This is a genomic window from Sulfurimonas sp. NW15 (assembly GCF_051132285.1).
GTDB classification, from domain to species: Bacteria; Campylobacterota; Campylobacteria; order Campylobacterales; family Sulfurimonadaceae; genus Sulfurimonas; species Sulfurimonas hydrogeniphila.
This window is the reverse complement of the sequence record NZ_CP093237.1, coordinates 629055-859740: the sequence shown is the minus strand read 5'-3', so window position 1 is coordinate 859740 and position 230686 is coordinate 629055. Positions and strand designations below refer to the sequence as shown.

The following is a 230686-nucleotide window of genomic DNA, read 5'->3' as shown; positions in this document are numbered from 1 at the left end:
AGATAATTATACACATTTTTTGCTCTTTCTTGCGCATAATATATATTTTTTGAAGAAACACCTCTTCCATCTGAGAAGCCCATTACCAAGAGATTTAAATCATTATAAAGTTCTAAAGTTTTCTTCATTTTTGAAGACTTCATCCATAAATCAATAAGCTTCATCTTTTCCTGAGTCAACTTGGATTGAGAAACCCCATAATAAATTTTCAGTTCATCTTGGGAAAAACTATACTCAATATCTGAAATAATTTGCCTAATACCTTTTATAGAACTTACTTCTTTTAATAAATCATTATAGCTTTTTTTATTTTTTATTATACCACGTATCATAAGTATACCATTATGGAATTTATATCTCAATCTGTTTCCACTGTCCAAATTAAGCATTGCAAATGCAATCGACAACTCTTTATTTATTTCTTCTTCGCTTAAAGGTGCATGCGCTAAAACAATTTTATCTTCCAATACTCTTCTTGTCAGAAGTGGTTTGATTGTCTGTAAAATATTTGTATGAAGACTTTCATAAGGAATCTTACCTTGAACTAAGACGTTTTTGTAGTTGACATCCACGTTGATATTATAAAGATTAAGATAAGGATTTTTTTGCAAATTTTGTTCAATTTTCTCTTGTAATACTTGATTACTGTAATTTATGTAAGAATATAGAGATAATCCGGCTAATGCTGATATTCCTACTATCCAAAGAAAAGTATAACTTTGTTTTTTTTCTTCTTCTTCCAATATTTCGCTTTCATTTTCAAGCAAGGTATCAAGCTGTTCATTAATCTCATCAAGATTGAGTTTATCCTTATCTCCTTCAAAATGCATAATTGCATCAGAATGTTTTTTGACTAAGAATTCCAAAACAGATGTAATTTTGTCTTGTAACTTACGATTACTTGTACCGCTTAAAACAACAGCCAGATAACAACAACCTGCCACCTCTAAATAAATAGTATAATTACCGAATTCTATTTCATTTAACTCTAAACTATCACTGTTCTTAGAAATCCAATCATTCACAAAACTTCGAATCGCACTCAACATTGAAGCGACCATCTCAGGTTCTATAGATTCATGATTTTTAATGCTTCGTTCACTAACTAAAAGTCCACTCTCCTTATGAATTAAAAAAACACTCTCTACTTTATTTAATTTTGTAGAACTTTGCAGAAGCAATTCTGTCTCTGATATACCTTTAATTTTAGCAACGATTTTTCTTTTGAGTGTTTCATATGAGAATGTTGTTTGTACTTTTGTATTTATCTCATCAATCATATCTTTAAAAGATTGTGAAACAAACTTACTAATCATATTACCAATAACAGGATAAAGTGCATCTACTATCTCATCTTTTTCATTTTTAACTTGATCTTTAATTGCCAGGGAAATTATAGGAGACATTACTTTTGCTATTTTATCACTCGAGTCTTGAATGGTGCTCTGTAACATATCACCAATAAGTGGAGCAAAAATAGCAATAAATTCAGCTTTATTTTTTTCAATGGTTTTTGAAAATATATCACTTAAAAGTGGTGAAATTTTTTCAACAATAACAGTAGCATCACCACTTTCTTTGATAGCCTTCTGAAGAAGCAGTTCAAGTTCATCTATTTTATGGCGTTCTTCTTCAAACAGCAGCTGTTTTAGTTTTTCGTAATCATTCATCTAATTACTTACTTTTTTCTTCCTCTTTAGGTACGCTCTCTTCTATCATCATGTCAAAATTCTCTGCTATGGTTGTATCTTTTACCTTCATGGCTAAATCAAAAAACATACTTGAAAGATTATCTTTTGAAACTTTTGCGCCCTCGAGATTTTCAACCTGTTCTTTAAGAAGTTTTATAATAGATGTTTCAATTTCTTTTAGTTCATTATGAAGTTCTTCTTTATTTTGGATGTTTTCTCTTTTCATTGCATCAACTTGTGACTCAAATACTTTTTGAACGTCATCAAGCGCATTGTTTGCTTTTCTTTCTTGGCGAACAAGCTGTTCTTTTAATTCAATACTTTCATCCTGCAGTGCGTTTGATACAGTTTTAATCTTTTGTTCCAGAAGTTGCACATTTGAAGCATGTTCAGCAGTCAGTTTTTTCTCTAATAATATTACTTTTTGACTTAACTCTTTAGCAACAACATTCATATTTTCTTGAAGTTTGCTCAATTCTTCTTCAAATTTACGAATTTGCGGACCAAACATAAGCTCTCTTATTTGATCCATATTTCCTAATTGCCCTATTGAATTTTCTATTTTCGTTGCCATTTTCTAAACCTTTCATTTCTTCAGTTGCACCATAATAACATAATACATATAAAAATGTAATATCACTAAATATTTACAATAAAGCTTTTAGATACCGGGCAACTTTAGAGTCTAATTGCAGTAAGTTGCCAAAAGCCCTGCTTTGAGTGCATTGTACGTCTCTTCTCCTTTGAGTTTTTTCACGATTTTCAGACCAAAGCACAACGCCGTACCCGGTCCGCGTGAGGTCATCACATTTTGATCTTCAACGACCATTGCTTTGTCTCCCATATATCCTTCTTGGCGTATCTGTTCTTCTACAGACGGGTAGCAGGTATATTTTTCTTTTAAAACACCCGCTTTGTTCAGGGCAAACGGGGCTGCACAGATAGCTCCGATATTTTTTCCTTTGGCATCCATTTCACGCAAAATTCTCTGTACATTTTCATCATCAGCCAACGCATAGGTACCGTCCCATCCGCCAGGCAAAACGACCATATCAATCATGTCGGCATTGACATCCTTTACATGTAAGTCCGCTTGAATGACAATATTGTTCGCTCCTTTTACAAGCATCTCATCACTTAAAGATGCAACCAAAACTTCAATCTCTGCACGTCTTAAAACATCTATGATGCTCACCGCTTCTATCTCTTCAAATCCGTTTGCCAACGGGACTAAAACTTTACTCATAAACTACTCCTTTCCTGAGAACTTTTTATTATTCTAACACGACTTCAGTAACAAAAAAATTAAGTACAATCAAAGGTCAAAGAGATTAAAATGTTCACTAATAAAAGTTATAATGTGTTAATATTAAATACTGGAGATATTTTGACAAAATCGCTGCTTATACTCTTACTGCTTCTTTTGAGTGCCTGCTCTTCAAAACCACAAAAGCAGATTGTCATCTCTACAAATCAATGGATAGGCTATGCACCTTTGTTTTATGCCTATGAAACAGGAAAACTTGATTCTTTGAACATAAAAATAGTTACCAGCGTCTCTCTTGCAGAAGCAGCCGATTTGTACAGTATCGGCAAGGCGGATATGGTCACGACTACACAGCATGAATACAATGTTTTAAAACAAACCACCCATGATATCAAAGCGGTTATTTTGATAGACCGCTCAAACGGCGGCGATATGATTTTGTCAAACAGAACACTTGAGGCACTCAAAAAAAGTACAAAAACAGATGCCTATCTTGAAGTTGATTCCATCAATCAGGAAATTCTACTTGATTTTCTCAAAAAAAATGCCATCAGTAAAGAGAAGATAAACTTTATAAACAAAGATCAGCGGCAAATCCAGGATGTGGAAAATGACCCCCAAAAAGCCATACTCATTGCCACCTACACGCCTTATGAGATTGCTTTGAAAAAAAAGAATTTCAAAGAGGTTGCCTCAACAAAAGATATTAACAGTATTATTGTCATAGATGCACTGTGTGCAAGAGATACTCTTGTAAAAAATGACAAGCAGAGGCTTATACAACTCAAAAAAGTGATAGACAAAGCTATAACAGCCATAGAAACAAATCCAAAAGCATCCTATAAAGTTATTTCCAAATACTTTTCACATGTAAGCTATAAAGAGTATCGTCACTCCCTGAGTCTTATCAAATGGATAAACAAGCCCTCACAGGAGCTTTTGGAATATATACAACAGTATGGATACAAAAAGGACGATATCATTTTATGAACTCCATTTCCATAAAGAGTTTTATTCTTTCGATTATATTTGTTGCGTTTGCACTCGAAGGGTATATTTTTTATAATTTTTTTGAAAATTCAAAAGAGACGATAAGCAAACTGCTTCAGACAAGCATACAGACCGATGTTTTAAATCTCAAGCACTTTATGGAAAAAAATTTAAAACAAAAAGACATCAACTTTATTGCCTCACATATTGACAATATTATTATCATTAATCCCACTGTCAAAGATATACATATTCTTGACAGCAACAAAAATATTATTTACCATGCAAATATCAGATATGAAGATTACAATCACTCAACACAAAAGTGTCTCCCGATTTCCAAAATTACAAATACGAATATTTTCACACAACAGTGTTACTCTTTTTCCATTAAAACTTTTCATGGACTCCAGGCAAAATATTATTATGCAAATGTATATATTGATGAAGCCTATACGCATGGACTCATTGCACAACAGATAAGAAAAATTCTTGTCGCCTTTCTTGTAAGCGCTTTTGTCTTTATACTGTTTTTATGGGTATTGTCAAAAATCTACATCATCACACCTCTTGAGAAACTGCGCCAGTATGCCTACTACAGTCGAAATCCTCCAAAAAACTTTTTTGTCAAAGAGATTGAGAGTATCCGCTACTCCCTCAATATGACATTCAAAAGGCTGCAGCAGGAACAGGAAGAACTCTATAATTTGTCGACAAAAGACCCTTTAAGCGGCCTGTATAACAGGCTGAGTCTTATAGAAAAAATCAATTGGCTGATTGCAAAAAACAAAAGAGACAAAAAAGAGTTTGCCATTATATTTTTGGATCTGGATAATTTTAAAAATATAAATGATTCAAAAGGGCATGCCTTTGGTGATAAAATTCTTTTGCACATTGCTCAGGTTCTTTTAAAAACAACCCGAGAAAATGATATTGTCGCACGTCTGGGAGGCGATGAGTTTGTAGTAATTCTGCCTGATTTTTCAAATGAAAATACAATTATAGAGATTGCCCAAAGACTCAAAGAAAAACTCTCATTGCCTTTTAGGATTGAGGATGAGGAGTACCAGATCACTGCCAGCATGGGGATTGCCATCTATCCCAAAGACGGCAGGGATGTCCAGACACTGCTAAAAAATGCAGATATTGCAATGTACAAATCAAAAGAGCTCGGAAAAAACAATTTCCAGTTTTTTACAAATGCCATCAACAAGGCGGTTCAGGAAAAAATACATATGCAGCAAATCATAAAAGATGCTTTGCAACACAATCATTTCAAACTCTATTATCAGCCAAAAGTAGATATAAAAACCAAAAAAATAGTCGGATGCGAAGCACTTATCAGACTTATAGACCCTGTAGAGGGAATCATTCCTCCTTACAGGTTCATCGGTATTGCTGAAGAAAACAGAACGATTATTCCTCTTGGAGAATGGATTATTCAAGAAGCTGTTGCTCAAATAAAAAAATGGGAACAGACTCCTTTAAAAAATATAAAAATCTCTGTCAATCTGTCTGCTGTGCAATTCCAAGACCCAAAACTCTTGCAAAAGATACAAAAATATACACAGGACATAGACAGAAGCAAATTTGACATAGAATTGACAGAATCTGTCCTTATACAACATTTCAAAGAACGGTTAAATATTATCAAAAATATTAAAAAGCTGGGAATCACTCTCTCTTTGGATGATTTTGGCACCGGCTACTCTTCTTTGTCTTATCTCAAAGATATTCCTTTTGATACCCTTAAAATAGACAAAGCATTTATAGACAATATTTACACAAAAGATGATTTGACCTTTATCAATATGATTGTAGGTATTGCCCAAGATTTGCATATGAATGTCGTCGCCGAGGGTGTCGAGACAAAAGAACAGCTCAAACTTTTAGAAGAAATCAACTGTAAAGAGTACCAGGGATATTTGTGTTCCAAACCGGTACCGCCAAAAAAGTTTGAGGAGTTATTTAGCTTAGGTTGTGTATAATAATCCAATTTTATACAAGTGGACAGTTATGTTAAGTTATGAATCTATAAAACCTTATCTTTTTAAATTCCAGCCGGAAACTGCACATCATATTGCCGAATGCGTTTTACGCCTGCCAAATATTTGTCAGATCCCTTTTAATCCTTTTTTGGAATCTCATTTCATCAATGATGCAAGTCTGAAACAGGAAATTTTCGGACGTACCTTTTACAACCCGGTAGGACTTGGCGCCGGCTTTGACAAAAATGCAACAATGATACGCGGTATGCAGATTTTGGGATTTGGTTTTACCGAGATCGGTACAGTCACCCCAAAACCCCAGGCCGGAAATCCGAAGCCAAGAATGTTCCGCCATGTGGAGGAACAAAGCATTCAAAATGCCATGGGTTTTAACAATGACGGCGCCTATAAAGTCATAAAGAGACTCAAACAACGCACTCCGTTTACTACACCCATTGGTATCAATATCGGAAAAAACAAAACAACACCTGAAAAAGAGGCTCTTAATGACTATACGCATCTTATCAAAGCTTTTGACGGGTTGGGCGACTATTTTGTAATTAATATTTCCTCACCAAATACACCCGGATTACGGGATCTGCAAAATGAAGCGTTTATTACAAACCTTTTTACACAGGCAAAAAAACTCACACAAATGCCGATTCTGCTAAAAATTGCACCGGACATGGAAATAGAAGATGCCGTAAATTTAACAAAAATGGCAGTTCAAGCCGGAGCTGACGGTATCATAGCGACCAATACAACTATAGACTACTCACTTGTCAAACATCCAAAAAGTATAGGCGGGCTCAGCGGTGCCGTCCTTAAAGAAAAAAGCTTTAAAATCTTTGACGCTATTGCAAACGAACTCTATGGAAAGACAGTACTGATTTCCGTCGGCGGTATTGATTCTGCGGAAGAAGCATACAAACGCATACGGGCAGGCGCATCACTGGTACAGATTTTAAGCGGATTGATTTTTCACGGTCCCGATATGATCATGAACATAAACAAAGAACTCATACAACTGCTCAAAGCAGACGGTTTTGACAACATCACACAGGCCGTCGGAGCTGACAGAAAACAATGAAAACATTACTTACACTACTTTTAACATTAGGAACACTTATGGCGACATCACTCCCAAAATACGAAACAAAAACACTTAAAAACGGACTGCAGATTGTAGTCATCCCTTTGAAGAACCATTCAAATGTCATCAGTACGGACATTTTTTACAAAGTCGGCAGTCGAAATGAGGTCATGGGCAAAACAGGCATAGCCCATATGCTTGAGCATATGAACTTTAAATCCAGCAAAAATCTCAAAGCCGGCGAATTCGATAAAGAGGTCAAAAGCATCGGAGGGGTGAACAATGCTTCAACAAGCTTTGACTATACGCACTACTATATCAAATCAAGCACAGACAATTTAAACAAATCCATAGAACTCTATGCCGAACTTATGCAAAATCTCAATCTCAAAGATGACGAGTTTCAACCCGAGCGTGATGTTGTTACAGAGGAGAGACGCTGGAGAACTGACAACAATCCTTTGGGATATCTCTATTTCAGACTTTTTAACAATGCCTACATTTACCACCCGTACCACTGGACACCTATCGGGTTTATGAATGACATCAGAACATGGACCATCAAGGACATAAGAGATTTTCATGCGACCTACTATCAGCCGCAAAATGCCATTTTAATGGTAACAGGGGATGTCGATCCAAAAGAGGTCTTTAAAAGTGCAAAAGCCGCTTTTGGCAAAATAAAAAATCATGGGAAAATCCCAAAAGTAAAATTTGTAGAACCGGAACAGGACGGAGCAAAAAGAGTGATCGTCCATAAAGAGAGTGAAGTGGAAATGCTGGCCATCACGTTTCATATTCCTGATTTTAAAGACCCTGACCAGGTTACACTCAGCGTTATTTCCGAAATTCTCTACTCGGGGAAAAGTTCACGGCTCTATAAAGAACTTGTAGACAAAAAACGTCTTGTCAACTCTGTCTATGCATACAATATGGAAAACACAGACCCGGGACTTTTTATATTTATGGCTACATGTAACCCCGGTGTCAAGGCAGAGACAGTAGAAAAAGAGCTTATCAGACAGATAAACCTGATGAAAGAGACAAAGGTGACAAAAGCGGAGCTTGAAAAAGTCAAAATCAACACAAAATCAGATTTTATCTATTCGCTTGAGAGTTCAACCTCTGTGGCTAATCTTTTTGGCAGCTACCTTGTACGGGGAGACATTGAACCCCTTTTACATTATGAAGAAGAGGTCAATAAAGTCACAGCAAAGAAGGTCCAACAAGTTGCTCAAAAGTATTTTAATTTTGACAAATCGACAACCCTTATTTTAAAGAAATAATAAATACTTATAACATAAAGTTACATAAAAGTAATTCTTTTGTAACTTTATCAAAAAAATATCACAAAAAATAAGTTTCTGTGCTACCATTAGTAAAAATAATACTATGCAAGGTTCTTATTCGTGTTAAAAACTCTCTTCTTTCTCCTTATTTCATCCGCTCTTTTTGCCATTTCAAACCAGGAAGTTGCCAACAAATGTGAAGCTGTTATGAACGGTTTCAAAGACTCCTCCTCAACTATGAAAATGACGCTCATTAATGCCAACAATCAAAAACGTGAACGTCATATGAAAATGATCATTCTTGAAAAAGCATCCGGAAACAAATCACTGATGACCTTTCTTTCGCCTGCGGATGTAAAAGGAACAAAGTTTCTCAATTATGAGCATATCAACAAAGATGATGACCAGTGGCTCTATCTGCCGGCATTAAAACGTGTAAAACGGATTGCTTCAAAAAACAAATCGGGCTCTTTTATGGGTTCGGAATTCTCTTATGAGGATCTCAGCTCTTTTAGTGCGAAAAAATACACTTTTACAGGTGAAGCCAAAGAAGAAATGCTCAACGGCAAAAAATATTATGTCGGCAAAAGAGTGCCTGTGAGTAAAAACTCAGGCTATACAAAACAGATCTCCTGGGTGAATGCAAAAACATTTTTGATAAAAAAAGTGGACTATTACGACAGAAAACATGAACTGCTTAAAACAGCTTTTTTTGATGACTATAAAAAAATCAAAGGCGTATGGCGCGTAGGCATGATGAGAATAAAAAACCATCAAAATGGCAAGAAGACCATTTTAGTCTGGGAAGACGAAAAAATAAAAACCGGGCTCAAAGAGAGAAATTTTCATAAACGCGTCTTGAAAAAATAATTATGAAACTGCTTTTTTTACTGCTTTTTTGCATAAGTATCCTTTATGCAAAATCTGATGATACCTGCTACTCCGTACAACTGATAAGTTTTAAATTCAAAAAGAATTCGACCTATGATTTTGCAGCACACAATTACCCAAAAACATGCAGACTTATCTCTTTTAGCAATATCAACAGTGTACGCTGCGGGTGTTATGAGAAATACCGTGATGCCAGAGCAGCACTCAAAAAACTCTCAAAAAAATACCCAAAGCCTATTATTGTAAATACATATAAATACAGATTTCAAAAAAAAGTTGAAAAAGTTGAAAAAGTTGAAAAAGTTGAAAAAGTTGAAAAATTACAAAAAAATTACAAAAAAATTACAAAAAAGCCGCAAAAGAAAAATATTCCAAAAATAAGTCCAGTGTTGCATGAGCCTTTGCGTGTAAGCGAAGAAGTAATACAAAAAGAAACAGCAAGTTTCCTCGATGACATCAGCTATCAGGGCAATATCAACCTGACACTGCAGTCCTATATGAAAGCTCCTGCAGGCAAAGAGAAACAAAATGCACTGCTGTCTGCCAATTTTGAAGCAAAATACATCAAAGAAAACTTTACAGGATTTGCAAAAGCCAGAGTACAACAGGATTATTATGATTTGCAAAAAACAGCGAAACATACCAACAGAAGTTTTATTCGTTTGGATGAACTTTACGGCAGTTATGATTTTGAAAATGATTCCATCCTTCTTGGAAAAAATATTTTGTTCTGGGGTGCACTTGAAGTACGCAATATTGTCAATGTTTTTAATCCTGACGAACTGCGGTCTGACCCTTTTTACACAGACAAACTCGGTGTCATCAATGCCGCTTATACGCATTACACAGAGAGTGGAGAGTTTTCTGCCATTATAAAACTGTATGAACAAAACAGGAAAATGCCTGCCTATCCTTATGTCTATTACTATTTTCCCGCTACACTCAATGTAGCGCCAAATGTTACTCTGCCTTTGGTATATAAAGAAAAACTCAAAACAAAAGCCAGCCCCTACCGACCAAGTATTTACCTGAAATATTCAGACAGCACAGACACCCAATATGCACTTGATTATGCTTTTGTCTTTGAAAACGGGTACGACTCCCAACGCTACTATACACAAACACTCCAGGCTGACAATACTGTTACAACAGAAGAAAATGCCTATTTGGTTAACAAGTTTATGACCTATGATACCCTTGTAATTGGTGCAACACTCTACAAGCTTGAAGCCACCTTTGCCGACATTCTTGATGATACACTTGTTTCTGATTATATACATGTAGGGATTGGTGCAGAACATACGCTCTCGCAGGTTTACAAAGAGGCTGATCTGGGATTGCTTGTGGAATACTACCGTTATATTACACTGCAAAGCGGAAAAAAAGATGATCTGGCACTGTTTGAACTTTTTCAAAATGACCTTTTTTTAGGGCTTCGTTACAGTTTCAACCAGGGCAATGATGCAAGTATCGTCGGCGGCGGCATATTTGACCTTGATTATAATGAACAGGTCTACTATATGGAGTATCAAACCCGTGTTATGGATACTTTCAAACTTAATTTTGACTACAGATACATATCTCCGTCAAAAAATTACAATACGGCTTTTAAACTGATGGGTGCGCATGAACGCATCAGTCTAAAACTCGGTTATTATTTTTAATATAGAGGAAAAAATGAAAAAATTTGTAGATTTCATCATCAGATTTCGCTGGTTTATTGTCACACTGATTCCGCTTATTACTGTTGTCCTTGCCTATCAGCTCAAATATGCACAGTTTGACGGCTCCTACAGAATCTGGTTTGGCAAAGAGTCACAAACACTCAAACAGTATGATGCCTTTAAAAATACCTTTGGCAATGATGACTCCATCATCATAGTTTTTCGCGATGAAAACGGTATTTTTAACAAAAACGCGTTACATGTAATAGATCGGCTCACCCAAAAACTCTGGCAGACAAAATACATAGCAAGAGTAGATTCGCTTACAAATTACCAATATGTCCATCAAAACCCGCAGGACGCGGATGACATACTCATAGATAATTTTATAGAAGATATTGACGCTTTACATGTAAATGATTTACAGAAGAAAAAAGCAATTGCTTTGGATGAAGATTTAATTGTCAACCGTATTATATCAAAAGATGCCAAAACTACTATGATAGTCGGGCGTTTGACACCAAAAGCAGGCAACACCATTGGGGCTTCCAAACATATTATGCAGGATATAAACAGATATATCCAGGAGGAAAAAGAGAGCGGTTACAAATTTTATCTCGCAGGCGGACCCGTTGTCAATACAACATTCAGTTCCCTCGGTCAGTATGATGTCAAAACCTTTACACCGCTTGTTCTTTTGATAGCAATGCTTCTGCTGTGGATTATTTTTCGTAAAATTTCCGGTGTTTTTCTGACAATAGCCGTCGTTGTTTTTACCTTTACTATAGTTCTGTCACTGCAAACAGTTTTTGGCTACAAACTCAACAACTTTACGGCAAATATGCCCGTATTTATCATTGCTATCGGCATTGCCGATGCTATGCACCTTTTTTGGATCTATCTGCTTGGCAGAAAAGCAGGACTTGACAATTATGCGGCAATTCATGATACTTTGGAAAAAAACCTCCTGCCTACTTTTTTAACCTCCATAACAACCGCTGTAGGTTTTGCTTCTTTGGGTATTTCAGATATTGTTCCCATCAAGACCTTAGGTCTGGCAACAGCAAATGCCGCCATATTGGCCTTTGTCATTACGATACTTTTTGTTCCTGCAGCCCTGGCAATTTTAAATATAAAGGTCAAAGTCACGCAAAAGACGGCTGTCCAAAACAGACTCGGTGCCTTTGCCAAAAAATATGCAAAATTCATCATAAAGCATGACAACAAAATTATCATTGCCACACTTCTGCTCTTTAGCTTTATAGCTTTTGGACTGACAAACCTCAAAGTGGATTCCAATGCGGTCAGATATTTCAGAGAGGATGTTCCCTTTCGTCAAACCGTCAATGTGATAGAAAAAAACCTTACCGGTCCGATGAGTTATGAAGTTGTCATAGATTCAAAAATCACAGACGGGATTAAAAATGCAAAATTCATGCAAACAGTTGACAGATTCTCACAGGCGCTCAAAGAAAAATTTCCGGATGCCAGACATACCTCTTCGCTTGTAGATGTTGTCAAAAAATTCAATGAGGTCATAGATGCAAACAAAAGCATACCAGACAACAACAATCTTATTGCCCAATATCTTCTGCTGTATTCACTCTCACTGCCGCAGGGTATGGAAATAAATGATAAAATGGATGTCAACGAACGGCTGCTCAGACTCACTGTATCTATGAATGTCGTTGATACCTCAAAAGATCTGCAGATGATAGAGTGGATTGAGAAGTGGTGGCAAAACACGCCTTATTCTGCACAGGTTAACGGTCAGACCCAAATGTTTGCACATATGCAGGCTGATGTAACAAAAACTCTTATTGAATCTATATTGCTTGCCATTACCGCTACTTCTCTGCTTATGTTTTTTATTTTTAAAAATATAAAAATGATACCGCTCTTTTTAATTCCCAATATCTTGCCTATTGTCTTGGTCATAGGTGTTATGGGCTGGCTCAACATTAACATAGATTTGGGTGTAGCCATCTCAGGTGCCATCATTCTCGGTATAGCCATAGATGACACGATTCACTTCTTAATCAAATACAAAGAAGCGAGAAAAAAAGGATTTGATTTTGAAAATGCCCTTGCCTATGTTATGCAGTATGCAGGTTTGGCAATGGTACTGACCACTGTCGTTTTAAGCAGTGCATTCATAGTCTTCCGTCTTTCACAGTTTATGCTCAATGCAAATTTCGGACTCATTACAGCCATTGCTTTATTCATCGCCCTGCTGGTAGATCTGCTCTTATTGCCGGCACTTTTGAAAAAGATTGACGGCAAAACAAGAAGCATACTTATAGAAAAGGAGAAAATATAATATGTTGGATATAGAAAAAGCCTACAAAACAAATTTTAAAAAAGCAGTCAAATATCTGCCCGCATCTGTTAATAATTTTTTTATACAAAGACTCAAAAAAATATTTCATGAAGAAAAATATAATGAAATTCATGAAAAAAACCATTATCTGCATGGACTGGAGTTCGTTGACAGCATGCTTGAACTTTTGGATATAGACTATACCATCAAGCCAAAGGAACTTAAGAACATTCCCTCAACGGGCAGAGTACTGGTTGTCGCAAATCATATCACAGGGGCCTCGGATGCCTTTGCTTTGGTACAACTCATAGCGAGTGTAAGAGAAAACAAAAAAGTAAGACTGATGGTAAACGGCATGCTTATGGGAGTGACACAGGCAAGTGACATCATCATTCCCGTTGACAACATTACAGGAGCCATTACAAAAACAAGTATCAAAGCCATCAATGAAGCTTTGGCAAACGAAGAGGCGGTAATCATTTTTCCCGCAGGTGTTGTCAACAGATTTTCACTCAAAGGGATTAAAGATACCCCGTGGAAAGCCAGTTTTTTAAAAATTGCAAAAAGAAACAAAACACCGATCCTGCCGGTAAGAATCGAGGGTCGCAACAGCTTTTTATTTTATTTTGTCTCGCTGATACTTCCCAAAAAGCTCAGCGGTCTGTTAATGCTCCCGCATGAATTTGTCACAGCAGGAGATAAAAAACCGCTAGTATTTAACATAGGCAGAGTTATTCCTCTCAGCTCTTTTTCTGATGAAAATATCAGCATTGCCGAGTATCTCAAACTTTTCTACCGGCATCTTTATACCCTTGGAACAAAAAAAGAATGTGTATTGCAAACTGAGACTACCATTACGGCGGCACACAACAAAATGCTTCTGCGTGCAGAGGTAAACAATGCCGAAGTTTTGGGACATACACTTGACGGCAAAAAAATCATTCTCGCCCAGGCGGATGAAGCACCCTTTTTAATGCAGGAACTCGGACGCGTGAGAGAAATTTCTTTTCGTGCAATCGGCGGCGGGACAGGCACAGCAAAAGACAATGACCTGTATGACAACTACTACAAACACCTGATACTCTGGGATGAAGAAGATCTTGAAATTGTCGGAGCCTACCGCATAGGAGAAGTCGCACAAATCATAAAAAACCGTGGTATGGAAGGACTGTATACCTACAACCTGTGTGATTTCAGTAAACATTTTCAAGACTACTGCAACAACTCTGTAGAACTCGGACGCAGTTTTGTGCAGCCAAAATACTGGGGCTCACGGGCACTTGACAATCTGTGGCAGGGCGTCGGTGCCTATTTGGCAAAAAATCCGCATATCATTTATACCTATGGCACAGTTACCATTAATGCAGACACACCAAAACAGGCCGTTGCGGCACTCGTTTACTTCTACTCTCTGCATTTTTCCTGCAATACCGATATGATGAGTGCAAAAACACCCTATTTTATGAGCTATGAACAAAAACAGGAGTTTGACATGCTTTTTAAATACAGATCCTACAAAGAGGGGTTTGTTGTTTTAAAAAAATATCTCAAAGAGTTGGGAACGGCTGTGCCGACTTTGTTTAAACAGTATGCAGAACTGTATGATGAGGGGGCTGTCCGCTTTTTCGATTTTAGTGTCAATGAAGGACTCCATGGTGTGGTCGAAGGATTTATCATTGCAGACAATTCAAAAATGAAAGAGGCGAAAAGAAAACGCTACATTAAAAACTTCGAATCTGAAAAAATTTAATACTTTTTAGCTATAATTAGCCATTATTTTTAAAGGCTATTTAGAATGAATTTAGTAACAGGTTCTTCAACCGCACTGATAACTCCGTTTAAAAACGGAAAACTTGATGAACAGACCTATGCTGCGTTAATACAACGCCAAATAAACAACGGTATGAATGCAGTATGCCCTGTCGGAACAACAGGCGAAAGCGCCACACTGACACATGATGAACACAAACGCTGTATAGAAATTGCCGTAGAAGTCTGTAAAGGCACGCAGACAAAAGTTTTGGCAGGAGCAGGCAGCAATGCAACACATGAAGCGATAGAAATTGCAAAACATGCGCAAAGCTGTGGAGTCGACGCTATCTTTTCTGTTTCGCCTTACTACAACAAGCCTTCGCAAGAGGGTCTGTACCAGCACTATAAAGCTATAGCAGAAGCTGTCAGCGAACTGCCGTTTATGCTTTATAATGTTCCCGGACGTACAGGTGTGGACATTTCTGCAGACACGACTATCAGACTTTTTGATGATGTTAAAAATATTTACGGAGTCAAAGAAGCGACAGGCAGCCTAGAGCGTACTGTAGAACTGCTTTCGCGCAGACCCGAATTAAAAGTATTTTCAGGGGATGATGCGATTGACTATCCTATTTTGGCAAACGGCGGAGCAGGAATCACTTCAGTTACATCCAATCTTATGCCTGACCTGAAATCAGAACTCGTCAACAAAGCGCTCAGCGGTGATTTTATAGGGGCAAAAGCCATCAATGACAAACTCTACCCTTTGAACAAAGTAATGTTTTGTGAGTCAAATCCTATTCCGATAAAAGCGGCAATGTATATAGCAGGACTTACAGAGACACTGGAGTACAGACTGCCTCTTGTTGCTCCAAGCAAAGAAAACATGAAAAAGATTGAAGAAGTAATGAAAAACTACGATATTAAAGGACTCTAAAGTATGAAAAACAAAACTCTCTTTGTAAGCGGCGGAACTCGCGGAATCGGCAAGGCAATTGTGTATGCTTTTGCAAAAGAAGGCTGTAATGTTGCCTTTACCTATGCTTCAAGCGCTGATACCGCAAATGAAATTATTAAAGATATCGAGACGAATTACGGAGTAAAATGCCGTGCCTACAAACTGGATATATTAGAGCCAAACACATATAAAGATGTTTATAAAGAGTTTGACGAAGATTTTGACAGACTGGATTATTTTATATCCAATGCAATCATCTCAGGGCGTGCCGTTGTCGGTGGATTTGGACCGTTTATGCGCCTTAAGCCAAAAGGTCTCAACAATATCTATACGGCAACGGTAGATGCTTTTGTCGTCGGTGCACAGGAAGCTGCCAAAAGAATGGAAAAAACAGGAGGCGGCAGCATTATTTCCATGAGTTCTACAGGAAACCTTGTTTATACGCCGAATTATGCAGGTCACGGAACAAACAAAGCTGCTGTTGAGGCTATGGTACGTTATGCCGCAGCGGAACTCGGTGAGAAAAACATTCGTGTCAATGCCGTAAGCGGCGGACCGATTGATACCGATGCACTCAAAGCATTTCCAAACTACGAAGAGGTAAAAGCCGAAGTTGTCAGACGCTCTCCGCTTTCTCGTATGGGTGTTCCTGAGGATTTGACAGGTGCATGCAAATTTTTGTGTTCTGATGAGGCATCCTGGCTGACAGGACAGACAATAGTCATTGACGGCGGAACTACTTTTCAGTAAACACTTACGGCTTATGAAACTCTAAAGAGATCAAGCCCGTACTTTAGCATTAAGAGTAGAGGTTCAAAAAAACATATCGGAATCGGTACTTCAGTGCCGACTGTTAAAACATTCCTGCCACTCTCTGCCCACCCTGAAGGATGGGTTCCAAAAAACCACACATTCTTCGGAATCGGTACTTCAGTGCCGACTGTTATTACTTACTTTTACGCCACTTTCAGCCCGCACTAAAGTACGGGTTTCAAAAATTTGTAAAAGAGAAGAAAGTTTTATAAACGAGCGTAGTTAACACTTATGCAGGCATCTAAAGATGCTAATTCATTTAAGGTAGTATCATTTACAGCATTGTCTACCAAAATTACAGCAAGCGCTTCTGACTGCTCGTTTCTTGCCAATGAAAAATCTGAAATATTGACATTGTTGTCTGCAAGTATAGTTCCTACACTGCCAATGACACCGGGAACATCAGAGTTTTTAAACAGAACCATATCACCCTTGAGAGGGAATTCAATGTCAAAACCGTCTATTGCGACAATACGCTGTACTCCGTCTTCAAAAATTGTAGCTGAAATTGATGTTGTCCCCTCATTTGTTGTGATTTTCACAGTGATAAGGTTCTTATAAACTTTTGAGTCTCCCAGATTAACCGCTTCAACTTCAATAGCTTTTTCTTTGGCAACAAAGTCTGCATTTACATAATTTATAGTCTCTGAACTGTGGCTCAATGCCCCAACTGTCACAAAAGTAGCAAGAGAATCAACATAGTTTGCTATTTCTCCCTGCCCTTTTACTTTTATAGAGATTATTTTAGACTTATTAATCTGAGACTCCAGAAAACCGATTTTTTGTCCCATTTCCAAGAATGGCTTTACAAAAGGAGGTATTTTACTCTCATCTATCGGCAAATTCATCGCATTAGGATAGGCTATTCCTTTCGCCGCGGCGATTGCATTTTGTGCCGCCTGTGTTCCGATGTTGTACTGAGACTCATAAGTATTTGCTCCCAAGTGAGGAGAAACGACAATATTGTCCAAATCAAGCAGTTTATTGTTAATTGCAGGCTCTTTAACAAACACATCGATGCCGGCAAAACGAATTTTACCGGATTTCAGTCCGTCATACAAAGCATCTTCGTTATAGAGTCCACCACGTGCACAGTTGACAAGCACAACGCCGTCTTTCATTTTTGCAATTTCTTCTTTATCGATAATATTAATTGTCTCTTGGTTTTTCGGTGTATGTATCGTGATAACATCACATGCCAAAATATCATCAAAGTTCTTGGTGTAGGTCATGTCCAAATCAGTTACCTTTGAAGGGTCGATATACGGATCATAGGCAACTATATCCATCTCAAATGCTTTTGCGCGTTTCGCAACACGGGAACCTATATTTCCAAAACCGATAATACCGAGTTTTTTACCTTTAAGTTCATATCCGTACCACTTTTCACGCTTCCAGATTCGCTGGTTTTTCAAATGGTCATGAGAATACGGAAACATTCTCATACATGAAAGCATATGTGTCATAGTAAGTTCTACCGCAGCAATTGTATTGGCAGTCGGTACATTCATTACAATGATTCCTTTTTTGGAACACTCGGGAATGTTGACATTGTCAACACCGACACCGGCACGCACAATAGCTTTCATATTTGTTGCATGTTCTATAAAAAATTCATCAACGTCCGTTGAACTTCTTGTGATGGCAACATCTGCTTTTGGAATAATTGTTTCAACAAGCTCTTTTTTATCCACATCAGCTGCCATGATGAAGTTGATATTTTCATCTTCTTGAAGCATTTTCAAGCCGGCTTCATGGATATGGTCACACACAACTACTGTATATTTCTGCATTTAATCTTCCTTTTTATAAGGCGTAACAGTGGCCTTAATTTTATAATTTTTTAGCACTTTTACCAATTTGTTTAATTTATCTACATTTTGTGAATAAATAAGTAAATCTATACCTTTAGTATCTTTTTTTAAAAAATACTTTAATTTATGTCTTTTCAACTCTTCTTTGAGACAAAAAAGCTGATAGGGATCTAAAAGTTTTGCTGACAGTTTATAGGTAATAGTTTTAGTTATTTTTTCATTCAAATCAAGTGTAATATACACTTCATTCACAGGATAAAAATAACCGAGCCTCTCAGATTTTGAAAAATGATTCAGCCACAGTTTTTCCGGTTTTTTAAAAACAGTTTCATTTTTTAAAACCAGAGGTTGCGTATCTATCACTTCATCCTGTGAGTTTATAGATACTAGAAAAAAGACAATAAACACGGCTACCCCCAATGCTAAAAGCGGGGCAAACCATTTAATTATCTTTTGCATTTAAAAGCTTGAGCTTATTTAAATTTATCTTTTATCAAGTCACCGAGAGAGTGTGATTCTGTATCATTAATCTCTTCAAGCATTGCCTGATTTTTGATATAATCCAATTTTTTAACAGATAAACGGATACGGTCACGACGGGTATCAATGTTTGCAATTGCAGCTTCTATTTCCTGACCCGGCTCTAACTCTTCTTTTACCAGTGGCGCCAAATCTTCATCACGAATAAGTGCATCAACACCGTCTTCGAGAGAAACAAATACACCAAAGTCTTTAATGTCGCGAATAGTCCCTTTGACTACAGAGTTTACTTTGTGTGTTGTAGCAAACTTGTCTATAGGTGACTCCAAAAGTGTTTTACGGTTTAAAGATATTTTTTGGTCTTCTTTGTTGATTTTGGCAATTTTTACTTCAACTTCTTCACCGGATTTTAAAACATCTTTTGCTTTTGTATTTTTGTCCCATGAAATATCCTGATTGTGTAAAAGGCCTTCAACACCGTCTATACGGACAAATGCACCAAAGTCAGTTAAAGATGTAACTGTACCGGTCACCACATCACCTTCATGATATTTTTTAACAAATTCATCAAATGGTTTTGGTAATAGTCTTTTTAATGAAACACGAAGTTTATGTGTTTTAGAATTGATTTCTATTACTTCAACATCGATTTCCTGTCCAACTTCCAGATAATCATTTGGATTTTTTACATTTTTGTTCCATGTGATTTCTGAAATATGCAAGAAACCTTCTATATCATTTCCAAGATCAACAAAAACACCGTATGCTTCAATATTTGAAACAGTAACAGTAATTGTGTCGCCCTCATCCAGTTCACTTTCAACTTCTGCCCAAGGGTCAGGCTGAACAGCTTTGATAGATAAAGAAAGATGACGCTTGTCTTTGTCATAAGAGATTGCTTTGACAGTTACAACATCACCCTCTTTATAAAGTTTTGACGGATTTACCGGACCTTTATAAGAGATTTCATTGTAGTGTACCAAACCGTCAACACCGCCGACATCTACAAACATACCGTAGCTGGTGATTTTTTTGATAGTCCCTTCAACGATAACATCTTCAGCCATCAGTTGATCAATGATTTCTTTTTTCTTTTTGCGCTCTTCATTGAAAAGTTTACGACGTGAAAGAATAATCGAATTTTCAGCCGGATCAATTTTCACAACCTGTGCTTTGATTTTACGCCCTACAACATCGTCAGTCTCTTTGAATGCTGCTAAAGAACGCGGCATAAAGAATGAAACTGCATCAGCCTCAACAACATATCCGCCACGATTTTTCTTCGTAATGACACCTTCAACAACCAGGTCTTCAAAATCCTCTTTGTGTGCATCAATAAACTCTATAGTTTTTTCCTGCTCTAAAACTTTCTTGTATGATATTTTGGGACGCTCATTGTAGTACCCCATTTGCATAACTTTAATTTTATCACCGGTATTAAACTTCAACTCACCGTTTTCATCACGGATTTCGTCAAGGCTTAATATACCTTCGAGTTTATCACCTACACTTACTAATGCTCTGTTCTCATCAGCCTGTATCTCTACTATTTCACCTTCTACGATGCGACTTGTTTCTTGCTTTTTTTCGCTTGCTGCGAACATCTCTGCAAAATTTTCTTCTTCTTCAAATGATTCGTTATCGAACGCCATTGCCTATCCTCTGTTACATAAAAATTGTCGTGATTATAACAAAGTTATGATTAATTTATACTTTTTTCAATCGAATTGATAACATTTTGTATAATCCAGTCCGGAGTGGAGGCACCTGCAGTAACACCACAATGTTTTTTATCCAAAAACCACTCGCTCTCTAATTCGTTTTCATCTTCAATATGATGACTGTTTGGACAGTTTTCATAAGATATATTAAAAAGCTGCTTGGTATTTGATGAATTTTTTCCACCGATGATTATCATAACATCTGCTTTTTTAGAAAGTTTTCTCACAGCTTCCTGATTTTCAAATGTTGCATTGCATATCGTGTTAAAAACACGTACCTCTTTGTGGCGGGGAATCAGATAATTTGCAATCTCCATATAGTCTTCGACTTTTCTTGTTGTCTGGGCAATCAGTGCTATACGTTCATGAAACTTCAGATTCTGTAACTCTTGAACGCTTGTAACAACCGTTGCACCGTGTGTTGCATAAGACTTTACTCCTTTTATCTCAGGGTGTGACTCATCCCCGAAAATGACAACATCATACCCCTTTTCACTCATCTCCTGAGCTATCTCCTGTGGCTTTGTCACAAACGGACAGGTGGCATCCACCACTTCAATGCCATTTTCTTTGAGTTGCGCAAGTTCATCTTTGACTATACCGTGTGTCCGAACGATTGCTTTATCTCCCGGCTTGAATGTTTGAAAATCTTCAACGAGGCCTACTTTAAAATCTTTGTCCAGTCTTGCTATCTCTTTAGAGTTGTGAATCAACGGACCATAGGTTGCTGCATTTGTATTTTCTTCTGCAATTTTAATCGCCCGTTTCACACCAAAACAAAAACCGTAGTTTTCTGCAAGCTCTATTTTCATTCTGTAAACTCCGTTTCACTTATTTTGCTTAAAAGTTCAAAAAAGTTTGGAAAAGAGGTGTTTATACACTCCAAATCACTCACTTCCATCCCGCATTTCACTCCTGCAATAATAAAACTCATAGCAATCCTGTGGTCTCCGTCACTCTCAACCTTGGCTTTTTTCAATGCTCCGCCAGTAATTTTGTACCCGTCTTCATATTCATCAACTTCAATACCGCAGGCTCTCAGACCTTCAACAACCGTAGAAATTCTGTCAGACTCTTTGACCCGCAACTCTTTGGCATTTTTGACAATACTCTCGCCATTTGCAGATGCCATAGCTATGGAGAGTGCCGGCAGTTCATCAATCAACCATGAGATGTTTTCCTCAATGACAATTGAGTGCAAAGGCGCATACTTTACATGTATATTGCCCACAGGTTCATACCTGTCATCTGTTAATTCGTAAGAGATATCCGCTCCCATACGTTCCAATGCCTTAAAAGCTTCTATTCTTGTAGGATTTAGTGTAACACCTTCAAGAATTACCTGAGAACCCGGAACAATCGCAGCCGCAACTGCAAAGAAAAAAGCAGAAGAAGGATCAGCAGGAACTCGAATTTTTAAAGGTTCAAGAAGTTTTTTTAACGGTGTAACAGTCGTTGTCAAACCATCTACTTTGATATCTGCCCCCATACCTTTGAGCATTCGTTCTGTATGGTCACGTGAAAGTTCCGGCTCGCGATACCTGCACACCCCGTCTGCCCGCAGTGCTGCCAAAATCATTGCACTTTTCACCTGTGCTGAAGCAATTTTACTCTCATAATCAAAAGCTTTCAAAGAAGCGCCGCGAATTGAGAGCGGTGCCAAATCTCCGTTTTTTCTGCCGTCAAGTTTTGCACCGATGCTCATCAACGGTTCCGTAACACGTTTCATCGGGCGGCGACGAAGATATTTGTCTCCCGTAAGAACAAAATGTCCGTTTGCAGAACTTAACAGTCCGCAAAAAAGGCGCATACCTGTTCCCGAATTACCGCAGTCAAGTATTTCAAACGGCTCCTGTATGCCGTTTGAGGATATTTTAATGATTTTTCCGTCATCTTCGACATTTGCACCAAGATTTTTTACAATTTCCAAAGAGTTCATCGTATCTTCGGCCCGTAAAAAATTTTCTATCTCACTGACACCTTTGCTTAGCATTGCAAACATGACACTTCGGTGTGAAATAGACTTGTCCGGGGCAATTTCTGAAATTTTCAGAGAAAAAGACTCAGCAGGAGAAACAACTACCGTATTCATCGCAGACCAATTCCAAGTTTCTTGTTTAATGCATCGAGGATAGAATCCATTGCCGCTGTGATATCTTCTTCTTCCAAAGTTTTTTCATCAGACTGCAGTACAAAGCGCAGAGAAAGGCTGATGTTGTCACCCAGTGATTCATCACTGTATTTGTCAACAGGATAAAAGCGCACAACTTCTTTGCGTGCATGTGTATGAATCACATCTTTGACTCTCTCATAACTCATATCTTTTGGCATTATGATGCTCAAATCTCTAAAAGAGGCCTGATATTTTGATCTCTGCTGTGCGGTTTTCAATGTATAAGGAATTTTTTGCAAATCAAGTTCACACATATATGTTCTATGCAGATCATAGGCTTTTTCAACTTCAGGATGCACTCTGAAAAGTTCTCCGATCACTGCATTGTTCAACAAAACCTCTGCTGACTGATAGGTATGGGAAAGGGCATGTTTTGTCGTATACTCACGCAACTCTATATCACCAACTACATCCGCTATCTTCTGCACAAAAAAGGCAAAATCGACCTTTTCAGGCTTACCGCTGTTGGCAAGATTTTCATTCTCTTTATCCCCGCTGAAAACAAATGACATTTTGTAAGACTCTTCCCTGGTCGGTGTAAAAACAGAACCTATTTCAAAGAGCCTGACAGAAGCGTAGCCATTTTTAATATTTGAAGATGCTGCTTTGAGCAGACCTGTTAAAAGTGTAGGACGCAGAGTGTCTAAAGTCTGTACAATCGGGTTTAAAAGTTCAAGGTCTTTTTTTGTTGTTTCAAACCCATAAGACTCTAAAATCTTTTTCTCATCAAAAACAAAATGAACAGATTCAAAAAATCCGCTCTGTGCGCACCTGTGTCTAAAGACAGAACGCTTTTTGTATTCAAAATAGTTGTCTTCAAGTCTGTTTGCTTCTTTGAGAAGAAAGGGTTTGGAAGGGATATTGTCTATCCCGACCATCCGTACAATTTCTTCTACAATATCCTGCTTGTTTGCAATATCGTGACGAAACTGCGGTATGGAAATTACAAACTTGTCAACTGATGACTTGGAAACATCAAAACCTAAATTTTTCAAAATCTTTGTAATAACGATTTTGTCAATATTTGCACCAATTATCTCATCAATTTCCTGCTTTGTAACAATCACATTCTTTTCTCTGTATGACGTAGACAACTCTATACTGCCGCTGAATGTTGATGAGACAGAGTTTGATTCTATCAGGTCAATACAGTATGAAAGTCCGCCATTCAACTCTGGTTCACTGCCCCGTGATGTTTTGTAAAACATTGGACCTGATTCAATTTTTTTCTCGGCCATTTTTTTAGAAATAATATCAGGCGGAATATAACTGGCTTCCAGAAGAACAATTCCCTCGTTTTTTGTCACTTTGGATTCATCTTTTTGAATAATACCGACTATCGAAGCAATTTTCCCCTCCTGTGTTTTGATACAGGCATATCCGTTTTCATCTTCGCCAAGAATAATCTTCGCCATCACTTCATCATCTTTTGTAAAAAACTCATGTCTGTAGGCTCTCAAAATCACACCTGTAGCATGCGTCACATAGAGTGTCATTGCTTCAACATCACATTTTCGGGACTCTTCTATCTGCCCAAGACGGAGTTTGACAATAAAAGGCAGAACCAGTTCTTTTAAATCTATGGCTTTATAGCGTAAATTTACATCCAAATCTTTTTCATGTGTTAAAGAGAGAATACGTCCTATTCCTCTTTTTTCATCATTGTCAGTTTGTTCGTACTCTTTCACAGGTCTGTCAAACGCAGCGCTCAAGTCTCTTGCAACACCACGAATACTTAAACAGTCTCCACGGTTTGCTGTCAACTCTATTTCAATCAAATCATCATTGAAAAGAGGATTTTCATTGACATCCTGTCCAAGCGAAAAGGTTCCTACACTTGCATCCAGTTCCATAATACCTTTGCCCAAATCAGGCAGACCGATTTCTGACGCCGAGCATATCATCCCCTCTGAATCTATTCCGCGAAGTTTGACAGGTTTTATCACAAGTCCTGACGGCATTACAGCCCCGATAGTTGCCACGACTACATGTAACCCTGCTCTTACATTTGAAGCACCGCATACAATTTGACGGATACACGACCCTATATCAACCTGGCAGATATTGAGTTTGTCTGCATCGGGATGTTTTTCACACTCTAATACTTTTCCAAAAACTATTTTTGCAGGCACACGATACTCGTGAATTCTGTCAACCTCCAGACCGATAGCGTTAAAAGTATCAGCGAGTTCCTTTGTCGAAATTCCTTCCAGGTCAATCCATTCGTTTAACCAACTCTTCGTAACTATCATTGAAACTGCTCCAGTAACTTAATATCTCCCTCAAAAAGTGAGCGAAGGTCACCTATGTGATGAATCAGCATTGCAAAACGCTCTACTCCCAAACCAAAAGCATACCCGCTGACATTTTTGTAATTGACCGCTTCAAATACATTTTCATCTACAATACCACAGCCAAGTACTTCCAGCCATCCCGTATGAGAGCAGACACGGCAGCCTTCTCCCTGACAAAACACACAGGAGATATCCACTTCCGCAGAAGGTTCCGTAAAAGGGAAAAATGAAGGGCGAAAACGAACCTTCACATCACCAAACATATACTTTAAAAAATCTTCCAGAATGAACTTTAAATTGGCAAAAGAGACTTTTCCCTCTTCATCAACAAGCAATCCCTCAACCTGATGAAACATCGGGGTATGTGTCAAATCATAATCGCGGCGAAAAACCGCACCCGGTGCGATCATACGAATCGGCGGTTTTGACTCCAGCATTGTTCTGATTTGTACAGGTGAAGTATGTGTGCGTAAAAGCATTTCGTCTTTAAAATAAAATGTGTCTTGCATATCTCGTGCCGGATGGTATTTTGGAAGGTTGAGTGCTTCAAAATTGTGAAAATCATCTTCAACAATCTGCCCTGTTTTTACAGAAAAATTCATACATGAAAAATATTCTACAATTCTGTCCATTGTTTCCATCACAGGATGCAGTGCCCCTGCTGAAGATTTTGTGCCAAACATTGACACATCTATGGCCTCTTCTTTCATAGCACGTTGCAACTCTTGCGTTTGCAAGGCAATTTTTTTTGCAGTAAACTCATTCATCAATGCACTCTTGTGCTTGTTTAAATCTTTTGCGATTTGAGATTTTTGCTCATTGGGAGCATCTTTCATTTTAGCAAATTCGGCAGCTAATATGCCTTTTTTTCCAAAGACAGCAATGCGAATCTCTTCTAAAGCTTCTACACTTGGTGCTTCTTTTATTTTATCATACCACTCTTTCAATAGAGTCTCCGTAGTTATTTAATTTTGTAGTGATTATACTGAAAAATTTGTTATAAATAGCTTTTATGTGCTACAATAATAAGAAATGAAGGAAAGAATTATGTGTCTTTTTTGTAAAATCGTAAATAAAGAAATACCCGCAAATATTGTTTTGGAGAATGAAAATTTTTTAGCTTTTCATGACATCAATCCTAAAGCACCTGTGCATATTTTGGCAATACCAAAGTTGCATATAGACAGCTTTAACGAAGTTACCGGTGAGACTATGGCAAAGATGACAGAGTTTATTCAGGAAATTGTCAAAGAGGTCAAGATTGAGACCTCAGGATACAGAGTCATTACAAATGTAGGAGAGAACGGCGGACAGGAAGTCAAACATTTGCATTTTCATATTCTGGGTGGAGCAAAACTCAAATGGGGCCATTTCAGTGATGCCGATCCAAAAGATTTTTTATAGCTAGAGAAACTCTCTAGCTTGGGCAAGACTCGATTTCGCCCATATCTATTTTCGCTCCGCCGCCGCTGATCATTTTTTCATTTTCACGAATCAGCTTGCCGTTATGTGTGATGGAGTAGGAAATCTCTGTTGTATCTCGAATAGTGTTGATAGTAGAACAATAAGTTTCAACCGAAGCCATTACCCATCTTGCCGCTGTTACATCATCTGCATCCGAATTAAAACTGTAGGTCAAATGCAATTTTACAAATTTACGAGGATGATCCTCCGCACGAACCACATCACCGTCTACCACTAAATCGGTGACTGTTTTTCCCTGATTTTTCGGTATCAGTATCAAATCAGTTGCACTGCATGTAATGATACCTGCCAAGAAATACTCAACAGGTGAAATTACCGGACAGTCTATAATAAAACTGCTTTTCTCGGTTTTTGCCTCAAATTTCATTCCTTCTTTGTGTGATACGCTTACTTTCATTTTTTATTGCTCCTCCAAATATTTTTTAAAATAGTCCAGTTGTTCCTGTGTTCTTAGTGTTGCCGTACCGCCTTGGGATTTTCTGGCATTCATAGAATTTTCCAGCACAAGAAAATCAAGGACATCTTCAGAAATTCTCTCATCAATTTCCTGCAAATATTTTAATTCAATTTCACTTAAATCAATACCAAGTTCTTCACTTTTGGCCACTGCTTTTCCTGTAATAAAATGGGCTTCACGAAACGGAATATTGCATTTTTCAACCAAATAATCAGCCAGGTCTGTTGCCGAGAGATGCCCTACCTTACAGGCAGAATGCATATTTTGCGATTTTACCTGCATTGTTTTTATCGCTTCTTTTAAAATTTCCAAAGAGATTTCAGCCGTCTCTACTGCGTCAAATACACCCTCTTTGTCTTCTTGCGTGTCTTTGTTGTAGGCAAGAGGCAGACCTTTCATAACCGTCAAAAGTCCGACCAGTGCACCATAAACACGGCCTGTTTTTCCGCGAAGCAGTTCAGGAACATCCGGATTTTTCTTTTGCGGCATTATTGAACTTCCTGTGGAATATTCATCACTCAGTTCTATAAATCCAAATTCATAAGAGGACCAGAGAACCAACTCTTCACTCAAACGGGAAATATGCATCATCATCGTTGATATATTAAAAAGAATTTCAAGAGCAAAGTCTCTGTCACTCACGGTATCGAGACAATTGACACTTACACGTTCAAAACCCAAAAGTTCTGCGCTGTATTGTCTGTCAATATTATGCGGTGTTCCCGCAAGAGCGGCACATCCAAGCGGTGATACATTGTTTCGTTCATACGAACTTTCAAACCGCTCAATATCACGTTGAAACATTGCCAAATACGCTCCAAGATGAAACGCAAAGTTAATAGGCTGTGCATGCTGCAAATGTGTCATACCCGGTAAAAGCGTCTCTGTATGTTTCTCTGCGACACCCACAATCTCTTTCATTAAAAGTTTCACAAGTTTCGCAATTTCAAGATTTTTTCGCAGAACATAACGACGAAAATCAACAGCAACCTGGTCATTTCTGCTTCTTGCTGTGTGCAACTTCTTCCCGGTATCTCCTATAATTTGCGTCAGGCGCTTTTCTATGCCCATATGCAAATCTTCGTCAGAAATATTCCACTCAAATTCGCCTGACTCAATCTCTTTTTTTACCTGAGCCAAACCTTCTTGAATCTGCCTTAGTTCATCTTGCGTTAATATACCCTGTTTTGCAAGCATCTGGGCATGTGCAAGGGAGCCCTCTATATCTTCACGGTATAACTTCCGATCATACATTATCGAGGCATTAAATTGATCTAAAAGATTTGAAGCAGATGCCGAAAAACGGCCTGACCACATTTTTTCCATAGTTTTTCCTTCGTTTGTTTCATAAATAATATTAAAAAGTTTGCTATTTTATCTAAAAAGAAGAGTTTTACAAAGAGAGAAAAATAAAATGAAGCGATTATGCTTCATTTTATTTAGTTACAGGCAGGAACATTCCCGCTGTCTTTGGCATATTCAACTAAAAACTGTTTCAAATGTTTTGATTTTCTGGCATATTTTTTACTCTTAAAATATTTCCATGATTTTTTGGCTTTTTCACTTTTCAGGTGGATTTCTGCCAAAGCTTTGCCTTTCTTTCGCATAAGCTTTTTCCATTTTTTCATTTTATACTTTGCAACAAAATTCTGTCCGGAGTCATGACACTTTAAACATTTTTTAATAAAAACACGCTGCCCTTTGTAAATAGCAGCATTTGACGAAGAAAGCGTCAAAAAAGCCAAAGAAAGTGCAATTAATAAAATTTTTTTCATATACTTTTCCTGAAGTGAAATATCTTTCATTGATATTACATTAGAAATTATTATATATTCCTTACAGTGATAAAATTTATCACATAAAACACAAAAAATTCTATAATTGAAACTTACCGACGAGTTTTTCGTCCAGACTCCAGACTCCTTTTTCTTTTAACTTTTCAACAACACTCTGTGTACATTCGACATCATCAGGCCATTCTCTTGTAAAATTATCCAAGGAATTTTTATTTGTACCGTCAATACCTACCATGAGTCCCGATGTATATACATCACGCAGTGCATCCATATTGTTCGTGACACGCCAAATCAGCATATAAGAGTTCCGTATGTCATTTTTTTCAGCATCAACAAATACAACCACTCTTACATGTGTACTCAATACCAGCAAATCATCAAAATACTCTTTTACATTTCTTTTTTTATCTACACTGATGACTGTAACAGGGTTGTTTGTGCGCTGCATAAACTGATGCAAATCTACAACATCAGGAATGAGCTCTTTTACTCTATTGAGAAGTTCTGCATCTCCCAAAAGCTGAGGCGCTTCAACGCTGTCTGCACCAGTAGCATCTATGCCAAGCTTTCCGCCTACCAAAGTCTCAGGAGATGAGTGGTCAAGCGCATCCAGGATACCTTCTGTAATAAACAGTGATTTAGGAGTAAAACGATTCAGAACATATGTGGCAAAAGCTTCATAGTTCTCCAGTTTTGGTGCTTTTTCATCAACAAAAATGGCATGTTTGACAAAGCTCATCTGTCCGGCACCCCAAAAAGCATGCATAAACTGTTTTGCATGTCCTTTGTAAAGTGGCTGCATTTTTGCAAGTATCAGGTTGTGAAAACCTGCATTTTCCGGCATGTGGTAATCCAGCAAATCAGGAGCAGTTGTTTTAAGCAAAGGAAAGAAAATTTTTCCTGTTGCCCAACCCATATATTTGTCTTCAAGCGGTGGTTTTCCGACAACAGTAGCTAAAAAAGTTCTTTTTTGCTTCATCGTTATCGCTGAAACTTCCATCACAGGATAAGGTTCTTCCAAAGTGTAGTATCCTGTATGGTCACCAAACGGACCTTCAATTTTCAGATTATCAGGATCAACCCAGCCCTCTATTACATAATCCACATCTTTGGGAATATACAAAGGCGTTGTCAAAGATTTTACAAGCTGTGCAGGCTTTTTGGTAATCAGTCCATACATCAAAAGTTCATTCACGCCATAAGGCAGAGGAGCAGTTGCGCACCAGGTATACAAAGGATCTCCCCCTACAGCTATACTTACAGGCATTTTTTTGCCGGCTTTTTGATACTGGTCAAAAAAGTGTGAAGAATCCTTATGTATCTGCCAGTGCATGCCCAAATGATTTTTATCATATACCTGCAGCCTATACATACCAAGGTTTACCATTTCGCCGTCAAGACTCTGCGTATACACCTGGCCCATTGTTATAAATGGTCCGCCGTCTTGTTCCCAGGTTGTCAGGACCGGTAATTTATATAAATCTATTGCATCTTTTAAATATTTTATCTGCTGGCATTCTCCCTCGCCTTTGAGACGTTTTGGAAAAATATTTTTGAGTGAAAAAAGTTCACTTGCCATAGAAATTTTCTCTTTGAAGCCTACGGGCGGTTTCATATGCAGCAGTTTTGTAATTTCATCTGCCACAGACTCAATAGTTCGTCCAAAAAGCAGCTCACAACGCCTGTAAGATCCAAAAAGGTTCATCATGACCGGTTCTTCAAATTTTTTACCGTTTTTTTTATCAACAACATTGGTAAAAAGCAGTGCTTTGCCGCCGTCTTCTTTTTTTACTTCGGCATAAGCCAGATGCGGAATTTCAAGATATATATCGAGTTCAGTATCTATTGTTGTGAGTTCATCATTTTTTTGTAAAAGTTTTATTGTTTTTTGCATATATCCTACTCAAATATTTTTTCCTGATTGTAGCATATAAAAACTGAGTGTATAAAAAATCAGCCTCTTGTTTTTATTGCAAGCTGTCATCATTTCTGTCTTGTTTTAATTTTTTTTTCAAAATAATTTTGCCGTTTTCAACACCGGGTTGATTGTAGGCATCAATATACATCAGTTTTGCACACAGGGAAGTCAACAGTTCATATTCATACATCAAAGCGGCAATGGCACTTTCACAAACACCGTCTATTGTTATCACATCACACGGGATGTCTTTTTGGTTGTTTATTGATTCTATCGTTGCATCCGCCTGTTTGTTTATCAATTCGGAAAAAGGAATATTATTAAGATATTGTAACTCTTCAAGCCCTTCCAGTTTTACATCCGGAATTTTCAAATCATTGTCAAAATTTTCCACCTTGATGACAGTTACCGTTTTATCTCGTCTGCCTTCGATGATAAGCTGTAAAAACGAGTGCTGATCAATCGGACCGATAATACCGATAGGTGTCAATCCCTGACGTGTATTGTTTATATCAATTTTACCGAGACTTTCTCCCCAAAGCTGAATATACCACTTGTTGAAACCTTCAAGGCGTGAGGAGTAGGAAAAGACTACATTTATGTTGTAATTGTATTTGTATTCGACTAAAAATCGGGCTTTTTTTAAAAGGCGTTGTTTAATATTTATGCCATTGTCAGCCGGCACTGAAGTACCGGTTCCGGAGATATTGCCTGTGTCATCGTTGTGGAGAGGCACTGAAGTAGCGGTTGCAGAGGTACCCTGGAACCCGTACTTCAGTGCGGGCTGCTCTTTATGAGTCCCAAAAAACTCATCATGTACTTTTCTCGCACCGGACAACAATGCATCTATGTCTATACCCACTATCGCCAAAGGCAGTAAACCGACTGCACAAAACACAGAAAAGCGTCCTCCCACATTTTTCGGAATCTCAAAAATCTTCATGCTGTGTATACGGGCATAATCACTTAATTTGGAATCGTTCTCACTGACAATCACGCTGTTTTCTCTGTTACATGTAACCAAAGAGTTTATATACTTAAACAATGCAATTGTTTCCAAAGTTGTCCCGGATTTTGAAATCACTATAAAAAGTGTATCTTCCAAATCAATATTTTCAATCTTGGACTTTATATCAATAGGGTCTGTAGTTTCAAGAAAAAAAAGTTTTTTCCTTAAATCTTTTGAGTGTTTTAAAAATTTATAAACAGCATAGGTACCAAGGGTACTTCCGCCGATACCGATAACGGCTATATTAGTTTGTTTCACTGTTTTGGCATACTCTTTATAAACAGATGTATCTTGAAGCGGCAGTGTATAATAGCCGATAGAGTTCTTTTCTTTTACAATTTCAGCAAAAACATCTTCATCTGAGATAGTCGGATTGAAATTATGACTATAGTTCATGAACAACTCTTGTTGTAAAAATAATTTGTAGCTGCAACAAAACCGTCTACACTGCCACAGTCAAAGCGTTTTCCTTGAAATTTATAGGCAATTACTCTGCCTTGTTTCGCCTGTTGCAGCAGTGCATCGGTTATTTGAATTTCTCCGCCTTTACCCGGTTTTGTTTCACGCAAAATATCGAATATATCCGGAGTCAGGATGTACCTGCCTATAATAGCTAAGTTTGACGGGGCGTCCTGCGGGGATGGTTTTTCTACCATATCTGTAATTTTAAAAGCGTTATCGCCCAGACTAAAGTCTGGGTTCCGTATCTCACCTTCAATATCCTTGTCGCCCAGACTAAAGTCTAGATTCCTTGTCTCACCTGCATCTGATTCATCTTCCCGGAACCCGTACTTCAGTGCGGGCTGCTCTTCTATTGCTACCACACCGTATTTGTTAGTATCTTCATAAGGTACTTCTTCGACAGCAACGATAGAGCACTTGTATTTTTCGTAAAGTTCTACCATCTGCGCTAAAACACCCGCACTCTCATTATCACATAAATCATCCGCAAGTATGACGGCAAAAGGTTCTTTTCCGATAAGAGTTTCACCTGTCAGTATGGCATGTCCAAGCCCTTTCATCTCAACTTGTCGCGTATAGGAAAAGGTGCAGGTTGTTATTACTTTTCTTATCTCTTGCAAATAACTCTCTTTTGCAGTACCTTTAATCTGATGTTCAAGTTCATAAGAAACATCAAAGTGATCTTCAATTGCACGTTTCCCACGCCCCGTAACGATTGCCATAGTAGTAAGCCCCGCTTCTATTGCTTCTTCCACCCCGTATTGAAGAAGCGGTTTTGTAAGGACGGGGAGCATCTCTTTTGGTATCGCTTTTGTAGCCGGCAAAAATCTTGTCCCGTAGCCTGCCGCCGGAAAAAGACATTTTCTGATTGTTGTTTGCAAGAGAATCCTTTGTTTTTAGTGAAATGATTATAGTAAACCTTTGATTATATTTACTTAAATTCAGCCCGTACTGAAGTACGGATTTCGAAAAAGCTGCACATCTCCAGGAATCAGTACTTTAATGCCGACTGTTGTTGCTTACTGTCACTCTCAGCCCACCCTAAAGGATGGGTTCCTAAGTACTGAATACTTCCCGGAATCGGTACTTTAGTGCCGACTGTTCTTTAATTCTTATATTTTCAATTTATATACTTTAGCCTGTGGTGTTAATATCACAGGTTCAAAAAGTTTTTTATCATAATTTTCCAGCACCATCAGTTGTATATAGAGTGAATTATATGTCTGTTCATCCACTATTAAAAAAGTATTATAGTTTTTCATAAAAATAATATTTAAATTTGAGGAAAGATTAACAACCTGTACCTGTTTGTGTAGTTTCATATTTTTGTCATAGTAAGTTTGCACAAAACGTCTTATCGGCAATGTTTTATTTCCAAGAGTAAGCTGCAGATTTCTTTTGTCTAAAAACACATTTTGTGCCAATTGAATTTTGTTGCCAATATCTTTAAAATTCCTGCTTACAAAGAAAAATGGCTGCCTGCCTTTGTCTCCGTTCATTAAATTCAAATTTGAGAAAAGTGTTACCGTCGGATAAATGTTTATCATTCTGAAAGGCAGATAAAAGTAGATATCTCTTGTTTTTTTCGGCAGTTTAATATCAGACTGCAAACTCTTTAAAAATTCGTTTGTATCTTTGTATCCGTAATCTTTTGTCATCTGTTCGATATTTGAAAAAACTGTAATATTTTTGTCTTCTATCTCTTTCTTGTTTTTATCTCCAAAATCGTATGTTTTTTCCGTATACTCTACATCAAGCCGTGCCATTTTTGCAGCCTCTTCCTGTGTGTGCGTCAGCATAAAGCTTAGTGGAAAATTCACGCTTCCACTGTGTTTTCCGCCATCGGCCAAAGTTTTGACATCTGCATAGTATCGAATTGGATAGCCATAGTCCCACCATGCTACAACATAATCTTCACGACTTGCTTTTTTTCCCAGGGTAGTTAAAACTTTCACTTCATTCGCATTAAAAACAGTAGGTACTTTATACGCCTCTATATGTTTATAGTTTGGATACAGTGCCAGCAGAGTAAAAGCACTCATGCTTAAAACTTTCAACTTCTGCGTAGGCATTTTTGAAGCAATCTGCGTAATTAAAAAGGCAATGCCGAAAGCTAAAATCGGTACGGCATAGATTGTAAAACGAAGTCCACCGACATAGGCTAAAAATCCAAGCCCGACAAGAGGCAGTGAAAAGAGCATAATACGGTGTTTGTACAGCAGATACATGTAACCAAGCAAAGAAATGACAAATGTAACAGTATTGCCACTGATACGATTTGCAAAAGTCTCAAAAGGAATATGCCCTGCTTCTCGGACTGTTTGCATTACCGTGAAAAAATGAAGTCCCAGTCCTTTAGTCCCCGCACTGACACTCTCTCTAAAAATATAGCCTTTTAACTGCGACCAGATCGGATCAAATCCACCGGTTGCAAAAAATGCAATAATTGAAGTCCCTAAGATATAGTAAATATACTTATCATATTTTTCCTGCTTAAATGTATAAAAAGCGGCTAAAACAAAACCCAGACGAACCAATCCGTCTGTATTCATCATAGCAAACAGCATAATGGCAAGCAGTTTATAATTAAATACATTTTTTCGATCAAACACCAAAGTATAAAAAAGAATCAATCCGAAAAATGAAAACTCCAAAGAGTAAGACTGAGGGTACCACCATCTGTAAACCAGGATATCTAAAGCGGTAAAGAGCAGATATATGTCTTTATTGGTTTTAATCGCCCAAATAACAGACCAGAGCAAAAACATAGGAAGCACAATGTTGAGCATATCGGTATCATAATACCCTGCCATTGTACGGTTATAATAACTCCATGCAACAGATGCAAATATTGCGGCAATAAACCCCATCTCAAGATTTTTCAGCGCTTTGGCTATCAAAATGATGGGAATAACGACAAGAGAACTCAAAAATACCGGTAAATAAAAAATAACACTCTCAAAAGAAAAAGGCAGGATTTTTGCAAAGAATGCTGTAAGTTGGGAAGCAGCACTTGAAACAGGTGAGAGGTCATGCAACTGATGAAATTTATCAAAATACTCTTTTGCATCCGGATTTGTTCCGGTTCCGGAAAGTAAATCACGAGCACCTTCCGCCCAAACATAACCATCATTGGTATTAATCATAAACTGCCCGTTAAAATAAAACGGTGCATATCCGTTAAAATGATATACCCAAACAAGGCGCATACCAATAGAAAAAGCAAAAGCTATAAAAATATAAAGAAGTGTTAATTTTGTTTCATGGGAAGTATCTGTCAAGTTTTAGTCCTCTAAAAAGTTGAGGAATTATAACATAAAAAGAAGTGGCTCCGGATACTGGATTCGAACCAGTGACCAAGTGATTAACAGTCACCTACTCTACCGCTGAGCTAATCCGGAATGTATGGCAGAATTCTATCCAAACAATTTTAAAATAACCTAAAATTTTGATAATTTAGGAATTTGTTTGATGATTAAACTCCGGCACTATCTCTTTGAGTTTTTTCAGCGTATCATTACATGTAAGCAGTGCTTCTATATCTTCATTCAATCTTTTCAAATCATACGGTGTAGGTTTTGTCACGGTTATGGATTCATATTCTGTTTTTGTGTCACTCTCGTCTATCAAAAGCTCTTCATAGAGTTTTTCACCCGGTCGTAAACCTGTATATGTAATGTCAATGTTTTGACTTCCGCTCAGGTCAATCATTTTTTTTGCCAAATCAACTATCCTTATCGGTTCACCCATATCAAGTATGAAAATCTCACCGCCGCTTCCTATAGCACCTGCCTGCAAAACCAGTTCACAGGCTTCGGGTATCAACATAAAATATCGTGTGATATCAGGATGTGTTACGGTAACAGGTCCGCCTGCTTCTATCTGTTTTTTAAATTTTGGAATAACACTTCCGCTAGAGCCTAAAACATTACCAAACCTCACAGCGACTATGTCTGTTCCCTGTCCATTTGAATTTTGGGCATACAGTTCGCAAATACGCTTAGTCGTTCCCATAACATTTGTAGGACGCACTGCCTTATCGGTAGATATCATCACAAACTTTTGCACGCCATGCTTTATAGACGCATCTATAACATTTTTAGTGCCTATGACATTATTGACGATGCCTTCATATATGTTTGATTCAACAAGCGGTACATGTTTGTATGCTGCGGCATGTATAACTATCTGAGGTTTATACTTTTGAAATGTTTCATCTAAAAGTTCCGAATTTACTACACTTTGCATAACAGGTACAGCATCCACATTCTTAATCTCTTCCAAAATAGCATACAAATTGTATTCGCTGTGGTCTAAAAGTATAAGTTTCTTCGCTCCGTATTTTTCACATTGACGACATATTTCACTCCCGATGCTCCCACCGGCACCTGTAACCAAAACAGTTTTGTCTTTTATGAATGCTTTTATCTTTTTTTTGTCCAAATCTTTTGGATGGCGTGCAAGCAAATCTTCTACAGAGAGATCTTTTAACTGTGTCGAAAGATTTTTTCCCGTTAAAATTTCATCAATAGAAGGAAGAATCTGAATAACTTCAAAGTAATTTGAGAGATTGTCATATATCGTTCTGATACGCTCTTTTGGAACAGACGGCATGGCAATAACAAGCAAATCATACTTTTTATCTTTCATAACTGTTTTGAGCTGTTGCTCAGAAAGTATATTTACAGAATCTACAGAACGGTTTTGCAAAGCCTTGTCATCATCCACAAAATATTCTATTTTATACTTAGAATCATGAAACTCGGATGCCAGTTTTATTCCAGCCTTCCCTGCACCGTAAATTACCACTGATTTTGTCTTCTTTACTTTTGATTTGTTGGTAAAATAATAGTATGCATACATCAAAAAATTAATGCTAAAAAGATATAAAAAAAGTTCTGATGCCAAAAAAGAAAAACGTACTTTTCCGTAAAATACAGGCAAATAAACGAAAAAAGCAGTAATATAGACAACACTTTTTATAAGAAAAGTTTTTTGCGAAGCTTTCGACCAAGAGAGAGAGTAGTCTCGCAGTATAAAGCGTGATGCAAGCATACGAATGACGATGACGCTTGCCACAACCTCAAACTCAAACGGCATATGATAGATAAAAAATGTCCACCAAAACGTAATAAAAGAGAGTACTATAATTACTAAAAAGTTTAATATTTTTTTATCTATTCGCACTGTTTATTATTCTCTGAATCTTTAAGTTTTAATACGCTCATACTATACTTTCCTCTCTTATTATAAACATCATTATAACACATTTGTAAACTCACAGTTTTCACTCTATATGTGCAGCGCACCATAAAGAGTGGGTTCCAAAAAACTGTACACATTCACAGAAATCGGTACTTTCCTGGCATTCTCGCCCGCACTGAAGTACGGATTCCAAATGCAACAATTTCTCGGAATCGGTACTTCAGTGCCGACTGATAAAATACGCCAAGACAAATAAAACCATATTCGCCCCCATAGCCATAAACACAACTCTGTCATGGGAAAATCCGGCCTGCGTCAGCCTTTGGTATAGATGCTTTTTATGTGCCACCAAAAGCCTTTCTCCATTGAGGTACCGCTTGACTAAAGTATACGTCGCATCAAACCAAAACACGCCAAATAAGATAATCCATATCCATAAATTTACAGCATCTTGATTTGCATAATATATAGCAAAAATCGCTACAGTATACCCAAGCAAAGTACTCCCGACATCCCCCATAAATATCTTCGCTCTATGCCAGTTCCAGACCAAAAATCCTAACACAGACACAATCAAAACTAAAAAATGCACCCCGCCAAAAAGTAAAAAACCGGCAATTCCAAGAAAAACAGCTTCACTTCCGGCATAGCCGTCAATTCCGTCTAAAAAATTGTAAAGATTGATAAACCAGATAATCGCCACAAAAGCAATGATATTAGCAACCAGTTGATTTTCAATGCTAAAAAGCCAAAAGTCCAAGCTACCTAAACCACCCAGAGCCATTAACCCACCAACAGCGACACTGCTCTGTGTGACAAGCCTTACTTTAGGAGAAAGTTCATACAAGTCATCCAAGTAACTTACAACAGCAAGCACAACCCCCGCCATTAAAGCATAATACAAAGATGAAACAATCTCTCCCCTGAAAAAAAGATAACTCAACCCCACAAACCAAGTAACAGCTATAGCAATCCCCCCACCATGAGGCGTAGGCACAGTGTGAGAACTCCGTTCATTTACCTCGGCAACCAAGGATTTTTCAATGGCATAATTTTTGATAAAATAAGTGAGCATAAATGACAATAAAAATAAAAATATATAGATCACAGATCGCTTCCTTTATATCTGACTCTCAAAAACACAGGAAATCTTGGCTTTTTGTATTTTGTAAACTCTTGGTACTTAAATGTTACAATATCACCGACTTTAGGAGGATCCATTCTCTCTTTATTTGTAAATCCACTGCCTATTTTAAAGGTTGCATTGTTATCTAAACGACAGGTTAGCGATCCCATCATATTTGCAAGTTTTCCTTTGCCATGGTTGAAAGAGACAACTCTGCATTCGGCATCTTTAAATGATTTTAGCTTTAAAGCTTTTGATGTTCTTTTGTCTATATATGCCACATTTGGGTCTCGCACCACAACACCCTCACCGCCTTTTGATTCTACTACGGATAAAAATCTAAAAAGTTCATCTTTTGAATTCACCTCTCTTTGAACTATTACATGTAAGATATCACTTTCATATGGTTTTACTTTTTCTAAACGCTTCAAAAGACCTTCTTTTGCATGAGGTACTTCAAAAATGTTATATGTAATTTCTTTCCATTTTTCAGATGGTACTTTATCTCGCACTATAGAAGATATATTTTCAAAATCATCCCTTTTGCTCCACAACTCCCCATCTAATTCAAAAGGAGGAAAATCTTTTATAAAAAACTTTGGAGCATAAATATGCTTTCCTCCACGACTTATAAGTTGTTTCCCATCCCAGTAAGCACGGATCCCATCAAGCTTTTCACTCATTACCCAATTTGTAATATTTTGATCTTTATAGACTTGCAAAAGTAAAAGTTGTGGTTTTTGCGCAAACAGTACAAATGGCAGGAGTAATATTAGGTACAGTTTCATATCATTAAGTCCTTTAAACTTTTCTCACCGTTTATCATAAAATCAATCCCTTCTTCCGCACCAAACGGAAGCGATGCTTCAGCCTTGCCAAAAAGTTTTTTCATTGCATCCTTATTGTCAACTTCCAAACTCCCATAAAGCCTCTTATGAAACGATGGCTTTAAAACCTTCAACAAACTCTCAAAAAACGGCACCCGAACAAGATAAATTTTTTTTCCTAAATTTTCAGCTATAAGCTCTATAAGTTTTATGGTACTAAACGGTTTATCATCGCTCACTAAAAATATGCCATCTTTTTGCCGCTCAATGACAGCATCCATAAAAAAACATAAATTCCCAATGTAGATCATACTGCGTCTGTTCTCAATTCCTCCAAAAGGCAACACAGGCACTTTGCGAACCAAATTAATAAGATTTTTAATGTTAGCTTTCACCCCATACCCATAAACAATAGGCGTTCTTATAATAGAAACAATAAAATTATCATCTTCGATTTTTTGAAGCTCCTGCTCGGCTTTAAATTTACTTTTACCGTATTCATCCTGAGGGTTACATGGTGTACTTTCTGTATAACAAACATCACTCTCTTCCCCATACACTTTCACACTGCTCATAAACACAAAATGCTTCACGCCAGATGCTTTTGCTTTTTTAGCCAGATCCAAAGTTTGCGTAACATTTATCTTTTCATACGCCTCTTTACTCGCTCCACCCATCTGATGTACCAAAGCAGACAAATGTACAACAACATCAACGCCCTTTACATGTAGAGCATCAAAATTCTCCTGTAAAAAAGAAAAAGTTCTTATCTTATAGTGTTGAGAATATTTTAACTGGAAATAACTCCCGATAAAACCTCTTACCCCTGTTAATAAAATAGTTTTCATCTATATATCCATGTCTAGTTTCTTTAACTCACCTAACAGTTCATTCCAAAAATATTTTTGATCATACTTTTTGACAATACTATCTCTTACATTGCATCTAACAAAATTGTAAAATTTTTCATCTATAATAAATTTTTCCATTGCATGGAACAAAGCTACTTCATCTTTTTTCTTTACCAGCATTCCATTTATATTGTGTTTTATTACTTCATTACACCCATTTATATCAGTTGCAAGCAGTGGTATATTAAAACTACCTGCTTCTATGAGAACATTTGGCAGTCCCTCCCTGTATGAAGGAAGAACAAATAGGTTAGTAATGCAAAGATATTTTCTTATATCATCCTGAAATTCTATATATTTTACAGAATTATTTTCTTTTATTATTTGATGGCTTTGTTTAGAAATCGGGTCTGATTCATTTTTATAATCGCCTATCAATAATAATTTAATTTTAGGATATTTATCACTTAACAAATCAAATACACTTAACAACTCATTAATACCTTTATCTTTTACAATTCTTCCTACAAAAGTTATTATAAAGTCATCTTTCTTAAACTTTAAATCATCCTTGATTTTATTTTTTTGACTCTCCGAAAACTTATCTTTAAAAAACTCGGTATCAACACCGTTAACTGAACCATTTCCAATTATAGCAACCTCTTTCGCTGTCATGTTTTTAACTGTTGCAGTCAAAATTTTGCTATTACAATATATTTTAGAGGAAAAAAAATATGTAGTCTTTTCTGTTATTGTCAATATTTTTTTTCTTATTCCTGTCGCTTCCAAATGAGGAAGGCCCACAACACTGTGCAGTCTATGCGGAACTCTAGTTATCCATGATGAAATCATTCCAAGTAATCCGGCTTTTGGAGTAAGTGTATAAACAATCAAAGGCTTCTTTTTTAACAGATACCCTGTAAGCTGTATCAAAACTTTTAAATCTTTAAAAATATTAATTTTTCTATTAAAATCCACTATTTTTACAGATACATTTTCATACTCTTTAATACTTTGGATTTTATCTGAATATGATGTAACTATTTCAACTTCATAATAATTAGATAAAAATTTTGCCTGTCCTTTTAGCCAAGTTTCCAAAACAACAGGAACAGTAACCATTATTACAATTTTTTTCATAAATTAAATTCTTGTTGTAAATATTCTTGCACATTGATAAAATCATTTTTTTGAATCACTTCAACCAGTAATCTTGCATCAGAGGTTGAAACTTTTAGCTCATCTCTAAATATATTGCTTGTTTTAATTTCGATCTGATTATTTGACAGAAATTCCAAGATCCCTTTTATTGAACTGCCAAAACCAGTACCTACATTAAGTATTTTAATATTTTGTATCTTTAACAGTTTACTATATATAAAAACCACATCATCAATATGTATAAAATCTCTAATGGCATTTCCATTGTTTACTATTTTTATTTCTTGATTGTTTTTATGAGCATTTATAATTTTACTGACAACAGAAAATTTATCATTTCCGCCATACATGTTAAAAATCCTGGTAATCGTATAGTCTATCTTATACTCATTACAATATTTTTCAATCAATTTCTCATTTGCAACTTTTAAAGAGGCATGCAAGTTCATAGGTTTTAATTCATCTGATTCATTACATAAAATATTATTTCCATATACAGAACTGCTACTTGTGTATATTATTTTGTTGATGTCTGCATTTTTAAAGTAATCAAGCACTAAAGAAGTAATTAAAATGGCATTAGTGATGTAACTACTACTGCTATCGAAATTATTTAGCTGTGTTGCAGGTTGAAAGTTATTAAAAATAATATTAATTTTTTGATTTTTATACTCTTGTAAAATATTTATATTTTCCAATATTTCTCTTGAAGACAGTAATATGGAATTATCTATATACCTATTCATTCTTGTAGAAAGATTACTATTTTTCCCAATAATTAAATTTTTAGGCATAACTGTATCTCTTAAAAACAATCTTACAAATTTGTAACAAAGAACTAAATACATAATGTCTCATCGGTATCTCTTTTTTTAAAAAAATCAATGAAAGCAAATACAATGCTTTTCTGTAACCTATATCTGTCTCTCTGTTTGAAATTGAAGCATTATGAACTCTATAATTCAACAGCTTTTCTTTGAGTAAAACAATTTTTTTTTCATTTCTAATTAATTTTATCCAAAGTTGCCAATCTTCTACCGCAATCAAATTTTTCTCTTCTTCAAAATTAACTAAAGCACTTTTTTTTAACAATACAGAATTTACATTTATATAATTGATATAATAAATAATATTTTTCATACTTATAACAGTTTTTAAAAAATTAACCAGTTTTTGATTATCAAAATTTCCTTGTAATTCAGATTTTTCATCAATTTCATATGCCAATGTATGGACTACGTCAGCATGATTGTTTTGTAAAAATGCTAATTGTTTTTCTAACTTTTCCGGCAACCATACATCATCAGAATCCAAGAAAGCTATATATTCACCTTTTGCAATTTTTAAACCCTCATTTCTAGGATAAGCTGGTCCTCCTTTGTTCATATCCAAATTTACGACCTTGATTCTTTTATCTTGCTGCTGATATTCCTCAATAATAGAAACACTTTTATCTGTTGAATTATGATTTATAAGCAGTAGTTCAAAAACCTCATAAGTTTGCTTCAACACTGACTGTATTGTTTCATCTAGATAATTTTCTGCATTATATATTGGAATAATGACACTAATCAAAGGATTTTTCATATTAAATTTTATCCTTAATATATTTTTTCAAACCACTTTCCAAAGAAATATTCACTTTATAATTCAACTCTTTTTGCGACATTTCTATATCTGCACATGCTCTGATTGTATCAATTTTACGACTTTTATTCGCACCCCATGCAATATTTGCTTTTTTATTTGTAATACTTTCTAAAGTCTTTACCAAATCTCTTATTGATATACATTTTCCTGTTCCCACGTCATAGTCAATTTTAGAAGCTTTAATATTATTAAAATCAAGAATAAGGTTATAATAAAGGTTTACAACATCATCTATATGTACAAAATCCAATATCTGCTTACCATCACTCATATTAACAGCCTCATCCGAGTCTAGAGAATCTATAGCATAATCAATAATCTTTTTATTGGCATTTTTCTTTCCATAAACTGTAAACAAAATCATATTTAAAAATTTAAAAGAGTTCTTTTTGGCATAGTACTCAATTATATATTTTGCAGAAGTTTTTGTAGCAGAATAAAAATATGTTGGGCTTATTATATTGTTGATATGATATTCGGAAAAAGAACCTGTATTTATAAACAATTGCAACTTGCAACCTGATAATGCAATTAACAGATTAGAGGTAAATACAATATTTGATTCTATTAGCTTAACTATATCTTTTGGTTCATCTGAACTTGTTGAATATGCAGCCAGATGAACTACAATTTCAGGTGAAAATTGTAAAACACTGTCATTAAACTCAGTTAGGTTATTACATTCGATATATATAACCGCATTCCCAAACATTTTTATGGCACTTTTTGAATCTCGAACAACCAGTGCAATTTCTATGTTATGATTGATTAAAAGTTTATTCACAAGATCTGAACCAACATAGCCGGTTCCGCCAGTTACAAGAACTCTTTTTTTACCATTCATAGTTTATCTCATTAATATCTAAATTTATTGCTTCGTCTGGATTATGCTCAATTGAAGCGATATTTAATAACATACTGCTTTCGCTTAAACCTTTAAAAGCCATCCACAAATTTGGTTTTACAGTAAGTCTTTGGTAATTTTTTTGAGAAAGTTTTACACTGAAAAACTCTTTATTTATTTCATCATACACAACAAATTCTATTTCTCCAACAACCACTACAAGATTTAAAGTCATTTGAGTATGTTTCTTCCATCCCTTGATATCATTTAGGTATATAGTTGAAAAATAAGCTTCTCCAAATCCATCAAACCCCTCATCACTTTTTTTCATGGCATGAAAAATATCACCTTTTGGATTATAAATCTGTTTTAGCGGTGTTAAAATTACTCCGTCCATTGCAAACCTCGCGTTTTTGCCATACTTTCATATTCATTTATCTGTTCCAAAGTTTTTTCTAAAATATTGTTATTATTGTTATAAAAGTCATAATACCACTCACTGGTAAATCTAATAGTATCTTTATACTCTAAATTTGCCTGCCATTTCAGATAAAAGAGAGCTTTGTCACAATTGAGTTTTAGCAATCCTGCCTCATGAAAAGGTATGTTCCCTGTAATAGTAAAAGCATCTTTGGCATTTGTAAAATGCCAATACTGACTTAAATCTGCAAGCAATTGTTTAACTGTGTGATTTTGTTCTGCCCTTGGTCCAAAGTTAAACGCTTCCCCATGCAAAGAGTTGTTTTCATACAAAACCTGCCCTAGATTTAAATATCCACTTAAAGGTTCAAGCACATGCTGCCAAGGTCTCGTAGCTTCTGGGCTTCGTATCTCCACACTTTGATTTTTACTCCAAGCGTGCATGCAGTCAACTACAATCCTGTCTTTTGCCCAATCTCCGCCACCTATAACATTTCCGGCTCTACCAATGGCTAACTTAACATTACAATTGTCTTTTTTAAAAAATGAGTGATAATATGATTTTATAATAAGCTCAGCAGCACCCTTGCTACCACTGTAAATATCTTTACCACCCATTTTATCATCCTCTTTGTAGCCCCATACCTGTTCTACATTGGCATACGCTTTATCACTTGTGATAATTATAACGCTGCATTTATGATTTGAGTTTTTAAGAGCTTCTAAAATATTTGCCGTTCCCATTACATTTGAGGATATTGTGTCAATTGGATTTTCATAAGATGTTGAAACTATCGGCTGTGCTGCCAGATGAAAAAGAAACTCCGGCGCTTCTGCGGCTATAATTTCATTCATTTTAGATAAATTTCTTATATCCTCTTGATAATGCTTTATCTTTTTTTGTAGCTGTAACTCTTCAAACATTGAAGGATTTGTCGGAATATCTTTTGAGATGCCTATAACTTTTGCCCCAAGTTTTAAAAGCCACAGAGTAAGCCATGTGCCTTTAAATCCTGTATGCCCGGTAACAAGTACTTTTTTATCTTTGTATACATTTTTGAACATTGCTATTCCCATACCTTCCAAGGGGCAACACCTTCATCCCAAAGTTTATTAAGATCATTTTTATCTTTTAAGCTATCCATCGGCTTCCAAAAGCCTTCATGTTTGAAAGTAAATATTTCTCCATCTTTAGCAAGTTTTTGCAGTGGTTTTTGCTCAAAAACAGTTGCATCTCCACCTGTAATGTAGTCAAAAACTTTCGGTTCGCAAACAAAAAACCCTGCATTTATCCAACCACCGTCACCCTTTGGCTTCTCTAAAAAATCTGTTACCTGATGTGATTCAGAGATATTAAGTGCACCAAAACGTCCATCTGGTTGAGCAGAGGTCATAGTCATTGCTTTACCGTGTTTTTTATGAAATGCTACCAATTCTTTTATATTTACATCACTTACCCCATCTCCATAAGTGAGCATAAACGCTTCATTACCAATAACTTTTTGTGCCTGTTTAATTCGTCCTCCTGTCATAGAGTTCAGCCCTGTATCAAGCAATGTTACCTTCCATGGTTCACTTGAATTATTTAACACTTCCATTTTACCATTTGACATATCTATAGTTATATCACTTTGATGTAAAAAATAGTTTGCAAAATACTCTTTAATATAATAGCCTTTATATCCTAAGAGAATAACAAAATCATTAAAACCATACTCTGAATATATTTTCATAATATGCCATAAAATAGGCTTACCCCCTATTTCAACCATAGGTTTTGGCCTTATGTCTGTCTCTTCACTGAGTCTTGTTCCAAAACCGCCTGCTAACAGTAATACTTTCATTTGTCATCCTCACTATATAACTTGAAAAGTTTATCATTCATATTCTTAATAGAAAATTCACTTTTGACTCTTTCATAAGAAAAATCTACAAAGGCATCTCGTTGATTGGTATTAAAAATCAAATAATTTATTTTTTTAGCCAAATCATCAATATCATTTTTATCAAGAAGCAAACCACCTTTATTCTCAATAATTTGTTCTGATATGCCACCTACATTACTTGCAATAACAGGAACCTTATAAGACATTGCTTCACTTACTACATATGGTAGACCTTCTTGATCTGAAACAAAAACATTTATATCTGAAAATAGATACACATCCATAGCATCCTCAATCCAGCCCAAAAAAACAACTCTTTCATTCAAAGATAAATTATTTACTAAATTTTCTATTTTTTTACGATTCGGTCCATCCCCTGCTATTATAAGTTTTACATTATCATCAAGTTTTTTTAAGGCTTTTACCAAAATATCTTGTCTCTTTGTTGAACCAATCAAAGCAACCATAGAAATCCAAATATAATTCTCTTTTTTAATAGTTGTATTAGCAAAATTAAGCTCATTTTTTTTATTTACAATAGCGTCAACATCCACACCTGTATAAACCACATATATCTTTTTTGAATTTATCTTTACTATTGATATCAATTCAAATTTTATTTTTTTACTATTTGGAATATAAAAATCTATTAAATCATCACAATACAAATCAATAATATGTTGAAAAAAACGAAATATCCTATTCTTATAATTTGATGATGGTGAGCTTAAAATAGATAATCCGACTTTTTTAAATCCGACTTTTGAAGATGCTTTTACAGCAGAAAATGAACTTAGTGCTGCAGGATAACCGCCATTTATAATCATTATATTTTCATACTCAACCAAGGAACTAAAAACTTTTTTTAACTTAAAATAATTTGGCACAATAGAGAAATAATACATTATGAAATTAAATAATTTTATAAAATTATTTAAAAAACTGTTTTTTATAAAACTTAATTTTATTTTACTTAATTTTACTGTACTATAGTCAATATTTCTTTTTTTAGCAAAAGTTATTATCCGATCGTTTTCACTATTTACCACTATATGAATATCAAATTTGCTGTTATCAGCAAAATCAAAAATAAATCTTTCTAGCCCTCCAGGAAAATAGTTTTCCGTATATAAAACTAATTTAATCATTTTTTACTACAAATATTAAATAGCTTGAAATATATTTATTTTTTATATTAGAGAAAATTATTGACAGTGCTTTACTGCTTACCTTTAATATAAATCTAAGAAAGATATTTTCAACTTTATTAATATTAAACAATGCAGGTTCAAATCCACCAATATAATCCAGATAAACTAATTCTTTTTTAGAAGACTTAATCATCTTTTCCATCAGTACTTTATCCATCATTTTAATATTATGGTTCTTTATAATACTGCTTCCTGAAATTCTATCAATAAATAGTTGAAGATAATAGTTGATACCTCTGAAGTTTGGAAACCCTGTAACTACATATCCATTTTTTTTGCAATATTGAATATGTTTTTGATATATATCATCATAGTTTTCAAAGTGTTCAATAAAACCAAAAGACATCACCAAGTCATATTTTGGATCAGGTGATTGAGTTAAGAAATCAGCAGTGATTACATTGAATCTGTTTTCTGGAATATGACAAAGTTTGAAATTCTCTTTTGTTTTTTCTGCTGCCACATCAACATATTCAAAACCATCAATATCATAATTTAAATTTTCATAAACCAATGTCAGCCACTTTCCCGGAGCGCAGCCTATTTCTAATGCTTTTTGATCATTATCAGCTTTTGGAACAAATTTTAAAATTGTTTCTGCAATAACTCTGTCATTTTTAAAACTAAAATTTACTTTTTGTGGTAATAGTATTTCTCCCCAATATTGTTCCCAAAAACTTTTTTCTGTTATTTTCATTTTAACTCTTTTTAAACATGTTTTTTAAATTAACATTATTCTTACTCAATCCAAAAAGTATCGGCATAATTAATGTTGAAACTATAACTAAAAATGTATATAGTATACCTGATAATAAAAATTCTATAAGTTTGTTTTTCAACTCAAGCATTAGTATATTTGTTACATATGCTAAAAGGACAAAAACAAGTACTGAAAAAATTTGATGATATACAAATTTACTGAACTTCAAATTTAAATATCTACTGTTAAAATAAAGTTGTATATTTACACTTATAACTTGAATAACAACCATTTTCCAAGCTAGTCCTACAGCATTCAGTTTTAGATAATATATCAATACTACAGTTATAAAAAAACCTATTAATGTTGAAAAAATCCCTATATTCCGTACAAGTTTAGTTTGATCTGTGACATAAAACACAGACCCGCTCAATTGTCCATAAGTTTGATGCATTGGGTAAAATGCCATAATAATTAAAACTGGATATGCTTCTTGAAATGTTTCACCTGTAAAAATCATCAATAAATTTTCACTCTCAAAAGATATAAAAACCCCGAAATAAGCTGCTACCGAATATAACATGGGTATATATTTAGAAAATAATTTCTTCATCTCCTTCAAATCGTGTTTTTCATAAGATTTAGCAAACTCTCTTGTAACTATAGGGGTCATAGAACTAGTAAACAAGAAACACATAGCCGCAATAGAATAAGCTAAACCATAAAAGCCAACTTCTTTGGAACCGCCTATTTTTTGTAATAACCAAATATCAAATAATCCAAAAACAGTGGCAACGACATTAAATACAAAAAGTGGTGATGAAAAAGTATAAAATTCTTTAATTAAACTTTTTAAATTAATCGAACTACTAAATATAGAATATGTCAATATATTTTTTCTTACAAATAAATAGATAATAAATAAAATAAATATTATTAAACTAATATAGTAATAGTAATAGTAATTAGACAAATCAAAAGACAAATAATTGATAAAGACAAACAGTAAGAATAAAGATAAAATTTTGTGAAATATTTTAAATGATTCTACTGACACAGTTAAAGCATGTGAATCGGATATGTAAACAAAAATAGTTGTAAACCATATCAAAAAAGAAAAACCAACTGCCAAATATATATATTTTTTCGATATACCAGGAAATATATAAGACAAAAGTTCTAAGTTGTCTAAAAAAAATATACAACTCAGTAAAAATATCAAAAGTGTACCTGCATAATAAAAATAAAATTTTATTAATTCTCTTCTAAAAATATTTTTTGAAAGTTTCGTAAAAAAAGCAGTGGAGGTTCCTGCATCCAAAAAACCTATCAATTGCGTAAAAAATTGTTGAAGATAAATAAATTGACCATAAGCTAAAGGTCCTAATGCTCTAGGCACTATAGCAACCATTACCATATTAATTATACCATTAACAATATTTGCCAAAAGTTTAATTGCATATCTCTTTTTTAAACTATCTTCCAATTAACAACTCTTTTTCAATAATTTCAAATACTTGATCAGTTTCATCCTTATAGGTTAAATAATTATACTTAAAATAACTATATTTATCTGTGTTAAGTAACTCTTCTTCTATCAATTCTTTATTTATATTTCCTAAATCATCGACATAAAATATTTTTTTTCCAAATTCTTTAGCATAACTACATGTTGTTTCCAGAAAAAAACTAGTCTCTTGCATCGTGAAAAAAAACATTGGTTTATTAAAATAAACTGCAAAAGAAACAGCAGTTGTACCCTCACTGAATACAAAACTACAATTTTTCACTAAAGCAGCAGAATTATTATGTACAACCTTAAACCCATTAAAATTATCTCTGTTTTGTAATATTCTTGATTTTGGATGAGCAGAAATAACAACATCCATATGCATAGTGTCTTCCAAAAATTTGAAAAATTTTATTAATTTTTTATAATAATTATCTATTTTTTTTTCTGCTTTGTTTTCAAATATCACATAATCACTGGCATTAATAATATCAGTATCTAAAAAGACACAATACTTTTTTTGGTGAATATTGCCATCTACATTCTTACATACTTCATAGTCACGGGAATGTGTATATATCTTTTTTGTATTTTTCCCTATTAAACATGGGTATATAATTTCATCTTTTGGTGCCCCGAATGCAATAATGTCAGTTTCAAACTTTTTATCAATTATAGATTTAACGATAGGTCTAATTTTTGCTTTAAGTCTCTTCAGTAATCCACATGGTGATGATGTGGCCGGAACACTTCCACTTATATATGTAACAAATGTCGCTTCTGTTACTTTCCTGATGTTATTTAATAAATTAACAGCTTCTTTCCCACCCAGATAATAAAAAATATAATCATTTTTTGACAAACTGGATAAAATATTAAGTAATTCTTCCATGGTATGTGGTTCTAACATATTTTGATAGTTATAATAACTGATGTTAACCTGTATTTTATAATGAGGAAGAAGAATATTATGAGGTGCTACAACTGAAACATCATAACCTTTTGCATGAAAATACTCTACCCCTAGCATTTGATAGTCTCTATAAGTTAAGGGCAACATAGGCATAAAAACTATTTTCATTTATTTTTCATTTATAACAATAATATTTTGTAGATAAAATAAACCATTTTTTAGATTATTTTTATCCAGTACCTTTTTATTTAAACACTTTTGTTTATAAACATTTAAATATAATGCAACCTGATTGAAAAACATTCTAACTAGACTTATAATATTTATTTTGATGTTCATTTTTTTTAAATTGCTTATAATCAGAATTAATCTTTTACTCAAAAACTTAAATCTAATACCAACTATATACAATATTCTTTTATTCAAATCTATCTCCAAACTTAAAATCCCTTTCAGCCACTTTACCTAAAACATCTTTCAGATATTTAGGATGAATTCCGTACCCAGGTCTAACACTCCGTACATTCTCTTGAGTAAACACCTCACCTTTTGTTATATCTTTTGCAACATAAAGACTTCTAGAAAACTGTCTCGATTTTTTCTTTTTTTCTGTCATTGTATAGTTAATTTTACCTAAAAGCTTTTCAGTGTCTCTAACAGCTTGCACCATAGCTTTAAATTCTTCTTTATCCATAGAAAATTCAGCATCAGCACCTCCAATAGCTTTATTTAATATAAAATGCTTCTCTATAACTTTTGCACCTAACGTTACGGCAACTATAGGTGCTGTACTACCAAGAGTGTGATCTGAAAAACCACTGACAACATCAAATGTTTCTGCAAGGTTTGGTATCATTTTTAAATTGGCTTCATCTGGTGGTGCTGGGTAAGCAGAAGTACATTTCAATAAAACTATATCTTCATTTCCTTCTTCCCTGCAAATATCCACAGCATCCTGAATCTCATCTATTGTTGCTATCCCTGTACTTATAATAACAGGTCTGCCCGTAGAAGCTGTATAGCGTATAAGTTCGTAATCTGTTATCTCAAAAGAAGCTATCTTATACGCTGATGGATTAAACTGTTCTAAAAAGTCAACCGCCGTTTTATCAAAAGGAGAAGAGAAGATGTCTATACCTATCGCTCTTGCATATTCAAAAAGTTCTTTGTGCCACTCCCATGGGGTATATGCTTCTTTATACAAATCATACAGTTTTTTTCCATCCCAAAGAGTGCCACCTTTTATGATAAAATCTTCTTTATCTGAGTCTAGTGTCATACTATCTGCTGTGTATGTTTGAAGTTTAATAGCATTTGCACCTATCTCTTTTGCACCTTTAATAGTATCAAGTGCATTTTGTAATACACCATTATGGTTTGCACTAAGTTCTGCTATTATATAAACTCCATCTTTTTCTAAATCAAAACTACCTATTTTCATTTTTCAACTCCATACAAATTACATCTTTGTTATGCACTATTTTTACTCCAACTTCTTTAAAATTGAATTTTTTATATAAATTTATAGCTTTTTTATTATCTTTAAAAACTTCAAGTTTTAGTTTTTTAAACTTTAAGTTTTTAAAGACATAATTAATGCATAATTGTTCTAAAACTTGACCCACCCCAGCTATTTTTTCAAAAGGATTAGCATATAGTCCAAAATAACATTCTCTCTTTTTATAGTCAATATCGGTAAAATAAATTACTCCAAGAAAGATATCATTTTTTTTGACTAAAAAATACTTATCCTTTTTTTGTTCTAAGAGGTTAATATGTTCTAAATGTTCATATAAAGAAATCTCTGTATTACGATACATCCATTTTTTTACATCCAAATGATTCCTCCACTGCAAAACCATTTCTTTCTCTAAATCTGATAAGTCAGGAAATGAAATTAACTGATAGCTACCCATCTTCATCGTATATTCCTCACACATTTAAAAGCCTCAACATACTCTTTGCCTATTCTCATACCTCGATGCTTAGCATTTAGTTCAATTCCTTCTAAACTCCTGGGATGAGGATATTTACACAATTCGGAATCATACGCTTTCATTGCTTCTATTTTTAAACTTAAAGTCGTTGAGATATCATAAAAAGTATCAGGACTAAAAGAAAGTGGATAGTTCCATTCTGTGGAAGATAAAACCTCAAAGCTATATATCTCCTTAACAGATTCCTCTTCCATAGGTCTAGTAGCGGTAATGACAGTTTGATAGGTTATTCGATGGTCAATATTTAAATCATTTTCATAATGAGTAAAGATAATATCTGGTTTAATATCTTCTTTAACTTTAGAGACAACCTTGACAATATCTAACAAATCAACACTATCAAAACGATTATCCGGAAAACTTTCAACAAAAACTTTTTTAATACCTATAATGCTATTTGCTTTTTTTATTTCACTATTCAGTACCCATAACTCATTTTTTTTATTTTCTATCTCTCTTTTTTTATCTCTACTTGTTTTTCCCTCTCCAAGAATAAGTGTATATGCTTCATATCCTTCTTTTATAAGTCTTGCAACTGTTCCAAAACAACCCAATACTTCATCATCAGGATGCGCTGCTATAATTAATATCTTTTTATTCATTTTCTTTTACCTCAAACCTTCCGACCAGTTCATTCTTTTTTAAATGAACTTCACTAAATTCAATTTTTAAATTATTTACCTCTATATATGCTTTAGGATAGCCTTCAGCATCCAACATCCTTATAAAATCATACATTTTTTTCATAGTTGTAATTTGTTCATTAAGTATATTACTCTGGTTGGGAGTTCTTCTTTTAAATGTTGTTATTTTACCTTTTTGTGGTATTGATTTTATTGGATGATTCAAAAATTGTGGAATCATTTTATTAAAAATAATATTAGACAATTCTATAAAATTTTCTTCTGCACTTCCAAGGGAGATATTAAAAGGTTCTTTTAAATAAATATTACCTGTATCAAGACCTTCTTCAACTCTTATAGCAGATACTTTTGTTTCATATATTTCAGATATTATTAAATTTTGGAAAGGACTTCCGCCTCTTCCAAACGGTAAATCAGTCATATGAAATAAAATTGATTCAAAATTTTCATATATCTCTTTAGGTATTAACCAAGACCAATGAGGGAAAAATATATATTTAGGCTTTATTTTTTTTAACTCTTCATAGTTAAGCTCTTTGGGTGTTGTTATTAACATAAAATCAAATTTATTTTTATATTTTTCTGCCAAAAGAAAGTATTGTTTAATATTCCATTCCTTAATAGTGGCAATGATAATTGTATCTTTCATATCAATCCTTTAAATATGTCTATATTATCAATAGTTTTATATCCATTACTTTTAAGATAACTATAGATTTCTCCTTGATTATCAGCCGTCTTTATAACCACAAAATCAACACCTAAAAAGTATACTTCATTCACCGTTACACTAGGAGTTATTATAGCTAATTGACTCTGATTCATAAGCTTTGCTATCCTCTTTGAGTTTATGAAAAGTGAGATATTTACTTTATCTTTAACATACTCCTGTAACTGGGTTAGATTTTTATTCGCAGTTGTTGTAACAAGTGCCACTTTTTTATCTTTTGGTAAAATTTCTAAAATTTTTATATTTAGATTAGCTGTATCTGCTCCACCCATTGCAATAAAATACTCATAAATTTTTTCTCGTTTTATCTTCTTTTCTTCTATAAATTCATCACGCAAAAGTGTATAGTCAGCCCCACATCTTATCTCACAAAAAGAAGGAACTAAACTTTTATATCTACTTTCATCAGCACTTATATTATGATTTAACAGTATATCACAATAGTGCTTTTCATAAGTATCATCAAACGAAAGAATTTTTAATGTTGGATTTTTGGTTTTTAATGCTTTTTCAGATACTTCATCTATTTCATAATGATCAATAACCAACAAGTCTATTTTTAACTTTTTGATCAAACTGTGTAATTCATTGAGCGTATTAGATTTTAAAAGTTCTATGGCATATCCTGCCTCTTCTATTCTTTCATTTGCATTCCCTTCCAGGTCCAAAGTGGCAAAAATAATATTGGCATTTTTATACTGCTGTGCCAATACTAAATCACGCATAATATGCCCTGTTCCTATGTTTGAAGATGAATCTACACGAAAGAGGATATTTTGATTCATACTTAATTCAACCTTTTGAATCCGCTGTGACAGACATCAGTTTCTAATAAATTTTTAATTTTTTTATTTCCCAGTTCACACTCTTTGATAATCTCAAAAATCGGTTCTAATTTCTCAAAATATTCATTTACAATATCCTTTGTATGTGCAATGGAAGCATAAAAAACATTAGAAGCTAAAAATCCTTTTTTTAGCATCTCTTGTGTAATATAGGTTTTATATTCTAATGCATCACTGCTCTCTATCATAAATCCACCCAACGGTTTAATACCCCAAGTATTTATTTCTAACTCATATTTTAATGCTAAATCTTTCCATCTTGTTGTAACATCTGAACCAATCTTGCTAATCTTCTCCCAAGATTTTTCTTTTTCCATAATTTCAAGTGTTTTTAGTGCTGCTGTTGGACCAATTCTTTCTGTCCAAAAAGTACTGCTTATAAAAGTATCTTGTGTGGCTGTCATTATTTCTTTTTTACCGATACAAGCTGAAATAGCATAACCATTTCCAAGAGCTTTTGCAAAAACTGCCATATCAGGTTCAACACCAAAATTTTTATGAAGCCCTCCATAGCTCTCCCTGAATCCTGAAGTACACTCATCAAAAATCAAAACAATATTATGTTTAGTTGCTAAAGCTCTCACTTTATATAAAAAACTGTCATTAGGACCTTCATTTCGTGAAACTTCCATTTTAATAGCTGCAATCTCATTTTGATTTTCTAAAATGATTTTTTCTAAACTTTCAATATCATTATAATTAAAAGGTAATGTTGTTCCGACCAATCCTCTTGGAACTCCACTAGGTTTTAACCCTGGAAGGAGATGTCCATCCAGGTTCTTATCACTGCTAAGATTTGTAGAAAGATACCAGTCATGCCAGCCATGATACCCGCAAATAGCTATTTTATCTCTACCTGTAGCACTTCTTGCTATCCTAATAGCTATTGAATTTATTTCACCACCTGCTCGTGCAAATCTTACCATATCTGCCCAAGGATGAAGATTTATGAGTTTTTCTGCCAAATAAACCTCTTCAGGACAATTAAAAGTGGACATATTACTTTTATAAGTTACTTCTCTTACAGCTTCATCAACTTCATCATTTGCGTATCCCAAAGTATTTGTTCCAATACCCATAATAGACATATCTATATATTTTTTATCATCTAAATCCCAAACTTCACACCCTTTTGCTTTGCTGTAATATGCGGGCCATAGGTCAGGTAAAAACATCTCTGGTCTTTTTGAAAGAAGTTGTGTTCCTCCTGGAATATACCGTTTTGCTTTTTTGTATAATTTTTGAGATTTACCCATTTTTTTGATCCTCTTGTAATGATTTTAAATAGCCCTCATTACGATTAATTTCACTATTGAGTTCTAAAATATCTAAATTATGTTCCAGAAATAAAATCATTTCTTCAAATGTAAAATCACTTGTTTTGAAATGATTATAAATTTTCTCTATAACTGTAAAATCACTTGGTTCGTCTACTGTTAAACGCCAATTATTATAAATAATATCTTTTTTTAAATCCATAACCTTGAATTTACCGCTATTCCTAATATAAGGTGTTACATGCTCTTTTTGAGATATTTTAGTTGCTTCATAATATGCTTGTTTTAATGTTTTAAAAGTAAAAACTTCAGCATCAAGTCCATCTGGATAGATTGGTTTTACACAATTTGCCATATAATCACAATCAGCAGTTAAAAAAGCGTCTATTAATTCATCTATAATCTTAGCATCATGTACAGGACAATCTCCTGTTAGCCTGACAATAATATCGCTATCTTTTAAATCTAACTCATTACAGCATTTATAAAATCTTTCTAAAACATTATTTTTTGAACCACGATAAACTGAATATCCAAATAATTGAACTGTTTTTGCCAATTCATCATCGTTTTTTTCCAAACTCGTTAACAATATTAATTTATCTATTAATTTAGATTTATCTGTTCTTTGCAACTGATGAATAATCATAGGTATACCCAAAAGAGGTTTCAATACTTTTTTAGGTAATCTAGTAGAATCTGTTCTTGCTTGTAAAAGTGCAACAATTTTTCTATTCATTGCATATTCCATCTACTTGGATTAATTATATTTTCTGGAATATTTGAAAAAGTTCTGTTTATATTATTTAAAATTTCTTCCTTTAATTTAGGTAATTTACTGTAAGTTTCTATATTTTCTTTTGCCTGAGTTAAGCTGTCACATCCAAATAAAACAACAGCATCATCTGCTATACTTTCTACATATGCCATTGCAAAGTCTGCTATAGACAAATCCAGTGTTTCTCGCATACTATTCATCTGCTTTAAATACCCCTTAGCTTCCATAAGTGTCCCTGTTAATTTTTCTATCTCCATAAAAAAAAGACCCTGGAGAAATACAGAACGAATAAAAATCAATTTGTTAGCCTCTTTTGCTTTTTGAAACCAACTATTATTATTTGCCCTCTGATCAAACAGATTAAAAGGAATTTGAATAATTTCTATTGAAGTATTCTCTATTGCCAAATCAAATTCTTCATTGGTATAAATAGAAACGCCAAAGTGATTAATTAGATTATACTTTTTTAATCTATCAACTTTATCTCGATATTCATCTCTCCATTGAAAAAGTAACTCCCCATCATGTAGCATAAAACCAAATAACTTTGAATAACCTAATCTATCCAGTGAGCGAAACAGTATCTTTTCCACATCTGAAAGAAAAAAATCTGATTTTATTTTTGAAACAATGTGACAACTTTTTTTTTGATTTAATGCTTTGCCTAAAACGATTTCACTATCTCCATAAGCAACAGCTGTATCAAAACAGTTAATACCACTTTGTGTTACAAATCCAACAATATCATTCACCTCATCTTGTTTCGGTTTACCACTACTGTTTGAAATACCATAATTCAGTCCAAATTGAACTGTACCTAAAGAGAGTTTGGAAATTTCATTCCCATTGAAATTTATATATTTCATTTTAACATCTCAAACAAATTCTCTATAATATATTCTTGTTCATCATCACTCAGTTTAGGAAACATCGGTAAAGAGAAACACTCTTTGTAATAGTTATCCATATTAGGCGTGTATTCATCTCCATAACCTAAGCTTTGATAATAAGGTTGCTTATTAATGGGTATATAATGCAACTGAATACCAATATTTTTTTCTCTAAGCCTATGAAACAATTCTTCTTTTGAAAGAGTAAGTTTTGAGAAATCAACTTGCACTACATAGAGGTGATACGATGATTTACCATCAAAAAAATAAAGAGGCTTGATAATACTCTCTTTAAAAGCTTCGTCATACCTTTTTACTATCTCTGTTCGCCGTTCTATAAAGCTATCTAGTTTATTAAGTTGAGAAAGACCTAATGCACACTGTATATCGCTAATACGGTAGTTAAATCCAAGTTCCCGCATCTCATATTCCCAAGGTTTCATATCGGGGGTTTTAACCATTCCGTGACCTCGCAATGTAAGCATCTTTTCATAAAGCTCTTTTGAATTTGTAGTAATCGCTCCACCTTCAGCCGTAGTCAAATGCTTCACAGGATGAAAAGAGAAGATAGAAACATCAGAGTTTGTACAACTCCCTGCTTTGATGCCATTATACACGGCTCCAATAGCATGAGCATTGTCTTCTAAAATTCTAATACTGTAGGTATCTTTTAGATATTTCAACTTCTCTTGATTGACCATGCGACCTGAAAAGGAAACAGCATATATGGCTTTGATAGAACTGTCTTTTTTAAGCTCCTCTTCACACAGATCCAAATCAATATTCCCGTCTTTTGCAATATCGACAAAAATTGGTTTAGCCCCTGCATACAAAATAGCATTGGAAGTAGCCAAAAATGAGTTTGGTGTAGTTAAAACTTTTTCATCCTTATTTAATAAAACCAATGAAGCCAAATGTAAAGCAGCGGTACCATTAGCAACAGCAATACAATATTTCGCTCCACAATAATTACTAAGAGCCTTTTCAAATACTTTTACTACCGGACCCGTTGTTAAATAGTCTGATTTTAATACATCTACGACAGCATCAATATCATCTTGCTCTATAAATTGTTTACCATAAGGAATAAATTGTTTCATCTTATAAACTTTGTTCCATTGCTAAAAACTCTTTTTTACTTATCCATTGTGTATTGTTTAATGAGTTATACTCAAATCCTATACCTATATCTTTACCTTCCTCACCCAAAGCATTAGCTGTATAATCAACATGATGGTTAAATTGAATTGTTGGAGTAATAACATAATAGGTTTTATATTCGACTACCCTGTCATCAGCTGTTATCATCACCTCATGCATCTTCTCTCCCGGTCGAATACCTATAATCTTATGTGGCAAATTTGGAGCTAAGGCTTTGGCTAAATCAGTCATCTTCATTGAAGGAATTTTAGGAATAAATATCTCTCCTCCATGCATTCTCTCAAAATTATTTAAAACAAACTGTACACCATCTTTAAGGGTAATTAAAAATCTTGTCATATCGGCATCGGTTATAGGTAATTCAGATGCACCTGTCTCAATAAGATTTTTAAAAAAAGGAACTACTGAACCCCGACTTCCAACAACATTCCCATAACGAACTACTGCAAATCTTGTTTTTCGTTTTCCTACTATATTATTTGCAGCTATAAAAAGTTTATCAGACGCCAGTTTAGTTGCTCCATAAAGATTAATTGGACTCGATGCCTTATCCGTAGAAAGTGCTATTACTTTTTCAACCTCATTTTTAATAGCAGCATTTATCACATTTTGAGCACCATCAATATTTGTTTTAATACACTCTGTTGGATTATATTCAGCTGCAGGAACATGCTTTAAAGCAGCCGCATGAATAACATAATCAACACCATCCATAGCATATTCAACACGCTGTGCATCGCGAACATCCCCTATAAAATACCTCATGCAATCATCATTAAAAGATTGTGCCATTTCATACTGTTTTAATTCATCACGACTAAAAATAATTATTTTGTTAGGTTTGTACTTTGCAAGTATCATTTCTGTATACTTTTTCCCGAAACTACCTGTTCCGCCTGTGATTAATATATTTTTATTGTTAAACATTTTGTTCCTTTGTTCTCATAATATTAAATTACATATTTGTATAGTTTACTAAGAGTTTTTCGTATTTTTTATAAGAGCAGTACTCAGTATATCTAAAATTTGAATTGTAGTAAAAAATTTATTTCTTATTATCTTAAAAGGTGAAAAATTTTCTGTTAGTATTACATAATCTGTTTTTTCTATTGCTATTGTCATAGACTGTTTCCAACTCTCTTTGCAGTTCTTCATACTCAGCTTTTTTTCTGGCGATAAACTTTTTTGTAAGGTCTATTTTGGTTTTTATGCCATCTTCTGTCAAGAGGTATTTGTACTGGTTTTTATGTTTGTTAGCGAAAAAGTTTTCGGCTTTTACCAAGCCTTTTTCTATGAGGGCTTTAAGAACATAGTTTACTTTTCCTACACTGTATCCCAATTCATCAGCCAAAGATTTTTGACTTCTTGAGCTTTCTATCTTTCTAAGTACATTCAGTATCAATTCATCATTTTGCAATACGGTATTCCTAAAATTCAATTTTTGAATTATAATCTTTTTTTACTTATATAGTTATAAAATGTTCTCTTTCATTTCAATTTTTCTGGAATCTGTACTTTCTATGCTAAAACAAACTACAGAAAAAAACTAAATTTTTTTCTGTAGTGCCGACTGTTGTTTTTGTCATGCCACTCCCAGCCCACCCTAAAGGATGGGTTCCAAAAACAATAGCTTCCCGGAATCGGTACTTCAGTGCCGACTAACAATTCCAGGTTACAGAAATACCCATTACTATTAAAAGCACACACAATATTCTGACAATTTACAATAAAATTAGCTAAATAATATTTTTTTATGTACACTGTACTCAAATCAAAAAAAGGATTTCCATGAAATTTTTAGCTATATTAGCCATAAGTACTGCACTGCTTTTTAGTGCAGTGGATATAAACAATGCAAGTAAATCAGAGTTGACAACACTAAGCGGCATCGGTGCGAAAAAAGCTGAAGCAGTTTTAGCCTACAGAACAAATCACTGTTTTAAAAATGTAGATGATTTAACAGCAGTCAAAGGTATAAGTATTAAAACTGTAGAAAAGAACAGAGCTAATTTAACAGTCGGAAAATGTAAAAAATAACTTAATTCTTATATTAAGAATATTGGCGGCTAATAAACTATACAGTCTCAGCTGTTTGAACTTTTTTGCCACTCTCGCCCGCACTAAAAGTACGGGTTCCCAAATACTGTGGAACCGGTACTTGAGTGCCGACTATTTCCAAATTTTACTAAAATCAAACGGCTGTTCTTTGTTGCATTCATCAATTTTAAATGTCACAATCCCATCGCTAATATCACACATTTTTATATATTTGCCATTTTGAAGCTGGTACACTTTTGCATTTTCTTCTTGAGGATCAACCATGATGTAGTAGTTCACACCCTCTTTTTCATACAAATCATATTTTACGCCTCTGTCTTTTTTGGCAGTTGCCTTGGACAATACTTCAAAAATAATTTTTGGAGCCTGTGTAATGTAAGCATCATTTTTGGGTTCATGACATATCACACTGTTGTCTGGCTGAACAACAGTATCTTCTGCAATTTTCCAATCAACAGGAAGCAAAACCTGACATTTTGGACAGTCTTGAAAAATACTTTTCAATTCCCATCCAATATTATTACTTATTTTCTGATGTTTAATCATAGGAGCAGGAGACATAGCGTACGGATACCCAGCTATCAGTTCCCACTTTCCATCCCATAATTTATAATCATCATACGTATATCGTGGTATTTCTTCTACTTTTAAAGCGCCCATAATAAATCCTTGTAAAATTATTGTTCATTATAACAAAGTTTTACTTTTTATTTGAATGAGATATTGATAATATTTATTTTGTAATGATGTTCATGAGGTGGTGGCCTGTCTCGGAATCGAACCAAGGACACAGTGATTTTCAGTCACTTGCTCTACCGACTGAGCTAACAGGCCTTTGTGAAAGAGTTGGAATTATAGTCATACTTAACTGAATAGTTGCTTAGTATGAAGCTCTTCAGCGGTTTTTTTCTTTTTTCTTTGTCCCAACAGCTTTTGTATAGTTTTTTTAAAACAATATTTCTGTATTTATCCAGATCTTTTGTAAATACACACTGGCATTATCTTCTACATATTTACCGTTGCTTACCAACTTTCTTGCTACTATCTCAGCCTACCCTGCAGGATGTGGCATCCGGAATCGCTACTTTCTATATTAAAACATGACTTGTGAGAAAAAAACTTGATGTTTTCTTGGAACCTAGGTTTTAACCTAGGCTTTAATCTTGAAAAACACAAAGCCCGCACTGAAGTACGGGTTCCGAAAAAGCCGCTTAACTTAATGGCATTGCCTAAAGGATAGATTCCAAAAACTGCACATCTCTCGGAATCGGTACTTCAGTGCCGACTGTTTCCAAATCTTGCTAAAATCAAACGGCAGTTCTTTGTTGCATTCATCTATTTTAAATACTACAACCCCGTCACTTACATCACACATTTTTATATATTTGTTATTTTGAAGCTTATACACTTTTGCATTTTTTTCCTGCAGGTCAACTGTGATGTAGTATTTTACGCCTCTGTCTTTTTTGTTGCTCTAAAATTTTTCCATCTAACTCATACTGCATTAAAAGCCTTTTTTCTTCACTATTACATGTAAGCAGCAGTTTTTTGAGCACTTTTATTCTGTATACATCCATATTTTTTCGAAACCCGAGTTGTGCATCATGCCCGGCATATTTTATAATAAGTGTTTCATCTATAAGCCCTATTTTATGCTTACATGTAATACGAAGCCACAGGTCATAATCTTCACAGACTGCCAAATGCTCATCAAAAAGTCCTACTGTTTCGAGTAAACTTTTATGAAGTATTACGGATGACGGAGCAATATTACAATATGACAAATTTTCTAAAAAAGCATCTTTTCCTATTTTTCTATATTTTTTAGGTATTTTTACCGTAATTCCGTTTCTCACCCATTTTTCATGCGTATAACTCATTAAAATATCCAGATTATGTGTATGAAAATCTACTTGTTTTTGCAGCTTTTGAGGGCAGAATTCATCATCTGAGTCCAAAAAAGCTATCCATTCGCTTTTGGCGATTTCTATGCCTTTGTTCCGTGCAGCAGAAACTCCACTGTTTTTTTGATAAATGTATATAATGTTTGGAAAATCATTTTGTATGTTACATGTAGTATCGGTAGAACCGTCATCTATCACTATAATTTCTTTTGGTGTGTATGTTTGAGCGAGTACTGATTTTATGGCTCTTTTTAAAAGTTTGTATCGGTTATATGTTGGAATGATTACCGATATGTCCATTTTTCACTCTCCTGCCACTCTCGCCCGCACTGAAGTACGGGTTCCAAAATAACTGCATATTCTTCGGAATCGGCACTTTAGTGCCGACTGTTGTTTCTGTCGTGCCACTCCCAGCCCACCCTAAAGGATGGGTTCCAAAAACAATAGCTTCCCGGAATCGGTATTTTACTCTCCTGCCACTCCCGCCCGCACTGAAGTACGGGTTCCAAAATAACTGTATATTCTTCGGAATCGGTACTTTAGTGCCGACCAGTTTACCAGACCTTTATCTCATTATACACACTGTCACGCTCAACAGGAATAAAGCCAGAATTTGTTATCAATCCCGTAAATTCTTTCACATCCACCCCATTGGCACTCGCGGCTCCTGCTGCAGAGTTGATGGACTCTTTTTCTATCGTCCCATCCAAATCATTTGCCCCGAATTCCTGTGCGACAAGTGCAAGATTCACAGTCGATGTCACCCAGTACGCTTTTAAATTCGGCACATTGTCAAGAACCAGCCTTGCAATGGCATAGGTTTTGAGTATTTCATTTGCCGTAATCGGTTTGTCGATATTAAGGTAATTATTTTCTGTCTGATAGACAAGCGGTATAAAAGCGTTAAACCCACCCGTTATATCTTGCAACTCACGAATTCGCATCATATGATCTATACGGTTTGCACGAGATTCTACATGTCCAAAAAGCATAGTAACATTAGATTTTTTCCCGCGTTCATGCCATTTACGATGAATTTCAAACCACTGATCTGATGTCACTTTGCCTTTACAGATGTAATCTCTGACCTTTTCATCAAAAATCTCCGCTCCCCCGCCGGGCATAGAATCTACACCGTTTTCTACCATCAAATCAAGCACTTCATCATATGTAAGTCCATGATGACGAGACAAGAAGTCCACTTCTGCAGCAGTCAATGCCTTTACATGTAAGGCTGGATACTTCTCTTTGATTTTTTTAAAAATACCCAAATACCAATCGAGCGTTACATTAGGATTATGCGCAGAAACTATGTGAACCTCTTTTGCATCATGTGCCACTATGTTGTCGACTATATTCATAATTTCTTCATGGCTCATTGTATACTGGTTAGGATTTTTGCGTGTTGCCGAATAGGCGCAAAATTTACAAACATCTGCACAGACGTTTGTAGGGTTTATATGCCGGTTAATATTAAAATATGTCTTTTTACCATGTAATTCCTGACGCTTTGCATCGGCAAGTTCACCAAGTTCAAAAAGGTCTCTTTCATAAAGTTTTATTGCATCTTCAAAATTTATTCTGTTATTCATTCTTTTACCTGTTTTTTTAGCGCTTGCAGCCCACTCCAAGAATGGCTCCGGAATCGGTACTTCAGTGCCGACTGTTTAAACTTTTTTGCCACTCTCACCCGCACTGAAGTACGAGTTCCAAAAGGCAGAAAGTTCTCGGAATCGGTACTTCAGTGCCGACTTTATTTCTTCAAAGTCCGGGGGCTTTCCACATTGAAGTCGTGATATTATCATCAACTAGCTTTAATTGCACTTCATACGCTTTTTGCCATCTTTCTTTTAACTTTGCATAAACTTCTTTATTCTTCTCGTTGGGCATATATTTTTTATCCCAGACCACCAACTCTTTTGCCGCTTCTGCTAAACTTTTATAAACACCGACACCTACACCTGCTGCCATTGCCGCACCAAGTGCGGTTGCCTCGGTCACTTTTGGAATCTTCACTACACAGCCCGTCACATCCGCTAGAATCTGTGCCCACAGTTTTCCTTTGCTTGCTCCGCCTGCAAAAACGATTTCTTTTATTTTTATACCGCTGAATGCCTCTATATTTTGCAAATTAATGCTTGAAACAATGGCAGCATTTTCCTCCAAACTCCGAAACATCGAAATATGATTATATTTCTCAGCGTCAAGTCCGAGATTTAAAAAACTCGGCGCGGCATGGTACCACTTGCCGTATTTCATCACATCTGAAAATATCGGTAAAATATCATAAGAACCTGCGGGAATTTTCTGTGCTTTTTCTTCTAAAACTTCATAAACATCTTTACCACACAAACTTGCCTCTTCTTTTTCCGTCTGACAAAAAACGTCGCGAAACCAGCGCATAACAAGCCCAGAAAAAAATGTTATGCCCTCCGCCTGAGAAAGCCCTTCTATAACATGCGGATTGACGCGTATACTCATATCTTTTGGCGGTTTGACACTGCTTGGAATATTGACCACCTGTTGCCAAAAACTTCCACCCAAAACTGCCACATCACCCTCTTTGACAACCCCGAGTCCGGCAGAACCAAGCTGCACATCTCCTCCGCCCATCACAACTTTCGTCAAGGGGCTCAGTCCTGTTTCATCTGCAACTTTTTCACTTACATTGCCAAGAATCGTTCCCGTTTCCAGCACAGGAGGAAATATCTCCTCTTTTATACCGACTTTTTGTGCCATCTCTTTTTCCCAGCTGCGCGAAGCAAGAGAAAAAATTCCTGTAGTGCCGCCGTTACTCGGGTCCACGGCTATTACTCCGCTCAAACGTGCCAAAATCCAATCACCTATCATAGAAATATTTGCCACTTTTTCATAGATTTTTGGTCTCTTGTTTTTAAGCCACAGCAAACGGGGCAAAGCGCCAAGAGCAAAGGTCTGTCCGCTTTTTTGGTAAAAATCTTCTTCGATTTCCGGAAATTTTTCTTTTAAATATTTTACTTCTTTTGAAGCACGGGCATCAACATTGGCAACGCCCCAGAGTTCCTTGCCGTTTTTGTCATACAGGACAATTCCCTCACGCATACTTGTAGCACTGAGTGCCAAAATATCTGCAGGATTAATCTTTGATTTTGCAATGACATTTTTGATACAGTTACATGTAAGCAGCCAGTTCTTTTCAAAATCAAAAGCCATGGAGTTTGCTACACCTGCTTCTTCGAGGTGTGTCCATTCTTTTTGCTCTGCGGCAATTTGCTTCCCCTGCGTATCAAAAAGTACAGCACGAATACTTCCTGTACCTGCATCTATTGCTAAAAGATATGCCATATTTTTCCTTTTCATTAACTTTCCTACCACGCTTGCCCGCACTGAAGTACGGGTTCCAAAATGCAGTGTCTCCTCGGAATCGGTACTTCAGTGCCGACTGTTGTTACTTTTTCACCGCTCCCGCCCACCCTAAAGGATGGGTTCCGAAAAATAGTGACTCCCGGAATCGGTACTTTAGTGCCGACTTTTGTTACTCATATTTACTAAAAACCCGCTCATCTGTGAGTCCGGCTTTGAGAGGGTTGTTTTTTATGTAATTATAAACTTTTACATAATATTCTTCATCTCTTATAAGTTTGTCATAATACCCGTCTGCCCAAAATTTTCCTGATTTTTGCAAAAGTTCATTGAGTGCAACCGCACTTTTACCTTTGATATATTGCATAATTTTACCTAAATCCTCATTTTGCTTGAATAATAAATGAATATGATTTGGCATAACTGCCATCATTTCCACATCATAAAGTTTTTCGTCTTCTTCTAAAATTACATCTACAAAGACATCAATAGCTTCATCAAACAGATAGGCACCATTTTTTGAACTGTCTAAATAGTTGTCGATTTGAAACTGCTTTATAAACTCTTTTTCATCATTTTCCAAGATTTTTCGTACATAGGCATCGACACTATCCTCTGTACGAAAGGTAACAAACTGGTAATGTTCTTGCAGGCTGATATGATGCAGTTTTGTGTGGTTCATTCTATGTTTATACCTTTATAAAATTTTTTCTGTAGTACCGACTCTTTGAACTTTTTTGCCGCTCCCGCCCACCCTAAAGGATGGGTTCCAAAATGCAGTGACTCCCGGAATCGGTACTTCAGTGCCGACTCTTTGAACTTTTTTGCCACGCTTGCCCGCACTGAAGTACGGGTTCCGGAATACAGTGACTCCTGGAATCGGTACTTCAGTGCCGACTGCTGCTACTTTTTCAATTTTGCCTGTTCCAGTTCCCAGTATTCCATCGCAAAGCTCTCTTTTTCACTGATGCTTTGGTAGCCGCCTAATTTGTCTGCCCGCAATACTGCCAGCATGGTATGATTGACTATATCATTAATAATTGCCGCTTCTTTTCTGTCTTTTCCAAAAGAGATGACTGCAAGATTTTTTATAATCATATAATTGGGTGCAGGATTCAGCATCACCTCATCAGTGGCATATTTTTCAAAATAGGTTTTATACTCTTGCATATATTTTTCTACTGCTGCTTCCAAATTTGTATCTTCCATCACAAGCGGTACTCTTTTTGTGCGTATGATATGCTCAGGAGTCAAAACACCGCGTGATGCAAACTCTTTTAAATTCGGCTGTGACGCATAATATGCTGCCAAAGGCGACTGATTGATATTGATAGAGACTTCATAGCCTTTCGCGGCAGAAAGTACCTTTGTTATTTTCCCGATATCACAGTCACTGTGGACATAATTATGTTCAATATGCACAACAGCCTGTTCGTCCAAAAAATTTTCTGCTTTTGTGACGGCTTCTATCATTTTGTCATAAGATTTTTTGGCATCATTGTCGAAAGTAAAAATCCCGTGATGATGCAAAATGATGCCGTCTATACTCTCCCAGTCCAAATCTTTTGTCATTTTATAAATTGTATGTGCCAGTTCAAAGCCCGGCATAATATAATCAACAATTAAAAAATTTGGAAAAAGCTTGACAATATGCTCATCCCCGTTCACTGAATTTGAAATCGTTACAATAGCATCCGCATGGGTATGGTCCACAAATTTGTAGGGAATCAGCGCATGCAGTATCGCTTCCACCGAAGGATTCGGCGCAGATTTATCCGTCATCGCCTCTCGTTGCAGGTGTACCATTTCACTGTCACTCAAATGCTCACGTTTTGCCATTTCTAAAAGTACATCCAGTTTCACAGGTGCAAAACCTTCTGCTTCTATGCTTGCCAAGTCCCAGCCACTTCCCTTTACATGTAAGACATCTTCGCCGTTTATTTTGCTTTTGAGTGAGGTATTGCCGCCTCCGTGCAGTACCAGTTCATCATTTTGTCCCAACAGGTTTGAGCTGTATACCCTCAAATCCAAATCACTTTTACATGCAGCCGCTTTTTTTTCATTCCATAAATTGTCCATGATTTAGCCCAACACTTCTAATTCATCTGTGTATTTGTCTTCACAGTATGGCTCGTATGAAGATTTATATACTTTATAATGGGCAGAGGCTTTATGCCCGTTCAGTGCAGCTTCATTTTCCCAGGTCTCAACTGCCATAAATCTTTTTTTATCGTTTTTGTATTGAAATATTTCATAAAAAATACAGCCTTTTTCTGCCTTGCTCGGTGCTACCATTGCAGACAGCAGTTCTTTCATTTTTTCTTCACAGCCCTCTTTTGCTATGAATGTTACGCTTTTTGTAATTGTCATTTTATTTTCCCTTTTTATTTTTACTGCCGTTCTCAGCCCACCCTAAAGGATGGGTTCCATTAAGTTAAGCGGCTTTTTCGGAACCCGTACTTCAGTGCGGGCTTTGTGTCTTTCAAAACTAAGGCCTAGATTCCGAAAGAATATCGAACTTTTTTTCTTAACCTAACGGCATTGACCCTCCAAAAATAGGTTCCATTGTCGACTATTTTTGCTTTTTTAAATTTTAAAGATAAATTATAGCAAAAATTCAATATAATCAATTATGAATTTACTTTTAGAAATAGAAAATGTATTAGAAAAAAAAGGCTCAGACTTTGAGCTGTCCAAACTTTTTAAACAATACATAAAAGAGTATAAAGAATCGCTTCCCGAACTTTTTACAAAAAACCAGGGCAAAGACTTCCTTGTCCGCCACACAAAAAAACTCGACTCCATCATCGAACTGATGTATAAAACTGTCCTGCGTCGAGCATTTGGCAACTACCTGCCTATGCGCAGTTCCATACCCATAGCCATTATAGCCCTTGGAAGTTATGGCAGAGAACAGCTCTGTGTACACAGTGATATTGACCTGCTCATCGTTTACCAGGATGTTGAAGGGTACAACTCTGAACTCATTATCGAAAAACTGTTTTATCTTGCCCTTGATGCAGGGATGAAACTCGGACACAGAGTCCACGAGGTTGACGACCTCTTTAAAGCAAGCATACAGGATATAACCATCAAAACCTCTTTAATGGAATCCAGGTTTATCACAGGATCTCCCTTTACCTGGCATGCAACGCAGAGAGAACTTGGCAGAATTCGTCTGCATGAACAAAAAGAGTTTCTCCTTGCCAAAATAGAAGAAGCACAAAAAAGAAGAAAAAAATACCCGACCTCTATGCAACCAAACATAAAAGAGAGTGTTGGAGGCTTACGGGATGCCCACCTCATCTACTGGGTAGCCAAAACAATTTATGGCATTAACAGTATCAAAGAACTCAGCGGTACTGTTTTCAGTGATGAAGAGTACAAAGAATTCCGCATAGCCCTTGAACTCCTCTACAGAGTCAGAAGCGCCCTGCACCTCATAGCAAACAAACAAGAAGACAGACTGCTTCTTGAGTATATTCCTCAAGTGAGTAAACTATTAGGCTTCAAAGACCAAAAAAAACTTGCCGCTAAAGTTTTGGAAGCCGGATGGCGTATCAATAACTTCACACAGATTTTTGTAAAAAAAATGGTACGTCCCTATATCTATGATGCCAAACATATAGCATCTTTCAAACGAAACAGGCTCAAAAAAGGTTTTTATCAGTACAATGCAAGGCTTTATGCTTCCTTCAAGCTGCCTCAGCAAAAAATTTCAGATTTACTGCAACTGCTTCTTGACCTGGAAGACAAAGACTACCGTTTTGATGCCGGTTTTTTGCATCAGTTTACTGTTGCAAAAGTTTCCCATCCACTGAGTGAAAAAACCTATTTTCTCATAAAAAAGCTCTTTACAAAAGCCCATATAGCTTCCTTTTTAAAACTTTTTTATGATGCGGGAATCCTTCCAAAAATTTTTCCGAATTTTCGAAAAGTCATGCATCTGCCACAGTTTGACGGCTACCATCACTACCCTGTTGATATTCATTCCATCAAATGTGTCCAAGCCCTGGAAAACATTACAGAGCCTTTTTTGCAAAATCTTTTTGATACACTGAGCGAAGAAGAAAAACTGATTCTCAAAATTGTCGTATTTTTCCATGACAGCGGCAAGGGAAGAAGGCAGGATCACAGTGAAGTCGGCGCAAAACTTGTTGTGCAGTTTGCAAAACATATCCATTTGAATGAAGAGCAGACAAAAAGAGCAGTCACTCTTGTTCGGCAGCATATTCTTATGAGCAGTGTAGCCTTCAAAGAAAACATACACAATGAAAAAACACTCTATAAATTTATGTCAAAAGTGGGCGATGCCAAAAACCTTCAACTGCTTTACATCCTCACCTATGCCGATATCAGCGGTGTCGGCGGAGATATCTACAACGCTTTTAATGCAAAACTTTTACATGATTTGTATTTAAGTGCTCTTGAGATTGCCCAAAACACTGGAAGAATTACCGATGCAAAAAAAAGACTGCTCATAGAAGCAAGAGTCAGAAATCTTGACGAGTTTAAAGAACTGCCGAGTCTGTTGCAGAAAAAAGTTTTAACAATAGAATCCAATCTTTTTTTCTTTAAACATGCACCCCAGGACATTATCAGTATTGCCAAAATTGCAAAAGAGACAAAAGAGTACAGTTTTCGAGTCAAAAACATCAACTCTTTGAGTATAGAAATTTATCGTCGTATCCCTTTAAATATCGGTTATCTTCTAGCTACCCTGGCACATCTCAATGTTGCTTCGATGGAGATTTTCACTCTCTTTGACGGCATTAAATATTTTAAAATCGAGTTTATACAAAATGTAGACTCTAATGTACTCGTTGAAATTCAAGACACCATTGACAATGCTTTTGACATGAGTAAAGAGGTCAAACTCAAAAAAATTCACATTAAAAGAGAAGAGATTGCAATTGACTGTGAACACTCAATGACGCATGCCGAACTGACAATTCATACGGCAAACCAGATAGGGCTTTTGGCCTATGTCATGCACAAGTTTGAAGAGCTGCATATCAATATCATCACAGCAAAAATCCACTCAAGCAAATACAAAGTCCGAGACAGTTTTTTAATGGAAAAACAAAACAATATATGTAATAATGTTGAAAAAATCTATGAATTATTATCAGAAAATACAAAATAAAGGGTCTGCATGTGCGGAATTGTCGGATATATAGGAAACAAAAATACAAAAGAAATTTTATTAAACGGCCTCAAAGAGCTCGAATACAGAGGTTATGATTCTGCCGGTATTGCAGTGTTGAGTAATGGAGAATTTTCCAATTTCAAAGCCGTAGGCAAACTTGTCAACCTTGAAGAAAAAACAAAAGATTTTGTGACCGACAAATTTGCAGTCGGTATCGGACATACCCGCTGGGCAACACACGGCAAACCAACAGAACTCAACGCCCATCCCCATACCGGAATACACTCTTATGTCGTGCATAACGGCATTATAGAAAACTATGCGGAGTTAAAAAAAGAACTCCTCAAAGAAGGTAGTATTTTTTTAAGCCAGACAGATACCGAAGTGATTGTACATCAATTTGAAAAAAACCTGAAAAATACCAAGAATGCTTTTGAAGCCTTTGAAAAAACAATTTTTGAACTCAAAGGGGCTTATGCAATTCTTTTAGTCACGAAAGAAGAAAAAAATAAAATATTTTTCGCAAAAAACGGTTCTCCCATGCTTGTAGGCATCAACGAAGCAAATGAAAAATATTTTGCATCCTCGGACACACCGCTTATCGGACAGTGTGGTGAAGTCAATTACTTTGAAGACGGTGATTACGGCTATGCAACACATGATGAGCTTGTTATTTTTGACAAGAACCGTGAAAAAAAAGAACCTCATTTCATACAGCTTACAAACAACAAACTCTCCGCACAAAAAGAGGGATACCGTTTTTTTATGGAAAAGGAGATATATGAACAGAGTTCTGTTGTTGCCGATACGCTTTTAGGACGTTTGAGTGATGATGCAATCATTTTTGATGAACTGGGAAAGGATTTTTTCGAAGGTATCAACGAGATAAAACTATGTGCCTGCGGTACTTCATACCATTCGGCCCTGACAGCCTCCTACCTGTTTGAACGCTATGCAAAAATAAAAACTTCTGTTGAAGTTGCTTCAGAGTTTCGCTACCGTTCACCTCTCATGAGTGAAGATACACTCTTTGTTGTTATATCACAAAGCGGTGAGACTGCAGATACACTTGAGACACTCAAAATGGCCAAAAAAGCAGGATTAAAAACGCTTGTTATATGTAATGTTGACAACTCTTCCATGGTCCGCATTGCCGACAAAACGATACTCACGCGGGCAGGCATTGAAAAAGGGGTGGCTTCGACAAAAGCCTTTGCAACTCAGGTCACGGTTTTTTGGATGCTTGCTTTACATGTAGCACAAAGCAAAAAAACACTCACCAAAGCTGCAATGGCACAACATATACACCATCTGCGCAGCATTCCTGCAAGTGTAAAGGTCAGTGATACCCTGCATGAACGCATCAAACGGTTGTCAAAACGCTACTTGCACGGACACGGTTTTTTCTTTATCGGCAGGGATGTCTTTTTTCCATTGGCCCTTGAGGGTGCTTTAAAACTCAAAGAGATCTCTTATCTCCATGCCGAAGGGTATCCAAGCGGAGAGATGAAGCACGGACCTATTGCTCTGGCCGATCCGGAACTCTTCACCATTGCCCTGCTGCCGCAGCATATGCTTTATGAAAAATCAAAAAGCAATGCTGAGGAGCTGAGTGCAAGAGATTCTACTATCTGTGCCATCAGTCCTTTGGAATTTGACAAGGCGGATGACTTCATCCAGACAAAAGAACATGAACACTATATGCTGGAGTTTTTTGAAATGATGGTTGTTTTACAACTCTTATCCCTAGAAATTTCGATTCGTCTTGGAAATGATGTTGATATGCCAAGAAACCTTGCAAAAAGTGTTACGGTAGAATAGATATTTCTTAAAATCGGTACTTTCTCTGCCTGCAAGCCCGCACTGAAGTACGGGTTCCGGAATGCAGTGACTCCCGGAATCGGTACTTTAGTGCCGACTCTTTGAACTTTTTTGCCACTCTCAGCCCGCACTGCATTGGTTCTTCGAAAGCTCTGTTTTATCACTAAAATGTAACTTATAGACAAAAATAACATTTTTCACTTTAAATTAATTTGTTTCTGGCTAATATATTAAAAACAATCCTATTATAAGTGAACACTATGCAAACAAAATCAAAACTCCTACTCTTTGTCGCTTTAATGCTTTTGGGTCTTGGCCTGGCCACTATCGTGAATGTCTCTTTAAATTTCAGGGAATACAGTATAAAAGATGCCACACAAAAAGCTACAATGGCTGCAGCTATCGTCAAAGACGGGTTGACAGCACATATGGTCAACGGTATTATGGACAAAAGAAGTTATTTCCTCACCCAAATCAGCTCCAACAATGATAAAATAAAAAACTTGTGGATTGTCCGATCTGATAAAGTCATCAAACAATACGGAAAAGGCTTTAACAGTGAAACAGTAAGAGATGCGATTGATGAAGAAGTTTTAAAAACAGGAAAGACGGTTCAAAAAATTTCAGAATCGACTGAAAACTCTATGCTTAGAATTACTATTCCCTATAAAGCCACAGTTGCAAACGGTCCAAACTGTCTCTCCTGTCACAATGTTCAGCGAGGAGATACACTCGGAGCCATCAGTATGGAGTTTGACATTACAGATATGCGTAATGCAGGGATGTTTACCATTTTGAAAATACTTGGAATAAATCTTCTTTTCATTGTCATTGTATTACTTCTGATCAACCATTATGTAACACCCTATATGGAGCTTTTCTCCAATATGCAAAAAGGAATAAGAAAAGCCTACAAGGGAGACTTTTCCTATGAATTTACCACAAAAGTGAAAGGTGATGCCAAAAACATTGTCGATCAGCTTAATACGCTCTTTAGAAAAATGCAAGAGACCTTTGGCGACATAAAATACAACCTTGCAACATTTATTCCCCAGGGATGTGTCTCTTCAAGTGACCCTCTTCAAGAGGCAAAAACAATCATCGGAGAACTCTCAGATATATATAAATTTAAAAAGACGATTGAACATGATTTTACAAAAGAGATAGTCTATCAAAGAATTGTAGATGTACTGAGTAATAAATATGAGCTTTCGCATTTTGCATTTTATGAAATAGATACACTCAAGGCAGCAAGAAAGCTTATTTACATCTCCAACGGCAAAAGTGTCTGCAATGACAAAGTGGACGAAGATGCCTCATTATGCAGAGCACACAGAACAAATACGGCAGTAATCTCAAGTGAATTTGTCAATTTATGCCGAGAATGCAGTTGTGAAGGATTGGAGTATATATGTATTCCTTTTACCATTAATGATGAAAACTCTCTTGTCATTTCTATTACAACCAAAGAGAAAAATGAATTAAACAGAGTCAATAGTTTTATTAAAAGTATTGAAAACTATCTTGAAGCGGCTAAACCAGTTATAGAGAGTAAAATTTTAATGTCCAAACTCCGTGACACCTCTCTCAGAGACGCAATGACAGGACTTTATAACAGAAGATTTCTCGAAGAATTTATAGACACTTTTGCAAATCAGGCAAAACGGGACAATACAACATACAGTGTTTTAATGCTTGATGTTGATTTCTTTAAAAAAGTCAATGACACCTACGGGCATGATGTAGGAGACAAAGTTATTGCCAAAATAGGAGAAGTACTCCGCAGCAGTATCAGAGAATCAGACCTGGCTATTCGATACGGCGGAGAAGAGTTTGTTGTCCTGCTGCACAATGCTACAGACGAGGGAACAAAAATGATCGCTTCAAAAATTCACTCTGAATTTTCAAAACTTGTTTTTGATGTCGGCAACGGAAAAACCATACAAAAAACCATGAGTATAGGTATATCCAAGTTTCCCAAAGACGGTGATACTATTTGGAAATGTATCAAATACGCAGATACTGCTTTGTATGTGGCAAAAACGACAGGAAGAAATAAAATTGTTGAGTATAAACCGGAGATGTCAGAGGATGAGCACTTACGATAAACAGATATAGAGGAAGCTTAAGCAACGCAAAAAGCGTTGCTTGTTTATAAGTTTTAGCTACAGCCGCATCCGCCGCCGCTTTGCTCTTTAGGTGCAGAAGCAGCACCTGTTGAACATGCACTTACACCCGGTGGTGTTGTCGGCTGAACAGACTGGTTGTCCACTCCGCCGTTTGCATTGATCTCTTCAATTGTACTCCAGATAGATTCAGCAGCTTTCATATAACGTTTTGCTGTTTCTGATGACGGGTCTGCAAAAATAATTGGTTTTCCTTCATCTCCACCGGTACGGATAGCCGGCTCAATTGGGATTTCGGCAATTATTTTCGTATCAAACTCATCCGCCATTGGCTGAGATGTGCCTTTTCCGAAAATATCATACTCAACACCGGTATCAGGTGCAATAAATCCGCTCATATTCTCAACAATTCCGGCTATAGGAATGTTTAATTTTCTAAACATATCAAGTGAACGGCGTGAATCATCAAGTGAAACAGACTGTGGTGTTGTTACAGTCAGACCCGCAGTTACAGGCACAGCCTGTGCAAGTGAAAGCTGTGCATCACCTGTTCCCGGCGGCATATCAATCACTAAAACATCCAGTTCTGACCATAAAATATCACGCAAGAACTGTTCTATCGCTTTCATAATCATAGCACCGCGCCAGATTAACGACTGTCCTTCTTCCATGAGTGATCCCATAGACATAACTTCAATACCGTATGCTTTCATCGGAAGTACTTTATTTCCGGTTACTTCCGGTTTTTGATCAGAAATACCTAACATACGAGGGATATTCGGACCATAAATGTCAGCATCCAAAAGACCTACTTTCTTGCCTTGTTGCGCAAGTGCAATTGCAATATTGACAGCAGTAGTTGATTTTCCGACACCGCCTTTGCCTGAACTGACCATCAAAAAGTTTTTGATTTGCGGTGCGATGTTTTTGCCTTGAGACGAACTTTCTTTTGGCATTTGCGGTGCTTTTATATTTACAGTAACATTTTCTGCCCCTGCTGATTTTAAAGCTTCTGTAGCTTCATCTTTAATTTGTTGTGCTACTTCCGGAGCTGATGATGTAATTTCAACAGTGAAACTTACATCATTTCCGTTTATTGCTATATCTTTTACAAAACCAAATGTTACGATATCTTTGGTAAATCCTGGATACATAACTTTTGAGAGTGCCGATTTTACAATTTCTTCAGTCATTCGTTTTCCTTTAATTTATTTAACTTTTTTGCCATTCTCAGCCCGCACTAGAGTGCGGATTCCCAAAGAGTCGCTTAACTTATTGGCATTGACCCTAAAGGATAGTTCCGACTATTTAAACTTTTTGACAATTTTTGCTTTAAAAGTGTACTATATCTAAATAAGATAAATATTGTCTTGTTTAAAATCAATTTCTTTTTAAGCCAGACTTTAAACTAAAGCTTCTGCTTCAGCCTCTGCCGCTTCTTTATCTTTGTTGTCTTGAATAATTCTTTCTATTCCCTCAGGGTTGTCCATAATTTCCTGTGTAATTTTGTATGAACAAAATTTAGGCCCGCACATAGAACAGAATTCTGCTTCTTTAAATACATCCTGAGGCAGTGTTTCATCATGGTATTCGCGAGCGCGTTCGCTGTCAAGTGCCAATTCAAACTGTTTTTCCCAGTCAAATGTATAACGTGCATCACTCATGGCATCATCAACATCACGTGCACCTTTACGTCCGCGGGCGATATCAGCAGCATGTGCCGCAATTTTGTAAGCAATAATTCCCTCGCGGACATCATCGGCATTTGGAAGACCAAGATGCTCTTTTGGTGTTACATAACAAAGCATGCTCGCACCGTGCCATCCGCCGACAGCCGCACCGATTGCAGAAGAGATATGATCATATCCCGCTGCAATATCAGTAACCAAAGGACCTAAAATATAAAAAGGTGCTTCATGGCAGAGTTCTCTTTGTATCTTCATGTTACGTTCAATCTGGTTGATTGGAACATGTCCCGGACCTTCAATCATAACCTGCACATCTTTTTCCCAGGCACGAAGCGTTAAATCTCCAAGCACTTTGAGTTCACCAAGCTGTGCTTCATCAGACGCATCTGCCAGACAACCGGGACGAAGAGAGTCTCCTAATGAAAGAGAAACATCATACTTTGCGCAGATATCCAAAATATCATCAAATGCCGTATAAAAAGGGTTTTCTCTGTGATAATGCATCATCCAGGCAGCCATTAAAGATCCCCCGCGAGAGACAATACCCATTTTACGCTTTGCAACTTTAGGCATAGTCTCAAGCAGGAAACCCGCATGAATTGTAAAGTAAGAAACCCCTTGTTTTGCCTGACGTTCCAGCACTTCAAGCATAACCTCTATAGTCAAATCTTCGATTTTATTCCCGACATCATGCAAAATCTGATAAATAGGCACTGTTCCGATAGGAATCTTTGAAGAAGCAATAACAGCTTTTCTGATTTCATCCAGGTCGCCGCCGGTTGAGAGATCCATTGCTGTATCTGCCTTATAGTGTTGAGAGACCTCCATCTTTTCTACTTCACCCTGTACATCAGAGGCAATGGCAGAAGAACCGATATTTGCATTTATTTTACATTTACTTGCAATTCCGATAGCCATTGGTTCCAATGAAGTATGATTTATATTTGCCGGTATAATCAGTCTACCGCGTGCTATCTCGCTACGAACCAGTTCAGGAGACAAATCTTCTACTTTTGCAACATACTCCATTTCTTGTGTGATGATGCCTTTCTTTGCGTAGTGCATCTGTGTTCTTACAGAATCACCCTCTCGCTCTTTTACCCATGAAGATCTCATAAGTTACTCCTCAATATTATATTTTCATTCTTTATATATGATGGAAATATAATCAAATAAAGTTAATCTAACATAAAGTGAAACAATTGATGAGATTATTTATGTAAGTGCTTAGTCAAAAAATGTGAACATAAAAATGACAAATTTACACATTCAAGATAAAAAAAAGCTTTCTATGTGTATAATTTCGTAACACTTTTATATATGTAGGAGACTATTTGTCTGATTTAACGCTTGTACTATTGTCAGCCGGTAGTTCTAGTCGCTTTGACACCTCTGTAAAAAAACAGTGGTTGCGGATACAGCACAAACCTTTATGGCAGTTTGTAGCAGACAGGTTTGCTCACAGCGGGCTTTTTTCAAAAATTATTATTGTTTCATCCGAAGAAGATATTGCCTTTATGCAAAACTATGCCGATTACTCTTTTGTAAAAGGAGGCAGTTCCAGACAAGACTCTTTGCAAAATGCCTTACTACATGTAAAGAGTGAATATGTTCTTGTCAGTGATATAGCAAGAGCCTGTATCAGCGAAGATTTGCTTCAAAGAATACTTGCGCAAAAAGAAGAAGCTGACTGTATCGTTCCTTTTTTACCCGTAACAGACACCATAGTATATGAAAATACGACAATAGACAGAGACAAAGTCAAAAAAATCCAAACACCCCAACTCTCCCGCACTAAAATACTTCAAAAAGCCCTGCAGACACCTACTGAATTTACAGATGAGAGCAGTGCCATTGTTGCCTACGGAGGAACCCGCACCTTTGTTGCAGGGGATGAAGATGCCTGCAAGATAACTTTTACCCATGATTTAAACAGGCTTCCATGCCTCGAAGCACCATCAAGTGACATTTTAAGCGGCAACGGTTTTGATGTCCATGCTTTTGACGAAAAAGGAAAAATGTTTCTTGGTGGTGTAGAGATAGATGCTGATTACGGATTTAAAGCCCACAGTGACGGAGACGTTGCTCTGCACGCACTTATAGACGCCCTTTTAGGGGCTGCAGGCATGGGTGATATAGGCATGCTTTTTCCGGACAACAACAGTGCCTACAAAGGTATAGATTCAAAAGAACTGTTACAGACAGTCGTGACAAAAATCTATAACTACGGTTTTGAAATTGTCAATGCAGACATTACAATAGCCGCACAAAAACCAAGACTTGCAAACTATAAAGATGCAATGAGAAAAACTATTGCAGAAATACTCAAAATCGACAAAGCAAGAGTCAATGTCAAAGCAACAACCACAGAAAAACTTGGTTTTATAGGCAGAAGTGAAGGTGTTGGAGTCATTGCCAATGCAAATTTAAAATATTTTAACTGGAAGATAATAGGATAACATGAAGATATTAATTATAGAAAATGAAGTGTATTTAGCCCAGAGTATTGCAACAAAACTAGGTGAACTTGGTCACACATGTGAAATGTGTACATCCACCAGAGATGCCATCGGGAGCAACAACTATGATGTTGTTTTACTCTCGACAAACATCAACGGACAGGATTTTAACCCGCTTATAGAAACATTTAAGAACTCTATCGTTATTTTAATGGTTTCCTACATTAGCAATGACACGGTTTCAAAACCACTGAGTGCCGGGGCAAAGGACTATATCCTCAAACCTTTCATGATTGAAGAGCTTGTACGGAAAATTGACCATTATCAGGATTATGAAAAACTCAAAAAACGCACTGAAGCCTATGAAAAATATCTTGCACACACATTTTCCAATACAAAACATGAACAGAATTTGGATGAAATTGAGTTGCCGCTTTTCGTATCATCCAATTTTCAAAAATATGCGGATGCATTCGCCTTTGAATATGCCCAAAAGAAAAATCTTCCCATACATTTTTTATCATTAAGTGATTCAAAAGCATTAAATGAGATAGCTTCGCTGCCACAAAATTCAATTATATATATCATTGATTATCAGGCACTCAAAAAAAGTGATAAAAAACGTTTTTGTGACCTGATACAGGGGAAAAAAGCCATTATCGCCAGCAGCGATAAAATTGAGGAAGTCGCCTACCCTGTTATAGAGATAAAAAGCGACAGCAATGTTTTTGACAAAGGAGAAATCCTGCCAATAGAAGATTATGTCAAATTTATTGTTTTAAACTATCAAGACAAATATCCGGATACAGAATTGTCAAAAAAACTTGGGATAAGCCGCAAGAGTTTATGGGAAAAAAGAAAAAAATATGACATCATCAAGAAAAAATAAAACAATTTATATAGACAAAGAGGCTGCTTCTGTTCTTGAACTCGTTACAGAAGGCCTTTTGGCCCCTGTAACAAAACTTATGAATGAACAGGAATCCAAGGAAGTCCTGCAAACCGGTCTTGTAAACGGTCAGTCTTTTCCCTTCCCTTTTATATTGGCTCCTTCGGGCAAAAAGAATGAAAAAATCATTCCTACCTTGGAGCCGGGCGAAGAAGTTACTATTATCTGCAATGGTAAAGAGTTTGCTGTGCTGTGTGTCGAAGAAACTTTTCAAATTAATCCGAAGGAACGGGTAAAGCATATCTACGGCACTGATGACCTCACCCATCCGGGTGTCATGGCCACCATTAAAAGAATAGGCACCTGGGCACTTAGCGGCAACTATACCATTCTCAGTAAAACAAAACACAAAAACAAAATAAAAATCCAAAAAGCAAAAGAACTCATAGGGGCAAAACACACCTCCTCTTTGATGATGGGAGTCAACCCGCTTCACCGTGCCCATGAAAGGCTGATTCGCCAAACACTTGAAAGTACCGATCTGCTTGTTATATTTTTACTCAAACCTTATGACAATGCAAATTTAAAGTATGAAGTACGAAAAGAAGCATTAGAGTATTTTATCAATAATTTTCTTCCTAAAAACCGGGTAATTATTATTCCTCTTGAAAACAGCTATATCTTTGCAGGCTACAATGAAATTATTGTCGATGCAATTGTCGCAAAAAACTATGGCTGCGACAGACTGACCATTGGCCGTAATCATGCCGGTTTGGGCATGTTTTATGACTGTAATTCAAACAAATCGATCATAGACAAAGTTACAGGCATAGATATCGAGATTACCGTTGCAAGTGAGTATGTGTACTGTGATGAGTGCAAAACGCTTGTGAGCAAAAATACCTGTCCTCACGGACAGCATCATCAGATCTCTTACCATGCGGACTCAATTTTGGCACTTTTGGAGGCAGGACTTTTACCTCCTGCTGTTCTTATACGGAAAGAAATTTCATCATTTTTACTTTCTAAACTCTTTCCGAACAGGTTTAAAAATCTTGAAAAACTCTATTATGACACTTTTCCGGTAAAAGGTTTGCTTGAAGAACATACAGAAAAAGATTTTTATCTTGAGTTGATGAAACTCTATCAAACAACATCACTGACATAAGGAAAACAATGAACTGGTTTTTTCTCACTTTAGGCTACAGCGGACTCTCTCCTAAAGCTCCCGGGACTATGGGAACACTGGCTTCACTGCCGCTTGGTATGGCAATACTTGTCTACTTTGATGCAACTACACTTTTTTTGGCGGCACTGCTTATTTCGATTATAGCCATTAAAGTTATTAACAAATATGAAGATGAAACAGGCAATCATGATGACCAAAGAATAGTGATAGATGAACTTGCCGGGATGTGGTTTGCACTCAGTGTTGCACCCGCTGTCGGTGTTGCAAGCACTGAGATAATGGATCTTCAAAATGGGTTTTTGGTGCAGGCACTTCTCTCTTTTGTTCTTTTTCGATATTTTGATATAACAAAACCCTCTATTATAGGGAGAATAGACCGTGAAGCAAAAGGCGGCGTCGGTGTGATGGGAGATGATATTATTGCAGGTTTTGCGGCCGGAATCTCCTCAGCTGCGCTTTGGCAGGGATGGCTCTACATCAGTAAAATGATATAAAACATCCCCCGTCAATGCCATTAAGTTAAGCAAATCAATACTTTCTCGGAACCGGTACTTCAGTGCCGGCTGTTACAATAGTCTTGCCACTCTCAGCCCGGACTAAAGTCCGTGTTGCGAAAAATCAATATATCTCCTTTACCCGTCCTACTTCGCCACTCATCAAACGGACTTTAATACCGTGAGGGTGTGTTGCAGATTTTGTAAGAATATCTCTGACAATCCCGTCTGTTAAATAGCCGCTTTCCTGATCCTGCTTTAAAACGATGGCAACAGAAGCACCCTGTTTGATATCTGCTCTTTTCGTACCCTTATTCATGTTCATCCTTTGTTTCATTATAAATTGAGAGAGACGGAAAGGCAAATTCTAAAGAGTTTCTTTCAAAAATTATCATTATTTTTTCCATAACATCCTGCTTCGTCTTCAGCCACTCTTCCCACTCCACTGATTTTGAAAAACAGTATACAAGTATGTTAATGCTTGAATCTGCAAACTCGTCAAGATACACAAGCAGTGTCTTTTTGACACCTTCAAGATCATCTTTAGAAACAAGTTTTGCTATATGTCCATACTCAATCTCATGCTCATATTTTGTATTTTTTGTTGCAATTTTCGGATGATTTTGCAGCATTTCTCTGATTTCTTTGATGGCATTTTTAATATCTTCCTGTTTGGAGTCATATTTTACACCCAGTTTCATCTTTATTCTGCGTCCAAGTTTTCTTTTGTTCCAGTTTTTTATATCTTTGGATGCAAAGGTGCCGTTTGGAATGGCAATAAGAGCATTATCAAAGGTTCTTAGTGTTGTCACACGCAAACCGATTTCAACAACAACACCCTCTTTGCCGTCAACTTCTATCCAGTCGCCTTGTGAAAATACATCGCTGAAAAGGACAGAGAGTGTTCCAAAAAAGTTTGAAATTGTATCTTTTGCTGCAAAAGCAACCGCAAAACCACCAATTCCAAGACCAGAAAGTACAGCGGTCAAGTCAACACCGGCAAAATACAGAACAATCAGCAAACCGATAATGACAATAAAGAAATTGATAATTTTCAATCCGACATTAATCAGTTCGCTTTTTATATTTGATTTTTCTTTTTCAAAAGTATTGAGCTTGATAATGGCTGCCGTATTGACAATAATATAAATAATATATGTAAAATAAAAGCCGTATATCATGTTAAATATACGACTTACTTCCTCTATGGAGCTGAAATTATTGTAAACATATATAACCATGTTTACATTAATAATCAGGATGAGGATCTCTATACTTTTACGCAGTTTCTCAAGAATCTGTTCAGAGTATCTGCTTAAAAAGTCTATTTGAAGAAACAGTTTTTGCAATGCGATATAAAAAACTTTTCTTAAAACATAAATTACCAAAATCAGCAAAAAGATAATAATAAGCTTCACAACACTCAGTCCGTACGACTCTAAAAACCCATCTACAGCTTTCACCACCGTAAAGGAGTTAATAAAAACAACAGGCTTGATTATATGGTATTTGACATATTTGTTCAGTCGGTAGAGTTTATTCTCTGCTTTGTATAAAAAGGCTATAAAATCACTGTTTATCTCCTGCAGCGCATAGTATTCCTCTATATTTTTTTTTGCCGCTTTTAAGATGGGAGAAGGATCTTTGAGTGCCAAAATATGTTTATAGTCTTTTGCTGTAATTTTACTCAGGGCTTCTTGATTCTGTGCCGTATAAACATTTAATTTTTCTTCAAAATCCTGAATATTCGGTACATCCAACGACAAAAGTACATTTTTAATCAATATGTTCTGATTTTTGACAATTTCATACGACTTCAATTGTGCCTCATCTCTGATTACGGCATATCCGTTACCCAGCCGTCTGTTAATCGCAATGATTTTTTTCAGTGAAAATATTTCCTTGCTGAAATCCTGCACATTCTCAATATACTGCTGTTTGTTTGAGATGATAGTATTGAGTTCCTGATCATACATGTACTCCTGTTTTTGCAGTAAATTTTCTATCTGCTCCTGGGAGAGATTTGCATCATTCATCTGATACACCAGCTGTAACTGTGCATCTATAAACTCTGAGTATTTTACCTTTGCACTCAATGTCCCGGCAAATATAAAAACAAAAGTCAGTAAAATTAATTGAACTTTTTTAATGGGAAATCCTTTATTATATACCTTCAGCTATCATAGCATCAGCTACTTTTTTAAATCCTGCAATATTTGCACCATCAACATAATTCCCCTCTACTCCATAGTCTTTTGCCGTAAGCGCCACCCGTTTACAGATCATCTGCATCGTCTCTTTTAATTTAAAATCTACCTTTTCATAACTCCATTTACTCATAGAAGCATTTTGACTCATCTCAAATTCACTCACAGCCACACCCCCTGCATTGGCAGCTTTAGCCGGTGCAAAGCATACTTTATGCGATTGCAGCAAAGCAATAGCATTTGGAGTCGATGGCATATTCGCACCCTCAGAAACACTCACACAGCCGTTTTCTATAAGGTTTTGTGCATCCGCTTCAAAGAGTTCGTTTTGCGTAGCGCACGGAAAGGCCGCATAACACGGAATATTCCAAACAGCATGCTCCCCTTCAGGGTACTCTGATACAGGCGTATATTTTGCCTCTGTATGTGTCTGTACATACATTTCCAAAGAATTGCTTCGATTCAGTTTTAACTCTTTTACCAGAGCCAGGTCAATCCCTCTTGGATCATACACTGTCCCGTGAGAATCCGAACATGTCACTACAACAGCACCAATCTCCTGCAGCTTTTCGATTACATGTAAAGCAACATTTCCAGCACCGCTGACTGTGCATATTTTTCCCTCAAGCGGCTCTTTGTTTTCAATTTCAAGCATACTCTGTGTAAAATAGACCACCCCGTAGCCTGTTGCTTCGGGACGCATTAAAGAACCTCCGAAAAAATAGGGTTTTCCGGTCAAAGCACCTTCGTATGAAGATGTAATCTTTTTATACTCTCCAAAGAGATAGCCGATTTCCCGGGCACCGACTCCAATGTCACCGGCAGGGACATCTATGCGCGGCCCGATATATTTATGCAACTCTGTCATAAAGGCTGTACAAAACTTCATAACTTCAAAGTCACTTTTTCCTTTTGGATCAAAATCACTCCCCCCTTTGGCACCACCTATAGGTAAACCCGTCAGTGAGTTTTTCAAAATCTGCTCAAAACCCAAAAACTTCAAAATCCCTTCATTCACACTCGGATGAAAACGGAGTCCTCCTTTATAGGGTCCGAGTGCGTTGTTAAACTGTACTCTGTATCCTGTATTTACCTGTATTTGATTATTGTCATCCAGCCAGGTCACTTTAAACTTTATAATCCTGTCAGGAACGACCAATCTGTCTAAAATTCCGAATCTGCTGTATCTCTCATCAGACTCAAGCAACGGGGCAATCGAGTAAATCACCTCCTCCATCGCCTGGTAAAATACATTGTTTTCAGCACAGTTACCATGCTCAAATTTTTTAATTTCTTTCTCTGCTATCGACAAAAAGAATCCTTTATAAACTACTATTGTGAAGGAATTGTAGCACAAGCTGGAAAAAAAGTAAAAACTATTGAAAAAAGTCACAAATTTATCATAAAAGTCCTTGCTTTAAGTCAGTCATAATATATAACATATTATTATGTGACAATCTTGTGATTTACTTATAAGGAACATATTCATGTTTAGAAACAAAAGCATAAAAGAACTGATGTGGCTATTAACAATAGTTATTGTTGTATCTCTCGTCGGTGCAGCCGGATTTACATATTATGCGCTTAACAGCATAGAAAAAGAGTTCAATGAGATAAAAGAGAGTTCCATTGACACATCTCTGACTATCTATGATATAGAAAAAAGAATGAACTATATCAGCAGAAATGACAGAGATGTTATGCTTGGCGGTGATATTGAAAAAGACAAAAGAGAGCTCAGAGAAAATATCAGTGCAATTGCAGAAAATTTCAAAAAACTTGAAAAAGTTTCCAAAAACGGTTCCAATGCAGAACTTCTGAAAAAGGCAAAATATTCAACACTGAAATTTATCAATGAAGCCTACAAATATATAGATTCTTTAAGCACTGATGATATTAAAAACAACAAAGAAGGCATTTACCACGTTTATCATCAAAAACTCTCGCCTTTGGCTATGGAGTCGCGAAAATATTTCAAAACATTTGTAAAAAATAAAAAAGAACAATTTATAAAAGATATGAAGGCCATGAGAAGCGCCATAACATTTTACAAATTATTTGTACTTGGTTCAAGTCTCCTTATTATCATTATATTATTTTTGCTCACTACAAAAATCAGAACTTCCATAGTTTCAGGTATCAACAGATTCAGATGTCTGATAGAGACTGCTTCCAATGGTGATTTCAGCAAAAAGAATGAAATCAGAACACAGGGAGACACCGAACTTGATGCTATGGGCAAAGCACTCAAAATCCTTATAGAACACACTGAAAATATGATTCATGAAGTAAATACTGCTATAACGAATGCCTCCCAGGGTGACTTTTCCAAACCTATCTCTACTGAAGGAATGCACGGAGAGTTCCTGGTTGCTATCAGAAATGTCAGTAAAAGTATAGATTTTATGCGTGAACAGTATCAAAAAGCACAAAGAGACTCTTTTAACTCAAAACTGAGTGTAAAAAGCGTCAATGTGTCCGAATCTCTTACTGTTATTCAATCTGATTTAAAAACAAATATAGAAAAAATCAAAGAAGTAACACATGCTACAGATTCTGCTGCAAAACTTGCAAATGACTCTCGGGCAAATATCAACACTGTTGTCAATGGACTGCATGAACTCAATGAACAGGTAGGTACAAACCATTCAAATATAGACGAACTTGCTTCACAAACAAATAATATTACATCAGTCATCGAGCTTATTACCGATATTGCCGATCAGACAAATCTTTTAGCTCTTAATGCTGCCATAGAAGCAGCCCGTGCAGGTGAACATGGTCGAGGATTCGCAGTTGTAGCAGATGAAGTCAGAAAACTTGCAGAACGTACGCACAAGGCTACAAGTGAAATTTCAATCTCTATAAAATCACTCCAGCAGGGTATGAGCGAAATTCAGACAAGTTCTGAACTGATGAAAGAGACAGTAGATGCCTCTACCGCTAAAATAGAAGAGTTTGAAACGACACTCATTGAACTGAGTGACTCCTCAACAAAAATTGTAGACCAGTCATACTATATGGAAAACAGTATATTTATTGTACTGGCAAAAATAGATCATATTTTATATAAATCACGAGCATATAACTCTTTGATTTCTTTGAAAAAAGTACTCAAAGCAGTCTCTTCTCATGAATGTAATCTTGGACAATGGTATGATCATGAAGGAAAAGAACGATTTAGCAATACTTCGGCTTATCCGCAAATAGCACAACCTCATAATATTGTCCATGAAAATGCAAACAAGAATCTTGCATTCCTTGATAAAACAAACGCGCAAGAAGAGGTATTGGAACATGCTCAGGATATTTTACACAACTTCGAAGATATGGAAAAAGCATCAGAAGAACTCTTTATACTTCTTGACACTATGCTGAGTCAAACACAAAGAGAAGAATAAGCTCTTTGTTTACTCCCACTCCTCATATTTGGAGTGAGAGTGCTTGTCTTTTTTATACCGTTTGGCATTTTTACTTTTCTCCAACTGGTTTATACTGTAAAGCAGTTCTTCTTTAATATTATCAATATCTTCATCAGAATCTTTATAGCCTATCATTTTTTTTACGAGCTGTTGCAGATCCTGCAGTTCACCCTTGTACAGTTGCACCTCTTCCACCCGATTGAGCAGTTTCAGCGCATTGTCAATCTTTTTATTGTACTTTTCATGGTCCAGGGCATCGCTGTTTAGCAAGTAGGACAAAATACTTTTTTTAAATCTTTCCAGTGCTCGGATATACCGAAGCCTGTTTGCATTCTCGATTGCTTTTTTTGATGCTGCCATTGTAAGCCTATTATTTATTTATGAGTATAATTATACAAGAGATTTCTAAGAACTCGAACAATATTTGGAGAAAATACCATGAAAAAAGCAATTTTACTGCTGATGCTCTTTGCTCTGTCCTTAGCAGCAGAAGTAAAAAATGAATATATTTCACAAGAATTACTCAAGCAAAATATTCCTATCGTAGATATCAGAACACCGGGAGAATGGAAAGAGACCGGTCTTTTAAAAGGTGCCATTCCTATCATGTTTTGGGATGCAAAAGGGAACTATGATGTAAGAAAATTTTTAAATGAATTACATAAAAAAGTTGACACCACAAAACCTTTCGCCCTTATCTGCCATACAGGCAGCAGAACTTCCATAGTCGCGCCGTGGCTTGCAAAAGAGTTTGGGTATAAAGTAATCAACCTCAAGGGTGGAATGGAGTATGCAACCAAAGGGTTACATCTCAAAACAGTATCCTACAGGCAATGAGTCGATTAAAAACAGTTTTAAAATTTCTTCTTTTTCTGACACTCCGAATTGTGATAACATTCGGAGTGCTTGGATTGCTGATTTTTCTTCTCTGGGGTGCTCTTTATCTTATTTTTTACTAAATCCGAATCAGAGTAATGATTTTATAACATTACTGACCCCTTGGTGCAGATTATAATTGGCTATTGGAAAGTCCAGACTTTCATTTTCCAAGTTCACCGTATACCTGCTTAAATATGTCCCTAACTCACTCAAGTCTATCGGTGTGTACTGCCCACATTTCTCCTCTTCAAGTTTTGTCCGTACTAATTTATTTGCCTCATTAGAGTGTGCAAGGGTAAAAGCCAGTGTTTTCAAACTCAAAAAATCACTCCATCGAAGAAAAATTTCGGGAGTCAACGTCTCTATATACTCTCCTTCCGGTGTAAACAACAGGTCATTGTCCCGCAAAGGAATCAGTACCGATAAAATTGCACGTGAAAAGGGAGCCACTTTATCACTCCAAAATGGTGACTCATTTCTTGTTTTGAGCTCTTTTTCAATTTCATTTACTATCGTATCTAGACTTTCATTTTTAAAAAGTTCATATGTTTTTTGTTTCATACCCTCATCCATGTAATATTTTTTATAATCATACACTTTTAGTATATAATTTCACATTTAAAAAGGAGCAATAGTATGAAATTACATAAAAGTTTTATCACAAACCTCACTGCGCTGTTTCTTGTTGGAATATCTTTTATAGCGCCTTTATACAAAGAAGCTTTATTATATGCAGGTCTGTTTGCACTCTCTGGTGCCTTGACAAATCAGTTGGCAATTCACATGCTCTTTGAAAAAGTACCTTTTTTGTATGGTTCCGGTGTTATCGTAGAGAGATTTGAAGCATTTAAAAGTGCTATAAAAAATCTTATCATGAATGAATTTTTCACAAAAGAACAACTGGAAAAGTTTTTTGCCAATGAAGAAAGAAAGATAAACCTTATACCTATCATAGAAGAGACAGATTTTACACCTGCTTTTGATGCTTTAAGCAAAACAGTAATGGAGTCCTCCTTTGGCGGCATGTTAGGGATGTTCGGCGGAGAAAAAGCCTTGAGCACTCTAAAAGAACCTTTTACAAACAAACTCAAATCAGCAGTCATAAAAATAGTCACATCCAAAGCATTTAATGACACCCTGCAACACCACCTTACCCATTCATCCTTAAATGACGATATGATACAATCAATCGAACGGGTTGTAGATGCAAGACTGAGTGAACTGACGCCTCAAATGGTCAAAGAAATCGTACAAAAAATGATACATGAGCACCTTGACTGGCTGGTTGTATGGGGTGGTGTGTTTGGAGGAGTCATTGGATTAATCTCTTCATTCTTACTATAGCCCTTATTTTAGGGCTTTAAGGTTTCTATTTTTAAAATTTTACAACATTTTTTTACAACAAATGGTAAGAAACCTGCTTATCTTTGAAAAAGACTGTTAAACTTAAACAACTATTTATTTCTTTATACTACATGAAATTTTCAACAATAAACAATACTTCTGCTTTTTGGTGTCTCAAAAAATTTTATATGAGATACTATCCATATATTGATTTAGAAGGAAAAAAAGTGATTTTGAAAGTATATTAAAAATTATATATATTTATTGGCATGCAGTAAAAAAAGTATTTAAAAATGATTGGGGTTTATCATCAATTGATAGTTGCTTAATGCACGATATAGGAATATATTCAATGGGTATGTTAATGAATATTATTATAAGAAATATTAATCCTAATGAAGAAAAATCCAAACTTAAAATTGAAAAAAAACTTAAAAAAATAAAATCTGATTGCTTTTGGAGAAAAGGAGAATGGAAAGGCTTATATATAAAGTGGAATCAAATAGAACATCATTAAAAAAATAAAACTCTTAACTCGTCATATTATTAAACTTTATGATGATGCTAAAAGAAAATAAATTAATTTTTAAAATTGATATACTATTCCTTTATTTACCTATAGGTAAACTGAAAAGGTTTGTATTCATATGTATAATTTACTATACAAAGGATACAAATGGACAACAAAGTAGATATATTTTATCAGAATGTAGCAAAAAATGTAAAAAATACAAGACTAAAATATAATAAAACACAACTCGATATTGCTTATAATGCATTAAATTATGACACAGACTCATTTTATTCCCAATTAGAGAATAATTCCAATAACAAACATTTTAATTTAAAACAATTATTTTTAATTTCTGAATATTTAAATTGTTCCATTAAAGATTTTTTTGATGAATATAATGCCCCTAAAATCTAAGACAACAATTCAGTAAGATTTATTTTCAAAAAAGTTAAAATAATAAGAATTATGGAGATGAAATTATGAGTAGAAAAAAAGGTCAAACTTACACAGCTGAACAAAAAACAAAAATAGTCTTAGAGATGCTAAAAGAGGAGATGACAACAAGTCAATTAGCCTCGAAGTATGGGGTAACATCACAATCATTAGGGAAATGGAAACAGCAGTTTTTAGAAAATGCTTCTTTAGCATTTGATGTTGGCGGAGCTACCAAAGCCTATAAAGATGAGATAGAAGAGCTTAAATCTGAAAATGAGCAGTTGGCTAAAGCACTCGGCAAGGCAACTGTAAAGGCGGAGTGGGCAGTGGGAAAGTTAAAGAGCTTGGACTTGATTGAAAAAAGAGCTCTGATAGAGTCCAGGCATAAACAACTTTCAATATCAGAGCAGTGTGAACTTATTGGTGTCAGTAGAAGTAGTTTTTACTATAACCCCGTGCCTATAAGTGCAGAGAATATAAAAATACTCCATAAAATCGATGAAATCGCTACTGATAATTCAGAATATGGGTATCGACTCATCTATGAACAACTCAAAGAGGATGGCTACAATATTGGAAGAAATAGAGTGCTCAAATATATGGGGATTTTAGGGATACAAGCGATATATCCAACAAAGAAAAGAGTCACAAGTATCAAACATCCCCAACATCAAGTATATGAATATTTGCTCAAGCAGTACTGGACTCAAAACGGCAAGAAAAAAACAGTGTATGTCTCAACACCAAATGAAGTGTGGAGTGGAGATATTACCTATATTCGCATCAATGGTGGGTTTATGTATCTTGCTGCTATTATCGACTGGCACAGTAAAGCTGTGCTTGCATATAAAATCTCTAACAGTATGGATGCAACACTTGCCACAGATGTACTTCAAGAGGCACTTGCAAAGTATCCTAAGCCTAAGATATTTAACTCTGATCAGGGGAGCCAGTATACAAGTTATGAGCACACCCAATTACTCAAAAAACATGATATCCAAATATCAATGAATGGCAGAGGCAGAAGTATCGATAATATCGTAATTGAGAGATTCTTCAGAACTCTCAAGTGCAAAAAACGCACCTAATCGGACACCCATAACGTTTTAGTTCGGACACCCGTGACGGTTTTAAATCGGACAGTGATGACGGAAATGATTCGGACACTTTTACTAAAAAAGCGTCAACACAGATTCGTTTAAGAAAGAGATATTTTCTAAATTCAAATACACTCTTTGTAAATTTATTTACAAGGGTGTTGAAAATGAGGATTATATCTATGAGATCAGTTCGTGATATTGTAAAGTACCATAGTATGGGCTTGTCAATCAGAAAGATACATGACGCTACAGGAGTAGCCAAAAGTACCGTTGCAGATTATATCAAACGGTTTAAAGAGCTTGGATTGTCAATAGAGCAGATTGATGTTTTAGATGATGATGCACTCAAACTACAGTTTTTCCCCGATGTAGCCAGTGTCGTTGTCTCACGCAAAGCGATGCCAAACTTCAACTATATCCACCAAGAGCTCAAACTGCGCAAAAAAACCAAAGTGACCCTCTATCTGTTGTGGGAAGAGTATAAAGAGGATAATCCGGATGGGTATCAGTACACCCAGTTTCGCGTATACTACCGCCGCTTCGTCAAAAAACTCAACCCCTCCATGCGCCAGACACACCTTGCGGGTGAGAAGATGTTTGTAGACTACAGCGGTGTTACTATGCCAATACACAACCAAAGAACCGGTGAAGTGGAGTATGCACAGATATTTATAGCCGTACTAGGGGCTAGTGGATACACCTTTGTTCATGCTACCCCAAGTCAAAAACAGGAGGACTTCATCTACTCCCATGTCAAGTGCTATGGGTTCTTTGGCGGAGTGCCAAGAGTGGTAGTTCCCGATAATCTCAAAAGTGCCATCATCTCCAATAATAAAAACGGTATCGTCGTCAATGAGAGCTATGCAGACCTCAATCGTCACTATGGCGTCATAGTAAATCCAGCACGCCCAAGAAAGCCAAAAGACAAGCCAAAAGCAGAACAGGGTGTCCAAGCGATTCAACGCTACATTCTCGCACGCTTTCGTCACCATAAGTTTTTCAGTGTCGATGAGCTCAACGAAGCTATAGCGGAGTTGCTCGATAGATACAATAATAAGATTATAAAACATCTCCAAAAGAGTAGAACAGAGCTCTTTAATGAGCTCGATGCACCCTATCTTAATCCACTGCCTGCAAACAGCTATACCTATAAACAGTTTAAGATCGCAAAAGTGCATCAGGATTACCATATAAGCCTTGAGAAATGCAACTACTCTGTACCTTACAAATATATCAAAGAGGAGGTAGAGGTACGATACTCCACACAAAGTGTCTATATCTACCACAAGAACAGACTCATCGCTACACATCCACGCCTGCGAAGAGTTGGTGAGTGTTCGACACTGCATGAACATATGCCAAGTAAACATCAGTATGTAAACGAGAGTATGAATCCGCAAAGAGTGCGTTCTTGGGCAAAAAATATAGGTGAATTCAGTAGTGTGTTTGTGGAGGATGTATTTGCATCAGTAGAGTATCCACCACAGGCGTATAATAAAATAGTAGCCATCTTATCGTTGGCAAAACTCTATGGTAATACAGAGCTGGAGTTGGCGCTGATGTATGCCACAAAGCACAACACCACAACCACAAAGTCGATCAGATCGATACTCGATAAAAAGCTCTATCTGAGTGAGAGTGCCAATAATGTGCAACCATCATCACACTACGCACTTTTTAACAACCACTCCAATATCCGCGGTGCAGATGAGTACAAATAGAAATAATAATCAAATAATAAAAAGAAAACAAGGACAAAAGAATGAATCACACTACCGTTATCAACAAACTGACAGAACTTGGTTATAAGGGCTTTAAAGAGGCATATTTGCAACAGATGGAGGATATCAACTACGATTCTATGGGGTTTAGTGAAAGACTCTATCAGCTTCTTGATGCGCAGGATATATTTTTACGCAATAAACGCATCATCATGAATCACAGACTCTCAAAAATCAAAGATAAGCAAGCAGCACTCGATGCTATAGATTACACACCACAAAGAGGGATCAACAAAGCACAGATCAGATCACTATCTTCACTCAACTTCATCGATGCCAGACAGAACATCATCATTACCGGTAAAACTGGGACTGGGAAAAGCTATCTCGCTCAAGCGTTTGCCAATAAGGCTATATTTGATGGGTACAAAGCCTACTATGTAAGAACCCCTTCATTGCTTGAGGAGATAAAAATTGCAAGGTTGGATGGCACTTATACTAATCTGCTTAAAAAGTATTCAAGATTTAAACTGCTGATTCTTGATGACTTCGGTGTGATACCTATGGGTGAAGATGATGCAACGAATCTCTTTGAGATCATAGAGGACAGAACGCAGATTAATTCTACAATTATCACTTCACAGCTTCCTGTAAGTGAGTGGTATAACTATCTCAACAACAACACCATTGCAGATGCAATTTTAGACAGAATTGTTCACTCCTCCCATAGGATAGAACTGAGTGGTCCATCGATGCGAAAACTCAAATCGAGCATCAAAACTGACGAATATTAAAAAATCATTCGGACACTTTATGCTAAAATGGCGTTACAGAAAATATTCCCTTTCTTGGTGTCCGATTTAAAACGCGTTGGGTGGCCGGATGCTCCGTCATATGCACTCTCAAGCACAGCAATATCTATATAAATGATTATATAACAATCAAAGATTTAAAAGAAGGAGTAGCAGCATATATACACAAATATAATTTTAAAAGATTTCATTCAAGTATAAACTATCAAAAACCAATGAATGTTTATCTTGAATATCTAAAAAATGTGGCATAGGGTAACAGATGAAGATGAAATTAAATTTCTGGAGAAGTTGTCTTGATTTTTAGGGGCATTATAATATTAACAATTTTACCAATGCCATATTCACCAGGAACATTTACTAAACTATTTATTTGCATAATTTATTATACTTAAAAATATTTAAATTTTAGATTGTAGATTTCTGATTTCAATCTATTTAAATTGAATTTTTATTTCTCAAAATCATCAAGTTTCCAAAAAATTTTAACCATATATTATAAATACTGTAAGCAAGGGTAGCAATCCTACTGCATCCGTTTAGAGAAGTACCATTTCCCTATATAGAAGTTTAAACAACTTCTATAGTTACATCATCACCTACATTCAACACATCGCCTGCTCTTATTTTGGCTCGTTTTCGCAGTTCAACTTCTCCATTACGGGTCACATATCCGTCAGCTACAATCATTTTTGCCTGTGCGCCGCTGTCTACAAGATCTAACACTTTTAATAATTTATACAACTCTATATACTCATCTTTTAACTCAAATTTCATCTACTCTCCTCTTTATAATTTTCAGTTTTTCTGACCGTGATAATTTTTTTATTTCATATTCACGCTTTGAAGCACTGCTTCTGTTTGTATGTTCTTCATTATATACCAATCTTACCGGTCTTCTGATTTTAGTATATTTTGCACCTTTTTCTGAATAGTTATGTTCAGAAACCCGTCGTTTCAAATCTGTTGTTATCCCTGTATACAGGCTATTATCACTACATTGTAAAATATATACATAATATACCATTTATACGTCCTTTCATCAAACTATATCATAACTACAGTATCATTTTGTAACAATTTCTTAAAAATATATGAATTTAGTTGTAAATAACAAAAAGTTATAATATAATAAAGACTTAATTTATCACAAATTGGTCACTTTTTTTTAATATAGGAAAAGAACATGGAAAAACAAAAAGTAATAATAGTCGAAGATGATGAAATCACATCACTTAACTTAAATATGTCTTTACAAAAGCACGGATACAGTGTGGTGGCGATGTGTGATAATGCTCCTATGGCAAAAAGTAAAATAGCTACACACAATCCGGATGTCATTATTATTGATATCTCTTTACAAGAAAGCAATGACGGAATCGAACTTGCAAAAACTATAAAAGAAAAATATGATATTCCTTTTATTTATCTCACTTCGTACAGTGATGATGACATTATTGCCCAGGCAAAACTTACTGAACCTTATGGATATATTGTAAAACCTTTTGACCCCGGATCTCTGCATGCAACTATTCAAATGGCTTTGTTCAAATACCAACAGGAAAATGAGAGAAAAGAGAATATCAATTCACTCAAAGTAGATAAACTGAATCTGGAAAAATTGCTCTATTCCAAGCGTTCACAAGACAAACCAATTGTTCCGTTCGGGGGTGGTGATTACCATCTTGACATCAGTATATGCGAAACCTTTTACAAAGGGAAAAAAATCAAGCTTACAAAAAAAGAAAATGCTTTTTTACGCCTTCTTGTTGCCCAACTTGGTTTGGTTGTATCATTTGAGCAGGCAATGAACTATGTCTGGGACGAGCACGGTGCTACAGAAAACAGCGTCAGAACACTGGTTTGGAGACTGCGGAATAAACTTGAAACAGACATTATAAAAAATGCCTCAGGAATTGGCTATTATATAGAAGATTAATTTATTTTAATGGATGCAATCTTTTCTTCTATTTCTTTCAGGGTTTGCTCATAATTATAGTCTGCATTTTCAAGTTTTGCCATTCTTTCCATTTCAGTTGCATTTTTTTGTAAAATTTCAATTCTGAAATTTCCACTTGACCCTTTAATACTATGAGCCAGAAGTGCTGTTTTTTTATAATCTCTTGCAGCAACCGCTTTTGCCAAGTCACTCAGGGTCGTTTTCATTTTTTTGATAAAAAGTGTCAAAAGCATAATAAGTTCATCTTCATTCAACATCAACTCTTTCATCAGTTTCTTCGCATCCAACCCTGTAATCTTTTGGTTGTCAGTGGAAGATATATCTGTTTTATCTTCCTGTATAACACTGTAGGAATCCAGTTTCAGATATGCCATAAAAACACGTTCCAATTCTTTTAAAACCAGAGGCTTCCCTAAAAATGTGTCAAATCCGTTCAGTAAATCTCTCTCTTTACTCCCCTTTAACACATTGGCCGTCAGGGCAGAGATTGGCGTATGACTTAAACCGTTTTTTTCCTCGTATTCGATAATTTTAATGACAGCATCTGTTCCGTTCATAACGGGCATCTGTTCATCCATAAGAATCAAATCATATTTGTTTTTTTGATACAGTGCAACCGCTTCTTTTCCATTGTGAGCCAAATCAAATGTCAAGCCATATCTGTTGAGGACAATCTTCATTAATTCCTGGTTTGCCTCATTGTCCTCAGCAACCAGGATATGTCCCTTAAATCTATTGGATATTTTTTTATTATGAATTAATGATAATTCAGGGTTGAGCAGCTCATTGAAATGTTTATGAATTTTTGAACAATACAGAGGAAAACTCATCGCTTTGATGTGCGCATAGTGTTCATATGTATCATACTCTTTGCTCATAAGTGCTATATATTTTTTCCCAGAGTAGATAATCTCTTTTTGTATGTTTATGTCACATGTCTCATGTACAAATATACATATGTCAAACTCGCAGTCCAGCGTCTCTACAACACTGATGTTCATCGCAAAAATTTCAGCATACTTCAAAAAAGATTCATGTCGGAAATCCAAAACTTTGTCTTTTGCATAAAGTACCATTTTTAGTTTCTGAAAATCACTGATATCTTTAAATACCTGACACTCATCATTTTGCACTGCAACAGGAATATCCAGCCAAAAGGTACTGCCCTCTCCCACCTGTGATTCTACATGAACACTTCCATTCATTAACTCTGCAAGCTGGTGTGATATACACAGACCCAGACCCGTTCCCTCTTTGTTGTTGTTTTGGCTAAACTGTGCCTGTGTAAATGCTACAAATATACTTTCCATATCTTTTTCGTTTATGCCGACTCCGTTGTCTGTTACACTGATTTTCAGTTGGTTGTCATGACAGCTTGCTTCAACCTTTATCACACCGCCGTCGGGTGTAAATTTTATAGCATTACTTATAAAATTTGAAACTATCTGTTGAATTCGAAGGACATCGCCAAACAACTCTTTTGGAATACGAGGATCTATAAATGAAGTAATGGTAATATTTTTTGAATTTGCACTGGCTACAAAAAGCTCCATCGTATGGCTCAGCTCTTCATGCAGAGAAAAAATCTTTGGTTCAATCGTAAACTCACCGCTTCTCAGTTTTGAAAAGTCCAAAATATCATTGATAATACTCAGTAAGTTTTCGCCGCTGCTTAATATAATATCTAAATAATTTCTATGTTTATTGCTTATATCTTCATCCATCAAAAGGTTTACAAAGCCTAAAATAGCATTTAAAGGCGTGCGAATTTCATGAGACATATTGGAAAGAAAGTACTCTTTTGCCTGAGAAGCGCGCAGTGCTTCCTGTCTTGCGTCAATAAGCTTTTGAAAAATACTGTCTGTATAATACTTTAAAATACCTTTAAAATTTTTATCAAAAATATAAGAAATTTCTTCAAAGATCTCTTTTGAATTTATCTTCGCATCATACGTGAACTCTACCATAGAACGACGAAAATTACTGCATATCTCAAACAGCTCGTCAGCACTGATTTCACGATGTTTCAAATAGGCCAAAAACTCCTGCATAACAGGACAGTCACCGATATCTCTCTCACCCGCGATTACACCCATAAAGTAGTCAAATACACCGCTGGCATATTTTTCTATAAATTCTTTTTCATCTATCTTATGTAAATGAAGGATCTCTTTTACAGAAGCATACGATATCCATTGCTGTAATATATCTGACTTTGAAGATACAAATATACCTTTTACTGCTCTTAAATGGATGCTGCCTTCTTTCATTGTTATACCATTATCCTACATGTAACAAAAAGTATGACGCAACTGTAATGACAAACAGTTTCACCAAAGATATTGCAGTTGTTCCGACAATATTGCCCAATTGGCAACTACTGCATGCGACATAAAGTTTTCCTTCATACTGAGCATAAAAAAAGTAAACTATGTTTAACCCAAGGACTCCGTATATCGTATAAAGTTGATATGTCCATAAAGTCTGTAACGTCTGCTCCTTATCAATAAAGAAAGATGCTACAAGCGGAAGAAGCATAAAAAACATAACGACATGTATGAGTTTCAAAATTTTGTCTCTGAAAAAGACCGTAGGACAGTAATCGGCATTTGTAGTATTTATACCATTTTCTAAATTTTTTTCAAACTTCTCTTTTTCTTCTTTGGACATTTTTTGCACAAAAGTAGCGCCAAAGGTATAGTCTATTTTTCGCTGAATTCTTACAGAAAAATCTCCACTTGCCTGCAGTGACTTATCATTTCCGTTTCTGTCTTGATAAACAACGCTGATAGTTTCAAACCGTTGTATCTGTGCTGTTTTTCCAGGATAGTACAGCGTTGATTCTGTAGCCGTGACAGTACCCTTATGGTTTATCAACCGGGGGTTTATCATCTCTATCAGCTTTCCTTCATCATCTTTTACAATAATCAGGTTATAGTAGCTCCCTATCTGATAAGCACTCAAAGCATCCAAATTATTTTCATTGATAGTATCTTTGAGATCTTCTATCAAGGCAAACAATTCATCATCAAATTTTCTTATGTCTACAGCGTATTCTATACTCAGGGGCGTAGGATGCGTTATAATCTCTCTTACCATTATTTTTTATACCTTATACACGAAAGAGTCTTGAATAAAATTTCAAGACTCTTCTTGTTAATGACTTTTACCTACAACTATAATCATTTTTATATTGATTATTATAAATCTGATAAACTGCCAGATTACACACGTACGCATTTTTCTAGCAAATGCCCCCGGTATCATTGTTAATGTAAACTGATCATTCTTTTGAAAATTTACCTCTTCTTCAACATGTTTTACTTCGCTCATAATATCTCCTCTTTTTTATTCTGGAATTAATGTCCAACCTGGATTTAGTTTTGCTTTATAGATAAACAGATAGTGTAAAATATGTTTAATCCAGTGTCCAGCAAGACCTATTTCACCAAATGTATAGTCTGTATCACGCCCTGTTCCCGGATATTTTTCAAAATCAGGAACAACAGGATAGACTGTCATAGCAGCCGCAGTTCCGTCAAACAAACCTTTTCCGGCACTTGCAACACAGGCAGCACCCATTTCAGCCATTGACGCTTCATGCAGGTGGGCATTTTCGCCTTTTGTAATCATATCACAAACAGAGTGTGCAACCGCTTTTCCGATAATACCAGAAGGCATACCCGTTCTTGGAGGCGTCGGATTAATCGGTGTTCCGTTTGGTGATTTCATCGGTTTAGAGATAAGATGTGGCGGAGCAAAAGCAATACCTGCAGCAAACATATTTTTATAAGTAGGATTTTGGTATGTTCTTGGCCAGTCACTTGCTTTCCACTCTTCGTATGGCTTTGGCGTATAGTCCGCATCCACTTTCATGAAGCCGTTTGGAGCAAATACCGTATCAGTAATATCTTCACCGGCTTTGTTGTAGGCTTTTAAACCAACACCCGCAAAAGGAGGAATAAGCATTGCAAAATCAAACTCTTCTTCACCAGTTGAACCGTCAAGCAATTCATACTCAACTTTTCCGGCTTCTACTTTACTTGTATGTGCACCGATAAGCCAGTCAACATTTCTTTCGGCAAAAAGGGATTCTGCAAACAGTTTGGAAGAAACAACATAGCCGCCAACTTTCATATGCAGTCCGCCCATACCGAAGTCACCTAAAAAAGATTCATTGGAAATCCATTTCATATCTGCCATGTCACGCACACCGGCTTTTCTTAATTCATGCTCAATATTGAAAATATACTCAAATGCAGCCCCCTGACATGTACACATTCCGTGTCCTGTTCCTATTAGGAATTTTTGACGGGTACCGCCTTTCATTTTTTCAATGGCTTCATTTAATTTTTCTGAAGCATGGACTGCATGGTCAGCTGTACAGACAGAAACAGTATGCTCACCCAATTGACTACCTTCGCCTAAACCCGGAGTAGCTCCGAAATTCAGCTTTGGTCCTGTCGCATTGACAATATAATCATACTCTATATTTTCAGTCTGTCCTGCTTTGTCAGCACTTGTATACTCAATAGTCACAAAAGGTTTATCACTTGACTGCGAACCTTCCGGATTTAAAGAGAGCGCTTTTGCCTGACGATAATCAATACCGGCTTTTGCATAAACAGGCGCTAAATCAAATGTCACATCCTCTTTTTTCATTTGGCCGACACCCACCCAGATGTTTGACGGAATCCAGTTCCACTTGGCATTTGGAGTGACAACAACAACTTCATGATCTGAGCCTAACCATTTTGCAGCGAATGTAGCTGTTGTATGACCAGCAACACCACCACCTAATACAACTAATCTTGCCATATAATTTTCCTCTATAATTTAAGTTCTTGGTAACTTTATCAAAATAATATCACAATGTTATCACATGATTTTCTTTCTTTTTTAGATAAATTTTAAAAGCAAAAGACACAACAGTCTGAAAATGCCTAAAACAGGGCATTTGTAAAAACAGTAACTCCATAAATTAAGTTTATTTTAATATTTTATCAATAATTTCAAAACTGTTTTTTGAAAGCCCCTGTGTAGAAATTACACGCGAGAGTTCTTTTTTTATCAGTTCTTGATTATGTTTGTTCATTTTATCACAGACTTTAAAAGCACCGCAGAGCCCTGAAGCTATTTGCGGATTAATTTTATCTATTTCTATGATTTTGTCAGCCAGAAATTTATACCCGCTTCCGTTTTTGGCATGAAAATGTTTATGGTTTCGCGCGAAAGAACCGACTAAAGAGCGGACAAGATTAGGTACTTTTTCATCATATACTTTATCTCTTTGTAATTTTTCAACACGTTCGAGCACATCATAACGGCTCGAAGATGCCAAAATTGCAAAATATTTGTTCATGACGAGTGTTTCATCTTTATATCTGTTATAAAAATCCTGCAGTGCAACTTCAGCATACGATACATGTAAGTTTTCCAAAACATCCAAAGCAACAATACGGTCAGTCATCGTAAGTGATTCTTCATACTGCTTTTGTGCCAACTCTGCGACCTCACTATTTTTCAAAATAGAGAGAATTTTCAATGCTCTGTTTTTTATAGCTCGTTTTGCAATATGTTTTGCTGCTAAACTTCCTGATGCAGGCAGATGATTTTGCTTATAAATATCTAACAACTTCTCTTTGTATTTTTGCGCTATATGCAACAACAGTTGATCCTGTGCATCATATATCACGTCAAAATCAATCTCTTTTTGCAGTTGCATAATTGCTGAAACAGACGGCAGTTCCAAAAGCAGTGCTTTGTAAGACAAGTCGACATCCAAATCAAGCAAATGTCCATAGGCATCTACAAAATCATTATTGATTGCATTCGACTCTATAATTTCATTGATTGTCCGGAGTGCAAAATTCTGTGTTGCCTCATACTGCGTAAAACTGTTTGTATCATACTTCATTAAAAAAGCATAGTTGTTTTCTTCCTGTTCTACAATTATCGGTGCAGAAAAATCCCTGTTTATCGAAAGTACCGGTTTTTCTTTTAAATTATCAAATACAAAAGTTTCACTTTTTTTCGATATTATCAAAGTTTCTGCCAAAATCTCATTGCCATCTCTGTCTAAAAGCCCCATCTTTAAAGGGTAATAATAAGGCTTTTGTTTTTTCCCATCAACATCATCTGGAACTTTTTGTGTTAATACTATGCTATATGTCCCGTTTTCAAAGGAATCCTTTACATGTAAACGCGGTGTACCGCTTTGTTTGTACCATCTTTTAAAAAGTTCCAAATCAAAATCACCGCATTGATGCATCGCCCATAAAAAGTCATCAGTGGTAACCGCCTGTCCGTCAAAGGTTTTAAAATACAAATCCATTGCCTGTCTGTAGTTTTTCTCACCCAAAAGTGTATAAACCATGCGTATCACTTCTGCACCCTTTTCATAGACCGTAGCCGTATAAAAATTGTTCATAGATATATAAGACTCCGGCTGAATAGGATGGCGTGTCGGGGAAGCATCTTCGACAAACTGTCTTTCTCTGAGTGCTTTTACATCTTCAATGCGTTGCACCTGTACTGAATTCATATCTGCTGAAAAGCACTGGTCGCGAAAAACTGTCAGTCCCTCTTTGAGTGTGAGTTGAAACCAGTCTCTACATGTAATGCGGTTTCCTGTCCAGTTGTGAAAGTACTCATGCGCTATCACAGACTCTATTCCCATAAAATTGGCATCAGTGGCTGTATCGGTATCTGCCAGTACATAGGCGGAGTTAAAAATATTGAGTCCCTTGTTCTCCATTGCACCCATGTTAAAACTGTCAACCGCTACAATATTGTATATATCCAAATCATAGGCACGCCCGTATTTCTCTTCATCCCATTTCATAGAGGCTTTCAGCGAGTGCATGGCATGATGACACTTCTGCTCATTTCCCAAATCGCAGTAAATATTCAATGCGACTTTATTGCCTTGTATTGTTGTAAATTCATCACTTATGCTGCCCAAATTTCCTGCCACAAGCGCAAAAAGATACGAAGGTTTTGGATGCGGATCCTGCCAGGTCACCCCATGGCGTTCATTGAAATCATCATGACATTTAATTTTATTGCCGTTACTGAGTAAAACAGGATACTTCTTTTTGTCTGCAAAAATCGTCGTTGTAAACAGACTCATGATATCCGGACGATCAAGGAAAGGTGTAATACTTCTAAATCCCTCAGGCTCATTCTGGGTACAAAAAATATCGCCTGATTTATACAGCCCTTCAAGTTCTGTATTGTCTTGCGGATATATTTTGTTTTTTATTTTTATCTCAAACGCATCAGGAACATTGAGAACAGTCAGGTGTTCCTCTTCGATAATATAACGGCTCTCCTGCAACTTTAAAGCATTTAAAGAAAGCTCTAAAAGTTCCAGATTCACAGCATCAAGAGTTAAATCATTCACACTTGCATCTATTTTTTTTATCTGCATAGTATTTGTCACGAGTGTCTCTTCTTCAAATAATTCAAACAACAAATCAACACTCTCAATTGCATAGGCGGGCTTTTTATAATCTTTTAGATATTTTGTTTTTACTTCTGTATTCATTATTACTCTTTCATTTTTAATACTGATATTTTACTTAAATTTTCCATGAAAATTCATTAATTTTAAAGTATAAGAAAGTTTTATACAATATAATTCCACATGTTCAATTCAAAATTAATAAATTTCAAAAACTTACTTGTTTTTATCCTCATATACACACTCTTTTTCTTTCTTTACGGATTATATTCTTACAGTACGGCCGAAAAAGCCTTGCATGCAAATATTAAACAAGAACTGCTCCATGGTGCAAACAGTGTCCCTTTGATTCTTAAAAGTACCTACCATGATGATAATTTGCTTGCAAAGAAACCTTCGTATGCACAAGATTTTGAAAATATTAAAAATCTTACTCAGTTTATCCGTAATACCCATCTTGCGTATGTATACTCCTTCGTCCGGGATAAAAACAATATCATCAGATTTTCAAGTTCAAGTGCCAAAGAAAAAGATTTGGAACAAAACAGCAGTGACATCTACTCTTTTGATACATATACAGACCCACAACTGCAAGAGCTTTTTAACACTGCAAACTTCAACCAACCTCTTTTTAATCATTCAAAAGACAAATGGGGAGACTTTTACAGTGTCTACATCCTTAAACAGACAAAAAACGGTAAAAAATATGTTGTCGGTGCCGATTACAATATTGAGGACATCATCACACTCAAACATATACTTTTAAGTAAAATTCTGTATTTGATTGTCCCTGTATTTTTTATCATTCTGTTTTATATGTTTTTCAACTTCATCGTTGTCAAACGTTTAAACAGTATTGTGACACAAAAAACAGACGAAATTGAAAAGGCTTACAATGTTGATGCACTTACGCAGCTTGAAAATGCCAAAAAACTTGTTTATGACTTAGCTAAAAAACACAATGACATTCCCTTTTTTATTGCCATTTTGGATATTGAACATTTTGGTATGCTGAATGATATTTACGGTTATGCCTACGGAAATGAATATCTGAAATATGTTGCAAAACTGCTGCAAAAAAATATCTCTTTGGACCTGAAACTGTATAAACTCCATGCAGACTTGTTTTGCATAGTCAACACACAGACAATGCCGGTAAAAGCATTTATGCAAAAAACAGAAGATATACTCTCTGCTTTGAATCACCAAAAATTTACCTATGAGGGATATAAAACTACACTCAGTATGAAAGCCGGCATAGGAGAAGTTGTTGAAAGTTCCAATCCATTTATTCATGCCGAAATAGCCTTGAAGTTTGCAAAAAAACACAATATGCTCTTAGCCCTGTATCATGAAAATATGAATCACAACAAAAAAAACAAACGTATTTTGGATGATATAGATTATGCCCTGCAATATAACAAGGTCTACAGCTATCTGCAACCCATATATGATGTCAAACAGCACAAAATCATCAAATATGAGACACTTATGCGCCTAGAGAGACAAAACGGAGAGATTGTTGCTCCATGGTATTTTTTGGATGTAGCCAAAAAGACACCTCTTTATCATAAACTCTCTCTGCAAATGTTTACACAGGTTATTCAAATAGCCAAAAAGAACCCTTCTTTAAGCTTTTCTTTTAATATTTCCGCTTTGGATATTCAAAATTCAGAATTCTGCGAAGCCATTTTTACGCAGGCGGTCCAAGAAAATATTGCCCGGCAGTTAACCTTGGAAATTTTAGAAAGTGAGGAGTTTGACAATTTTGATGCACTCTGTAAATTTATACAAAAAGCAAAAGATGCCCGGATCACAATTGCCATGGATGATTTTGGAAGCGGATATTCCAATCTTTCAAATGTCATTAAACTGAATCTCAATTATCTTAAAATTGACGGTTCCATAGTCAAATATATTGCATCAGACATACATTATGAAAAACTCTTTAAAAATATTATCAATTTGGCAAAAGAGCTTGACCTTATAACCATTGCTGAGTATATAGAAGACGAGACGATACAAAACAAGGCTATAGAACTTGGGATTGATATGCTCCAGGGCTATCATATAGGAAAGCCTCTGCCCGATATTGTAGACTAGTCTCTCTTGGTTGTCTTACGCTTTTTCGGATTTCGTTTCGTCTGTATACCTGTGGTATTTTTACTGTAGTGACGAACTCTTTTACTTTCAGGCTTTTTATGCTCTGCTTTGAGTTTGACTTCATCCACATCTTTTCTTCGTATCGTCGGGTCCGGTTCAAAACCTTCTACCACTTCTTGAGGAATTTTTTGCCCTATAAGCTTTTCTATATCTTTTATGTCATATTTTTCATAAATATCAATGAGAGAAATTGCCTCACCTTCACGTCCTGCACGCCCCGTACGACCGACCCTGTGAACATAATCTTCAGGAATTGAAGGCAGTTCGTAGTTAATGACATAAGGCAACTCTTCTATGTCCAAACCACGTGAAGCAATGTCGGTTGCCACCAATACTCTTGTTTTACCCTCTTTAAACTGCTTGAGTGTTTTTAAGCGGTTTGCTTTTGTTCTGTCTCCGTGAAGAATCCCACATTTTAGTCCGTCTTTTTGCAGTTCCTCAAAAAGTCTGTCGGCACTTGCTTTTGTTCTTGTAAAAACCAAAACCTGAGGAAAGTTTCTTGAACCGATGAGATACGCCAAAAGCTCGGCTTTTCTTGCAGTATCCACAAGATAGGCCACCTGATTGATTGTATCTACCGTTGTATTTTTCTTCGCTGTTTCTATAAATGCCGGTTTGGTCAAAATCAGTTTGGAGAGCCTGCGTACCTTGTCACTGAATGTTGCCGAAAAAAGAAGTGTCTGATGTCTCTTTGGCATAAGCGGATGAATTTTTCGAATATCTTTGGTAAAACCCATATCTAACATTCTGTCCGCTTCATCAAGCACAAAGATTTCCACATCTTTGAGGCTCAGACCGTTTTCAATATGTTCCAAAAGACGTCCGGGCGTTGCAATAACAATCTCCGTCCCCTTTTTCAAGGCTTCACGCTGCTTTTGCAAATCTTTGCCGCCAACCAGAATCGTTGTCCGAATCTCCATATATTTTGATAAAGCCGTAATATCATCATGTATCTGTATACTCAACTCCCGTGTAGGAGAAAGTATAACAGCACGAATTCCTTTGCCCTGTACAGGTTTTCTCAGTTTTTGCAGTATCGGCAAAACAAAAGCGGCTGTCTTGCCCGTTCCCGTCTGTGCTGTTGCAAAAACATCTTTTTTTGCCAGTACCAAGGGGATAGCCCTTGTTTGCACCAGAGTAGGCTCTGTATAGCCCAAATCCTTTATAGCATCCAGTAACGGCTTAAAAACTCCCAGCTTTTCAAATGACATTTTCTTCCCTCAATTAATATATCTAATTTTAGCATATTTTCTTCCCTTTGTATCACATTTTGTTTATAAATCAGATAATAAAATTTAATAGCTGTTTCAGCAATACTTGTGATAATTTTGTGATATAATTACCAAAAAATTAAAAGTTAGCGAATGATTCAAGCCTATAAACATTATTTACATATACTGCTTAACACTGAACAGGTCAGTGAAGATGAACTCAAAGAAGCATCTATTATTATAGTACCGATGGTTATAGGGCCCATAAGCCTTGTCTGGGCTCTTATTTATATCGCTTTTGAACAGTATATTCCGGCACTCATCCCTCTTTTTTACTCTTGTGTCTCATTTATAAACCTTTGGTGTTACAGGCGAAATAAAAATTTGCTAATCATTCAGAAAGTCCAAATGTTACTGGTCCTTATTTTACCATTTCTGCTCATGTGGACCTTAGGAGGCTTCGCACAGGGAAGCTATGTCATGATTTGGGCCTTTTTTGCCCCTATTGCCTCGCTTATTCATGAAAAAGAGCAAAAGTCTCAGTACTGGCTCTATTCATTTGTAGCCCTGGTGGTGTTGTCAGTAGTCATAGATCCTCTCCTGATTACACATTACAATCACACCATACCGCCGCTGGCACAGGAAGTTTTTTTCTTTTTGAATGTTACTGCCGCTTTGTGCGGTATATATCTTTTACTCAAATATTTTATTCGCAAAACAGATATCAACACAAAAGAAAAACTCAAAGAAAAACACAATGAACTCATGGAATATACCCAGGATGAGTTAACCAAAATGTTTTACACAGACTCTCTGACAGGTTTGCCAAACAGACGGGCCCTGATAGAAGCAAAAAAGGAGATACACAATTTCTCGCTTCTTTTGATAAACATAGATACTTTCAGTCAGATCAATGATCTTTATGGTGAAAAATTCGGAGACAAGGTTCTTATAAAATTTTCTGAATTTTTGCAGGAAAATCTTAAAAAGAATCCGGAATGCAAACTGTTCAGACTCAGCGGAGACGAGTTTGTTTTACTCTCCAAAGAGAAAAACCGCGACACACTCAAAAATAATCTCACAAAACTTATAGAGGAGATACACAAACATCCTCTTACAATTGAAGACCATGATATCTATTTAAACATAACCGTCGGCATCTCTTTTGAAGAAACAGAACTTCTCCTGCCAACTGCAAATATGGCACTCAAGCTTGCAAAAAAAGAGTCAAAAAATATCGTTTTTTACAGTGATGAAGCCTCACTCAACGAAGAATATGAAAATAATCTAAAATGGATTCAGGAGATAAAAGATGCCATCCTTGAGAACAGAATCGTTATGTTTTTTCAACCTATTATGGATAACAAAACGCGTACAGTTACCAAATACGAATCACTGATACGGCTTGTAGACAAGAAAGGCAATATTATTACACCATGGCACTTTTTGGAAATTGCAAAAAAAGCCAAACTTTATAAAAAACTGACAAAAATTGTAATCAGAAAGAGTTTTGAAGCTTTTAAAGACAATACCTATGATTTTTCCATTAATTTAACCATTGAAGACATTCTGGATCACAATATGAATGAATATATTTTTCAAATGCTGCAAAACTATGGCATAGGGAAGAGAGTTATTTTTGAAATTGTCGAGAGTGAAAGTATAAAAAACTTTGACACCGTTGAACGCTTTATAAAAAAAGTGAAATCCTACGGATGCCGTATTGCCATAGATGATTTTGGCACAGGGTACTCAAACTTTGAATACCTTATGAAACTGCAGGCAGATTTCATCAAAATAGACGGCAGTATTATCAAATCCATTCTAAACAACAAAAGTTCAGAAGTTTTGACCTCCGTCATTATTTCCTTTGCCAAAGAGATGAATATAAAAACAATAGCAGAATATGTTGAAACGAAAGAGATACATGAAAAACTCATAAAAATGGGTGTAAACAAATCACAGGGTTATTATATAGACAAACCGAGTGCAGACCTGCACTAAAACATTTTTCACTGCTGTTTATAAGTTCTCTCCTGCTATAATCGTGGTCAAATATAATTTATATAAAACAAGTACAGAGATGATAAGAAAAACTTTAAAAAAAACCTCCAAACATAAAAAACTCAGAGATTTAATAAAAAAATATAAAATACCCCCAGAGTATCTTGCAACAAACCGTAAAATGATTTCACGCGGTGTACTTATAGGTCTCTTTATAGCATTTATTCCTATGCCTATGCAGATGGCAGCCGTTTTGCTTTTTGTGCCCTTTATAAAATTCAATGTACCTGTAGCTCTTGCCATGTGTTGGCTGAGCAATCCTTTGACAATGCCTCCAATGTACTATATGGAGTACCTGACCGGTTCATTTTTGCTTGGCATACAACCGGAACCTGTACAAATGACACTTGAATGGTTTTCAAACAACTTAGACAATATTTTTATACCTCTTTATTTTGGTACTGCGATCTATTCTGTTTTTGGTTCCATTGCAGGGTACTTCTTAGTAAACTTTCTTTGGAAACAATCTGTTGAAAAGGAAAAAAAGAAACATTATTCAGACAGGTAAACTGCTTTGTTTTTGCTTCACCTTTTAGTCTTTAAAGACGCATAGTCCAGACTGAAGTCTGGATTCCAAAAGAGATATTAAGGCTTAAACCTTTTGACTCTTTTTATAACTCCACGCCATTAGGCCAATGCCTACAATCAAAAAGGGAATACTAAGCAGCTGCCCGGTTGTCAAATCAATTCCTAATGAATAATCAGCTTGGCGAACTTTGACAAATTCAATTAAAAATCTTGCACTGAAAACCAACACAAGAAAAAGCCCAAACAAAAAGCCCTTTTGCAGCTTCTTATAGTTTCCTTTATAAATCAATGTCAATACAAAAAAGATAAAAAGGTACGACAAAGCCTCATAGAGTTGCACAGGATGTCTTGGAATCATATCCACCCTGCTAAAGACAACAGCCCAGGGCAGGTCACTCGGTTTGCCTATAATTTCGGAATTTATAAAATTTCCCATGCGGACAAAAAAACCAAAAAGTGCCGTGGGGATTACAAGCCGGTCAATCAGCCATAAAAAGTCTGTTTTATACTTTTTACATCCGTAATACAGAGCAATCAAAACACCCAGTCCACCACCGTGAGAGGCCAATCCGCCTTCCCATACGGCAAAAATCTTCATAGGATGTGCCAGATAATAATCCGGATCATAAAACAGGACATGACCGAGTCTTGCTCCTATAACTATTCCGACGACCGCATACAAAAAAAGCGGTTCAATCGTGCTTTCATCTTTGTTTTCCAAACGATAGACCCATTTCATAAACTCCAGACCCGAAAGTATCGCTGCAGCAAACAACAGCCCGTACCAATGTACCTGCAAGGGTCCAAATGAAATTAAAATAGGGTCAGCGTTCCAGACAAAATGATTCATACTACTCTTTTAACGCCTCTGCTATAAGTTCAATCGGATTTTTAAAAACCGTCTCAACCCCAGCATTGTGCATAGAATTGTTTATCTGCATACGACAGGCACTGCACTCTGCACTGACAATCTCCGCCTTTGTTTCTTTAATCATGGCCGCTTTTGGCACACCTGCAGCTTTTGCAAAATGATACTTTTCTGTCTGCATGGTCACACCGCCAAATCCGCAGCATAAATTCGGATCACTCATTTCCACTATTTTATAGTTTTGGCGAATCAGATTTCTCGGTTCTTCGTGAATGCCCTGCATCTTTTTCGCATGACAGGGGTCATGGTAGGTTACTATCGGACTTGCTTTTTTCTTGGATGCCAGAAGATGTTCCAAATGGGTATGGTGCTGCAGCCACTCCGTAGCCATAAAAACCTTCTCCATAACCGCTTTGGCACGGGCTTTCCATTCCGGCTGGTCATGAAAATAGTGTTCATAATCTATTTTGAGCATTGCACTGCATGTAGCCTCAGGAACGATAATAGCCTCAACATCTTTGGCAAAACTCTCAAAGTATTCTATGTTAAACTTTGCATTTGCATCAACTGTATCAAAATCTCCCGTAAAATACGCAGGCGCAGAACAGCATTTTTGACTTTTTGCCAAAAATGCATCAATTTCAAGCACTTCTAAAATTTCTAAAAGAGAATCTCCTATGTTTTTGTAATTGTAATTTGCCAAACAGCCTATAAAAACAGCTACTTTTCGCTTTCCGCCGTTGTTTATATTTTCAGGATGAGAATTTAAAAAAGATGTTTTTGTCAAACTCGGCATCAATCTGTCAGATTTTATAATCGGCAGATTGAAGCGTGATGTCATAGAATTAATATCATCTTTGATTTTAAATCCGCAGGTCTGAAAGGTATACCCAAGCTTAAATGCAATGTCATTGAGCCATCTGTGACGCAGAAGCAAAAAGAAGGCTTTTTTGTACCATGCTATACCGAATTTTTGTGCAATGTCACTGCGCACCTGCTCTATTATCATATCTGTCGGCAGTGACTTGGGGCACACTTCAACACAGGCCGTACATAAAAAACAGCTCTCAAATATATCTTTTGCCGTCTTGTCAAGCTCCAGATTTCCGCGTTTGTACGCTCCCAAAAGGTCTATAAATCCACGTGGAGAAGTCACCTCATCCGCATTGACATTATGAATGGTACACACAGGAATACACTTCCCGCATTTGACACAATCATCAGCGATCTCATTAAAATTAAAAATATCTTCTGGTTTTTTACTCATACTTACACCGTCTTTGAAAATGTTTTGTCACTGCCGGCATGACGCTTCATATAGGCATCAAAAGGCATGGCAATATTTCGAATGAGCAGGGTGCCTGTTGGGGAACACTCTATATACTCATTATTCATTGTTATTAATTCTTCTTCCATAAAAGGTTTTAAATCCAAAAGTGCATCTTCAAAATACTTTTTAAATTCCAACCCAAACATGGCTTCAAATCTTTTAATATCAAGCTTGAAATTACTCATGAGTTCCATAATGACATGCTGGCGAATCATATCATCTTCACTCAAAGCCACTCCCCGTTCAAACGGCAGTTTGCCTGCATCAATTGCTGCTTCATACGAAGGCATATCTTTAAAATTCTGAGCATAGTAATCAACCCCTTCTCCGATGGAAGTCAGTCCTACTCCGATCAAGTCTGCTCCGCCTTTGGTGGTATAACCTTGAAAGTTTCTATGCAACTCACCCTTGTCTATGGCTTTAAAAAGTTCATCTTCTGGTTTCGCAAAATGATCCATACCTATCATTTTATACCCGTTGTTTGTTAAAAAGTCAATTGTGTACTGCATAATCTGCAGTTTTTCATCAGGACGCGGCAGTGTTGTTTCATCTATCTTGCGCATTGTCTTTTTCAGCCATGGCACATGTGCATAGTTAAATACCGCAAACCTGTCAGGATTTAACGTCAATGCCAACGAAAGCGTCTCTTTGAATGTATCAAGTGTTTGAAAAGGCAGCCCGTAAATCAAGTCAACATTGACTGAGTCCATATTGTATTTGCGTGCCAGATCCATTGCATCTTTTGTGATATTGTACGGCTGGACGCGATGCACAGCAACTTGCACTTTTTCATTGAAATCCTGAATACCAAAACTTACACGATTAAATCCGTGTTCACTCATCACACGCATTTGTTCTTCATTGATATGGCGAGGGTCTATTTCACAGGAAATCTCTGCATCTGCGACAAAATTCGGAAAATAGGACTTGATTTCAGTTATGATTTCATCTAGTTGTGCAGCAGAAAAAAAAGTAGGCGTACCTCCGCCAAAATGCATTTGAATCACGTCTCGCTTACAATCCAAATGCTCTGAAAGAATTTTCAGTTCACGCTTGAGATACTCCATATACCGAATCATTTTATCTTCTTTTGAGGTAAAAACAACATTACACCCACAAAAATAACAGGCATTTTTACAAAACGGTAAATGAAAATAAAGGCTCAAAGGACGAGAAGAGTCCTGTGTTTGCAGTTTTTTTATATATTCGTCATAACCAAAGGCATCATTAAATTCCAACGCTGTTGGGTACGATGTATATCTTGGTCCCGGCTTGGAGTATTTTGTAAATTTTGCGAAGTCTAATTCCATCTGTTGCTTCCCTCTGTCAATAATTCATTGGATTATCTCCAAAAAGTGTTGAAGAACTCATAAAAGCATGTGAGTTTCGAATGAAATCTAATTTTCATTTTATATTTAAAGCCAACACCTATTGAATGACACTCTTTTTGATATACGCTTCAGTATCTTGGATGTAATTGGTATTGATAGAGTATTTTCGACTGTCTAACGCACCCATTATATTGATAAAAGTAAAATACAACACGATAAAAATTAATATTTTTGTCATATACTTTTGTCCATATTCTTTAAGATAAATCACAACAGGAAGAATGGCAAAAGGAAAAACAATGATAAGGTGCCAGTAGCTAAAAATAATCGGCGACAAAACAGAACTGACAAACACCCCGACAAGTGCACCAAACACATACAGAAGCAGCCATTCCTGTTTTGTTTCTATGGGTTGATGTCTTGTAAATAATTTTCCTTTGACAAGTATGTAAAAATATCTGTTTGCTTTGTAAGATATGTAAATTGTAAAAGCACCTACTGAAAAAACAAGTGCTTTATACCCATACACAAAAATCATCTGCACAAAATGCGAAGCTCCCAGCCAGTCAAAATGTGCACTGGCAATGAGCTTGTTTGGAAAGAAAAAAGAACCATATCGCAACCAGTAGATAAAAGATTTTAAAACAGGATAGACATGCACACCGCCCCAGCCTATATACCGTCCCGTATCATCAGCATGATGGATTATTGCACTGTTTTGCATCACGGTCAGCAAATAAGGCACCAAAGAGATACCAATAACAAGCGTTCCAAAAAACACGCCGTACCAATTTACTTTTACCATGTTTCTATAAATTAGATAGAGTGAAATAAGCGCAAGTATAATCCACGAATAATGAAACTGCAACGCCAACCCTATAGCTGTTACATGTAAAAAAGAATAAACAAAAGAACTTTTCTCACGCTGTTTGTAGGCAGCCCAAATATGCAGGGCAGAAAAGAAAAAAAGATATGACGGATTGTATAAAATGTTTTCAAATAAAAACCAGGGATTGAGCCAGTACAGCACCAAAAAGATCAAACGAACATCTGTTTTGTATATATCTTTGAGCACACTGTCCAAGAGAAAATAAGAAGCAAGATGCAAAAATATCAAAAAAAGCATCGGTGACATCGGAGAATCATAAAGCATCACAGGCAGTGCTACCACATAAGAAATCATACTTCCCGGTACATTACCGACCGCACTTGCGGCATTGCCGTAGTTAATCCAGACATGATTATATGCACCCATATAACCCTTGTAAAGCATTTGTGTCTGATCACCGGTGAGGATTTGGTGCTGTGCATAAAACCATGCCAAAAACAGACCTAAAACAAGTAAACTTATCTGAATAATTTTAAATCTTTTTTCTAAAAACAAATCAACTTCCTTTTTTAAATATTTGCAACCTAAACTTTAAACTTGAAAAGAGCACAAAGCCATTTAATCGGAATCGGTACTTTAGTGCCGACTGAGAGTGGAAAGACTATTGCAACAGCCGGCACTGAAGTACCGGTTCCGAAAAAGCATTAATTTTCTTAACTTAATGGCATTGACAAAAAAATTATTTAAATGTCCAAAACTTATGAACAACAAATGTTATAAACGGCATTATAGCAACTATGAGAAGTGTGTGCAAATAACTGTTTTGTACGGGAAAAGCATCGGAAAGAAAATACGAAGCTAAAAAAGTTCCATACTGCACCAAAAAAAATTTCATAAATTTTTTAAAATGAAAAGTGCTGTGAAATACATAAAGCGTCTGAAAAACATAAGAAAAGACAAAAGCCGTAAAAAATGCAAATGTATTGGCAACAAAAACAGAGGCCGCAAAAAAGTAAATAATTGCCCAGGCAGTCAAAAGATGCACAAGCGTTGCTATGACTCCAAAAAAGCCGTATTTTGCCAGCTGAAATATATGACTTTTAATATTCATTTTCTACTATATAAATCGGTCTGTTTTTTGATTCTACATAAATTCTGCCGATATATTCGCCGAGTATGCCTATGCCCATCAGCTGAATACCGCCTAAAAAGAGTACAACCGTAATCATAGAAGCATACCCAGGAGTATCTGCGCCAAACAAAAGCGTTTTTAAGATAATCCATGAACCGTAAATAAAAGAGATAAAAGCAAGCCCCAAACCGATATATAGCCACACACGAAGCGGTGCCGTTGAAAAACTCGTGATACCGTCAAGCGCGAAGTTCCACAACTTCCAGCCATTAAAACTACTGTCACCGGCGATTCTTGCATCTCTTTTATACTCAACAACCGCCGTTTTAAACCCAAGCCAGGCAAAAAGCCCTTTCATAAAACGCTGACTCTCAGGCAGTTTTTTCAGTTCTTCAACCACCCGTCGTGACATTAATCTGTAATCACCGACATTATGAGGAATCTCAATATCTGAAATTTTATTATGAATTTTGTAAAAAAATTCGGCACTGATACGTTTGGCAACACTGTCTGTTGTACGATCGACACGCTTACCAACGACCACATCATAGCCTTCTTTGTATTTTTTGATAAAATCAAGTATCAACTCAGGCGGATCTTGTAAATCAACGTCTATAGGAACGACAACTTCCCCTTTGGATGCATCAATCCCGGCTGTAAGTGCCGCCTCTTTGCCAAAGTTTCTTGAGAGATTTATTACTCGTACATTGTCATACTCTTTGGATTTTTCTTTGAGCACAGACAAAGTACTGTCACGACTCCCGTCATTTACAAAGACTATTTCAAAATCTTCACCGGTGTACGCCAAAACAGAGAAAATTTTGTTCAGAAATACATCTATAACATCTTCTTCATTATAACAGGGAACGACTATGGATAAAAAAGGATTACTATTTTTCATACACTAATTATACCTTTTTTAATTTTATTTGTGTACACTTTTCAGATAAATAAAGAGGTGCTTACAAAATCATGAACATTGACAAAATAGTAAAACTCATACGATATACTGCAGGACTTCCAAAAAGTATTTATGTCAACCTGAGACTTTTGCCATTTTCACAGGCAGTTCTTCTGCCTATAATAGTTTCCCGTAAAACAAAACTGCGTTCTTTATCTGGAAAAGTGCAACTCTCCAAAGTAAAAACCGGCATTGTTCGCATAGGTTTTGGTGGAACAGATATGATGGATTATGCTTATGAACGCACTATTTTAAAAATTACAGGAAAGATTCATTTTCAGGGCAAAACAAAAATTGGCGTAGGTGCAAAAATAATGGTCAGCGGAAACCTTACTTTAGGAGACAGGTTTGATATCACCGGTGACGCCACCATAATCTGTGCAAAAGAGATTGAAATCGGGAACAACACTATGATAGCGTGGCAAAGTATCCTTATGGATACCGACCAGCATGCTATTTATAATGCGCAGCATACTGTTATCAATCAAGATAAAAAAATCACTATTGGCAATAATGTCTGGATAGGGGCGAGAAGTTTGATACTCAAAGGGTCTGTAATTCCGGATGGCTGTATTGTCGGTGCAAATACAACAATTACAAAATCTTTCACTACGAAAAAAAGTATTATTGCAGGCAATCCTGCTGAAATTTTAAAAGAAAATATAAGTTGGAATCATTAATGCATCCAGTTCGTGATACCTTTTTTCACAACAACAGCCGGATTGCCAACAGCGATAGAAAAAGCAGGAATATTTTTTGTCACAGTAGCATTGATGCCTAACACACTTCCGTCCCCTATATCTACTCCTTTTAAAACAGTAACGTTATCAGCAAGCCAGACGTGTTTGCCTATTGCAATGTCTTTCCCTTCATTGATAACAGCAGTGTCGACATAAATAAAATGCCCGTCTGAAGTCATAATTTTCACATTTCTAGACAACATACACTCATCCTGAATAATTAATTTTTTGCCCTCTTTTGCTGAGAGATAGCAACCGTGACCCACAATAGTATTTTTACCTATATGTATGGAACAGTTGTCTCCTAAAATTTCTATCTGTGTGTATCGTATCGTTACACCGTCTTCAATAGTCAGGCTGTTATTTTTTCCTTTTATGGAAATATCACAGTTGGTAATTTTTGCGTTTTTTGCAAGCGACAAAACAACGCTGCCTTTGATTCTTATTTTATTGCGGAGCTTTTGAAGGAGTGTAAATTTTTTCATCTTATTGCTCTGTAGAGTTTCTCAAGCTGTGCAGTATAATCAAACTTTTCTTTTACTTTTTTAAAAGCTGCTTGAGCAATTCCTTCTTTTACATGTAAATCATTATATAAAAATCGGATTTTCTCTCCCAAGTCATCTACACTTCCGTCAAACAGCAGTCCATCCACATCCTCATCTATAATTTCCAATGGCCCCCCTTTGCATGTAGCTATGACCGGAATTCTGTTTGCCATCGCTTCAATGACTACAAGTCCAAAGGTTTCATTTTCTGTGGCAAGCACATTCACGTCAAAAAGTTGCATATGCTCATTCACATCTTTTGTAAAACCGGTAAAAATCACTTGTTGTTCTATGCCCAGCTTTTTTACATACGCCTGCAGTTCCTGTGCATAATTATCATCCATAAAAGCTCCCACAACAACTGCTTTTAGATTTGCATCTTTTAACCTTGCTACAGCTTCTAAAACTTTATACTGTCCTTTGCCTTTTTCTATTCTGCCGACAATTCCGACAACAAAAGCATCTTTAAGTTGATATTTTTGTCGCAATTGCGCCACTTTATCTGCATCTGTCTCCGGAGTTTTTACGCCAAGATAGACCATTTCAAGTTGTGGTCTTACTTCTGCAGGAATGAACTTTTCAAGCTGTTTTTTCACCTGCAGGGTTACCGCATGTATCATATCAATATTTTTATAAAGCCATTTATGGTAAAAATCATCTTTAAAACGGGTCATTCCCATATGTCGGCTCTGCACCAGCTTTGGTTTTTTTCTGCTCAGTACTTTAGCCAAAACAGCCGTTACGATATCTTTACTCCAATGAAAATGTACTATATCAATGTCATTTTCATCTATATATTTAGCCAGTTGCAAAGCCGGTATAAATGGAAAAAATTTATTTCGTTTAAGATAAAACTTGTCATTGATATCAAGATAGTCATCAAGTTTACTTTGCGGTGCTACAACCACTTTACATGTAGTCTTTTTAGAAAACTCTTCATAACAACTTGCCACAAACATCTCAAGCCCACCCAGTCCGTGTGCCAGACACAATTCCAAAATATTTTTATTTTTCATACAGTTTGTCTATGAGTTGTTTTGTAACGGCGAATACATCCGCAACTTCCGGTGAGGTATATTCAACATTAAAAACACAGTCATGCTTCTCTTCGCGTGGCCAATACCGAAACGGCGGTATATGAAAAAAGATGCCTACTGTCGGAATCTCCAATGCAATGCCCATATTTCGCACACCGGTGTCATTAGAAACAAGGCATCGACTGTTTGCCAAAAAGTGCATTACTTCTTCTATAGGCATAACTTCTTGAAGTTTTATGTTTTTTCTCTCTTTGAGCGGTTCGTAAATTTCATAAAATTTTTCATCTTTGCCGATACCTTGAAGAATAATATGATCATAATCCTGATAGTTTTGGGACATCTTTGCAATTAACTCCCGAAACTTATCTTCCTCCCAACACTTGCTTTTTGTCGAAGCACCGGCAAAATAAACAATTTGTTTGAGATCCTCTGTTTTCGGGTATAGTTTTTCCAATCCGTAATGAAGCGGAAACTCTGTTTTTGCCCCTAAAATATTGAGCATATGTTCCACAGAAACAGCCTCCACAACAAAATCACTTCTGAGTGTCGCTATATCAAAAAACATTCTTCTGATAGTTCTATACGGGTAACCTATTTTTAATTTTGCCTGAGACAAAAAAACCAGTAAAAGGCTCAAAGTACTGTCTGTCAAATCAAATATAATATCCTGAGGAGGCAGTTCTTTTGCCTCTTTGATCCGCGTAAGAAGTCCTGTTTTTGAACCGTCTTCTTTATATCTGCTCATTACATGTAATGCATCTGTCAGATCCTCTGGAATGCCGTACATATAATGTTTTACAACACTTAAAGTAATTTTTGCATTGGGGAAAAATTTACGAAGTTCTATCAAAAAAGGACGTATGTTCATAAAATCGCCGATAGCCGCATGACGGATAACTGTTATACTTTTTATATCTTGCGGTTTTTTGTCTTTTAAATATTCTCGTGCTTTTTGAGATGCAAACGCACTGCCTCTTCTAAAATTTAACTTCAAGCTAATGCCTTTTTTTGTATAATTATTTTTATTATACAAAATTATTTATGAGAGTTCTATGAAATACAAACTAAATCCGTCTTTTGAAAATGAGTTTAAAGATTTTTTGCTGCACATGCAAAAATATTTCAGGGATAACAAAAACTCTATTCACAAAGCCCGCAATGAACTAAAAATAATTTCTTACAAAGAGATACAGACTGTTGTCAAATCTTTTAAAATTCCAAACTTCTTTCGTCGCATTTTTTATACCTGTTTTCGGGATTCAAAAGCAAAAAAATCGTATGACAACTCCATAAAAGTAGGCAATTTTGCACCTGAACCTATCGGGTATATTGAGTTTTACAGACAGGGACTTCTGGCTGAGAGTTATTTTGTGGCAAAAAAATTTGATTATGATTTTACAATCCGAGAACCTTTACTCGATAAAAATTTTCCAAAAAGAGAAAAAATTCTAAAAGCCTTTGCCCGCTTCAGTCTGCAACTGCATAATGCCGGTATATTTCACAATGACTATTCTCCGGGAAATATTTTGATCAAACAAGAAGCTGAAAACTATATATTTAAAATAGTAGATGTTAACCGCATGGATTTTTGTTCCCTAAATGAAAATAAAAGAGCAAAAAGCTTTGCAAAACTCTGGGCAAGCAATGCAGATTTACAGATCATTGCGCAGGAGTATATGCAACACCACAAAGTCAAAGAAGATTTTGTACAAAAGGTTATAGAGTATTCTGTTCAAAACAAAAGACGAAAAAACTTCAAAAAACGACTCAAAGGAAAAGAAATTGATTGGTAATATCTCTGCTGTCGTATTAGCAAAAAACAACGAAGCAACTATACAAAAAACACTCCAATCTCTGCGCGAATTTGAAGATGTTGTGGTGTATGACAACGGTTCTACTGACAAAACAATGGAGATTGCAAAACAGTTTTCAAATGTAAACTTAGTCCAAGGCGAATTCAAAGGTTTTGGCTGGAGCAAGAATCAAGCGGCAGGTTTTGCCAAAAATGACTGGATTCTCATCATCGACAGCGATGAAGTCATCGATGATACTTTGAAAAAGACACTGCAACAAAAAAAGCTTGATGCGCACACTGTCTATATTCTAAATTTTCGAGCTTTTTACAAAAATACAGAAGTCAAACACTGCGGCTGGAACAATCAAAAAATCAAACGCCTCTACAATAGAACCGTCACAAAATATAATGACAATGATGTCCATGAAGACATCATCACAGAGGGTTTGCATACAGAGATTTTAGACGGCAACGTACTGCATTACAGCTACCAGAGCATAGAGCAGTTTATAAACAAAGCCAACACCTACTCCACTCTTTTTGCAAAAAACAATGCAGGAAAAAAATATTCTTCTCCAAGCAAAGCCTTTTTTAACGGAGCATATTCCTTTATAAAAACCTATTTTTTCAAACAGGGATTTCGAGACGGCTATGTGGGACTTGTCATCGCCTATTCGCATATGGTGACGAATTTTTATAAATATATCAAACTCTATGAACTCAATAAAGAACAAAAAAACAAAAAACCCGGTCGGCACTAAAGTACCGATTCCAAAATATTTCTCGGAACCGGTACTGCAGTGCCGGCTGTTAGAACTTTCTTGCCATTTTCAGCCCAGACTACAGAAAAAATTTAGTTTTTTTCTAAGTTATGCTTTAGCATTAAAAGTCTGAGTTCCAAAGTGTTTCTCAGAACCGGTACTTCAGTCATAAGTATCTACACAAATATATTTTATCTAAAAGCCTGTTATTTAGGCATTTATAGGAGATATTCACTTTAGTACTGCCGCTAGAAATAGTAATATATATAGTATAATTTTTTAGTTTTTATTCTTTTCTATATAAAAATTTAAAAAATATCTTTAAATTATACTATTTCTAATCATGAAACTGAAGTCATAACTTCCTTTAAAGCCCAAAAACAAGAACTTTGATAGTCAAAAATATTTGTGTAGATACTTATGACTTCAGTGCCGGCTGATATATGCCTGAATATTTTTATACGTTTAGCAAATCCTGTTTCACTGCTTCAAACATCTCTGCACGCTTGGCTTTATCACTCGGCAACATATAATGTGTTTGCAGTTTTTCATCCCCAACGGCTTTCCATCTCTGCGCACTTGCAAACTTTGAGTCACCAAAAAATGTCATCGTCGGGGTTCCTACTAAAGATGCCAAATGATAGGTACCTGTAGAAGTAGAGATAAAAAGTTTAAAACTGCTGATAAGTCTTGCAAAATTTACTATGCCGTCATTTGAGAGATAAAAAATAGCATCAGTATCTTGCAGACGCTTTTGCATCTCTTCTTCCAGGCTTTTTTCATCCGGACCAAAAGTTAGTACTACGCTATACTTGTTTACATGTAAGGTTTCACGAATCAGTATTTCATACTCATCCAAATTCCAGTTGGCATCCGAAGAACCGCCAAAACCTACATGAAAAGCTATAACATCTTTTGTTATATTATACTTTTGGCAAAACTTTTCATACTCCTTTTGGGCATTATCAAACTGAAGCAGTGGTTTTGGATATTGCAGTTTAATATCCGGAAAAAGAGTTTGTGTCAGTGCAAGATTGTATTCAAACTCAGCCATTTTAACTTCACTGCGTCTCTGTTTTATTCGTTTGTTATAAAAAATTTGTGCTATTTTTGTTGCGGGAGCAATTCTTGTTGGTATGCCTGCTAAAAACTGTGCAAGCGCCACTCTTGTATTTGAAAAAAGCGTGACTGATGCATCAATATCTGAATGTTTGAGCTTTTTGGCAAGTGAAAAAACAGAGCTTCTTCCATCATCTACAATAACCTCATCTATAAAGTTACATGTAAGTGCCAAAGCTTTGTTCACAGGAGCGACAAGTGCTATGATTTTGTTTTTAGGATTATGCTGTTTAAGGAGATACATTGCCGGCAACGCTGTTATAAAATCGCCCAGCTTGTCTGTACGTACGACCAATATTCTCATTCCATATTATCCTAGCAAAAGAATTCAAAACTAATTTTTATTTTTTTTCGGAAACGATGCTTTAGCTTCGTCTTTTAGGCATATAAGCAAATCAGCCTGGGTTAAAATCCAGGTTCCAAAAAAAGTACATAATTTTTATAATCTGTCTCAGTTTTTATGTATTTTATCCTAAAAAGGATATAATCCTACTTATGAAAAAACCTTTTACCTGGGATGACTATTCCGACCAACCGGCACCGCTGCAAGATAAGAGATACAAAAAGTTTATGCGTAAAAAAGAGAAATTTTCTTTGCTTTTCACATTTGTCTCTTCTTTGATTATTCTTCCCTTGAGTATTTTGATGATGCCATTTGTCAAAAGAAAAGAGGTTAATACAGCAAACTTTTTCTCTTTAGGTGTCGACTGGCAGAGAAACACTCAAGAGACACAGGCAATGCTTGAAGAGTTGAAAGTAAAAAGCATTCTTGTCCGTTTTAAACTTTGGGAGATGGACCGACTCAATGAACTTGCAGCATTTATAAAGCAAAACAGAAATAAGCAGATTATACTTAAAATCCTGCAGGACCGTGAACATATAGAAGATTTACAACTCCTTAAAAATAATTTACATGTAATCTTTACAAGCTTGGGCACCTCTGTAACACACTATGAAATCGGTTCAACACTCAACCGTGCAAAGTGGGGATTTTTCTCCGTACGCGAATATCTTGATTTTTATAAAGTTGCATATGATTTGAAAAAAAAGGAATTTCCCGACATCCGACTCCTTGGCATCGGTGTTATAGATTTTGAATTTTACTTTACTGTACACACTCTTTTTAACTTTTGCAAATGCAGATATGACGGTATTGCGGCACTTTTATATGTTGACAGACGCGGTGCTCCTGAAAATACACAGCTCGGATTTACCCTAAGCGATAAAATTGCCCTGCTGAGCACTCTGGTGTGGCTCTCTTTAAAAACAAAACAGGAATTACATGTAACCGAAGTGAACTGGCCTCTCTCAAATACGGCACCTTATGCACCGACAAGTGAGTATGAATGTGTCAGTGAAGCACTCTATGCTGATTATATGCTGCGCTACTATCTTTTGACTTTTGCTTCCCAGCAGGTCGATTCCGTCTCCTGGCATCAGCTCATAGCTCCTGGCTACGGTCTGGTTGACAACAGAGAAGGGATTAAAAAAAGAGAAGCTTTTTATACTTACATGTACATGCTTCAAACACTTGAAAATGCGCAGTTTTTACGCATGGATATTAAACGAGGCTACTACACAATGCAGGTACTTGTCAATGACAAGATACTTCAAATCCACTGGTCACTCAAAGAAACAACCCTCCAAAATCAAGACTTTTTTGATGTTTACTCCAAAACCGGTGAAAAAATAGAAGATGAAACCTTGACTGTCGGCTCTTCTCCTTTGTATATTTTCATTACAAAAGAGGTAGGAAAACAGGTCAATGCAAGTGAGCGCATCTAATATGAAAATTTTAATCATTTTGCCAAACTGGCTGGGTGATGCCATCATGGCAACTCCGGCCATAGAACTTTTGGCTTTAAAATATCCCAATGCACAGTTTACTTTTGTCGGCAGTTATGTCAGCATAGAAGCACTCAAACACCACCCTTTATGTGAACGTGCCATTGTTGATGAGACAAAAAAAGCATCTTCGCGTCTTGTGGCAACCTACAGACTGGCAAAAGAGCTGGGAACTTTTCATCTGGCAATCAGCTTTCGGGATCAAATCCACTCTACTCTGTTACTGCGTTTTACAAGCACCGTCATCTGCTGTGCAAGGGCTTCGTGGCATTCAAGACTGCTTCTTTCACACACACCGAAGATCAGAACAAACCAACACTTGGTAGAGCAGTACACACAAATTGCCATGGTCAATGTAGATGATTTTACCCAGGAAATTCCACCGCTCAAACTTTATATAAAGGCAAAAAGTTTTGAAAAACCGACACTTGGTATCAATGCCGGTGCAACCTACGGCAGTGCAAAAAGATGGTACCCCGAACGTTTTGCCAAAGTTGCGGCTTATTTTAGCAAACAGTATGACATTATAATATTCGGCGGGCCCAATGAGGTCGAAATGGCACAAGAGATAGAAGATAATCTCAAAGCTTTACATGTAAACAACTATATAAATTTAGCCGGAAAAACAAATATAGAGGAGTTGTGTGCAAATATCGGCGGCTGTTCTCTTTTTATTACCAACGACAGTGGACCTATGCATGTAGCTGCCGCGTATCAAGTACCCACAGTAGCTATCTTTGGACCGACAAGATATAAAGAGACTTCGCAATGGAAGAATGAAAAGAGTATCATCGTCCGGCATGAACTCGACTGTAGTCCGTGTATGAAGCGGGAATGCCCACTCAAGCATCACGACTGCATGAAAGGCATTACAGCTTCTGAAGTTATAGAAGCTGTAAAAAAGTCAGCAGTTTAAAATTCAAATTTAAACCCTATATATCCTGATGCATTGTATGTGAAATTTCCTCTTAGATCATCATAATCAGTTCTGATGTGCCGGTACCCAAGCACAACATGACCATGATCGATAACCTCGGCATCACATTCCACTCTGTATTCAAAATATTTATTTGCTTTGTCAAAGCTTAAAACTTTTGGCGCATAATAAACATCTGCGTGTAAAGCCATAGGGACGACTGTTGCCGAAGGTAAAGCATACTCAAATACAATTCCCAAAGGCAAAGTTCTGTAATCCTTTGTATAGTTCGCTTTAATACCCAAACCAACAGACAGGTCACTCTCACCCACCTCTTTTTTCATTAAAAAACTAACTTCATACAGTGCTTCATTGTTTACACGATTTGCATTATCAGCATCTAAAAATCGAACTCCCACAAACATCGTTTCCGGTTCAACATTCTCATTAAACTGTCCAACATCAAGATTTGCATTTAATTCTAAATCTTCATTGTTTATATTGATACTTGCACTGTTCATTGCAAATACAGCCACAGCCGAAACTGCCATTAAAGTGATTTTTTTTAACATGTTTTTCCTTGTATTTTTTCTATTGTTTTTGTTGTACTTTTACCATCGACAAAATCAACCAGTCGTAACTCACCAGCAAATTCCGTACCTATAACCTCTTTTCCTGCATAATCCCCTCCTTTTACAAGCACATCCGGCTCTATCATTTTAATCAGTTCATAGGGTGTATCTGCTTCAAAAGGCACGACAAAATCGACCGCTTCAAGTGCAGCCAACAAATAGGCTCTGTCCTCCGCAGGATTTACAGGACGGCTCGGACCTTTGAGACGAGAAACCGAGGCATCAGAATTAAGCCCGACAATCAAAACATCCCCAAAACTTTTGGCAATTTGCAAATACTTTACATGCCCTACATGCAAGATATCAAAACAGCCATTTGTAAAGACTATTTTTTTACCGCTTTTTTTGTATCTTTGCACAATGGCATCGATCTCTTCAAAATTTTTAATATGCGCATCCGAGGTACTTTTATGCAAAGATGCTTCATAATCTTCTATCTCATCAATGGTTACTGTAGCCGAGCCTATTTTGCCAACCACAACACCTGCTGCAAGATTTGCAAATGCTGCTGTCTCTTCAAGACTTTTGCCGACACTTAAAGCAAACGCGATAGAGGCTATCACCGTATCACCCGCACCTGTTACATCAAATACTTCTTTGGCAACGGTAGGAAAGATTTTTACTTCCTCTTCATATGTTGCTATTCCCTCTTCTGAAAGTGTTATCAAAGAAACATCCAAATCACACTCATTTTTCAGTTTCAAGAGTGCTTTTTTTAAAGATGCTTCATCATTTATATCAATACCTGTTGCCAAAACCGCTTCTTTTTTATTTGGTGTCAACAGATAAGCTCCACGATATTTTGAAAAATCTTTTCCTTTTGGATCAACCAAGACTTTTACATTATGTTTTTTTGCAAGTTTGATGATGCCCTGTGAAAGTTCCTGTGTCAACACACCTTTGCCGTAGTCGGACAAAATCACTGCATCATAGGTATCAATACTTTTTGCAAGGGAATCTAAAATCTTTTGTACACTTCTTGGAAGTATGTCATTTTTACTTTCTTTGTCATATCTGAGAATTTGTTGGGAAACGGCAATAACACGACTCTTTTTTGATGTTTTTCTGTTCTTCTCAATAATTAAATTTTGCGTATTGACATTAATAGCATGCAACATTTTCACAAGTTCTTTACCATTGTCATCATCACCCATCACACTGCTGACACTGACATTTGCACCCAAAGCTTTTAGATTGTTAACCACATTTCCCGCACCGCCTAAAACTGTCGTTTCTTTATTGATATCCACAACCTGCACAGGTGCTTCAGGAGAGATTCGTTCACAACTCCCCCAAAGGTAGTGGTCAATCATCAAATCGCCCAGAACCAAAATGTTTGGTTTTGCCTCTTTAAATACCTGCATCTATTTTACTTCTGTCTCATATATACGTTTAATTTCCGGCACATAAGCTTTTATGCCCTCTTCCATCTCATAAGCCGGTGTATAGCCCAAAGCCTCTTTCGTTGTTGCTATATCTGCTTCTGTATGAAACTGGTACGAACCGATATACGGGTTTGGAATATATTCGCATTCCAAAGAGGTACCCAGCTCTTTTTGCAAAATATCAACAATATCCTGAAAACTTCTCGCCTTTCCTGTTCCGACATTGTATATACCGCTTGTATTTGGCTGCATTGCTTTTATATTTGCCTGTATAATATCTTCTATATAGATAAAATCTCGAAGAATTTTATCGCTGCCTTCAAAAAGACGGGGATTTTTTCCTGCAAGTATCTGATGTCCAAACTGCAACACCATTGAAGCCGTTGTGTTTTTAAAATATTCACGCGCACCGTACACATTAAAATAACGAAGCCCTACTATATTGATATCGCACTCTTTCATATACTCGCGGCTTAAATGATCCATAGAGAGTTTTGAAAAACCGTACACATTGTTTGGTGCCTCTCGCCCAACTCGCTGCGGAGACTCAGCATTTCCGTATGTTGCGGCAGAAGATGCATATATCATACTGGCATTATGTGCCACAGCCAGGTCAAGCAGATCTTTATAGGCATTGACATTTGTTTTTATCATCAAATCCTGTTCCTGTGCCGTTGTATCAGAAATGGCCGCTTCATGGAAAATATAATCAAAGTCATAATTTACTTCCAAGTCAAGCAGTAAATCTTTATCGTTAATATCACCGCTGATAATTTCACCGTTAAAGCCTATGAGATTTTTAAAATGTCCGAAACTTTTTAAATTTCCGTTACTCAGTGTCTCTGTGCTTCGAAAACTGTCAAGTACCACAATTTTGGCATCCGGATGGTTTTCTTGAAAATAAAATGCTAAATTTGAACCGATAAATCCCGCACCGCCTGTAATAAGTATTGTTTTGTCTTTTAAGTCATCTTCTATGTATCGCATCTTCCCATCCGTCTAAATAAATTTTAATAAAATGATACCTTTTAATTCATTAACAAGTATTTAAGACTTTACCCATTATAATATAAATTGAATTCGAAATTAAGGAAACAAAATGAAAAAAATCGTAATCGCTTCAATCGCTACATTAGCATTAGTTACAGCTGCATCTGCTGCAGTAAACGGGAAAGCTTGTGCTGCATGTCATGGTGCTAACTGGGAAAAGAAAGCAATGGGTAAATCTAAAGTTGTTGCTAACATGACTCACGCTGAAATTGCTGAGGCTCTTAAAGGGTATAAAGCTGGAACTTTCGGCGGACCAATGAAAGGTATCATGAAAGGGCAGGTTGCTCGTTATTCTGACGCTGATTTAGAAGCTTTTGCTCAAACAATCGGTAAATAGTATTTTTAGAGTTACCTTTTTAGGTAACTCATTCTTACCGTCATTCAGGTCTGTAATCTTTCTTTCGCAGACTTTCTTTCTTTTTATCTTTTAACTCTTTTACTCTTTGCTCTTTTTCATAAGCATCATTTAAATCATCTGTTCCGTCAAATTTTACCGCATTTAAAAAATGTTCCGAATCATCAAACTGCCCTTTCTTTATCGCCCATATCAAAGCCACAACAGCTATGCTTCCTAAAAAAATAGACACTCCAAGCATCATACCTATTACCCAACTGCTCATACTCTAATCCTTATACCCAAATTTGATTCTCATTGAATTTCCTACTACTATTAATGAGCTGATACTCATAGAAATTGCGGCAATAAGAGGAATAATATATCCTGCCATTGCCAACGGAATTGTAATAGCGTTATAAATAAAAGAGAGTGCAAGATTCTCTTTTATCATTGTAAATGTTTTTTTAGAGATTTTAAAACTGTCATAAAGTGAACTGAATGTATCATTTAAAAGCACTACATCACTCACCTCTATGGCAATATCACTTCCGTTGCCCATTGCTATTGCAATATCTGAACCTGCCAAGGCTAAAATATCATTCACCCCGTCCCCGGCCATAACGGTTACTTTGCCATTTTCATGCAGGTTTTCTATAAATACTGCTTTGTCCTGAGGTGTCAGTTCAGATTTGTACTGTTCAATTCCAACGAGTTGCGCTACTTTTTTGGCACTCTCTTCATGGTCTCCTGTGAGCATAATTATCTCTATACCCATTTTTTTAATTTTGGCTATAGCCTCTTTTGCATCCTCACGCGGTATGTCAAAAAGTTCATATTTAGCCAAAAGTTCTCCGCCGTACGCAAAATAAAATTCACTGTTTTGGCTTGAACTACAGACGTCAATCCCTATGGTTTGCATGAGTTTCGCATTCCCGCCTGCAAGCATCTTCCCGTCATACATCGCGCTCAAACCCTGCGAAGGTATATTTTGAAAGCTTTCCAGTTCTAAGGGATCCAAATCCTCATCAAAAATATATTTTTCCACACCTTTGGCAACAGGGTGTTTTGAGTTAAGCAATAACGAATAAAGCATAGACTTGTGAAACGGCAGAAATATTTCCTCTTTGACAACCTCAGGTCGACCTTTTGTAATCGTTCCTGTTTTATCAAGTAATAAAACATCTGCCTTTGCCATTGTCTCAAGCTGAGCAGCTTCTTTAAAAAGTATCCCCCTTTTTGAAGCGATAGAGAGACCGACCAGTGTTGCGACAGGTGTCGCCAGAGCAAGGGCACAGGGACAGGCTATCACTATAACGGCAATACTGATCATAAAAGACTGCTCAAAATTGGATGAGTAAAGATACCATCCGATAAAAGTTATAAAAGAGAGTGCCAGTATCACTTCGGAAAAATATTCACTCAGCCTGTTTGCCAACTGCTGAATTTTTGGCTTGTTATTCATTGCATTTTCCAGCAAGGCTACAATATTACTCATTGTGGAGTGTGCAAAATCTCTCGTAACTTTATATTTGACATCGGCATCAATACTTACCGTTCCACTGATGATATTCTCTCCTGCAGTTTTAAAAACAGGCTCACTTTCACCTGTCAGGCTTGATTCATCAAAATTTCCGCTTCCTTCTTGTATCTCACCGTCAAGAGCAACACGTTCTCCTGAATTTACCAAAACAATTTCGCCTACAATGACATCATTGACATTTTTCGTACTAATCTTTTTATCCACAACAACTTTAACATCATTTGGCAGATGATGATTCATAATATCCAAAGTATCGGCAATACTTTTTTTACTTAAAACCTCTAAGAATTTTCCAACCAGTACAAAAGTAATAATCATCGTCACCGAATCAAAATAGGCTTCACCACTGCGCGTAACAGTAATATAAATAGAGTATATATAGGTTAGTATCGCCCCAGTAGCAACAAGTGTGTCCATATTTACTGTTTTTGTCTTCATCCCGTAATACATTCCGCGAATGAAAGGCCATCCACTGTAAAAAAGTACAGGAGTTGCTAAAACCCACTCTCCGATATTGAGTATATGTTTGATATTTTCAGATATACCACTGAAATAACCGGCATACTGCGCAACCATAATCGTCATCATGTTCATCGTCGCAAAAACAGCAACAGCCATCCGTGTGTAATATTCCTTTCGCTCCTTATCTGCTTTTTGTTCCTGCAGTGAAGCATCATAAGGGTATGCATCATATCCGATGGCACGAATCATATCTATAATTTTGGAGAGTTTGACCGTATCATCATCCCAGACAATCTTTGCTTTGTTGTTTGTATAATTGATGTTCGTAGCAATAACACCTTGCATATTTGTCAAAGCTTTTTCGTTCAGCCAGACACATGCAGCACAGTGAATACCCTCAATAACCAAAGAAACTTCACAGAAGCCATCTTTATTGAGTGTAACAAAGCGTTCATAAAATGCCGGCGAATCAAAATTTAAAGAGTCTTCGTACTGCTGTGAAGGCGGTGCAAGTTTATTATTGCCCAGCTTATCATAAAAACCGTCCAATCCTTCATCTGAAAGTAAATGAAATACACCCTGACAGCCGTTACAGCAAAAGTAATGTTCATCCTCTTGTATCATTACATCTTTTGAAAATTCTAAATGACAGTGATCACAGGCTATTTTATCTGACAACTTCAAACTTCCCTATATTTCTGTTTTTTTGAATGTTTTTCCAAGGTTCGACTAAGCCGCTCATACATATATAAACACCATTTTTTTCTACCGCTTTTGCATATCCGATAGCCATACCAAGATTTAAGGATGCTTCAATATTGTCAATTTCAAACGGTTTCATAGCGCCCGTAATAATGATTTTTCTGTCATCAAATACTTCATCCAAAAACTCGGCACTGAGCTCCATAGTGTCGGTGCCATGCACTATCACAAAAGTATCTTCTGTTGATTCCCGTATAATATCAGCAAGCATACGTCTGTCATTACTGTCCATCTCCAGACTGTCTTTGTAAACGACTCCTGCAAGATTGTACACTTCCTGAGCACTGAATAAAATTCTTTCAATAGCTGCATTGTCATAAGGAACTTCAAGTTCTCCGCTTATTTCATTGTATCGTTTGTTAAATGTACCACCACTGTTGAGTATCAGCATTTTATTTCCATATTTCATCAAGTTTACTGACTGTTTTTGTTGCTTTGGAACTTCTGATCTGATTCATTTCATCAAATAAATATGTTTCTGAAATACCGGCATTTATGGCAGCCTCAATATCCCGTTCCTTATCGCCAATCATTAAAGAATGTGTTAAATCCAAATTAAATTCTTTTTGTGCTTCCAAAATCATTCCCGGTTCAGGTTTTCTGCAACTACATTTTATATTAATATCCGGATGATGCGGGCAATGATAGACTTTTGCAATATCAATATTTCTCTTTTTAAACTCTTGTATCATCCAGTCTGTAAGCAACTCAAAATCTTCTTCTGTATAATATGCTCTCGCTATACCAGACTGATTTGTTACAATAATAATCAAATATCCTAAATTCTGATAATGTTTACACAAATCAAATATACCATCAATAAATTCAAAATCTTCTCTCTTATAGAGATACTCTTTTTCAACATTGACAACACCGTCTCTATCTAAAAAAAGTGCCTTTTTCATCTCTTATCTGCCAACACCCTCACCAAATATCTCTTTCTCAATGATGTCGCAAAGAATATGTCCTATCAATATATGAGCTTCCTGAATTCTAGGTGTTGCATTTGAAGGAACAATAAGGGCAATATCAGCCATTTTTGCCATTTCACCACCATCACGACCCGTGAGAGCAACTGTCATAATCTTTTTTTTCTTTGCAGACTCAAATGCCTTAATAATATTAAGTGAATTACCAGAAGTTGAAATACCGATAAAAATATCACCTTCTTGTCCCATTCCTTCAAGTTGACGGGAAAAGACCTGATCATATCCGTAATCGTTGCCAATGGCAGTAAGATTTGATGTATCTGTAGTAAGCGCCAATGAAGGAATGGAAGGTCTGTCAAAACCGTACCTGCCCACAAGTTCCGCAGCAATATGCTGTGCATCCGCAGCACTGCCTCCGTTTCCTGCAAGAATTGTTTTTTTGTTTGTATGACGGTATATATTCACGCACTCATACGCCACCTTTTCTATCTTAGAAAGTAAATCATCATTTTCATAAATAGCCTGTTTTGTTTCATATGATTTTTTAATTTGATCTTTTATATATTTTTTCATATATCATCCTAAAATTATATATAAAATAATATCATAGAATTACTTAGTAAAAGGTAGATTTGGTAAAAAAGTCAGTTGTTTGATTAAAAAGATTGAAAGTTAAGAAGAAAAATCTGATCAACTAGGCAGCGACCTACATTCCCACAAGTGAAACCTGCAGTATTATCAGCGATGAGAGGCTTAGCTTCTGGGTTCGGAATGGGGCCAGGCGTTTCCCTCTCTCTATAGCCACCTAGACAAGATCAGATATAAAGACATCTGACTGATGTATTTATATCTGATCTTACAAGGACCAGTTGAGTGAGTTAATAATTACTCATTAAGTTAGAATTGGTAAAATCAACAACAGCCGGCACTAAAGTACCGGTTCCAAATAACTACTAACATATCTCTTATTAGTATATATACACTAAATAAGGTAGTGAAGCAATTGTGTTCATTTAAGAACTTGGTAAAAAGACAAACGTACTATTAGTACTGGTCAGCTAAACACATTGCTGTGCGTACACATCCAGCCTATCAAGCTTGTAGTCTTCAAGCGTACTTCAGGGAACGTTCATCTTGGAGTTGGCTTCCCGCTTAGATGCTTTCAGCGGTTATCTCATCCGTGCGTAGCTACCCAGCTATGCCCTTGGCAGGACAACTGGTGCACCAGTGGCACGTCCAACCCGGTCCTCTCGTACTAGGGTCAGCTCTCCTCAACGTTCCTACGCCCACGGAAGATAGGGACCGAACTGTCTCACGACGTTCTGAACCCAGCTCGCGTACCGCTTTAAATGGCGAACAGCCATACCCTTGGGACCTGCTCCAGCCCCAGGATGCGATGAGCCGACATCGAGGTGCCAAACCTCCCCGTCGATGTGAGCTCTTGGGGGAGATCAGCCTGTTATCCCCGGCGTACCTTTTATCCTTTGAGCGATGGCCCTTCCACACAGAACCACCGGATCACTATGACCGTCTTTCGACTCTGCTCGACTTGTATGTCTCACAGTCAGTCCGGCTTATGCCATTATACTCTACGAAGGATTTCCAACCCTTCTGAGCCGAACTTTGTAAGCCTCCGTTACTTTTTAGGAGGCGACCGCCCCAGTCAAACTACCCACCAGACATTGTCCTCGCACGAGATAATCGTACGGAGTTAGCTATCAGAATATTCAAGGGTGGTATCTCAAGGATGCCTCCTCCAGAACTGGCGTCCTGGATTCAACGGCTCCCACCTATCCTGCACATGAATATCCCAATAGCAGTGTCAAGCTATAGTAAAGGTGCACGGGGTCTTTCCGTCTTTCCGCGGGTAGGAGGAATTTTCACCTCCACTACAATTTCACTGGATCCCTTGTTGAGACAGCTCCCATCTCGTTACGCCATTCATGCAGGTCGGTATTTAACCGACAAGGAATTTCGCTACCTTAGGACCGTTATAGTTACGGCCGCCGTTTACTCGGGCTTCAATTCATGCCTTCGCCGAAGCTAAGCAATCCTTTTAACCTTCGAGCACCGGGCAGGCGTCACACCCTATACATCCACTTACGTGTTAGCAGAGTGCTGTGTTTTTGGTAAACAGTCGGGAGGGACTCTTTGCTGCGACCCGTCAGTGCTTCTGGGAGTAAATCCCATAACACTTAGGGCACACCTTATACCGAAGATACGGTGCTAGTTTGCAGAGTTCCTTAACAAGGGTTCATCCACGCGCCTTAGAATACTCATCTCACCCACCTGTGTCGGTTTACGGTACGGGCAACATTACATCTCGTTTAGAGGCTTTTCTCGGCACGACAGTATCAAGGGTTCTGGTCGCTCTCCGAAAAGATTGACCAGCCTGTCAGATCTCGGTCGCTTGACGAGCGGATTTGCCTACTCGTCGACCTACGTCCTTCGAGCCACTATTCCATCAGTGACCCCCTTTAACTCTATGCGTCCCCCCATCACTCAAACGATGTAATGTCGGTATCGGAATATTAACCGATTTGCCATCGTCTACCCCTTTCGGACTCGACTTAGGTCCCGACTAACCCTACGATGACGAGCATCGCGTAGGAAACCTTGGGTTTACGGCGAAGAAGATTCTCACTTCTTTTCTCGCTACTCATGCCTGCATGCTCACTTCCATCCGCTCCAGTACTCCTTACCGGTATACCTTCAGCGCTGAATGGAACGCTCTCCTACCACTTACAGTAAACTGTAAATCTAAAGCTTCGGTGTTTATCTTAGCCCCGTTATATTTTCGGCGCAGAATCGCTAGACCAGTGAGCTGTTACGCTTTCTTTAAAGGATGGCTGCTTCTAAGCCAACCTCCTGGTTGTCACAGCAACTCCACATCCTTTTCCACTTAGATAAAACTTTGGGACCTTAGCTGTTAGTCTGGGTTGTTCCCCTCTCGACATAGGATTTTATCACCCTACGCCTGACTCCCGAGGTTACACGTATAGTATTCGGAGTTTGATAGGGTTTGGTACCGCGGTAAGCAGCCCTAGCCCTGTCAGTGCTCTACCCCTATACGCTAATGCTCGAGGCTATACCTAAATATATTTCGGAGAGAACCAGCTATCACTGAGTTTGATTGGCCTTTCACCCCTATCCACAAGTCATCCCAAGAATTTTCAACTTCTACGGGTTCGGTCCTCCACTGGCTCTTACACCAGCTTCAACCTGCTCATGGATAGATCACTCAGTTTCGGGTCTGCAGCATCTGACTATGTCGCCCTATTAAGACTCGCTTTCGCTACGGCTTCTCGTTCGATTAACCTTGCCAGATACCACAACTCGCAGGCTCATTATGCAAAAGGCAGTCCGTCACACTTATTTAATAGTGCTCCGAATGATTGTAAGCCATAGGTTTCAGGTTCTATTTCACTCCGCTCACCGCGGTCCTTTTCACCTTTCCCTCACGGTACTTGTTCGCTATCGGTCTAGTAGTAGTATTTAGGGTTGGAGGGTGGTCCCCCCATATTCAGTCAAGATAACACGTGTCCCGACCTACTCGTTCCATACCTTAGTTCCACATAAATGTTTTCGCTTACGGGAGTATCACCCTCTATGCTCATCCTTTCCAGAATGTTCTGCTAACAAATATGCTAAATGTATGCGCCCTATTCCAATTTCGCTCGCCGCTACTCTCGGAATCTCGTTTGATTTCTCTTCCTCTAGGTACTGAGATGTTTCACTTCCCTAGGTTCGCCCCACCCGAAGGTGGTAACACGAATCGCTCCGTGCTGGGTCGCCCCATTCAGAAATTCCCGGATCAAAGCTTCTTGGCAGCTCCCCGAGACTTTTCGCAGCCTAGTACGTCTTTCATCGCCTCTACTAGCCAAGGCATCCACCTATGGCCCTTAATATCTTTTTATTCTATGTTGCGTTCACTACCTTATTTAATGTATGAATACATTAAACAAGATGAATGATCTGTTATTGTAGTTATTTAGTTTTTAATTATATCTCTATAATTAAAGTTGTTGACTTTAACAATTGTAATTTAATGATCGTTTGGTTTTTAAACCAAATATAAATTCTTATGACTTTAAGAACTTATATTTAATTTAGAAACTTGTTTCTTAGATGAGTTGTGCTTAAAAAAGAAGCGAAGCATACTTTAGTATGTGAGTTTCTTTTTTAAGTGCAAATCGCTAAGAAATGGTGGGCCTACCAGGACTTGAACCTGGGACCTCACCCTTATCAGGGGTGCACTCTAACCAGCTGAGCTATAGGCCCTTTCTGGTGCTTTTAACTTTATTCTGCGTCAGAACCTTTACTTCAGTTGTCACGTACAGTTTGTACGCTCCGCCTTCAGCAAAGAACCTTCCTTGACTAAAGCTAAAATCCCTCAGAAAGCAAAGCCCTCTCAAGGTTACACCTTTGACATAATCGTAATTCAAATGAACACAGATCACTGAAAACTAAGCAAGTAAGTTAACTTTTGAAACAACCAATAAACTATTTCTCGTGTGAGATTTTCTTGTGTTGAGCCACTCAATCGAATGAGTGCTCTTTACTCTAGAAAGGAGGTGATCCAACCGCAGGTTCTCCTACGGTTACCTTGTTACGACTTCACCCCAGTCGCTAATTCCACCGTAAGCGGTAGCCCCCCGAAGGTTGGCTTCCCGATTTCGGGTGAAATCAACTCCCATGGTGTGACGGGCGGTGAGTACAAGACCCGGGAACGTATTCACCGTAGCATTGCTGATCTACGATTACTAGTGATTCCAGCTTCATGGAGTCGAGTTGCAGACTCCAATCCGAACTGAGAGACGCTTTAAGTGATTAGCTCCACCTCGCGGTATCGCAACACTCTGTACGCCCCATTGTAGCACGTGTGTAGCCCTAGCCATAAGGGCCATGATGACTTGACGTCGTCCTCACCTTCCTCCTCCTTACGAAGGCAGTCTCCTTAGAGTGCTCAGCTTAACCTGCTAGCAACTAAGGACGAGGGTTGCGCTCGTTGCGGGACTTAACCCAACATCTCACGACACGAGCTGACGACAGCCGTGCAGCACCTGTTTTCGAGCTCCCAAAAGGGCACCCCGCCATCTCTGGCAGGTTCTCTCAATGTCAAGGCTAGGTAAGGTTCTTCGCGTATCTTCGAATTAAACCACATGCTCCACCACTTGTGCGGGTCCCCGTCTATTCCTTTGAGTTTTAATCTTGCGACCGTACTCCCCAGGCGGTTCACTTAATCTGTTAAGTGCATCACCGCCCTGACTAGCAGAGCGACGACTAGTGAACATCGTTTAGGGCGTGGACTACCAGGGTATCTAATCCTGTTTGCTCCCCACGCTTTCACGCCTTAGCGTCAGTTATGTTCCAGGAGATCGCCTTCGCTTTCGGTATTCCTAGTGATATCTACGGATTTTACCCCTACACCACTAATTCCATCTCCCCCTCCCATACTCTAGGTCGGCAGTTTCAAATGCAGTTCTACAGTTAAGCTGTAGGATTTCACATCTGACTTGCCAACCCGCCTACGCGTCCTTTACGCCCAGTGATTCCGAATAACGCTTGCACCCTCCGTATTACCGCGGCTGCTGGCACGGAGTTAGCCGGTGCTTATTCATATGCTACCGTCATTTTCTTGACATATAAAAGGAGTTTACACACCGAAATGCGTCATCCTCCACGCGGCGTTGCTGCATCAGGGTTTCCCCCATTGTGCAATATTCCTCACTGCTGCCTCCCGTAGGAGTCTGGTCCGTGTCTCAGTACCAGTGTGGCGGATCATCCTCTCAAACCCGCTACCCGTCATCGCCTTGGTAGTCTCTTACACTACCAACTAGCTGATGGGATATAGACCGATCCCTTGGCGGAATCCATTTCCCGACTTACCTTATGGTAAGAAGGAGTATCCGGTATTAATCATCGTTTCCAATGGCTATCCCGGTCCAAGGGGCACATTATCTATATATTACTCACCCGTGCGCCACTCGTCAGCATAGTAGCAAGCTACCATCTGTTACCGTTCGACTTGCATGTGTTAAGCACGCCGCCAGCGTTCATTCTGAGCCAGGATCAAACTCTCCATAATTGTTATTACAGAAAGATAAGTAAACTTATTACTGATCTTTTGCCCAAGATTATTAAATCATTGGCTTTGTTATTTTAAGTCTTAATAAAACTGCTTAAGGTTCTATTACTAGACTGTATAGTTATCTATTACTATTAAGGGAACCATACAGGCAAGCCTGTATGGATTTCAAAATAGAATAGACGGTTGTTGTTTATTAGTTATTTCTAAGTAATTTATCTCTTTAACTCTAAAGTTAAAGAGTCTCTTACTTGCTTAGTTTTCAATGATCTCAAACATTTTTAAAAGCTTCTACTCGAAGTCTCTTCAGGCCTTTTAAACAAGGTCTCTCTGTTTGTGGATGGGAATTATAGGGGAGTATTGCTTAGAGACTGCTTAATGTTTGGTGGGTTTTTGAAAAAGTTTTTGAAGTTTTTTATTTGTTACTTTTTATAGAAGTTTGTTGGCAGCTAAGACTCTATAATCCAGCCGCCGCCTATAAGTTTATCATCATCATAAAATACCGCAGCCTGTCCGACTGCAACACCGAATACACTCTCTTCGAGTTTCAGATAGGCTACATCTGCTTCTATTTTTACATGGCACTTGACTGCTTTAGTTCTGTAACGCAGTTTCACTGTTGTGTCAAACTCTTTTCTGTCATCAAACATATTGAGATTATTGAGTTTTACATCATAACATGCCAGATCTTCTTTTTTCCCGACAACTATTTGATTTTTTTTCGGATTAATACTCAGTACAAAATGAGGATCATGGGCACCATGTACTGTAAAGCCTTTACGCTTTCCAATCGTATAGTGCATATATCCCTTATGTTCACCTATAACATTGCCATTTTGATCAAGAACTTCTCCCGGCTGATCAACCTGAACATAGTCTTTTAAAAGGTCCGTATATGTTGTTTCCACAAAACAGATTTCACTTGATTCTGCCTGAGATGAAAATGATTCCAATCCTTTTATGGATGCAGCCAACGCTTTTATATCTTTTTTATGTCTTTCACCTAATGGAAATTTTAATCTTGGTAGAATTTCTCTGTTAATATAAAAAAGAAAATAACTTTGATCTTTTGTATCATCATCTGCAGAGTAGAGATACTTTCCATCTGTTTTAATATAATGTCCGGTTGCCAAATACTCTGCACCGATTTCATCAGCGAATTTTATCATTTCACCAAACTTAAGATTTCTGTTGCACAGGGCACACGGATTTGGAGTTTTTCCTTCAGCGTATGTATCAATAAACGGTTGAAATACTTTTTCATTAAATGTTTTTTGTAAATCCAGTACATGCAATTTAATACCGACAAAGTCAGCAGCTTTTTGTGCACGTGCCTGGTGAATTTCATGATATCCGGGTTTTGAATGAAGTTTCATATATAATCCTTCAACTTCATACCCTTGCTCTTTTAACAATAAAGAAGTAATTGTTGAATCAACCCCTCCACTCATTCCTACTAAAACTTTTTCTTTCATTATGTCCTCAAACTTTCTTATTAACCTTTAAGCTGTGTTAATCTTTCTTTTTTCGTGCCTATCGTTGTTACTTGTATTCCAAAGTTACCATCTACAATAACTACTTCACCCTGTGCTATCACATGATTATCTACCAAAATATCCAACGGATCATTTGCCAATTGGTTTAATTCGATAACCGAGCCGATATCCATATTCAGTACATCTTTTAGCAACATTCTTTTTTTCCCGATTCTTACCTTTACAGGAAGTTTTACATCCATAATAAGAGCAATGTTTTTCATCTCTTCACTGCTCAAGGTAATATCTTCTTCACAATTTGATATTACATGTTCCGAAGTATCGGCACTGCTCGCATGGTCATGTGCATTTACTGTTTCTTTTGAAGATTCTGCTGGAAACAGGACATTTTTTAATTTTTCATCTATAATAAACATCAGTAATGAATGCACGGATTCCAGGTTAAACTTATATACATACATTCTGCTGAAAGCTTCGAGACTTACTTCATCATTATCGCCGACCAATTCTATATTTTCAATACTGAAAGACAATACAGGCAACTCTTTTTGAGCAGAGAGCGTATTTGCAATAGCACCAAAAATATTTGATACTATCTCTTTTGTAGCATCCATATCGTCTTCGCTTACATCTTCTCTCTCACTGGCTTCTTCACCCATCATCATATCTGAAAGTGATGCTGCCAGATTTGGTGGTAACGCTACCATTGCCTCTGCATCCACATCTCCGCTTACCTTGATTTTCACCAAAACAATAGGCGGAACAATGTTTGAAATGATGCTTAATTCCTGTTCTTCTTTTAACTCTAAAGTTGGAGCAGTTCCAATAAGTGCTTCAATAGTACCAACTGTTTCATCTTCAAATAGTTTTATAAAGTCACTCATTTTTTACTCCTCATATTTGTTTTCAAATTCCGTTTCACCTTCATGAATTATATCTTTAACCCCGGAAATTTTTTCGTGTCTTTGTTTTTCTAAATTCTCAAGTGCACGCTTGACGGTATCTTTTTCTGTTTCAATAATCTCTGTAATACTAATTGATTTTCTGAACCTCCGCAGTCCTATTTCACCACGAAATCTCTCTTTTCCATCTACTGCAACAGTCACAATGTCATCTGCAGCACTTGAGAGCCTGATTACATCACCGATTTTCAATTCAAGTATATCATGCATAGTTAAATCTGCATCACCCAAATTTGCTTCTACATTTACTTTTGCCCCACCGAGAAGAACCTTCAGCTCCATATTTCTGCTTTTTTTAGAACTTGTTTCGTTTAACATTAAATCACGGCTTGCAAGTTTTGGCAAAACAGGTTCCAATGAGATAACAGGATAGCATATATTCATCATACCGGAACTGTGCCCTATGATGATTTCCATTACCACCATAACAACAATTTCGTTTTGTGCAACAATTTGAACGACATTCGGAGAAGATTCTTTGGATTCTATTGCCGGATAAATTTCCATAACAGGAGCCCATGCCTCTTTTAGCGTGCTCATCATAACACGAAGTATTGTTTCAAACAGGCTGAGTTCTATATCTGAAAATTCCCGACTTGCATCGAAAGGTTCTCCTTTTCCTCCAAGCAATCTGTCAAGCATAGGAAAAGCAATGGAAGGATTGATTTCTATAATGCCGCTTCCCTCAAGAGGCTTCACCGAAAACACATTAAAACTTGTAGGGTTTGGCAAACTCATCAAAAATTCACCATAGGTCATCTGATCAACAGAGTGAAGCTGTATTTCAACAATAGAACGCATAATTGAAGATATCTGAGAAGCCAGACTTCTGGCCATTTTGTCATGAACACCGCGAAATGCACGAAGCTGCTCTTTTGAAACCCTGTTTGGACGTTTAAAATCATAGAGAGTTACCTGCCGTTGAGGCAAAAGAGCATCTTCATCACTCTCTAAGACATTTTCACCTTCATCTTCAACAACATCCAAAAGCGCATCGATTTCTTCCTGTGATAGTATATCTGCCATGTTATGCTCCTATACTCTCTTTAATTTTTTGGATTACAGACTTGTGAATTTGTGAGATACGGGACTCAGTTATATCTAAAATATCACTAATTTCTTTTAAAGTCAACTCTTCAAAGTAGTATAGCTGAATTATCATCTGTTCTCTCTCTTTATAAGAGGAAAGAACTTTTTTTATTACGCCAATCAACTCTTCTTTTTCAATTTGAACAAGCGCTGCACCCTCATCACCAATTTGCAACTGATCATGCAGAGGCATGACTGTATAAATATTTGAAGCGATGCGTGCTTCATGAACTTTTTCAATACTTTCGCCCAGTATATCTGCCAGTTCTTCATCACTCGGTTCTTCGTCATGTGTCAGCATATATTCCTGAACTGCATAATCTATAGCTTTTACAAGTTTACGGCTGGCACGGCTTAAAATATCCAGACTTCTCAAATAGTCAAGCATTGCACCATAAACTCTTTTTTTTGCATAGCCCCAAAAAGAGTCATTGAGCTTTTCATCATATCGCCTTGCCAGTTTTATAAGTTCTTCTGTCCCGATTGCTGAAAGATCACTAAAATCCACCGAACTTGGAAGCCGCTCTTTGAGCCGAAAAGCCATTGCTTTTACGGCAGGAAGATATTGCAGTGCCAGTTCATCTTCTTTGTGTTTGAGATCTTGAAGGTAGGCATTTTTTGTCATAATTTTTGTCCGGCTACATCTTCAGAGTTCATTTTGACAGCAATATCTGTAATTTTACACGCTGAGTCTATCAGTTTTTCTCTTTTGTTTATCTCTTTTACAAAAACATCTAGTTCTGTTTCATGGGTTTCCTTTGGAAAATTATAGGCTTTAACCGTTATTGTTCTGTAATAAAGGGCAACAATTACATGTGAAAAAAGATAAAAAAAGATGGTAATAAAAAATGTATAAAGTAATAGCCCTTCAGCATCAAAAGATTTTAACAACCCAAAGATTATTCCTACAAAAAACCCTTGAACAGTAAAAAAATAAACAAAGTTTTCACCAAACATAACTACCCCAAATAAGACTTAAAAATGATCCATTAATCTTTTAAACAGACCTGACAATCCACTTTCATTGGATGTAACCAGCACATTTCGTTCCAGCTTTTGTGTAATTTTACGCACAATTGCATCTATGTCTTTGCTCGGCTGTGATGCAGGATAAAGCATTCTAAAAAGTGCACGCTGCTTTACGGATGTTGAGACTTTTGCATCAGCATTCATTTTCCCAATCAACTGCAAATCCAGTTTTTCACCTATATTTGCCTTGGCAACTTTTTTAATTTTTTCAAAAACACCAAAAGCCTCTTTTTCATTTTTCACCTGATTCATTATCATAAATACATCATTTCTGAGTGTCGCAATTGTTTTAATCGTTGCATATGCATCGGTAATTGCTGCAGGATCGGGAACAGTTACAACAATTACATCATCTGCCGCATTTAAAAACATTTGAATATGCTCTCCAATCCCGGCTCCCGTATCTATAATCATTACATCAAGTTTGTTCAAAACCTGTGCTTCTTGCATAAATCTGTCAAACAGTGCCATATCGGAATATTTTAATATTTCATCACCACTCTCACCAGGAATCAGAATAAGATTACGGGTAATAGGAATTAAAATATCGCTAACCGTCGCCTCACCTTTGAGTACATGTAAAATGTTTTTTTTGATTTTTACATTAAACATAACATCCAGATTGGCCAGTCCTATATCTGCATCAAATATTCCCACATTCAAACCCTGCTGAGACAACGCGTAGGCAAGGTTTGAACTTATAGTACTTTTGCCTACCCCGCCTTTACCGCTTGTAATTGCGATAAAACGTGTTTTTTTTGATTTTTTCTTTTGGGAATTTGAAGCAACCAGTTCTTCAAGCTTTTGCGCCTGATTCCCAATCATACCTTACTCCTGTTAAATCCGTTCAGAAGACACTCAATTAAAAAATCACTGCTCGCACATACTAAATCTTCCGGTACTTCCTGACCTACAGAAAAATAACTTATCGGTTTTTTTGTTTCATAAGCCAGCGAAAAAATATTTCCAAAACCCATTGTCTCATCCAGCTTTGTAAACATCAGTGTATCTACACCCAGTGTTGAAAAACTGTCATAGGTCACTTTTAAGTCTTCATATTTAATTGAACTTGGCATTACCAGTACTACATCCACATTGTATTGCGTGTTGTTTGCATTCAGACACTCATATATTTTTTCAATTTTCACTCTGTCATAAGGACTCGATCCCATTGTATCAATCAATATATAGTCACAATATTTGAGAGATTCCAGAGCGCTTGAAAACTCCGGAGGGTCAACAACTGTTTCAATTCCAAGTTTCATCATTCGTGCATACTGCATCAACTGCTCGACTGCCCCTATACGATAGGTGTCAAGCACAACCAGTCCGACTTTGTACTTTTTTTCCATTAAAAAAGAGTATCTGGCAGCAAGTTTGGCAATAGAAGTTGTCTTTCCCACACCTGTTGGTCCGACAAGCATAATAACTTTTTTCGCACCTATATTAGGCAGTGTTTCTCTTCGGATAGGAACCATTTTTCGAAGTATTGTTTGAAAATACCTTTTTACGGTGGAAGAGTTTTCTCGCATTTTCAACGGCATATGTTCCAAAGTAACCTGCATAAGAGTATCCAGATGTTCCCTGTTCATTCCGCTTTGTGAGGCAAGACGATAAATTTCAGAAAATTCCGGCGGAATTTGACTTGAAAGATTTGGTGACTTTTCATCCCAAAACATATTTTGAATAATTTTTACCTTATCTGTCAGTTTATTGATTTCAGATTTTATCTCTTTTAGCTCTTTGGGTTCAACAGAAGCAGCTGTTTGTTGCAACGGTGAAGGCTGATATAGGTTCTCCAAAGGATCGGTCACATTTGAAATTTTAGAAATTTGTTGTGCCGCATTGGAAATATCAAAAAGTATTTCCCGACTCTCTTCTTTGAGCGGTTGCTGTTTGGAAAGCGGTTTTTTTGTTTTTTTATAAGTAGCCGGAATCATTTCTTCATCTATACCGATTACTATCTCATAGAGGGCTTCTCTGCCTAAAGCTTTTTTTTGAATCTCTTTGGTTTCAATGAGCATCCCCTCATCCCCAATTTCCATTTTTGCTTTTTTGAGTGCCTCTGACGGACTGCGCCCGGTAAATGTCAATATTTTCATCTACCAACACCTGACAAAGGTATCATTACACTTTCTCTTTGCGCATAAAAAGGATGTGGCACAATTAAATCTTGTGTATGTATTGTACGGTTATCAAAAAATATAATATCCAAATCTAGCGTCCTTGGTGCATTTTCAAAAGTTCTTTTTCTGCCAAATTTTTTTTCCAGTCTCAGTAAATAGCGTAAAAAAACTCTTGGCTGCATTGAAGTTTTTAAAACAAGTATTGAGTTGAAAAAATCATCCTGGTCTGTATAGCCAAAAGGAGGATTTTTTAAAATCAATGATGTTTTTACTACTGATACTCTTCTATCTTTTTGCAACACCACAAGAAGATGTTCAAATCTTCGACGTACATCTCCGACATTTCCACCAATACCTACAACAGTTTCATATCTATGCCGACTTTTTCCACGGGCAGTATAAGGGAAATGCAAGTTGTAAAAAGAGGTCAATCTTTTGTTTATCTTGCATTTTCTGTACATGTAAAGACTTAGGCCTGTTTCTGTGCTTGCGCCTGCGCTTCTTGGGCCGCTTTGATTTCGTTCATAATCTGAAGCATACCCATCATAGCCAAATGGTAGCCAAAAGGTCCGAAACCGACAACAGATGATGTGCAGACAGGTGCAATCATATTTTTTTGTCTAAATTCTTCACGTCGGTGAATATTGCTGATATGTACTTCTATGGTAGGCAGGCTTACGGCAGAAATCGCATCACGAATTGCAATAGAAGTATGTGTATAGGCAGCAGCATTGATAATCAATCCCTGTGCTTCACCGTAGCACTCCTGAATTTTATCTACAATTTCACCTTCGAGGTTGCTTTGAAAAAATTCTATTTCCACACCGTTTTGGGTTGCTACATCTTTCATCTGTGCATGAATCTGCTCTAACTTCATCGGACCGTAAATATTTTGTTCACGGATTCCGAGCATGTTTAAATTTGGACCTTGAATAACTACTATTTTCATTTTTACCCTTATTATGATGATTTATCTTCTGAAGAACTATTTTATCCAAACTAATATTAAAAAAAGTGTATAATTTGGAAAAAAGAAAAAAAGATGACAATACTCGTTCCCAATTATATTTTAACACCAGATATACTCCTTGCAGACAAGGCAATTGCATTTGACAAAACTATCCGCTGCATAGGTGTTTTAGAAGAACTGGAGCAGAAATTTCCAGAAGCAAAAATCATACAGTTGCAAAAAAATTCTCTGCTTATGCCCGGCCTTATCAATGCTCATGTACATGTAGAGTTCTCTGCCAATAAAAACCAGCTCAGTTACGGTGATTTCTTAAACTGGCTCTACAGTGTTATAGAAAATCGTGAAGACCTTATCGCAGGCTGTGACCTTACATGTATGGACAAAGCAATAGATGCCATGCTTACAAGCGGTATCACAACCTTTGGTGCCATAAGTTCTCATGCCATGGATCTTGAAGCATGTATAAACGCTCAACAGAATGTTGTATTTTTCAATGAACTTATCGGTTCACAGGCAGGGATGGCGGATGCTCTTTTTAGTGATTTTCTTGCGCGGCTAGATGCCTCAAAAGCTGTTCAAAGGGAAGGATTTTATCCTGCAGTTGCCATTCATTCCCCCTACTCTGTTCACCCGATTCTTATACAAAAAGCTCTCGAGATTGTTAAAAATGAAAATCTAAAACTTACGGCACATTTTATGGAAAGTGAAGCCGAACGCAACTGGCTTGATTCAAGCAGCGGTGATTTTAAGGAATTTTTTAAAACACTGCTCAAACAGGACAGAAGCATCAGTGATGCCAAAGAGTTTTTGAACTATTTTGACGGTTTTGAAGCACTGCTCACACATGCGGTCAAAACAAACGAAGAAGAGTTAGAAAAGATTGCCGAGCAGAATCACACTATCATTCACTGCCCTATATCCAACAGACTCCTTGGCAATCCTACACTCAATATCAAAAAACTAGATGAAAAAAAGATTCGCTGGATTGTTGCGACTGACGGTTTAAGCTCAAACTATCAGCTTGATCTGTTTGAAGAGATGAAAATTTCTCTTTTTATGCACAGTGATGCGCCTCTCTTGAAATTCGCAAAACAACTTATAAAAGGAGTCACCGTCCATGCCGCCCAGGCACTGGGACTCAATACGGGAGAAATTTTAGAAGGCAAAAATGCAGATATGCTTGTTCTTGACCTGGATGCCGAACCAAATGAAGAGTTAGCCATTCATTTAATACTGCATCGCTATAATATCTCAAAAGTTTTCATTAACGGAAAACTTGCAAAAGGAAATGAATAAATGGAATTACTGAAAAAGATATTTTCTCCCATCGCAGCAATTATGAACTATATCCAAAATCATTTCAAAGCCATGCTCTTTGTGCTGATTTTGATTTTACTCTTTGCTCCGGCAAGTGAAAAAGAGTTTACAAGCTATAATTTGGAAAAAATCAATCTCAGCGGTCCGATTATGGATGCCGGAGAAGTTGTACAAAAAATAAATAAAGCCGCAAACAACAGTGCTGTAAAAGGTGTCTTGCTCATTGTCGATTCTCCCGGTGGTGCCGTTTCACCTTCTGTCGAAATCGCGTATGCCATCAAAAGACTAAAAGAGCAAAAGCCTGTCATAGCCTATGCCAAAGGCACCATGGCAAGCGGAAGCTATTATGCAAGCATATGGGCTGATAAAATAATAGCAAACCCAGGCAGTATGATAGGCAGCATCGGTGTGATTATGCAGGGTGCCGATTTAAGCGGCATCATGCAAAAAATCGGTATCAAAACACAGGTAGTAAAAGCCGGACGCTACAAACAGATAGGCACACCTGACCGGCCATGGAAAAAGTATGAAGTCGCTGAGTTAAACAAGGTCATTCAAGGAACATATGATATGTTTACGAAAGATGTTGCCGATGCAAGACATTTGGATTTTAACAAAAGAGACACTTATGCAAATGCCCATATATTTACGGCAGTACAGGCAAAAAAAGTCGGTCTCATTGACAATATCGGGGTTGAATATGATGCAAAAAACGCCTTGGCAAAGCTAAGCGGTGTTTTGCATCCTGTATGGAACAAAGAAGACAAGTTTGACAAACTGCTCAAAAAACTCTCCGCCTCAACGGCTGTAATATTAAATACCTACTTCCCTGATCTGATTTTAAAATAAGTTACAGAGTTTACAACTCCGTAACTTCGACGACTTCTTCTAAGTTTTCAAAAATTCTTTTTACTCTCTCTTGCCATAATTCACCAAAATGTTTGATTTCTTCAGGACTGGCTGCTCCGCTTGTCAATTTTTGCATTAACGGCATCATATTCGGTGAAGCCGGTACCGTCGAAGGATTATAATTTACATCTACACTTTTTCCCGTATCTGCTCTTGTAAATCTTGCAGATGCGTCTATATTTGCATTGAAAAACATCAAAGAATGGCGGGCAAACTGTCCGTTTAATCCTTTAAATCCGCTTTTTTCCGTTGCACCTGTAATATGCGAAACAACATTGCCTATCACTCCGGCAACGCCCTCTTCTACAGACTCTTTAAACTCTACTTTTATAGTACCGCGCACGGCTCGCTGATTTGGATATAAAGCTTTTAAAGCCTCGCTTGTCATAATGTAAGCACCGGCAACTGTCGGACAGGAGTGTCCTGCTGCTTTGACAACTTCTAAGTATGTTATTTCATATTCTCCGTTTTCAAAAGCGCCTAAAACCTGCGCCAAAGGGTCTTTGAGTGGTATACTTTGTACGGCATCAAAAAATTGTGGATAATTCATCTGATTTTTTCCTTTTTTAAGACTTTTGCACTGACTATGTATGTGTCACTCTGAGCTTCAAATACATCATCTACATTGAGTGAAGACAAATCCACTACCTGTGAATTCTTTACAATCTGTGCAAAGCCTTTTTTATTTTTGTATTTTGGATTATTGGATTCTAGCATTTTTTGCAGGTTTAAAAGTTGATTTTGCGCAATATTTAACACGCTCTGAATTGTTTGCGGAAATCGTTGCTGTAATGAATCCACTTCTTTTTTATAATTTTGCAGACGAAAGGTAATTGCCTGCGCAAAATCTTTTTGCAGTTTTTTAATCTCATCAACGCGATATTGTAATTTTTTTTCCACTGAATGTTGGAGATAAGAGTTCTTTACATGTAACAGTTCTTGCTGTAGATTATATACTTTATGGGTTATTTTTTGGGTTAACTGTGTTGATAAAGAGTCTAAATACTGATAGAGTTCATTGGTGTCAGGCAGTATCATCTCCATAGCAGCACTGGGTGTCGGGGCACGCAGGTCTGCCACAAAATCACTGATTACCCAGTCAATTTCATGCCCGACAGCCGAGACTACCGGTGTTTTTGCATGAAAAAGAGCATCAGCAACACTTTCTTCATTAAATGCCCACAAATCTTCAATACTTCCGCCGCCGCGACCTATGACTATAATATCATACCCTTTTGTATCGGCGATTTTGAGAGCATTTACTATAGAAAATGCAGCACCTTCGCCTTGAACAAGCACATCATAGACATCAATTTTCAAAAGTCTGTATCGTGAATTTGCTACGCGCAGCATATCTTGCAGTGCTGCACCGGTCCCTGAAGTAATCAGAGCAATGCGAGATGGAAATTTCGGAAGTTCTTTTTTTCTCTCTGGAGCGAAATAGCCTTGCGCAGAGAGCTTTTGTTTGAGCTGTTCATATGCCAATGCCAAAGCCCCTTGTCCGGCAGGCTCAATGGAAAAACAGTTAATTTGATAACTTCCGCGCGGTTTATAGAGTGTCACAGCTCCATCTATGATAACCTTCATCCCCTCTTCAAGACGAAATCTCAGCTTTGAAGCATTTCCCCGAAACATCACACAGCTTACAGCCGAGTCTTTGTCTTTGAGTGTAAAATAGATATGTCCTGAGTTGTGAAAAGTAATGCGAGAGAGTTCACCCTCGACAAAAACACGTTCAAAGGTGCTTTCAAGAACAGTTTTTATCTGTTCGTTGAGTGCTGAAACGCTGAGTGTATGCATATTATATTCCATTTTCAAGGTAAGCTTTTTCTTCTGTAAAGCGTCATAAAAAGAACTTTTTCAAATGCCTCATCTACACTAAATAAATTACCATCTTTTATATTTTGAAGTGATTTTTTAATATCTTCTTTTATTTGATTATTTTTGCTCGTTATGAGACACTCTTCATCTTTTTGATATACCTCAGAAATAATTAGCTTTAGATTATTTCTTGTATAAGAGTAGTTTACAGCTTGCATAATCAATCCTTTACAAAATTGTACAATATTTTGTACTATTTTACAACTCTATAAAATGACTGTATATACAACCTGATACGGCTACACTTATTCATACTCAGAACATTTAGCAATTCTGAGATAAAATATCAGTATGAATAAGGATAAAAAGAAGATGAAAAACAGTAAATACACCAGAGAATTTCGAGATTCAAGTGTGCAGTTAGTGATGAGTTCAAATGAATCAACAGCAAAGATTGCCAAAGATTTAGATGTTAATGAAAAAACGCTTTATAATTGGGTTAGAGAGTATAAAAAAGCCAATAATATTCCCATAGCACCAAGAGGTGGATTTACAAGAAGCAACAGCATTAAAGAAACCGCAGAAGAGGAAAATAAACGCCTGCGTGCAGAGAACAAACTCCTCAAGCAGGAACGTGACATTCTAAAAAAGGCAACAGCGTATTTTGCAAAAGAAACTCTGTAAAATACGCATGGATACAAGAACACTCAAACGAGTTTCAAATAGCAGTGATGTGTAGGATACTTCAAGTCGATAAAGCAAGTTATTACCACTGGATAAAGCAAGGATGCCAGATGCAACAGATAGATAAAAAACTTAATGAACTCATTGAAATTATCTTTATGCAGGGAAGATAGAACTACGGTACCCGACGAATTAAAGATAAACTGGTACAAAGGTATGGATTTGTTGTTTCTCGTCGTCGCATAGGGCGTATAATGCGTGAACTGGGGCTTGTTGCAAAGACGAAAAAACGCTATAGAATCAATACAACAAACTCAAATCACAACTTACCTGTTGCACCAAATATTTTAAACAGAGATTTTTATGCTTCTTATCCTGATGAGAAATATGTTGGAGATATAACTTATATTCCAACAAATGAAGGCTGGCTATATTTAGCGACTGTAATGGATTTATACTCCCGTCGCATTGTTGGTTGGTCAATGGATGACACGATGAAAGTATCACTTGTAAATGATGCCTTAAATATGGCACTCACTGCAAGAAAACCAGCAAAAGGTTTGATTTGGCATACTGATCGAGGTAGTCAATATGCTTCATACTCTCACAAGGATTTATTACAACAACATGGCATAATTCAGAGTATGTCACGCAAAGGGAACTGTTGGGATAACGCGGTGGCAGAAAGCTTTTTTCATACACTAAAAACAGAACTCATTTATCATGAGATTTTCGAGACAAAAGCACAAGCTAATCAGGCTATATTCGAGTATATCGAAGTTTATTATAACCGACAGAGAATGCACTCTGCAAATGGAAATCTATCACCTGTCGAGTTTGAAGAAAAAATGATGTTACAAGTTGAAACAGCAGCTTAGAATCTTTATGGATAAGTATGAAATAGGGTTGACACATCAACCCAGACAAAAGTCTGGGAGAGAAAGGAGAAATTTGACTTATTTAGCAGTTAGTTTACTGCAAGTACCTTTTTTCGCCATATCAAGTTCTGAAATAGCTTTTTTTGCTTCATCTTCATTTATCTGTTCTAAATCAGCACCGCCAACAAAAGCACCCATTTTGATATACTGTCTAATAAAATAATTCTTTCCAGCTTTTGTATTAATCACAAGTTGGTTTGGTGAAAATTCTGACTCTGTTGAAATTATATGCATCTTGTTACCTTTTACATCTTGATAAAAGAAAACTTTAGGCGCCGATTCGCCAAGACATTTGTTATCAATCCAAATATCTTTTTTTAAAGCACCTCCAAATACAGAATCCCTATAGACGTATATTCCAGCTTTCCCTGCAGGAGGAGGAGTAAATTGTTTAGCATTTTGTGAAGCTTCTTTCGGTTCTAGCGGTACAGTACTACATCCGACCATAAATATTGTCACTACTGCAAAAGTTAAATATTCAATTTTAGAATGCATAGTTTACACCAATGTAGGGCTTCACTCCTGAACCAGTTGTAGACCAAGTATAAGCACCAATTGTAACATCTTGCCATTTTCTACCAACATAATCTACTCCAGCAATAAGATATACATTTTCTAGTGCTTTATATGAAACACCCACACCAGCATTAAATGAAACTTCTGAAATAGATGAATCTGAATATCCATCTACACTCATAGATCCAACACCTAAGCCAATTTTTACATATGGGTAAAGATTTTTTACACTCTCAAGCGTAAATTCTTTAATTGTATCCCCGCCAAATTCAATCAGTGTTTTATGCGTGGCATCAAATATTGTCTCATTATAAGATATACGAGAAAGCCTTAATTGCCCTTTCCAGTCACCATCTTTTCCAGTACCGATTTTAACACTAAAATCTTTATATTTGTTTTTCCAACTACCACTTGAAGCACCCGTTACCTTATCTGTATTTGAATTCACTCCAAAATCAATACCTACATACATGCCCGCCATTGCACTTGTTGCACCCAATACCAGCAATGATGCTAAAACAAAACTTTTTTTCATATTTCTTCCTTGTAAATTTTTACTTCACACTAAAATATAAATAATCATCAATTTTTAATACTAACAACTATTTATCCTATAGGATAAAGACTTTTAGATTGTATCTCTATAAAGTTTAAATATTAATTAACTCTATAGGATAAATAATATGAAAAATGAATTTAGTAATACAATTGATGAAGAAATAGAAGACTTTTATAAAAGAATATCAAAAAATGTGAAATTTTTTAGAATTAACAAAGGAGTAACGCAGCTAGATTTAGCTTTAGATATAGGGATAAAGTCTGTTGCTTTTTATTCAAATTGTGAAAATAATAAGTACAATAAACATTTCAACCTAGAACATTTATATAAAATCGCGAAGGCTTTACAAATCAATATATGTGATTTAATAAGTGTGTAAAAACTAACCCGACAAAAGTTTCACTACCATTAATTTAAGAAAAAAACTTAATATTTCCTTGGAATTTAGGTTTTAAACGCTAAAGTGTAACTTAGAAATACAAAGCCCGCACTGAAGTACGGGTTCCAAAAAATTTGCATAACTTCAGGGCATTAAAACAAAAGTTTAGATTTTAAATAGTAACTACTTTTTACGAGCAATAAGCAGTGTTGAAATATCCATGGAAAAACTTTGGGTGTGGAGCATTTCAAAACCTGCATTCTCCAGTTCTTTTTGCATGCCCTGTATGGTTACAAAGTTCTCAATAGAGTCCGGTAAGTAGGTGTAAGCTTCCAAATTTTTGGAAATTACACCGCCCACATAGGGAAGAATTTTGTGCATGTAAATATCGCGGATTTTTTTAAGAATGTTTTTGTTCTCATCTTTCATAAATTCTAAAATGACAACAAGTCCCTCTTTTTTAAGGACACGATTAAATTCATCAAATGCTTCTTGACGCTCAACAACATTGCGAATGCCGTAGGTGATACTTAAAAAATCTGCACTTGCATCTTCAAGAGGAATTTGGGTTGCTTTTGCAATGTGATACGAAAAATCTGGAAATTTTTTACGGGCAACATCGACCATACCGTTGGATGGATCAACACCTACAAATTCACTGATATTGACACCGGATTTTTGCGACTGTTTCTTCCAGTAACCCATCATATCTCCGGTACCGCAGGCAACATCTACAATTTTATCAATACTTTTTTTGCCGTAATACTCAAAAGCCAAATCGCAGGCTTTTTTGCGCCATGAAATATCCACACCCATGCTCATAACACGGTTTGCCGTATCATACGTTGCTGCGATGTCATCAAACATAGAGACGATTTTTTCTTGTTTCACATCACCTTTTTGGTCTAAAATGCTCATAAATTCATATCCTTCTTTTCATCCACAATATTATATCTTCTGCTTCTTTGCCTGCATTTAAAATATCAAATTTATCTTCAATATTTTTAAAACCTTCTTTTCCGCCAAAATTAGGAGCAAGATAGCATAAATAATAATCAACAATATCACGGCTGAGTTCGTACATTTTTTCACTTCCCTCTATCATAATATTTTTATAGTTTTTGAGCACTGAAAAATCACTTGCTATAGTTACTTTTCGATTTGGCACACTAAAAAGAGGAATGGTTCTGTCAAAATCTTTTTCACGTGAAAGTATTAAAATATCAGGTGCTTTTCCATTCACAAGTCTCGCATCAAGTGTCGGTCTGTCACTGCGGACCGTATTGCCGCCGATGACGAGCAGATCACATACATTACGCATAGCATGGACATTTTTTCTTGATGCCTCAGAACTTACAATTCCCCCATCTGTTGTGCCGTTAAGCCTTTGTGCCCATTTAAAAAAAACAAATCGCTCATTCATAAATTGTAAAAATGGGAAAAGTAAATCTTCACATCTTTTTTTTTCTACATGTAAGCTTACATGTAACTCGCTCTTTGCTATGATTTCATTGCCTTTGGCTGCAACGGCATTTATGTCTTCTGTCCCGATATAAATATTTTGGATACCGAGCTGTGCTATTAAATTTGCACATGAGGGTGTTTTTCCTACATGAGAACAAGGCTCTAAGGTAGAGTAAAGAGAGCAGTTTTTAAAAATATTTTTATGGTTTTTGAGTAAAAAGCTATGAATTTTTTCAGAGTCGTGAAGTTTGAGTATTGCTTTGTTTTGAGTAAGTTTATAATATGCAGATTTAAGAGCGTTTACTTCAGCATGAGGCTCACCCGCTTTATGATGTGATTCAACCGCTAAAATTTCACCGTGTTCGCCTCTTACAGTGCAACCGACTGCAGGGTTGGGATAGGTTAATCCTTGGTATTTCCAAGCCTCGTTTATTGCGAGGCTCATATAAAAATTATGATCTATTTCCATTCAAAATAAGTTTTTGCTTTTTTTATGGCATTAAAATCAACTTCGTGCATCTCTCCATCTTTTTCAATAAAGATTTTACTTCCCTCAACCTTGACAAGTTTCCCTTTGAGTTTTTCTTTTTCATCTAAAAGTAATGAAACATTTTCACCAAGAGATTTTTTAAAATGCTCAAGCGTCGTCAGTTTTCGCTCAATTCCCGGACTGCCCACTTCTAATCTGTATTCACCGGAAACAGGAGGAGTGACATCAAGCAACGGTGAAATTAAATGTGTTAACTCTACGCACTCATCAAGACTGACCCCTTTGCGTTTGCCGTTTTCTATTTCGGAAGAAATGACGCTTACCCTGAAAATTGTTTCATCATTTTCATTCACAACAACCGTGTCATAAAGTTCCAAATCTACTGATTTGACTACGGATTCTATATCACCTTGCAAACTCATGATGCTTCTCCTTTATGCTCTTTGGCTATTTTTTTAAACAAATCTTCAATATTTTGAGATTTTTTCAACTGTTCGTCAAATTCAAATGCCAGTTTTGGGCATCTGTACCACCCCTGGTCTTTCAAACAAAAATCTTCTACCAAAGGGCGGGCTTTTCTTAACTGCTTCAGGTAGGCTCTCTTTTCTTCTTCGCTGAAATTACTCGGGTCAATATAAACTTTTGCGTCGCTTCTTCCTCGGGAACATTTCACTTCAATGACACTGAGTTCATGCAAACGGTTGTCATTGAGCTGGCTGAGTGCTTCGGGAATAAGTTCGGCTAAAAGAGCTTCCGTTCTTTTCAGCTTTATCTGTGCTTCATTCATTTGTCTTCTTTACAGGGATACTTTTTGTTCGACTTTTTTGAATGTTTCAATCACATCACCGACTTTTACATCATCATAGTTAGAGATAATCACACCACATTCATAGCCGTTTCCGATTTCTTCAACATCATCTTTAAAGCGTTTGAGTGATACAAGCTCACCCTCGTATGCAACAACACCTTCACGAATAACACGCACAAGTCCGCCGCGAATCAGTTTGCCGTCAACTACAAGACATCCTGCAACCATCCCTTTTGGTGATTTAAAGACATCTTTTACTTCTGCCTGACCTGTATTTTCTTCTGTAAATTTCGGTGCCATCATACCTGTAAGCATTCCAGTCATATCATCAAGAAGCTGATAAATAATCGAGTATGTTCTGATATCTACATTTCTCTGTTTTGCAAGTGCTTTTACCGAACCTGTCGGACGGACATTAAAACCTAACAACACACAGTTCTCAGAGTTGCTTACCAGTTCGACATCACTCTCTGTAATACCGCCGACACCGCTTGAAATAACATCAATTTTCACTTCGTCATTTCTGAGTTCTGTCAATGAACTTCTAATCGCTTCAAGTGAACCGTGGACATCCGTTTTAAGAACTACTTTAAGAGATTTGAGTTTGCCTTCTGCAATCATAGAAGTCATATCTTCCAATGTAGATTTCGTTGATTTCGAAAGCTCTTTGTTTCTCTCATATTCATAACGTTTCTGTGCATACTCTTTGGCTTCTTTATCGCTGTTCATTGCCATCATAATTTCACCGGCTGCAGGAACTTCATTCAGACCCACAACGACTGCTGTATGTGATGGTCCGACCTCTTTAATCTGTTTGCCGTTCTCATTGATAAGAGCTTTCACACGACCGTACGAACTGCCACAGACTACATTGTTACCGACTTTTAAAGTTCCGTTTTGCACAATGACAGTCGCAACAGGACCGCGTCCTTTTTCCAGAGATGATTCAACAACTGCTGCTTTTGCCGGTGCTTCAGGGTTTGCTTTGAGTTCTAAGACCTCTGCAGTCAGAAGAATGTTTTCAAGTAAATCATCAATGCCCATACCTGTTTTTGCAGATACAGGAACAAATTCTACGTCCCCGCCCCAGTCAACAGGAGAAATTCCGTGTTCGGCCATTTGACCTTTTACCAGATCAGGGTTTGCCGTCTCTTTATCCATTTTATTGAGAGCCACAATAATCGGTACACCTGAATCTTTGGCAATTTTTATGACTTCAAGTGTTTGCGGTTTCACACCGTCATCAGCAGCAACAACAATAATAACAATATCTGTAATATCCGTACCACGTTGACGCATAGAACTAAAAGCAGCGTGTCCCGGTGTATCTATGAATGTAATTGCTTTGCCTTTTTGTTCAATCGTATAGGCGCCTATATGCTGTGTAATTCCACCGGCTTCACCTTGCGTTACTTTTGCTTTTCGTATAGAGTCAAGCAATGAAGTCTTACCATGATCAACATGTCCCATAATTGTTATAATAGGCGGTCTTTCAACAGCGTTAGGATCCTCTTCTCCAGTTTCCTGAACATAATTAAATTCATCTTTAGGATCAATGACAGTCACTTCAACGCCAAACTCTTCAGAAAGTATTTCAATTTCATCTGCGCCCAAAAAGTCGTTTTTCGTCATCATCATACCCAGATCAAAAAGGACTTTTATAATGTCTGACATCGGACGTTTTAGTTTTTCGGCAAACTCATAGACGCGAATATCTTCAGGAATTTCCACATGTGTGACAATTTCCTCTTCATGAGATGCTTTTGCATATTTTTTTCTTTTGTCACGAGAAACTTTTCTTCCGCGCGGTGCCTGTTTTTTGTTTGCATTTCTACCGGCCGGTTTCGGCGCTCTTGGTTTTCTAGGTTCTTCCGGAGCTATTGGAGCGCGTTCTGTTGCATTTAAATCCAACAATGTTACCTGATCATCCATATCCATGGATACTTCAGCTAATGAACCACCAAAAATATCAAGTTTTTTTCCTTGGTCTTTTTTTGATGTCGGTGCCTGTTTTGTAGTAGATTTCTTTTTACGAGCCAGTTCTTCAAGTGCTTCTGCGCTCATTTTTCCATAAGAAGATACTGATGCCTGTTTTTGAGGCATACTGTATGTTTCTTCAACTTTTGGTTTTTTCTTTTTAACAATCTTTAAACCTGATTTTTTAATAGCAGGTCTGAGTGATGGCGACACAACCTTTAATGTAGTTTTCTTTACCTCTTTTTTCGGTGCTTCTTCTTTTTTGAGTGTTTTTTCTTCAACACTTTTCTCTTTTTCTTCTGCACTTTCAGCTTTTGTCTCTTTTTCAACTTCAGCTTCTTTTTGGACTTCGGTCTGGGTTTTGGCTGTACTTTGTTGTTCGGTTGCAGCTTCTTCTTGTGCTACAGGTCTCTCTTGTTCATCTTTTTTTGTTTCTTCAGGAGTATCATCATTAACTTTTTTAGATGTCTTTTTTACAACTTTTGGTTTTTGCGCTTCAGCAGTATCATCACCATTCATTATGTAATTTGCTAAACTTTCTGCTTGTTCCATTGTTACTACACTCTGTGCAGATTTCACTTCAAGACCCATTTTTTTTGCTTTTTCTAAAACATCTTTAGAAGCTATTCCCAGCTCTTTTGCAATTTCGTGTACTCTAACTTTTTCTATCATCAGTGATGATCTCCTTTAATTTATTCATAAGTTTATCTTTATCTGGGCTTTTGCATTGACGCATTAAAGCTCGAAGAAGTTTTTTCTCTTCTTTTAGACAACTTTGACATAAATAAAAACTTCTTTTCGTCCCGTCAAATGCTGTCAATTCACCATTAAAACATTGCAGTCTCAATAGATTACATTGCGGTTCTCTTATTCTGCAAGAAACGCACATTCTCGTTGGTTGATGAAATTTTTTTGCCATTATATCTAAATCTTACTTTATTTAATAGAGTTATCGCTCTATTATAAGCCCATCATTATCAAAATTCAAAACTTTTACATTAAAGTCAGGAAATTTCTGCTTCATTCTGTTGGCAATCATCGCAGAATCTTCATCATAAACAAGTGAAAAAAATGTAGAACCGCTCCCTGAAAGGGTACTCATCAATGCTCCGCTTTCATAGGCTACCTTTTGTACAGAAAAAAGTTCCGGCAGTGTTTTCATTCTTGCTTTTTGATGAAATCTGTCCTGTGCTGCAAGTTTCAGCATTTCCCAGTCTTCATTAAAAAATGCAGCTACAGTCAAGGCTGCATGAGAAAGGTTGTAAACCGCATTCTCTTTCGAATAGGATTTAGGAAGCACGGTCCTGGATTTTGAGGTATTCATCTGCTTGTTCGGAATGACAACTACAGCTTTGAGATAATCCGGCAGATGTTTTTTTTGAGAAAACACTTTGTTTTTTTCAACTGTTGCAACATTAAATCCACCCATCACAGCAGGTGTTATATTGTCAGGGTGCGACTCATACACAAGTGCGTGATTTAATATACGGCGTTTTGAAACCCTTATACCCGCCGCTTCATGCGCAGAAGCAATCGCTGACACTATGACAGCAGAAGAGCTTCCAAGTCCACGGGACATTGGAATTTGATTGTAAAATGTAAATTTGAAATTTTGTTTGTTTTTTGTCAATCTTGAATAATGATCATTAAAAATACTGATAAAAAGATTGTTTCCTTTGAGTCTCGGGTTGTTTTCACCCTCACCTTTTATACTCACACTGAAAAATTTCGAGGGATGAAACTCAACTCTGTTTCTCAAATCTACTGCCAAACCCAGAGTATCAAAACCTGGTCCGAGGTTTGCAGATGTTGCCGGTACACTTATTGTCACTGATTATCCTATCCAACTGCACCTATCATATAAAGGGGCGCTGTATTTGTGCTAAACTCTTTATAATCCAACACATCCGGCAATATAAAATCTGCCTGCGGTGCTGTTTCTATTTTTTGAGTTTTTATCTCTTGGTTAATTTTAACAAAATATAGCTTTCCAATCGCTTTGATAGGCTGATTTTTATTAAAATAAAAAGCATCTGTTGCAAAAAGCGGTATTTTTTTTAATATACTCAGTGATTTTAGAAATATATAGGCTACTTTGATGGACATAAAACTTCCCGGTCCATTGGCATACAAAAGTTTTTTCACACTATATTTGTCAAATATCTCTTTATAGATTAAAGGCAGGGCATCCGAACTTTTTTCATGGCTCTGTATCGTTTCTATAAGTCTATTCTTTGCATATATACCAATAAGAATCGGTGAACCCAATGCTATACATAAAATATCAACCTTAGGCATAGGCTTTTTCTAACTCTCTGGTTTTTTCACCGACAAGTTCTACCACTTCATAATTGTCGGCATCTTTAAGCAGAGCCAGTGTCAATTTATGATTGAGATCATGACTTCCTGCCAATGCTTCGTAATTTCCTATGAAATTCATTCCAATCAGACTCATATCTCCAATTGCATCTAAAATTTTATGCCGTACAAACTCATCACTGAATCGTAAACCTTCAGGGTTAAGTATTTTTTTATCATCCAAAACCACTGCATTTTCCAGTGAGCCTCCCAAAGCAAGTCCTTTTGAACGCAAGTACTGTACTTCATGTAAAAATCCGAATGTTCTTGCACGGGCAATCTCATTTTTATAACTTTCTTTGGTAAATTTCAATACATACGCCTGTGTCTGAATAACAGGATGAGGAAATTTAATGGTAAAGTCATAGTTCAAATCAGGAGAAGGAGAAAGTTTTACATATTTTTCCCCTTCTTTTATCTCTACTTCTTTTTTAATCATCATTACTTTTTTTGGAATATCGAGTTCCTGTATGCCCGCTTCATCCAAAAGCATACAAAAACTTGCACTGCTCCCGTCCATCACGGGTACTTCATCCGCATCAACAACAACACGAAGATTGTCAATGCCGTATGCATATACCGCGGACAAAAGATGTTCTATTGTAGAAATAACATAATTGTCTTTGCCTATAACTGTCGCCATTTTCGTATCAACAACATTCGCAGGAACCAAGGGAATAGAAACATCCACATCACTTCTATAGAACACAATACCGCTGTTTGACTCCAGAGGTTCTAATCGTAAGCGCACAGGAGAACCTTTATGCAAGCCTATCCCGACAAGCTCCACACTTTTTTTGATTGTTGTTTGATACATCTGTTATCCTTTATTTGCCATCAATGATTTTTTTAGCACTCTTAATAATATCATTAATATTAAGTTTTATCCACTTTTTGTCCATCCACTCTTGAGGACGGACTTCTATACCTTGCACCAATACACCAAAATGTAAATGATCTCCCATCGCATAACCGGTTTTTCCTGTTTTTGCAATAACACTGTTTGGTGCTACCTCATCACCCGCGGAGACCTCCAGACTTGAGCAGTGTCCGTAGAGAGTATAAAGCCCCAATCCGTGTGCAATAACAGGTGAATTCCCATACAGTCCGTTATAATCTGCAAATACTACATTCCCGCCGTTTTGAGTACGTACAGGAGCCATTGCATGACTGGCCATATCCAAACCCAAATGGTAGGCTTCGCTGATAAACCGACCTTTATAGTAGTATTTTCTATGATCTCCAAAGTATGCCACAACCTTTCCGTTTTTCAAAGGATACATTTTTTTAATTTTAAAATCACTGATCATTTCCTGTGGAACATCTGACGTGAGTTTATGTATCAACGCCTCATTTTTTTCTCGTATATTTTCATTAATAATTTTAAATCTTTCCAGAGGATCCTCTACTCCCTGAGTCTCATCAAATTCTTCAGCCAGTTCGGCAATTTTTCCGTTTAAAAACTTATCGGAAATTGTAATTTTTGAAAGCCTGTATGTTTTGTTTTTCAAATAAAGCGGAACATAGGTTTTTCTTACATTTCCCGCAGAATCTTTTGCTACAACTGTTGCTTTGAAACCTTCATCCTGCACAGGCCAGGCAAGCAAAGCTATATAATATCCCTCTTTATAAAAAGGTTCTACCTTAAAATGTTTATTGTGATTTGATTTTATGTACAACTCTTTTAAGTTTTCATCTTCCGCTTTAAAAATCACAAGGGCCGCACCTCCCCGGGATATTTTATACGAATTGTTCACAATGTTTACCTGCGGTCTTTTTTTGTCAATTCTCAGTTTAAAAGATTTTACCGCCGTATTGCCATTTAAAAAATTCCATTTACTCGCATCCTGTGCCTGTACAATAATTTCAATATTTTTGTCTTTGATTGCTGAAGCACCTCTTGGCGGTTCCAATTTCAAACTAACTGCTTTTTCGGGATACAGCAGTTGATTGTATAACAACTCACTCTCACCATTTTTGGTTCGTAAAATAACTTTATATGATTTGATACCGCTCTCATCTTCTATCTGTAACGGCAATGGCTTCTTGAGATTCCAGTAACCATTTGTCTGCAGTGTAATTACAGGGGCATTTCTTTCAAACATTGCAGAAAAATAGACATATGCTCCTGCGCCTATAAGAAGGGCCGTTATAAAAAATCCGCCAACCGAAGATCTGTTTTTTTTGTTTCTCAAATTATATTTCCTTAATTGATTTTAATATTTTGTTATTTTCGTCACTTTTATAAAGCCTGACTTCTTTTACATGTACTGTTTTCAATACTTCTTTCATTATTTCTTCTGCATCTTTCAACCTTGCACCGCTTGATTTTAAATCTTCATCTGAGACATACATATTCATAACCTGCGCATTATCACTCTGCAGCATCTTTTTATACAGTATAGATTTCAAACGAAACAATGACAAGGGTTCTCTTCTTTGTAAAAACTCTTTACATGTAAACTGATCAGCTTTCAGTTCTATAAGCTCAGCAGCCACAGCAAAAGCTGTACCCGTGCATTTTGCATTTGAAAATCCCTGTGTAAATTCCAAAAGAGCCCCAAACAGTGCTGTTGCCATTTTTGGATTGATAGAAACACCTTCTTGTTTTAATGCAAAATAGAGTTCTGTTGCATCAGGTTTTGCTTCTATTATGCAGTCTGCCTGCTTTGGTACAGTTTCACGTACGCGGGTAAACCACGGTAAAAAAGAAAACTTCTCATCAATTTGTTCAATAGCAGCCAGGGAGACTTTTTTATGCAGAGTCAATACATAAGAATACAGAGCATTTGCATTTGCAAATGAAAGGTTGTCTGTTTGAATTACTATATGTTTTGCATTTTTTATATCATCAAAAGCTCTCAAATGTCTACTTTTTTAAATATAATTATATACTATTTTTTATTCATCTTGTAAACATAGGCTAAAACTTCGGCTACAGCATGAAACAATGCTTCGGGAATAGGCTTGTCGACATCAACTTCTTTGTAAAGACTTCTGGCCAAAGAGGGGTTTTGTACAATATGAACATGATTCTCTCTGGCTATTTTTTTGATTTGCTGTGCTATATGATCCATTCCTTTTGCAATGACAATCGGAGCCCGTGCCTTTGCCTCGTCATATTTTATGGCAACAGCGTAATGTGTAGGATTCGTTATCACCACATCGGCATTTGGAACTTCTGCCATCATCCTTTTTCGAGAAGCTTCCATTTGAATCTGTCGGATTTTTGATTTTATGAGTGGATCACCCTCCATATTTTTCATTTCATCCTTAATCTCCTGTTTTGACATTTTCAACCCGTCAAAATACTGTTTTCTTACGATAATTATATCTATTATTGCAAAGATAAAGATAATAAAGAGCATCACAAAAGCAATAATTATCATTTTATCTTTGAGCCAGACAAGCTGATCATGCAGTCCGAAGAGTGCAACTGTGGGCAACTCTTCAATAAAATAGAAGAAAAACAGAAATCCGACACCCAGGGTTGTAAAAGATTTCAGTGTTACTTTCACACCTTCAATAAGCTTTTTTAAAGAAAAAAGATTCTTTGTTCCTTTGATGGGATCAATCTTTTTAAAATCCGGCATGATAGCCTTTGTAGTAAATAAAAACCCAAACTGCGCAAGTGCAGCCACTACACCGGCAATCGCCACAGCAGCAGCCAGAGGAATGACCATAAGCAAAAACTCCCTTATAGTAACAATGGCAATATCTATTGCAAATAATTTGTCTACAGGCATGCCTATGAGGGAAAAATAGTATTGAAAAAGACGGATCATATGTGTTGCCATATAAGGAAAAAGCATTAAAATACCAAGTATGGCAACAAAAAGTGTTATCACTCCCGAAGTGTCCTGGGACTTTGGAACATTTCCCTCTTTTCGGGCATCTTCTATTTTCTTGGGGGTGGGTTCTTCTGTTTTTTCAGCATCATCAGCCATACATATCTCCTAGAAGAACTCATAAAAATCTAAAATAGATTTTTCTTTAGTGCCGCAGTGGCTAACGCAGAAAAAGAAATGTATTCCTTTTTTGTTGGGAATAATGATCTCTTCTGTTTTTTCAGCATCATCAGCCATAGATTATGACCTCTAATCCATTTTCATTGACAAATCAATCCAGTTGGCCTGATGCACCAATGAACCTGAACTGATAGCATCTACTCCTGTTTTTGCATAAGACTCAATGGTCTCCAAAGAGATGTTTCCACTCGCTTCTAAAAGGATATGCGGATAGTTTTCGTTTCTAAAAGCCACAACCTCTTCAACCTGAGCCGGTGTCATATTGTCACACATAACGATATCTGCCTGCGCCTGCATAGCCTCTTGTGCTATAAAAAGAGTATCGGCCTCTACTTCAATTTTTGCAGTAAAGGGAATAACCTTTCTTGCATTTTCTATATAGCTTTGCAGATTTTGAATTGTTTTGAGATGGGTGTCTTTTATCATCAGAGAGTCATCAAGTCCCATTCTGTGATTTACAGCACCGCCACAGCGTGTTGCATACTTTTCAAATATTCGCAATAATGGTCTTGTTTTTCTTGTGTCCAAAAGTTTTACCTTATACGGCTCTGTTATTGCAACATATCTTCTTGTCAGTGTAGCAATAGAACTTGCGTGTAAAAGCATATCCAAAACTGTTCTTTCACAGCGAAGCAGTGTATGCGAATCTGCTTCCAAGACCGCAATCGTTTCTCCACTGTGAAATGACTGCCTGTCAGATTTTAACCATTGAATAGAAAAGTTTTCAAGCTTTGCCAAAACGTCTATATACTTCTGTCCCGCGACAACCCCATCACTTTTTGCTATGATTTTAGCACTTGCAGGTACCGCAGGCTCTACGAGTGCATATAAATCACCACGCCCCACATCTTCAGCCAAGGCTTCTTTTACAAACTCTTCTATCATAATGCCAACATTCGCTCTAATGCGATTTTTGCCCATTTTTGCGTTTTTGGATCAACTTCTATCTCATTTATCGGCGCACCCTCATCTATCGCTTTGAGTGTCAGGTAAACATCTTCAAGCGTTGTTTCATTCATTGTCGGACATTCCGGTTTTGTAGAGCTTAACACATAGGTATTTTTTGGTCGCAGTCGGTTTACCATATTAAACTCTGTACCGACTGCCACTTTTTGATCTTCGGGCAACTCTGTAATATATTTGATAAGCTGTGAGGTTGAACCTACAAAATCACTGGCATCACAAACAGCAGGATCACATTCAGGATGTGTTGCAATTTTTATACCCGGAAACTTTTTACGGTAAAAAGCTATATCATCCAGTGTAAAAAGCTGATGCACCGAGCAAAAACCGTCATAGCAGATAATGTCTGCCTCTTTCGGATCACCAGCTTGTCCAATCACCATAGATTTAAGTCCCATCTGGTTGGCAATATTTTGTCCAAGACATCGATCAGGAACAAAAAGAATTTTCTTCCCCTCCGCCAATGCTGTTGTAATGATTTTTTTGGCATTTGAACTTGTACAAACCATTCCGCCCATCTCTCCTACTTTTGCTTTTACCTCAGCATTGGAGTTTATGTAGGTGATTGGCAATATGTTTTCTCTGGAAATGCCGTTATCTTCTAAAAATTTCACAGAATCATCATAATAAAGCGAGTCAATCATACGAGCCATTGCACAACAGGCAATTTTTGGCATAACGACACGCTTGTCCGGTGAAAGAACTTTCACACTCTGTCCCATAAATCCGACACCGCAAAAGAGTACAAATTCTGCATCATCTGCCATTGTTCTCATAGCCAATTCCAATGAATCGCCTGTAATATCAGCAAGTTCAAACACTTCATCACGCTGATAAAAGTGCGCAACAACTGTGACACTCAGTTTTTCTTTGAGCTCGGAAATTCGTTTTTTTAATTCATCATTTGTTAACTGCAAAAAATCATCCTGTATTTCATAATTTTATTATTATGCAATTATATCAAAATATATTTAGCATAAAAACTGTAGAATGCTGTCACTCAAATATTTTAAGGTAATTTATGGATTTTTTATTTAATATCAATGTACAGTTTTATATTGCTGCATATCTCATTGGAGGTATTCCCTTTGGTCTTTTGCTTGCAAAGAAATTTGCAGGTGTTGATGTCAAGTCGGCAGGAAGCGGCAGTATTGGTGCTACAAATGTTTTACGCGTTGTCAAGGAAAAAAATCCGGACCTGGCAAAAAAACTCGGTATTGCAACCCTTGCATTGGATGCACTCAAAGGTGTCAGCGTTTTAGCTGTTGCTTACTTTATGGGGCTTGACGAATCCGTTTTATGGGCTATTGCTGTTTTGGCAGTTCTTGGTCATTGTTTTTCCCCCTATCTTGGATTTGAAGGAGGCAAAGGTATCGCAACAGGAATGGGCGTTATGATGTTTCTTTTGCCGCTGGAGACAACAATTGCTCTTGTTGTGTGGCTTGTTATGGCTAAAACAGTCCGTATCTCATCCGTCTCTTCCCTCACGGGTGTTTTATCTTTGCTTGTTACAAGTTTTGTTCTTCATCCGAATATGCCGCATGCACCGGTTGTATTTATTGTATTTATTCTGTTTTATAAACATATCCCCAATATCATTCGTGTCATCAAGGGTGAAGAAAAAAGAGTCATATAACTTGAAAATTCATATAGAAGAGTTACGCTTTACATGTATCATCGGTATTTTGGAACATGAGAGACAAAATGAGCAGGAAGTCATTATTGATGTTGCAATAGAATATGATTTTGAGGACAATGTTTTTATAAACTATGCGGAGGTGGCAGAATTTATAAAAACAGATATGCAAAACAAAAAATTTTTACTTATTGAAGATGCACTTCATGATTTGAGCAGAGAGCTTAAAAATAACTTTTCAAAAATAAATACTCTATATCTAAAAATAACAAAACCCTCCATTTTACCCGACTGCAAGGTCAGTGTAAGCAATATTACAAACTTCCAATCTTAATCCTAACTTCATTTTTTTTTAAAAAAAATTGAAAAAAACTTTAAAGTAACCTAAATTTATGCTATTATTCCACCAAATATTTAAGCACAGGAAAGAATTAATGCGTATATTAATTATAGAAGACGAAGTAACATTAAACAAAATGTTAGCAGAAGGACTCAAAGAATTTGGTTACCAAAGTGATGTAGTAGAGACATTAAAAGACGGTGAATACTATTTAGACATCCGTAACTATGATTTGGTTCTGATGGACTGGATGCTTCCAGACGGAAATTCAGTGGATATCATAGGTGATATCAAAACAAAAACTCCTAAGACAGTTGTTGTTGTTATTTCAGCCAGAGATGACAATGAAAGTGAGATCGAGGCACTGCGCGCCGGTGCTGATGACTACATCAGAAAACCTTTTGATTTTGACGTATTAATCGCTCGTATTGAAGCGCGTTTGCGTTTTGGCGGAAGCAATATCATAGAGATTGAAGACTTGACAATTAATCCTGAAGAAGAAAAAATTACCTATAAAGAGACTGAAATAGAGCTCAAAGGAAAACCTTTTGAAGTACTGACTCACCTTGCACGTCATCGTGATCAGATTGTTTCCAAAGAACAGCTTCTTGACGCTATCTGGGAAGAGCCTGAACTTGTTACGCCAAATGTCATTGAAGTAGCAATCAATCAGATTCGACAAAAAATGGACAAACCATTATCAATCACTACTATAGAAACTGTACGTCGTCGAGGCTACCGCTTCTGCTTTCCAAAAGAAATCTAATAAAATTTTAAATAATGATATAATTTCATAAAAATATTTATGGGGTTATATCATGTTCTCTTCACGAAGTATTCGGACAAACTTTTTAATCAAACTGATATTCTCATCACTGACACTCATTATCATCTTTTCATCTCTCTTGTATTTTTATATAGAAAAATCAATATATGATGAAAAAAAAGAGGAATTGGTACAATATGCCAAAAATATTTCTGCATACAAATCAGTTTTTCAGACAGATGAATCAATGGGAGAAAACTTTTTCTCTTTAAATGTCGGCATCATTAATTTGAAAAATTCTCATACCGGTATGGATATTTATGAAACTTCTCAGAATAATCATACTTTTTTAACGCTCATCTATCCCTTTAACCTTGATGATAAAAGCTATCTGAAAATTACAAAAGATATTACACAGACAAAGCATCTTCTGAAAAAAATTCAAAGATATATCTTTGTTATCAATATAGCAAGTATCCTGCTTGTTATTATCTATGCTATTGCCTTGTCCAAAATGCTTATTGCTCCTATTCAGACATTTTCAAACAAACTGGCAAATATGAATGAGCACCTCATCACAGAGATAGATATGAAAAAACTTCCTAAAGAGTTTGAACCTTTGGGAGCAACACTCAACCATCTGATTTTAAGAATTGAAAACTTTGTCAAATATCAAAAAGAGCTTTTTATAGGGACCGCACATGAACTGAAAACTCCCTTGGCGGTTATAAAATTAAAAAACCAGGTTACACTGATCAAGAAACGCTCTGCAGAGGAGTACATAGAAGCCATCAGAACTACAAACAAAACTGTAGACGAAATGAACATAATTATCTCTAATATCTTAAATATAGGCCGTCAGGAAGGAGCGCAGCTTGACAGACCTGTAGAGGTGGATGTCATAGCCTTTTTAAAACAAAAAGCAAATGACTTCAAACTGCTTGCCGAAAACGAAGGCAAACAGCTGCATATGGATTTTAAACCCGACGGATTTATGGCAACACTGCAGATAAGTCTTTTAAACCAGATTCTGCAAAACTTTTTGCAAAATGCCATTAAATTTACGCCCAAGGACAAATCTATCATACTCAGAAGTTCACAGGATGATGTCGGATTACTGATAGAGGTTGTAGATGAGGGATGTGGAATTGATGACAGTATAGATTTATTTGCACCATTTAAGCGTCAAGGAAACAAATCCGGCGTCGGTCTTGGTCTTTTCCTGGCAAAAAGCGCCGCAGATGCCTTAGGTGCGAAAATAAGCATAAGAAACAGAAAAGACGGAATTGACGGAACAGTAGCATCTTTGCAGCTTAATTCTAAATTATCCTGTATAATTCCAAAGAAGAGGTAATCTTTCAAAAATAATAAAGCTTTAATTTGCTATAAATCGTCAGATTAAAAAATAAATATAAAATATAAGGTTTTTGAATATGGCTTTAATAATAAATGATGAATGTATAGCATGTGATGCATGTAGAGAAGAATGTCCTACACTGGCAATAGAAGAAGGTGATCCGATTTATTACATTGATCCCGACAGATGTACTGAGTGTGTCGGCATATATGATGAACCTGCCTGTATATCTGTTTGTCCTGTTGACTGCATAGTGCCGGATAAAGATAATGTTGAAACTGTAGCAGAACTGCAGTTTAAATATAAAAATTTAGAAATAGAAGAGTAGTTCTTTGGCAAAGCGTGTTGCAATCATAGACATAGGCTCCAATTCAGTGAGAATGGTGATATATGAGAAAGTGTCACGTTTTGCTTTTCATTTGCTTCATGAAGAGAAGTCAAAGGTCAGAATTTCTGAAGATGCCTACAAACACGAAGGAGCTCTGCAAGAGGTTCCTATGCAAAGAGCTTTTGATGCACTGAGTGACTTTATACAGATCAGCAACTCTTTTAAGACAAACAAACTCTTTTGTGTTGCAACTTCGGCACTCAGAGATGCCCCCAATAAAAAAGATTTTTTACAAAAAGTAAAAAAAGAACTCAAACTCAATATAAAAATTATCAGTGGCGAAAAAGAAGCGTACTTCGGAGGCATTGCCTGTGCCAATCTTTTGCCAATGCAGGAAAATGCACTCAGCATAGATATAGGAGGCGGTTCTACTGAGCTTGCCTATATAGACAAAAACAATGTCTCCCATCCTCTATCTCTCAAACTTGGAACAGTACGTCTTAAAGAGCTTTATTTTGATGCTGATGACATAGAAGGTGCCATCAGGTATATTGACGAACAACTCCAAATGCTTCCTGCTATGAAAGTTGAAACACTCATCGGAATCGGCGGAACATTTCGGGCAATATCCAGTTCTATCATGAAGAGAGAAACATATCCGCTGAATAAACTTCACGCTTATGAATTTAAGGTCACTCTCTTGCAGGAGTTTATAGAAGAACTGCTCAATGCAAAAAGCAACAAAGAACTCAAAAGCCTTTTTATCAACAGTAACAGATTTGATGTCATTAAACCCGGTACGCTTATTTTACAAAGACTTATCAAAAAGATAAATATCTCAAAAGTGATTACAAGCGGTGTAGGTGTACGAGAGGGTGTATATCTGAGTGATTTGCTAAGGAACTCCAAACATAAATTTCCGCACAATTACAATACCTCCGTGCGCTATATTATAGACTCGCACATAAAAGACAGACAGTTTTCAAATAATTTAAGCTTATTGGCTAAAAAACTCTTTGATTTAACCCATGAATATTTTGGTATAGATTACAAATACAGATACAATCTTGCCTTAGCCGCAAAACTATATCCCGCAGGAAGCAGTGTCCATTTTTATTCCCAAAACAAGCATACCTATTATTTGATAAAAAGTGCCCTGGAGTTTGGTTTCAGACATCACGACATCATGCTCATTGCCACATTGACAAAGTACGCTAAAAACAAACTGCCATCGAGTACCCATTTGCAACTCTACAAAAAACTTCTTCCCAAAGAACAGATTACGAAAACACTCAGTTTTCTGCTCTCTTTAAGTATAGCACTCTTAAGCCACAGGCCAAGAAACCTGGATTTTGAGTTAGTGTTTGAAAAAAACACATTACATGTAAACTCTTCAAAAAAACTTTATCTCGCCAAAGAAGCCGTACTGAAACTAGAATGTGAACATAACAGTTTTAGCGTAAAATTCTAAAATCTCTGTCCCATTGTAAATTCAAAGTTTGCAGTCTGGTCGCCATCCTGAGGGTTTATCGGACGGGCAAACATTAGCTGAATCGGGCCGACAGGTGAGAACCACTCCAGTCCAAGCCCGTATCCGGCTCTTGAAATATTGTTGGTTAGTAAATTATCTGTTACATTATCCGAAATCATTCCCCAGTCTGCAAAAGCCACTATACGCATTTTTGCTTTTGGTATCAAAGGCATACTCAATTCTATATTATTTGAAAAAGTTTGTGTTCCGCCCACTCTTCTTATTCCATCCACTGCAGTAGCATCCGCTACAGTCGGAGAGAGTGTATAGGCCTGGTACCCTCGCACGCTTCCTATACCGCCCATATAGAACTTTTCGGCAAGCGGAATGTATCCGTTGTCTATAATTGCATAATATCTGGCTTTGTATCTAAAAATAGCATCAAATCCAAGAAGATCCTGAAGTCCATAGTATTTGGCAAAATTTGTTCTTGCCTTTATAAAGTCAGCCGTACCGCCAAGCCCTGATTTTTCAAGACTCTGGGACAATTCAAATCCTTTACGAGGAAGATAATAATCATCAGTATTATCCCATTTTATACTCACAGAAACACTGCTTTTTGTAAAAGCTTCAAACGGATTGATCCCGCCATATACAGAAGCATTGAAGTCATCTCCAAAAGTATAACTGTTACTTGAATAAGCATATCCCAGATAACCACTGATATAGCGTGTAAACCTGTGTCCTATTCCCATACTCAGACCATTGCTTACAACAGAATAGTCAATATAATCAAAAGCTGACTGATAAATAGAAAAGTTTCCACTGAAATCACTGTCATTGAGACGAGGATTCGAAATATTAAAAGAGTAGTTTTGTGTTGTCTGGGATTTTTCAGCCTTAATGCCGACATTAATACCCGACCCCCATATATTTCTATCATTTACCCCGATACTCAGCAACAGTCCTCCATAACTTCCGTATCCGCCTCCCAACTGAATATTACCGGTTGGTGCTTCTTTGACTTTTACAATCAAATCCATAGTCTTGTTGTCAATTCTTTTTTCCTCAATTGTATTGCTGTCAAAAAAACCAAGCCTTCCAAGTGCTGCACGGGAATCTGTCAAATCCGTTAATGAGTATATATCATTCGGTCCCAAATACAACTCTCGACGTATTACCCTGTCAAGTGTTCTGTTATTACCTGAAATCAATACATTTCTGATTCTTACTTTCTCTCCGGGTATAACTTTGAACACTACTTCAACTGTATGGTTTTCTTTGTCTTTTTTCAAGTCAGGCACTACCTGAACAAAAGCATAACCAAGGTCTGCAACAAGTGTTTTAATCTTTTTTGAGTCCTCTCTAAAAGTTTTGATATTGAAAGTTTCATCTTTTTTCAGCGAGATGGCATCTCGTAATTTTGCATCATCTGCAACATGGACAAGTTGATTGACGGAAATTTTGCTTATTTTATATGGTTTGCCTTCTGAAATCAGATAACTCATATCAGCACTGTAGTTGTCAAAATCAACCCGCACAAAAGGTTCATCTACTTTCGCATCCAGATACCCGTACTGCATATAATAGTCACGTATTCTCAGGTTATCGTATTCCAAATCTCTCAGACTCATTTTACCGTCATTCTGTCCCCAGAACCAGCCCATGAATTCTTGCTCTTTATTGGCTATAACATCATCAAAATCATCCGGATCCAAGCCGTATACACCACTGTATTGTAATTTTTTGATAATAATTTCTTCGCCTTCATTCACAACAAAAGTAACTTTTACACTTCCGTTTTCCAAATATGTCGTTTCAACTTCTACAACACTGTCAATTTTACCTTCTTGTGAAATTGCGTCAATGATTCTTTTTTTAGCAGCTTCAATTTTCTTTTCATCATATAACGACCCTTTTTTGATTTGAATGACAGACTCTTTGACTTCATCATCATCTTCTTTCCAGCCCTTGAGTTCCACCTTGGAGATAATTGCTTTTTCTTTAAAATAAAAAGTCAGTTTTCCCTTTTCATCAAATTCTGTCCAGATATCATTAAAATAGCCTTGATCAAAATATTTTTTAATCGCTTTGTCAACCATCTCTTTGTCTATGTCATCACCTTCGCCAAATCCTAAAATTCTCAAGGCAACCGGCTTGGAAAGGTGGATTAATCCATTATAATCAATAGTTTTCACTACACGCGCATATATATTAGTTGTCAATACAACCAGCAAAAAAGACAAAAGTATTTTCATTCATATTCCATTTAAAAAATTAGTAAAGATTTTACCCATTATGTGGTTAATATTAAGTAAATTCAGTATAATTTTACAAATTAACACAAAGAATAAACATGAATATAGCAATTATTGGATTAGGTTTGATGGGAGGTTCCCTTGCCCTTTCATTAAAAAAACAAAATTATGTTGACTCTATTGTAGGTTATGATCATAATCAAAAGCATACACAGGATGCCCTTTGCCTTGGACTGGTAGACAAAATAGTCTCTTTTGAAGAGGTGAAGAAGTGTGATGTTATTTTTCTTGCCATTCCTGTCAACGGTGTAATTAAAATATTAAAAGAACTGACGGATGTCGGGCCAGATACCACCATTATCGACCTGGGAAGCACAAAAGAAAAAATTGTAGCCTCTGTCCCGCCGCAGATACGCAAAAACTTTGTAGCCGCACACCCTATGACCGGAACAGAAAACTTTGGTCCGCATGCCGCGGTTGAAAATCTTTACTACGACAAGGTTGTTGTATTGTGCGATCTTGAAGAGAGTGGAGAACTGCAGACAAAGATTGCCAAAAAAATATTTAAATCGCTGCATATGAAAAAACATTTTATGAAGTCTCAGGAGCATGACCGTCATGCCGCTTTTATTTCACATATGCCCCATGCCATCTCTTATTCTATTGCCAACACTGTGTTAAAGCAGGAAAACAAGCACACAATTTTAGCCTTGGCTGCAGGTGGGTTTCGTTCCATGAGTCGTCTGGCAAAGAGTTCTCCCTATATGTGGGAAGATATTTTCAGACAGAACAAAGAGAATCTGCTTGAAGCTATAGAACTTTTTGAAACAGAGCTTACAAATCTCAAACAAAACATTCAAAACGAAGAGTGGGACAAAGTCCATCAAGAGATGGCCAATGCCAACAAACTGCATGATATCCTGGATTAGGATATATCATATTTTGTCAGCAGTTCTTTTACAAGCTTTTTATCTATCTTCTCTTTTTTTGAAGAGTAAAGATTAGCTTCCAAAATATCTACAACTTTTTTCACTTCCTTATCTTTGTCTTTATACGGCAACAGTTTTATAAGCAACAGCTTTTCATCATTGAGGTTCAATACTCTTTCTTTTTTCAAAAATTTCACCGGTTTTGCAAATATCATAATCAATATTCCAATGATAACTCCTGCAACAAAAGCTATACCTATAGAAAGTTTGTCATAGACTTTTGCTCTGTTCTTTACATGTAAAGGCTGTTCAGGAGTTTGAACAGACTCTTCTCTTTGTATTTTCAATGCTGTTTTTTTCACCGCACCGTTTACTTTGATATGAATGGGCTGTGTAGAGATTTTTTCTACCCGTTTTGTTTTAAGATTGTAAAATGCCAGTGAAAAAGGCGAAATTGTGAAATCTTTATCTGAAACAAAGGCTAACTTTTGTGTCAGAGTATTGCCTTTGATATTTATTTTTTCATCAAAAACATTTACACCCGGTATATAGGGTTTAAAACTCTTAATATCTTCCAAATTACCTTCACCTGTCACTTTGACGGTAACATTCACTGCTTCATTAGGATTAATCTCCAATTTGTCGGCAGTCGCTTCAATTGTAAAGTTACCGACTATTTTTGCATTATTAGGCAAAGGCTTTACATGTAACTCCACCGGATTTGAAAAATAGCTCTTCCATTTTATCTGAGGCATAAAACCTCCCCAGACATCCCTTGAAGAAATTCTTGTCGCAATTTTAAGCTGTGCCGGTTTAATTGTAAGATTTCCTTCTCTTTGCGGAGCCAGTCTGTAGCTTGCTTTTGTGATGACATACCCGTCTTTTTGAGTTCTTGTTGCCTGTGATTCGCCTTTGATCCAGAAGCCTTTAAAATCCGGCGCTATAAATTTACTGTCAACGGCTTCGGCATCTTCTTTTTGTTTCAGCACCAGATTGAGCGTAAACGGTTCCCCCACAAACAACTCTGTTTTTGAGGGAATCAAATTCAGTACAAAATCGGCATTTTTATCCTGTACTGCCGGTTTTACCGTTACTTTTACACTGTTGGATTGCTCTGTTTTTCCATCTACTTCAACACTCACCGGTGAAATCACACAGCTTTTTTGCGGCATAAACTGATAACTCAGTACATAGCTTTTTTTATAATCATTGTTTATCATCTCAATACTTGTCTGAGAACTTGTCCCCAATACATTGCTGCCGCATATTGTACTGATAAGCGGTTTATTGACTTCGCCGCCTGTAATTGTCAGAGTATAGGTTGCGACTTCTCCGCTGACAACGCTTTTAGGATATACCTTTGCCACAACCTTTGCATATCCTGCCGTTGCGAGCAGGCTAAAAATTATTATTATTTTACCAAGGTTTTTCATTACTGTTTTCCTTCTTCTTGTTACTTTGGTTTAATCTGTATAAATACGTACTTTGTTCATTATTAAGGCTTTTGAGCCATTTTGCCTCTTCTGCATCACTCATCCTGTTTTTCATTTTTTCTGCCTGTGCAGCCGATGCGAAAGCAGACTTCTTTTTGTCTTTTTTTTGTTTTTTCTCCGCACTCTTTTGCTGAGATTTTTGCTGCTGTTCTTTTTTCTTTTGCTCTTTTTGTTTCTGATTTTTTTGTTGTTCGCCATTCTTTTCTTGCTGCTTTTTCTCTTCTTCGCTCGGCTTTTGAGATTTTCTCTGCTCACTCTTTTTGTCTTTTTTGCCTTTGGAGTTTTTGGAATCTTGCTTGTTGTTTTGCTGCTGGTTGTTCTTTTGGTTGTTCTTATCCTGCTTTTTTTCGTTCTTTTTGTTATCTTTATTCTGCTGGTTCTGCTGTTTTTTCTGATTCTTCTGCTGCTGTTTTTTCTGATTTTTGTTCTTCTGATTTTTGTTTTTCTGCTGTTGTTTCTTCTGCTCTTTGTTCTTTAAGGCTTTTTTTACGGCTTCAAGGTTTTCTCTTGTATCTTTGTCTTCATGAAGTTTTAAAGATTTTTCATAAGATTCTATCGCCTTTTTCAAATTTGCTTCATCACCCATTTTTGCATAGGCATTACCCATATTTGAAAAATTTTTCGCACGTGCAGCTTTGTCATCAAAAGTTGCTTTTTCATAATTTCGAACCGCTTCTTTGTACTTTCCGGCCTTGTACAGGGCATTGGCTGCATTATAGTAACTTTCACTGTGGTTGCTCTTTTTTGCATAACTGTCATATATTTTTGCCGATTTTTCATACTCCTTGTGTTTGTAGGCATTTTTTGCCTCATCCAGATGCATAAAGTCCAGCAATCCCGCATATGACGGAGCAGGATTTCCGAGCAAAATGGCTAAAACAAACAATCCCGGCACCTCGACTTTTACCCGTTTACTCATAGAAGATGTCGCTATAAGCAGTAGCAGAAGTGCCAGTCCCAAAGGATAATAAAACAATGGTATATATTTTTCAATCTGCTCGGATTTGAGCTCTTTTTTCTTACTGTGACGCTCAATCTCTTTAAGCATTGCTTTGACATCGGCATCAGAATTGACACTTTCAATATAAACACCACCTGTTTTTGTTGCCAAGTCTGCAATTTTATCATTGAGTTTTGAAACAATGATTTTTCCGTTTTGTTTGATGAACTCTCCATTTTCAAGCTTTATCGGTGCTCCCTGCGGTGTGCCTACACCAAGCACAAAAACCTCTATGTCATGCTTTTTTGCAAAAGCAGTCTCTTGAGAAAAATCTTTTTTGTCTCCGCCGTCACTCAATATCAACAAATATTTTTTTGCATCTTTTTTTATACTTTTATCGACAACCTGCAGCATCGACATAAAGTCTGTGCCCTGCTCTGTTATAGAATTCGTGTTAAGTTTTTTCAGTAAAAAAGCAACAGCTTCATGATCAAAACTCAAGGGCGACACCAGATAGGAATTTTTTGCAAATGCAATCACACCGATGCGCTCATTTGGTGCCAGACGCAAGAGTTCAAGAGCCTTTTGTTTTGCCAGTTTTAATCTGTTTGGATAAACATCTTCTGCCAACATAGAATCTGATATATCCAAAGCTATCATAATATCAGCACTCTTAGCCGTCACTTCAATCTTTCCGTCTTTGATGACAGGACCTGCCAAAGCAAGTGTCATCAATACAGCAATCAGAAAAAAGAGTGCATTTCTTGCTTTGAGTGTCAAGGTGTTTGAAGAGACTCTGAGTCTTTGCATCACCTCGCTTGAAAAAAATGTTGCATGCGATTCTTTTTGTGTAAGCAACAATCCAAAGAGTATAACAATTAACGGTAACATATAGTAAAGAAATTCCGGATGTAAAAAACTCATATTACACTCCCTCTTTTATTTCGTAAATAGACATAAAGCAGCAGAGACAACAATGCTATAAACAACGGATAAAAATAGTAATAGTTTTTATATGAAAATGTTTCATTTTTTATCTCTGATTTTTCCAGTGCATCAATTTTTTCATAGACCTCTTTAAGCTGTGAGGCATTTGCAGCACCAAAGGCAACACCGCCTGTCTCTTTTGCAATTTTCATAAGCACGGCTCTGTTGTACTCGTCAGGAGCGCCTATCCCTATCGGATAAACTTTTACCCCCTCTTTTTTGGCAATATCCAGTGCCACATCCAAAGGAATTTTATCCACTCCGGCTGTGGAGTAGCCGTCTGTAAGCAAAATAGCCACTTTTGATTTTGCCCTGCTCATTTTTAACAGGTTCACTCCCTGTGCCAATGCTTCATACAAGGCTGTATATTTTCCCGCCATTCCTACTTCAAGCTGAGCAACAATGCGGGACAGTATATGCTTGTCATATGTCAACGGTGAAGCGATAAAAGAGTAAGAACCAAAAACGACCAGTCCCATATTGTCATTTTCTCTTTTGTTTATAAAATCCCGTACAATTGATTTCACAACATCAAAGCGTGATGCAGCGGGATTGAGCGGGTCAAATCCACGCTCTTTCATAGAACCCGAAGCATCCAGAATAAGGGCTATCTCATGCCCGTGTTTTGGCTTCAACTCATACGGTTCGTCTTTTACCGGCGACATAAGTGCCAAAATCATCATAACAATTGTGAGCCATTTTAAAAAGAAAAGCAGTTTTGATGCAGAAACATTGCTCTTCATAAACTGTGAAGCATGCGGAAAGTAAATTGAAGGCAGCTTCATTTTGCAAAGTGTTTCACATGCTATAAAAAAGAATATAACAAACAGTAATTTTGGAAATTCGAAATATATGCCGTCAAACATCTATCATTCCCTTATATAACTCTATTACATGTAAAGTATCTGTATCAAAATTTTCTACATTTTTTTTATATTTGTATTTTTGGAGTATTTGCAACATATTTTCATAGGCTTTTAAATGACGTTCACTGTCATCTTTAAAAGTTGCTCCGTAAAATGTCAAATCATATGCCGCTTTTTTCGGATTTGAATAGTCTACCGAAAATAGCCTCTTGTAATGCTCTGCTCTTTTGTTGTATTTTTTTCTGTTTTGCATCCATTTGTATGCCAAATATATAAAACCCGAAAGTATCAGAACAACTAAAAGGCTCACTCCGATAAGATAATATAAAGAGTACTCATGTATCTCTATAAGCGGCTTAATATCATGCAAAGGAATTTCATTTTGTTGTAGGTTTTGCATCTATCTGCCCTCAAATAATCGTCGTAAGGAAACACCGGTTTTTCCGTCTGTATAAACTTTTGTAAATCGAATCTGGTGTTTTCTGAATGTTGCATAGAGTTTTCTGTCATGAACCAAAACTTTTTTTGCATACTCTTTGACTGTCTGGGCATTGAAATCACCCTCCAACACAGCACCGCTTTCAGGATCAACCAAAGAAGTAAACCCCATTTCAGGCGGTTTTTCTTCCAGCCTGTCCCGTACTATAACCGCAACGACTTCATGTTTTTTTGCCAATACTTTAAAATCTGGAATTTCAAAAAAATCACCGACAATGACAATCAAAGATTTTCTTTTGAGCCTTTTAAACAGAGTATCTGCCAAAACTTTATAGTCTGCTTTTTTGTTCAAAGGATCAAAATCCAAAATTTCATTCGTACTTTTATGGACCTGAAAAAGCTTTTTACTCGGTTTTAAAAAAGATTCCAGCTTATCACTGAAGATGTAGGAACTCAGCAAATCACCGTTTTTTATCGTCGAAAAGCTCAGCATGGCTGTAATTTCTGCAATAACATCCTGTTTAAACCGTTTGGAGCCAAAATAGACACTGCCGTTGAGCATTGATGCCACGACTACATTCAACTCTCTTTCTTCACGAAATATTTTAATATAAGGCTTTTGCAGTTTTGCCGTGATATTCCAGTCAATATGTCGAATGTCGTCACCGGGCATATATTCACGCAATTCTATAAAGTCATAGCCCTCGCCTTGAAAAATAGACGGATTGTTTCCAACCATCTCACTAAAAACCTGACGGCGGGCCCGTACAAGTATTTTTTGTAGTTTGCTCATTATGGCGACCTTATGGTATCGCTACAGTTTCAAGCACTTTTTGAATGATTTCATCTGTCGTGATACCTTCAGCCTCAGCCTCGTATGTAAGCACAATACGATGACGCATCAACTCTTTTACAATATAAGCAACATCAACAGGAGTAACAAAGTCTTTGCCGCGCATAAATGCCATCGCCTTCACGGCTTTGAACATGTCTATACTCACACGGGGAGAAGCTCCAAACTGAATGTACTCTTTGACCTCTTCGAGTCCGTACTCTTCAGGATGTCTTGTTGCATTGACGAGTTCTATCATGTACTCTTCCACTTCTTCGTCTACATGTATATCGCGTACAACTTTTTTCAGCTCTTCGAGTTCGCTTTTATTCAAAACCGGATTGATTGTCTCAAAATTGCCGCTTGAAATTCTTCTTGCGATTTCAAGCTCTTCTTTTTTTGTGTTGTATCCGACGACAAGTTTAAGCATAAATCTGTCAAGCTGCGCTTCAGGGAGCTGATAGACGCCTTCTTGTTCTACCGGGTTTTGTGTTGCCATGACAAAAAACGGCAGATCAAGTTTAAATGTCGTATCACCGATTGTCACCTGCTTTTCCTGCATCACTTCAAGCAAAGCAGACTGCACTTTTGCCGGAGCACGGTTAATTTCATCCGCAAGCAAAAGATTTGTAAAAATCGGACCTTTTTTGATTTTAAACTGATTGTTCTGCGGGTCGTATATTTCAGCCCCCAAAATATCCGAAGGGAGTAAATCCGGTGTGAACTGTGCCCGCTTAAAGTCAAGCCCCAGAGCTTTTGAAAGTGCATTGACCGTTGTTGTTTTTGCCAGTCCAGGAACACCTTCTATAAGGATATGCCCTTCACACAACAGTGCAATCAGCAGAGAATCTATCATCTTTTCCTGCCCGACAACTACTTTTGCAACTTCTTTTTTTACCTCTTGTATTTTATTAATCATTTTTATACCTCAGTTATTACTATTTCTTTTTATTATTATTGCAAGTATATTCCCAAGAAGTAAACGGTTACTAAATACCAATATTTAACACTTTTGAAATGCCCTCTTTTTGTATGAGCGAATGAAGCTTTTTGACAAGATTCTGCCTGGCTATTTCATAACCCTGGGAAGACTGTCCGGTTACATGTATGACATTTTCTCCTAACACTTCCCCTTTATAGTTTTTCGTTACAAAAGATATTTCACTGCGGGCAAGCGTAAAACCGTACGCGCTTGCCTTTTTGATTTTTGCATGAATAAAAACAGTATAGTGCATGTTTGATTTCACATTTTTTATGATAAATTTTTGTTTGGTCAGGGCACTTCTGAGTGGTTCAGCCAGACTTTTCACATTGGAATTTACCCAAAAGCTGATATGTTTCAGAAGATAATCATACTCTTCATTTACTTTACTCATCCATGCTATGTATTTTGTGTCGTCAAAGCCTTTATACAGCACTTTCATCACTATCAGAGCATTCTGTATATATGTAAATGATTTTTTCATCTTTTTATAATATGCCAAGCGTTTGAGTGCATCACATTTTTGTAAATTTTTGACTTTGTTCCTGTATATTTTCAGTTTTTGGTCCAGTTCATTTTTTAAGCCTTGAAACAACTTTTGTTTATTGACCTTTATAAGCACCGCATATCTTTTAAAGCCGAGTTTTTTTGTATGGAGTATTTCATATTCGCTGATTTTTATTTTTTCAACACTGCTTTGTGTTTCATTGATGTATGTTGCCTCGGAGCTGTTGACACTTCCCTCTTTTACAACTGTTTTTGCATGAAAATTTGATGAAACCGTTACATGTAATGTCGAGGCTAAAAGGTTCAAGGCATTCGTAATGGCATCTTGCTGATTTTCACCTTCCCCCAGTGCATAAAGTGTAGAACTGTCAGACTGTGGAGGTTGCATATACCATGACGGAAGCTCTTTTTTTGCAACAACAACTCTTTGCTTTGCAGCACAACCGCCTAAAAGCAGCCCTGTAATAAGAAAGAGTAGGCTTAATTTATTCATCTGTTTAACTGCTCAAGTGTTTTTTTTCTTTTGGAGATAAGAGAGTTGATACGGACAACAGCCTCATTAATCTCCTCAACCGGCTCTATCATCAAATTGTCCGCATATTCATAGTACTCTTTCGCCTCTTCATATTTCCCCTGTGCCTCTTTTATCACACCCAAATCATAAAATGCCACATAACTTTTCATATTTGTCGCATCAATCAGCTCTTTCAAAAATTTTTCTGCTTTGTCATAACGCCCCTGCTCAATATATTTTAAAGAGATTTTCAAAAGTTTCTCTTGTTCATCTGTATAATCCAAATCAGGATCCTCAAGTAATTTTACATGAAATTTTCTGTAATGCGGAGTCAGCTTATAAATAAATGTATCTGCTATATCATCGGCAAGCTTTTGCGCCACCATCATTTTTGACGGGATCGCCCGCGAATCATCAGCACAGTGCTTAAATGAACTTGTTCTGCCTAAAGTATCAGCATAAATGATATCGCCTTTGGCAACATCCACTATTCTTACTTCTGCAGAAAGTCCTATAAGCCGTTTCATACAGCGCACACGGTATGTTTCGAGTTCTGTACATTTTCTATTTGCACAACGGACACGAGCCTCATAAAAATAACTGTCTTCTTTGGTAACAGGGCTTACATTTCCCGAAATAATAGCCTGCGCGCCTATCAGTTCTCCAACCTGGACAATCTTTTCATCATTGACAAGACCACTGTTTTGCAGTTTTTGCTCTGCTATAACTTTATTTATATCGTTTCTGCTGACAACAGTAAAATATTTTTTATTGTTTATCTCAAAATTAGAAAGCTTTGCCTCTATTTTTCTCGAAAGTCCTACTCTGTCATGTGTGAAATCTGTCACTGCTATTACTTTTGTTTGCGATATTCTGTCAATTTGTGCAGGCTCAAGTGCCTGTACAGTCACTTTCTGAGAACATCCGCTCATAAAAACAATAAAAAAAGCCATTAGTATATTTGTAATATTTTTCATAAAACTCCTCTTCGTGAAACGATTGTAGTTAAAAAGCATTTAATTGTAAATAAATCTATGCTTTCTTATAAAATTTATAAATTTTCACTCTTTTTTCTTGACATATCAATTGTATTTGTCTATAATTTCGACCTCTTAACAATAAGAGGCAAGAGTCCTGTTAGCTCAGCTGGTAGAGCACGTCACTTTTAATGATGTGGCCGATGGTTCGAATCCATCACAGGACACCATTTTTTTGTTATTTGCACCTCAGATTAAAGTTCACGTACCTTATGTACGATTCACTTTAAACTTCGGCACAACTAATCAAAAAACAACTACAAAAAGTGGCCCCGTCGTCTAGCGGTTAGGATCCATGGTTTTCATCCATGTTACAGGAGTTCGATTCTCCTCGGGGTCACCAACTTTACTCACTTTCAAACAATCATTAGAAATTTATGTCATAATAACATTATCCTATAAAGAGGGAACAACATAGTTATGCATTCATGGACTACACTTTCCCAGGCATTTGGGGGCATCGGTATTTTTATACTTGGTATGATTATCATGACCCAGGGTTTACATGCTCTTGCCGGAGATACTATCAGAAATGCTTTAATTCGTTTTACAAAAACACCCACTACCGGAGTTATAACAGGAGCTGTCAGTACCGCTGTTTTACAGTCATCAAGTGCTACAACAGTTGCTGCTGTAGGGTTTGTATCTGCAGGATTATTAACATTTCCCCAAGCACTCGGTATTATCTTTGGCGCAAATATCGGTACCACTATTACAGGATGGATGGTAGCACTTCTCGGATTTAAACTCAAACTGGGCACTCTGGTTTTGCCTTTTATACTTGTAGGATCAAGTTTAAAACTTTTTTCAAAAGGAAAAGCAGCGGATATCGGTTTTGCCATTGCCGGATTTGGTCTGATTTTTGTCGGTATCAGCTTTATGCAAGAGGGCATGTCTGTCTATAAAGACATCATTTCACCTGAATACTTTCCGGGAGATTCTTTTTTTGGCCGATTTGAGCTCTTCTTACTTGGGATTCTTGTCACAATTATCACACAGTCATCAAGCGCAGGTGTTGCCGCGACACTCACAATGATTTACGGAGGTGCCATCAGTTTTGAGCAGGGTGCAGCCTTGGTAGTCGGCATGGATGTAGGTACAACAGTTACAGCGGCTTTAGCAACCATAGGTGGCTCTGCAGAAGTAAAAAGAACCGGCTTTTCACATGTTGTATACAATATATTTACCGGTATTGCCGCGCTTTTTTTAATAGCACCCTACACTCTGTTCTTTGAATCTTTCGCGCCCGGTTTTTTCATGCAACAGGCTGAAATTGTCTTAGTACTGTTTCATACTTTTTTCAACTTTTTAGGTGTCATTGCAATTATACCTTTTACAATACCTTTTGCGCATCTTATGGAAAAAATCATACCCGAACCAAAACAAAAGTATATACAGGATTTTGATCCTGCATTACTTGAAAATATCCCTTTGGCTTTGAGTGTTGTGCAAAAATCTCTTGAAAATGAATTCAAAACGTTATTGCGGTATATGCTCTATTTACTTGGAGCGAAAAAAAATGCACACAAAATCAATCTGCATACTTTTGACAAGCTTTTAGATGAAACACAGAATTTCTTAGACAAAATTAATTTAAAAAATACACAGGATGCAAACTGGCAACGGCTTATCAGTCTCATTCATGTTATTGACCATCTGCAACGGCTTTTTGACCGATGCCGTGAAGATGAGCACAAAGCACTGTTTCTTCAGTCATCACCCTTGTTGGTATTAGAAAAAAATCAATTTATTGGGCTTATTCAAACAAGTCTGCAACTCCTTGAAAAAACATCCTTACAGGAACTAGCCAATTATACACAGCAGAGCAACTATGACATTGACAGGAAAACAGAACAAAAGAGAGAAGAAATAACACTGTTAATGGCCGACGGGACAGTTAGCATAGATGAGGGCACCTACCACTTAGAAGCAATTCGGTGGCTGCAACGTTCATCGGTACACATTACACGTATTGCATATCATCTGCAACAGGCACTGCTCAATGCAGGAAAATAAGATATAATAAGTAACAGGAGCCAGTTATGGATAAATTGCAAAAATATAAATGTGTGTTTTGCGGTCATATTTATGACCCGAAAATCGGTGATGAAAAAAGGGGCATTCCTCCCGGAACAGCTTTTGAGGATCTTCCTGAGAACTGGAAATGTCCGGGTTGCGGTGCCCAAAAAGAGTATTTCAAGCCTGTTGAGTAAAACTGTTATTGTAAAGAGTATCGAATCGGTACACTCAACATTATATCTGTTTTTGGCTTTGGAAATTTTCCTGAAAGCTCAGCGATTGTTTTAATCGCCGCACGCGTCAAGATACCACTGCTTGAAGATATTGTTGTAATTTGTATAACAGTAGCATCTTTCCTGTTTTCCACGATTTGCCACCCACTTTTGAAAAAACTTAAACAATTTTAAAGTCAGCTATGCAAAGCATTGCAAAAAACGCACCTAATCGGACACCCATAACGTTTTAGTTCGGACACCCGTGACGGTTTTAAATCGGACAGTGATGACGGAAATGATTCGGACACTTTTACTAAAAAAGCGTCAACACAGATTCGTTTAAGAAAGAGATATTTTCTAAATTCAAATACACTCTTTGTAAATTTATTTACAAGGGTGTTGAAAATGAGGATTATATCTATGAGATCAGTTCGTGATATTGTAAAGTACCATAGTATGGGCTTGTCAATCAGAAAGATACATGACGCTACAGGAGTAGCCAAAAGTACCGTTGCAGATTATATCAAACGGTTTAAAGAGCTTGGATTGTCAATAGAGCAGATTGATGTTTTAGATGATGATGCACTCAAACTACAGTTTTTCCCCGATGTAGCCAGTGTCGTTGTCTCACGCAAAGCGATGCCAAACTTCAACTATATCCACCAAGAGCTCAAACTGCGCAAAAAAACCAAAGTGACCCTCTATCTGTTGTGGGAAGAGTATAAAGAGGATAATCCGGATGGGTATCAGTACACCCAGTTTCGCGTATACTACCGCCGCTTCGTCAAAAACTCAACCCCTCCATGCGCCAGACACACCTTGCGGGTGAGAAGATGTTTGTAGACTACAGCGGTGTTACTATGCCAATACACAACCAAAGAACCGGTGAAGTGGAGTATGCACAGATATTTATAGCCGTACTAGGGGCTAGTGGATACACCTTTGTTCATGCTACCCCAAGTCAAAAACAGGAGGACTTCATCTACTCCCATGTCAAGTGCTATGGGTTCTTTGGCGGAGTGCCAAGAGTGGTAGTTCCCGATAATCTCAAAAGTGCCATCATCTCCAATAATAAAAACGGTATCGTCGTCAATGAGAGCTATGCAGACCTCAATCGTCACTATGGCGTCATAGTAAATCCAGCACGCCCAAGAAAGCCAAAAGACAAGCCAAAAGCAGAACAGGGTGTCCAAGCGATTCAACGCTACATTCTCGCACGCTTTCGTCACCATAAGTTTTTCAGTGTCGATGAGCTCAACGAAGCTATAGCGGAGTTGCTCGATAGATACAATAATAAGATTATAAAACATCTCCAAAAGAGTAGAACAGAGCTCTTTAATGAGCTCGATGCACCCTATCTTAATCCACTGCCTGCAAACAGCTATACCTATAAACAGTTTAAGATCGCAAAAGTGCATCAGGATTACCATATAAGCCTTGAGAAATGCAACTACTCTGTACCTTACAAATATATCAAAGAGGAGGTAGAGGTACGATACTCCACACAAAGTGTCTATATCTACCACAAGAACAGACTCATCGCTACACATCCACGCCTGCGAAGAGTTGGTGAGTGTTCGACACTGCATGAACATATGCCAAGTAAACATCAGTATGTAAACGAGAGTATGAATCCGCAAAGAGTGCGTTCTTGGGCAAAAAATATAGGTGAATTCAGTAGTGTGTTTGTGGAGGATGTATTTGCATCAGTAGAGTATCCACCACAGGCGTATAATAAAATAGTAGCCATCTTATCGTTGGCAAAACTCTATGGTAATACAGAGCTGGAGTTGGCGCTGATGTATGCCACAAAGCACAACACCACAACCACAAAGTCGATCAGATCGATACTCGATAAAAAGCTCTATCTGAGTGAGAGTGCCAATAATGTGCAACCATCATCACACTACGCACTTTTTAACAACCACTCCAATATCCGCGGTGCAGATGAGTACAAATAGAAATAATAATCAAATAATAAAAAGAAAACAAGGACAAAAGAATGAATCACACTACCGTTATCAACAAACTGACAGAACTTGGTTATAAGGGCTTTAAAGAGGCATATTTGCAACAGATGGAGGATATCAACTACGATTCTATGGGGTTTAGTGAAAGACTCTATCAGCTTCTTGATGCGCAGGATATATTTTTACGCAATAAACGCATCATCATGAATCACAGACTCTCAAAAATCAAAGATAAGCAAGCAGCACTCGATGCTATAGATTACACACCACAAAGAGGGATCAACAAAGCACAGATCAGATCACTATCTTCACTCAACTTCATCGATGCCAGACAGAACATCATCATTACCGGTAAAACTGGGACTGGGAAAAGCTATCTCGCTCAAGCGTTTGCCAATAAGGCTATATTTGATGGGTACAAAGCCTACTATGTAAGAACCCCTTCATTGCTTGAGGAGATAAAAATTGCAAGGTTGGATGGCACTTATACTAATCTGCTTAAAAAGTATTCAAGATTTAAACTGCTGATTCTTGATGACTTCGGTGTGATACCTATGGGTGAAGATGATGCAACGAATCTCTTTGAGATCATAGAGGACAGAACGCAGATTAATTCTACAATTATCACTTCACAGCTTCCTGTAAGTGAGTGGTATAACTATCTCAACAACAACACCATTGCAGATGCAATTTTAGACAGAATTGTTCACTCCTCCCATAGGATAGAACTGAGTGGTCCATCGATGCGAAAACTCAAATCGAGCATCAAAACTGACGAATATTAAAAAATCATTCGGACACTTTATGCTAAAATGGCGTTACAGAAAATATTCCCTTTCTTGGTGTCCGATTTAAAACGCGTTGGGTGGCCGGATGCTCCGTCATATGCAAAGCATCATAAAATCTTTGTTGAATCTTAGATAGTTTCATAGGGAATATTTCACCATCATCCAACTTTATAGCAAATACATGTTTAATGAGGTCCCTTAAAATTTTATATGAAATTTGATATTCTTTTTTTAAATCCCTTGTTTTTACTTCAAACTCTTTATATATAGCATATGCCACAAAGCAAATGAGGATATGGGCCTTGATTCTTGTTTCTAGCCTGTGATGTATCGGCCGTATTTGAAGATCTGTTTTAGAAATTCTAAAAGCTTTTTCAATGTGCCAAAGGTTTTGGTAATGTTCTATTATATCTTTATGAGAAAGTGTAGTATCGTTTATTATATACCCTTTTAATCCATCAAGTTTGCTGTCTTGTAAGACTTTGTTATGATTGAGTTTAAACTCTACTTTGCAATCATCTGTAATATCCAAGTACTTTGCATAATGGGAGAGTTTTAAATCTTTTTTAGTGAGATTGGTTGAATACTCAATCTTTGCTTTTAATCTCTCAAGAGCCTTCTCTCTTAAGCGTTTATCTTTTTTGGCTCTTTTTGATGAGTAGGTAAGTACGAGTCTTTGGTGTATATCAAGAGAGTATTTTTGATTTTCTTGTGTATATTTTACAGTTTTATCAATCTCTATTTCATGGGTCGTACTATCATCAATAAATGTCAGGTTTGTAATTTTCTCTTTGATGCTGCCTGGTAGCATCTTAATTTTTGCACCAAGGATATATCTGTACCCGTTATTTTCAAGGTAAGCTATATTGGCATCATTTAACATACCTCTGTCAGCTACTACAATAGGCTTGTGTTTTAGTTTAAATCTTTTTTGAAAGCTTTTTAGTGCTTCAAGGAGTGTGTGCCCCTCATACTTTTTACCGTGATACACCTCATAAGAGAGAGGATACCCTTGTAGTGTTGTAAATAGACCCAGTTGTATCTGTGGCCGTGCTAATTTTCCTTCTTTGGAGAAACCTATTCTTCTTAGGTCATCTTCACTCTCACTCTCAAAAAACAGTGTTGTTACATCATAGAAGCTTACAACTAAATTGTTATCTATTTTTGCAAGTGTATCTTGATATACAGCCTCTTCAACTCTTTGTTTAATCTCATCTTTATAAAGACTATCTACCAATCTGTATATTGTCTCATCGCTAATCTCTTTCTTTTTAAAATAAAAAAGATAATCACTTAGATACAGCTTACTCCCTGGATAGAGTATTCTTGATATTACAAGTGCTTTAAAAAGTTCATGCTTATCATTTTTCTTATACACTGATTGGAAAATAGTTTTTTTACTGATAATCCTGTCAAAGATTTTACCAAAAAAGAGTTCATCACCTATAGGAATTATTTGCTCATTTGAGATTGACAAAAACTTTAACTTTTTATCTTCTTGTTCTATGTTGTCAAACAGTGTGGGCTCTAACTCTTTTATTCTCTCTTTGCCTTTTTTTAAAAGTTCCTCTATCTCATCTGAATCTTTTGAACAGCCTATGCTCTCAATTACTTTTGATCTTCCTTTTACTTTTTTTATTATTTGGATACTGACAGAACCACTTGAGTTTTTCTTTTTTCTAACATACATAAAGGTATTATAAAAAACTTTCTCTTAAAGTTTGTGCCACCCATTTTTGAAATATGATACCCCTATTTTAGGGCTTTACAGAGGATGTTTCTCTGTTTTTCTTGAATTCGTGGAATTCAGGAGGAGCCAGTTATGGATAAATTGCAAAAATATAAATGTGTGTTTTGCGGTCATATTTATGACCCGAAAATCGGTGATGAAAAAAGGGGCATTCCTCCCGGAACAGCTTTTGAGGATCTTCCTGAGAACTGGAAATGTCCGGGTTGCGGTGCCCAAAAAGAGTATTTCAAGCCTGTTGAGTAAAACTGTTATTGTAAAGAGTATCGAATCGGTACACTCAACATTATATCTGTTTTTGGCTTTGGAAATTTTCCTGAAAGCTCAGCGATTGTTTTAATCGCCGCACGCGTCAAGATACCACTGCTTGAAGATATTGTTGTAATTTGTATAACAGTAGCATCTTTCAACAGCATAAAGCGAACAGTAACAGAACCCTGTATGCCTCGCTTACGTGCCATTCTCGGATAGTAGAGGTTTTCTTTTATCAATTGGGCAATCTGTGCCAGATTTTCCTGCAAATACGCTTCTTTCTCACTCACCTTTTTTTCAACAGTTTTTTTTGTCCTCTTTTCCCTGCGAAGATTTTCTTCTGCAACAGGCATGTTTTTCACGACTTCTTCTAGTTTTTTTTCCGGTTTTTCTGCTGCTGTTTGTTCTATTCTTTTTTCCGGTTTTGTCTTTTCTTCAATCTTTGTCTCTTTTATTGTTTCTTCTTTCTTTTTAATCTGTTTTTTTAAAGGAATTTTTTTCTTAATTTTCTTGGGTTTTTGTTGGGTTTTTTGTTTTTTGGGAGGAATCACTTTTTTATGTTGCGGGATTTTTTTCGCTTTTTTTTCAGAGATAACTTTTTTTCTCTCTTTTTTCTTCTTATGTATTTCTTCAGCCTGTTGTTTGATACATCTCAAATTTACACACACTCTTTTTTCTTCTTCAACAAATGCGGCAGATGAGACCACATACTTATAAACACCAAACAGGCTCAGCAGAATAAGCGCATGAACGAGCAAAGAAAGAAAAAGAGACTTTGAGTGATTAAGCATACATTATTTTAAATGGCGCGTTTAAATTCAGGATAGGCTTCAACGCCAACCTCATTGACATCAAGCCCCTCTACCTGAATATCATCCTCTGCTCTGAATGCAACAATCTTGTTGATAATGTAAATAACAATATAGGAACTCACAAATGCAAAAACTCCGATGACTACAATCCCTTTGAGTTGTGAAACCAGTGACACTTTATCAACAAAAATACCAACAGCGAGTGTACCCCAAATACCGTTGACAAGGTGAACAGAAAGTGCACCTACAGGATCATCAAGTTTTAATTTGTCAAACATTGGTACAGCAAAAACAACAAGTGCACCGCCAATGGCACCAATCAGGATTGGTGTGTACATGTCATACAAATCAGGTCCTGCAGTAATTGCAACAAGCCCTCCTAATGCACCGTTTAATATCATTGTGATATCTAAAAGCTTATAGCGTGCATACATGATAACAGCTGCAATGATTGCACCCGCCAAACCTGCCGTATTAGTATTCATAATCGTTTTTGCAACCGTATCGGCATTTTCGATACTTGAAATAGAACCGACACTGCCACCGTTAAATCCGAACCATCCTATCCATAAAAGAAGTGCTCCAAGAACCACAAGCGGTACATTTGATGCAGGTATCACTTTTATTTTCCCGTCTTTGTATCTGTCTTTTCTTGGTCCCATAATCAAAATCGCAGCCAGCAATGCCCAGCCTCCGGTGGAATGAATAACAGTTGAACCTGCCAAATCATACATGTCAATATCCAACACTGTTCCCGCAAGAAGATCAGCGCCCCAGCTTACATTAACAATCAAAGGATAAATAACAGCACCCATAACAACCGTAAATATCATCAGTGGTATTATTTTTACACGCTCACTCACTCCACCACTCATAATATTTATAGTTTTACCGACAAATGCCATCTGAAACAAAAATGCCGCCCATATACTCATAGAAGAGTTTTCCCAGGAACCAAACGCAAGAGAGTAGCCGACAAGTAAAAATGCCATAGATGCTACCGCATAAATCATGGTATTTACCGTCAAAACAGAAGAGACATTTTTTGTTCTTACCAGTCCGGCTTCAAGCATGGCAAAACCCGGAACCATTAAAATAATCAAAACCATAGAAAAAAGTGTAAAGAAAGTATCCAGTATGTATTTGAAATCAGCTTCAGACATTATAAACCTTTAACCCGGATTATGCAACAGAAAACTCAAGAAAGTCTCTATCATTGTACCCAAGGCACATTCATAAAATTATTGACCAACCAAAAAGGTTGGCACAACAATTTTCTAAACATCCCTTGGACACAAGCATAGAACCTACTTATTATTTTCTATTGCATAATTCGGGTTTAAATTGAACTTAAAAGCTGAGTGTAGCAAAATCTTTATATTTTAAAAATTAAATCATTATTTTTAAATGCCAAAGAAGTCAATATGTGGATTTTCTACTCCTTCTAAAGGAGTCGGCTTGAGTGCCATAGCGGCCAGCGAAGCCAAAGGGGGTGGGATACCGCCATTAAGTTAAGCATTTTTTTGCAACGCGGACTTCAGTCCGGGCTGAGAGTGGCAAGACATTGCAACAGCCGGTACTGAAGTACCGGTTCCGAGAAAGCATTATTGTTTAGATAGCTTCCTCGTCAGTTTCACCTGTACGAATTCTGATAATTTTTTCTATGTCACTTACAAAAATCTTACCGTCTCCGATTTTACCTGTACGTGCTGCTTCAACAATTGTTGCCGTAACCTGTTCTACCATGTCTGCTGTAACAACCATTTCCATTTTTATTTTCGGTAAAAAATCAACCACATACTCGGCACCGCGGTACAATTCGCTATGCCCTTTTTGACGGCCATAGCCTTTTACTTCACTTACTGTCATACCGTCAATACCGATTTCTGCCAGTGCATCTTTTACATCTTCCAGTTTAAATGGTTTGATAACCGCTTCTACTTTTTTCATTATCACTACTCCAAAGTTTTATTATTTATCAATTGTAACCATTTTTGATTACAAAATCAATACACTAATCCCAAAAAGAGATTAGTTATTCATGTATCTTTCACCTTGAACAGATTCATCCAGACCCATTGTTTCTTCATCTTCACTTACACGTGAACCACCAGTCAATGCAGTAGCAACATAGTAAACAACAACAGTACCGATAAGAGTGAACAGTCCAACAATAACAACAGACTCAACCTGAACAATAAACTGTCCCATTCTGTCACCTGATTCTTTCAGCGGTCCGTCCCATAACAGGTCATTGTCTTTTAAAGCCAAAAGACCGGTTGCGAGTGCACCAAACAAACCAGCTAAAAAGTGAACACCGAATGCATCCAAAGAGTCATCATAACCAAGTTTCTTTTTAAGCACAGTCACACCCCAAAAAGCGAAGAGCGTTCCAACGATACCAACGATAAAAGCACCACCCACACCAACAAATCCGGCAGCAGGCGTAATAGCGACAAGTCCAGAAACAGCACCTGTAGCAAGTCCCAGCAATGTAGGCTTTTTATAAACAACCCACTCAGCAAGCATCCATGTAATAGCAGCTGCGGCAGTTGCTATCGTTGTAGTCAGGAGTGCTACACCGGCAATGGCATTCGCTCCAAATGCAGATCCTGCATTGAATCCGTACCAGCCAAACCATAAAAGAGCTGCACCAAGCGCAGTCAAAAGCACTGTAGCAGGTTTCATTGCAGACTTAGGATATCCGACACGTTTGCCAACAAGAACAGCAAGAACCAAACCGGCCAGACCGCCGTTCATATGTACAACTGTACCACCGGCAAAGTCTAAAGCACCTAAATCAAAGAGATAGGCACCGTCTCCACCCCAAACCATATGAGCAACAGGAGCATACACGACAAGTCCCCAAAGAGCCACAAATACCAGCCATGTAGAGAATTTAATACGTTCTATAACCGAACCTGCAGCAATAGCTACCGTAATAGCTGCAAATGTACCCTGAAATGCCACAAATACATAGGTAGGATATGTTCCGCTTAAATCATGCCAGCTGATTCCGTTTAAGAAGACATTACCGAATCCACCCATTACATTCTGAACAGCGGCAGACTCTGCTGTACCAAATGCTATAGAATAACCGGCAGCAATCCAAACGACAAATGCAACTACAAACGCTCCAAAAACCATAGCGTATGTATTGAGTACATTTTTACTTCTTGTCATACCTGCATAAAACAGTGCAAGACCTGCAGGTGTCATCAATAATACTAATGCAGTTGACATCATCATCCATGCTGTATCACCTGTATCAAGTGTTGCTGTATCCTCCGCAAATACGAATGTTGGTAAAGCAAATAAAAATGCTAATAACCATTTCTTCATGTGAATCCTTTTGTTGAATATTTTCAAAACAAAGTATAGAATAATTACATCTTTTTTTTCAGCTTAAACTGATTAATTTTTAAGCAGCTTTTACAATTCCTCTATTATTTATTCAATTACACAAAAATTCATCAGTTTTAAACATTTTATTAAGCGACAATAAGATAATATATATAAATTTAAATTTTAGGTGTTTCAATGAGCAACTTGTTAAACAATGGTGATATACAAAGTATAAATATAGAAGAAACTCTTCAAAACAGCTATCTTGATTACTCTATGAGTGTTATTGTCGGTCGTGCCTTGCCTGATGTAAGAGACGGACTCAAACCTGTTCACAGAAGAATTCTTTATGCAATGGACAAACTCAATCTCTCATTTGGTGCAAAGTATAAAAAATCAGCACGTATCGTCGGTGATGTTATCGGTCAGTACCACCCTCACGGAGATACAGCCGTTTATGATGCACTCGTGCGAATGGCGCAGGATTTTTCCATGCGGATGGAACTTGTAGACGGACAGGGAAACTTCGGTTCGGTTGACGGTGACTCGGCTGCTGCGATGCGTTATACGGAAGCCCGTATGACAAAATATGCAGGTGAACTTTTAAAAGATTTGGAAAAGAACACTGTCAATATGATAGACAACTATGACGGTACAACAAAAGAACCGGATGTAATGCCGACACGTGTGCCGAACCTTTTAATAAACGGTTCTTCAGGGATTGCGGTCGGTATGGCAACAAACATTCCTCCCCACAACCCTACTGAAATTATGAACGGACTCAAAGCACTCCTGGAAAATCCCAATATTACACTTCCTGAAATCATGGAACATATCAAAGCGCCTGATTTTCCTACAGGCGGCATTATATTTGGGAAAAAAGGGATTATGGATGCCTATGAAACAGGGCGTGGCCGTATAAAAGTACGTGCAAAAACACATATTGAGAAAAAAGGAAACAAAGACGTCATTGTCATTGATGAACTTCCTTATCAGGTAAACAAAGCCCGTCTTATTGAAAACGTTGCCAATTTGGTTAAAGACAAGATGATAGACGGTGTAAGCGAAATCAGAGATGAGTCCGACCGAGACGGTATGCGCGTTGTCATTGAGCTCAAGCGTGACACAATCAGTGAAATTGTTTTAAATAATTTATTTAAACAAACTGCAATGCAGACAACCTTCGGTATCATAATGCTCTCCATTTTAAACCAGGAACCAAGAATTTTTGGTCTTATTGACATACTCAAGCATTTTATCAATCACCGAAAAACTATTATTATCCGTCGTACAATTTTTGATTTGGAAAAAGCAAAAGCGCGTGCACATATTTTGGAAGGTTTGAAAAAAGCAATAGATATTATTGATAAAGTCATTCGCACTATCCGTGCTTCCACAAATGAAGAAGAAGCAAAAGAAAATCTGGTAACAGAGTTCGATTTTTCAGAAATCCAGGCTGCAAGCATTGTTGCAATGCGTCTTGGTCGTCTTACAGGACTTGAAATTGAAAAAATAGAAAATGAATTGGCAGAACTTATGAAACAAATTGAGTTTCTTGAGTCAATTCTACAAAGCGAAAAAGTACTGCACGGTATAATAGGTGATGAATTTGATGAAATTTTACAAACATATACCACAAAACGAAGAACTGACATCGAAGATGACTATGATGATATAGACATAGAAGACCTAATTCCCAATGAACCAATGGTTGTTACAATTACACACAGAGGATACATCAAGCGTGTACCGCTTGCAAGCTATGAAAAGCAAAAACGCGGAGGCAAAGGAAAAACTGCTGTCACAACCTATGAAGATGACTTTATAGAAAACTTCTTTACATGTAATACGCACGATACGCTCCTTTTTGTGACAGACAGAGGACAACTCCACTGGCTGAAAGTCTATCGTATACCTGAAGGAAGTCGTACAGCCAAAGGAAAAGCTGTTGTCAATTTACTTAATTTAATGGCGGATGAGCAAATTCAGTCTATTATTCCGACAACTGATTTCAGCGAAGAGAAATCTTTGGTTTTCTTTACAAAAAACGGAATTGTCAAACGAACAAATTTAAGCGAATTCAGCAATATCAGAAGCAACGGTGTCAGAGCGATTGTTCTTGATGAGGATGATGCGCTCATTACAGCAAAAATTGCGGATAAAAGCATTAAATACCTCTTTATTGTGACAAAACTTGCACAGTGCATCAAGTTTGAAATTGAAAAAACCCGGGAACAGGGACGCAGTACACGTGGAGTAAGAGGGATTAAGTTCAAGTACGAAGGTGATGAAGTCGTCGATGCAAACATTATAGCAAGTGATGATCAGGAGATTTTGATTGTCGCTGAAAAAGGGATAGGAAAACGTACGGATGCAGGAGAATACAGACTGACAAACCGTGGCGGTTCCGGTGTCATTGCCATGAAAATGACTGCAAAAACAGGCAAACATATTGTCGGCTGCCTAATGGTAGATGAGGGCATGGATATGATGGCACTCACAAAAGCCGGTAAAATGATACGTGTTGATATGCAGACAATCTCCAAATCAAGCAGAAACACTTCCGGGGTCTATATAGTAAAAGGGGATGAAGTTGTCAGTATTTCACGCTGTCCGAAAGAAGAAAAAAGCGAAGAGGATGAGGAAGACACATCTCCTTCTTTAGACTTGGAATAGTAATTGCTAAAAGTCAAATACTACTTAATAAAGAGGAACTTAGCATGAAAAAAAATATCATTACAGGAAGTGTTATTGCTATCTTAGCATTAGGATTTTCAGCCTGTGCCTATAAACAACAGTGTGGCACTGACGAATGTGGTCATTCATATATAGATAGAACATACAGAAGTTACAACACTACTAAACAATGTAATGCACAAAAGCCGCCGATAGTGAAACAAAAAGTAAAAACTATTCAAACAGCAAAAAAAACATTACCGACACTACCTAAGAACACACAAGTTCTGCAGTGTAACAAACCGCTCAGAATCAGCGTTGTAGGGCAAGGTGTTGCACCATGCAATGGAGCATGTTCACCAGCACAAGCCTTAGCCTTAGCAAAAAGAGCTGCCATAGCAGATGCATATCGTCTTATTGCAGAAAAAGTAAAAGGTGTGTACGTAGAGGGAAATGATTATGTGAAGAATATGATGATTAAAAAATCAACAATTCGTACACATGTGGCAGCATGTTTAAGAAATACTAATATAGTAGAGACAAGCTTTAAAGATGGTCTATGTCAAGTAGAAATGGAAATAAAGCTTAAATATGCGGATATTATTCGTTAATTTTATTCTACTTTCTACTTTAGCATATGCTGACTTTTACTACATATCCTATAAATATGTGGTAAAAGATTTTCAACTTTATAATGAACAAATTCTTGTTTCAAAAGCAATGCAGTCCTGCTCTGGCAGCATCAGTCAATCTGTAATCTTTCAAAAAGAAAACAATAAAACATTTGAAAAGTTCATAAAAGAAAAAAAAGAAAAAATGATTGATTTTTTCCAAAAACTCGGACTACATGTAAAGAGTTATGACTCTTTTGATACAGTCAATTCACACACAAATACCACAATTACTTTTTTCACACAATGCTTCAAAGTCGATTTTAATGATAATTTTGTTAGAATATCAGCTTTAAAATAGCCGAATAAAAACAGGACTTTTTGTGAAAATAGCCATAGTCGAAGATGATATCAATATGCGTAAATCTCTTGAAATTGCTATGGGCGATTACAAAGAGTTTAGAGTAAAAACATTTAAAAATGCCAAAGATGCACTTAAAGTACTTGATGACACTTTTGATCTGGTCATTACCGATATCAATATGCCCGGAATGGACGGCATAGAATTTGTCAAAGAACTGGGCGGCAGATACGAAGTTATTATCATGACAGGGAATGCAACACTGAGTCGGGCTATCGAATCTATCCATCTTGGTGTCAAAGATTTTTTGCTCAAACCTTTTGATGTAGACACGCTTGTCGATGCGATTAAACGCGAGGCAGTTGTCCAAAAAGTAAAAAAATCGGCGCAAAAAAGCAAAAAAACGACGAATGATTTTTTGGGCTCGTCTGAAGCACTTACAAAAGTTTTAGGCATTGCCCAAAAGGCTTCCAAAACAGATGCAAGTATTTTGCTTTTGGGAGAAAGCGGTGTCGGCAAAGAAGTTTTTGCTTCTTATATACACAAAAACTCTCCAAGAGCAAAAAAACCCTTTATTGCTATCAATATGGCGGCAATTCCTGAGAACTTGATAGAGAGTGAGCTTTTTGGCTTTGAAAAGGGGGCATTTACCGATGCGACCGAAGCTAAAGCGGGACAGTTTGAACTGGCAAACGGAGGAACACTCTTTTTGGATGAGATAGGGGAAATGCCCTATGGTGTTCAGGCAAAGCTGCTTCGGGCCCTACAGGAAAAAGAGGTGCGCAGACTTGGCTCTGCAAAAGCCATTAAAATAGACATACGCGTCGTTTCGGCAACAAACGCAAATTTAAACGAGAAGATAAAAAAAGGAGAATTCAGAGAGGACCTGTATTACAGACTCAATACTATTCCTCTCCATATTCCACCTTTGAGAGAAAGAAAAGACGAAATATTGGAAATTGCACAAAAGATGATTGCACACAACTGTCAAAAGTATGGTTTTGATACAAAAAGCCTCTCTGCTGAGGCAGAAAGTGAGCTTTTATCATATACCTGGCCCGGAAATATTCGAGAGTTGCTTTCAGTAGTGGAGCGTTCTGTCATACTCAGTGAAACCAGTGAAATTCAAAAAGACGAACTTTTTTTAAATAACAGAAAATAGAACAGGAGAAAATTGAATGAAAAAATATAATGTAGCTGTTGTCGGTGCAAACGGTGCTGTCGGTGAAGAGATTTTAAGAGTATTGGAAGAAATTGATTTTCCTCTTAAAAAACTGGTACCGCTTGCAAGTGCAAGAAGCGTCGGCAAGCAGGTAGAGTTTAACAAGGAAAGCTTTGATATTATAGAACTGACACATGATGTCTTTGAAAAAGAAGAGGTGGATATTGCCCTCTTTAGTGCCGGAGGCAGTGTCAGCGCAGAATTTGCCCCTTCCGCAGTTGCAGCAGGTGCTGTTGTAATTGACAACACCTCTCACTTCAGAATGGATCCGAATGTCCCTCTTGTTGTCCCTGAGGTCAATCCTCAGGATATTGCGCAATGGAAAGAAACAGGAATCATAGCCAACCCAAACTGTTCCACTATCCAAATGGTACAGGCACTCAAACCTCTTGACGAAGCATATGATTTGGTTCGTGTTGATGTTGATACATACCAGGCAACCAGCGGTGCAGGAAAATCTGCCATGGAGGAACTTGTCAGTCAAATGCAGGCATTTTTTGCTTTTAAACTTGATGAAGCAGAGCACAAGGCATTCAACCATCAGATTGCACTCAATGTCATCCCTCAAATTGATGTATTTACAGACAACGGTTACACGAAAGAAGAGATGAAAATGGTGAACGAGACAACAAAAATCATGCACAAAGAAATTGCTCTGAGCGCTACCTGTGTTCGTGTACCTACTCTTCGCGGTCATGCAGAATCAATCACTATGACTTTTGATTCTAAAATAGATGCAAACGAAGCAAGAGAAATCCTAAAAAAAGCACCCAACATAGTGGTTTTGGACAATCCTGATGAAGCACTCTATCCTATGCCTGCTGCATGCATAGACAAAAATGAAACATTTGTCGGACGTATCAGAAATGACCTTTTTTCCAACAATATGCTGCATATGTTTGTCGTTGCAGACAATTTAAGAGTAGGCGCTGCTACAAATGCAGTAAGAATTGCCCAAAAATGGATAGAGATGGAAGAAGGATCGTAAATGATTGAAAAAATCTTTGAAAGCGGACTCTGGAGTTCGCGCTTTATGGTTTTAATGGCCGTTATTTTCGGTCTTATCGGAGCTGTAGCGCTTTTTATTGTTGCGAGTTTTGACATATATGATACAGCTAAACTTGTAATAAACACCTATGTGAACCATCATCATCCGGAGCACTTTCATGAACTGGTTGTCGGCGGAATTATAGGCGCCGTGGATTTATATCTTATCGGCGTTGTTATGCTGTTGTTTTCTTTCGGATTGTATGAATTGTTTATCTCAGATATTGATGCGGCGAGAGAAGATACTACGAGAGAAAACAAAATTTTATCTATTCACTCGCTTGATCAGCTTAAAGACAAAATATCCAAAGTAATTGTGATGGTTTTGGTTGTAGGCTTCTTTAAAAAAGTGGGACTTGCAAGCTACCAGACACCGTTAGAATTACTCTATTTGGCTTTATCTATTACTGCCGTTGCTGTCGGTTTGTATTTTTTAAGTAAAGTCGGACACAATCACTAAGGAAAAAAAATGGGAATAAAAAATAAAATATTTGTAGATGCATGTTTTGGGAAAGAGACACCATACACTCCCGTATGGATGATGAGACAGGCGGGGCGTTATCTGCCGGAGTATATGGCAGTACGTGCCAAAGCAGGAGATTTTTTAAATCTTTGTCACAATCCGGAAATGGCCTGTGAAGTCACTCTTCAGCCTGTAGATATAGTTGGTGTTGATGCGGCTATACTTTTTAGCGATATCCTTGTAATTCCTGATGAAATGGGTATGGATTTGTCATTTGTCAAAGGAGAAGGCCCGAAATTTTCTGACCCGATTAAGAATGAGGAAGATATAGACAGGCTCACAGGCGGGGAAGAAGCTGCGAGCAAACTTACCTATGTGTATGACACCATCAAACTCATCAAAACAAAGCTTGCCCAAGACAAAGCGCTTATTGGTTTTACAGGTTCACCCTGGACACTTGCAACATATATGATAGAAGGACAGGGAACAAAAACATACAATGTGTGCAAAAAAATGATGTATTCAAACCCTGAACTTCTGCACAAAATTCTTACAAAAGTGACTGAGGTCGTAAAACTTTACATGCAAAAACAGATAGAAGCAGGCATAGATGTTGTACAGATTTTTGACTCTTGGGCTGCTGCGATTGAGCCAAACAAATATGATGAGTTTTCCTGGAAATATATGGTAGAAATTGCCGAGTATCTAAAAGAAAAATATCCCCATATTCCTGTAATTATGTTTCCCAAAGGCATTCCTGCATTTTTGGATAAAATATACGGCAATTTCGATGTTTTCGGTGTTGACTGGTCCACACCTATGGAACTGGCCAAAGAAAAACTCGGTGACAAATATGTTCTTCAGGGCAATATGGAACCATGCCGTCTATACTCAAAAGAGGCAACGACTGAGGCGGTAGAAGAGATTCAAAAAACTATGCAGGGAAAACGCCATATATTCAACCTCGGACACGGAATCCTTCCAGATGTTCCTGTTGAAAATGCAAAGCACTTCATACAAGAGTGCCACCGTGTCAGCAAAAAATAATATCATCTTCGGACCTGTCAACTCACGCCGTTTCGGTATGAGTTTGGGTGTGGATCTTTCACCATCAGCAAAACAGTGCAATTTTGACTGTCTTTACTGCGAACTGGCACCAAGCGCGACAGTGAAAGAACAGACACTTATCGTTTCAGTTGATGAAATTATTACTGAACTGCGTAAACACCTTCATGATAAAATAGATGTCATAACACTGACTGCCAACGGAGAACCTACACTCTACCCTCATCTTGACAGACTTATAGATGCCATAAATGAGATAAAAGAAGATACTCAAACATTGATACTGACAAACAGTGCTACGCTTGTTAATGAAAAAGTTTTCAACTCCCTTTTAAAACTTGACCAGGTAAAACTTTCTCTTGATGCTGTAAGCCATGAAATATTTAAAAAGATAGACAGACCCCATCCTTCTATCAAGATAGAAAATGTTGTCCAAAAAGTTATAGATTTTTCTCAAGAATATCGAGGAAAACTTTTTATAGAGATTCTCTTTGTACATGGCTTGAATGATACAAAAGAGGAGATACAAAAACTAAATGAAGTTTTGCATAAAATAAAATGTCAGAGAGTAGATATCGGCACGATAGACAGACCTCCGGCCTACCCTGTGACAGGAATAAGCTACAAAGAGCTGCATACCATAGCCCTTATGTTTGATGCCGATTTACCCATCCATATAGCTTCACGGCTCCATGCAGAGCCAAACAACTCCTATTATACAAAAGAAGATGTACTCAATACTTTAGACAAGCGTCCTTTGACTCCGGAGGATATTGCTCTGCTTTTTGATGAAAAAAGCAGAGAGAACCTGAACAATTTGCTTACATGTAATGCTGTCATGGTTAAAAAGGTCGGAAATTTAGAATTTTATGTTCCCGCCGACAATCTGAAAAGAAAGCGTCAACCTGGCAACGGACACTAGATGGAGCATTATAAGATTTGGATTGAAGCCTTTTCCGGTTTGGGACTTTTCCTCTTCGGAATGCTTTACCTTGAAGAACAAATCAAATCTTCCGCAGGGTATGCTTTTAAGCGATTTGTCCAAAATGCAACAAAAACACATTTTAAAAGCCTGCTTACAGGAATCTTTTCCACAGCTGTATTTCAAAGCTCTTCCGTAGTGACACTTATGGCTCTTTCTCTTGTCGGAGCCCAGCTGATGAGTTTGCAAAGCAGTATAGCCATTATACTCGGAAGCAATATAGGAACAACTGTCACCGCATGGATTGTTGCTGTTATCGGCTTTAACATGGATATAAAACTGCTCTCCTATGCTGTTATAGGAATAGGAGGCATGGGACAGGTCTTAAGTTCTGACACATCCAAATGGAAAAACTATTTTGGTGTTTTGGTTGGTTTTGGTCTTATATTTTTAGGGCTTGAAGGGATGAAAGAGAGTTTTAGTGACAGTGCCCAAAACTTTGATATAACCGCATATCAGTTTTCGACACCCTACTGGTATGCTTTAATAGGACTCGCTTTAACCGCTGTCATACAATCAAGTTCAGCTTCCATAGCCATTGCACAAAGTGCGCTTTACACACATGTAATCGGTTTTGAAGCTGCAGCTGCTTTTGTAATTGGAACAAATATAGGAACAACCGTAACAGCTTTACTTGGCAGTATTGGCGGTATTGCGGATAAAAAAAGAGTGGCACTGGCCCATTTGCTTTTCAATGTCTCAACCGGAGTTATCAGTTTACTCTTTTTATATCAATTGATTAGTTTGGTAAATTTTGCATTTCCGCATACAGACGGCGTTATAAAAATTGCAATTTTTCATACCTTGTTTAACATACTGGGCGTTCTTATCTGGTATCCTTTTATATCATTTTTAACGGCATTTACACAAAAATACTTTCACCAGGCACAGGACAAAGTTACAAAATTTATATGTAATGTATCTACAGAAGTTCCACAAATTGCTATAGAAGCACTCAAAAAAGAGATAGAGCATCTTTTGAAAAAAGTTCAGGAGTTTGCCCTGCTTGCCATCAATGTGCCTCCGTCAAAAGTTCTTGACGAGCATATGGCGATAGATAAAATTTTAGATAAATACACCCACAGTTTTAATGTAGAATTTGAAAAAGTATATGAAAAAATACGTCTTTTGGAAGGTGAAATATACCGTTATGCCTCTGAACTTTCTGCTGTCAATAATGATGAAGAGTACAATGATAAGCTAAACAGACTCATAAAAGAAGTCAATTATCTTGCCACTGCCGCTAAAGTCATAAAAGATATGCTGTATGATTTGGATTATTTTTATAATGCACATACAAAGGAAGAACAGCAGTTTTACAAAAACATACGCTATCAAATACTCAAAAATATTCAGGCTTTTAACAAAGCCATCCAGGGAGATGAAGATTCCATTAAAGAGATGGATGAAATTTACAAAAGAATTGCGGATGCTTACAGAAAAAGCACTCTCATAATAAAAGATATTGCAAGAAACCATAGTATCAAATCTGATGTGACGACTATGGCAATCAATGACATGCACTCAGTAAAGAGTTTTTCAAAGTCTATGTACAATATACTGAAATTAAACTAATTCCAAAATTTAAAAAAACAATCTAATTTTATTTCTTCAAATAAAAGCATACTTATAGATTCTTTTTTTTTATATACTGCGTGCAGGGGCATACTGACTGACTTTAGATCCTCTTTTTATATGAATGATTATCATAATTATTTAAATTCTTATAATATAATAAAATCTGATATATAATTATTTATAATCTCCGGTTTATTTTACTGTACTTAAATAATTAAATATTATTTAAGAAAAGATTTTCAGTCTTATTTGATAAGATTTTATACAAGCCATTTGAATCAGAAAAAATAACTTTTTATGATTATTATGTGCTCTTGACAATTAAGGAGAAGAGATGCCTAAATCAGCATTATCAATAGCTACAATTCAGTTGCCGAATTCAAGGTATGGAGAGATAAGTGTTGCTCATATTGAACAACCGTATGGTGACTTCAGCAGTCCCGTCGTTAGTATAGGAATTTCACTTGAAGGGGATGACGACCATGACTGGAAAGTACATTTGCCTTATGAAAAACTCGATGAAGTTATCAAAGCACTTGAAGAAGCCCGTGATATGAGTGATACTATGCCCCGAAATGACAAACATTATCTTGACCTGCATGCCGAAATTGGTGGTGGAGCGTAAGTACGCTTCACGGTTCAATACTCGCATATCCTGTTTCCGGTCTGATAGTTATAGTAACATTTTCATCACTGCCGTTTGCAAGTGTAAGATTACAATCAACGGTTAAAAGTGCACCATTATTACCCGGTACAGTATATGCAGCCGTTGTTGCGGCAAGACTTCCGACAAGCGGTCTGCCTAAATGATCGAAACTGATTATAGACTGATTGGCACAGCCGCCAGAAGTTGTAACTGAAGTTACCCCTTTTAAAACTACACTACTTATATTAGTGTCAGTTTGCGGATCTTTTGCAAATCTTGTGTTATTATCACTCACTATGGAAAACCTGTTGCCATTCAAAACAATTTGCCACCGGTCTTTGTACCAAGTATTATTTTGGGTAAACTTGTCATCTATGATTGCCAAATGCTGTGTATATCTGATTTGTGAAAGTAAATGAACAGCTGCTTCAGCAACCGGGTTTGTCTTTACTCTGGGGAGAATAACAGCAGCCAATATCCCAATCACAACTATTACAAATACCAGTTCCAGTAATGTAAATGCTTTTTTCATTAATACTCTCTCTCTCTTTTAGTCTGCCTGTAGATTCTATTTTTTTATTATATCAAAATAGTTGTGTTTAAGCACAACCACATCCACTGCCGCAGCTGCCGCCATTGGACTTCTGTGTTGATTCAAGAGACCAGTCATCGGTAGATTCACAGCCAACATCGCAACTCACACCTGTGCTGCAACCAGAAACCGCGGTAGTATTCAAAGCCACTCTTATTACAAACATATCGCCTTCGGCCAGTTGTGCATCAAAAGTGTGTTTCCCGCAGAACTCTTCATTCATAAGTTCAGCTACTATATTTGCATACTTATATGCTTCTTGCTGTGTTTGAAATGTAACATTGTTTTCGTATTCACTTTTTTTAAAACACTCACACTCTTTTTCCATTTGTACCGTATACATAAAATATTCCTTTGAATTATTAATTATCTCAGTATAGTATTTATTAGCAAAATAAGCATACTTTATAAAAAGTAATTTTTCTTTATAAATGTTTTTTTATTTTTTCGGATAATCAATAAATAGCAACTTGGCATTGTCACTATCTATATCTTTCCATTGTTTACATGTAAAAGCGATACTGACAATACCGCAGGTTGGCAAATTTTCTATATAACCGGCATAATGCTCTGCTAATTCATTCAGTCCCGGGTTGTGTCCTACCAAAAACACGGTATTGTATTTGTCGTCAATATCCATAAGAATATCTTCCAATGTACTTACGTCAGCTTCATAAATATTTTGGTCATAAACAATTTTCTTTTGATTATAGTGAACCTTCTTTGCAATACTCTCTACCGTTATCTTCGCTCGTTTTGCAGGACTCGACAAAATAAGATCAGGCATAATCTTTTTTTTGCGAAGTCTTTCGCCCATCATTGGAGCATCATGCCTGCCTCTTTTGTTTAAAGGCCTGTCAAAATCATCCAAATCCATATTTTTCCAACTCGATTTAGCATGTCTTATTATATAAAGTGTTTTCATAATTATGATCCTTTGTTCTGTGTTATGCTAGCAGAAATTGATAAAAAACAGGCGCAAATACCGATGAGTCTTGAAAAAAATACTGTGAGTAAATAAATTTGTTGGAAAGTTTGTATGTAAAGGGTTATAATTGATGTGGCTCCGGATACTGGATTCGAACCAGTGACCAAGTGATTAACAGTCACCTACTCTACCGCTGAGCTAATCCGGAATATGTAAAATTATCTTAAAAATGGTGTCAGAGGGGGGACTTGAACCCCCGACCCCCGGCTTATGAGACCAGTGCTCTAACCAGCTGAGCTACCCTGACATCGTTTAAGAGGGTGGAATTATACATATATTAAACTTTATTTTTACTAAAACAGGCTTTTAATTGAGTAATTTGGACACATACAGCAACTTGTCAAAGAACTTTACATGTAAGAATAAGGTAAGCTTAGTCAATATGACTAAAGGTATTGACATTTTTACTTTTTTCTTGTAATATTCTTCTCATAAATTAATCATATTTGTAAGGAGATATAATGAATTTTACACCTTTAGGAAAAAGAGTATTGGTTAAACGTGTTGAAGAGGCTAATACTACGAGTTCAGGTATTATTATCCCTGATAATGCAAAAGAGAAGCCTTCTCGCGGGGAAATTGTAGCAGTAAGTTCAGAGGTGAGTGAGCTAAAAAAAGGTGATGAAGTTATTTTTGGTAAATACTCCGGAAATGAGGTTACACTTGATGGTGATTTATATATAGTAATAGATGTTGATGATATTTTCGGAATCATTGGTTAAGTAAAAAAAATTAAAAAATATAAGGAGTTTAACAAATGGCAAAAGAGATAATATTTTCAGATAACGCAAGAAACAAACTGGCACGCGGAGTTGAAAAACTCACAGATGCGGTAAAAGTGACAATGGGACCTCGCGGTCGTAATGTTTTGATACAAAAAAGCTATGGTGCGCCTAGTATCACAAAAGACGGTGTATCTGTTGCCCGTGAAATTGAGCTACAGGACAACCTGGAAAACATGGGAGCACAACTTGTAAAAGAAGTTGCTTCAAACACTGCGGATGAAGCCGGAGACGGAACAACAACGGCAACAGTGCTTGCAAATGCGATTTTCAGCGAAGGGCTTAGAAACATCACGGCAGGTGCAAACCCTGTTGAAGTAAAACGCGGAATGGACAAAGCATGTGATTCAATTTTGGAGCACTTAAAAGCAGCTTCTAAATCTATTAAAGACAAAAATGAAATTGCACAGGTTGCAACTATTTCTGCAAACTCCGATGCAAAAATAGGAAACATGATAGCAGAAGCTATGGAAAAAGTCGGTCAGGACGGTGTAATTACTGTTGAAGAGGCAAAAGGTATCGTAGATGAGCTTGATGTTGTTGAAGGTATGCAGTTTGACCGTGGATATTTAAGCCCGTATTTCATTACAAATACTGAAAAAATGACAGCAGAAATCGAGAATCCTTATATCTTACTGGTTGACAGTAAAATTGCATCACTCAAAGATCTGCTGCCGGTTTTAGAACAGGTACAAAAGACAAACCGTCCTTTACTTATTATCGCTGAAGATGTAGAGGGTGAAGCACTTTCAACTCTTGTTGTGAACAAACTTCGCGGTGTACTCAACATTTCCGCTGTAAAAGCACCAGGCTTTGGAGACAGAAGAAAAGCAATGCTGCAAGATATTGCAACATTGACAGGCGGTACTGTAATTTCTGAGGAAACAGGCTATACATTGGAGGGTGCAGAAATTTCTATGCTTGGACAGGCATCACGTGTTGTCATAGACAAAGACAATACAGTCATCGTTGACGGTGCAGGAAGTGAAGAAGCTGTCAAAGCCCGTATATCTGAAATAAAAACACAGATTGAAGCAACTTCCAGCGAGTATGATAAAGAAAAACTGCAAGAACGTCTTGCAAAACTCAGCGGTGGTGTAGCCGTCATCAAAGTCGGTGCTGCAACTGAGACTGAAATGAAAGAGAAAAAAGACCGTGTTGATGATGCGCTTTCGGCTACAAAAGCAGCTGTTGAAGAAGGTATAGTCATCGGTGGTGGAGCGGCACTGGTTCATGCTGCTGCAAAAGTAAATATTGATAACCTTGAAGGCGATCAAAAAATCGGTGCTGAGATTATATTACGTGCCGTGAAAGCTCCTATAAAACAGATTGCACAAAATGCAGGATTTGACACAGGTGTTGTTGTCAATGCAATTCAAAATGCAGAAAATGAAAATATTGGTTTCAATGCGGCAACAGGTGAATATGTAGATATGTTTGAAGCGGGTATTATCGATCCGTTTAAAGTTGAACGTGTTGCGCTTACAAATGCGACTTCCGTTTCAAGCCTGCTCCTCACTACAGAAGCGGCAATTTTTGAAATTCCAAAAGAAGAAGCTCCTGCAGCAGATATGGGAGGAGGAATGCCTCCGCAAATGGGAATGCCGGGAATGATGTAAGAAGCAGTGAGTAAAAAAACTGTCTCCTTGGTTCTTGGAAGCGGTGGTGCCCGTGGTCTAGCCCACATTGGCATCATCAGATACCTCGAAGAAAACGATTACGAAATAAAATCTGTTTCAGGATGTTCTATCGGTGCACTCGTCGGTGGATTTTATGCAGCCGGAGTGCTGCATATTTATGAAGAGTGGCTCCAGCAGATAGATACTCTTGAAATGCTAAAACTGCTTGACTTTAAAGGTTCAGGCGGTCTTGTATCAGGACAGAAACTGATGCAAAAGCTTGAAAACCTTGTCGGTGACTGCCTCATCGAATCTTTAGATATAAAATTTACAGCTGTCTGTACAGATATAGAAGCTGAGAAAGAAGTATGGATTAACAGTGGTTCTTTATTAAGTGCCATTAGAGCGTCCATCTCTCTGCCTCTTTTTTTCACTCCTTTTATCACATCATCAGGAAAAAAACTTGTTGACGGCGGGGTACTCAATCCGGTACCTATTGCGCCGACATTTCATGATGATACAGACCTTACTATTTCGGTAAACCTGGGTGCTGAAGCTGCTCCTGATATGCCAATAAAAAAACGTAAAAAAACTGACACTCCAATACGGCAAAAACTGCAACACTATCTGAAGACTCTCTCATTACCCGATACATTTGTCAAAGAAGACAATATGTACAGCATTGCAAACAAATCTTTTGAAACACTCCAGGGAGCACTCGCCCGTATGAAACTTGCAGCTTATCCTTCTGATATAGAAATAGATATACCCAGAAACCTGTGCAACACTTTTGACTTCGACAAAGCAGAAGAATTGATTGCCTATGGTTACAATTTATGCAAAAAAAGAGCTGATTTATAATTTATTGTCTTATAATGACTACACTTATACATAACGAAAGGAAAACAGATGAGTAATAAAATTTTCATAATAACAGTCTTTATAGGAAATATTGCATTTGGTGGTGTTTTACCAAAAATAGATCTGCAGGGAACCATTCACACAAAAAGCACAAACAGTTTTAGAGCAAAAGTCAGCAAAAAACTTTTTGAACATGGTCTTGACAAAAAAATCGCAAAAGCAAATGTTGACAATGTACTTCTTCATGATGATGCTCTTAATGAGTTGATGACACAAAACATTCTCAAAAACATCCCTTTGCTCAAAGATGAAGATATATTAAACTTTGTCACGCAGGCTGCCTTACGAAAAAAAACAGTCGATTTGAGTTCCTATGCCACACTGGTTTCTTTGGTGCAAAAACACGCAGCCGCTTTCATAGATAAAGACTTAATCTCACAGATAGAACAGACAAGCATTGAAAATGAAAAATTAAAATCGATGAAGGTTTTTGTTTAGATGAAGATTGAAAACCCGTTTGAGTCTGGGCATATAAAAAACTATATTTTACTTTATGCAAGTGTTGTCGTAATAATGATTTTATTTTTCTTCGCTTCAACACTCTTTCAAGAAGATGCAAAAAAAATAGAAAAAAAGAGTTTTAATACAAAAGCACCTGAATTAAAAAAGCCACAGGCTGCAAACAAAAAAACATCTGTAAAAGAAAAAAAGTTTAAACTACTGCAGACAAATTACTAAAGGGCACCTCTGAATGTAAAACTACTCTTTCGTAACTATATACAACTGTTCGTGTCCCAGTTTCTTTAAAATATCCATCACATTTACAAAGTCCTGAAACTTGGACTCCTTGTCACTTCGAAGCACTACCGTCTGGTCTTTGGAAACAGCAGAAAGTTTTTGTTGTAACTCTTTGAGGTTTACTTTCTCTTTGTCAAAAAATATCTCACTTTTTGCATTCACATAAACCGTCACCTCTTTTTTCGTATCTTCTTTTTCTGTTGCTTTTGCTTCTGGCAAATTCACGGGAATAACGCCCTGCTTTATAAAAGTAGCTGTTGTCAACACCATGACAAGCAGAACAAGCATAATATCTATAAAAGGAATGACATTGATCTGATCAAACTTTTTAAACTGTTTTTTACACTTCATGGGCCACATCAAACTTTGTTAAAATTCTTTCAACTTTACGAAGAAGAATTGTATAGGCTACAATAGCCGGCATAGCCACAACAAGTCCCATCGCCGTAGCTTTGAGTGCAAGAGCGAGTCCTATCATGATTTTTTTTGCATCTACTGCACCCAAATCACCCAAAGTATAAAAAGTGATCATAATACCGATGACTGTTCCAAGCAGACCCACATAGGGTGCATTTGTTCCTATTGCACTGATGACATTGATATTGTCCGTTAAGTCAAGTTCTAAATTGTCTCTGTGTTTATAATCTTCTATACGTACACTCTTGTAAAACATCATTCTCTCAATAAAAAGCCACAAAGTGACAATACTCATAAGAATCAAGGTTCCCATAACACCATAATCAAGGGCCTGTTCTGCATATGTCATTATATCATTTGTTATTTGCATTCATATTCCTGTTTAAATTTTAATTCTACTGTTGTTCCAATATTTTTTGATGACTGCAACAGTAATTCTATATTGTTTCTTTCGCAAAATCTTTTGACAAGATTTAATCCTATGCCAAAACCCTGCATATTTTTATTTGACTGGTAATAGTTGTCAAAAATACGAACAAGTTCAACCTCATCCATCCCTATTCCGTAATCTTTTATTTTTATACTGTTGTTTTTTACCTCAATATCTATATTTCTTGAAGTGCCTGAGTATTTTACCCCATTATCAATAATATTGTCAATTACTTTTCCCAAACCTTTTTGATCGCTCAATACAGGCATTTTTTCCAACACAAGATTAAATTTCATTTGAGGATATATTTTTTTTACAAAGCCAACTCTCTGTTTGATTAACTCATCAACAAAAAACTCCTCTTTTATCTTTTGATTTGTTTGCATCTTAATCAGATAATCCAATTCATTATAACGCTCTTTAAGCATCATACAGGCTGTATTTATACGTCCAATGCGTTTGAGTATTTTCTCATCATGGCAATTTTTACCTAAAAGCTGTGTCGTTGTTGTAATGGTGCTGATAGGCAGATTAAGCTCATGGAGGGTCTCTTTTGAAAGGTTTTGCAACTCTTGAACATACTCAGCCAAGGGATCAACTGCAAGTTTGGATATAAATACTCCTGAGAGTATAACAATACAAAGGACAATAAAAGCAAACATATAGAGATTCTCTACATGTAACACGTTGATAAAGTAGTATCCGAGCAGTAAAAAACCTGCTACAGTAAAAAAGTAATAAATAAAGATAATTATTCGAAGATTACGAAACAAGTTTGTATCCGATGCCGCGAATATTTTCTATGCACATAGTAGGCAGTAATTGTTTGAGTCTGTTTATATAGACACGTATAGCGCCATCACTTCCTCCTCCGTCAGCCGTTGTCCACAACTCTGCATATATCAGCTCTTTTGGTACAGGAGAGTTGACATGATTCATCAGCAATGCTAAAAGTTCATACTCTTTTTTTGAAAGTTCCAAAACCGTTTTATTATAATAAATACATTTATGCAGCTTGTCATGACACAGTTCACCTATACATTCCGCTTCTTTTATCTTGGTTCTTTTTATAAGCGCCTGTATGCGAAATAAAAGTTCTGCATTGTCAAAAGGTTTTGTTAAAAAGTCATCACAACCGCTTACAAAACCACGATGAAGCATCTCTTTTTCTTTATGCGAAGTTAGAAAAATGGCAGGTGTTTCATCCTGGGCAGAGCGTAAATCACCGAGCAGAGAAATACCGTCTATAAGAGGCACATTGATATCCAAAAGATAAATATCAAACTTTGTATCATAGGTGGCATCAAGAGCATCCTGCCCGTTTGGATAATGAAGCACTTCATACCCCTCTTCCTCGAGTAAGTCCACCAGGGTCTCCCCAAAAAGAAGGTCATCTTCAAGCAGCAGTATTTTAATCGACACTCTCTATAGCCCATCCTATCGTTTCACCCGCATACATAGGCACAACTCCTGCATAGTTCTGGGGAACTACAAAGGGTCTTTTTTCAAGAGTCACTTCTTTAAACTCAGGACAGATTCCGTAAATATTTTGTGCATTGTCACTGACAAATGCCTGTAAATTATCCAACTTGTCAAACTGGTCAAATATTTCTGTCAGAAGCTGTAGTGAAATCGGTGCGGTAAAAATACCCGCCGCACAGCCACACGACTCTTTTTTATGCTGAGGATGCGGCGCAGAATCTGATCCGAACATTACTTTTGGATGCGCTTCAAGCGCTACACTTAAAAGTGCATCCAAATCTTCCGGTCTTTTGGCAATCGGTTTGCAAAAAAGGTGCGGACGCATCAATCCGCCGATGACATCATCCAGCGTTAACAGCAGGTGATGTACAGTAATCGTCGCATACAAATTCGGATATTTGTCCAGCATAGCAACCGCTTCTTTGGTTGTAATATGCTCCATTATAATTTTCAAATCAGGAAAATTCTGTGCCAAAAGTTCATAAATACTCATAAACTCCGCTTCTCTGTCCATCACAAAACCATCCGTCTCACCGTGCACGCATAAAGGAATACCCAAACTGCTCATCGTCTCCAAAGTAGTACGCATCTCTTCTATATCAAAAGAGCTGACACCGCCCTCTGAATTTGTAGTAATTCCCGCAGGATAGAGTTTAATCGCTGTTATTTCATCTACTATACTTTCTAAAAAAGCTTTATCATAATTTTTATAAAACAGTGTCATGTAGGGTTCAAAATAATCATTTGGCACAGCCGCCATAATCCGCTCTCTGTACGCCAAAAGATCTTCTCTTGTCTCAACAGGAGGCACAAGATTGGGCATCACTATGGCCCCGCTGTAACTGTATGCCGTCAAGGGCGCTACATTTTCAAGCATTACACCGTCACGAAGGTGCAGGTGCATATCCAGAGGCATCAAAAGTATATGGGTTTTCATAAAAATTTCCTTAAGTTTATCAATGAAAACATTATAACAAATTCGTTGTTAAATGCCCCATAAATATATATCGGCAAACCAAAGAAGCATACCTATAGGTGCCAAAAACCTATATAAATGACTGAGCTTGACAAAAGGTTTTCCTTCTATAAAAACACCTACCTGGACAGCAGAAACCATGAGTGAAGCGAGAATAAGAAAAAGATAAGCGGCAAGTAAAACTGTGTACCATGTTTTATGGGTAAAACCATACACAAGCAAAGCCACGATAGCAATAAAAACAAGAGTGTTTTGAATATTCATATTGAGATTGGATTTTTCTTCTTTTTTGTAAACGCGGGCAATTTTAAAGTAAAGAAAAGCAAGAAAAAGCATTGTATAGTAAAGCATTGGCAAAACTCCGTATTTTTTACAGGAATTCTACCTAATTAAGATTAACTAATCTTTATTATACATATAAATTATAAACTTTCTTTTGCCTGGGCTATTAAATCATTGATTGCATTTTCATAGCGTTTGGCTTCCTCTTTGTCTGTTGATTCAAATCGCGTCACTAAAACCGGTGTTGTGTTACTCGCCCGTACAAGCCCCCAGCCTTTTTCAAAGTTGATGCGTACACCGTCCACGTCTATCATATCTTTTATAACAGGAAAATCGGCAGGCGGATTTTTAAGCAGTTCTTTTACTTTTTCTATGATTTTAAATTTCTGTGCTTCTGTTGTTTCTACTTTAATTTCTTCGGTAGAATAGACTTGCGGGAGTTTGGCAAGTTCTGCATCTAAATCTATCCCCTCATGTACCAGTTCCAACATTCTGAGTGTTGCATAAATCGCATCATCATAGCCGAAATAACGGTTTTTAAAAAAGACATGCCCGCTCACCTCACATGCCAAATCAGCATTGATTTCTTTCATTTTCACTTTGAGGTTTGAATGTCCTGTTTTATACATCACAGCCTTGGCACCACGACGCTCCAACTCATCATACATCACCTGTGAGCATTTCACTTCTCCTACAACGGTCGGCTTGTCCATCTTCATGGCATATAAAAGTGCCATCATATCGCCTTTGATGTTGTTCTTATGCGTAAGCACCGCTATACGGTCTGCATCCCCGTCATACGCAAAAGCAATATCCCCCTCTTTTTCAAGCAGGGCTTTGACATCTTTGAGATTTTCCTCTACCGAAGGATCAGGATGATGGTTTGGAAAAGTTCCGTCAGGCTCTACATATATTCCCTTTACATGTAATGCGAGTTTTTCAAAGATTTCAGGCAGCACAACACCTGCTACACCATTGCCGCAATCATAGACAATCTTTGTTTGCAACCCTTTAAGGTGTTGAAATTCATTGACCATAAAGTCTATATAACGCTCTTTCGCCTTGATTTTACTTACATCTCTTGGTACTTTTGGCGGCATTTGCATCGTCTCGCACTCACGCCCAAGCGCATAAATATCTTCCCCAAAAAAAGGCGCTTTGTCTACCGTAATCTTAAAACCGTTGTATTCACTCGGATTATGCGAACCTGTTATCATAACAGAAGCCGAAGGCACAATGCCATCCCACTCCTGATAATTTGTGAAGTAGTTTACCGGTGTCGGCACAAGCCCCATGTCAAGAACTTTTTTCCCACCTGCATTGAGCCCTGCCACCAGATACTCAAAAAGAATCGGCGAGTGGCTTCTGGCATCATAACCCACTGCCACATATTCGCCCTCTATTTTAGATGCAAGCCCATAGCCTATTTTTGTGACACTCTCTTTATTTAGCTCTTTTTCATATATTCCGCGTATGTCATATTCTCTGTAAATGCTCAATTGTCCAGCCTTGTAAAATTATTACAGAGATTCTACATAAATATTTATTAAATATTACTTTTTGTGTTTATACTTTTATGTCAAGCTTTTGAAAATCTGCCTTTTCAAACATCTTTTTAAGCATACGTTCGCCTTCTTCTTTTGACAACTCAGCTATTGATTTTTTACCGTCATAGCCCACACTTTGCAAAAAGCTTTGAAAATCCTGAAAATTGGAAACTATTTTATTGATTGTTTCATCTACACCGTTTGGCTTTTTGTTTACATGTAAGGCTATCTCTTTCATATTTTGCGCTATCTCTTTTTTAATTGCTTTGACATCATCAGCAGAGAGTTTTTTTGTGTATAAATTTTTAATTGCACTGTTTGAAGATATGTCCATAAATATTGCCTTCTCAATGATTTTTTTCGGAATCGGTACTTTAGTGCCGACTGGTTGTTATAGAACTTTATGTATTACTATCGGTTTTATGCACAAAATCTTAACTTCGTACAAAGAATTTATTTAAATTTACATATTTTCTTGGTAATTTAAAAAAAAGCTGATATACTGTTGCCAAGTGAAAGATGAGGCGTGAATTCATCTTTAGTGTGTTTTTTGATCTATGTGTTAAAACCTCCTAAAGACTCTCCCAATTTTTTGACAAAATAAATATACAAGGCTAGACAATGGCAGAATTACAAGACGGTAAAGTTAAATGGTTTAACGACGAAAAAGGTTATGGTTTCATAGAGCAAGACAATGGTGGAAAAGATGTATTCGTACATTTCCGTCAAGTGAACAACAACGGTGGTGGACGTGTTTCACTTGAAGAAGGTCAAAGAGTAACTTTCGAAGTTGGTGAAGGTCAAAAAGGCCCACAGGCTGAGAACGTAACTCCTCTTTAGTAGTTAACCTCACACCCCTTTTATGCAGGCTTTTATGCCTGTATGATTTTTCTATCTTTTTAAAACTTCCAAACACTCGTTTACTATTTGCAACTCTTCATCTGTTTTTATCACTAATGATTTTATATTTTTAAGTATTTTATTATTCATAACCGCTTCTCGAACATATGCAGAATTTTCGCCTATACCGCCGCTGAATATTATGGCATCCACATCCTCAAGCAACACCATATACGCACCTATATACTTTTGAATCCGTCGCACCATAATGTCGAGTGCCAGTTTTGCCGCATCATCTTTGCGGTTTTGTATCTTTCGTACATCATTTTCGCCGCACAAACCAAGCAGTCCTGACTTTTTATTGAGCATTTCATCTATTTCATTCGGCTTTACATGTAAAGACTCTTGCAGATATAAAACAATAGCCGGATCAATGTCACCGCTCCTTGTTCCCATCACAAGCCCTTCAAGCGGAGTAAATCCCATAGAAGTATCGCAGCTTTTCCCGTTTTTAACAGCACAGGCACTTGCTCCGTTTCCAAGATGCAAGCTTATAATGTTTGTATCTTCTGCTTTTTTCCCAAGCAATAATGCCGCTTGTTGCAGTAAATAGGCATGAGACGTCCCGTGAAAACCATAACGGCGGATTTGATGTTTTTCATACAGCTCATGGGGAAGTGCATATAAAAATGCCTCTTTTTTCAGTGTTGCATGAAAAGCCGTATCAAAAACAGCTATTTGGGGGATGTTTGGCGCATAGTGACGAACGACTTTTATACCTTCAAGATTTGCCGGATTATGCAAAGGTGCCAAAGGAATTAAATCACTTATAGCCTGCATAACCTCATCATCTATAAGAACAGAAGCTCTAAACTGCTCACCGCCGTGAACTACTCTGTGCCCTACTGCATCAATCTCTGCAAAGTTTACATGTAAAGACTCTATCGCCTCAAAATGGTTTGCTACAGGCGAATTTGGCTCGCCTATATGTTCTACAAGTTCGCTTTGCAAAATTTTTGCACCCGGCATTGCAAAAAGTTTGAATTTTAAAGAAGAACTTCCGGCATTGATTACTGCAACTCTCATTGGTTTTCCCCCGCTTGAATAGCCGTAATAGCTACGGTATTGACAATATCCTCCACCAGACAGCCTCGGCTCAAATCATTTACCGGCTTGTTGAGTCCCTGCAAAACCGGTCCTATGGCAATCGCTCCGCTTGAGCGTTGTACGGCTTTATAGGTATTGTTGCCTGTGTTTAAATCAGGAAATACAAATACCGTCGCCTTCCCTGCCACTTTTGAGTTCGGCAGTTTGATTTTTGCCACCTCTTTGTCAATTGCCGCATCATACTGAATAGGCCCTTCTACAAGTAAATCCGGTCGCTTTTGGCGTACAATTTTTGTGGCAGTTCTTACTTTGTCAACATCAGAGCCGTGCCCGCTCTCTCCCGTCGAGTATGAAAGCATGGCAATTTTTGGCTCAATACCGAACATTTTTGCACTTTGCGCCGATGCAATGGCGATTTCTGCGAGCGTTTGCGCGTCCGGGTCCTGATTGATTGCACAGTCACCGTACACAAGCACCTTTGTTTTAAGACACATAAAAAAGACACTTGAAACAACAGAAAACTCCGGTTTTGTTTTTATAATCTGCAAAGCGGGACGAATGGTATCTGCCGTTGCATGAATAGCACCACTAACCATACCGTCGGCATAACCGAGTTGTACCATCATTGTGGCAAAATAGTTCACATGCAACATTGCATCTTTGGCTGCCTCTTTTGTGATGCCCTTGTGTTTTCTCAGCTCGTAAAAAACATCCGTAAACTTTTCTATCAATGGGGATGAGAGATGATTGACTACAGTTGCCGCGGATAAATCAAGCCCCAAACGCAGATAACGCCCTTTGAGTTCTTCTTCATCACCTATAAAAATAATCTCTGCGACCCCTCTTCTTAAAATTATTTCTGCTGCTCTTAAAATGCGTTCATCACTTGATTCGGGCAACACGATTCTTTTTTTATTTTGCGACGCCATGTAAAAAAGTTTGTATTCAAACATCTGCGGTGTCATAATATCACTGTAGGCTGTTGCTATCTTTTCTTCTATGCTTTTTATATCCACACTGCTGTTAAAAAGTCCCAAAGCAAGTGCGATTTTTCTCTCAGAATGAGCACGCAGTCTTGAGTGCACTTTCATGACATCTCTTGCTGTTTCAAAAGTATCGGTATCGACACAGAGTATAGGAACTTTGAAGCTGTTTAGCCCTTCTATGAGCTTTTGAATATTTTTATTAAGCTTCATACTGAAAGGAAAAATAATCGCAGCAATATTCGGATAACCTGAAGAGTGCAAAGCCCCAAAAAGCCCTAAAATAATATCAGATCTGTCAGCCGGAACAATGACCAAATCTTCTTCTTCGATATGTTCTAAAAAATTATCGAGTGTCAATGCTGCAACTTTGACATTTCTTATCACTCTGGTATGGTCATAGCTCTCAAGCAGTATCTTTTTTGCGCCAAGCGTCTCTATCACATCTTCAATAGTAGGCAAGTTCAATTCCTCTACCTCTTTTAAAAGATAAATTGTATAAGGCACTTTTTCAAACATTTTTTGCAGCTGCTTGTACTTTTCATCATTGACACGGTTCACAAAAGTGGCAAAATGGGTACATCCCTCAGAAGTCAGATACTCATTTTCAATCAAAACATTTTCATATATCTCTTTTGTTGTGGCACTGTCGGCTTTAATGACGCTTATCACGGGTGCAGCAAAATTTTGGGCGATTTTGACATTTAAATCATAACTGATGGTCGAGGTTAAAAAAGAACGCCGAATCCCTTCACACAGTACAAAATCATACTCACGTTCAAGCTTTTTGAATTTGTCTATAAGACGGGTTATCAGAAGATTGTCCTCTTTTTTAGAAATCATCTCTTCGACTTCTTTAATGTCAAAACCATAACATGCTGCATAGTCTATATCGAGATTATAACGCTGCAAAATAAAGTCTATATCACCGTCACGTATGTTTTTGTCAAAGATTATCGGGCGAAAAAAAGCGACACGATGCAGTTTACGCTTGAGTATTTCCATCATACCCATAGAGACAAAAAGTGTCCCTGCATTTTTTTCCTGTGCGGCAATATAGAGTGATTTTATTTTCATGTTTTTACCTTTTTGCTTACGAACAAGTTTATAAGCTTTCAATCCATGCCAGCCCAGACTGAAGTCTGGGTTCCTTTGTATTTCGGAATCGGTACTTCAGTGCCGACTCTCAAGGCTATAAAAGTCTGAGTTCTGAAATGGTTCAATATACAGTATAATTCTATCTAAAAAACGGAACCTTATGACACCAAAAGAGTTAATGATAAGCAGATATGAGGCATTTGTAAAAAAAGACTGGGAATATTTGGCACACACTTCTGTTTCACAGACAGTTGAAGATTTGCGACATACACCTGCATTAGAGTGGCTGAGGCTTGATGTGTTACATGTAACGGCAGATACGGTCGAGTTTAAAGCCTATTACAAAGAAAACGACACCTTACATGTACTGCATGAAAAAAGTTTTTTTGTGCAGGAAGATGGCCAATGGAAATATAAAGACGGAACACTTTATAACTCCAAAATAGAGCGAAATATCAGCTGTCCCTGCGGAAGTGGCAAAAAATACAAAAAGTGCTGTGGCTGAATATTTGTTTGTTATGCAGGTTTTACACAGTTAAGACACCAAGTCGGCACTGAAGTACCGATTCCGAAATACAAAGGGACCCATCCTTCAGGGTGGGCTGAGAGTGGCAGGAAAACAACAACAGGTTTTTTGGGACCCGTACTTCAGTGCGGGCGAGCATGGCAGGAAAGCAACAAACAGTCGGCACTGCAGAAAAAAACCAAATTTTTACACTTGAATAACATTTTTTCCTTGCCATTTGAAGGAGAGTACAAGTTTTTCGCAGGCGGCAGTTTTGGCATAATCCTGCAGATACTCCAGCATCATTTTAGCATAGCCTTTTTCACGATATTTTTCATCCGTGACCAAATCAAAAACATAAAGATGTCTTTTATGGCAGAGGCTTGTCTGCACCGCTGCACCTCCGCAGCATACCAGTTCACCGCGTTCCAGAATACCGAACATCTTATATTCCATGTGTCGCATATCGTATATAAGGTCTTCAAATTCATCGTAGCTCAGCTCTGTGTAAAGCTGTTTTACCAGGTCATACACGGGATAAAGTTCTTTGAGTGTCATTTCTCTTATTTGCATAATGTTATTGTAGCACATAATAAGAAGCTAAAGAAACCCGTACTTTTAATGCTCAAATGTGTATTTAAGAAAGTACAAAAGTTTTCTGTTCTATAATGAAAAGAAAACGGGAAGAATATGAAATTTATACAGCTTTTTTTACTCTTTGGGATATTTTTATACGCTTCGGTAAAAACACCTTCTGATGTCTATTCTCAGTCTATTGTGCTCAAACAGATGGTTGAAGAACTGCGCAAAGAAAACGGCATCACAAAACCACTTAAAGAGGTTGAACAGCAACATAACAAACTGCCGCGGCATGTTATTCAAAAAACACTTGAAGTGTTGACAAAAGTAAACAAATACAGAGAAATACACAACTTTGGTCCTATTGCCATTCCGCCTGTTCCTCCAAGAAAAATTACCCCGCAGGATGTATATAACAATGTCATACGACTAAAAGAAGAGATTCACTACCTGCTCAAAAACCAAAAAAAGTACTTTGCTTACAAACAGTACAAAGACAAAACACCGAGTGATGTTTACCAGGTACTCTGGACAGTTTCTCTTGGTTTTGATGAGTTGCTGGGACAGGGATTTACCCCAAGTGATGTTTATATCCAGTCACAGCAGATTCTTGAGCGTATTGAATTTTTACGCTCTTCACAAAGAGAGTACAGTGATGTAAAAATGCCGCCAAAACGACCAAACCTTCATCCGAATCATGCACTCTATGCCTCAATAGATTTGATAAAAAAGATAAGTGAAGTTGAAAAAAAACTCTGGATGACGCCCGTACCTGTACCAAAAGCCAAGCACAAAGTCATCTCTCCCACAGAAGTATATGACTCTCTGCAAACCGTCAAAGCAGAGCTTAACAGACTCTCTCGCCGTTTGGGAATAGAAAGAAGCTTTCCACCAAAAAAACTCCAAACAAAAAAGACACCTTCGGATGTCGTCCAAAATCTTGAGTATGCAAAAGCACTTCTGCCTGCTTTTGATTTTTCTCATCCGCTCAATCAGTATCCACAAAAATCACTTACCAAAACACCTAATGAAGTTTATGCACTCAGCGAATATATTTTGCATAAAATTATGCGAATCAAAGAGAGAAGAGGCATCCAGCTCAAAGCAAAAAAAGTACCGTATGTCTATGGACTTGAGCCTATTTATGTCTATGTTAAGGGACTTGAAGATTTGGAAAAAACAGCAAAACTAAAATCACTCGAAGGATTTTACCCCTCACAAATCCCTGATGCACCAAATACAAAAATAACACCAAGTGAGGTATATGAACTCATTTTACGACTTGATGATGAAATCAACCTTGTTTACAATACAAAAAAATATAATTATAATTTTATCTCCTACAGAAACTACCTCGAGAAAAAAATATACCAGGACAAGACACCTTCTGATGTTTATAATCTCTTATGGAAAATATCGTATGAACTTGATACAATTTTAAACCAGGAGTATACTCCGAATGAGACCTATATTCTTGCTGTCAAACTCTACAAAAACATCCAGACTGTCAGTTATCATTTGACGCAAAAACAGATACTTGTTCCTTTGCTAAAGTATGAATCAAAAGCTCCCTCTGATGTCTTTATGCAAAGTCTGCAACTCATGCAGACACTTACAAAAATCAAAAAAAGAGGCAATCTCAACTCAGCAACACTTACTATTCCGCGTGACAAAATCATCACACCAAACTCTGTATATAATGCCTTGCGCCTCATCAGCGGGACTGTTTCAGAACTGCGCGTTTACTATAATATACAAGAGCATACAACTGCGCTCTCACAAAAAACACCAAAGAACAAAACACCTTCAGATGTTTTTAGTGTCTTAGAGGCAACAAACAAACTCGCACAACAAATTCTCAAAGACAGTACCTATGCGCATTAGTCTCTCAACAAAGGTTGCCATCGGCACTTTTATTATTGCCACGGTCGGAATACTTGTGATTGTCTTTTTATCTTTTTCTCTTATGATGCAGTATTCAAAAGAGAATTCCCTTGAACATCTCAACTTTGAGCTCAAACAAAACAAAGAAAGTATTCACAATGACATCCAACAGGTTATTTATGATGCAAAAGTTCTCTCAAAAAATGAAGATGTTGCAGCATATTCGCGGGCATTTTACAATCCTTACAATTATGATAAAAAAACAAACAGAACTTTAGAAGGAATAGAGTCTTCTCTTGAAAAAAACTTTATCGCTCTTTTATCGCACAACGATGCCTATTTCAACATCCGTCTTTTATATAAAACCGGTTGGGAACTCCTTGTCACATATAAAGACAAACAGGGAGTACATATTCAGAAAAAGAGTCTTTTGCAAGACAAAGCAGCAAAAAAATACTTTCAAGAAACAATAAAACTCCATCCGGAAGAGGTTTCTGTCTCAGATATAACACTCAATGAAGAGTATGGACAGCTTTCCTATCCGCTTACGCCGACTATTCGCATCTCTTTACCAATATATATTGACAAAAAACTCTTTGGTATGCTCATCATCAATGCAAATATCAATAAACTTTTTCGGGTGATTAAACAATATGATGACAAAAACAGCCCTAAAAACATCTATCTTGCAGACAAAAACAAATACTATATTTACAATAAGGACCAAAGCAAAACATTCGGATATGTGTTTGGGCACAAAGACTACAGGCTTGATTATGATTTTGATCTGAGTAAACAGAGTTATTATAAAGACGATATATTGTTTACCTATACAACACTTCACTATACAAAAGATAAATTCATATACATTGCACTGACATCTACAAGCAGTTTTTTACAAAAAGACTATGAAAATTTTATTCGCTCGCTTGCTCTTTACAGTTTGTTAGTATCCCTGCTTATTGCTTTGATCTCACTTATACTTGTCCGCCGGCTTATTACACCACTCAGTAAAATCACCCAGGCTGCAAAAGCCATTGCCGATGATACGTCAAAAAACAACATTGACTTCAATACTATTCATACGCATGATGAAATCGAAGAGTTGGCAGACTCTCTGCAGATTATGCTTCAAAAGTTAGAAGAGTCAAAAAAAGATGTCGAGAAAAAAGTCAAAGAACGCACAGAAGAACTTAACAAACTCAATGAAACACTCGAACAACTGGTGAAAGAAAAAACAAATGAAAATATCAAACAGCTTGAAACACTCCAACAGCAGAGTAAACTTGCCTCCATGGGAGAGATGATAGGCGCCATTGCCCATCAGTGGAGGCAACCCCTTAACGAGATAAGCATAGCCGTCCAAAATCTCAAATATGATTATGAAGACGGATTAATTACAAAAGAGTACCTTGATGACTTCATAAAATCAACAAAAAAAGTAATTCAGTTTATGTCCGATACCATTGACGATTTTAGAAATTTCTACCGGGTTGACAAAACACAGGAACGCTTCAGTGTAAAAGAAGCGGTACAAAGAGTTCTCTCTATTCAAACAGCGCAACTGCAAAACAACAATATCAAAGTTACGCTGCTTGGTGAAGATTTTGAAACAGTCGGGTACAAAAATGAACTACAGCAGGTTATTTTAAACCTTATAAACAATGCAAAAGATGTTTTGCTTGAAAGAAATATCAGTGACGCTAAAATTACAATTATTTTAAAGAATCATACAGTAATAGTACGTGATAATGGTGGCGGGATCACTCCAGAGGTTATAGACAGGGTTTTTGAGCCCTACTTTACGACAAAAGAACAGGGCAAAGGAACAGGGATGGGTCTGTATATGTCTAAAATGATGATTGAAGAAAATATGAACGCAAAACTGAGCGTAAAAAACACCGGAGAAGGTGCAGAATTTAGGATAGACTTTGATGAGTAAGAATGATATTGCTATATTGTATGTGGAAGATGAAGTACATGTAAGAGAGATGCTCTCACGCTTTTTGCAGCGTTTTTGCACTAAGCTTTATATTGCAAAAGATGGAGAAGAGGGGCTGTCTTTGTACAAAAAGCACAATCCGGATATTGTTATTTCAGATATCCGTATGCCAAAAATGAGTGGACTCGAGATGGCTGAAGCCATCAAAAAAATCAATCCTTCCCAACTTATTATGCTCATAACAGCCCACAATGACAGTGAATTTTTACACAAAGCCATTAACCTTGGAATAGACGGCTACATTCTCAAACCGGTAGATTTGGATGCTGTGAATGAAAAATTAAAAACTCTTATACAACGCATACAAAATGAAAGAGCGGCGCAGCAGCTCAAAGAGAGCGAAGAAAAGCTAAAACTTCTTTCACAGGCTGTGGAACAGATGCATGAAATGGTACAGATTACAGATGTTGACGGAAAAATCATTTATGTAAATCCTGCTGCAACCGAGAATACGCAATATGAAGAGAATGAACTTATAGGAAAAAGCAACCGTATACTCAAATCAGGAGAACATTCAAAAAAGTTTTATGGTAATTTATGGAAAACTGTTTTGGACGGGAAAACCTACCAGAATACTTTAATCAACAGAAGAAAAGACGGAAGTCTGTACTATGATGAAAAAATCATCTCTCCCATAAAAGACAAAGATGGAAAAGTGCGCTACTTTGTCTCCACAAGCCGTGATATAACACAACGGGTTGCCCTGGAAAAAGAACTTCAAAAACTTGCAACCAAAGATGCGCTTACAGGTCTGTATAATCGATATAAAATGTCAATACTTATAGAAGATGAAATAAAAAGAACAAAACGCTACGGTGAAGTTTTCAGCCTTCTTATGCTTGACATAGACAAATTTAAGAATGTCAATGACACCTATGGACATGATGTGGGCGATTATGTTTTGCAGGAGTTGAGTCGTATTGTTTTGCAAACCATAAGAAAAACGGACAGTTTCGGACGATGGGGCGGTGAAGAGTTTATGCTGCTGGCCCCCCATACAAATACACAACAGGCTATGGAACTTGCCCAAAAAATACGTAAAAGTGTAGAAGAACATCCTTTTGAACATGTAGAAAAAATCACAGTAAGTATTGGCGTTACAGAGTACATAAACGGAGAAAAGGAAACATCACTCTTAAAACGCGTTGATCAGGCTTTATACGAGGCAAAAGCTTCCGGGCGCAACCGGGTAGTCTTTTTTTAACCATATTTTAGATATAATCGCGAAAAATATTAACTAGGCTAAACAATATGGTAACAGTACAAAACTTAACAATGCGCTTTGGAAACAGAGTGCTTTTTCAAGACATAAACTTAAAACTAGACCGTCACAAAAGATACGGTCTTATCGGAGCAAACGGAGCCGGTAAAACAACATTTTTGAAAATTCTTTCAGGTCAAATCAATGAATATGACGGGGAAGTCATCATTCCAAAACAAAACAAAGTCGGCGTTTTGGGACAAAACCAGTATGCTTATGAAGACTTTACAATTATGGATGCTGTTTTGTACGGAAACAGACGCTTGTATGATGCTATCAAAGAAAAAGAAGAAATTTATATGTCCGGTGATTTTGAAGACGATGCTGTCAACAACCGTCTTGCTGAACTTGAAACTATCTGTGTGGAAGAAGACCCGACCTATGAATACGATGTAAACATTGCAAAAATTCTGGAAAATGTCGGAATTGCGGCTGAAAAGCACAATGAACTGATGAGCACACTTGACTCTGCTGACAAATTCAAAGTTCTTTTGGCGCAGGTTTTATATCCAAAGCCTGATGTATTGTTTTTGGATGAACCGACCAACAACCTTGATATTGAAACAATCAGTTGGCTTGAAAACGAACTCAAAAGACATGAGGGAACGATGGTTGTCATCTCGCATGACAGACATTTTCTCAATGCAGTAGTCACAAACATTCTTGATGTTGATTACCAGAAAATCCGAGAGTTTACCGGCACCTATGACGACTGGTATATTGCGGCAAATGTTATGGCAAAACAGATGGAACTCGACAATGCAAAAAAGCTCAAAGAAAAAGAGCAACTAGAAGCTTTTGTTCGTCGATTCAGCGCCAATGCATCAAAAGCAAAACAGGCAACTTCAAGACAAAAACAGCTTGAAAAATTAAATATAGAAGAGATTAAACCGTCATCCCGCCGTGATCCTTCTATCGTTTTCAAACCAAAAAGAGTCATGGGAGATGAAGCCTTAAATGTTGAGCATATCTGTCATTCATACGGAGACAATGAAGTCTTAAAAGATGTTACTTTTAAAGTAAATCCGGGTGAAAAAATCGCCATTATCGGCGGCAACGGTGTAGGAAAAACAACACTTGTAAAAATAATTATGGAAGAGCTCAAACCAAGCTGTGGCGGTACTGTAACCTGGGGAGCAACAATTGAATCTTCCTATTTTCCACAGGATACAGCGGATATTATCAAAGGCGACGGCACACTTTATGACTGGCTGCGTGCCTTTGATCCTAAACGGGAAATATCAGAAATCAGAAACTGTCTCGGAAGAATGCTTTTTAACGGAGAGCAGCAGGAGAAAAATGTCGAAGCGATTTCGGGAGGAGAAAAGCACCGAATGATGCTTAGCAAGATGATGCTTGAGGGTGGTAACTTCCTGGTGCTTGATGAACCGACCAACCACCTTGATCTTGAAGCGATTGTTGCCCTTGGTGAAGCACTGCATGAGTTTAAGGGCAATGTTATCTGTGTCTCGCATGACCGTGAACTTCTTGACGCTTTTGCCACACGCATCATAGAACTGCATGATGATCATACCTATACCGACTTTCAGGGAAGCTATGAAGAGTTTGCTGCTGCCAAAGAAGCCGGAACACTCTGAAAATGAAAAAATACGAAGAGTATTTGGGTCTTGGAATCGCCGGCAATTTTGCCCTGCACCTTGCCCAGGCCGGAGAACTTGAAGAGTTCAAAAATATTGTAACAGAGGATGAAGCCGCGCCAAAAGGGCTTTTTCCTTTCTACCTGCCCTGTGAAAAAAAGAAAGAGACTTCTCGTCCGAGTGAGATACTTTTCACCTATCCGCTTTCTTCTACACTGATACAACTGCCAAAAGAAGATGTCAATGTCCAGGCAGAACCCGAAGTAGGACTTTTGTGTGAACTGACCTATCAAAACGGACAAATCACGGCTATTGAACCAAAATATTTCGGTGCATATAACGACTGCTCTATTCGTGTCAGCGGTGCCAAAAAAATCAGTGACAAAAAAAACTGGGGACAAAACTCCAAGGGATTTGCTTCGCAACTCATTTCAATTGACAAATTTGAAGAGGGCGGCGTAATGGATGACTTCAGCATCTGCAGTTTTTTACGTCGCAATGATGCCTTGCATCCCTATGGCGAAAATGCAACACTTACCGGTTACAGCTACTTTTATGAAAAACTCACACAATGGATATGCAAACAGATAAATACCCAAAAAGATTTTGGACCGCTGGAAGATTTAAAAAGTTATACAGTTACATGTAACTACCCCAAAAAAGCGCTTATCAGCATAGGGGCTACACGATATACGCCCTATGGAGAAACTACTTTTTTACAAAAAGGGGATGAAATATTTGTTGTTCTTTATAATCACAAAACTTACTCCCTGCGCGATGTCACAGATACGCTTCATGATAAGAATTACACACAAGAACAGATGAGTATTTTGGCACAGAGCGTTTGCTGATGAAAACAGGTATTTATGAACACTACAAAGGTAAAAGGTATCAAGTGATTGATACCGTAAGGCACTCTGAAACAGAAGAGCTTATGGTTCTTTATCGCGCCCTGTATGGAGACGAAGGACTCTGGGTACGGCCTTACAGTATGTTTTTTGAAACTGTATCTGTCAATGGCTGTATACAACCACGATTTCGCTATCTTGGAGAAAAAAATGAGTAGAGGGAAAAAAATCGATCTCTTTATCGGTGCGAGTATAGATGATGACAGCTGGGCTGAAGTTCATAATCCCGGCCCTCCAAAAACTTCAAACATTACGGAAGAACCCGCGAAACATTTTTTACTTTTTAAAAAAGAAAAACGCAGAGGCAAAACAGTTACACTGGTTGGAGAATTTCACAGACCAAAAAATGAACTGGCGCTCCTCTTAAAATTACTGAAAAAAAAGCTTGGTTGCGGAGGCACTCTTAAAGAAAACTGGATGGAATTTCAGGGAGATATAAAAGAAAAGCTTCGCCCGCTTTTAACTGAAGAAAAATTTCGTTTCAAAAACGGACACTAGGCAATTTTTGCCTTTGAGGCATTGGATGTGATTATATACCTGTCTCTTCCGGCCTCTTTTGCTTCATAAAGCATTTCATCAGACCGTGAAATCAACACATCTTCATCCAGCGCTTCATCTGCTACACAACAAACGACTCCAATAGAGAGTGTAAGATACTCATGTACTTTTGAAGCTTCATGTTTTATTTCAAGGCCTCTTACAGCATTGCAGATTTCCCGGGCAATATTTGCACTGTTTGTCTCACTCGTATCACTCATAAGTACTCCAAACTCTTCACCGCCAAGTCTAAAAACATAGTCTCCCGGTCGTTTGAGTGTCTCTTTTAAAACTTTTGCAACACTTTTAAGTGCTTCATCTCCTGCCAGATGTCCATAAGTGTCATTATATTGTTTAAAATAGTCAATATCAAGCATCATAAATGTAATATAGGCTTTATTTCGTTTTGCACGTTTGACTTCTCTTTCATAAATGAAATTAAAATATCTTCTGTTGTGAAGATTTGTCAAAGAATCTGTATAAGAGGCATTTTCAAGCTTTTTATTGACAAGTTTAAGTTTCTTCGCTGCAATTTCCAGTCTTGTCTGATCTTTTTGAATACTCTCAAATACATAAAAAAGAATTATCAGCAGTCCCACAATAATAAGTCCGAGTGAAGTACCAATTTTTAGCAAAATTGAATCATAGGTATATAAAAACTTCTTTCTCTCATAATTCGCCATATTGACTTCATAATTGATCAGTTTTTCCAAAACATTATGAATTGTCTCAACTTTTTTTTCAAGTGTTGTTATTGATATATGCGCTAAATTTTTGGAAGCTTTCACGGCTTTTAGAACTTTGGAAAAATAATTATTGGCACGATTAATTTCCAAATCAGCATATTCGAGATAATACAATTCCTCTTCTGTCTTAAAATGAGACTTATAACTTTGCCATTTTTTATTGATATATTTTAAAGATGTGTCTATTTTAAAAGCTGCCTCACTGGGGCTGATTTCATCTCTACGCACCTTGTAAACAGTAGCTGCCAGATCGTAACTGTATGTTTTGACTATCTCATTTAATTCTGTTACAGGTATCAAAGAACCAAAGTACAAAGAATCCATATTTTTTTTCATTGCATTGACATAGTTTGTTCCTATGAAGCCAAGAGCGAACAGCCCGACAGTAATCAAAAGAAAAAGAAAAAAAAGCTTGCTTCTAAGTTTAAGTGCTTCGATAAACTGCATATATATCCTTCTTTGATACAAATAATTAAGCATATTTTGTACCATAATCTTTATAGATATTGTCATCCCGCACTGAAGTACCGACTGTTTTTTTTCTTGTTCTTCCCCCTCTTATATGTTAAAATTCCAAACAAATTTAAAAACTGACATTTTGTCATAAAAAAAGAGCAATCATGAAAGCCCAGGCAATAAAAACAGACCGATATCTCAACAGACAACAGATAAAAGAGCATTTAAAAAATGTAGAGTACATCATTATGGCGGCACCGGCACCGGATCATTTCAAACAGACACCCATTCACTTTACACTCTTTTTAAATACAGAAGAAGCACTGCCAAAAGATATTCAGGATGCCGTACTGGAAAAATTTTTGCAGGAACATAAAATAGGCAAACCTGCAGAACTCATGAGTCAGCTTATGCCAGTGGGTTTTGCACTCAGCAAGGCACAAGACACCCCCATGCCTATGTTACTGGTAAAGCCGGAGGATCAAAAAAGTATTCCCTATACAGTAATGCATGTCATGGATTTCTTGGCAGATTCAGATGCCTTTGATGAAGCAAAAAAAGAGAATCTCACCGGCTGGAGTTACTCTTACGAGTAATTTCCTCTATCTCTTTTGCAATATGTGAAGAGAGATTTTCGCAGCCGTTTTTCGTAACTAGAATATTGTCTTCAATTCTTATGCCTGTACCTCTGTACTTTTTAGGAATACTTATATCTTCTGCATCAAGGTAAATACCGGGTTCTATGGTCATAACCAT

220 protein-coding genes, 7 tRNA genes, 3 rRNA genes and 4 pseudogenes (2 of these 234 only partly in view) are annotated in these 230686 nt (G+C 36.9%); 83 read left to right on the top strand and 151 right to left on the bottom strand.

What is annotated here, in order from left to right; genetic code table 11:
- From MLC52_RS04355 to MLC52_RS04345, 3 genes are all read right to left on the bottom strand, one after another.
- Nucleotides 1–1670, bottom strand: partial view of an OmpA family protein gene (locus tag MLC52_RS04355; protein WP_151900658.1) — the 5' portion only. It extends 130 nt beyond the left edge of the window; only the first 1670 of its 1800 coding nucleotides appear in the window; it begins with the start codon at nucleotides 1668–1670; its stop codon lies beyond the left edge, outside the window.
- A gap of 4 nt (nucleotides 1671–1674) precedes the next feature.
- Nucleotides 1675–2265, bottom strand: a complete 591-nt coding sequence (locus tag MLC52_RS04350) for a hypothetical protein (RefSeq protein WP_151900659.1) — start codon at nucleotides 2263–2265, stop codon at nucleotides 1675–1677.
- Nucleotides 2266–2376: 111 nt separating this feature from the next.
- A complete protein-coding gene (locus tag MLC52_RS04345; protein WP_151900660.1) occupies nucleotides 2377–2937 on the bottom strand; it encodes a DJ-1 family glyoxalase III in 561 nt (186 codons plus the stop codon).
- A 114-nt stretch (nucleotides 2938–3051) separates the two neighbouring features.
- Between MLC52_RS04345 and MLC52_RS04340 the strand changes: the two genes are divergently transcribed.
- The 10 genes from MLC52_RS04340 to MLC52_RS04295 all read left to right on the top strand — a co-directional run bounded on the left by MLC52_RS04340 (nucleotide 3052) and on the right by MLC52_RS04295 (nucleotide 16653).
- Entirely contained in the window at nucleotides 3052–3948 is an 897-nt protein-coding gene (locus MLC52_RS04340; protein ID WP_434581423.1) for an ABC transporter substrate-binding protein, read from the top strand.
- The gene (locus tag MLC52_RS04335) at nucleotides 3870–5936 is read left to right on the top strand and encodes an EAL domain-containing protein (RefSeq protein WP_434581422.1); all 2067 of its coding nucleotides are present in this window, start codon (nucleotides 3870–3872) and stop codon (nucleotides 5934–5936) included. The genes MLC52_RS04340 and MLC52_RS04335 overlap by 79 nt, the downstream gene beginning before the upstream one ends.
- A 28-nt stretch (nucleotides 5937–5964) precedes the next feature.
- Complete coding sequence (locus MLC52_RS04330; RefSeq protein WP_434581421.1) at nucleotides 5965–7026, top strand: quinone-dependent dihydroorotate dehydrogenase; 1062 nt, start codon at nucleotides 5965–5967, stop codon at nucleotides 7024–7026.
- Nucleotides 7023–8315, top strand: a complete 1293-nt coding sequence (locus tag MLC52_RS04325) for a M16 family metallopeptidase (RefSeq protein ID WP_434581420.1) — start codon at nucleotides 7023–7025, stop codon at nucleotides 8313–8315. Before MLC52_RS04330 ends, MLC52_RS04325 begins: the two co-directional genes overlap by 4 nt.
- 123 nt (nucleotides 8316–8438) lie before the next feature.
- Nucleotides 8439–9188 (top strand): outer membrane lipoprotein-sorting protein, encoded by a 750-nt coding sequence (locus MLC52_RS04320; protein WP_434581419.1) that lies wholly within the window; start codon nucleotides 8439–8441, stop codon nucleotides 9186–9188.
- Between the two features lie 2 nt (nucleotides 9189–9190).
- Nucleotides 9191–10873, top strand: coding sequence for a hypothetical protein (locus MLC52_RS04315; protein ID WP_434581418.1), 1683 nt, complete (start codon nucleotides 9191–9193; stop codon nucleotides 10871–10873).
- Between the two features lie 13 nt (nucleotides 10874–10886).
- Entirely contained in the window at nucleotides 10887–13193 is a 2307-nt protein-coding gene (locus MLC52_RS04310; protein ID WP_434581417.1) for an efflux RND transporter permease subunit, read from the top strand.
- A 1-nt stretch (nucleotide 13194) separates the two neighbouring features.
- The gene (locus tag MLC52_RS04305) at nucleotides 13195–14943 is read left to right on the top strand and encodes a GNAT family N-acyltransferase (protein ID WP_434581416.1); all 1749 of its coding nucleotides are present in this window, start codon (nucleotides 13195–13197) and stop codon (nucleotides 14941–14943) included.
- Between the two features lie 45 nt (nucleotides 14944–14988).
- Nucleotides 14989–15882: a 4-hydroxy-tetrahydrodipicolinate synthase gene (gene dapA, locus MLC52_RS04300; protein WP_346388571.1), complete on the top strand. Its 894-nt coding sequence runs from the start codon at nucleotides 14989–14991 to the stop codon at nucleotides 15880–15882.
- A gap of 3 nt (nucleotides 15883–15885) precedes the next feature.
- Entirely contained in the window at nucleotides 15886–16653 is a 768-nt protein-coding gene (locus MLC52_RS04295) for an enoyl-ACP reductase (RefSeq protein WP_151900669.1), read from the top strand.
- A 269-nt stretch (nucleotides 16654–16922) separates the two neighbouring features.
- On the opposite strand, the gene serA is transcribed toward MLC52_RS04295, so the two are convergent.
- From serA to pheS, 7 genes are read right to left on the bottom strand one after another with little or no spacing between them, the layout of a single operon-like run.
- Nucleotides 16923–18509 carry a phosphoglycerate dehydrogenase gene (gene serA, locus MLC52_RS04290; protein ID WP_346388570.1) on the bottom strand — a complete coding sequence of 529 codons (1587 nt, stop codon included), beginning with the start codon at nucleotides 18507–18509 and terminating at the stop codon, nucleotides 16923–16925.
- On the bottom strand, nucleotides 18510–18989 hold the full coding sequence (locus tag MLC52_RS04285) for a hypothetical protein (protein WP_346388569.1): 480 nt from the start codon (nucleotides 18987–18989) through the stop codon (nucleotides 18510–18512). It lies immediately after the preceding gene.
- Between the two features lie 14 nt (nucleotides 18990–19003).
- Nucleotides 19004–20662, bottom strand: a complete 1659-nt coding sequence (locus MLC52_RS04280; RefSeq protein WP_151900672.1) for a 30S ribosomal protein S1 — start codon at nucleotides 20660–20662, stop codon at nucleotides 19004–19006.
- 50 nt (nucleotides 20663–20712) lie between these two features.
- Complete coding sequence (locus MLC52_RS04275) at nucleotides 20713–21543, bottom strand: 4-hydroxy-3-methylbut-2-enyl diphosphate reductase (RefSeq protein WP_346388568.1); 831 nt, start codon at nucleotides 21541–21543, stop codon at nucleotides 20713–20715.
- The gene (gene aroA / locus MLC52_RS04270) at nucleotides 21540–22823 is read right to left on the bottom strand and encodes a 3-phosphoshikimate 1-carboxyvinyltransferase (RefSeq protein ID WP_434581414.1); all 1284 of its coding nucleotides are present in this window, start codon (nucleotides 22821–22823) and stop codon (nucleotides 21540–21542) included. The genes MLC52_RS04275 and aroA overlap by 4 nt, the downstream gene beginning before the upstream one ends.
- Nucleotides 22820–25156, bottom strand: coding sequence for a phenylalanine--tRNA ligase subunit beta (gene pheT, locus MLC52_RS04265; RefSeq protein ID WP_434581413.1), 2337 nt, complete (start codon nucleotides 25154–25156; stop codon nucleotides 22820–22822). Before pheT ends, aroA begins: the two co-directional genes overlap by 4 nt.
- A complete protein-coding gene (gene pheS, locus MLC52_RS04260; protein ID WP_151900676.1) occupies nucleotides 25153–26145 on the bottom strand; it encodes a phenylalanine--tRNA ligase subunit alpha in 993 nt (330 codons plus the stop codon). The genes pheT and pheS overlap by 4 nt, the downstream gene beginning before the upstream one ends.
- Before the next feature lie 100 nt (nucleotides 26146–26245).
- Here pheS and MLC52_RS04255 point away from each other — a divergent pair, with 100 nt between their 5' ends.
- On the top strand, nucleotides 26246–26602 hold the full coding sequence (locus MLC52_RS04255; RefSeq protein WP_151900677.1) for a histidine triad nucleotide-binding protein: 357 nt from the start codon (nucleotides 26246–26248) through the stop codon (nucleotides 26600–26602).
- Nucleotides 26603–26615: 13 nt separating this feature from the next.
- Here the strand turns inward: MLC52_RS04255 and MLC52_RS04250 are convergent, their stop codons facing one another.
- From MLC52_RS04250 to MLC52_RS04085, 34 genes are all read right to left on the bottom strand, one after another.
- Entirely contained in the window at nucleotides 26616–27080 is a 465-nt protein-coding gene (locus tag MLC52_RS04250) for an OsmC family protein (RefSeq protein ID WP_151900678.1), read from the bottom strand.
- Nucleotides 27081–27083: 3 nt separating this feature from the next.
- Entirely contained in the window at nucleotides 27084–28466 is a 1383-nt protein-coding gene (gene argH, locus MLC52_RS04245) for an argininosuccinate lyase (RefSeq protein WP_434581412.1), read from the bottom strand.
- A 113-nt stretch (nucleotides 28467–28579) separates the two neighbouring features.
- Entirely contained in the window at nucleotides 28580–28915 is a 336-nt protein-coding gene (locus MLC52_RS04240; protein ID WP_346388565.1) for a cytochrome C, read from the bottom strand.
- A 100-nt stretch (nucleotides 28916–29015) separates the two neighbouring features.
- Nucleotides 29016–30830, bottom strand: a complete 1815-nt coding sequence (locus MLC52_RS04235; RefSeq protein ID WP_434581411.1) for a menaquinone biosynthesis decarboxylase — start codon at nucleotides 30828–30830, stop codon at nucleotides 29016–29018.
- A gap of 73 nt (nucleotides 30831–30903) precedes the next feature.
- On the bottom strand, nucleotides 30904–32259 hold the full coding sequence (locus MLC52_RS04230) for a glucose-6-phosphate isomerase (protein WP_434581410.1): 1356 nt from the start codon (nucleotides 32257–32259) through the stop codon (nucleotides 30904–30906).
- Nucleotides 32256–33206 carry a UTP--glucose-1-phosphate uridylyltransferase gene (locus tag MLC52_RS04225; RefSeq protein ID WP_434581409.1) on the bottom strand — a complete coding sequence of 317 codons (951 nt, stop codon included), beginning with the start codon at nucleotides 33204–33206 and terminating at the stop codon, nucleotides 32256–32258. The genes MLC52_RS04230 and MLC52_RS04225 overlap by 4 nt, the downstream gene beginning before the upstream one ends.
- A gap of 231 nt (nucleotides 33207–33437) precedes the next feature.
- Nucleotides 33438–35606, bottom strand: a complete 2169-nt coding sequence (locus MLC52_RS04220) for an STT3 domain-containing protein (protein WP_434581408.1) — start codon at nucleotides 35604–35606, stop codon at nucleotides 33438–33440.
- 45 nt (nucleotides 35607–35651) lie between these two features.
- Nucleotides 35652–35726 (bottom strand) — tRNA-Asn (locus MLC52_RS04215).
- Nucleotides 35727–35781: 55 nt separating this feature from the next.
- Nucleotides 35782–37512, bottom strand: coding sequence for a polysaccharide biosynthesis protein (locus MLC52_RS04210; RefSeq protein ID WP_434581407.1), 1731 nt, complete (start codon nucleotides 37510–37512; stop codon nucleotides 35782–35784).
- 238 nt (nucleotides 37513–37750) lie between these two features.
- On the bottom strand, nucleotides 37751–38638 hold the full coding sequence (locus MLC52_RS04205) for an MraY family glycosyltransferase (protein ID WP_434581406.1): 888 nt from the start codon (nucleotides 38636–38638) through the stop codon (nucleotides 37751–37753).
- Nucleotides 38635–39444 carry a DNA ligase gene (locus MLC52_RS04200; RefSeq protein WP_434581405.1) on the bottom strand — a complete coding sequence of 270 codons (810 nt, stop codon included), beginning with the start codon at nucleotides 39442–39444 and terminating at the stop codon, nucleotides 38635–38637. The genes MLC52_RS04205 and MLC52_RS04200 overlap by 4 nt, the downstream gene beginning before the upstream one ends.
- A complete protein-coding gene (locus tag MLC52_RS04195) occupies nucleotides 39441–40331 on the bottom strand; it encodes an NAD-dependent epimerase/dehydratase family protein (RefSeq protein WP_434581404.1) in 891 nt (296 codons plus the stop codon). Before MLC52_RS04195 ends, MLC52_RS04200 begins: the two co-directional genes overlap by 4 nt.
- The gene (locus MLC52_RS04190; RefSeq protein WP_434581403.1) at nucleotides 40332–41474 is read right to left on the bottom strand and encodes a glycosyltransferase family 4 protein; all 1143 of its coding nucleotides are present in this window, start codon (nucleotides 41472–41474) and stop codon (nucleotides 40332–40334) included.
- The gene (locus MLC52_RS04185; RefSeq protein ID WP_434581402.1) at nucleotides 41471–42289 is read right to left on the bottom strand and encodes an SDR family oxidoreductase; all 819 of its coding nucleotides are present in this window, start codon (nucleotides 42287–42289) and stop codon (nucleotides 41471–41473) included. The genes MLC52_RS04190 and MLC52_RS04185 overlap by 4 nt, the downstream gene beginning before the upstream one ends.
- Nucleotides 42282–43082, bottom strand: a complete 801-nt coding sequence (locus MLC52_RS04180) for a glycosyltransferase family 2 protein (protein WP_151900689.1) — start codon at nucleotides 43080–43082, stop codon at nucleotides 42282–42284. The genes MLC52_RS04185 and MLC52_RS04180 overlap by 8 nt, the downstream gene beginning before the upstream one ends.
- Nucleotide 43083: 1 nt before the next feature.
- On the bottom strand, nucleotides 43084–43989 hold the full coding sequence (locus MLC52_RS04175) for an NAD-dependent epimerase/dehydratase family protein (RefSeq protein WP_151900690.1): 906 nt from the start codon (nucleotides 43987–43989) through the stop codon (nucleotides 43084–43086).
- Nucleotides 43979–44386 (bottom strand): WxcM-like domain-containing protein, encoded by a 408-nt coding sequence (locus MLC52_RS04170; protein ID WP_151900691.1) that lies wholly within the window; start codon nucleotides 44384–44386, stop codon nucleotides 43979–43981. Before MLC52_RS04170 ends, MLC52_RS04175 begins: the two co-directional genes overlap by 11 nt.
- The gene (gene rfbG / locus MLC52_RS04165) at nucleotides 44374–45474 is read right to left on the bottom strand and encodes a CDP-glucose 4,6-dehydratase (RefSeq protein WP_151900692.1); all 1101 of its coding nucleotides are present in this window, start codon (nucleotides 45472–45474) and stop codon (nucleotides 44374–44376) included. The genes MLC52_RS04170 and rfbG overlap by 13 nt, the downstream gene beginning before the upstream one ends.
- A 2-nt stretch (nucleotides 45475–45476) precedes the next feature.
- Nucleotides 45477–46253 carry a glucose-1-phosphate cytidylyltransferase gene (gene rfbF / locus MLC52_RS04160; protein ID WP_434581401.1) on the bottom strand — a complete coding sequence of 259 codons (777 nt, stop codon included), beginning with the start codon at nucleotides 46251–46253 and terminating at the stop codon, nucleotides 45477–45479.
- Entirely contained in the window at nucleotides 46250–47443 is a 1194-nt protein-coding gene (locus MLC52_RS04155; protein WP_434581400.1) for a glycosyltransferase, read from the bottom strand. The genes rfbF and MLC52_RS04155 overlap by 4 nt, the downstream gene beginning before the upstream one ends.
- Nucleotides 47436–48203 carry a class I SAM-dependent methyltransferase gene (locus tag MLC52_RS04150; RefSeq protein ID WP_434581399.1) on the bottom strand — a complete coding sequence of 256 codons (768 nt, stop codon included), beginning with the start codon at nucleotides 48201–48203 and terminating at the stop codon, nucleotides 47436–47438. The genes MLC52_RS04155 and MLC52_RS04150 overlap by 8 nt, the downstream gene beginning before the upstream one ends.
- 1 nt (nucleotide 48204) lies before the next feature.
- Nucleotides 48205–49692, bottom strand: coding sequence for a lipopolysaccharide biosynthesis protein (locus MLC52_RS04145; protein ID WP_434581398.1), 1488 nt, complete (start codon nucleotides 49690–49692; stop codon nucleotides 48205–48207).
- The gene (locus MLC52_RS04140) at nucleotides 49682–50797 is read right to left on the bottom strand and encodes a hypothetical protein (protein ID WP_434581397.1); all 1116 of its coding nucleotides are present in this window, start codon (nucleotides 50795–50797) and stop codon (nucleotides 49682–49684) included. The genes MLC52_RS04145 and MLC52_RS04140 overlap by 11 nt, the downstream gene beginning before the upstream one ends.
- Nucleotides 50798–51047: 250 nt before the next feature.
- Entirely contained in the window at nucleotides 51048–52070 is a 1023-nt protein-coding gene (pseI, locus tag MLC52_RS04135; RefSeq protein ID WP_434581396.1) for a pseudaminic acid synthase, read from the bottom strand.
- The gene (gene pseH / locus MLC52_RS04130) at nucleotides 52057–52551 is read right to left on the bottom strand and encodes a UDP-4-amino-4,6-dideoxy-N-acetyl-beta-L-altrosamine N-acetyltransferase (RefSeq protein ID WP_188109967.1); all 495 of its coding nucleotides are present in this window, start codon (nucleotides 52549–52551) and stop codon (nucleotides 52057–52059) included. Before pseH ends, pseI begins: the two co-directional genes overlap by 14 nt.
- Entirely contained in the window at nucleotides 52548–53228 is a 681-nt protein-coding gene (locus MLC52_RS04125; RefSeq protein ID WP_434581395.1) for a PIG-L deacetylase family protein, read from the bottom strand. The genes pseH and MLC52_RS04125 overlap by 4 nt, the downstream gene beginning before the upstream one ends.
- Nucleotides 53221–53919, bottom strand: coding sequence for a methionyl-tRNA formyltransferase (locus tag MLC52_RS04120; protein ID WP_434581394.1), 699 nt, complete (start codon nucleotides 53917–53919; stop codon nucleotides 53221–53223). Before MLC52_RS04120 ends, MLC52_RS04125 begins: the two co-directional genes overlap by 8 nt.
- Nucleotides 53916–54785: a UDP-2,4-diacetamido-2,4,6-trideoxy-beta-L-altropyranose hydrolase gene (gene pseG / locus MLC52_RS04115; RefSeq protein WP_434581393.1), complete on the bottom strand. Its 870-nt coding sequence runs from the start codon at nucleotides 54783–54785 to the stop codon at nucleotides 53916–53918. The genes MLC52_RS04120 and pseG overlap by 4 nt, the downstream gene beginning before the upstream one ends.
- 2 nt (nucleotides 54786–54787) lie before the next feature.
- Nucleotides 54788–56101, bottom strand: coding sequence for an aminotransferase class III-fold pyridoxal phosphate-dependent enzyme (locus MLC52_RS04110; RefSeq protein ID WP_434581391.1), 1314 nt, complete (start codon nucleotides 56099–56101; stop codon nucleotides 54788–54790).
- The gene (locus MLC52_RS04105) at nucleotides 56094–56861 is read right to left on the bottom strand and encodes a cytidylyltransferase domain-containing protein (RefSeq protein ID WP_434581390.1); all 768 of its coding nucleotides are present in this window, start codon (nucleotides 56859–56861) and stop codon (nucleotides 56094–56096) included. The genes MLC52_RS04110 and MLC52_RS04105 overlap by 8 nt, the downstream gene beginning before the upstream one ends.
- Nucleotides 56858–57766, bottom strand: coding sequence for an aldo/keto reductase (locus tag MLC52_RS04100; protein WP_434581389.1), 909 nt, complete (start codon nucleotides 57764–57766; stop codon nucleotides 56858–56860). Before MLC52_RS04100 ends, MLC52_RS04105 begins: the two co-directional genes overlap by 4 nt.
- The gene (gene pseC, locus MLC52_RS04095; RefSeq protein ID WP_434581388.1) at nucleotides 57763–58890 is read right to left on the bottom strand and encodes a UDP-4-amino-4,6-dideoxy-N-acetyl-beta-L-altrosamine transaminase; all 1128 of its coding nucleotides are present in this window, start codon (nucleotides 58888–58890) and stop codon (nucleotides 57763–57765) included. The genes MLC52_RS04100 and pseC overlap by 4 nt, the downstream gene beginning before the upstream one ends.
- A 1-nt stretch (nucleotide 58891) precedes the next feature.
- The gene (gene pseB, locus MLC52_RS04090) at nucleotides 58892–59878 is read right to left on the bottom strand and encodes a UDP-N-acetylglucosamine 4,6-dehydratase (inverting) (RefSeq protein WP_151900714.1); all 987 of its coding nucleotides are present in this window, start codon (nucleotides 59876–59878) and stop codon (nucleotides 58892–58894) included.
- 133 nt (nucleotides 59879–60011) lie between these two features.
- Nucleotides 60012–60368 carry a MarR family EPS-associated transcriptional regulator gene (locus MLC52_RS04085; RefSeq protein ID WP_151900715.1) on the bottom strand — a complete coding sequence of 119 codons (357 nt, stop codon included), beginning with the start codon at nucleotides 60366–60368 and terminating at the stop codon, nucleotides 60012–60014.
- Between the two features lie 371 nt (nucleotides 60369–60739).
- On the opposite strand from MLC52_RS04085, the gene MLC52_RS04080 reads away from it, so the two are divergent.
- A complete protein-coding gene (locus tag MLC52_RS04080) occupies nucleotides 60740–60988 on the top strand; it encodes a ComEA family DNA-binding protein (protein WP_434581387.1) in 249 nt (82 codons plus the stop codon).
- A 132-nt stretch (nucleotides 60989–61120) separates the two neighbouring features.
- Here the strand turns inward: MLC52_RS04080 and MLC52_RS04075 are convergent, their stop codons facing one another.
- The 8 genes from MLC52_RS04075 to MLC52_RS04040 all read right to left on the bottom strand — a co-directional run bounded on the left by MLC52_RS04075 (nucleotide 61121) and on the right by MLC52_RS04040 (nucleotide 68625).
- Nucleotides 61121–61669 (bottom strand): Uma2 family endonuclease, encoded by a 549-nt coding sequence (locus MLC52_RS04075; protein WP_434581386.1) that lies wholly within the window; start codon nucleotides 61667–61669, stop codon nucleotides 61121–61123.
- Nucleotides 61670–61767: 98 nt separating this feature from the next.
- A tRNA-Phe gene (locus MLC52_RS04070) sits at nucleotides 61768–61843 on the bottom strand.
- Nucleotides 61844–62439: 596 nt separating this feature from the next.
- The gene (locus tag MLC52_RS04065) at nucleotides 62440–63213 is read right to left on the bottom strand and encodes a glycosyltransferase family 2 protein (protein WP_434581385.1); all 774 of its coding nucleotides are present in this window, start codon (nucleotides 63211–63213) and stop codon (nucleotides 62440–62442) included.
- Between the two features lie 254 nt (nucleotides 63214–63467).
- The gene (gene mqnE / locus MLC52_RS04060; RefSeq protein WP_151900720.1) at nucleotides 63468–64505 is read right to left on the bottom strand and encodes an aminofutalosine synthase MqnE; all 1038 of its coding nucleotides are present in this window, start codon (nucleotides 64503–64505) and stop codon (nucleotides 63468–63470) included.
- 169 nt (nucleotides 64506–64674) lie between these two features.
- Nucleotides 64675–66237 (bottom strand): autoinducer-2 kinase, encoded by a 1563-nt coding sequence (gene lsrK / locus MLC52_RS04055; protein WP_434581384.1) that lies wholly within the window; start codon nucleotides 66235–66237, stop codon nucleotides 64675–64677.
- A 190-nt stretch (nucleotides 66238–66427) separates the two neighbouring features.
- Nucleotides 66428–66937, bottom strand: coding sequence for a transposase (locus tag MLC52_RS04050; protein ID WP_434581383.1), 510 nt, complete (start codon nucleotides 66935–66937; stop codon nucleotides 66428–66430).
- A 221-nt stretch (nucleotides 66938–67158) separates the two neighbouring features.
- On the bottom strand, nucleotides 67159–68334 hold the full coding sequence (locus tag MLC52_RS04045; protein ID WP_418641201.1) for a class II aldolase/adducin family protein: 1176 nt from the start codon (nucleotides 68332–68334) through the stop codon (nucleotides 67159–67161).
- A 3-nt stretch (nucleotides 68335–68337) separates the two neighbouring features.
- Nucleotides 68338–68625 (bottom strand): putative quinol monooxygenase, encoded by a 288-nt coding sequence (locus MLC52_RS04040; protein ID WP_151900724.1) that lies wholly within the window; start codon nucleotides 68623–68625, stop codon nucleotides 68338–68340.
- A 262-nt stretch (nucleotides 68626–68887) separates the two neighbouring features.
- On the opposite strand from MLC52_RS04040, the gene MLC52_RS04035 reads away from it, so the two are divergent.
- The 3 genes from MLC52_RS04035 (at nucleotide 68888) to MLC52_RS04025 (ending at nucleotide 75333) form a co-directional block, all read left to right on the top strand.
- Nucleotides 68888–71401 carry an HD domain-containing protein gene (locus MLC52_RS04035; RefSeq protein WP_418641200.1) on the top strand — a complete coding sequence of 838 codons (2514 nt, stop codon included), beginning with the start codon at nucleotides 68888–68890 and terminating at the stop codon, nucleotides 71399–71401.
- Between the two features lie 9 nt (nucleotides 71402–71410).
- Nucleotides 71411–73225 (top strand): glutamine--fructose-6-phosphate transaminase (isomerizing), encoded by a 1815-nt coding sequence (gene glmS, locus MLC52_RS04030; protein WP_434581382.1) that lies wholly within the window; start codon nucleotides 71411–71413, stop codon nucleotides 73223–73225.
- A 260-nt stretch (nucleotides 73226–73485) separates the two neighbouring features.
- Nucleotides 73486–75333, top strand: coding sequence for a GGDEF domain-containing protein (locus MLC52_RS04025; RefSeq protein ID WP_434581381.1), 1848 nt, complete (start codon nucleotides 73486–73488; stop codon nucleotides 75331–75333).
- A gap of 53 nt (nucleotides 75334–75386) precedes the next feature.
- Here MLC52_RS04025 and MLC52_RS04020 read toward each other — a convergent pair whose 3' ends face one another.
- Nucleotides 75387–76544: an Mrp/NBP35 family ATP-binding protein gene (locus tag MLC52_RS04020; RefSeq protein ID WP_151900727.1), complete on the bottom strand. Its 1158-nt coding sequence runs from the start codon at nucleotides 76542–76544 to the stop codon at nucleotides 75387–75389.
- Nucleotides 76545–76754: 210 nt separating this feature from the next.
- Nucleotides 76755–78155: a phosphomethylpyrimidine synthase ThiC gene (gene thiC, locus MLC52_RS04015; RefSeq protein ID WP_346388521.1), complete on the bottom strand. Its 1401-nt coding sequence runs from the start codon at nucleotides 78153–78155 to the stop codon at nucleotides 76755–76757.
- A gap of 218 nt (nucleotides 78156–78373) precedes the next feature.
- Between thiC and MLC52_RS04010 the strand changes: the two genes are divergently transcribed.
- From MLC52_RS04010 to MLC52_RS03995, 4 genes are read left to right on the top strand one after another with little or no spacing between them, the layout of a single operon-like run.
- Nucleotides 78374–79498: a bifunctional 2-C-methyl-D-erythritol 4-phosphate cytidylyltransferase/2-C-methyl-D-erythritol 2,4-cyclodiphosphate synthase gene (locus MLC52_RS04010; protein ID WP_434581380.1), complete on the top strand. Its 1125-nt coding sequence runs from the start codon at nucleotides 78374–78376 to the stop codon at nucleotides 79496–79498.
- 1 nt (nucleotide 79499) lies between these two features.
- Nucleotides 79500–80387, top strand: a complete 888-nt coding sequence (locus MLC52_RS04005; RefSeq protein ID WP_151900730.1) for a response regulator — start codon at nucleotides 79500–79502, stop codon at nucleotides 80385–80387.
- Nucleotides 80365–81555, top strand: a complete 1191-nt coding sequence (locus MLC52_RS04000) for a sulfate adenylyltransferase (protein ID WP_151900731.1) — start codon at nucleotides 80365–80367, stop codon at nucleotides 81553–81555. Before MLC52_RS04005 ends, MLC52_RS04000 begins: the two co-directional genes overlap by 23 nt.
- A gap of 8 nt (nucleotides 81556–81563) precedes the next feature.
- The gene (locus MLC52_RS03995; RefSeq protein WP_434581379.1) at nucleotides 81564–82070 is read left to right on the top strand and encodes a phosphatidylglycerophosphatase A family protein; all 507 of its coding nucleotides are present in this window, start codon (nucleotides 81564–81566) and stop codon (nucleotides 82068–82070) included.
- A 124-nt stretch (nucleotides 82071–82194) separates the two neighbouring features.
- Here MLC52_RS03995 and MLC52_RS03990 read toward each other — a convergent pair whose 3' ends face one another.
- The 3 genes from MLC52_RS03990 to gdhA all read right to left on the bottom strand — a co-directional run bounded on the left by MLC52_RS03990 (nucleotide 82195) and on the right by gdhA (nucleotide 85583).
- Nucleotides 82195–82389: a YwbE family protein gene (locus MLC52_RS03990; protein ID WP_151900733.1), complete on the bottom strand. Its 195-nt coding sequence runs from the start codon at nucleotides 82387–82389 to the stop codon at nucleotides 82195–82197.
- Nucleotides 82382–84166, bottom strand: a complete 1785-nt coding sequence (locus MLC52_RS03985) for a mechanosensitive ion channel family protein (protein ID WP_434581378.1) — start codon at nucleotides 84164–84166, stop codon at nucleotides 82382–82384. Before MLC52_RS03985 ends, MLC52_RS03990 begins: the two co-directional genes overlap by 8 nt.
- Nucleotides 84167–84233: 67 nt before the next feature.
- The gene (gene gdhA / locus MLC52_RS03980; protein ID WP_434581621.1) at nucleotides 84234–85583 is read right to left on the bottom strand and encodes an NADP-specific glutamate dehydrogenase; all 1350 of its coding nucleotides are present in this window, start codon (nucleotides 85581–85583) and stop codon (nucleotides 84234–84236) included.
- 181 nt (nucleotides 85584–85764) lie between these two features.
- On the opposite strand from gdhA, the gene MLC52_RS03975 reads away from it, so the two are divergent.
- Nucleotides 85765–87678 carry a methyl-accepting chemotaxis protein gene (locus tag MLC52_RS03975; RefSeq protein ID WP_434581377.1) on the top strand — a complete coding sequence of 638 codons (1914 nt, stop codon included), beginning with the start codon at nucleotides 85765–85767 and terminating at the stop codon, nucleotides 87676–87678.
- A gap of 9 nt (nucleotides 87679–87687) precedes the next feature.
- Here the strand turns inward: MLC52_RS03975 and MLC52_RS03970 are convergent, their stop codons facing one another.
- A complete protein-coding gene (locus MLC52_RS03970; RefSeq protein ID WP_151900736.1) occupies nucleotides 87688–88059 on the bottom strand; it encodes a hypothetical protein in 372 nt (123 codons plus the stop codon).
- A gap of 78 nt (nucleotides 88060–88137) precedes the next feature.
- Here MLC52_RS03970 and MLC52_RS03965 point away from each other — a divergent pair, with 78 nt between their 5' ends.
- Nucleotides 88138–88536, top strand: coding sequence for a rhodanese-like domain-containing protein (locus MLC52_RS03965; protein WP_434581376.1), 399 nt, complete (start codon nucleotides 88138–88140; stop codon nucleotides 88534–88536).
- A 129-nt stretch (nucleotides 88537–88665) separates the two neighbouring features.
- Here MLC52_RS03965 and MLC52_RS03960 read toward each other — a convergent pair whose 3' ends face one another.
- Entirely contained in the window at nucleotides 88666–89139 is a 474-nt protein-coding gene (locus tag MLC52_RS03960) for a hypothetical protein (RefSeq protein ID WP_434581375.1), read from the bottom strand.
- Nucleotides 89140–89214: 75 nt separating this feature from the next.
- Between MLC52_RS03960 and MLC52_RS03955 the strand changes: the two genes are divergently transcribed.
- From MLC52_RS03955 to MLC52_RS03925, 7 genes and pseudogenes are all read left to right on the top strand, one after another.
- A complete protein-coding gene (locus MLC52_RS03955; RefSeq protein WP_434581374.1) occupies nucleotides 89215–89922 on the top strand; it encodes a DUF445 domain-containing protein in 708 nt (235 codons plus the stop codon).
- 328 nt (nucleotides 89923–90250) lie between these two features.
- Nucleotides 90251–90439, top strand: a complete 189-nt coding sequence (locus tag MLC52_RS03950; RefSeq protein ID WP_434581373.1) for a hypothetical protein — start codon at nucleotides 90251–90253, stop codon at nucleotides 90437–90439.
- Nucleotides 90440–90598: 159 nt separating this feature from the next.
- Complete coding sequence (locus MLC52_RS03945) at nucleotides 90599–90850, top strand: XRE family transcriptional regulator (protein ID WP_434581372.1); 252 nt, start codon at nucleotides 90599–90601, stop codon at nucleotides 90848–90850.
- Nucleotides 90851–90915: 65 nt separating this feature from the next.
- A pseudogene (locus MLC52_RS03940) lies at nucleotides 90916–91941 on the top strand (IS3 family transposase); the annotation flags it as partial.
- A gap of 209 nt (nucleotides 91942–92150) precedes the next feature.
- Nucleotides 92151–93692, top strand: a complete 1542-nt coding sequence (gene istA / locus MLC52_RS03935; protein WP_434579769.1) for an IS21 family transposase — start codon at nucleotides 92151–92153, stop codon at nucleotides 93690–93692.
- Between the two features lie 41 nt (nucleotides 93693–93733).
- Entirely contained in the window at nucleotides 93734–94486 is a 753-nt protein-coding gene (istB, locus tag MLC52_RS03930) for an IS21-like element helper ATPase IstB (protein WP_434579771.1), read from the top strand.
- A 104-nt stretch (nucleotides 94487–94590) separates the two neighbouring features.
- A pseudogene (locus MLC52_RS03925) lies at nucleotides 94591–94758 on the top strand (IS3 family transposase); the annotation flags it as partial.
- 316 nt (nucleotides 94759–95074) lie between these two features.
- Here the strand turns inward: MLC52_RS03925 and MLC52_RS03920 are convergent.
- Together MLC52_RS03920 and MLC52_RS03915 are read right to left on the bottom strand one after the other, a co-directional pair.
- Nucleotides 95075–95281 carry an RNA-binding S4 domain-containing protein gene (locus MLC52_RS03920; RefSeq protein WP_434581371.1) on the bottom strand — a complete coding sequence of 69 codons (207 nt, stop codon included), beginning with the start codon at nucleotides 95279–95281 and terminating at the stop codon, nucleotides 95075–95077.
- The gene (locus MLC52_RS03915; protein WP_151900741.1) at nucleotides 95271–95531 is read right to left on the bottom strand and encodes a GIY-YIG nuclease family protein; all 261 of its coding nucleotides are present in this window, start codon (nucleotides 95529–95531) and stop codon (nucleotides 95271–95273) included. Before MLC52_RS03915 ends, MLC52_RS03920 begins: the two co-directional genes overlap by 11 nt.
- A 159-nt stretch (nucleotides 95532–95690) precedes the next feature.
- Between MLC52_RS03915 and MLC52_RS03910 the strand changes: the two genes are divergently transcribed.
- Nucleotides 95691–96443, top strand: coding sequence for a response regulator transcription factor (locus MLC52_RS03910; protein WP_151900742.1), 753 nt, complete (start codon nucleotides 95691–95693; stop codon nucleotides 96441–96443).
- On the opposite strand, the gene MLC52_RS03905 is transcribed toward MLC52_RS03910, so the two are convergent.
- The 5 genes from MLC52_RS03905 to pepN form a co-directional block, all read right to left on the bottom strand.
- A complete protein-coding gene (locus MLC52_RS03905; protein ID WP_434581370.1) occupies nucleotides 96440–98734 on the bottom strand; it encodes an ATP-binding protein in 2295 nt (764 codons plus the stop codon). The genes MLC52_RS03910 and MLC52_RS03905 overlap by 4 nt on opposite strands.
- Before the next feature lie 10 nt (nucleotides 98735–98744).
- Nucleotides 98745–99563 carry a peptide deformylase gene (locus MLC52_RS03900; RefSeq protein WP_151900744.1) on the bottom strand — a complete coding sequence of 273 codons (819 nt, stop codon included), beginning with the start codon at nucleotides 99561–99563 and terminating at the stop codon, nucleotides 98745–98747.
- Nucleotides 99564–99620: 57 nt separating this feature from the next.
- Entirely contained in the window at nucleotides 99621–99797 is a 177-nt protein-coding gene (locus MLC52_RS03895; RefSeq protein WP_188109968.1) for a hypothetical protein, read from the bottom strand.
- Nucleotides 99798–99812: 15 nt separating this feature from the next.
- Complete coding sequence (locus tag MLC52_RS03890; RefSeq protein ID WP_151900745.1) at nucleotides 99813–101282, bottom strand: NAD(P)/FAD-dependent oxidoreductase; 1470 nt, start codon at nucleotides 101280–101282, stop codon at nucleotides 99813–99815.
- 169 nt (nucleotides 101283–101451) lie between these two features.
- A complete protein-coding gene (pepN, locus tag MLC52_RS03885; protein ID WP_434581369.1) occupies nucleotides 101452–104013 on the bottom strand; it encodes an aminopeptidase N in 2562 nt (853 codons plus the stop codon).
- 210 nt (nucleotides 104014–104223) lie between these two features.
- Between pepN and MLC52_RS03880 the strand changes: the two genes are divergently transcribed.
- The gene (locus MLC52_RS03880) at nucleotides 104224–106032 is read left to right on the top strand and encodes an EAL domain-containing protein (protein ID WP_434581368.1); all 1809 of its coding nucleotides are present in this window, start codon (nucleotides 104224–104226) and stop codon (nucleotides 106030–106032) included.
- Here MLC52_RS03880 and MLC52_RS03875 read toward each other — a convergent pair.
- Entirely contained in the window at nucleotides 106029–107303 is a 1275-nt protein-coding gene (locus MLC52_RS03875) for a DEAD/DEAH box helicase (RefSeq protein WP_434581367.1), read from the bottom strand. The two genes, MLC52_RS03880 and MLC52_RS03875, sit on opposite strands and share 4 nt — an antisense overlap.
- 153 nt (nucleotides 107304–107456) lie before the next feature.
- On the opposite strand from MLC52_RS03875, the gene MLC52_RS03870 reads away from it, so the two are divergent.
- Nucleotides 107457–109307, top strand: coding sequence for an EAL domain-containing protein (locus tag MLC52_RS03870; RefSeq protein ID WP_434581366.1), 1851 nt, complete (start codon nucleotides 107457–107459; stop codon nucleotides 109305–109307).
- Between the two features lie 79 nt (nucleotides 109308–109386).
- Entirely contained in the window at nucleotides 109387–109875 is a 489-nt protein-coding gene (locus tag MLC52_RS03865; RefSeq protein WP_346388508.1) for a DUF2062 domain-containing protein, read from the top strand.
- A gap of 84 nt (nucleotides 109876–109959) precedes the next feature.
- Here MLC52_RS03865 and lgt read toward each other — a convergent pair whose 3' ends face one another.
- From lgt to MLC52_RS03835, 6 genes are all read right to left on the bottom strand, one after another.
- The gene (lgt, locus tag MLC52_RS03860; RefSeq protein ID WP_434581365.1) at nucleotides 109960–110745 is read right to left on the bottom strand and encodes a prolipoprotein diacylglyceryl transferase; all 786 of its coding nucleotides are present in this window, start codon (nucleotides 110743–110745) and stop codon (nucleotides 109960–109962) included.
- Nucleotide 110746: 1 nt separating this feature from the next.
- On the bottom strand, nucleotides 110747–112030 hold the full coding sequence (locus MLC52_RS03855) for a (Fe-S)-binding protein (protein WP_151900752.1): 1284 nt from the start codon (nucleotides 112028–112030) through the stop codon (nucleotides 110747–110749).
- 2 nt (nucleotides 112031–112032) lie between these two features.
- The gene (gene hemN / locus MLC52_RS03850; protein WP_151900753.1) at nucleotides 112033–113403 is read right to left on the bottom strand and encodes an oxygen-independent coproporphyrinogen III oxidase; all 1371 of its coding nucleotides are present in this window, start codon (nucleotides 113401–113403) and stop codon (nucleotides 112033–112035) included.
- A gap of 118 nt (nucleotides 113404–113521) precedes the next feature.
- Nucleotides 113522–114808: a 3-deoxy-D-manno-octulosonic acid transferase gene (locus tag MLC52_RS03845; protein ID WP_434581364.1), complete on the bottom strand. Its 1287-nt coding sequence runs from the start codon at nucleotides 114806–114808 to the stop codon at nucleotides 113522–113524.
- A 184-nt stretch (nucleotides 114809–114992) separates the two neighbouring features.
- Nucleotides 114993–115364, bottom strand: coding sequence for a GtrA family protein (locus MLC52_RS03840; RefSeq protein WP_434581363.1), 372 nt, complete (start codon nucleotides 115362–115364; stop codon nucleotides 114993–114995).
- Complete coding sequence (locus tag MLC52_RS03835) at nucleotides 115354–116286, bottom strand: glycosyltransferase family 2 protein (protein WP_434581362.1); 933 nt, start codon at nucleotides 116284–116286, stop codon at nucleotides 115354–115356. Before MLC52_RS03835 ends, MLC52_RS03840 begins: the two co-directional genes overlap by 11 nt.
- Before the next feature lie 71 nt (nucleotides 116287–116357).
- Here MLC52_RS03835 and MLC52_RS03830 point away from each other — a divergent pair, with 71 nt between their 5' ends.
- Nucleotides 116358–117026: an acyltransferase gene (locus MLC52_RS03830; protein WP_434581361.1), complete on the top strand. Its 669-nt coding sequence runs from the start codon at nucleotides 116358–116360 to the stop codon at nucleotides 117024–117026.
- Here MLC52_RS03830 and MLC52_RS03825 read toward each other — a convergent pair.
- From MLC52_RS03825 to MLC52_RS03815, 3 genes are read right to left on the bottom strand one after another with little or no spacing between them, the layout of a single operon-like run.
- Nucleotides 117023–117571 carry an acyltransferase gene (locus tag MLC52_RS03825; RefSeq protein WP_418641184.1) on the bottom strand — a complete coding sequence of 183 codons (549 nt, stop codon included), beginning with the start codon at nucleotides 117569–117571 and terminating at the stop codon, nucleotides 117023–117025. The two genes, MLC52_RS03830 and MLC52_RS03825, sit on opposite strands and share 4 nt — an antisense overlap.
- Nucleotides 117568–118647, bottom strand: coding sequence for a glycosyltransferase family 4 protein (locus tag MLC52_RS03820; protein WP_346388502.1), 1080 nt, complete (start codon nucleotides 118645–118647; stop codon nucleotides 117568–117570). Before MLC52_RS03820 ends, MLC52_RS03825 begins: the two co-directional genes overlap by 4 nt.
- A complete protein-coding gene (locus tag MLC52_RS03815; RefSeq protein WP_434581360.1) occupies nucleotides 118637–119662 on the bottom strand; it encodes a glycosyltransferase family 9 protein in 1026 nt (341 codons plus the stop codon). Before MLC52_RS03815 ends, MLC52_RS03820 begins: the two co-directional genes overlap by 11 nt.
- Nucleotides 119663–119720: 58 nt before the next feature.
- Here MLC52_RS03815 and MLC52_RS03810 point away from each other — a divergent pair, with 58 nt between their 5' ends.
- The gene (locus tag MLC52_RS03810) at nucleotides 119721–120461 is read left to right on the top strand and encodes a lipopolysaccharide kinase InaA family protein (protein WP_434581359.1); all 741 of its coding nucleotides are present in this window, start codon (nucleotides 119721–119723) and stop codon (nucleotides 120459–120461) included.
- A complete protein-coding gene (locus tag MLC52_RS03805; protein ID WP_434581358.1) occupies nucleotides 120451–121224 on the top strand; it encodes a glycosyltransferase family 2 protein in 774 nt (257 codons plus the stop codon). Before MLC52_RS03810 ends, MLC52_RS03805 begins: the two co-directional genes overlap by 11 nt.
- Nucleotides 121225–121681: 457 nt before the next feature.
- On the opposite strand, the gene MLC52_RS03800 is transcribed toward MLC52_RS03805, so the two are convergent.
- Entirely contained in the window at nucleotides 121682–122647 is a 966-nt protein-coding gene (locus MLC52_RS03800) for a glycosyltransferase family 9 protein (protein WP_434581357.1), read from the bottom strand.
- Between the two features lie 191 nt (nucleotides 122648–122838).
- Between MLC52_RS03800 and MLC52_RS03795 the strand changes: the two genes are divergently transcribed.
- Both MLC52_RS03795 and waaF read left to right on the top strand, forming a co-directional pair.
- Nucleotides 122839–124128, top strand: coding sequence for a glycosyl hydrolase (locus tag MLC52_RS03795; RefSeq protein ID WP_434581356.1), 1290 nt, complete (start codon nucleotides 122839–122841; stop codon nucleotides 124126–124128).
- On the top strand, nucleotides 124109–125104 hold the full coding sequence (waaF, locus tag MLC52_RS03790; RefSeq protein ID WP_434581355.1) for a lipopolysaccharide heptosyltransferase II: 996 nt from the start codon (nucleotides 124109–124111) through the stop codon (nucleotides 125102–125104). Before MLC52_RS03795 ends, waaF begins: the two co-directional genes overlap by 20 nt.
- Here the strand turns inward: waaF and MLC52_RS03785 are convergent.
- Genes MLC52_RS03785 through rfaD form a run of 3 tightly spaced genes read right to left on the bottom strand, consistent with a single transcriptional unit; the run spans nucleotide 125101 to nucleotide 128108 of the window.
- On the bottom strand, nucleotides 125101–125676 hold the full coding sequence (locus MLC52_RS03785) for a YfaZ family outer membrane protein (protein ID WP_346388496.1): 576 nt from the start codon (nucleotides 125674–125676) through the stop codon (nucleotides 125101–125103). The two genes, waaF and MLC52_RS03785, sit on opposite strands and share 4 nt — an antisense overlap.
- Entirely contained in the window at nucleotides 125670–127100 is a 1431-nt protein-coding gene (gene rfaE1, locus MLC52_RS03780; RefSeq protein WP_418641179.1) for a D-glycero-beta-D-manno-heptose-7-phosphate kinase, read from the bottom strand. The genes MLC52_RS03785 and rfaE1 overlap by 7 nt, the downstream gene beginning before the upstream one ends.
- Nucleotides 127101–128108 carry an ADP-glyceromanno-heptose 6-epimerase gene (gene rfaD / locus MLC52_RS03775; RefSeq protein WP_151900767.1) on the bottom strand — a complete coding sequence of 336 codons (1008 nt, stop codon included), beginning with the start codon at nucleotides 128106–128108 and terminating at the stop codon, nucleotides 127101–127103.
- 112 nt (nucleotides 128109–128220) lie between these two features.
- Here rfaD and MLC52_RS03770 point away from each other — a divergent pair, with 112 nt between their 5' ends.
- On the top strand, nucleotides 128221–128508 hold the full coding sequence (locus MLC52_RS03770) for a c-type cytochrome (protein ID WP_151900768.1): 288 nt from the start codon (nucleotides 128221–128223) through the stop codon (nucleotides 128506–128508).
- A 40-nt stretch (nucleotides 128509–128548) separates the two neighbouring features.
- Here MLC52_RS03770 and ccoS read toward each other — a convergent pair whose 3' ends face one another.
- From ccoS to aroQ, 18 genes are all read right to left on the bottom strand, one after another.
- Entirely contained in the window at nucleotides 128549–128791 is a 243-nt protein-coding gene (gene ccoS, locus MLC52_RS03765; protein WP_151900769.1) for a cbb3-type cytochrome oxidase assembly protein CcoS, read from the bottom strand.
- 3 nt (nucleotides 128792–128794) lie between these two features.
- Nucleotides 128795–131188 (bottom strand): heavy metal translocating P-type ATPase, encoded by a 2394-nt coding sequence (locus MLC52_RS03760; protein WP_434581354.1) that lies wholly within the window; start codon nucleotides 131186–131188, stop codon nucleotides 128795–128797.
- Nucleotides 131178–131681: an asparaginase domain-containing protein gene (locus tag MLC52_RS03755; RefSeq protein WP_230973246.1), complete on the bottom strand. Its 504-nt coding sequence runs from the start codon at nucleotides 131679–131681 to the stop codon at nucleotides 131178–131180. The genes MLC52_RS03760 and MLC52_RS03755 overlap by 11 nt, the downstream gene beginning before the upstream one ends.
- Nucleotides 131665–132177: a D-glycero-beta-D-manno-heptose 1,7-bisphosphate 7-phosphatase gene (gene gmhB, locus MLC52_RS03750; RefSeq protein WP_151900771.1), complete on the bottom strand. Its 513-nt coding sequence runs from the start codon at nucleotides 132175–132177 to the stop codon at nucleotides 131665–131667. The genes MLC52_RS03755 and gmhB overlap by 17 nt, the downstream gene beginning before the upstream one ends.
- A 3-nt stretch (nucleotides 132178–132180) precedes the next feature.
- Complete coding sequence (locus MLC52_RS03745) at nucleotides 132181–132774, bottom strand: D-sedoheptulose-7-phosphate isomerase (protein WP_346388491.1); 594 nt, start codon at nucleotides 132772–132774, stop codon at nucleotides 132181–132183.
- A gap of 120 nt (nucleotides 132775–132894) precedes the next feature.
- Nucleotides 132895–133010: ribosomal RNA gene (rrf, locus tag MLC52_RS03740) — 5S ribosomal RNA — on the bottom strand.
- Between the two features lie 214 nt (nucleotides 133011–133224).
- Nucleotides 133225–136117 (bottom strand): 23S ribosomal RNA (locus MLC52_RS03735).
- 288 nt (nucleotides 136118–136405) lie between these two features.
- Nucleotides 136406–136482: transfer RNA gene (locus tag MLC52_RS03730), tRNA-Ile, on the bottom strand.
- Nucleotides 136483–136768: 286 nt separating this feature from the next.
- A 16S ribosomal RNA gene (locus MLC52_RS03725) occupies nucleotides 136769–138289 on the bottom strand.
- The 16S, 23S and 5S rRNA genes sit together here with 1 tRNA gene alongside, the layout of an rRNA operon.
- Nucleotides 138290–138738: 449 nt before the next feature.
- On the bottom strand, nucleotides 138739–139764 hold the full coding sequence (gene mnmA / locus MLC52_RS03720) for a tRNA 2-thiouridine(34) synthase MnmA (protein WP_346389564.1): 1026 nt from the start codon (nucleotides 139762–139764) through the stop codon (nucleotides 138739–138741).
- 20 nt (nucleotides 139765–139784) lie between these two features.
- Nucleotides 139785–140669 carry a flagellar motor switch protein FliY gene (gene fliY, locus MLC52_RS03715; RefSeq protein WP_151900774.1) on the bottom strand — a complete coding sequence of 295 codons (885 nt, stop codon included), beginning with the start codon at nucleotides 140667–140669 and terminating at the stop codon, nucleotides 139785–139787.
- A gap of 3 nt (nucleotides 140670–140672) precedes the next feature.
- A complete protein-coding gene (fliM, locus tag MLC52_RS03710) occupies nucleotides 140673–141773 on the bottom strand; it encodes a flagellar motor switch protein FliM (RefSeq protein WP_151900775.1) in 1101 nt (366 codons plus the stop codon).
- Nucleotide 141774: 1 nt separating this feature from the next.
- Complete coding sequence (locus tag MLC52_RS03705) at nucleotides 141775–142461, bottom strand: RNA polymerase sigma factor FliA (protein WP_151900776.1); 687 nt, start codon at nucleotides 142459–142461, stop codon at nucleotides 141775–141777.
- The gene (locus MLC52_RS03700; RefSeq protein WP_151900777.1) at nucleotides 142458–142793 is read right to left on the bottom strand and encodes a hypothetical protein; all 336 of its coding nucleotides are present in this window, start codon (nucleotides 142791–142793) and stop codon (nucleotides 142458–142460) included. Before MLC52_RS03700 ends, MLC52_RS03705 begins: the two co-directional genes overlap by 4 nt.
- Before the next feature lie 18 nt (nucleotides 142794–142811).
- Complete coding sequence (locus MLC52_RS03695; protein WP_151900778.1) at nucleotides 142812–143690, bottom strand: MinD/ParA family protein; 879 nt, start codon at nucleotides 143688–143690, stop codon at nucleotides 142812–142814.
- Nucleotides 143687–144967 (bottom strand): flagellar biosynthesis protein FlhF, encoded by a 1281-nt coding sequence (gene flhF / locus MLC52_RS03690; RefSeq protein ID WP_346389562.1) that lies wholly within the window; start codon nucleotides 144965–144967, stop codon nucleotides 143687–143689. The genes MLC52_RS03695 and flhF overlap by 4 nt, the downstream gene beginning before the upstream one ends.
- Nucleotides 144964–145452: a 2-amino-4-hydroxy-6-hydroxymethyldihydropteridine diphosphokinase gene (folK, locus tag MLC52_RS03685; protein ID WP_346389561.1), complete on the bottom strand. Its 489-nt coding sequence runs from the start codon at nucleotides 145450–145452 to the stop codon at nucleotides 144964–144966. The genes flhF and folK overlap by 4 nt, the downstream gene beginning before the upstream one ends.
- An 8-nt stretch (nucleotides 145453–145460) precedes the next feature.
- Complete coding sequence (gene aroQ, locus MLC52_RS03680) at nucleotides 145461–145940, bottom strand: type II 3-dehydroquinate dehydratase (RefSeq protein ID WP_151900781.1); 480 nt, start codon at nucleotides 145938–145940, stop codon at nucleotides 145461–145463.
- 93 nt (nucleotides 145941–146033) lie between these two features.
- Here aroQ and mqnF point away from each other — a divergent pair, with 93 nt between their 5' ends.
- A complete protein-coding gene (gene mqnF, locus MLC52_RS03675) occupies nucleotides 146034–147257 on the top strand; it encodes an aminofutalosine deaminase family hydrolase (protein ID WP_434581353.1) in 1224 nt (407 codons plus the stop codon).
- Nucleotides 147258–148127, top strand: a complete 870-nt coding sequence (sppA, locus tag MLC52_RS03670; RefSeq protein WP_346389559.1) for a signal peptide peptidase SppA — start codon at nucleotides 147258–147260, stop codon at nucleotides 148125–148127. It abuts the gene before it with no gap.
- A gap of 10 nt (nucleotides 148128–148137) precedes the next feature.
- Here the strand turns inward: sppA and MLC52_RS03665 are convergent, their stop codons facing one another.
- Genes MLC52_RS03665 through MLC52_RS03655 form a run of 3 tightly spaced genes read right to left on the bottom strand, consistent with a single transcriptional unit; the run spans nucleotide 148138 to nucleotide 150226 of the window.
- Nucleotides 148138–148737, bottom strand: coding sequence for an FmdE family protein (locus tag MLC52_RS03665; RefSeq protein WP_434581352.1), 600 nt, complete (start codon nucleotides 148735–148737; stop codon nucleotides 148138–148140).
- A complete protein-coding gene (gene xseA, locus MLC52_RS03660) occupies nucleotides 148734–149987 on the bottom strand; it encodes an exodeoxyribonuclease VII large subunit (protein ID WP_346389557.1) in 1254 nt (417 codons plus the stop codon). Before xseA ends, MLC52_RS03665 begins: the two co-directional genes overlap by 4 nt.
- Nucleotides 149988–150001: 14 nt before the next feature.
- Nucleotides 150002–150226, bottom strand: a complete 225-nt coding sequence (locus MLC52_RS03655) for a hypothetical protein (RefSeq protein WP_434581351.1) — start codon at nucleotides 150224–150226, stop codon at nucleotides 150002–150004.
- Nucleotides 150227–150359: 133 nt separating this feature from the next.
- Between MLC52_RS03655 and MLC52_RS03650 the strand changes: the two genes are divergently transcribed.
- Nucleotides 150360–150692, top strand: coding sequence for a transposase (locus MLC52_RS03650; RefSeq protein WP_434581350.1), 333 nt, complete (start codon nucleotides 150360–150362; stop codon nucleotides 150690–150692).
- 185 nt (nucleotides 150693–150877) lie between these two features.
- Nucleotides 150878–151570: pseudogene (locus MLC52_RS03645) on the top strand (IS3 family transposase); the annotation flags it as partial.
- A gap of 78 nt (nucleotides 151571–151648) precedes the next feature.
- On the opposite strand, the gene MLC52_RS03640 reads toward MLC52_RS03645, so the two are convergent.
- Both MLC52_RS03640 and MLC52_RS03635 read right to left on the bottom strand, forming a co-directional pair.
- Complete coding sequence (locus MLC52_RS03640; protein ID WP_434581349.1) at nucleotides 151649–152125, bottom strand: DUF2846 domain-containing protein; 477 nt, start codon at nucleotides 152123–152125, stop codon at nucleotides 151649–151651.
- The gene (locus tag MLC52_RS03635) at nucleotides 152115–152681 is read right to left on the bottom strand and encodes a hypothetical protein (protein WP_434581347.1); all 567 of its coding nucleotides are present in this window, start codon (nucleotides 152679–152681) and stop codon (nucleotides 152115–152117) included. Before MLC52_RS03635 ends, MLC52_RS03640 begins: the two co-directional genes overlap by 11 nt.
- A 148-nt stretch (nucleotides 152682–152829) precedes the next feature.
- On the opposite strand from MLC52_RS03635, the gene MLC52_RS03630 reads away from it, so the two are divergent.
- Nucleotides 152830–153084: a helix-turn-helix domain-containing protein gene (locus MLC52_RS03630; RefSeq protein ID WP_434581346.1), complete on the top strand. Its 255-nt coding sequence runs from the start codon at nucleotides 152830–152832 to the stop codon at nucleotides 153082–153084.
- Nucleotides 153085–153267: 183 nt separating this feature from the next.
- Here MLC52_RS03630 and ubiE read toward each other — a convergent pair whose 3' ends face one another.
- The 15 genes from ubiE to nadA are packed head-to-tail and all read right to left on the bottom strand — an operon-like array spanning nucleotide 153268 to nucleotide 166089.
- On the bottom strand, nucleotides 153268–154002 hold the full coding sequence (ubiE, locus tag MLC52_RS03625; protein WP_434581345.1) for a bifunctional demethylmenaquinone methyltransferase/2-methoxy-6-polyprenyl-1,4-benzoquinol methylase UbiE: 735 nt from the start codon (nucleotides 154000–154002) through the stop codon (nucleotides 153268–153270).
- A 4-nt stretch (nucleotides 154003–154006) separates the two neighbouring features.
- The gene (gene ribD / locus MLC52_RS03620) at nucleotides 154007–154993 is read right to left on the bottom strand and encodes a bifunctional diaminohydroxyphosphoribosylaminopyrimidine deaminase/5-amino-6-(5-phosphoribosylamino)uracil reductase RibD (protein WP_434581344.1); all 987 of its coding nucleotides are present in this window, start codon (nucleotides 154991–154993) and stop codon (nucleotides 154007–154009) included.
- Between the two features lie 14 nt (nucleotides 154994–155007).
- Nucleotides 155008–155460 carry a ribosome maturation factor gene (locus MLC52_RS03615; protein ID WP_434581343.1) on the bottom strand — a complete coding sequence of 151 codons (453 nt, stop codon included), beginning with the start codon at nucleotides 155458–155460 and terminating at the stop codon, nucleotides 155008–155010.
- Nucleotides 155457–155825 carry a 30S ribosome-binding factor RbfA gene (gene rbfA, locus MLC52_RS03610; protein WP_346389552.1) on the bottom strand — a complete coding sequence of 123 codons (369 nt, stop codon included), beginning with the start codon at nucleotides 155823–155825 and terminating at the stop codon, nucleotides 155457–155459. The genes MLC52_RS03615 and rbfA overlap by 4 nt, the downstream gene beginning before the upstream one ends.
- 9 nt (nucleotides 155826–155834) lie before the next feature.
- A complete protein-coding gene (gene infB, locus MLC52_RS03605) occupies nucleotides 155835–158495 on the bottom strand; it encodes a translation initiation factor IF-2 (protein ID WP_434581342.1) in 2661 nt (886 codons plus the stop codon).
- Nucleotides 158479–158742 (bottom strand): DUF448 domain-containing protein, encoded by a 264-nt coding sequence (locus MLC52_RS03600; RefSeq protein ID WP_151900792.1) that lies wholly within the window; start codon nucleotides 158740–158742, stop codon nucleotides 158479–158481. Before MLC52_RS03600 ends, infB begins: the two co-directional genes overlap by 17 nt.
- Nucleotides 158743–158772: 30 nt before the next feature.
- Complete coding sequence (gene thrB, locus MLC52_RS03595) at nucleotides 158773–159654, bottom strand: homoserine kinase (protein WP_226068627.1); 882 nt, start codon at nucleotides 159652–159654, stop codon at nucleotides 158773–158775.
- Nucleotides 159655–159662: 8 nt separating this feature from the next.
- Entirely contained in the window at nucleotides 159663–160121 is a 459-nt protein-coding gene (locus MLC52_RS03590; RefSeq protein ID WP_434581341.1) for a hypothetical protein, read from the bottom strand.
- Nucleotides 160114–160998, bottom strand: coding sequence for a UDP-3-O-acyl-N-acetylglucosamine deacetylase (gene lpxC, locus MLC52_RS03585; protein WP_151900795.1), 885 nt, complete (start codon nucleotides 160996–160998; stop codon nucleotides 160114–160116). Before lpxC ends, MLC52_RS03590 begins: the two co-directional genes overlap by 8 nt.
- A gap of 10 nt (nucleotides 160999–161008) precedes the next feature.
- Nucleotides 161009–162376, bottom strand: a complete 1368-nt coding sequence (locus MLC52_RS03580) for a M23 family metallopeptidase (RefSeq protein WP_151900796.1) — start codon at nucleotides 162374–162376, stop codon at nucleotides 161009–161011.
- A gap of 1 nt (nucleotide 162377) precedes the next feature.
- On the bottom strand, nucleotides 162378–163046 hold the full coding sequence (locus MLC52_RS03575) for a DHH family phosphoesterase (RefSeq protein ID WP_418641164.1): 669 nt from the start codon (nucleotides 163044–163046) through the stop codon (nucleotides 162378–162380).
- Nucleotides 163047–163075: 29 nt separating this feature from the next.
- The gene (gene flhB, locus MLC52_RS03570) at nucleotides 163076–164128 is read right to left on the bottom strand and encodes a flagellar biosynthesis protein FlhB (protein WP_346389548.1); all 1053 of its coding nucleotides are present in this window, start codon (nucleotides 164126–164128) and stop codon (nucleotides 163076–163078) included.
- A gap of 9 nt (nucleotides 164129–164137) precedes the next feature.
- On the bottom strand, nucleotides 164138–164266 hold the full coding sequence (locus tag MLC52_RS03565) for a hypothetical protein (protein WP_269138895.1): 129 nt from the start codon (nucleotides 164264–164266) through the stop codon (nucleotides 164138–164140).
- 12 nt (nucleotides 164267–164278) lie between these two features.
- On the bottom strand, nucleotides 164279–165094 hold the full coding sequence (gene nadC, locus MLC52_RS03560; RefSeq protein ID WP_151901534.1) for a carboxylating nicotinate-nucleotide diphosphorylase: 816 nt from the start codon (nucleotides 165092–165094) through the stop codon (nucleotides 164279–164281).
- Entirely contained in the window at nucleotides 165091–166089 is a 999-nt protein-coding gene (gene nadA, locus MLC52_RS03555; protein WP_434581340.1) for a quinolinate synthase NadA, read from the bottom strand. The genes nadC and nadA overlap by 4 nt, the downstream gene beginning before the upstream one ends.
- Before the next feature lie 104 nt (nucleotides 166090–166193).
- Between nadA and plsY the strand changes: the two genes are divergently transcribed.
- The 6 genes from plsY to MLC52_RS03525 all read left to right on the top strand — a co-directional run bounded on the left by plsY (nucleotide 166194) and on the right by MLC52_RS03525 (nucleotide 171070).
- On the top strand, nucleotides 166194–166808 hold the full coding sequence (plsY, locus tag MLC52_RS03550; protein ID WP_151900800.1) for a glycerol-3-phosphate 1-O-acyltransferase PlsY: 615 nt from the start codon (nucleotides 166194–166196) through the stop codon (nucleotides 166806–166808).
- A gap of 1 nt (nucleotide 166809) precedes the next feature.
- The gene (locus MLC52_RS03545; RefSeq protein ID WP_434581339.1) at nucleotides 166810–167142 is read left to right on the top strand and encodes a dihydroneopterin aldolase; all 333 of its coding nucleotides are present in this window, start codon (nucleotides 166810–166812) and stop codon (nucleotides 167140–167142) included.
- 100 nt (nucleotides 167143–167242) lie between these two features.
- Nucleotides 167243–167914: a homeostatic response regulator transcription factor HsrA gene (gene hsrA / locus MLC52_RS03540; RefSeq protein ID WP_151900802.1), complete on the top strand. Its 672-nt coding sequence runs from the start codon at nucleotides 167243–167245 to the stop codon at nucleotides 167912–167914.
- Nucleotides 167915–167966: 52 nt separating this feature from the next.
- Nucleotides 167967–169268, top strand: coding sequence for a sensor histidine kinase (locus MLC52_RS03535; RefSeq protein ID WP_434581338.1), 1302 nt, complete (start codon nucleotides 167967–167969; stop codon nucleotides 169266–169268).
- Between the two features lie 79 nt (nucleotides 169269–169347).
- A complete protein-coding gene (locus MLC52_RS03530) occupies nucleotides 169348–169599 on the top strand; it encodes a YfhL family 4Fe-4S dicluster ferredoxin (protein WP_151900803.1) in 252 nt (83 codons plus the stop codon).
- 4 nt (nucleotides 169600–169603) lie between these two features.
- Nucleotides 169604–171070 carry a Ppx/GppA phosphatase family protein gene (locus tag MLC52_RS03525; RefSeq protein ID WP_151900804.1) on the top strand — a complete coding sequence of 489 codons (1467 nt, stop codon included), beginning with the start codon at nucleotides 169604–169606 and terminating at the stop codon, nucleotides 171068–171070.
- On the opposite strand, the gene bamA is transcribed toward MLC52_RS03525, so the two are convergent.
- Nucleotides 171067–173328: an outer membrane protein assembly factor BamA gene (gene bamA, locus MLC52_RS03520; protein WP_151900805.1), complete on the bottom strand. Its 2262-nt coding sequence runs from the start codon at nucleotides 173326–173328 to the stop codon at nucleotides 171067–171069. The two genes, MLC52_RS03525 and bamA, sit on opposite strands and share 4 nt — an antisense overlap.
- Before the next feature lie 98 nt (nucleotides 173329–173426).
- On the opposite strand from bamA, the gene MLC52_RS03515 reads away from it, so the two are divergent.
- The gene (locus MLC52_RS03515) at nucleotides 173427–174257 is read left to right on the top strand and encodes a prephenate dehydrogenase (protein ID WP_418641162.1); all 831 of its coding nucleotides are present in this window, start codon (nucleotides 173427–173429) and stop codon (nucleotides 174255–174257) included.
- Here the strand turns inward: MLC52_RS03515 and MLC52_RS03510 are convergent.
- The 8 genes from MLC52_RS03510 to MLC52_RS03475 form a co-directional block, all read right to left on the bottom strand.
- Nucleotides 174254–175690: a BatD family protein gene (locus MLC52_RS03510; protein WP_434581337.1), complete on the bottom strand. Its 1437-nt coding sequence runs from the start codon at nucleotides 175688–175690 to the stop codon at nucleotides 174254–174256. The genes MLC52_RS03515 and MLC52_RS03510 overlap by 4 nt on opposite strands.
- On the bottom strand, nucleotides 175674–177614 hold the full coding sequence (locus tag MLC52_RS03505; RefSeq protein ID WP_434581336.1) for a VWA domain-containing protein: 1941 nt from the start codon (nucleotides 177612–177614) through the stop codon (nucleotides 175674–175676). Before MLC52_RS03505 ends, MLC52_RS03510 begins: the two co-directional genes overlap by 17 nt.
- The gene (locus MLC52_RS03500; protein WP_434581335.1) at nucleotides 177611–178462 is read right to left on the bottom strand and encodes a vWA domain-containing protein; all 852 of its coding nucleotides are present in this window, start codon (nucleotides 178460–178462) and stop codon (nucleotides 177611–177613) included. The genes MLC52_RS03505 and MLC52_RS03500 overlap by 4 nt, the downstream gene beginning before the upstream one ends.
- 73 nt (nucleotides 178463–178535) lie before the next feature.
- Complete coding sequence (locus tag MLC52_RS03495) at nucleotides 178536–178943, bottom strand: hypothetical protein (RefSeq protein ID WP_346389541.1); 408 nt, start codon at nucleotides 178941–178943, stop codon at nucleotides 178536–178538.
- The gene (locus tag MLC52_RS03490; RefSeq protein WP_434581333.1) at nucleotides 178944–179774 is read right to left on the bottom strand and encodes a DUF58 domain-containing protein; all 831 of its coding nucleotides are present in this window, start codon (nucleotides 179772–179774) and stop codon (nucleotides 178944–178946) included.
- Between the two features lie 10 nt (nucleotides 179775–179784).
- The gene (locus MLC52_RS03485; RefSeq protein ID WP_151900811.1) at nucleotides 179785–180732 is read right to left on the bottom strand and encodes an AAA family ATPase; all 948 of its coding nucleotides are present in this window, start codon (nucleotides 180730–180732) and stop codon (nucleotides 179785–179787) included.
- A 70-nt stretch (nucleotides 180733–180802) separates the two neighbouring features.
- A complete protein-coding gene (locus tag MLC52_RS03480; protein WP_434581331.1) occupies nucleotides 180803–181795 on the bottom strand; it encodes an LPP20 family lipoprotein in 993 nt (330 codons plus the stop codon).
- Nucleotides 181792–182793 (bottom strand): CsgG/HfaB family protein, encoded by a 1002-nt coding sequence (locus MLC52_RS03475; RefSeq protein WP_346389538.1) that lies wholly within the window; start codon nucleotides 182791–182793, stop codon nucleotides 181792–181794. Before MLC52_RS03475 ends, MLC52_RS03480 begins: the two co-directional genes overlap by 4 nt.
- Before the next feature lie 154 nt (nucleotides 182794–182947).
- Here MLC52_RS03475 and MLC52_RS03470 point away from each other — a divergent pair.
- The 4 genes from MLC52_RS03470 to MLC52_RS03455 all read left to right on the top strand — a co-directional run bounded on the left by MLC52_RS03470 (nucleotide 182948) and on the right by MLC52_RS03455 (nucleotide 185066).
- Nucleotides 182948–183023: transfer RNA gene (locus tag MLC52_RS03470), tRNA-Lys, on the top strand.
- Between the two features lie 98 nt (nucleotides 183024–183121).
- Nucleotides 183122–183196, top strand: a tRNA-Glu gene (locus MLC52_RS03465).
- 77 nt (nucleotides 183197–183273) lie between these two features.
- A complete protein-coding gene (locus MLC52_RS03460) occupies nucleotides 183274–184869 on the top strand; it encodes a Na/Pi cotransporter family protein (protein WP_346389537.1) in 1596 nt (531 codons plus the stop codon).
- Nucleotides 184870–184895: 26 nt separating this feature from the next.
- Complete coding sequence (locus tag MLC52_RS03455; protein ID WP_418641156.1) at nucleotides 184896–185066, top strand: rubredoxin; 171 nt, start codon at nucleotides 184896–184898, stop codon at nucleotides 185064–185066.
- Nucleotides 185067–185071: 5 nt separating this feature from the next.
- Here the strand turns inward: MLC52_RS03455 and MLC52_RS03450 are convergent, their stop codons facing one another.
- Nucleotides 185072–185239, bottom strand: coding sequence for a hypothetical protein (locus tag MLC52_RS03450; RefSeq protein WP_434581328.1), 168 nt, complete (start codon nucleotides 185237–185239; stop codon nucleotides 185072–185074).
- A 268-nt stretch (nucleotides 185240–185507) separates the two neighbouring features.
- On the opposite strand from MLC52_RS03450, the gene MLC52_RS03445 reads away from it, so the two are divergent.
- Genes MLC52_RS03445 through istB (MLC52_RS03435) form a run of 3 tightly spaced genes read left to right on the top strand, consistent with a single transcriptional unit; the run spans nucleotide 185508 to nucleotide 187842 of the window.
- Nucleotides 185508–185930, top strand: a complete 423-nt coding sequence (locus MLC52_RS03445; RefSeq protein WP_434581326.1) for a hypothetical protein — start codon at nucleotides 185508–185510, stop codon at nucleotides 185928–185930.
- Entirely contained in the window at nucleotides 185891–187048 is a 1158-nt protein-coding gene (gene istA / locus MLC52_RS03440; protein WP_434581324.1) for an IS21 family transposase, read from the top strand. Before MLC52_RS03445 ends, istA (MLC52_RS03440) begins: the two co-directional genes overlap by 40 nt.
- Nucleotides 187049–187089: 41 nt before the next feature.
- Nucleotides 187090–187842, top strand: coding sequence for an IS21-like element helper ATPase IstB (istB, locus tag MLC52_RS03435; protein WP_434579771.1), 753 nt, complete (start codon nucleotides 187090–187092; stop codon nucleotides 187840–187842).
- A 100-nt stretch (nucleotides 187843–187942) separates the two neighbouring features.
- Here the strand turns inward: istB (MLC52_RS03435) and MLC52_RS03430 are convergent.
- Nucleotides 187943–189535 (bottom strand): annotated as a pseudogene (locus MLC52_RS03430) (IS1634 family transposase); the annotation flags it as partial.
- 132 nt (nucleotides 189536–189667) lie between these two features.
- Between MLC52_RS03430 and MLC52_RS03425 the strand changes: the two are divergent.
- A complete protein-coding gene (locus tag MLC52_RS03425; protein ID WP_418641156.1) occupies nucleotides 189668–189838 on the top strand; it encodes a rubredoxin in 171 nt (56 codons plus the stop codon).
- A 5-nt stretch (nucleotides 189839–189843) separates the two neighbouring features.
- Here MLC52_RS03425 and MLC52_RS03420 read toward each other — a convergent pair whose 3' ends face one another.
- The 4 genes from MLC52_RS03420 to MLC52_RS03405 form a co-directional block, all read right to left on the bottom strand.
- Entirely contained in the window at nucleotides 189844–190635 is a 792-nt protein-coding gene (locus MLC52_RS03420; RefSeq protein WP_418641155.1) for an energy transducer TonB, read from the bottom strand.
- Between the two features lie 8 nt (nucleotides 190636–190643).
- Nucleotides 190644–191819 carry an ammonium transporter gene (locus tag MLC52_RS03415; protein WP_346389535.1) on the bottom strand — a complete coding sequence of 392 codons (1176 nt, stop codon included), beginning with the start codon at nucleotides 191817–191819 and terminating at the stop codon, nucleotides 190644–190646.
- Nucleotides 191820–192267: 448 nt separating this feature from the next.
- The gene (locus MLC52_RS03410; RefSeq protein WP_151900817.1) at nucleotides 192268–192606 is read right to left on the bottom strand and encodes a P-II family nitrogen regulator; all 339 of its coding nucleotides are present in this window, start codon (nucleotides 192604–192606) and stop codon (nucleotides 192268–192270) included.
- 81 nt (nucleotides 192607–192687) lie between these two features.
- Nucleotides 192688–193998 carry an ammonium transporter gene (locus MLC52_RS03405; protein ID WP_434581321.1) on the bottom strand — a complete coding sequence of 437 codons (1311 nt, stop codon included), beginning with the start codon at nucleotides 193996–193998 and terminating at the stop codon, nucleotides 192688–192690.
- A gap of 198 nt (nucleotides 193999–194196) precedes the next feature.
- Here MLC52_RS03405 and gyrA point away from each other — a divergent pair, with 198 nt between their 5' ends.
- The 10 genes from gyrA to MLC52_RS03355 all read left to right on the top strand — a co-directional run bounded on the left by gyrA (nucleotide 194197) and on the right by MLC52_RS03355 (nucleotide 204631).
- The gene (gene gyrA, locus MLC52_RS03400; protein ID WP_434581319.1) at nucleotides 194197–196677 is read left to right on the top strand and encodes a DNA gyrase subunit A; all 2481 of its coding nucleotides are present in this window, start codon (nucleotides 194197–194199) and stop codon (nucleotides 196675–196677) included.
- A 44-nt stretch (nucleotides 196678–196721) separates the two neighbouring features.
- Nucleotides 196722–197288: an LPP20 family lipoprotein gene (locus MLC52_RS03395; protein WP_151900820.1), complete on the top strand. Its 567-nt coding sequence runs from the start codon at nucleotides 196722–196724 to the stop codon at nucleotides 197286–197288.
- 205 nt (nucleotides 197289–197493) lie between these two features.
- Nucleotides 197494–197649 carry a hypothetical protein gene (locus MLC52_RS03390; RefSeq protein WP_188109971.1) on the top strand — a complete coding sequence of 52 codons (156 nt, stop codon included), beginning with the start codon at nucleotides 197494–197496 and terminating at the stop codon, nucleotides 197647–197649.
- Between the two features lie 22 nt (nucleotides 197650–197671).
- The gene (locus MLC52_RS03385; protein ID WP_434581317.1) at nucleotides 197672–198811 is read left to right on the top strand and encodes a sigma-54-dependent transcriptional regulator; all 1140 of its coding nucleotides are present in this window, start codon (nucleotides 197672–197674) and stop codon (nucleotides 198809–198811) included.
- Nucleotides 198812–198827: 16 nt separating this feature from the next.
- Nucleotides 198828–199859, top strand: coding sequence for an aspartate-semialdehyde dehydrogenase (locus MLC52_RS03380; RefSeq protein WP_346389532.1), 1032 nt, complete (start codon nucleotides 198828–198830; stop codon nucleotides 199857–199859).
- A complete protein-coding gene (locus MLC52_RS03375; protein WP_346389531.1) occupies nucleotides 199860–200378 on the top strand; it encodes a YqhA family protein in 519 nt (172 codons plus the stop codon).
- Nucleotides 200379–200387: 9 nt separating this feature from the next.
- Nucleotides 200388–201428: a uroporphyrinogen decarboxylase gene (hemE, locus tag MLC52_RS03370; protein WP_434581315.1), complete on the top strand. Its 1041-nt coding sequence runs from the start codon at nucleotides 200388–200390 to the stop codon at nucleotides 201426–201428.
- Entirely contained in the window at nucleotides 201412–202368 is a 957-nt protein-coding gene (locus MLC52_RS03365; RefSeq protein WP_230973250.1) for a radical SAM protein, read from the top strand. Before hemE ends, MLC52_RS03365 begins: the two co-directional genes overlap by 17 nt.
- Nucleotides 202369–204003, top strand: coding sequence for a Na/Pi cotransporter family protein (locus tag MLC52_RS03360; protein WP_434581313.1), 1635 nt, complete (start codon nucleotides 202369–202371; stop codon nucleotides 204001–204003).
- Between the two features lie 337 nt (nucleotides 204004–204340).
- Complete coding sequence (locus MLC52_RS03355) at nucleotides 204341–204631, top strand: hypothetical protein (RefSeq protein ID WP_151900825.1); 291 nt, start codon at nucleotides 204341–204343, stop codon at nucleotides 204629–204631.
- Between the two features lie 7 nt (nucleotides 204632–204638).
- On the opposite strand, the gene MLC52_RS03350 is transcribed toward MLC52_RS03355, so the two are convergent.
- The 5 genes from MLC52_RS03350 to MLC52_RS03330 all read right to left on the bottom strand — a co-directional run bounded on the left by MLC52_RS03350 (nucleotide 204639) and on the right by MLC52_RS03330 (nucleotide 206479).
- Nucleotides 204639–205184 (bottom strand): type II secretion system protein, encoded by a 546-nt coding sequence (locus MLC52_RS03350; RefSeq protein ID WP_434581310.1) that lies wholly within the window; start codon nucleotides 205182–205184, stop codon nucleotides 204639–204641.
- A 67-nt stretch (nucleotides 205185–205251) separates the two neighbouring features.
- Nucleotides 205252–205587 carry a hypothetical protein gene (locus tag MLC52_RS03345; RefSeq protein WP_346389526.1) on the bottom strand — a complete coding sequence of 112 codons (336 nt, stop codon included), beginning with the start codon at nucleotides 205585–205587 and terminating at the stop codon, nucleotides 205252–205254.
- A gap of 96 nt (nucleotides 205588–205683) precedes the next feature.
- Nucleotides 205684–206169: a SixA phosphatase family protein gene (locus tag MLC52_RS03340; protein ID WP_434581309.1), complete on the bottom strand. Its 486-nt coding sequence runs from the start codon at nucleotides 206167–206169 to the stop codon at nucleotides 205684–205686.
- A gap of 136 nt (nucleotides 206170–206305) precedes the next feature.
- Nucleotides 206306–206380 (bottom strand) — tRNA-Asn (locus MLC52_RS03335).
- A gap of 22 nt (nucleotides 206381–206402) precedes the next feature.
- A tRNA-Met gene (locus tag MLC52_RS03330) sits at nucleotides 206403–206479 on the bottom strand.
- A gap of 214 nt (nucleotides 206480–206693) precedes the next feature.
- Here MLC52_RS03330 and groES point away from each other — a divergent pair.
- From groES to MLC52_RS03305, 5 genes are read left to right on the top strand one after another with little or no spacing between them, the layout of a single operon-like run.
- The gene (gene groES, locus MLC52_RS03325; RefSeq protein ID WP_151900829.1) at nucleotides 206694–206954 is read left to right on the top strand and encodes a co-chaperone GroES; all 261 of its coding nucleotides are present in this window, start codon (nucleotides 206694–206696) and stop codon (nucleotides 206952–206954) included.
- 35 nt (nucleotides 206955–206989) lie between these two features.
- The gene (groL, locus tag MLC52_RS03320; RefSeq protein ID WP_151900830.1) at nucleotides 206990–208633 is read left to right on the top strand and encodes a chaperonin GroEL; all 1644 of its coding nucleotides are present in this window, start codon (nucleotides 206990–206992) and stop codon (nucleotides 208631–208633) included.
- Between the two features lie 6 nt (nucleotides 208634–208639).
- Nucleotides 208640–209494: a patatin-like phospholipase family protein gene (locus MLC52_RS03315; protein WP_434581306.1), complete on the top strand. Its 855-nt coding sequence runs from the start codon at nucleotides 208640–208642 to the stop codon at nucleotides 209492–209494.
- A 48-nt stretch (nucleotides 209495–209542) separates the two neighbouring features.
- The gene (locus tag MLC52_RS03310; RefSeq protein WP_434581304.1) at nucleotides 209543–209992 is read left to right on the top strand and encodes a hypothetical protein; all 450 of its coding nucleotides are present in this window, start codon (nucleotides 209543–209545) and stop codon (nucleotides 209990–209992) included.
- On the top strand, nucleotides 209993–210232 hold the full coding sequence (locus MLC52_RS03305) for a hypothetical protein (protein WP_418641140.1): 240 nt from the start codon (nucleotides 209993–209995) through the stop codon (nucleotides 210230–210232). It abuts the gene before it with no gap.
- A gap of 21 nt (nucleotides 210233–210253) precedes the next feature.
- Here the strand turns inward: MLC52_RS03305 and exbD are convergent, their stop codons facing one another.
- The 8 genes from exbD to MLC52_RS03265 form a co-directional block, all read right to left on the bottom strand.
- Nucleotides 210254–210643 carry a TonB system transport protein ExbD gene (gene exbD, locus MLC52_RS03300; RefSeq protein ID WP_151900834.1) on the bottom strand — a complete coding sequence of 130 codons (390 nt, stop codon included), beginning with the start codon at nucleotides 210641–210643 and terminating at the stop codon, nucleotides 210254–210256.
- Nucleotides 210633–211079, bottom strand: coding sequence for a TonB-system energizer ExbB (gene exbB, locus MLC52_RS03295; RefSeq protein WP_188109973.1), 447 nt, complete (start codon nucleotides 211077–211079; stop codon nucleotides 210633–210635). Before exbB ends, exbD begins: the two co-directional genes overlap by 11 nt.
- On the bottom strand, nucleotides 211070–211912 hold the full coding sequence (locus MLC52_RS03290; protein WP_434581301.1) for a sensor histidine kinase: 843 nt from the start codon (nucleotides 211910–211912) through the stop codon (nucleotides 211070–211072). Before MLC52_RS03290 ends, exbB begins: the two co-directional genes overlap by 10 nt.
- Nucleotides 211902–212561: a response regulator transcription factor gene (locus tag MLC52_RS03285; protein WP_434581300.1), complete on the bottom strand. Its 660-nt coding sequence runs from the start codon at nucleotides 212559–212561 to the stop codon at nucleotides 211902–211904. Before MLC52_RS03285 ends, MLC52_RS03290 begins: the two co-directional genes overlap by 11 nt.
- Nucleotides 212551–213558: a dihydroorotase gene (gene pyrC, locus MLC52_RS03280; RefSeq protein ID WP_434581298.1), complete on the bottom strand. Its 1008-nt coding sequence runs from the start codon at nucleotides 213556–213558 to the stop codon at nucleotides 212551–212553. Before pyrC ends, MLC52_RS03285 begins: the two co-directional genes overlap by 11 nt.
- Before the next feature lie 48 nt (nucleotides 213559–213606).
- Nucleotides 213607–213948, bottom strand: coding sequence for a hypothetical protein (locus MLC52_RS03275; protein ID WP_151900838.1), 342 nt, complete (start codon nucleotides 213946–213948; stop codon nucleotides 213607–213609).
- 71 nt (nucleotides 213949–214019) lie between these two features.
- Nucleotides 214020–215378: a phosphomannomutase/phosphoglucomutase gene (locus MLC52_RS03270; protein WP_434581296.1), complete on the bottom strand. Its 1359-nt coding sequence runs from the start codon at nucleotides 215376–215378 to the stop codon at nucleotides 214020–214022.
- A 67-nt stretch (nucleotides 215379–215445) separates the two neighbouring features.
- Nucleotides 215446–215760 (bottom strand): hypothetical protein, encoded by a 315-nt coding sequence (locus MLC52_RS03265; protein ID WP_434581295.1) that lies wholly within the window; start codon nucleotides 215758–215760, stop codon nucleotides 215446–215448.
- Between the two features lie 287 nt (nucleotides 215761–216047).
- Between MLC52_RS03265 and MLC52_RS03260 the strand changes: the two genes are divergently transcribed.
- Nucleotides 216048–216266: a cold-shock protein gene (locus MLC52_RS03260; protein ID WP_151900841.1), complete on the top strand. Its 219-nt coding sequence runs from the start codon at nucleotides 216048–216050 to the stop codon at nucleotides 216264–216266.
- A 51-nt stretch (nucleotides 216267–216317) separates the two neighbouring features.
- On the opposite strand, the gene MLC52_RS03255 is transcribed toward MLC52_RS03260, so the two are convergent.
- Nucleotides 216318–217352: an acetate/propionate family kinase gene (locus tag MLC52_RS03255; RefSeq protein WP_151900842.1), complete on the bottom strand. Its 1035-nt coding sequence runs from the start codon at nucleotides 217350–217352 to the stop codon at nucleotides 216318–216320.
- The gene (gene pta / locus MLC52_RS03250; protein ID WP_418641125.1) at nucleotides 217349–219433 is read right to left on the bottom strand and encodes a phosphate acetyltransferase; all 2085 of its coding nucleotides are present in this window, start codon (nucleotides 219431–219433) and stop codon (nucleotides 217349–217351) included. Before pta ends, MLC52_RS03255 begins: the two co-directional genes overlap by 4 nt.
- A 181-nt stretch (nucleotides 219434–219614) precedes the next feature.
- Between pta and MLC52_RS03245 the strand changes: the two genes are divergently transcribed.
- On the top strand, nucleotides 219615–219959 hold the full coding sequence (locus MLC52_RS03245; protein ID WP_434581293.1) for a YchJ family protein: 345 nt from the start codon (nucleotides 219615–219617) through the stop codon (nucleotides 219957–219959).
- A gap of 207 nt (nucleotides 219960–220166) precedes the next feature.
- Here the strand turns inward: MLC52_RS03245 and MLC52_RS03240 are convergent, their stop codons facing one another.
- Nucleotides 220167–220532 (bottom strand): GNAT family N-acetyltransferase, encoded by a 366-nt coding sequence (locus tag MLC52_RS03240; protein ID WP_434581291.1) that lies wholly within the window; start codon nucleotides 220530–220532, stop codon nucleotides 220167–220169.
- 117 nt (nucleotides 220533–220649) lie between these two features.
- On the opposite strand from MLC52_RS03240, the gene MLC52_RS03235 reads away from it, so the two are divergent.
- From MLC52_RS03235 to MLC52_RS03205, 7 genes are read left to right on the top strand one after another with little or no spacing between them, the layout of a single operon-like run.
- Nucleotides 220650–222422 (top strand): hypothetical protein, encoded by a 1773-nt coding sequence (locus tag MLC52_RS03235; RefSeq protein WP_346389489.1) that lies wholly within the window; start codon nucleotides 220650–220652, stop codon nucleotides 222420–222422.
- A complete protein-coding gene (locus MLC52_RS03230; RefSeq protein WP_418641124.1) occupies nucleotides 222412–224364 on the top strand; it encodes an ATP-binding protein in 1953 nt (650 codons plus the stop codon). The genes MLC52_RS03235 and MLC52_RS03230 overlap by 11 nt, the downstream gene beginning before the upstream one ends.
- On the top strand, nucleotides 224357–225628 hold the full coding sequence (locus MLC52_RS03225) for a diguanylate cyclase (protein WP_434581289.1): 1272 nt from the start codon (nucleotides 224357–224359) through the stop codon (nucleotides 225626–225628). The genes MLC52_RS03230 and MLC52_RS03225 overlap by 8 nt, the downstream gene beginning before the upstream one ends.
- A gap of 47 nt (nucleotides 225629–225675) precedes the next feature.
- Nucleotides 225676–227283 (top strand): ABC-F family ATP-binding cassette domain-containing protein, encoded by a 1608-nt coding sequence (locus MLC52_RS03220; protein ID WP_151900849.1) that lies wholly within the window; start codon nucleotides 225676–225678, stop codon nucleotides 227281–227283.
- A 2-nt stretch (nucleotides 227284–227285) separates the two neighbouring features.
- Nucleotides 227286–228134 (top strand): DUF5718 family protein, encoded by an 849-nt coding sequence (locus tag MLC52_RS03215; protein WP_434581287.1) that lies wholly within the window; start codon nucleotides 227286–227288, stop codon nucleotides 228132–228134.
- Nucleotides 228134–228349: a DUF1653 domain-containing protein gene (locus MLC52_RS03210; RefSeq protein ID WP_434581285.1), complete on the top strand. Its 216-nt coding sequence runs from the start codon at nucleotides 228134–228136 to the stop codon at nucleotides 228347–228349. Before MLC52_RS03215 ends, MLC52_RS03210 begins: the two co-directional genes overlap by 1 nt.
- The gene (locus MLC52_RS03205) at nucleotides 228342–228689 is read left to right on the top strand and encodes a translation initiation factor (RefSeq protein WP_346389485.1); all 348 of its coding nucleotides are present in this window, start codon (nucleotides 228342–228344) and stop codon (nucleotides 228687–228689) included. The genes MLC52_RS03210 and MLC52_RS03205 overlap by 8 nt, the downstream gene beginning before the upstream one ends.
- Here the strand turns inward: MLC52_RS03205 and MLC52_RS03200 are convergent.
- The gene (locus MLC52_RS03200; protein WP_434581283.1) at nucleotides 228686–229921 is read right to left on the bottom strand and encodes a diguanylate cyclase; all 1236 of its coding nucleotides are present in this window, start codon (nucleotides 229919–229921) and stop codon (nucleotides 228686–228688) included. The genes MLC52_RS03205 and MLC52_RS03200 overlap by 4 nt on opposite strands.
- A gap of 173 nt (nucleotides 229922–230094) precedes the next feature.
- On the opposite strand from MLC52_RS03200, the gene MLC52_RS03195 reads away from it, so the two are divergent.
- Nucleotides 230095–230526: a hypothetical protein gene (locus tag MLC52_RS03195; RefSeq protein ID WP_151900854.1), complete on the top strand. Its 432-nt coding sequence runs from the start codon at nucleotides 230095–230097 to the stop codon at nucleotides 230524–230526.
- Here the strand turns inward: MLC52_RS03195 and MLC52_RS03190 are convergent.
- Nucleotides 230498–230686, bottom strand: the final stretch of a protein-coding gene (locus tag MLC52_RS03190) for an aminopeptidase P N-terminal domain-containing protein (RefSeq protein WP_434581281.1). It continues 1098 nt past the right edge of the window; 189 of the gene's 1287 nt are visible here — the last part of the coding sequence; its start codon lies off the right edge, out of view; the stop codon is at nucleotides 230498–230500. The genes MLC52_RS03195 and MLC52_RS03190 overlap by 29 nt on opposite strands.

Excerpts from the sequence above, each read along its gene's own strand:
- MLC52_RS04350 (WP_151900659.1), bottom strand. The coding sequence starts at position 2,265 with ATGGCAACGAAAATAGAAAATTCAATAGGGCAATTAGGAAATATGGAT.
- MLC52_RS04345 (WP_151900660.1), bottom strand. The coding sequence starts at position 2,937 with ATGAGTAAAGTTTTAGTCCCGTTGGCAAACGGATTTGAAGAGATAGAA.
- MLC52_RS04335 (WP_434581422.1), top strand. The coding sequence starts at position 3,870 with ATGGATAAACAAGCCCTCACAGGAGCTTTTGGAATATATACAACAGTA.
- MLC52_RS04330 (WP_434581421.1), top strand. The coding sequence starts at position 5,965 with ATGTTAAGTTATGAATCTATAAAACCTTATCTTTTTAAATTCCAGCCG.
- MLC52_RS04325 (WP_434581420.1), top strand. The coding sequence starts at position 7,023 with ATGAAAACATTACTTACACTACTTTTAACATTAGGAACACTTATGGCG.
- MLC52_RS04315 (WP_434581418.1), top strand. The coding sequence starts at position 9,191 with ATGAAACTGCTTTTTTTACTGCTTTTTTGCATAAGTATCCTTTATGCA.
- MLC52_RS04310 (WP_434581417.1), top strand. The coding sequence starts at position 10,887 with ATGAAAAAATTTGTAGATTTCATCATCAGATTTCGCTGGTTTATTGTC.
- MLC52_RS04305 (WP_434581416.1), top strand. The coding sequence starts at position 13,195 with ATGTTGGATATAGAAAAAGCCTACAAAACAAATTTTAAAAAAGCAGTC.
- dapA (WP_346388571.1), top strand. The coding sequence starts at position 14,989 with ATGAATTTAGTAACAGGTTCTTCAACCGCACTGATAACTCCGTTTAAA.
- MLC52_RS04295 (WP_151900669.1), top strand. The coding sequence starts at position 15,886 with ATGAAAAACAAAACTCTCTTTGTAAGCGGCGGAACTCGCGGAATCGGC.
- serA (WP_346388570.1), bottom strand. The coding sequence starts at position 18,509 with ATGCAGAAATATACAGTAGTTGTGTGTGACCATATCCATGAAGCCGGC.
- MLC52_RS04285 (WP_346388569.1), bottom strand. The coding sequence starts at position 18,989 with ATGCAAAAGATAATTAAATGGTTTGCCCCGCTTTTAGCATTGGGGGTA.
- MLC52_RS04280 (WP_151900672.1), bottom strand. The coding sequence starts at position 20,662 with ATGGCGTTCGATAACGAATCATTTGAAGAAGAAGAAAATTTTGCAGAG.
- MLC52_RS04275 (WP_346388568.1), bottom strand. The coding sequence starts at position 21,543 with ATGAAAATAGAGCTTGCAGAAAACTACGGTTTTTGTTTTGGTGTGAAA.
- aroA (WP_434581414.1), bottom strand. The coding sequence starts at position 22,823 with ATGAATACGGTAGTTGTTTCTCCTGCTGAGTCTTTTTCTCTGAAAATT.
- pheT (WP_434581413.1), bottom strand. The coding sequence starts at position 25,156 with ATGATAGTTACGAAGAGTTGGTTAAACGAATGGATTGACCTGGAAGGA.
- MLC52_RS04255 (WP_151900677.1), top strand. The coding sequence starts at position 26,246 with ATGTGTCTTTTTTGTAAAATCGTAAATAAAGAAATACCCGCAAATATT.
- MLC52_RS04250 (WP_151900678.1), bottom strand. The coding sequence starts at position 27,080 with ATGAAAGTAAGCGTATCACACAAAGAAGGAATGAAATTTGAGGCAAAA.
- argH (WP_434581412.1), bottom strand. The coding sequence starts at position 28,466 with ATGGAAAAAATGTGGTCAGGCCGTTTTTCGGCATCTGCTTCAAATCTT.
- MLC52_RS04240 (WP_346388565.1), bottom strand. The coding sequence starts at position 28,915 with ATGAAAAAAATTTTATTAATTGCACTTTCTTTGGCTTTTTTGACGCTT.
- MLC52_RS04235 (WP_434581411.1), bottom strand. The coding sequence starts at position 30,830 with ATGCAAAAAACAATAAAACTTTTACAAAAAAATGATGAACTCACAACA.
- MLC52_RS04230 (WP_434581410.1), bottom strand. The coding sequence starts at position 32,259 with ATGAACTATAGTCATAATTTCAATCCGACTATCTCAGATGAAGATGTT.
- MLC52_RS04200 (WP_434581405.1), bottom strand. The coding sequence starts at position 39,444 with ATGAAACTGTACCTAATATTACTCCTGCCATTTGTACTGTTTGCGCAA.
- MLC52_RS04195 (WP_434581404.1), bottom strand. The coding sequence starts at position 40,331 with ATGAAAACTATTTTATTAACAGGGGTAAGAGGTTTTATCGGGAGTTAT.
- MLC52_RS04190 (WP_434581403.1), bottom strand. The coding sequence starts at position 41,474 with ATGAAAAAAATTGTAATAATGGTTACTGTTCCTGTTGTTTTGGAAACT.
- MLC52_RS04185 (WP_434581402.1), bottom strand. The coding sequence starts at position 42,289 with ATGCCTAAAAATTTAATTATTGGGAAAAATAGTAATCTTTCTACAAGA.
- MLC52_RS04180 (WP_151900689.1), bottom strand. The coding sequence starts at position 43,082 with ATGAAAAATCCTTTGATTAGTGTCATTATTCCAATATATAATGCAGAA.
- MLC52_RS04175 (WP_151900690.1), bottom strand. The coding sequence starts at position 43,989 with ATGAATGGTAAAAAAAGAGTTCTTGTAACTGGCGGAACCGGCTATGTT.
- MLC52_RS04170 (WP_151900691.1), bottom strand. The coding sequence starts at position 44,386 with ATGGACGGAGTAATTTTAACACCGCTAAAACAGATTTATAATCCAAAA.
- rfbG (WP_151900692.1), bottom strand. The coding sequence starts at position 45,474 with ATGTTCAAAAATGTATACAAAGATAAAAAAGTACTTGTTACCGGGCAT.
- rfbF (WP_434581401.1), bottom strand. The coding sequence starts at position 46,253 with ATGAAAGTATTACTGTTAGCAGGCGGTTTTGGAACAAGACTCAGTGAA.
- MLC52_RS04155 (WP_434581400.1), bottom strand. The coding sequence starts at position 47,443 with ATGATTAAATTAGTTTTATATACGGAAAACTATTTTCCTGGAGGGCTA.
- MLC52_RS04150 (WP_434581399.1), bottom strand. The coding sequence starts at position 48,203 with ATGAAAATAACAGAAAAAAGTTTTTGGGAACAATATTGGGGAGAAATA.
- MLC52_RS04140 (WP_434581397.1), bottom strand. The coding sequence starts at position 50,797 with ATGAAAATAGTTTTTATGCCTATGTTGCCCTTAACTTATAGAGACTAT.
- pseI (WP_434581396.1), bottom strand. The coding sequence starts at position 52,070 with ATGAAAATAGGTAGTTTTGATTTAGAAAAAGATGGAGTTTATATAATA.
- pseH (WP_188109967.1), bottom strand. The coding sequence starts at position 52,551 with ATGAAGATGGGTAGCTATCAGTTAATTTCATTTCCTGACTTATCAGAT.
- MLC52_RS04125 (WP_434581395.1), bottom strand. The coding sequence starts at position 53,228 with ATGAATAAAAAGATATTAATTATAGCAGCGCATCCTGATGATGAAGTA.
- MLC52_RS04120 (WP_434581394.1), bottom strand. The coding sequence starts at position 53,919 with ATGAAAGATACAATTATCATTGCCACTATTAAGGAATGGAATATTAAA.
- pseG (WP_434581393.1), bottom strand. The coding sequence starts at position 54,785 with ATGAATCAAAATATCCTCTTTCGTGTAGATTCATCTTCAAACATAGGA.
- MLC52_RS04110 (WP_434581391.1), bottom strand. The coding sequence starts at position 56,101 with ATGGGTAAATCTCAAAAATTATACAAAAAAGCAAAACGGTATATTCCA.
- MLC52_RS04105 (WP_434581390.1), bottom strand. The coding sequence starts at position 56,861 with ATGAATAGAAAAATTGTTGCACTTTTACAAGCAAGAACAGATTCTACT.
- MLC52_RS04100 (WP_434581389.1), bottom strand. The coding sequence starts at position 57,766 with ATGAAATATATAAATTTCAATGGGAATGAAATTTCCAAACTCTCTTTA.
- pseC (WP_434581388.1), bottom strand. The coding sequence starts at position 58,890 with ATGAAACAATTTATTCCTTATGGTAAACAATTTATAGAGCAAGATGAT.
- pseB (WP_151900714.1), bottom strand. The coding sequence starts at position 59,878 with ATGTTTAACAATAAAAATATATTAATCACAGGCGGAACAGGTAGTTTC.
- MLC52_RS04080 (WP_434581387.1), top strand. The coding sequence starts at position 60,740 with ATGAAATTTTTAGCTATATTAGCCATAAGTACTGCACTGCTTTTTAGT.
- MLC52_RS04075 (WP_434581386.1), bottom strand. The coding sequence starts at position 61,669 with ATGGGCGCTTTAAAAGTAGAAGAAATACCACGATATACGTATGATGAT.
- MLC52_RS04065 (WP_434581385.1), bottom strand. The coding sequence starts at position 63,213 with ATGGACATATCGGTAATCATTCCAACATATAACCGATACAAACTTTTA.
- mqnE (WP_151900720.1), bottom strand. The coding sequence starts at position 64,505 with ATGAATAACAGAATAAATTTTGAAGATGCAATAAAACTTTATGAAAGA.
- lsrK (WP_434581384.1), bottom strand. The coding sequence starts at position 66,237 with ATGGCATATCTTTTAGCAATAGATGCAGGTACAGGAAGTATTCGTGCT.
- MLC52_RS04050 (WP_434581383.1), bottom strand. The coding sequence starts at position 66,937 with ATGAACCACACAAAACTGCATCATATCAGCCTGCAAGAACATTACCAG.
- MLC52_RS04045 (WP_418641201.1), bottom strand. The coding sequence starts at position 68,334 with ATGGACAATTTATGGAATGAAAAAAAAGCGGCTGCATGTAAAAGTGAT.
- MLC52_RS04040 (WP_151900724.1), bottom strand. The coding sequence starts at position 68,625 with ATGACAATTACAAAAAGCGTAACATTCATAGCAAAAGAGGGCTGTGAA.
- MLC52_RS04035 (WP_418641200.1), top strand. The coding sequence starts at position 68,888 with ATGAATTTACTTTTAGAAATAGAAAATGTATTAGAAAAAAAAGGCTCA.
- glmS (WP_434581382.1), top strand. The coding sequence starts at position 71,411 with ATGTGCGGAATTGTCGGATATATAGGAAACAAAAATACAAAAGAAATT.
- MLC52_RS04025 (WP_434581381.1), top strand. The coding sequence starts at position 73,486 with ATGCAAACAAAATCAAAACTCCTACTCTTTGTCGCTTTAATGCTTTTG.
- MLC52_RS04020 (WP_151900727.1), bottom strand. The coding sequence starts at position 76,544 with ATGACTGAAGAAATTGTAAAATCGGCACTCTCAAAAGTTATGTATCCA.
- thiC (WP_346388521.1), bottom strand. The coding sequence starts at position 78,155 with ATGAGATCTTCATGGGTAAAAGAGCGAGAGGGTGATTCTGTAAGAACA.
- MLC52_RS04005 (WP_151900730.1), top strand. The coding sequence starts at position 79,500 with ATGAAGATATTAATTATAGAAAATGAAGTGTATTTAGCCCAGAGTATT.
- MLC52_RS04000 (WP_151900731.1), top strand. The coding sequence starts at position 80,365 with ATGACATCATCAAGAAAAAATAAAACAATTTATATAGACAAAGAGGCT.
- MLC52_RS03995 (WP_434581379.1), top strand. The coding sequence starts at position 81,564 with ATGAACTGGTTTTTTCTCACTTTAGGCTACAGCGGACTCTCTCCTAAA.
- MLC52_RS03990 (WP_151900733.1), bottom strand. The coding sequence starts at position 82,389 with ATGAATAAGGGTACGAAAAGAGCAGATATCAAACAGGGTGCTTCTGTT.
- MLC52_RS03975 (WP_434581377.1), top strand. The coding sequence starts at position 85,765 with ATGTTTAGAAACAAAAGCATAAAAGAACTGATGTGGCTATTAACAATA.
- MLC52_RS03970 (WP_151900736.1), bottom strand. The coding sequence starts at position 88,059 with ATGGCAGCATCAAAAAAAGCAATCGAGAATGCAAACAGGCTTCGGTAT.
- MLC52_RS03965 (WP_434581376.1), top strand. The coding sequence starts at position 88,138 with ATGAAAAAAGCAATTTTACTGCTGATGCTCTTTGCTCTGTCCTTAGCA.
- MLC52_RS03960 (WP_434581375.1), bottom strand. The coding sequence starts at position 89,139 with ATGAAACAAAAAACATATGAACTTTTTAAAAATGAAAGTCTAGATACG.
- MLC52_RS03955 (WP_434581374.1), top strand. The coding sequence starts at position 89,215 with ATGAAATTACATAAAAGTTTTATCACAAACCTCACTGCGCTGTTTCTT.
- MLC52_RS03950 (WP_434581373.1), top strand. The coding sequence starts at position 90,251 with ATGCACGATATAGGAATATATTCAATGGGTATGTTAATGAATATTATT.
- MLC52_RS03945 (WP_434581372.1), top strand. The coding sequence starts at position 90,599 with ATGGACAACAAAGTAGATATATTTTATCAGAATGTAGCAAAAAATGTA.
- istA (WP_434579769.1), top strand. The coding sequence starts at position 92,151 with ATGAGATCAGTTCGTGATATTGTAAAGTACCATAGTATGGGCTTGTCA.
- istB (WP_434579771.1), top strand. The coding sequence starts at position 93,734 with ATGAATCACACTACCGTTATCAACAAACTGACAGAACTTGGTTATAAG.
- MLC52_RS03920 (WP_434581371.1), bottom strand. The coding sequence starts at position 95,281 with ATGAAATTTGAGTTAAAAGATGAGTATATAGAGTTGTATAAATTATTA.
- MLC52_RS03915 (WP_151900741.1), bottom strand. The coding sequence starts at position 95,531 with ATGGTATATTATGTATATATTTTACAATGTAGTGATAATAGCCTGTAT.
- MLC52_RS03910 (WP_151900742.1), top strand. The coding sequence starts at position 95,691 with ATGGAAAAACAAAAAGTAATAATAGTCGAAGATGATGAAATCACATCA.
- MLC52_RS03905 (WP_434581370.1), bottom strand. The coding sequence starts at position 98,734 with ATGAAAGAAGGCAGCATCCATTTAAGAGCAGTAAAAGGTATATTTGTA.
- MLC52_RS03900 (WP_151900744.1), bottom strand. The coding sequence starts at position 99,563 with ATGGTAAGAGAGATTATAACGCATCCTACGCCCCTGAGTATAGAATAC.
- MLC52_RS03895 (WP_188109968.1), bottom strand. The coding sequence starts at position 99,797 with ATGAGCGAAGTAAAACATGTTGAAGAAGAGGTAAATTTTCAAAAGAAT.
- MLC52_RS03890 (WP_151900745.1), bottom strand. The coding sequence starts at position 101,282 with ATGGCAAGATTAGTTGTATTAGGTGGTGGTGTTGCTGGTCATACAACA.
- pepN (WP_434581369.1), bottom strand. The coding sequence starts at position 104,013 with ATGAATACAGAAGTAAAAACAAAATATCTAAAAGATTATAAAAAGCCC.
- MLC52_RS03875 (WP_434581367.1), bottom strand. The coding sequence starts at position 107,303 with ATGTCATTTGAAAAGCTGGGAGTTTTTAAGCCGTTACTGGATGCTATA.
- MLC52_RS03870 (WP_434581366.1), top strand. The coding sequence starts at position 107,457 with ATGATTCAAGCCTATAAACATTATTTACATATACTGCTTAACACTGAA.
- MLC52_RS03865 (WP_346388508.1), top strand. The coding sequence starts at position 109,387 with ATGATAAGAAAAACTTTAAAAAAAACCTCCAAACATAAAAAACTCAGA.
- lgt (WP_434581365.1), bottom strand. The coding sequence starts at position 110,745 with ATGAATCATTTTGTCTGGAACGCTGACCCTATTTTAATTTCATTTGGA.
- MLC52_RS03855 (WP_151900752.1), bottom strand. The coding sequence starts at position 112,030 with ATGAGTAAAAAACCAGAAGATATTTTTAATTTTAATGAGATCGCTGAT.
- hemN (WP_151900753.1), bottom strand. The coding sequence starts at position 113,403 with ATGGAATTAGACTTCGCAAAATTTACAAAATACTCCAAGCCGGGACCA.
- MLC52_RS03840 (WP_434581363.1), bottom strand. The coding sequence starts at position 115,364 with ATGAATATTAAAAGTCATATATTTCAGCTGGCAAAATACGGCTTTTTT.
- MLC52_RS03835 (WP_434581362.1), bottom strand. The coding sequence starts at position 116,286 with ATGAAAAATAGTAATCCTTTTTTATCCATAGTCGTTCCCTGTTATAAT.
- MLC52_RS03830 (WP_434581361.1), top strand. The coding sequence starts at position 116,358 with ATGAACATTGACAAAATAGTAAAACTCATACGATATACTGCAGGACTT.
- MLC52_RS03825 (WP_418641184.1), bottom strand. The coding sequence starts at position 117,571 with ATGAAAAAATTTACACTCCTTCAAAAGCTCCGCAATAAAATAAGAATC.
- MLC52_RS03820 (WP_346388502.1), bottom strand. The coding sequence starts at position 118,647 with ATGAAAAATAAAAATATTTTGGAATTGTGTCTGGCACACGGACTGGGT.
- MLC52_RS03810 (WP_434581359.1), top strand. The coding sequence starts at position 119,721 with ATGAAATACAAACTAAATCCGTCTTTTGAAAATGAGTTTAAAGATTTT.
- MLC52_RS03800 (WP_434581357.1), bottom strand. The coding sequence starts at position 122,647 with ATGAGAATATTGGTCGTACGTACAGACAAGCTGGGCGATTTTATAACA.
- MLC52_RS03795 (WP_434581356.1), top strand. The coding sequence starts at position 122,839 with ATGAAAAAACCTTTTACCTGGGATGACTATTCCGACCAACCGGCACCG.
- waaF (WP_434581355.1), top strand. The coding sequence starts at position 124,109 with ATGCAAGTGAGCGCATCTAATATGAAAATTTTAATCATTTTGCCAAAC.
- MLC52_RS03785 (WP_346388496.1), bottom strand. The coding sequence starts at position 125,676 with ATGTTAAAAAAAATCACTTTAATGGCAGTTTCGGCTGTGGCTGTATTT.
- rfaE1 (WP_418641179.1), bottom strand. The coding sequence starts at position 127,100 with ATGCAGGTATTTAAAGAGGCAAAACCAAACATTTTGGTTCTGGGCGAT.
- rfaD (WP_151900767.1), bottom strand. The coding sequence starts at position 128,108 with ATGCGATACATAGAAGATGACTTAAAAGACAAAACAATACTTATTACA.
- MLC52_RS03770 (WP_151900768.1), top strand. The coding sequence starts at position 128,221 with ATGAAAAAAATCGTAATCGCTTCAATCGCTACATTAGCATTAGTTACA.
- ccoS (WP_151900769.1), bottom strand. The coding sequence starts at position 128,791 with ATGAGCAGTTGGGTAATAGGTATGATGCTTGGAGTGTCTATTTTTTTA.
- MLC52_RS03755 (WP_230973246.1), bottom strand. The coding sequence starts at position 131,681 with ATGAAATATGGAAATAAAATGCTGATACTCAACAGTGGTGGTACATTT.
- gmhB (WP_151900771.1), bottom strand. The coding sequence starts at position 132,177 with ATGAAAAAGGCACTTTTTTTAGATAGAGACGGTGTTGTCAATGTTGAA.
- MLC52_RS03745 (WP_346388491.1), bottom strand. The coding sequence starts at position 132,774 with ATGAAAAAATATATAAAAGATCAAATTAAAAAATCATATGAAACAAAA.
- mnmA (WP_346389564.1), bottom strand. The coding sequence starts at position 139,764 with ATGAAAGAAAAAGTTTTAGTAGGAATGAGTGGAGGGGTTGATTCAACA.
- fliY (WP_151900774.1), bottom strand. The coding sequence starts at position 140,669 with ATGAGTGACTTTATAAAACTATTTGAAGATGAAACAGTTGGTACTATT.
- fliM (WP_151900775.1), bottom strand. The coding sequence starts at position 141,773 with ATGGCAGATATACTATCACAGGAAGAAATCGATGCGCTTTTGGATGTT.
- MLC52_RS03705 (WP_151900776.1), bottom strand. The coding sequence starts at position 142,461 with ATGACAAAAAATGCCTACCTTCAAGATCTCAAACACAAAGAAGATGAA.
- MLC52_RS03700 (WP_151900777.1), bottom strand. The coding sequence starts at position 142,793 with ATGTTTGGTGAAAACTTTGTTTATTTTTTTACTGTTCAAGGGTTTTTT.
- MLC52_RS03695 (WP_151900778.1), bottom strand. The coding sequence starts at position 143,690 with ATGATTGGGAATCAGGCGCAAAAGCTTGAAGAACTGGTTGCTTCAAAT.
- flhF (WP_346389562.1), bottom strand. The coding sequence starts at position 144,967 with ATGAAAATATTGACATTTACCGGGCGCAGTCCGTCAGAGGCACTCAAA.
- folK (WP_346389561.1), bottom strand. The coding sequence starts at position 145,452 with ATGTACAGAAAATGCAAGATAAACAAAAGATTGACCTCTTTTTACAAC.
- aroQ (WP_151900781.1), bottom strand. The coding sequence starts at position 145,940 with ATGAAAATAGTAGTTATTCAAGGTCCAAATTTAAACATGCTCGGAATC.
- mqnF (WP_434581353.1), top strand. The coding sequence starts at position 146,034 with ATGACAATACTCGTTCCCAATTATATTTTAACACCAGATATACTCCTT.
- sppA (WP_346389559.1), top strand. The coding sequence starts at position 147,258 with ATGGAATTACTGAAAAAGATATTTTCTCCCATCGCAGCAATTATGAAC.
- MLC52_RS03665 (WP_434581352.1), bottom strand. The coding sequence starts at position 148,737 with ATGAATTATCCACAATTTTTTGATGCCGTACAAAGTATACCACTCAAA.
- xseA (WP_346389557.1), bottom strand. The coding sequence starts at position 149,987 with ATGCATACACTCAGCGTTTCAGCACTCAACGAACAGATAAAAACTGTT.
- MLC52_RS03655 (WP_434581351.1), bottom strand. The coding sequence starts at position 150,226 with ATGCAAGCTGTAAACTACTCTTATACAAGAAATAATCTAAAGCTAATT.
- MLC52_RS03650 (WP_434581350.1), top strand. The coding sequence starts at position 150,360 with ATGAATAAGGATAAAAAGAAGATGAAAAACAGTAAATACACCAGAGAA.
- MLC52_RS03640 (WP_434581349.1), bottom strand. The coding sequence starts at position 152,125 with ATGCATTCTAAAATTGAATATTTAACTTTTGCAGTAGTGACAATATTT.
- MLC52_RS03635 (WP_434581347.1), bottom strand. The coding sequence starts at position 152,681 with ATGAAAAAAAGTTTTGTTTTAGCATCATTGCTGGTATTGGGTGCAACA.
- MLC52_RS03630 (WP_434581346.1), top strand. The coding sequence starts at position 152,830 with ATGAAAAATGAATTTAGTAATACAATTGATGAAGAAATAGAAGACTTT.
- ubiE (WP_434581345.1), bottom strand. The coding sequence starts at position 154,002 with ATGAGCATTTTAGACCAAAAAGGTGATGTGAAACAAGAAAAAATCGTC.
- ribD (WP_434581344.1), bottom strand. The coding sequence starts at position 154,993 with ATGAGCCTCGCAATAAACGAGGCTTGGAAATACCAAGGATTAACCTAT.
- MLC52_RS03615 (WP_434581343.1), bottom strand. The coding sequence starts at position 155,460 with ATGAGTTTGCAAGGTGATATAGAATCCGTAGTCAAATCAGTAGATTTG.
- rbfA (WP_346389552.1), bottom strand. The coding sequence starts at position 155,825 with ATGAATGAAGCACAGATAAAGCTGAAAAGAACGGAAGCTCTTTTAGCC.
- infB (WP_434581342.1), bottom strand. The coding sequence starts at position 158,495 with ATGATAGAAAAAGTTAGAGTACACGAAATTGCAAAAGAGCTGGGAATA.
- MLC52_RS03600 (WP_151900792.1), bottom strand. The coding sequence starts at position 158,742 with ATGGCAAAAAAATTTCATCAACCAACGAGAATGTGCGTTTCTTGCAGA.
- MLC52_RS03590 (WP_434581341.1), bottom strand. The coding sequence starts at position 160,121 with ATGCCTAAGGTTGATATTTTATGTATAGCATTGGGTTCACCGATTCTT.
- lpxC (WP_151900795.1), bottom strand. The coding sequence starts at position 160,998 with ATGTATCAAACAACAATCAAAAAAAGTGTGGAGCTTGTCGGGATAGGC.
- flhB (WP_346389548.1), bottom strand. The coding sequence starts at position 164,128 with ATGGCTGATGATGCTGAAAAAACAGAAGAACCCACCCCCAAGAAAATA.
- MLC52_RS03565 (WP_269138895.1), bottom strand. The coding sequence starts at position 164,266 with ATGGCTGATGATGCTGAAAAAACAGAAGAGATCATTATTCCCAACAAA.
- nadC (WP_151901534.1), bottom strand. The coding sequence starts at position 165,094 with ATGATAGAAGAGTTTGTAAAAGAAGCCTTGGCTGAAGATGTGGGGCGT.
- plsY (WP_151900800.1), top strand. The coding sequence starts at position 166,194 with ATGGATTTTTTATTTAATATCAATGTACAGTTTTATATTGCTGCATAT.
- hsrA (WP_151900802.1), top strand. The coding sequence starts at position 167,243 with ATGCGTATATTAATTATAGAAGACGAAGTAACATTAAACAAAATGTTA.
- MLC52_RS03535 (WP_434581338.1), top strand. The coding sequence starts at position 167,967 with ATGTTCTCTTCACGAAGTATTCGGACAAACTTTTTAATCAAACTGATA.
- MLC52_RS03530 (WP_151900803.1), top strand. The coding sequence starts at position 169,348 with ATGGCTTTAATAATAAATGATGAATGTATAGCATGTGATGCATGTAGA.
- bamA (WP_151900805.1), bottom strand. The coding sequence starts at position 173,328 with ATGAAAATACTTTTGTCTTTTTTGCTGGTTGTATTGACAACTAATATA.
- MLC52_RS03515 (WP_418641162.1), top strand. The coding sequence starts at position 173,427 with ATGAATATAGCAATTATTGGATTAGGTTTGATGGGAGGTTCCCTTGCC.
- MLC52_RS03510 (WP_434581337.1), bottom strand. The coding sequence starts at position 175,690 with ATGAAAAACCTTGGTAAAATAATAATAATTTTTAGCCTGCTCGCAACG.
- MLC52_RS03505 (WP_434581336.1), bottom strand. The coding sequence starts at position 177,614 with ATGAGTTTTTTACATCCGGAATTTCTTTACTATATGTTACCGTTAATT.
- MLC52_RS03500 (WP_434581335.1), bottom strand. The coding sequence starts at position 178,462 with ATGAAGCTGCCTTCAATTTACTTTCCGCATGCTTCACAGTTTATGAAG.
- MLC52_RS03495 (WP_346389541.1), bottom strand. The coding sequence starts at position 178,943 with ATGCAAAACCTACAACAAAATGAAATTCCTTTGCATGATATTAAGCCG.
- MLC52_RS03490 (WP_434581333.1), bottom strand. The coding sequence starts at position 179,774 with ATGAGCAAACTACAAAAAATACTTGTACGGGCCCGCCGTCAGGTTTTT.
- MLC52_RS03485 (WP_151900811.1), bottom strand. The coding sequence starts at position 180,732 with ATGATTAATAAAATACAAGAGGTAAAAAAAGAAGTTGCAAAAGTAGTT.
- MLC52_RS03480 (WP_434581331.1), bottom strand. The coding sequence starts at position 181,795 with ATGAATAAATTAAGCCTACTCTTTCTTATTACAGGGCTGCTTTTAGGC.
- MLC52_RS03475 (WP_346389538.1), bottom strand. The coding sequence starts at position 182,793 with ATGAAAAATATTACAAATATACTAATGGCTTTTTTTATTGTTTTTATG.
- MLC52_RS03460 (WP_346389537.1), top strand. The coding sequence starts at position 183,274 with ATGCATTCATGGACTACACTTTCCCAGGCATTTGGGGGCATCGGTATT.
- MLC52_RS03455 (WP_418641156.1), top strand. The coding sequence starts at position 184,896 with ATGGATAAATTGCAAAAATATAAATGTGTGTTTTGCGGTCATATTTAT.
- MLC52_RS03445 (WP_434581326.1), top strand. The coding sequence starts at position 185,508 with ATGAGATCAGTTCGTGATATTGTAAAGTACCATAGTATGGGCTTGTCA.
- istA (WP_434581324.1), top strand. The coding sequence starts at position 185,891 with ATGCGCCAGACACACCTTGCGGGTGAGAAGATGTTTGTAGACTACAGC.
- istB (WP_434579771.1), top strand. The coding sequence starts at position 187,090 with ATGAATCACACTACCGTTATCAACAAACTGACAGAACTTGGTTATAAG.
- MLC52_RS03425 (WP_418641156.1), top strand. The coding sequence starts at position 189,668 with ATGGATAAATTGCAAAAATATAAATGTGTGTTTTGCGGTCATATTTAT.
- MLC52_RS03420 (WP_418641155.1), bottom strand. The coding sequence starts at position 190,635 with ATGCTTAATCACTCAAAGTCTCTTTTTCTTTCTTTGCTCGTTCATGCG.
- MLC52_RS03415 (WP_346389535.1), bottom strand. The coding sequence starts at position 191,819 with ATGTCTGAAGCTGATTTCAAATACATACTGGATACTTTCTTTACACTT.
- MLC52_RS03410 (WP_151900817.1), bottom strand. The coding sequence starts at position 192,606 with ATGAAAAAAGTAGAAGCGGTTATCAAACCATTTAAACTGGAAGATGTA.
- MLC52_RS03405 (WP_434581321.1), bottom strand. The coding sequence starts at position 193,998 with ATGAAGAAATGGTTATTAGCATTTTTATTTGCTTTACCAACATTCGTA.
- gyrA (WP_434581319.1), top strand. The coding sequence starts at position 194,197 with ATGAGCAACTTGTTAAACAATGGTGATATACAAAGTATAAATATAGAA.
- MLC52_RS03395 (WP_151900820.1), top strand. The coding sequence starts at position 196,722 with ATGAAAAAAAATATCATTACAGGAAGTGTTATTGCTATCTTAGCATTA.
- MLC52_RS03390 (WP_188109971.1), top strand. The coding sequence starts at position 197,494 with ATGATTGATTTTTTCCAAAAACTCGGACTACATGTAAAGAGTTATGAC.
- MLC52_RS03380 (WP_346389532.1), top strand. The coding sequence starts at position 198,828 with ATGAAAAAATATAATGTAGCTGTTGTCGGTGCAAACGGTGCTGTCGGT.
- MLC52_RS03375 (WP_346389531.1), top strand. The coding sequence starts at position 199,860 with ATGATTGAAAAAATCTTTGAAAGCGGACTCTGGAGTTCGCGCTTTATG.
- hemE (WP_434581315.1), top strand. The coding sequence starts at position 200,388 with ATGGGAATAAAAAATAAAATATTTGTAGATGCATGTTTTGGGAAAGAG.
- MLC52_RS03360 (WP_434581313.1), top strand. The coding sequence starts at position 202,369 with ATGGAGCATTATAAGATTTGGATTGAAGCCTTTTCCGGTTTGGGACTT.
- MLC52_RS03355 (WP_151900825.1), top strand. The coding sequence starts at position 204,341 with ATGCCTAAATCAGCATTATCAATAGCTACAATTCAGTTGCCGAATTCA.
- MLC52_RS03350 (WP_434581310.1), bottom strand. The coding sequence starts at position 205,184 with ATGAAAAAAGCATTTACATTACTGGAACTGGTATTTGTAATAGTTGTG.
- MLC52_RS03345 (WP_346389526.1), bottom strand. The coding sequence starts at position 205,587 with ATGTATACGGTACAAATGGAAAAAGAGTGTGAGTGTTTTAAAAAAAGT.
- MLC52_RS03340 (WP_434581309.1), bottom strand. The coding sequence starts at position 206,169 with ATGAAAACACTTTATATAATAAGACATGCTAAATCGAGTTGGAAAAAT.
- groES (WP_151900829.1), top strand. The coding sequence starts at position 206,694 with ATGAATTTTACACCTTTAGGAAAAAGAGTATTGGTTAAACGTGTTGAA.
- groL (WP_151900830.1), top strand. The coding sequence starts at position 206,990 with ATGGCAAAAGAGATAATATTTTCAGATAACGCAAGAAACAAACTGGCA.
- MLC52_RS03310 (WP_434581304.1), top strand. The coding sequence starts at position 209,543 with ATGAGTAATAAAATTTTCATAATAACAGTCTTTATAGGAAATATTGCA.
- MLC52_RS03305 (WP_418641140.1), top strand. The coding sequence starts at position 209,993 with ATGAAGATTGAAAACCCGTTTGAGTCTGGGCATATAAAAAACTATATT.
- exbD (WP_151900834.1), bottom strand. The coding sequence starts at position 210,643 with ATGAAGTGTAAAAAACAGTTTAAAAAGTTTGATCAGATCAATGTCATT.
- exbB (WP_188109973.1), bottom strand. The coding sequence starts at position 211,079 with ATGCAAATAACAAATGATATAATGACATATGCAGAACAGGCCCTTGAT.
- pyrC (WP_434581298.1), bottom strand. The coding sequence starts at position 213,558 with ATGAAAACCCATATACTTTTGATGCCTCTGGATATGCACCTGCACCTT.
- MLC52_RS03275 (WP_151900838.1), bottom strand. The coding sequence starts at position 213,948 with ATGCTTTACTATACAATGCTTTTTCTTGCTTTTCTTTACTTTAAAATT.
- MLC52_RS03265 (WP_434581295.1), bottom strand. The coding sequence starts at position 215,760 with ATGGACATATCTTCAAACAGTGCAATTAAAAATTTATACACAAAAAAA.
- MLC52_RS03260 (WP_151900841.1), top strand. The coding sequence starts at position 216,048 with ATGGCAGAATTACAAGACGGTAAAGTTAAATGGTTTAACGACGAAAAA.
- MLC52_RS03255 (WP_151900842.1), bottom strand. The coding sequence starts at position 217,352 with ATGAGAGTTGCAGTAATCAATGCCGGAAGTTCTTCTTTAAAATTCAAA.
- pta (WP_418641125.1), bottom strand. The coding sequence starts at position 219,433 with ATGAAAATAAAATCACTCTATATTGCCGCACAGGAAAAAAATGCAGGG.
- MLC52_RS03245 (WP_434581293.1), top strand. The coding sequence starts at position 219,615 with ATGACACCAAAAGAGTTAATGATAAGCAGATATGAGGCATTTGTAAAA.
- MLC52_RS03240 (WP_434581291.1), bottom strand. The coding sequence starts at position 220,532 with ATGCAAATAAGAGAAATGACACTCAAAGAACTTTATCCCGTGTATGAC.
- MLC52_RS03235 (WP_346389489.1), top strand. The coding sequence starts at position 220,650 with ATGAAATTTATACAGCTTTTTTTACTCTTTGGGATATTTTTATACGCT.
- MLC52_RS03230 (WP_418641124.1), top strand. The coding sequence starts at position 222,412 with ATGCGCATTAGTCTCTCAACAAAGGTTGCCATCGGCACTTTTATTATT.
- MLC52_RS03225 (WP_434581289.1), top strand. The coding sequence starts at position 224,357 with ATGAGTAAGAATGATATTGCTATATTGTATGTGGAAGATGAAGTACAT.
- MLC52_RS03220 (WP_151900849.1), top strand. The coding sequence starts at position 225,676 with ATGGTAACAGTACAAAACTTAACAATGCGCTTTGGAAACAGAGTGCTT.
- MLC52_RS03215 (WP_434581287.1), top strand. The coding sequence starts at position 227,286 with ATGAAAAAATACGAAGAGTATTTGGGTCTTGGAATCGCCGGCAATTTT.
- MLC52_RS03210 (WP_434581285.1), top strand. The coding sequence starts at position 228,134 with ATGAAAACAGGTATTTATGAACACTACAAAGGTAAAAGGTATCAAGTG.
- MLC52_RS03205 (WP_346389485.1), top strand. The coding sequence starts at position 228,342 with ATGAGTAGAGGGAAAAAAATCGATCTCTTTATCGGTGCGAGTATAGAT.
- MLC52_RS03200 (WP_434581283.1), bottom strand. The coding sequence starts at position 229,921 with ATGCAGTTTATCGAAGCACTTAAACTTAGAAGCAAGCTTTTTTTTCTT.
- MLC52_RS03195 (WP_151900854.1), top strand. The coding sequence starts at position 230,095 with ATGAAAGCCCAGGCAATAAAAACAGACCGATATCTCAACAGACAACAG.